This is a genomic window from Actinoplanes sp. L3-i22 (assembly GCF_019704555.1).
Lineage (GTDB): Bacteria > Actinomycetota > Actinomycetes > Mycobacteriales > Micromonosporaceae > Actinoplanes.
On sequence record NZ_AP024745.1, the window covers coordinates 1,182,087 to 1,357,500 of the forward strand.

The window sequence follows — 175,414 nt, forward strand, 5'->3', positions numbered from 1 at the left end:
GCCTCCGCGGCGCCGCATGGTTCCGCACCCGGCAGTTCAACGCGCAGACCCAGGAGAACTTCTTCACCTGGTGATGGTTTATGGGAGGCCGGTCTGCGGGCCGGCCTCCCGCCACGCCCACAGGGCCCACCACCAGCGCACCGTCTCCAGCACGGTGAGCTGCTCGCCGGCCGCCCCGAACCCGGTCAGCTCGGCCAGTCGCCGCAGGCGATAGCGGACCGTGTTCGGATGCAGATGCAGCGATCCGGCGGTCAGGTCCAGCCGCTGCCCGCGGTCCAGGTAGGCGAGCGCCGTCCCGGCCAGATCCCGGTGGAAGTCGTCGGCCGGGTCCAGCGCGCCGAGCAGTTCGTCGCGCAGGAAGCCGGCCAGCATCGGCTGCCCGGCCAGCGCGGTCTCACCGGCCAGTTCGGTCACGCCGTGCGGTCCGGCCTTCCGCCGGACGCGAGCCGCGTCGAGGGCGGCGAGGGCGAGGCGGTGCGCGGCCGCGGCGTTTTTCAGCGGTACGGGCGGAGTACTCACCACCAGCGCCTGGTCGTCGAGCCGAGCCGGCAGCCGTGGGGTGAGGCCGCTCAGCCGCCCGCCGACCGGGGCGAGCACCCCACCGCATCGTGCGAACGCCTGCTCCAGCTCACGCACCCGGGCCGGATCGGACACGTCCGACACCACGCAGTGGTAGCGGCCCTCGGCGGTCAGCCCGAACCGGCCCAGATCCTCGCCGGCCTCGGTCCCGTCCGGGCCGAGCAGCAGGTGCCGCAGCAGCCGGATCCGGGCCGCGCGCCGGTCGGTGTCCAGTTGCCGCTCGGCGGTGCGATAGCCGTCCAGCACGTTGCGTTCCAGCGCGTTGCCGTACCGGTCCAGCCGCAGCAGGCCCTGCAGCAGCACGTCGTCCGGCAGGCCGGCGGCCCGGCCGCGGGCGATCGCGATCTCCAGCACCCGGCTGCGCCCGCCGTGCACCCCGGAGAGCAGCGCGCCCACCGGCACGCCCAGCGCCGCGCCCGCCGCGCCGAACCGCTGCGCGTCCGCGAAGTCCTCGTCGTCCGGCTCGGCGGCCCGCAGGAACGCCGTGCAGCCGGCGGTGATCAGCGCGGCCACGTGCCGGCGGCTCTCCGCGGACGGCAGCCGCGCCGACTCGGGGGACTGGGCCCGCGCCGAGGCCACCACGTCGTCGACCAGCCGGGGATCCCCGGCCAGGGCATGGACCAGGGTGGTGAGCACGTCGGCGGTCATCGGCACCTGCTTCTCGCGTGTTACCGCAAAGTAACAGTTGCCGACATCGATGTGAATCGCCCCGCCCGGCCGCGCGGCGCGTCGCCGCCCGGCCGCCTGTCGCGCTCGCGCCCCGGCCGGTCGTCAGGGCAGCGCGGCCTTGCGGCCGTGCTTGCGCTGGTACATCGCGGCGTCCGCCTCACGCAGCAGCCGGTCACCGTCGCCCGCGCCGCCGGAGGCGACGCCGACGCTGGCGCCCACGGTCAGCCAGCGACTGTTGATCATCATGGGCTCGGCGAGCATCGTGGTGATCCGGTCGGCCAGCTTCGCCGCCTCCCCGGCCCCGGTCCCGGGCAGCAGCACCGCGAACTCGTCACCGCCCAGCCGGGCCGCCACCTCACCCGCGCCGAGCAGCCCGGACAGCCGCTCGGCGACCATCACCAGCACCTGGTCACCGGTGTGGTGCCCGTGCTGGTCGTTGATCGCCTTGAACCCGTCCAGGTCGATCAGCAGCATGCTGACCGCGGCCGGCTCCGGCTCGCTCGCCGCCTCGTCGATCCGGCGCTGCAGCAGCATCCGGTTCGCCAGCCCGGTCAGCGAGTCGTGGGTGGCCTGCCGCTCCAGCTCGTCGTGCAGCGCGCGGGTCTCGCTGGCGTCGCGGGCGTTCAGCACGAAGCCGCGGATGCTCGGGTTGTGGTGCATGTCGGTACTGATCACATCCAGCCATCGGTACGTCCCGTCGGCGTGCCGCCACCGCACCTGGATGTGCACGCCGACGCCCGGATTGGCCTCCAGCATCTCGGTGTGCCGGTCCACCCGCGGCCGGTCGTCGGGGTGGGTCCGGCCGGGCAACCAGGTGCCGATCAGGTCGGCCGGGTCGGTGCCGAGCACCCGCTTGGTGGCCGGGCTGGCGTACTCCACCCGGCCGTCCTCGCGGACCACGACGGTCATGTCGGAGGCGTTCTGCACCAGCGCCTGGAACCACTCCCGCTGCCCGTCCAGCTCGGTGACCAGGAGCTCGTTGTCCCGGGTCGCGGAGATCTGCCGGCCCAGCACCAGCGCGGTGATCGCCACCGCGCCGATCGCCACGCCCCAGGTGCGCAGATTCGGTGCGCCGTCGCGCAGGGCGTAGACCACCAGCAGCTGGGTGGCGATCACCGCGAGGTACGGCAGCACGCTCGGCCGCTGCGCGACACCGTGGCTCCGGGCCGGATCGGCCGGCCGGGTCTGCACCAGTTGCAGCCGCAGCGTGGCCAGGATGATCACGCACGGGACGAGCTGGACCACGTACATCACCCGCGGGTCGACCTCGTCGCCGAACAGCACACCGGCCACCGACGCGCCCAGCGCGGTGCCGGCCAGCCCCAGGCAGCCCAGCATCCCGGCGAGCCGGGTGAACGGCGCCGTGCCACTGAAGATCAGCTTGAGCACGCCGAACGCGATCAGCAGCATCACCACGGCAGTCGCCGCGGCGCCCCAGCGATCGACCGCCTCCTGGCCGCTCAGCTCGCCGGCGAGCAGGAAGTACCAGAGGAACGCGGCGACACCGGTGAGCACGGTGGCCGCGTCCAGCCACAGCCGCAGGCGCTGCCGGCCCTCGCCGCCGAGCGGGTGGCGCAGCGTGGCCGCGACCACGATCACCATGCCGGTCACGACGAACCCGGTCTGGACGACGCTGATCTGGGGGCCGGCTCCGGCGTACGTCGAAATGGTCTGAAACGCGTCGCCGATCGCGGAGGCGCCGCAGGCGGCGATGCAGGCTCGCCAGAAGCGGCGACCGGATGCCGGAAGATCCGGATGTTTCATGAGGTTCCATGCAAACCAGACATCAAGTACGTCGATCACGGTCTGCAGGGTCCACGACGTCGCATTCCCGCCCAGCCCGCTCAGGAACAGCGGGAACATCAGCAGGCCGCCCAGCACCACGGCGAGCAGCACGGGGTCGGCGGCGCCGGCACTTCTCCGCATGCTCGCTCCCGTCGTGGGACGTCGATCGGTCCGGATGGTCCCATCGGCCCACTGCCGCCCGACGTGAGCGAACTCCCTTAAATCGGTCTTAGTACCTGCTCTGCTTCGGTCGGAAATCCCCCATACTGTCGCGAACCGTGCCGCTGCCCGGCGCCGGCGGCCCGGGTCGGCTCCCTCGCGGGCGATGGGGCCGACCCGGGTCCTTCCCGTGCTTTGAAGATCACCTGCGGGTGAACGTGGCTGCTCGGCGCGGCGCGTCCCGCGGGCGGCCAGAACGGCCGGTTACCTTGACAGCCATGACGACGACCGCGCACCGCACCTCGGTGTTCCGGTCGTTGCCCGCGCTCCTGGCCCTGCTCCTGGCCTTCATCGCGGCTCCCGCGAGCCCGGCCGGTTTCGTTCCCGCCGCGCACAGCGCCTCGATCGCCACCGCGTACGCGATCTCCACCGCGTCCGTCCCGGCCGGCGCCTCCGCCGTCTCCGGCGTGCCCGCCCGCTCCACCGCAGCCGTCTCCAGCGCGTCTGCCCCGTCCGCCGCCGCCGTCTCCGGCCCGGCCGCCTCCTTCGCCGCGCCGGCTCTCGCCGCCGGGCCCGAGGAGATCGCACCGCTCGTCACGCCGGTTTCCGGCACCCCCGTCACCGACCGCACGCGCGTCCTGTTCGCGCAGCGCTCGGCCGGGGCCGCGGGTTCCCGCGCACCGCCCCGCACCGCCGCCTGAAACCCCTGGGTACGGCCGCTCGCCGGCTGCTCGGGGGTCGCGTGCACGTGCCCGGCCAGCGGAATCCTCAGACGAGCGGAAACGGAAGACCCCATGAACATGCTTGCCGAAATGCTGCTGCACGAGCCGGCCCCGGTGGCGATCTGGGCCGCCCTGTGGCTGGCGACGGTCCCCGCCATGGTGGTCCTCGCCAGCCCGGCCGGGGTCCGCAACCCGGGCCGCGCCCTCCTCGACGCCTGTACGTTTTTGATCGGCCGCCCCACCCATCGCCGGGTGGTGACCGAAACCGCCCCGATCGACTTCTTCCGCTCGGACGCCGCGTCCGCGGAGTACGCGAGCGGCGCGGCATTCCGCTACCCCACCTCGGCCGCCGAACCCCCACCCGAACGCGACGGCCTCACCTGCGCCAATCCACCCGCCGGCCCGGTCCGGCCGGGCTCCGCCGTTTCCGCCGGCCCGGAAACCGCCGTCGACGCCGTTTCCGCGGAATCCGCGGCGCTCGATTCCGGCCCGGCCGATTCCGCACCCACGAACCATTCCGCCGCCCCGATCCGGCCCGCCGTCCCGAGCGCGGCCGCCGGCGTCGATTCGGCCGCGGCCGACCGTGCCGCCGATCGCCGATCGAGGCTGGGGCGCTTCCTGTACCGGGCCGCGAACCGGCGCGCGGAACGTCTCCGGCGCGAGGCCGAGGCGGTCCGGGTGGTCCGCTACGCCGAGGAGGTGCGGATCGCCGCGGAGAGTGCCGGCTACGCCGCGGACCGCTGGCAGGAGCACTGGGAATCCGCCGCCGAGCGGGTCAACGCCGCGTTCCACGCCTGGCAGGCCGCCGACACCCGGGTCCGGCGCAGCCGGCAGGCCGCCGCGTTCGGCACGCCCGCCACCGACCACAGCCCCGCCGAGTACGCCGACCGCGAGCGCTTCCTGCACCTCGCCGTCCGCGCCGCCGCCGAACGTGGCGAGCTCCCCACCAGCGCGGTGGCCGACGCCCTGACGGCGCGGGGCGGCTGGAACGCGCGCCTGCACCCGGTGGCCCAGGAGTTGGTGATCCAGCGCGCCGCCGCCGCTCACCTGGAGGCCGTCTGGAACCGTGCGGTGGAGGCCGAGGCCCGCGCCTGGCGCGACGCTCAGACGTCCCGCCGCAACTGGCAGAGTCTGTGCCAGGAGGCGATCCTGGCCGAGGCACACGCGACCGTCGTCCAGTACCTGATCCCGCCGGAGCCGGTCACCGCGCCGCCGGCCACCCAGGTCACCGTGCTGGCCCGCGTCGCCTGACCACCCGGCCATCGGCCGCCTGCGTGCGGGGCTGACGTCGTACCCGCAAGGATTTTGAAAGATCGGCGACCGCGAGTCGCGTGCACCACTGCGACCGCCAGGAATCCGGCGCGCCCGGCCGGGGGACCACCGGCCGGGCGCCGAAAAGGGTTAAGGCTTGGTCAGCAGACAGCCGCTCTTGGTCAGATCGATGGTGCGCGTGCTGGTCAGGCACGTCGTGAACCAGTAGGTCTGCTCGCCGTAACTCTGGCCCTGGTACACGTGCGTCGTGCCGTTGGCGTCGACCTCGCACGGGTTGTTCAGCGTGCACGTCTCGCCGTCGTCGTTGCCGGTGTTGTTGATGCCGACGATCTGGCCGCTGCTCGCGTCGACGATCGGGGATCCGGAGGTGCCGTGGATGGTGTCGCAGTCGGCGTTGTACCGGATCGAGTCGTGCCAGGTCCACTCGTCCTCGCGGAGGGTCGGGACGAAGCCGTTGATCGTGCAGTTCCAGATCTGCTTCCAGTAGCTGGACGGGATGCTGATGCTGGCGCCCGCGGTCGGGTGGGCGGCCGAGATGGTCAGCGGGGTCGCGCCGTAGTTGCTGGAGAGCGTCGAGTACGTGCTGGTGAGCCGGTAGAGGGTGACATCGGTGCCGGTCATCGTGGCGTACAGGATGCGGTCGGCGCGGACCGTGGCGAGGGCACGGCCACTGCTGTTCAGCAGGGTGCCGGAGCGGCTGCTCGTCCGGTTCTGCAGGACGGTGCCGGACGGGATCAGGCCGCCCTCGTAACAATGTCCGTTCGTGAGCATCATCGCCCGGTCGGTGCTGACCGATGTGGGGTAGCGGACCAGCGAGGCGGAGCAGTTGCTCAGCGTGATCGTGTTGGCGAGGGTGACCGCGGTGATCGCCTGGGCGGGGGTGGGGCCGGCGATGATTGCGGTGGTGGCCGCGACGGCGGCGGCCATGACTGCGACTGCGCGACGTAGGCGCATGCGAGGGTCGTCCTTTTCTGTGGAGGCGACTGAGCCCGGCCGGGTAGGCGGGTGCAGGTACCCTCGCATCGGCAAACTTCTATGTCAACGGTTGTGAATCCTGACTGATATCGACCATACAGAAAGCCGCAACACCCGAGCGGGTGTTGCGGCTCCCTTTTCGATCATGCACCGAAGAAGTTCAGTTCTGCTCTTCCGTCGGTGCGAGCCTATCGGTAGGCTCACGAAGCGATATCGAACTCGCCGTCCTTGGCAGAGTCCACGAAGGCGGTCCACTCCGCCGATGTGAACATGAGAGCTGGGCCTGTCCGGTTCTTGCTGTCACGGACGGCGATTCCCTCTTCGAGCATGGCGACCTCGACGCAGTTATTGCCGCCGTTGCCATTGCTTCGACTGCCTTTTTTCCAGACGGCACCCTTGAGCTGGTGCGCGAGCAACTCGAGCACCTCCCTCCATTATGAGATTGTTTCGGGAGTCGCTAAGCGTCGAACAGACTCTCGATCATCTTTATGGTGGTGCGATGGTCGAGCGCCCTGGTGCTCAATCGCTCGAACTCCTGCCTGTACCGGGCAACCTCAGTCGGCTGCTCCTCGTAGTAGTCTCCCGCAATGCCTTCGAGGTAGACAACATCCAAATGGGTGGTATCCCGGTATTCCAAAAGGGTGACGGCGCCGCCGAGGAACGAATGTTCACCGGCGCTGAACGGCAAGATCTGCAATGACACATTTGGCAATTTAGCTATTTCAATAAGATGTTCGAGCTGAGCATTCATCACGTCTTCGCCGCCGATCACCCGGCGCACCGCGGATTCATCGACGATCACGGCCAGTTCCAGCGGGTGCTCCCCCCGCAGCCGGCTCTGTCGGGTCAGCCGCAGTGATATGCGCCGGTCGATGCGCTGCGGCGGGTCGGCCGAGCGTCCGGTACTGATCAGTGCCCGCATGTACGCCTCGGTCTGCAGCAGCCCGGGCACGATGATCGGCTCCCAGCACCGCATCGACGTCGCGGCCGCCTCCATGCCGACGAAGTTGCCCGGCCGCATGATGTCCTTGTAGTCGGTCCACCAGCTGCGCTCCCGCGACGAGCGGGCCAGTTCGACGAGAGCCTCCCGGTACTCCTCGTCCTCGACCCGGTAGAGGGTCAGTAGATCTCGGACATCGCGCGGCGTCACCGCGACCCGGGCGGTCTCGATCCGGGTCACCTTCGCGGAGTGCCACTCGAAGTGACGCGACACGTCCTGCTGGGTCAAATGCGCCGCCTCGCGGCAGCGTTTGAGCTCAACTCCGAGGCGGCGACGACGCAGTGTCGGACCCTCAATATCGGACACCTAAGACTCCCTAAAGGTGCTGAGGAGGCTGATATTACGAGTGTTCCTCGCGATCCGGGTACCCACATTCATGATCGACTATTGATGATCATCGAAGGGGGTGTTGAGCAGCGGGGCCTGAATAAGAAGTCTAGTACTTCTTGCATTGACCTTGCTGTAGGGGACATGATGCCGAGGACATCGAGTTCTGTCTTGTTTGCTACATAGGCGAATTGATCATTGGAACTGGCGTCTAAGGGGCGTGGCGCAAGTGTTGGCTGACCAGTACTACCTGATCGCACACGAGGACCGCACCGGCCGGTCCAGGCTGCATCCCCGTGCGACCGGCCTCGGCTTGGCCGCCGCGCTACTTTCCGAACTCGTCTTAGAGGGCCGCATCGGCGTAACCGATGGTGATCTTTTTGTACTTGATCGCCATGCGCCGGCGGACGCCCTCGAACATGACATTCTTGATCTTTTGATTGCCCAGCCGCAGCACCGCGATGTGCGCACCTGGCTCGCATTTCTCTCCCAGGACGCCGGTTTGCGAGTCGGCGAGCGTCTGATGCGACTCGGCGCGGTCGAGCCGATCGTGCGCCGCCGGATGCTCGGCTCGCCGTCGATCACCTACATGCCGAACAGCGCGCAGCAGCGCAACGCCGCCGCCTGGGCCTCCACCCGGCTGGCGAACCTGCTGGTCCGCGGCATGGAGCTGAGCATCGTCGACCAGTTGCTGGTCAGCCTGGTCTCGGCGACCGGCCTGACCCGGCATGTGCTCTACGGCTTCGAGCAATACCCCCATGCTTTCCAGTACGTGCCCAATGCCGCCTTCGGCCTGCCGAGCGACCTGCGGGAGATCGTCGAGTACACCGAGGCGTCGATCGGCTCGGTCTTGACCGTGGGTCGCCGATGAGCGTCGGTCGGCACCAGCTTCGGCACAACAACACTGATCAGTGGGCCGGGCGGCTGCTGATCCAGCGCAAGGCGACCGCCGGGCCGGACATCATCAGCCGCGCGCTGGCGCAGAACCGGCTCGGCACCGCCTCGGTGGTCTTCTTCGGCGTCGCCGGGGCCGCGCCGCTCACCGTGATCATCGGGTCCATCTCGGCGATCTACGCGATCCAGGGCAGCACCGCGGTTCCGGTGGCCTACATCGTGGTGGCCGGCATCCTGTCGCTGTTCACCGTCGGGTTCGTGGCCATGAGCCGGCACATCGTCAACTCCGGCGCGTTCTACTCGTACATCAGCCACGGGCTGGGCCGGGTGGTCGGCGTCGGTGCCGCCTTCGTGGCCCTGCCGGCGTATTCGTTGATGCAGATCGGCCTGTTCGGCCTGTTCGGCGCCGCGACCTCGGGGATCTTCGCCGAGCTCGGCCTGAACGTCTCCTGGTACGCCTGCGCGATCGGCGCCTGGGTGCTGGTGACCGTGCTCGGCATGCTCTGGGTCGACCTCAGCGGAAAGGTGCTGGCCGCGCTGCTGGTCGCCGAGATCAGCATCGTGCTCCTCTACGACCTGGTGATGGTCTCCCACCCGGCCGGCGGTCACGTCAGCTTCGCGACGCTGTCACCAGCACCGATGCTGACCCCGGTGGTCGGCTCGCTACTCGTGCTGGCGATCGCCGGGTTCGTCGGGTTCGAGGCGACCGTGGTGCTCTCCGAGGAGGCGAAGGACCCGAAGAAGACCATCGCCCGGGCCACCCATCTGGCCGTTCTGCTCGCCGGCATCCTCTGTGGCGTCTCGGCCTGGGCCATGTCGGTCTCCACCGGCCCGGACCGGATCACCCAGGTCGCCGCCGAGCACCAGACCGACCTGGTCTTCCGCCTGGTCTCGCCGCACCTGCCGGGCGCCCTGGTGGACGTCGGCTACGTGCTCTTCATGACCAGTGTCTTCGCCGCCTTGCTGGCCTTCCACGCCGCGGTCGCGCGCTACCAGTTCGCTCTCGGCCGCGAGGGTGTCCTGCCGTCGGCCTGGGGTTACACCCATCCGCGGACCGGTGCGCCGCTGGTCGGCGCGATCACCCAGAGCATCCTCGCGCTCGTCGTGATCACCACCTACGCGGTCCTCGGGCTCGAACCGCTGCTCTACCTGTTCGCCTGGCTGACCACGATCGGCGGCCTCGGCGTGCTGATCCTGATGTGGTCCGCCTCGGCCGCGGTGATCGCGTTCTTCCAACGTGGACGACGTGGGGAGAGCGTCTGGCGGGCGTACATCGCGCCGTTCATCGCCTTCCTGCTGCTCTCCATCGTGCTGGCGGCGACGATCATCGGCTTCGGCCAGCTGCTGCAGGTCTCCAGCGACTCGATCTTCAACTGGATCGTGCCGGTGGCCTACGCGGGCGTCGCGCTGATCGGCTTCTGCTGGGCCCTGGTCATGCGAAAGATCAGACCTGAGGTGTACGCGGCGATCGGGCGCGGCGCCGACACCAGAGTCAACTTCCAGTCCATCGAGAGCGAGTTCCCGCACGCGCTGCCTCCGGCACCGGTGGGCTCCCGAAGCGGTGGCTATCCCTCCTGGTGAGGGCAATACCTGAGAAAGGACTTCGATGACGTACGCCATCCAGGAACTGGTCATCCGGAATGTCACCCCGGTTGACACCGGCGAGATCACGGATCTCGTCGCCGAGGCGATGCGCAACGGTCCGGTGGCTCAATGGCTCCACCCGGACCAGGAGGTACGCCGTCAGGAGGCGCCCCACTACTTCGAGATCTTCGTGGAGCACGCCGCTCGTCACGGCGAGGTCTACGCGACCGCGGACTCGGACACCGGCCGGCTGAACGGCGTGGCGCTCTGGTTCCCGCTGACCTCGCTCATCCCGCCGCCGGTGGACTACGAGCGGCGGCTCAAGGAGGCGGCCGGCGACGCGTTCGACCGGGCCTGCCGGCTCGACGCCGCGCTGGAGGAGCACCACCCGTACGAGCCGCATCACTACCTGGCGTTCCTGGCCGTCCGCCCGGATGCGCAGAACCGGGGCATCGGCAGCGCTCTGCTCGAGCGCCACCATGCCCGGCTCGACCACGCCGGCCTCCCGGCGTACCTGGAGGCCAACGACCCGCGTAACCGTGACCTGTACCTGCGGCACGGCTATCAGATCCGGACGGTCATCAACCTGCCCGACGGTCCTCCGCTGTGGTCGATGTGGAGGATGCCTATGGCCTGACCGTCACGCCGCGTCGGGTAGCTCGGCAACGCCTTCCGCCGCGACAGCCGGGAAGTTGTAGAGCCAGAACGACTGCTGATCGATCTGCTTGAAGGTCATGTTGAAGTTGCACAGCCGGCCGATCAGCAGCCGGAACACCCGGGACATGCGCCGTACGTCGTTGTTGTAGGAGCACAGGTCCAGGCCGACCATGCCGTTCTGGGTGGCGGCGACGAGGTACATCTGCTCGGACATCAACGCGAATGCCGCCTGGCCCTGGGCCTCCGGCTTCACCGCGACGAACACGATGTACCAGATTCGCTTGGCGTAGTAGTCATCGGGATAGTGCCGCTCGAAGTACTGCGGCGCGATCAACGGGATGGCTTCCAGGTTGTTCGTGTAACAGGACAGTCCGATGAGTGTCCCGTCGGCTTCCAGAGCGAGGTACTTGTCGACCCTCGGGTCCCGCATCACCTCGTCGAACTCCGAGCGATACATCAGGTGTCGTTGTACCGCAAGAGAGTTGAGCTCCTCGAAAGCTTCGAGGTAGAGGGTCCAGGCCGCCTCCAGCTGCTCCGCGTCGGTGATTTGGTCGATGACTTTGATCAGCATGGCTGCCCCGCTTCGTTCGCACTTATGTCGATCGATGACAGTTGACCATCAGAGTACGAAGAGCAATAGCTCCGGGACAATGCGTACCCGGCAAATTAGTGTGCCAAATTCCAGAAAGGAGGGTGGCCCCTGGAATTGCGTGCAACTTGCAAACAAGCAGGTGGTTGGCCATGTTGAACCCGCTCAAGATCTCGCCGAAAAGTGCTCAAGAAAAGGTTCGGTATTCCGTGAGTCGGCCTTTTTGCGGAATACTCCGAGTACTGGACTCCGTGCGCTGAACGCGGAGGGTTCGCCTATGTGCGACGTGGCGGGATTCCTTCGACGACGGAGTCGGTGTGACATGGCTGGACACTGCGGGCCATCCCGGTAGGCGTAAGTCCCCCCGCCGCCGAGGTGGCCCGCATCCATGTCCACCGATTGACATAGTTCAGCGTCCGAACATAATCTGCCGAGACCAAGCCTCCGTACTCTCGAAGGAGCGCCATGCTCGGCAGGTTGTTAAGCCTGGCTCTGACCGCTGTCCTGGCCCTGGCCGCGCCCACCGCGGCGCAGGCCGCCCCCGCCGCTCCGGCCGCTCCTGCCACCGCTCCGGGCGCTCCGGTCGCCTCGAAGGGCAACGCCCAGGCCGCTGTCGACGCCATGCAGCCCGGCTGGAATCTGGGTAATACGTTCGACGCGACCGGCGCCGACGAGACGTCGTGGGGCAATCCGCGGGTCACGCCCGAGCTGCTCGCCGGCATCCGCGCCCAAGGTTTCCGCAGCATCCGGATCCCGGTGACCTGGAGCCAGCACCTCGGCCCGGCCCCCGGCTACACCATCGACCCGGCGGCGCTGGCCCGGCTCGAGGAGGTGGTCGGCTGGGCACTCGGCGACGGCCTCTACGTGATGATCAACATTCATCACGACTCGTGGCAGTGGGTCAACACCATGCCGAACGACCACGACGCCGTGCTGGCCCGCTACGACGCGATCTGGGCCCAGGTCGCCGCGGCGTTCCGCGACGCCTCGCCGCGCCTGGTCTTCGAGAGCCTCAACGAGCCGCAGTTCGTCAGCGACGGGCCGTTCCTGGACGAGCTCAACACGTCGTTCCACACCATCGTGCGCGGCTCCGGCGGCGGCAACGCCAAGCGCCTGCTCGTGCTGCCGACCCTGCACACCAACGCCGACCAGGTCTACCTCGACCAGCTCGCGGGCACGTTCACCGCGCTGCACGACCCGAACCTGATCGCGACCGTGCACTACTACGGCTACTGGCCGTTCAGCGTCAACATCGCCGGCGGCTACCGCTTCGACGCCACCGCGCAGCAGGACCTGCTCGGCACGTTCCAGCGCGTGCACGACACGTTCGTCGCCCACGGCATCCCGGTGATCATCGGCGAATACGGCCTGCTCGGCTTCGACCGCAGCACCGGCACCATCGAACAGGGCGAAAAACTCAAGTTCTTCGAGCTGTTCGGCCACCAGGCCCGGATCAACCGGGTCACCACGATGCTCTGGGACAACGGCCAGCACCTCGACCGCACCACGCTGACCTGGCGCGACCCGGCACTCTTCGCCCAGCTCAGGTCCAGTTGGCGCACCCGCTCCGGCACCGCCGACAGCGACCTCGTCTTCAACGCCGCCGCCGCGCCGATCACCGCCAAGACGATCAGGCTGAACCTCAACGGCACCGGCTTCGCCGGCCTCTTCCGCGGCCACACCGCGCTGCGCCGCGGCCATGACTACTCCGTCTCCGGCGATCAACTCACGCTCACTGCCGGGTTGCTCACGCGATTGCTCAAAGACCGGGGGTACGGCGTGCGGAGCTCCCTGTCCGTGCACTTCACCCGGGGCATCCCCTGGCGCCTGGACGTACTCAGCTACGACACGCCGGTCCTCACCGCGGCCGCCGGCACCACGGCCGCGTTCACCCTGCCCGCCGCGTTCAACGGCGACCGCCTGGCCACGATGACCGCCACGTACGCCGACGGCGCCAGCGCCGGCCCGCAGAGCTGGACCCCGTACAAGGAGTACGACGCCACGTTCTCCCCGGACTACGCGCTCGACACGATCACCCTGACGCCGGCCTTCTTCGCCGAGGTCAACGAAGCCTCCCCGGTCAAACTCACCTTCATCTTCTGGAGCGGCGCCACCGTCAGCTACGAGGTGACCCGGACCGGAAGCACGGTCAGCGGCACGCCGCTCTGACCATCCCCGAACCCCCAGCCGTGGCAGCATCGGGGCCGGTGCCGCCACGGCTGGGCCCACCCCAACAGCGCGCGCACTCCCGCGTCGCGCTCCAGCGCCGCGCTCCCGCGCCGCAGCCCCAGCCCAGCCCAGCCCGCAGCCCCGCACTCCGCCTGCGCAGCCCGACGACCTTCCCCAGCCCCCAGCCCGGCGCCTCGCCACCTCGCCTCGCCCCGCTCCGCAGGCGCGGCCAGCCACCTCGCCACCTCGCTCCGCTCCGCACGCGCGGCCCGGCGCCTCGCCCAGCTCTCAGCCGTGCAGCCCGGCGCCTCGCCGCCCTGGAATCGCCCCACCATCACCCGGGCTCGGCAGCCCAGGCCGATCACTGCTGGGCTGCGCTGTGGTCGGTCCGATCATCGCTGGGCCGGGCTGGACCCACCATGCCTGGGCTGGGCCGTGGCTGGCGGCGAGGCCGCGACCTGTCCCGTAGACGTCATTGCTGCCTCCTCCGGATCTCGCTTGCGCTGACGACTCTGCCAGGCCTGGCGAGCGGCCGTCCGGCTTTTTTCTCCGCTGTGGATAACTTGCGGCGGCACGGCGAAAGCGGGCTGTGGACAACTCACGGCGGCGCCGAAAAGCCAGGCTGTGGACAACTCACGGCGGCCGTCGAAGGCGGGCTGTGGATAACGCCGGCGGGCGGCTAGGAGAAAGCTAGGGTTGCCACCGCGATACCGGGCCCGCCGAAAACGACGAAGACATCGTGGACGCCGCTGACCGGGCCGATCGGCGCCCGCACGGAGGTGACGTCGAGCAGTCTCCCGGCACCGTTCGACGGGACCGGCGAGGTGTGATCGGCCGGCGGAACCGGCGGGGTGTGATCGGCCGGCGGAATCGTGAGCGTGGCCAGGATCGGCCCGGTGAGGGGATCGTCCAGACGCACAACGATCGCATCGGCGGCGACCCCGGACGGGGCAGCCGCTGACAGATCAGTAGAAGGGGTGGAGATGGTGGAGGCGAGGAGAGCGACCTGCCGGAGACCGCCGTCCAGGTCGACTCCGGCGAAGAGTGCCCAGGCATCGGGCTCGGCGCTCTGCAGGGCCTCGCCGGGTTCGGCGGCGATCGCCACGGGCGTCGTGCCGGCGTAACCGTCGTTGTCGATCAGCCGGAAGCCGGAGCGGGCGGCCCGCGGCGGGATGACCTCGCCGCGGACGCGCAGGGTCGCGGTTTGTGCCCAGTCCAGGCTGGAGCTGCCTACCGCGATGGTGTGTGCGGCCTGCTCGACGACCCAGCGCGATCGGGTGACGTCCCAGAAGGCGAGGTCGGCGACGTCCAGGAGGAAGGTGACGCGGGCTCGTTCGCCAGGGGCGAGGTGGATCCGTCGGTGACCGCGCAGGCGCCGCAGTGGCTGCTTGACCCGGGAGTACTGCTGCCGGGTGTAGAGCTGCACGACTTCGTCGCCGGGCCGGTCGCCGACGTTGGTCACGTCGACGCTCACGGTTACCCCACCGGACGAGTCCACGGCGAGCACACCCCCACGCGGATCGCCGGCCGCGACCGGGGCCGGGTCGACGCCCAGCGCCGGGGTCGGGGTCAGGACTGGCGTCGGGGTCGGGGCCGGGGGCGGTGCGGGGGTCAGGTGGAGGTTTTCGTAGCGGAAGTGGGTGTAGCCGAGACCATGGCCGAACGGGAACAGCGGAGTTCCGCGGTAGTACAGGTACGTCGCGTCCGTCGCGATGATGTCGTAGTCGAGCAGGTCCGGCAGTTCGCTGTCGTCGGTGTACCAGGTCTGGGTCAGCCGGCCCGCCGGTTCGGCGCCGAAGAGCACGTCGGTGAGCGCCGCACCGTGCTCCTGGCCGCCGTGCGCGGACCACAGCACGGCCGGCAGGTGCTCCGCGGCCCAGCCGATCGCGTAGGGATAGCTGCTGGTCAGCGCGAGCACGGTCCGCGGATTGGCGGCCCGCACCGCGCGCATCAGCTCATCCTGCGTGCCGGGCAGGTCGAGGTCCCGCCGGTCGATCGTCTCCCGCCCGCAGACCATCGGGTGGTTGCCGAGCGCCAGCACGACGACGTCCGCGGAGGCGGCCACCGCCGCGGCCGCTGTCACGCCGTCCACCAGCACGTCGACCGTGAACACCGTGGCGCCGGTGACGTCCTCGGCGGCCGGCCGGACCAGCCCGTCGGCGCCGGCCCGGAGGAACCGGCCGGTCTGCAGGTGCCGCAGCGCGACCCCGCCCGCGCACGGCTCGAACGCGAACGTCTCCTTGACCTCCCAGCCGTTCGGCCCGGGCTGGTCGGCGCGCAGCGCGTCGCCGTCGAAGCCGACGACCAGGCCGTTCGCCACGGAACGCAGCGAGATCGTCTCCTGCCCCCAGTCGAGGACGTCGAAGAGCGCGTTCTCCGGCGTACCGGAAAGGATTTTGATCTGCAGAAGGTCCTCGTCGACGGCGAGGGTGCCGCCCGCGCCGCGCAGCAGGACCCGGTCGACGCCCTCGTGGAACAGGACGTCGCCGAGGGCGGAGCGGAGGCTTTTACGGTACGGCGGTGTCCCGCTGTACCAGTCCTCGAAGACCGCGTCGCCGAGCGGCCCGATCATCGCGATCCGCCCGGCCGTGGCCCGGTCCAGGGGCAGGATGCCGTCGTTGCTGAGCAGCACGATCGAGGCGCGCGCCGCCTCCCGGGCCAGGTCGCGATGGGCCGCGCAGTCGATCACCGTGGGGTCGGCGGACCGGTACGGGTCCTCGTCGGGGTTGAACTCGCCGAGCCGGATCCGCACCGACAGGATGTGCCGCACCGCGGCGTCCACGTCGGACTCGGTGATCAGCCCGCGTTCGAGCGCGGAGGTGAACCGCGCGATCGTCGGCGCGGAGTCCTCGCCCTCCTCGGTGACGCAGTCGACGCCGGCCCGCAGCGCGGCCGCGAAGCCGGCCACGTGATCGTCCTCCCAGCGCTGGTCACCGGCGATGTTGTGGACCGCGTACGCGTCGCCGACCACCATGATGTCCTCGGTCGACCAGCCGCGCAGCACCTCGTTGATCAGCGGGCTCACGTGCGTGGGCCGCCCGTTGATCAGGTTGTAGGACGCCATCACGGCCACCGCGGCGCCGGCCTCGATCGCCGGGCGGAACGCCGGCAGCTCGTACTCGTGCAGCACGCGTGGGGGCAGGTTGCTGCTGGTCAGGCAGCGATCGGTCTCGTTGTTGTAGGCGAGGAAGTGCTTCAGCGTGGGCGCGGTGCGCAGCCAGTGCGGGTGGTCGCCGCGCAGCCCACCGGCGTAGGCGGTGCTCAGCACCCCGGTCAGCCACGGGTCCTCGGAGTAGCCCTCCTCGTTGCGGCCCCAGCGGGGGTCGCGCAGCAGGTTGACGACCGGCGCCCAGACGTTGAGGCCGGCGCGCGCCGGGTCGGCGTGATGCATGGCGCGCACCTCGGCGCCGACCGCCTCGCCGACGCGGCGCAGCAGGTCCGGGTTCCAGCTGGTGGCGAGGCCGATCGCCTGGGGGAAGACGGTGGCCGTGCCGAGCCAGGCGACGCCGTGCAGCGCCTCGGTGCCGGTGTGGAAGGCGGCCATGCCGAGCGCGGGCACGGGCGCCTGGTGCTGGTGGAGCAGGGCGATCTTCTCGGCCGGGCTGAGCCGGGCGAGCAGGTCGGAGACACGGGTGGCGAGCTTCTGCTGCGGGTCGCGAAAGACGACGCGAGAGGGGGATTCGGTCATCACAACGTGTTCCTTCGGGGCCGTGCCCGGCTGTTGGAGCGCTCCCAAAACCAGCGTCGAAGCGCTTCGACAAACGAGCGAAGAGAACCACGCGAGTGGTTTCGCGAATGTTTCGGACGAAGTTCCCTGAGGCTCGCACCCTCGTCACGACTAGGTCAAGGTGCGGCACGCATGTTTGGTCATCGATCGTTACATCGATGAACTAGTTGACGGGTAGCGGGATCCGTCCAGTGTCGACCTGATCAAGATGGGACACGGCGCCGCCCAGAGCGGCCGCGTGCAGGCCCAGGGTGGAGGCCGCGATCCGGCCCTCCGGGGCGCCGGCGTGCCGGCTCAGCTCGGCCGACGCCGCGGGGATCAGCCACTCGGCGAGCGTGGCGAAGTGGTCGCCGAGCACGAAGACATCTGGCCGGATCAGGTTCGCGAGTACGGCGAGGCCCTGGCCGAGATAGCCACCGGTGTGGGTCAGCGCGGCCAGGGCCGCGGTGTCTCCGGCTCGGGCACGGACCGCCACCTGCTCGACGGCCGGGCCGAGGTCGGTCAGCGCCGACGGATCAAAATCGGGCAGCGCGCGCCTCAGGAGCGGCTCGATCCCGGCCTGGTCCTGCAGTGTGGGGGAGCCGGCCGGGCCCAGCGTGAAACTTCCGAGCCGGCCGCCGCGGAGCAGATTCCCGTCCAGGATCAGGCCGGCCTCAAGTCCGGAAGCGCCTGAAATATACGCCAAATCATGATCGGTGTGCCCGCCGAGCCGCTGCTCGGCGACGGCTGCCAGCGCCGCGTGGTGCGACACGGCGACGACGAGATCCTTCTGCCGCAGCGAGCCGGCGACCAGCTCACGAAGGCCGGGGACGGCACTGGCGGAGGGCAGGGCCACGGTCAGGCCGAGCACCCGGCGGCCCTGCTGGCGAACCCGCGACGCGGCCCGCTGCGCCAGCGCGACGATCTCACTGGCCAGCCGCCGCGACTCGACCGAGCGGTGCCACAGCAGCAGCTGATCACTCGAGTAGTCCACCGCCAGCGCGGTGATCTGGCCCGACCCGATTTGGATGCCGATCGACGCGTACGCCGAACCGTCCAGCGCCAGCACGGTCGCCGGCCGCCCGATCCGATTCCCGCTCAACCCGGTCTCGCGCAGCAGCCGGTGCCCGATCAGGTCACCGGTGAGGCTGGAGACGGTCGCCTTGGTCAGCCCGGTCGACGCCGCGATCGCGGCCCGCGAGCTCGGCCCGTGCGCTCGCAGGTGGCGCAGCACCACCGCGAGGTTGGTGGTGCGCACGTCGGCGAAGTCGGCCGGCTGAGGTTCGGCCCGGGTGGTGGTCAAGTCAAGCTCCGCTCTCCGGTGGCCAGCCAATTCTGTGAACAATCTTGCCGCATTCCGCCATGGGTGCGCTCCCAACTGCACCTTGTCGGTTCGCGCCGCGTCAGTTAGCTTGTCATCGATGCACTTAGTTTAGAGCCTAGACAAACTAAAGCCTAGAAAGACTGACAAGTCACATAGGAAGGCAGGTGCGCCGTGGGCGCGTCTACGAGCAGGCGTACGTTCCTGAGCCTGGCCGGCCTCGGCGCGGCTTCCCTGGCCGGCCTCGGAACCCTGGAGGGCTGCAGCAAGAAGCCCGGTTCCACCGGCACCGCCACCAATGCCGAGCAGGCGTCCGCCGTCGTGCCGACGTCCAAGGACTCGAACCTGGTCGCTCCGGACATCAAGGGCATCCGCCCGATGGCCGACGGCTACGTGAAGTACCCGGCGAACCTCGTCGACGCGATCACCGAGAAGGCGATCACCAGCGGGAAGCCGGTCACCGCGACCACCCCGTGGTGGGGCCCGGCCCCGCCGACCTCGAACAAGTACGTCGAGGCGGTCGGCGCCGACATGGGCGGCACGATCACGTTCAGCGTGCAGGACGGCAACACCTACGGCGACAAGCTCAACACCATGCTCGGCGCCCGCGACGTGCCCGACCTGACCTGCATCCCGGGCTGGGAGATCAGCAAGCTGGCGCGCTTCTCGGACGGCGTGCACGTGCTCTTCGAGGACCTGACGCCGTACCTGGCCGGGGACAAGGCGAACGCGTACCCGCTGCTGGCCGGCCTGGACACGGCCGCCTGGAAGGACTCGGTCTGGGGCGGCAAGCTGATGGGCGTCCCGTTCCCGACCGACTCGCCGTACCCGACCGCGCTGTTCGTCCGCAAGGACGTCGCCGACCAGCGGGGCATCGCCGCGCCGACCGACCTGGACTCGCTCTACGAGTTCGGCAAGAAGTTCACCAACCCGGACAAGGGCGAGTGGGCGTTCGGCGACATCTTCCAGGAGGTGCTGCAGATCTGCGGCAACCCCGGCTCGCAGAACGGCTGGTTCAAGAGCGCCGACGGCAAGGTCCTGCACCGGTACGAGACGCCGCAGTACAAGCGGGCGGTCGAGTGGATGGCCCGGATCTACTCCGAGAAGCTGATCCACCCCGACCTGGCCAGCAGCAAGGGCGGTGACGTCGTCACGCTTTTCAAGGGCGGCAAGATTTTCTCGTACGCGACGGGTCTGGGTTCGTGGAAAGAGACTCAGCGGGAGATGACCCGGCAGGGCAAGGGCTTCAACATGCAGGCCGTGAAGGTCTTCGGCGCGGACGCGAGCACGCCGCCGGTGCGCTGGGGCGGCACCCCGTCGATCATGTGGACGTTCATCAAGAAGGGGCTCGGCGAGGACCGGACCAAGGAACTGCTGCGCGTGCTCAACTACACCGCGGCGCCGTTCGGCACCAAGGAGTACGAGCTGCAGAACTACGGCGTCGAGGGCACCCACTTCACCCGCGACGCGAGCGGCGCCCCGAAGACGAACGAGACCTTCACCAAGGAGTTCGCCAACCAGTTCATCTTCCTCGGCGGCCGCCCCGCCGTGGTGACCAGCGACCCCGACCTGCCGAACTACGCACAGGACCTGGTCGGCTGGGGCAACGACGCCACCAAGTACCTGGAGAAGAACCCGTGGGAGGGGATCAAGGTCGAGGTGCCCACCGAGCAGGCCGCGATCCAGCAGCCCACCGACGACAAGATCACCGACATTCTGCGTGGCCGGCGCCCGCTCTCCGACTACGACAAGGTGATCCAGGAATGGAAATCCGGCGGCGGTGACCAGGCACGCGACTTCTACGCCAAGGTGCTGGCGGACAACGGGCGATGAGCGCGCCCTCGTTGGTGGAAGCCGCCGCTAAACCCCGTACCAAAGAAGCGGTTTCCAAAATGTCGGTCGCGGCGCGCCTGCGTCGCGACTGGCCCCTCATTCTCATGTGCGTCCCGGCGATGTTGCTGCTGGCGGTCTTCCACTACCTGCCGGCGATCGGCAACGTCATCGCGTTCCAGGACTACAACCCGTTCGCCGGGGACAGTCCGCTGCAGGCGTTCCTGTCCAGCGAATGGATCGGGTTCGGCAATTTCCAGTACCTGTTCGAGACGCCGGCATTCTGGGAGTCGGTCCGCAACACGCTCGGGATCACCGCCTTCCAGCTGGTGTTCTACTTCCCGATCCCGATTCTGCTGGCGATGCTGATGAACAGCATCCTGTCGCCGCGGATCCGGTCCGTCGTGCAGAGCGTCGTCTACCTGCCGCACTTCTTCAGCTGGGTGCTGGTCGTCTCGCTGTTCCAGATGATGCTCGGCGGCGCCGGCCTGATCGCGCAGACCGCGCGCGACGCCGGCTTCACCGCACCCGATTTCATGACCAACCCGGACACCTTCTACTTCCTGATCACCTCGCAGGCGATCTGGAAGGACGCCGGCTGGGGCATGATCGTCTTCCTGGCCGCGCTCGCCGCCGTCGACCCGAACCTGTACGAGGCGGCCGCGGCCGACGGCGCCGGTCGCTGGCGGCGGTTCTGGCACGTCACCCTGCCCGGCCTGCGCCCGGTCATCGTGCTGCTGCTGATCCTGCGCCTGGGCGACGCGCTCAACGTCGGCTTCGAGCAGTTCTACCTGCAACGCGAGGCGGTCGGGCGGGACGCCGCCGAGGTGCTCGACACCTACGTCTACTACCAGGGCATCGGGGTCCAGCAGTGGGGCGTCGGCGCCGCCGCGGGCCTGTTCAAAGCCCTGGTCGGGCTGCTGCTCATCCTGGGCGCGAACAAGATCGCCCATCGGCTCGGCGAGCAAGGGATCTACTCCAAGTCATGACCACTCTCGCTGAACTGAAGCCCTCCTCGAGATCGCGACGGCCGGTCTGGGAGGAGAAGCCGACCCTGCTCGGGCAGCTCGGCAAGGGCACGATCATCACGATCGTCGTGCTCACGGTGGTGGTGCCGCTCTGGGTCGTCCTGGTCACGAGCCTGTCCTCGACCGACACGATCAACAAGGCCGGCGGGTACGTCTTCCTGCCGCGCGAGTTCAACCCGTCCGCGTACGTGGTGATCTTCTCGGGCGGCCAGGTGACCGACGCGGTGCTGGTCAGCACGCTGGTGACGGTGATCGGGACGGCGCTCAGCCTGACCGTGACGGTGCTCGCGGCATACGGACTGTCCCGCACCGGGACCCTGCTGCACCGGCCGATCCTCTTCTACTTCCTGCTCACCTTCCTGATCTACCCCGGCATGATCCCGAGCTATCTGGTGGTCACCGGGCTCGGCCTCAAGGACAACCTGCTCGCCCTGATCGTGCCGGCCGCGGTGAGCGCGTTCAACCTGGTGGTGCTCCGGGCGTTCTTCATGGGCATCCCCGGCGAGCTGCTGGACAGCGCCCGGATCGACGGCGCGGGCGAGTTCCGGATCCTGTTCCGGATCGTCCTGCCGCTGTCAAAAGCGGTCACGGCGGTGGTCGGGCTGTTCTATGCCGTCGGGTACTGGAACACGTTCTTCAACGCGGTGCTCTACATCGACCGCAACGATCTGCAGCCCGTGCAGCGGGTCCTGCAGATGTTCATTCTCGCTGGTCAGTCGCCCACCAATGCGGGGGCCGGCACGGTGGTGCACCTGCCCGGGATCGGGTACAGCGCGCCGCCGAACCTTGCGATCAAGATGGCTGTCGTGGTGGTGACGCTGGTGCCGGCGCTGATCGTTTATCCCTTTGTGCAGCGGCACTTCACGAAGGGGGTCATCGTGGGGGCGATCAAAGGCTGACTCGGGGCATCGCTTCGCTCGCCCGCGGACTGCCGCCGGGTGGGAACGGATCCCAGCTCCGGTCCCGCTCGGCGGTTTTCATTTGGGGGGTACGGCCGGTGCCGGGCAGCCCGGGGGTTGGGGTGCTGGGCCGTCGTAGCCGCCCGCTGGACAGTGCCCCCCGCTGGACAGTGCCCCTGTTGGACAGGGCTAGCCCGCCGGACAGGGCCCACCCTCCCTGGGGGTTGCCACCACTTCCCATTATCCCGGAAATCGCCAAGATCATGTGGATGCCCTGTGGATAACCCCCCACTGTGGATAACTCCTGATGGCCCCGGAAATGCGAGACGATTGACGGGCTCGAAGGCGCCCGCGGACGCGGGGTCGGCGAGCCCCGGGCGGCCGTCGGTGCGGCGCCCGGGGCCGACCCTCGAACCACGGTGTCGCCGGCGATCAGCGAGCCAGGCGCAACCGGTGTGGTGTGCCGGGGGAGAGGGGGACCGAGATGGTGCCGGTGGACCAGGTGACGACGGCGGTCCGGGCGGTCGTGGCGGTCAGGGTGGCCTCGAGCAGGCCGGGCCGCCAGGTGAGATCGACCCGGACCGGGCCGCGGGCGACCAGGCCGTGGATGCTTCCGGCCGGCCACTCGGCGGGGAGCGCGGGCAGCAGGTGGAGCCGGGCGACACCGTCGGCGCCGACATCGCGGCTGGCCAGGAGCATGGCGGCGATCAGGGCGGGGTAGGCGCCGGCCAGGTCCACGTTGAACATGTGGTCGCGGTTGTGGGTCGGGACCAGGTTGGGGCGCCAATAGGCCGACGAGAGGCGGGACAGTGCCGCGTACGCCTCGGCGGCCAGACCCAGGCGGGCCGCGGCGACGCCGAGCAGGGCCAGGCCGTACCCCATCTCGTCGGAAACCTCGCTCAGCCACCACCGTAAGCGTCGCCGCACGGCCTTGATCGCGGCGGCGCGCAGCGCCGGATCGTCCAGAAGCTCCGCGTCGCCGGAGTAGTACAGCGAATAGAGGTGGCTGCAATGCCGATGTTCGTGGTTGTCATCGAAGCGCGGGTCCAGCCACTCGGCGAGCTCGCCGGCCGCGTTGACGCGGTACCCGGGGAGCGCGTCCAGCAACTCCTGCCAGCGTGGCGCGGAGACGTCGTCAGGCGCGTGAACGAGCAGCGCCCGCAGCACGTCCCCGACGGCCCGCACGTCCAGCGTCGCGTCCACAGTGGCCTGCGCGCCGGAGCCGGCGGGGTGGTTCTCCGGCGAATAGGACGGGCTGAACCGGGCCCGGCCGTCGGTGATCCGCGCGAAGGCGAGGTGGAACTCGGCGACCTCGCGCAGGTAGGGGAGGGCCCGCTTGGCCAGGAACGCGGCGTCGCCGGTGTGCTGCCAGTGCTCCAGGTAGAGGCGGCCGAGCCAGGCGGCGCCGGCGGTCCAGAACGTCAGGCACCAGATCGGGCCGAAGTGGTTCTGCCTGCCATGGGTGCCGAGATGGGCCGGGGCGTACAGACCGGGCATTCCGTAAAGGCGGCGGGCGTTCTCCCGCAGGTCGTCGCGGAGCGAGTCGAGCAGGTCGAAGAGCGGTGGCATCAGCTCGGGAGTGCCGGTGGTGTGCACCGCGAGCAGGGCGGCCTGCAGGTTGCCGTCGATGGTCCAGCCGCTGCGCCACGGCGGCGACCAGGTGCCGCTCCAGACGCCCTGCAGGGTCGGCGGCCGGGTGCCGGTGCTGCTGATGATCGCGTAGCGGCCGGCGTCGAACAGCAGCTTCGCCCGCCGGTCGGGCAGCTCCAGGCGGCAGCGGCGGAACAGGTCGCCGTGGATCGCGACATGCTCCGCGAGCAAAGCTTCGAAGTCCGGCATCTCGCTGAAGCCGGATTTCTCCAGGCCGGGGGTGGTCCGGGCGGCGATCAAAAATCCGCTTTCGGTACGCCACGAGCGCGCCACGACGGTGTATCCGTCCAGTGCGCCGGGCCAGTCCGCGTCGCGGAAACGTGCGGTCAGGACGAGCGAGTCGCCGGTGCTCGACACGGTGAAGTCGACCGGGCGTTCGGGGGTTCCGGCGACGGGAGCGATCGAGAGGGTTCCGGCGCAGCCGGTGACCCGGATCAGGAGGGCGTCGACGGTTCGGGAGAAAAAGGACTCGCAGGTGACGCCGGGCCATTGGTGGCGGACCACCCCGGTGTCGAAGTCGGTGCTCCGCGACCATTCACGGCCCGGGCGATCCGGGGTGAACGTCAGCGTCGCCGTGCCGATCAGGGGGTCGATCCAGCGTGTTTCCGCGTAGCCGGGATGTTCCGCGGTGGCGATCTCGCAGACCTCGGTGGCCGCCTCGGCGTAGTGGCCCGCCGCCAGCATCTCGCGCAGGCGGGGCAGGGCCGCGGCGGTCGACGGGGCCGGCAACGGCTCGGTGACCGGTTGGAAGACGTCCTCGTGGGCGAGCGTGAACCGCAGCGCCCCGGGGGAGCCGTAGCAGAGCGCGCCCTGGCGGCCGTTTCCGGTGATCAGCGCGTGCTCCCAGTCCTCGGTCACGATCGACGACCGTCCGTGCTCGGGGGTTGAGGGGGTGCTGGGGGACGGATTGACGGGGGTGGGCACGGTGCCTACTTTGTTTAGGAGTCGAACTAAAGTCAAGGTGGTGCAATGCTGTTCTTCGGTGGCGACTACAACCCGGAGCAGTGGCCGGAGGAGGTTTGGGACGAGGACGTCGCGCTGATGCGGCAGGCCGGGGTCAACCTGGTCTCGCTCGGGGTCTTCGCCTGGTCGCACCTGGAGCCCGAGGAGGGGCGGTTCGAGTTCGGGTGGCTGGACCGGGTCATGGACCGGCTGCACGACGGCGGGATCAAGGTGGCGCTGGCCACCCCGACCGCGTCGCCGCCGCCGTGGTTCACGCTGGCCCACCCGGACGGGCTGCCGGTCACCGCGGACGGGGTTCGGCTCACGCACGGGAGCCGGGACACGTACTGCGTCTCCTCGCCGGCCTATCGCGCCGCGGCCCGGAACATCGCCGCCGAGCTGGCCGGACGCTACGGGCAGCATCCGGCGCTGGCGGTCTGGCACGTGCACAACGAGTACGGGACGGACTGCCGCTGTGATCTGACCGCCTCGGCGTTCCGGTCGTGGCTGGCGAAGAAGCACGGGGACCTGGACGCGCTCAACGAGTCCTGGACCACGGCGTTCTGGAGTCAGCGCTACTCGGACTGGGCGCAGATCATGCCGCCGCGGGCCACCCAGTACCTGCCGAATCCCGCGCAGGTGCTGGACTTCCGCCGGTTCCTCTCGGACGAGTTGCTCGGGGCCTTCGTGGAGCAGCGGGACCTGCTGCGGGCGGTCAACCCGGGCGTCCCGATCACGACGAACTTCGTGCAGGGCGGCTGGGTGAGCGTCGACCACGCGCGCTGGGCGTCCGAAGTGGACATCGTTGCCGTCGACCACTACCCGGCGGGGGTCGACGGAGAGTCGGAGACGGCGTTCGGCGGGGACCTCGCCCGGGGCTGGGCCGCGGGTCAGGGCGGCGAGTGGCTGCTGATGGAGACCGCGCCGAATCTGATCTACACGCCGGGGCGGATGCACGCCAAGGAGCCCGGGCGGCTGACCCGGCACAGCCTGAACTACCTGGCCCGGGGGTCGCGCGGGGCGATGTACTTCCAGTGGCGGCAGCCTCGGGGTGGGGCCGAACTGTTCCACTCGGCGCTGGTGCCGCATGCCGGGCCGGACAGTCCGGTGTTCCGGGAGGCGATCGGGCTCGGGCGGACGTTGGCCGCCCTTACGCCGCACGTCGTCGGGGAGACGGTTCCGGCGCAGGTGGCGGTGGGGTGGGACGCGCCGTCGTGGTGGGCGTTGCAGGGTGGCGGGTTGCCGGCGGCGGACATCGACTATCTGGCGGCGGTGCGGCAGGTGCATCGGGTGCTGTACGAATCGGGCTTCGCCACGGATTTCGTTTTCCCGGGACTGGACGGGTTCGGGGAACGGGCGGCTGCGGGCGGCGCGGGGCTGGTCGGCGCCGGAACGCTGTCGACCGGGGGTGGGACGGAGCTGGTGGACTCCGGCTCCGGGGCGGGTGCGGTTGGGGCGGGGCTGGGGGCGTACAAAATTGTGGTTTTGTCGCATCTGTTTTTGATCTCGGATGCGAGTGCGGCGGCGCTGCGGGACTTCGTCGCGGGCGGGGGATGCCTGGTGGTGGGGCATCTCAGTGGGATCGCGGATCCGGCGGGGCGGATTCGGCTCGGGGGATATCCCGGGGCGTTCCGGGAGGTGCTCGGGGTGCGGGTGGTGGAGTGGCGGCCGCTCGGGGTCGGCGTGACGATCGCTCTCGACAACGGGGAGCAGGGCATTCGCTGGAGTGAGCGGGTGGAGACGGCCGGGGCCGAGACGGTGGTTCGGTACGCGGGGGATGTGCTGGCGGGGGCGCCGGCGGTCACTCGGAACCGGTTCGGGGCGGGTACTGCCTGGTATGTGTCGCCCGGGCTCGGTGATGACGCGCTGCGCCGGCTGCTGGGGCAGGTGGCGGTGGAGGCCGGGGTGACGCCGGTGCTGGCCGGGCTGCCGCCGGGGGTGGAGGCGGTTCGGCGGGGTGAGCTGGTGTTTCTCTTCAACCATGGCGACGGGCCGGGGACGGTTCCGTTGCCGGGGGCGGGGACGAACGCGGCTACCGGGCGCGCGGTGTCCGGGTCGGTGACCGTGCCGGGTGGAGGGGTGGTGGTGTGGCGGGGCGCGTGAGAGGTGGGCGGTGACCGTGGCGGGTGATGGTGTGGCGCCTGTGCGTGAGGAGTGGGCGGTGACCGTGGCGGGTGGTGGTGTGGCGGGGTGCTTGAGCAGGGGGCGGTGACCGTGCCGGGTGGTGGTTTGGTGGCGTGCGTGACACTGGGGTGGTGACCGAAGTCAGCCCCGAACAGGTGCCCGTGGCAGAAGCCGACGAAGCTGCGAAGCCGGCGGCGAAGGCTCGCCGGCGGCCGATCATCATTGCGGCCGGTGTGCTGGCCGTTGTCCTGGCGGCGCTCTTCGGCTGGATCTGGAGCCGGCCGTCCTCGCCTACCGCGGCGCGGGACTCGGCGTTGCAGGGGGTGCTGTCCTACGGCGGGCCGGCGGGCTGGCAGGTGATCCAGGATCCGACGATTCCGGACGTCGAGAACGCGAAGTGGACGCAGCGCGACGATCAGCCGGTGCTGATCGAGGACAACGGCTTCACGGTGATCTGGTCCACGTCGCCGGCCACGCCGGAGGCCTGTGCCGCGCTGGCCGACTGGGCGAGGAAGCGCGTCGACCCGCAAGCCGGGAAGGACGTGACCTACTCGTGCCCGGATGCCCTGAAGGACAAGTCGGGCGAGCGGAAAGTCTTCAGCAGCTACGGCACCGAGCCGGGCGAGCACGGACGGTACCTGTTCTCCGCGGCGGTCGGCCCGGACGGGATGGTCGCCGGCCTCACCTACGAGGGCGCTCAGGAGCAGAAGGCTTTGCGGTAGGCGGACGGGGAGGTTCGCATCGTCTGGGCGAAGTGGTGGCGGAACGTGACCGGTGAGTCGAAGCCGACCGCTGACGCGACCTCCTCGATCGGTGCGCGGGTCGTCTCCAGCAGGGCCAGGCTGGCGTGTACGCGCTGGCCGATCAGCCAGCGGATCGGGGTCGTGCCGGTGGCCCGGGCGAAGTGCCGCAGGTAGGTGCGCGCGGACATGTGCGCCCGGCGGGCCAGCACCTCGACGGTGATCGGCGAGGACAGGTTGAGCAGCGCCCACTCCATGCTCCGGGCCAGCCGGTCGTCGGCCGGGTCGTCCGGCACCGGGGCCTCGATGAACTGGGCCTGCCCGCCGTCCCGGTGCGGCGGGACGACCAGCCGGCGGGCGACCGCGTTGGCGATCGCCGGGCCGTGGTCCAGGCGCACCACGTGCACGCACAGATCCAGGCCGGCGGCGCTGCCGGCGCTGGTCAGGACGTCGCCGTCGTCGAGGTAGAGGACGTCCGCGTCGACCTGGACGGACGGGTGGCGGGTGCGCAGGGTCTCCGCGTAGCGCCAGTGGGTGGTGGCTCGGCGGCCGTCCAGGAGGCCGGCGCCGGCCAGGGCGAACGCCCCCGAGCAGATCGACATGATCCGGGCGCCCCGCGCGTGGGCCGATCGCAGCGCCGTGACCAGGGCGGGGGACGGGTCGGCGCGGACGTCGGGCACGCCCGGGACGATCACCGTGCGGCCGGCCGCGAACGTGTCCAGGCCGTGCTCGGTGTACAGCGAGGCGCCGCCGACCACGCGGACCGGGCCCGGGGTCTCGGCGCAGATGGTCAGGTCGTACCAGGGGCGGTCGAACTCCGGGCGGGGCAGGCCGAAGACCTCGGTGACGATGCCGAGCTCGAAGACGGACATGCCGTCGTAGGCCAGCACGGTGACCGACGGGGCACGCTTCCCGATCCGGAGCATGGCGAGATCTTAGCGATGGTTGGCATCAGCGCCACTGGGCCGTTCGGCCGCGCGACGGCACGATCAGTGTCATGACCAGCGCAATCGAGCATTTCAGCAACCGGCTCCGCTTCGAGACCGACGTCAGTGACGTCCACGCCGACCTGGAGGCCGGCACGGCCGGGGTGGTCGTCGTCGACTCGCGGAGCGACGAGTCGTGGCGGCAGGGGCACCTCCCGCACGCCGTCCACCTGCCGACCCGGGAGATCGCCGCCCGGGCCGCCGAGGTGATCCCGGCCGGCAGCGCGGTGGTCACCTACTGCTGGGGGCCGGGGTGCAACGGGGCGACCCGGGCGGCGCTGGAGTTCGCCAAGCTCGGGTACGCGGTCAAGGAGATGATCGGCGGTTACGAGTACTGGGTGCGGGAGGGCTTCCCGGTGCGCGACGAGAAGGGCGAGCGGTCCCGCCCCGCCGACGAACTGACCGCCCCGGCCGGCGCCACCTGCGGCTGCTGACCACCCCCGACCCCAGCGTTCAGCACCGGTCGAGGGCGCGCGGCCAGGGTGCGTCGGCCGAGGGTCGAGGATGCGTCAGCCGAGGGCCGAGGGTGCGTCGGCCGAGGGGTGTGTCAGCCAAGGGTCAAAGGGTGTAGGCCGGTGAGGTCGAGGGTGGTGGGGGCGCGGCCGGTGGCCTGGCGGATCAGCTGGTCGGGCGGGCCGGGCAGGTCGGCCGGCGCGCGGTCGAAGAGCAGCCGCAGGACCACTTCGGCAGCCGGTGGGGTGAGCCAGGCCGGGTGGTGCAGGGCGTCGGCCAGGTCGAGGCCGTGGACCGCGAGCTCGACCACCCGGGTGGTCAGGAAGTCGTCGAGGAGCATGGCGTCGCCGTGCCGGGTGCGGACGACCCGGCCCGGCGGTTCGGCCGCGCACCGGTCGGCCAGGGTGGTGGTGAATCCGCGGAAGTCGCGGACGTCCAGGCCGGCGGCCTGTTCCTGGGCGAGCCTGATCCGGGTGGCGTCGGTCGCCGCCGAGAAGCGGTGGTCCGGGCGGTAGTAGTCCGCGGCGGAGACCTCGGCCGCCTCCGGCGGATCCCCGGCCAGCATGCCGGGCAGCCAGCCCAGGGCGACCCGGATGTGGGCGAACAATTCGCGTACGGACCAGGGCGCGCATCGGGTCGGCCGGGTCCAGTCGGCACCGTCCCAGCGGGCGGCCGCGTGCCCGAGAGCGTCGGCCTCCGCGCGGAACGCCTCCAGGGTGGTCATCCGAGCAGACGGTCGAGGAACTCGTTGCGGAACTTGCCGGCTGGGTCGAAGCGCTCCGCGAGGGCCTTGAAGTCGGCGGTGCGGGGCAGTTCCGGGGCGGTGGTGAAGACCTTGCCCAGGTGCGGGCGGGGGTTCAGCGGGGCGAGGGCCTTCTCCACATCGGCGACGACCGGGAGCACCGCCTCGGTGTCGGCGATCCAGGTGAAGTGCAGGGCCAGGCTGTCCCGCTGGTAGTTCGGCGACATCCAGAGGTCGTCGGCGGCGATCGTCCGTACCTCGGAAACCTGGAGGACGTCCGCGACCCGCTCGCGGACCTGGGCCACCGCATCGATCGCGTCGTTGGCCCGATCGAGCGGGACGTGCCACTCGGACTGCAGCTCCTCGCCGCTGCTCGGGGTGAACTCCATCCGGAAGTGCGGCAGCCGCTCGTGCCAGGGGCCGGGCACGCCGCCCTGCTCGGTGCAGTTCTCGGCGGGCATGCCGGGCACCGGGTGGCGCGGGCCGTCGGCGAGGGTCGCGCCGAAGAACGGGTCCCCGGTCATCGGGTCGAGTCGCTTCAGCCAGACCTGGTCGATGTCCGGGCCGGTCCAGCGGGTGAAGAGGCTGACGCTGTAGCCGTCGGCGAGGATCTCGGGCAGCCCGGTGCGGACCGAGGCGGCGGGCAGGTTCTCGAAGACGTACTGCCGCAGCTCGAAGGCGGGCCGCACGTCCAGGGTCAGCGCGACCACGGCGCCCAGCGCGCCGAGTGCGGCCACCGAGCCGGGGAAGTCCGCGTCGCCGCGGGACACCGTGACCAGCTCGCCGTCGGCGCGGACGATCTCGACGCCGGCGACCGCGGTGGCCAGGTTGCCGTTGCCGACCCCGGAGCCGTGCGTGGCGGTGGCGACCGCGCCGGCCACCGAGATGTGCGGCAGCGACGCCATGTTGTGCACGGCCAGGCCCTCGGCGTGCAGGCGGGTGGCGAGGTCGCCGTACCGGATGCCGCCGTCGACCCGGACGGTCCGCCGGTCCGGCGCGATCTCGACGACCCGCGGCAGGCCGGCCAGCGACAGCAGGTCCCCGTCGGTGTCGGCGAGCCGGTTGAACGAGTGTCCGCTGCCCAGCACGCGCACCTTGGCGGCCGCCGCGATCAGGTCGCGCGCCTCGTCGATCGTCCGGGGGCGCAGCACCTGCCGGGCGCCGAAGGTGATGTTGCCGGCCCAGTTAGTCAGTGGTTCCACCCGAGTCACCCTACGGGCGTACGCCAGTAGGCCGTTCGGGGTTGTTCCGGAGATCAAGGTCAATATTGGGTTGTTTCTAGGTGTATACGCCCATACCGTTGTTCCATGCCGCTGGATGCCTCACGGAACAGTCTGGTGCTGCCGATTCTCGGGTTCCTCGGGGAGCGCCCGGCGCACGCCTACGATCTGGCGACCCGCCTCCAGGAGCGGTACGCACACCTCACCGCGACCCGCAGCACGGTGACCACCCTGCTCAAGTCGCTGCACCGGGCCGGTCTGGTGGACGCGCGGGAGCCCGGCAAGGTCGGCAACCGCCCGCCCCGGACGGAGTACGTGCTGACCGGCCCGGGCATCGCCTGCTTCCGGGCGAAGGTCGAGTCCGGCCTGCGGGACACCCCGGTCGCGTCGGTGGACTTCGCGCTCGCGGTGGCCTGCCTCGGGAGCCTTCCGGCGGATCGGGCGGTGGCGCTGCTCACCGCGCGGGCCGAGCGGCTGACCGGGGAGCAGGCGGCGCTGCCGGCCGGGTCGGCGGCGATGGCCGAGCTGGGCACCCTGGAGCACGGGTACTGGCACGGGCTGGTCGCGGCGGAGCTGGAGTGGATCGCGGCCCTGGTGCGGCGGATCCGGTCGGCGGAGCTGGACTGGGCGGCGTGAGCCCGGGCGGCGTGAGCCCAAGTGCCGTGAGCCCAGGCGGCGTCGCCGAAATCCGCGCCGATAAAATTTGATAAATCGATAATACCCGACATTGTGGGTTTCGGGGATCTGTGGAGCTTGCCGGGCTTATGGTCGGGTCGATCGTGCGGCCGACCGAGGGGAGCGCGCCATGGCGTCCATCGTGATCGCGGAGGATGACCGGGACATCGCGGAGCTGCTCAAGACGGTGCTGAGCAACGCCGGGCACGCCGTGCAGACCGCCCCGAACGGCGCGGCCGCCCTCGACCTGATCGAGCGCACCCTCCCCGACCTGGTCATCCTCGACCACCACATGCCCGGGATGAGCGGGCTGGAGGTGGCCGGCCGGCTGCGCGCCGAGGTGGGCACCGCCGCGATCCCGATGATCATGCTGTCCGCCGCCACGCCGGCCGCGGCCCGGCAGCTCTTCGACGTGACCATCACCAAGCCGGTCCGCCCCAAGCATCTGCTGGAGGCGGCGACCGAGCTGCTCGCGGCGCAGGACCCGCATCACGGCACCGCCGCCCAGCTGTCCGACGTGCCGCGGCTGCTGGCCGTCTCGGACTTCCTGTCCCGGCCCGCGCACGTGGCCGGGCTGGACGCGTTCGCCGAGCGGCTCGCGGTGCTGGCCAAGGTGCCGACCGGGGCGATCACGCTGATGCTCAACGACTCCGTGGTGGTGGCCGGGTCGTTCGGGATGCCGACCTGGGTCCGGGAGGCGGGCGGGGTGCCGGCCGAGTGGTCGCCGGACGCGATCGTGGTGGCCGAGGACGTGCCGGTGCTGATCGTGGACAGCCAGGCGAGCGGCGAGTACGCGGACACCCCGCTGTTCGCGGTGAGCGGCGTCCGGTCGTACGCCAGCGTCCCGCTGCACTCCCCGGAGGGTCACGTCGTCGGCACACTCTGTGTCATGGACGAGCGGCCGGGCACCTGCACCGAGGACACCGTGCAGGTTCTCCACTCGCAGCGGGCGGCGGCGCTCAGCCTGCTCACCCCGGCCAGTCAGGCGCCTGCCGGGGCGTGAACGACGGCATTTCGTATACGTTACGGAAAGTCATCGCTACGGCCGTACGTAATAGGTTCGTCCGTTTTGTATTTGCCTCGTAACGGAAAGCGGACTATATCGCTCCTACAAGGCAAAACGGATGTCCGTTATCCCCGTTTCGGACGATGCGCCATCAACCGTGACCCAAATTGAGATCATCTGCTCGTGCGCTCGTAACGAAGTTTGGATCACAATCGGTGACGACCGCGACGGGGCTGAGGCAGTATGCAGCGCGGCAAAACTCTTCACGAGAGGGAGCGCGGCAACCATGGCGGAGATCCATCACTTTGACCACGGATGGGTGACCCCCACGTTCAGCTATCTGCTGTCCGTGCTCGGCTCGTTACTCGGCCTCATCGGCGCGACACGGCTGCGGTCATCCCGGACGAACGCCGAGAAGGGCTGGTGGCTCGTCCTCTCGACGCTGGCCATCGGCGCGACCGGCATCTGGACCATGCACTTCGTGGCCATGCTCGGCTTCGAGGTGGTCGGCGAACAGGTGCGGTACGACGTGGGCCTCACCGCCGCCAGCGTCCTGATCGCGATCGTCGCGGTCGGCATCGGCCTGGCCATCGCGCTGCTCGGCACCGGCGCGCGGCACGTGCGGATCCTGACCGGCGGCGTGGTGGCCGGCCTCGGCGTGGCCGCGATGCACTACACCGGCATGGCCGCGATGCGGGTGAACGGCGAGATCCACTACGCGGGTTCCCGGGTCATCCTCTCGGTGGTGATCGCCGTGGTCGCCGCCACCGTCGCGCTCTGGCTCACCCTGGTGGTCAGCAAGCCGCTGATCATCTTCATCTCCGCCCTGGTGATGGGCGTCGCGGTCAACGGCATGCACTTCACCGGCATGTCGGCGATGTCGGTGACCGAGGAGGAGCACTTCGGCACGATCCAGGGCGCCAGCGCGGGCTCGCTGCTGGTGCCGATCGGCATCACGGTGGTCTTCGCCCTGCTGGGCATGGTGTACGCGCTGATGGCCGCCCCCAGCGAGGAGGACCGCGCCGCCACCGAGTACCTGAAGGCCCGGATCGACGCCCGGATGGCGCAGCAGGAGCAGGCGGCGAAGAGCTCGTCCGGCCGCGGCACGCTCGGCAACGGCAACTGGACCTACCGGGACCGCGGTCAGCAGTAGTCGAGGCGGCAGCGGGTCAGTGGGGCTGGACCAGCCAGTCCCACGCCCGCTTCAGCCCGCTCTCGTGGCGCTCCACCGGCAGGTCGGTGCCCAGCCGCTCGGCCGGCTCGGTGAGGATCACGCCGCGCTCGTAGAGGCCGGCCACCTGCGCGCGGGCGGCGAAGCGCCGCCCGTCCGGCGTGCCGATCACCAGCCCGTGGAAGACGTCCGGGCCGTCGTCGGCGAGGACCTGTTCGACCGTGCCGACCGTGTCGCCACCGGGTGCGTAGACCGGCACGCCCGCACGCAGGACCTGGTAGGCGACCGGTTCGCCGAGGTCTTCCGCCTTCTCAGCCATGTGTCGAGGGTTACCCGGTAGATCGGGTTTCAGTCCCGCGCGACGGCATCCTCTTTTCGGCTGACCGAATACTGACGTTTTGTCCAAATCGCGTTTCCCCTCCGAAAAACGCGGGCAAATCCGGACAGTCAGGTACTCAATTCCCATATTGTCCTTTTCGCCGGGCCGCCGCTACTGCCGGACCGGTTGAACAGAGGGCATCGGAGGATTCGTAATGCACATGAGTCGGCGAATCGCAGCAACGTTCGCGCTGGCCACTGCAGCAGCCGGGTTGACGGCAGTCGCCGCCGCGCCGGCCACCGCGGCGCCCCGGGGCCCCCAGCCGGTCACCGCCTGGCTCAAGCCGGTCCGGGCCAACGTCCCCACCTGGGTCGACATCGCCTGGCGCACCGACCGGCCGGTCTGCGACGCGCAGGTCCAGGTCCGCGGCGAGCGGGTCCGGGTGGAATACCTGGGCAACCGGCGTGCGGCCAACTTCCTGAAGGGCAACACCCTCGGCGTACGGCGTACCGAGGTCACCCGCGTCCGGGTCACCCCGGAGAACGTGGCCGGCGGCGTGGCGAAGCTCTGGACGACGATCTCGTACAACGAGTGCGGGATGCGTGCCCGCACCCAGACACGCACCACGGCGATGTCGCTGCCGGTCGTGCGCAACACTCCGCCGGGGGGCCAAGGGGGTCCGGGCGGCCCCGGAGCCGGCCACCCCGGCGGCCCCACCACCGGCCAGGGCATGCCCGGCCACGACCAGCCCGGCGCCCCGCACCAGGGTGGCGCCAACCCCGGCGGCATGCAGCCCGGCGGCGGCTCGCCGGCCGGTCAGCAGCCGGGCGGCTCGGGCCACGGTGGGCCGGGGCAGGGCGGCGGCGGTCACCACTGACCTGATCCCCGGATGAAAAAGGGCGCACGGCCGGCTTCCCCCCGGCCGTGCGCCTTTCGTCTTCCGCCAGCCTCAGCGGCGGACGCCGAGCCTCAGAGGCGGGCGCCGATCAGGCCGGCCGGGTCGCTGCAGACCAGGTCCAGGGCGCGCTGCAGGACCACCAGGTCGTACGTCGAGGAGTGGAACGTCGCGTCCAGGTGCACCACCCCGTCCATCTCGCTGATCGCCAGCGCGATGCCCTCCGGCTCGCAGTGCGCGGGCGCGCTCTGGTTGATCCGGCCGGCCGGGCCGACCGCCCACGGCAGATCGCCGAGCAGGTCGTGCCGCCCCTGGTCGTCGAAGACCAACCGGGGGCGCGGCTCGATCGCGATCTCCTCCGGGTACGGCTGCGGGATCCGCGGCGCGCGGGTCACCATCATCCGGCCGGAACGCAGCAGCATCGCGGTCAGGATCCGGCCGCCGGCCAGCTCGGCGGTGAGCGTGCGGTCGATCGGCGCGGGGTGGGTCAGGCTGGCCGGGGACAGGTACGACCCGGTGCTGAAGTTGCCGTCGACGCCGGCCGCCTGGCCCAGGTGCCAGCGCGCGTCGGCCAGGAACACCCCGCCGGACAGATCCGGGTTCAGCCCCAGCTCGACCAGGGCCGCGGCGAACGCGGCGAACGCGATGGCCGGCGCGGTGGCGCCCGGGGCGTGCCGGTCGCGCCACAGGCGCATCTCGCCGAGCACCCGCGGCGACCGGGCCGAGCAGGTGACCAGGCTCGCCTTCCACGGGCGGGTCGGCGCGGGAAGGCGCTGCGGCGGCCGGGGCACGGCCAGCCCGTCCCGCCACCGGCTCGGGCGCAGGCCGACCTGCTTGAGCCAGGCCCGCGGCAGCGCCCAGCGGCGCGCGGTCAACGGGGTGAGGGCGGCGGCGCGGCCGGCCAGCGCGGCCCGGACCAGCTCGCGGAGCAGGGCGTTGACCGGCTCGGTGTCGCCGTACGCCGGGGAGACCTTGAGCGCGACGTACCCGCCGCCGACCAGGATCCGGACCGGATGCTCGCCCGGCGGCTCGTCCTGCAGGCGCCGGGTCATCGTCGCGAAGTCCAGCGTCGCCGGGCCGAGGTCGGTGACCACGTCCCGGACGAAGACGGCGAACTCCGCGGTGTCCAGGTGCTGCCAGGCCGCACCCGGACGATCCAGCCGGGAGACCGCCCGGTGTTCCGGGTCGGCCCGGTGCAGGCCGGTCAGCGCGTCCCGCATCCGGGCCGCGGTGATCCCGGTCAGCGGGCCGATCGTGCGGATGTGCTCCAGCGGAAGCCACGAACGCTCGCGCAGGGTCAAGCCGGTGGCCTCGGTTGCCGTCACGTCCGTCACTCCCCAAAGATCAACGCAACCCCGGAACCTAGTCACTCGCCGTGGTCGCGGGCTAGGGGCGGAGGCGGCTGTCCCGTATCACCGTCCGGTGTGGAAACCGGCCCGATCGGGTGATCCTGAGCGTATCCAGCGGGTGACTGATCCAAACTGGAATGCCGTCACGCAGCGTCTGTGACCTTGGTCGCGATCACCGACCGTGATCAGAGCCAGCCGGTCCGCTTCAGCCGCCAGTAGAGGCCGCCGCAGAGCACCGCCATCGCCGCGATCGTGACGGAGAAGCCGTACGGCGAGTCCAGCCCCGGAATGACCGTGAAGTTCATCCCGTAGATCCCGGCGATGACCGTCGGCACCGCGGCGATCGCGGCCCACGCGGCGATCTTGCGCATGTCGTCGTTCTGATCGATCGAGATCTGCGCGAGCCGGGCCTGCAGGATCGAGTTGAGCAGGTCGTCGAAGCCGGCCACCCGGTCCACCGCCCGGCTCAGCCGCCCGCGCACGTCGACCAGGTACGGCCGCAGCCCGGCCGGCAGCTCCCGGGTCTCCAGCAGCCGGGCCAGCGGCTCGGCCAGCGGCAGCACCGCCCGCTTGAACTCCACCATCTCCCGTTTCAGCTGGTAGATGTGGGCGATCCCGGTGCTCCGGACGGCCGCGAAGGACTCCTCCTCCAGGCGCTCCAGGTCGCGCTCGACGTGCCCGGCGACGTCCAGGTAGCTGTCGACCAGGCGGCTGCCGACCGCGTAGGCCACCGCCCACGGGCCGTGCCGCAGCACCTCCGGCCGCTTCTCCAGCTCCTGCCGGACCTGCCAGAGCGGGCCGACCGGGCCGTGCCGCACGGTGATCGCGAACCACGAGCCGATCAGCACCGTGATGTCGCCGGTCTCCACCACCTCGGAGGTGTCGGTGAGCCGGTCGTGCTCGACGTACCGCGCGGACCGCAGCACCAGCCGGGTCACGTCGCCGGCGGTCTCCACCCCGGGCCGGTGCCCGCCGGTGGTGGCCTGCTCGGCGACCAGCTCGTGCAGGCCGAAGACCTCGGCGACCACGTTCATCGTGGGCTGGTCCGGCTCGTGCAGGCCGAGCCAGACGAACGCGTTGCGGCGCCGCCGGGCCAGGCGGGCGGCGTCCGGATACGACATCTGCCGCGGCTGCCCGGGCTCCGAGCGCCGCACGCCGGAGGTGTAGACCGCGCAGTCCACCACGGCGTCCGGGTTCGCGCGGCGCGGCGCCGAGGCGACCGCCGGTGGCCGGATCAGCCCGTCCAGCAGGTGCCGGAACGGGCCGGGCAGGACGCGCCGCCGGGCCCGCCAGCGCGCGCCGACGCGGACCACGTCACCGGGGGACTCCCGGTGCCAGCCGCCCTCTTCGAACCCGGGTGAGACGAACTCGTCGTCGTCCCGACGCTGCCGACCGAGCATGCGTCCGCCCGCCACCTTCCGCCTCGATGCACCCGTCTCGCCCCGACGAGTCGCGAGTAAAGAACGTAGCGGGCCGGTACGTCAATCGGAGCGCTGCATCGCCCGGACACCGATCAGCAATCCGAGAAGTCCCACCCCGGCGGCGGCGAGCACGCCGTAACCGGTGGCGGTGGACCACACGTCGCCGTCGAACAGGGCACGTTCGGCGTTCACGACGTACGTCATGGGGTTGATGTCGGAAAGGAACCGCAACCACGCAGGACCGTTCTCGATCGGCAACAGCACCCCGGCGAGCAGCAACAACGGAAAGAGCAGGGTCTGCTGTACGGTCCAGAACAGCCACTCCTGGTTCTTCGAGGCCAGGGCGAGCGTGTACGACAGCGCGCCCAGCCCGACGCAGAAACCGGCCAGTATCACCAGCCCGAGCAGCGCCCCCAGCGGATGCAGCCGGAACCCGAACGGCACGCAGACCGCCACGATCAGCACCGCCTGGGCGAGCATCGGGACGATCTCCTTGAGCGCCCGCCCGATCAGCAGCGCGGGCCGGCGCAGCGGGGTGACCAGCATCCGCTCGTGCGAGCCGGACTGGATCTCGTAGAGCAGGTTCGAGCCGGTCATCGACGTGCCGAACAGACACGACATCACGATGATCCCGGGCACGAACCACTGCAGCGAGGTCTCGTCCGGCAGCAGCGGGGCGTACAGCGCCAGGAAGAACAGCGGCTGCACCATCGAGAAGACGATCGAGAACGGGCTGCGCAGCACCGGGCGCAGCTCCCGGCTGAAGACCACCCGGGTGTCCGTGACGAGGGAGCTCATGATCAGGCCTCCGGGGTCTCTTCGCGCAGGCTGCGGCCGGTCAGGGTGAGGAAGACGTCGTCCAGGGTCGGCCGGATCACCTCGACCGTCTCCGGTCGCGTGTCGAGCAGGCTCAGCACCAGCCGGGGCCCGTCGTCCGTGGTGATCACCACCCGGGTGCCCTCCCTGGTCCCCTGCTGGACCCGGGCGGCCTCCGCCTCGGAGCCGAAGCCGAGGATCACCCGGTCACCCACGTGCTTGGTCTTGAGCCGGGCCGGGCTGTCGTCGGCGATGATCCGGCCGTGGTCGATCACGATCACCCGCTCGGCCATCGAGTCGGCCTCCTCCAGGTAGTGGGTGGTGAGCACGATCGTGGTGCCGTGCTCCCGGCGCAGGCGCAGGATGTGCTCCTGCAGGTTGGCGCGGTTCTGCGGATCGAGGCCGGTCGACGGCTCGTCGAGGAAGAGCAGCTCCGGGGCGTGGATCAGGCCCATCGCGATGTCCAGGCGGCGGCGCTGGCCGCCGGAGAGGGTGGAGACGGTCCGGTCGGCGACCTCGCCCAGGCCGAGCGAGTCGATCAGCTCGGCGGCGCGGGCCCGGGCCTGGCGGACCGGCAGGCCGTACGCCCGCCCCTGGCTGATCAGCTCGTCGCGCCCGCGCTGGCTGTGCCCGGCGCCGTTACCCTGCCCGATGTACCCGATCCGGCGCCGCACCTCGCGCTGCCGGGTGACCACGTCGAAGCCGGCCACCTCGGCGCTGCCGGCGGTCGGCGGGATCAGCGTGGTGAGCATGCGCAGCGTGGTGGACTTGCCGGCGCCGTTCGGGCCGAGCAGCGCGACCAGTTCGCCGTCCGCCACGTCGAGGGTGATGCCGTCGACCGCGGTAACGCTCTTGAACCGTTTCGTCAGTTCTCGCGTCGCAATCATCATGGCTCCGACGCTAGGGTTCGTTGCGGTCAGCTCCTGACCGCAATCCGAGGGATTCTGGATCCATGGCGAACACGAGTGCCCGGATGCTGCGGCTGTTGTCGCTGCTGCAGACCCACCGCTACTGGCCCGGCTCGGAGCTGGCCGAGCGCCTCGAGGTCTCCCCGCGCACCCTGCGCCGGGACGTGGACCGCCTGCGGGAGCTGGGCTATCCGGTGGACGCCGCGCGCGGGGTGGCCGGCGGCTACCAACTCCAGGCCGGTGCCGCGGTGCCGCCGCTGCTGCTCGACGACGAGGAGGCGGTGGCGATCGCGGTCGGGCTGCGCAGCGCCGCCGCCGGGGCGGTCGCCGGGTTCGAGGAGACGTCGGTGCGGGCGCTGGCCAAGGTCATCCAGCTGCTCCCGCCGCGGCTGCGCCGCCGGATCGACGCGCTGCAGGCGGTGACCAGCCCGGGCGTCTTCGGCGGCGGGCCGGTGCTGGACGCCGGGGTGCTGACCACGATCGCGCTGGCCACCCGGGCCGAGGAACGGCTGCGCTTCGGCTACACCCCGCGCACCGGCGACGTCTCGCGGCGGCACGTCGAGCCGCACCGCCTCGTCCCGCTCGGCCGGAAGTGGTACCTGCTGGCCTGGGATCTCGACCGGGCCGACTGGCGCAACTTCCGGGTGGACCGGATCGCCGAGCCGGCGCTGACCGGGGCCCGCTTCCGGCCGCGGGAGATCCCCGGCGGCGACCCGGTGGCCTGGCTGCGGTCCCGGATAAGAGCCATTCCCAATCGGTACGAGGTGTCCGTGCTGATCGAGGCGACCCCGGCGGCGATCGGCGCGTCGACCGGCCACTGGGGGCAGATCGAGGTGCTCGGGGAGGGGCACTGTCGACTTCGGATGAACGTCGACGACCTCGGCTGGCCGGTCATGGTGCTCGGCGTGCTGGGCGCCCCGTTCACCATCGAAGCCCCGCCTGAGCTGCGCGAACGGGCGCGCGCGGCGGGCGAGACCCTGCTGCGCGCGACAACCGTCTGATCTGGACGGACCGACGCCCCCGTGGCGTCGGTCCGCATCAATGAAGGTAGTCCCCGGGTGCGACACTTTTCCGTCACGTTTAAGCCACTGCTTATATCAAAACCCGATTATTCGGTACGGCGTACCGACCGCGCGAGCCGAAGCACCTGATCGGCCGTGAACGATCGCGGGGCCATCAGCCGGAACGCCGACCCGTCGGGCAACCGGCCGCCGTTGACGACCCAGATCTCCGCCGCGCGGTCCAGAGTGGCCGGGCTGCCGTTGATCGTCACGGGCGTGGTCTCCGCCAGCCCCGAGGTCTCGCCGGTCTCGTCGCCGGCCGGGGTGGACCACCACTGAAGGTGCACCTGCTGATCGAGGTGGGCCGGGTCGGCGTAGGAGAGCAGGGCGGAGCCCTTGAAGCCGGCCAGCGTCCAGCCCTCCGGGATCAGCCCGAGCGTCGCCTCGAAGCCCAGCGACTGCCGCTTCGCCCGCACCGTCGTCGCCATCCGGATGACCTCGTCCTCGGTGGCCGGGCGCCCGTTGGTGCCGATGGTGAGCCAGACCCCGGCGGCGTATTCCCAGGTCAGCTCGACCGAGTCGACGTCCTGGCCGGGGATCGACAGGATCCGGCCGGGGTGCCCGTCCACCTTGACGGCGCGTTGACCCGGCGTATCGCCCGGGTCGGCCCGGCCGGTCCGCAGGCTCATGCTCTTCTCCGGGGTGCCAACCTGGTAGACCGCGGTGATCGGACCACCCGGGCCGGCGGTGAAGACCGGGTCGCCCAGGCCGGGGATCTCGTAGTCGAACTCCGGAGCGGTCGCGGCGACCAGCCGCACCGTTGCGAGGGCCGAGGCGCCGGCCCGGGTCGGCGGGGGTGAGGGGACCCGGCCGCCCGGGACGGCGGCGAGCGCGATCATCACGGCGGTCACCGCGGCGGCGGCGAAACCGAGGCCGGCCGCGGCGGGGATGAGCCAGGGCGGGCGCCGCGGGACCTTGCGCTGTCCGGTACCCGCGATCTCGGCGGTCAGGGCGGCGCGGGCGGTGCTCGACGTCGCGGCCGACAGCTCGGGCGCATCGGGGCCGTACCGGTTGAGAAGGTCCAGGTCGTCGGTCATTTCTCCACCTCCGTAGGGGTGTGGCCGAGGGCAGCGCGGGTCTGCCGGCGGGCGCGGTTGATCCGGGAGCGGACGGTGCCGATCGGGATGGCCAGGGTCGCGGCGATCTCCGCGTACGAGAGTTGTCCCCACGCCAGCAGCAGGAGCGCGTCGCGGTCGGCGGCCTTGAGTTTCGCCAGCGCCGCGGCCAGTTCCGCCCGGATGGCCCGGGCGTCGAGACGGTCCTCGGCCCCCTCCGGATCGGGCGGCGGATCCTGCTGTCCGGCCGCCCGGGCCAGTGCCCGGTAGCGGCGCTCCTCCTGACGAACGTGCCGGTGCAGGACGTTCGTGGCGATCCCGAGCAACCACGGACGTACCTCCAGCCGCAGCGGCTGATAGTCGGCGCGCCGGCGGAACGCGATCAGGAACGTCTCGGCCAGCAGGTCGTCGGCGGGCGGGCCGATCCGGCGGGCCAGGTAGCGGTGCACGGTCACCGCGTGCCGGTCGAAGAGCGGTGCGAACCGCTCCGGATCACCGACCGACTCGCGGATCAGCACGCCGTCCTCGATGTGCAGTTGGTCGTTCACAACCGTTGATGCCCGGTCGCCGCGATTCGGTTCACGGCCGGATTCTTGTCGGGGGGTGCCACCAGAATGGCGGGCATGACGACACTCGGAGCGATCTTTACCCCGAACAACCCGCCGGAGCGGCTGCTCGGCGTGGCCCGGGCGGCGGACGAGGCCGGGCTCGGCGAGCTCTGGCTCTGGGAGGACTGCTTCCTGAACAGTGGCGTCGCCGCCGCGTCGGCCGCGCTCGCGGTGACCGGGCGGCTCCGGGTCGGCATCGGGATCATGCCGGTGCCGTTCCGGAACGCGGCGCTCTGCGCGATGGAGATCGCCACCCTCGGCCGGCTCTTCGGTGACCGGGCGATCGCCGGCGTCGGCCACGGCGTGCAGGAGTGGATGGCCCAGGTCGGTGCCCGCCCGGCGTCCCCGCTGACCCTGCTCCGGGAGTATGCGACAGCCGTGCGCGCCCTGCTGCACGGCGAGACGGTGACCACCGCGGGGCGCTACGTGCGGCTCGACAAGGTGACGCTGGACTGGCCGCCGGTCGTCGCGCCGCCGCTGCTGATCGGGGCGACCGGGCCGAAGACGCTGGCCCTGTCCGGCGAGGTGGGTGACGGGACGATCCTGACCGGGGCGACCACGGTCGCCGGGGTCGCCGAGGCGAAACGGCTGATCGCGGTGGACGGCCCGCACGAGATCGTGGTGTTCGTGGCGGCGGCGTTCGGGCCGGGCGCGCGGGAACTTCTGCGGGTCCACCGCGAGCAGAGCGGGCCGGACGAGCCGGGCGTGGCCGGCGACGCGGCGGAGATCGCGGAGGTGGTGCGGGCCTACGCGGCGGCCGGCGCCACCAAGGTCATCCTCCAGCCGATGCGCGGTGAGCCCGACCCGGAGAGCTATGTCCGCTTCGTCGCCGAGGAGGTGCAGCCCCTGATCGCCTGACCCAGTTTGCGCTGGCGGATGTGGTCGTCGTGCCACTCGGCGCCGACCAGGAAGCGCTTGACGCCGACGATGTCGAAGCCGTGCTTGGTGTAGAAGCGGGCGGCCCGGGCGTTCTGCTGGTTCACGCCGAGCCAGCAGGTCTCCGCGCCGGTCGCGGCGGCCTCGGCCAGGGTCGCGGTCATCAGCGCGTGGGCCGCGCCGGAGCCGTGCCGTTCGGCGAGGAGGTAGAACTTGCTCAGCTCGACGCTGGTGGTCGCGTCCACGACGGCGGCCACGTCCGGGTCCGCGATCGGGCCGCGGACCAGCATCGAATAGCCCACCGGCCGGTCGTCGTCGTGGGCCAGCAGCAGGATCCGGCCCGGGTCGGCCAGGTAGCCGGCGAACCGTTCGGCGGACAGGTTCGTGGCGATGAATGCGGTTATATCGGCCTCTGTCGTGCCCGGTGGGCAGGCTAATCCAAAAGTAAGTGTCGCCAGAGCGTGTAAAGGTTGCTCGTCGCCATGGGTGGCATGACGCACAGTTATCCCCATAGCGAAACAGTTTAGAGTCTTCAGAGTGCGCTCTCTGACGAAGCGGCTCGGCGATGTCATTCCGCTGCCGGCCCTGGTTGTTCCGGAACCGGCCGTGACCTTCACGATCACCCCCGAGGCCCTGTCGCGTGCCGGTGAGCCGGACAACGCCGAGGTCCGTGTCGAGTTGACCGATGCGGACGGGCTGGGTGCCGAGGGTTACCGGCTGGAGATCACCGCGGCCGGGGTGACCCTGCGTGCCGCCGAGCCGGCCGGGGTGTTCTGGGGGGTGCAGACGCTGCGGCAGCTGGCCGCCGGGGACGGGGTGCTGCCCGGCGGGGTGATCGAGGACCGGCCGCGGTTCGCCTACCGGGCCGCGATGATCGACCTGGCCCGGCACTTCTTCACCGTCGACGAGATCAAGGCGCACCTCGACCTGCTCGTCGGGTTCAAGATCAATCACCTGCACCTGCACCTCACCGACGACCAGGGCTGGCGCCTGGAGATCCCGGGCTGGCCGCGGCTCACCGAGGTCGGCGGCGGTCCCGGCACCGGCTGCGACGGCGCGGGGCCGGGCTTCCTGACCCTGGCCGACTACGCCGAGGTGGTGGCGTACGCCGCCGACCGGTTCGTCACCGTGGTTCCGGAGATCGACATGCCCGGGCACGTGAACGCGGCGCTGGTGGCGTACCCGGAGCTGACCGCGGACGGGCAGCCGGTCGCGCCGCGCGTCGACGCCGAGGTCGGGTACAGCTCGCTGGTGGCCGGCAAGGAGGAGACGTACGCCTTCGTCGAGGCCGTGCTGAAGACGGTCGCCGACGCGACGCCCGGGCCGTACTTGCACATCGGCGGCGACGAGTGCCTGAACACCTCGCCCGAGGACTACCGCGCGTTCCTGTCCCGGGTGCTGCCGCTGCCCGGGAAGTACGGCAAGCGGGCCATCGGCTGGCACGAGATCGCCGCGGCCGACCTGCCCGAGGGCACGGTCGTGCAGTACTGGCGCCCCGAGGAGCAGGACGCGAACGTCAACGCCGCGGCCTCCGCCGGGCGCGCCGTGATCATGTCGCCGGCCGACCGGACCTACCTGGACATGAAGTACGACGCGGACACCCCGCTCGGCCTGGACTGGGCCGGCCTGGTGCCGGTCCGGCGGGCGTACGACTGGGACCCGGCCGCCCGGCTGCCCGGCGTGACCGAGGAGGCCCTGCTCGGCGTCGCCGCGCCGCTCTGGTCGGAGACCCTGCGCAGCGTCGCCGATGTGCAGTTCCTGACGTTCCCCCGACTGCCGGCGGTGGCCGAGGTCGGCTGGAGCCGGCAGGACGCGCGGGACTGGGAGTCGTTCCGGGAGCGGGTGGCGCTGTTCGGGCCGCGCTGGGCGGCGGCCGGGGTCGCGTACTTCCGCGCGCCCGAGATCGACTGGCCGGCGAACTGATCGACCGGGGCGTCCCACCCGTACTTCCGGCCACACGCCTGTGGCGTCACCCGATAGGAGGGACGTCCTAGGCTGGGGCCGATTTTGGGGTGGGAGGAGAGCGGCTTGAGCAACGACGCGCGAGCGGCGGCGAGATCGGCCGGCGCCCTGGCCGGCTTCCTGATCGTGGCGGGGCTGCAGCTGATCGTGGTCCTCGGCGTGCTGTGGACCGTGTTGAGACTGCTGCCCGCCGAGGTCGCGTTGCGCGCCGGGGTGCCGCTGAGCCTGGCCACGTTCGGCGCGCTCGGCTACGCCACCTGGCGCGCGCTGCACAGCCGGCGCCGGGTGCCGGCCGGGGTCGCCGTGACCCGGGCCGACGCGCCGGCGCTGTGGGCACTGATCGACGGGGCCGCGGCCGCCGCCGGGGTGCCCGCGCCGGCCGGGCTGACCGTGGTCACCGACGCGACCGTGGTGGTCGGCGAGCGGACCCTGGCGCTCGGCCTGCTCGGCGGGCGGCGGGACCTCTACCTCGGGCTGCCGCTGCTGCAGGCCTGGGACAGCGGGCGGCTGCGGGCCGCGGTGGCGCACGAGCTGGCGCACGGGTCGGCCCGCCTCGGACGGTGGGCGCCGCTGGCGTACCGGGGGCGGGTCGCGATCGGGCGGCTGGCACCCCGGTGGAGCCGCGGGCGCAACCCGGCCGGGGCGGTCTTCCGGGCGTACGCCGAGGTCTATCGCCGGCGGGACGCGCCGTTCAGCCTTGCCCAGGAACTGGCCGCGGACCGGGTCGCGGCGGAGCACGCCGGGGTGCGCGCGACCGTCGGGGCGCTGCGCGATCTGCCGGTGCTCGCCGGGATGCAACGGTTGTTCCACGCCGAGTACGTCGGCCCCGGCTGGCAGGCCGGGCACGTCCCGGACGACGTGTTCGGGGGCTTCCTGCGGGTGCTCGTGGCGCGCGCCGAGGACGTGGCGATCCTGCGGGCCCGCGGGCCGGAGCCGGCCGGTGCCTGGGACACCCACCCGCCGCTGGCCGAGCGACTGGCCCTGCTGACGCCGGCCGCCACCCCGGAGGGCAGCGCGGACGGGACCGAATCGGATCAGGCGCCCGAGGCGCCCGAGGAGGCCGCCGACGAACTGGTCCCGGATCTGCCCGGGCTCGGGCGGGCGCTGCAGGCGGTGGCCTTCCCGTCGACCGGGCGGACCGAGGTGAGCTGGGACGACTTCCTCAGCGTGGCCCGCACGGCGGAGATGGAACGCGAGGCGGGGGCGGCTCTGGCGACCGTGTCCCGGGCGGTGGGCATCGTCGTACCGGATGCGGAGGGAATCCTCGCGCTGGCGGCCGATGGCCGCCTCCGGACCGCCGCGGCCACCATCTTTCCCGGCCTCACCCCGGAGGAGACGGCCGACCGGATCGTCGATCTGCTCGCGCTGATGCTGGCGCTGGCCGCGCTGCGCAGTGACGTGGCCCGCTGGCGGCACAACTGGACCGGGACCGCCGAGCTGGTCGCGGCGGACGGCACCTACCTGAACCTGACCGACGTGGCCGCGGCCGCCGCCGATCCGGAGCAGGCCGAGGCAGTCCGGGCGTACCTCGGCAAGATCGGGGTGGATCTGGCCGCGCCGGGCGGGGACCGTGCGGCGGCCCGGGCGCAGGCCCTGGGCGGGTTGATCAACCTGTCGGCGGACGGCGAGCGGACCGATCTGCTCGTCACCGACCTGGGCATCCTGCTGGTGCCGGGGCTGTCCCGGGGCAAGGGGCCGGAGGCGAAGCGGCGACTGAGCCAGATCGCCTCGGGCGGCGTCCCGGTCCCCGGCCGGAACGCGGCGCCGGCATCGGACGGGGCGGCACCGGACGGGGCGGCCGCCGAGGCGGTGAAGTCCGCGGTGGCCACCATGGAGGCGCCGCCGGACGGGCGCCGTTTCGTGCCGTTCGTGGACGTCGCCGCGGTGACCGCGCTCCCGGGCCGGCGGCGCGGCTGGGTGATCGGCTTGCGGGACGGTGGCAGTCTCACCCTCCGGCCGTCCCTGGACACCGACGAGTTGCCGGGTGGCTGGGCGGCCTGGGAGGACGCGGTCACGTTCCTCGCCGGAACGCGCTGAGGTACGCCGACCGAATCGTCGGAATGGGCTGATCGCGCCCGTTCCGACGGGCCCCGCCGTACCGGAAGCCGCCCTGATCCGGGTCCGGAGGCAACGCGAGTCTCCTCCGCGACGAATGAGTCACTATGACGTCACCTGGGGTCACAATTACCGCATCGGTTGTTGGCTTCGTGTACGTCCGAAATGGGTAGCACAGGCCCGACGCGAAGCGGGACCATCGCGGGGGACCGTAGGGGGAGGCGCTCATGGAGCGGGGGCCGATGGCGCTGTTCGGGGCCATCGTCGCGGTCGGGCTCGGCCCGGCACTGTGGCTGGGTGTGCAGCTGAGCACGGATGACGTGCCACCTCGCACCCCACCGGCCACCATTCGCCAGCAGTTGCCGGCCGCCGTCACCGATCAGGGCGGCTACGGCGCGGGCGAGGAGTCGGACGACTCGACCGGCCCCGCCCTCGACTGGATCACGCCGTCCGCCGCCGCCGTCACCACCAGCAGCAGCCCGTCCCCGTCGGCCAGCGCTTCGCCCTCGGTCTCGCCGTCGGCGTCGATCAGCCCGTCGGCGCCGGTCTCGACCGAGCCCACCGGCTCCGCGGAGCCGAGCACCCCGCCGGCCGAGCCCAGCACCGAGCCGACCGGGGACGACGACGGGTCCGAGCCGCCGACCCCGCCCACCAGCGACCCGGGCGAGCCGACCAGCCCGGCGGACATCGTCCCGGTCAGCGTCGTCACGCCGTAGCCGTTCTTTTCCGGCAACGAAGAAAGAGGGGGCCCGAGGGCCCCCTCTTTCCAGATCAAAACCAGATTTCCCGGGTACGGCGTCAGCCCGTCACAGTCCGAGCAACCGGTCCAGGATGTCGCGGTACGACCGCAGCTCCACCCGCAGCGCCTCGGTGTCGTCCCCGCCGCCGGCCAGCGACCCGCGGTGCTCCCGCAGGGCGGCGGTCAGCTTCTCGATCGTCTCGTCGACGAGGGTCGCCGCCTCGGCGGTGCTCGCCTTCGGGTCGTCGACGAAGCGCAGCTGGATGTCCCGCCACCGGTCGCGCAGCGGCTGGGTCTCCGCCTCGGGGAAGAGCGTGGCCGACCCGGTGGTCGCCGCCGGGGTCGCCGCGGGGGTCGTCGGCTCGGGGATGGCGGCCACCGCCACCACCGGCTCGGACTCGAGTTCCGGTTCGGTGACCGGCTCGACCGCGACCGGCGTCGCGACGATCGGCTCGGCGGTCGTGTCGGAGGTGTCGTCGTCCACTTTGTCCTCGTCCTCATCCACGATCTGCGGGTCGGTGAAGGTGCCCCGGTCCTCGAGCGCCTCGTCGACCTCGGCGTCGTCGACCCGGTTCCCGGTGTCGGCCCGGTCCTCCGTGTCGATCCGGTCCTCGGCGGCCAGGTCGTCCTCGGCCTTGTCCTGGTCGTCGTCCGCGCGGTGCACGGCCACGTGCGAGTCGTCGAGCGTGTCGTGCGCGTCGTGCGCGTCGACCGTGGTGTCGCGGTCGTCGAGCACGTCGTCGGTCGCGTCCCCGGTCACGGCGTCGTCGGTCCGGGGGTTGCTGTCCCGGTGCTCGTCCAGCGGCACGTCGACCTCGGGGTCCCGGTCGGCCGGAGCCTCGCCGGTCGGCCAGGCGACGGTGTCCTCGTTCGCCCGTGCCCGGTCGTCGTCGATCGCGCTGTCGCCGGGGGTGACCCCGCGGTCGTCGGCCGCACCGAACGCGGTGGGCCGGGACGCGGCGTCGTGCGCGGCGTCGGTGCTGTCACCGGGCCGGTCGTCCCACGGGGAGCCGGGTCGCTGCTGCGGCACGGCGTCCGTCCGTACGTCCTGGTCGTCGACGTTGTCCTTGGCCTCGTTGGAGAAGAAGCGCATCGTGGGTGCTCCTCAGCGGCTGGTGGCGTCGGGCCGGGAGGGTGCGACGCCGGGTTCGGGGGCGGGTGTCTCGGTCACCGGGCTGTCGGTGGTGGCCGTGGCGTTCGTGGTGGTGGTGGTGTCCTCGGTGGCCGATCGTTGTTCGGGTACGGTGCCGGCCCCGGCCACCGGGTCCTCGCCGAGCAGGTCGGCGAAGAGCGACCGGTAGTGGACCAGCGCCTGGCGGAGGTCCTCGGTGCCCGCTTCGTCATTCTTACTGCGGGAACTGATCTCGTGGGCGTTCCGGTAGTGCTCCAGCGTGGCGGCGTGTTCGACGGAGAGGTTGGCGAGCCGCTCGTCGTAGTCGCCGGTCGGGTAACCACGCTCGGTGATCAGGTGGGTGACCAGCTCGTCGGCGGTCTCGACCGCTTCCTTCGGGCTGTCCACGAACTTGATCTGGACCTCTTCCCAGGCGGCCGAGTACTTCGCCCGGGTCTCCGCGGAGAGCGGCTTGAGCTCGAGCTGGGCGTGCCGCTTGGTGCGCTCGACCAGTTCGCGCTCGGCTTCGGTGCGGTTGCCGGTGTCGGCGACCACACGGTCGTATTCGGGTCCGAAGGTCTGCTGCAGCCGACGGCGCCGCATGGCCTGGACCCCGAACGCGACCGCGGCCAGCACGAGCAGGATGACGATGATCAGGACGATGGTGGCGGTGGCGGTCATCAGGTTCCTCCTTCTTCAGTCGGAGGTATTCCCACTCGTACCCGCTCATCAATCGCGTTCGGCGAAACCGGCCGGAAACCGGGCCCCGCGCGGTCGGAGTAGCCGCCCCATTACTACGCGTTCGGGCTGGTTGTCGACGCGGATCGGCGCGTCGGGGCCTCGACTGTCGTAACTCCGACCACCGGGAAATGGAGATCAACACCTATCTCGGGTGGACAAACGGAATGGAAGGGAACTTTCCGATGGTCTGAGACCTAGCTGTGACGGACGTCTTTACGTATTCTTCCGAAGCGCATCCACCCCGAGGCTCGCCGTCCACTTCTGATCGGTGGGCTTCCGGGGCCGGTGACGTGCCGCCGTTCCCTGACGAAACCCCTTCGGGCGGAGCTTGATGAGAAGCCGCAACTGGTCGATTAGATCGAAGATCATCGCGATGGTCGCGGTGCCGCTGGCCGCGCTGCTCGCGATGTGGGTCTTCGCGACCACCGCGACCGCCGGCCCGGCGGTCGATCTGCTCAACGCGCGCGACGCGGTGCACCGCCTGGGCGACCCGGGCCTGCAGCTGATCGCGCAGTTGCAGCGCGAGCGGCACTTCTCGGCCGTCTACCTGTCGGCCCGCAAGGGCACGCTCACCGACCTCCAGGCCCAGCGCGCCGCCACCGACCAGGCGAGCGAGGGATTCCGGTCGGCGATCCACGGCCTGACCATGAGCGACGACCTGTCGGTCCGGACCGACACGCTGATCGCCGACCTCAACGCGGTCCAGGCGCTGCGCTCCCGGGTGGACGCCCGGGACGTCGACGTGCTCAACATGATGACCGCTTACAACGATGCGGTGGACGCCGGTTTCGACGTGTCCGCGACCGCCGCGGTCTTCTTCCACGAGCGGGTCGACCGTGAGGTCCGCGGCCTGATCACCGGCTATCGCGGCCAGGAGTACCTGAGCCGGGTCGACGCGCTGCTGGCCGGGGCGAACGCGGCCGGCCGGATCGACCAGAAGAGCCGCGGCGAGCTGATCGAGAACGTCGCCTCCTCGCGGTACCTGCTGAAGACCGGCGTGCGGGACATGCCGCAGCAGGCGCAGGGCGACTACGCCAAGCTGATCACCGGCTCGTCCTTCATCCAGCTGGACATCATGCAGAACCAGCTGATCGACCAGAGCTACAGCGGTGGTGCCCCGCCGGTCTCCGGCACCGAGTGGCAGGCCACCTACGACCAGGTCTCCTCGGACCTGCGGGCGTTCGAGCTGCGCGCGGTCGACGAGGTGGCCTCGGACGCGACGCCGCTGGCCGTCAGCGTGTTCCTCTGGCTGGGCCTGGCCGCGGTGGTCGGCCTGGTCGCGTTCGCGCTGGCGATCTGGGTGTCGGTGAAGCTCGGCCGGTCGATCGTCGGCCGGCTGATCAAGCTGCGGCGCGAGGCCCTGGAGATGGCCGCCGAGCGGCTGCCCACCGTGGTCGGCCGGCTGCAGCGCGGCGAGGCGGTCGACGTCGACGTCGAGACGCCCCCGCTGGAGTACGGGAACGACGAGATCGGCCAGCTCGGGCACGCCTTCAACGACGTGCAGCGCACCGCCGTGCAGTCCGCGGTCGACGAGGCGAACGTCCGGCGCGGCATCAACGAGGTGTTCCTCAACATCGCCCGGCGCAGCCAGACGCTGCTGCACCGCCAGCTGTCGCTGCTGGACCGGATGGAGCGGCGGGAGACCGAGCCGCAGGAGCTGGAAGACCTGTACCGGGTCGACCACCTCGCCACCCGGATGCGGCGCCACGCCGAGGACCTGGTCATCCTGGCCGGCGCGGCGCCCGGCCGGGGCTGGCGCAACCCGGTCCCGGTGATCGACGTGATCCGTGGCGCGATCAGTGAGGTGGAGGACTACAAGCGGGTCGACATCCGCTCGGTGGTCTCCGCGGCGCTGCTCGGCCGCTCGGTCGGTGACGTCATCCACCTGCTCGCCGAGCTGATCGAGAACGCCGCGTCGTTCTCCCCGCCGCACACCCGGGTGCAGGTCTCCGGGCAGGGCCTGCCGAACGGCTACGTGATCGAGGTCGAGGACCGTGGCCTGGGCATGACGCCGGAGGGCGTCGAGATCGCCAACCGGCGGCTGGCCGAGCCACCCGAGTTCGACCCGGCCGACAGCGCCCGGCTCGGCCTGTTCGTGGTCGCCCAGCTGGCGAACCGGCACGGCATCCGGGTGTCGCTGTCCGCGTCGCCGTACGGCGGGATCACCGCGATCGTGATGATCCCCGGTGACCTGGTCACCGAGGCGCCCGGCCCGGTCCTGCCGCCCGGCTCGAAGGGCCGCGGCGAGACCTCCGGCAGTTGGACCATCCCGGCGCTCGCGGCCGGCCCCGACGATCCGTCGCGCACCTCGCTGGCCGCCCTGCAGTGGCCCGGCAAGAGCGCGAGCGAGTTGCAGCAGGTCCCGGCCGCGCCGGTGCGGCGGACCAACGGCGCGCCCGCGCCGGCCGCCACCGGCGAGGTGCTGAACGGCCGGCACCGCACCGCCGACCCGGCCAGTGGCCCGGCGCCCAGCTCCGTCGCCGCCGGCTTCACCCCGGACGGCCTGGTCCAGCGCAAGCGGGTGCGCCGCACCCCGGAGACGCCGGCCGAGCTGCCCCCGGAGGCGACCGCGAGCCGGCTCGACGACGTGGCCGGCGCCCTCGGCGCGCCCCGCGCGGTGCCCCGCGGCTCGGGCCCGGTGCTGCCGGCCCCGGCCACTCCACCGTCCGAGGTGGAGGGTGCCGGCGAGGCGACCGCGCAGCTCGGCCCGGACGGCCTGCCCAAGCGGGTCCGGCAGGCCAGCCTGGCGCCGCAACTGCGCAACCCGGTGACCGATCCGGAGCCGTCCACCGCGCCGGAACGGTCCCCGGAACAGGTCCGTACGCTGATGAGCGCTCTGCAGCTGGGCACGACCCGGGGCCGGATCCAGGCCTCCAAAGTGGTCGCGCCGCAGGTGACCAGTGACAGTGACGGTGGCGCCGCTGAGGCGAGCGACGCCGGGGCCGCGGAAGCGGCTACCGTCAGTTTCCCGGCGGCCGCCGGGGAGCAGGCAGCATCCGGGGGCGACGGTGATGCGGCCGGCGACCGCGCCGACGTTCCCGGCGGTAATGAAGTGAACAGGCCGGAGAAGGACGCATAGTGGCACAGACGACGAAGCAGAGCGCGAATCTCACCTGGCTCCTCGACGACCTCGTCGAGCGGGTGCCGACCGCACAGCAGGCCGTGGTGCTTTCCGCGGACGGCCTGATGCTGGGCGCCTCGGCCGCCATGAGCCGGGAGGACGCCGAGCATCTATCGGCGATGGCGGCCGGATTCCAGAGCCTGGCCAAGGGCGCGAGCCGGCATTTCGGGGCCGGGGCGGTACGGCAGACGGTGGTGGAGATGGAAGAGGCGTTCCTCTTCGTCACCGCCGCGGGGCAGGGTGCCTGCCTGGCCGTGCTCGCGTCGGCCGACGCCGATCTCGGCCTGATCGCGTACGAGATGGCGATGCTGGTCACCCGGGTCGGCCAGACGATGAGCGCCCCGGAGCGGGACATCATGACGCCGGAGACCCTGCGATGAGCCGCGCGTGAACCACGACTGGATGGATCAGGACGCGGGTCCGGTGGTCCGGCCGTACGCGATGACCCAGGGTCGCGTCGCGCCGTCCGGCGGGGACTTCGACCTGGTCGCGTTCGTGGTCGCGACCGTGCCGGACCTCGCGCCCGGCGTCCAGTTGCAGCCGGAGCACCACGCCATCGTGGCCGCCGCCTGGGAACCGATCTCGGTGGTCGAGCTGGCGTCCCAACTCGACCTGTCGATCGGCGTGGTGCGGGTCCTGCTCGGTGATCTACGCTCGGCGGGCCTCATCTCGCTGTACGAACCTCCCGCGGCCACTCAGCCGCACGACGTCGACGTACTCAAGGCGGTTGTCAATGGACTCCGTGCGCTCTGACCGCGCCAGCGGTTCGCGCATCCCGGTCGCGCTGAAGATCCTCATCGCGGGCGGCTTCGGCGTGGGCAAGACGACGATGGTCGGCTCGGTCAGCGAGATCCGGCCGCTGCAGACCGAAGAGGTCCTCACCGGTGCCGAGGGCGCCGATGACGTGTCCGGTGTGGAGGGTAAGACCACCACCACGGTGACCATGGACTTCGGCCGCATCACGATCACCGAGGACCTGCAGCTCTACCTGTTCGGCACGCCCGGGCAGGACCGGTTCTGGTTCCTCTGGGACGAGCTGTCGCAGGGCGCGCTCGGCGCCGTGGTGCTCGCCGACACCCGCCGGCTGGCCGACTGCTTCCCGTCGATCGACTACTTCGAGCAGCGTGGCACGCCGTTCGTGGTCGCGGTGAACGCCTTCGACACGGAGCACCGCTTCGGGCCGGACGCGGTGGCCCGCGCCCTCGACCTGGACCCGGGTGTCCCGGTCGTGCTCTTCGACGCCCGTGACCAGGTCGCCGCCCGCAACGTGCTGATCGAGCTGGTGGAGTACGTCGCCCGCCGGCAGTACGCGGGCGCCGGCAGCCGCTGACCTGCTCCGCTCAACCAGTCGGCGGCTGCGCCGGCTGGTAGGGCGGCGGCACGCAGACCAGCCACGACTCGATCCGGCGCAGTTTGCCCGGGGTCAGCAAGCCGCGCATCACCAGTTCCCGTGGCTCCCGGAACAGTCCGTTCTGATATCGGTCCATGTCGATCCGGTGCGCCTCGAACGGGGTGACCCCGGGCAGCCGGGTCAGCTCCTGCGGCGACGCGTGATTGAGGTCGACGAGTCCGCCGTCGTCGAAGAACCGCAGCAGGTCGGGCCGCCCGATGCCGGCCTGCACCGCCGTCGTCGGATTGACCGCGGCGAAGTGCCGGGCCAAATCCCGCCGGGTCCGCGCGGACCGGGTGTCGCCCGGCCGCAGCGCCAGGATCGCGCCGTGCGCCGCGGCCACCAACCAGAGCAGGATCCACGAGAGGGTGCCGACACCCTCGGCCGTGCTGGTGTTCTCCGCCTCGATCGGGGACGGATCGATCTCGAACCAGAAGATGATCCACGGGATCGCGGCGAAGTAGACCCCGGCGGCGACGTAGTGGTACCAGCGGTTGCGCTGGATCGCCGCGTACAGGAAGTAGATCCAGCCGGCCACGCCACAGGTGAACAATGCGGCCGCGGCCGCGATCGCGGCCTCCGCCCAGCGCGCGCCGTCGTGGTGCGGCCGCATCATCGCCGGAGGCAGGAACGTGCCCGCGAACGGCGGCAGGGTGTGCGGCACGTCCGAGGGCCGGTAGGGCTGCGGGATCATCGCCGGTCCCGGGGGGCCCGGGAAGGGGGCCGGTGCCGGGACGGCCGGCGAGACCGGTGGCAGAGGCGCTGGTGACTGCAGCTCGCCGCGCAGGATCGCCCGGTGCACCTCCTGCATCCGCTCGCCGGGCTCGGCGCCGATCTCGTCCAGGTAGAACTCCCGGGCGTCCCGGAACGCCGCGAGCGCCTCGGCCTGCCGGCCCGCCCGGTACAGCGCCACCATCAGATGCGCCCGCAGGCCCTCGCGCAGCGGGAACTCGGCGGTCAGCCGGGTCAGCTCGCTCACCAGACCCGCCTCATGGTCGCCGCGGGCGAGTCGCAACCCGGCCCAGAGCTCCCAGGCGCCGGCCCGCTCGTCGGCCAGCCGTTGCCGGGCGGTCTCGAAGACCGGCCCGGTCAGCCCGCTCAGGGCGTCGCCGTGCCAGAGCGCGAGCGCGTCGCGGGCGATCGCGATGGCCTCGTCGGCCCGGCCGGCCTGACGTTCGGTCTCGGCCCGGACCAGTTCGGCCCGGAACACGTCGGCGTCCAGAGCGCCGGGGGCGACGTCCAGCACGTAGCCGCCGCCGGTCAGGGCGAGACGCTCGCGGCCGAGCACCCGGCGCAGCCCGGCGATGTACTTCTGGACCACGTTCGCGCCGTTCTCCGGCGGGTCGTCACCCCAGACCGCGTCGACGATCCGGTGGGTCGGCACCGGCTTGCCCGGATGCAGCAGCAGGACGGCGAGGACCGCGCGCTGCTTGGCCGGCCCGAGGTCGACGGCCCCGGTGCCGGAGAAGGCCCGCAGGGTGCCGAGGAGTTCGAACCGGGGGTCGGGTTCCACCACGGCGCACCCCCTCGTGACCTGCTACTTCAGTGGAACGGCAGCGGAACGGCAGCCGGCAGCAGCATAACGGCAGCGGGCCCGCAGCCTCATTCCGGAGGCTTCGTCTCGTCGATGAAGTCCGTCGGCGACCATTCCCTGGAGAGACACTGCAATGACTGAGCTGACCAAGCGCCTGGCCGCCGTGGCGGCCCTCCTGTCCCTGGCCGGCTGTGGAGGGCTCGCGGACGCCGCCTCCGACGCCGAGGCGCCCGCCGCGACGCCCGCGGAGACCCTGACGAAGGGCGTGCCCACGTCGTCGGCCGAGGCCTTCCACTACGCGATCAAGGGCGGCGTCCAGCCGCTCATCGGTGTCGTCGACGCCGGGCACAAGGCGATGACCACCGAGATCAGCGAGAAGATCCCGGACGGCGGCTTCACGCTGACGATGAAGTTCATGGTGATCGGCGACGACTCGTGGGCGCACGTCTCGTTCGGCTCCGCCCCGGCGAGCCTGGGCCTGCCCAAGCTGCCGAAGAAGTGGATGAAGCTGGACCCGAAGAAGCTCGGCGACGACGCGTCGAAGGACCTGACCTACACCGGCCAGACCGACCCGGGCTACGTGAGCGCGCTGATCACCGCGGCCACCGGGCTGACCGAGTCGTCGGCCGGCCACTACGCCGGCACGGTCGACCTGACCAAGGTGACCGAGGCCGAGATCGTCGACAAGGACACCCTGACCGCGCTGGGCGCCAAGGCGGCGGCGGTGCCGTTCGAAGCCGTCCTGGACGCCAAAGGCCGGATCAGCACGGCGACCGTGAAGATTCCGGCGGCCGGTAAGACCAAGGCCGCCACCTACCAGGTCACCTACGACCAGTACGGCAGCGCCGAGTCCCCGGCCACCCCGGCCGCGGCCGACCAGGTGGCCGCGCCCAAGGCGGCGTACGACCTGCTCAACGGCTGATCTCCGGAGCGCGCGCGGGTCAGACGGGGGTCCGCGCGCCCGCCGGAGCCGGGCCGGTGCTGTCCCGCACCACCAGCGTCGCCGGCAGCAGGGTCCGTGGGGTGGGCCAGGGCCGGCCGTCACGAGCGGACTGAAGCGCGGCGGTCAGCGCCCCGGCCGCCGCCCGGCCCTTCGCCTCCACGTCCTGCCGGACGGTGGTCAGGGCGGGCCGCAGCTGGGTCGCGATCGGGCCGTCGTCGAAGCCGGCGATCGACAGGTCCGCCGGGATGCGCAGGCCGAGGTCGCCCGCGGCCTGGTGCACCCCGGCCGCGGTGACGTCGGAGAAGCAGAGCACGGCGGTCGGCCGGTCCGGCCGGGAGAGCAGTTCCCGGGTGTCCGCCCGGATCGCGTCGACCTGCTCGAACGGCTCGCGGATCACCAGCGGGGCGAGGCCGGCGGCGTGCAGCACGTCGTCCCAGCCGAGGCGGCGCTGGACCGACGCCCAGCCCTCGGTCAGTGCCGCCGGGTCGGTGATCAGGCCGTGCGGGCCGTGCGCGCCGGCCAGCGCGTACGCGATCCGCCGGTGCCCGAGCTCGAGCAGGTGCCGCGCGGTGTCCTGGGCGCCGGTCCGGTCCGCGACGTTGACGCAGGCGTAGCCGTCGACCGGGGCCTGGTCGACGAAGACCATCGGCAGTTTCCGGCGGCGCAGCCAGTCGACCGCGGGCGAGGTCGGGTCGCACGAGTAGACCAGCGCGCCGTCCATCGCCACGTCCCGCGCCGGGATCAGGTCGCCGGAGCCGGCCGAGGTGAGCAGGGTGATGGCCAGGCCGGTCGGGGCCAGCTCGTCGGCGATCGCGCCGAGGAAGCCGCCGGCCACCAGGTCGGTGAAGGCGTAGCGCAGCGAGTCGGTGAGCAGGATGCCGATCGCGCCGGTGGTGCCCTTGGCGAGCGCCCGGGCGGTCGGGTCGGGGCCGGCGTAGCCCAGGTCCTGTGCCGCGTCCAGGATGCGTTTGCGCAGCGTGGGGGAGAGTTGATCGGGCCGGGAGAACGCGTTGGAGACCGTCATCCGGCTCACGCCGACCCGGTCCGCGATGGTCTGCAAGGTCACTCTCGGCACCGGCCACCGTCCCTTCTCGAAGCAAACGGTAGCCCGGGGTGCGGCGCGCCCCCGGCCGGACGGTGGCCGGGGGACGCGCCGCGATTACCGGATGAGGGCTTCGGGCCGGTATCCGGTGGGGGCGACCGCCACGGACACCTGGTAGATCGCACGGGACAGGGACTTGCGCAGGTGCGGCTCGCGCCGGGGCGGCTCGGGCACGACCGGGGCGTCCGGCCGCGCGCTGAGCACCTCCCGGTTCACGTCGTGCAGTCCCCGGAGGTAGGCGGTGGGCAGCAGTTCCATGACACGTCCTCCTTCACCAGTTATCTGTACCGGTACAGTAAGCCCGCGCTTCTGTACCGGTCAAGAAGAGGAGCCTGCCAAGTTTGCCCAGCCGTCTGTGATGGGATCGTGGCATGGGCGCGAACGCTGAGTACGTCTTCGTCGGTTGCTACACGGGTGACAAGGGAGGCGAGGGGGACGGCATCACGCTGCTGCGGCGTGACCCCGGGAGCGGGGAACTGACCCGGCTCGGGCTGGCCGCACGCACCCCGTCCCCGTCGTTCCTGGTCCAGCACCCGACCCTTCCGGTCCTCTATGCCGTCAACGAGCTGGACGAGGGCGCGGTCTCGGCCTTCTCGGTCGCTCCGGACGGCGCGCTGACCCCGCTCGCCGTCCGCCCGACCGGCGGGGCCGATCCGTGCCACCTGGCGGTCACCGCCGACGGCCGGCATCTGGTGGTCGCCAACTATGCGAGCGGGTCGGTGTCCGTACATCCGCTCGACGCCGAAGGCGCGCCGGGGGAGCGCGCCGATCTGCTCACCCTGACCGGCGCCGGCCCGGACGCCGAGCGACAGAAGAGCCCACATGCGCACATGGTCGTACCGGATCGAAACGGTCCGGATGTGCTGATCTCGGACCTCGGCTCGGACACCGTGTGGCGGTCCCGGCTGGACCCGGTCTCCGGCCGCCTCGGCGCGCCCGAGCCGGCGGTGCGGGCCGAGCCCGGCACCGGTCCGCGGCACCTGACCCACTCGGCCGACGGCGCCCTGATCCTGGCCGGCGAGCTCAGCGGGACGCTCAGCTGGTACCGCGCGGCCGGCGGCCCGGCGCTGGAGCGGCGGGGCGAGGCGGCGGCGAGCGGGTCGGACGGGGTGGTCTATCCGTCCGAAGTGGCCGCCGGGCGCGACGGCCGTTTCGTCTATCTGGCGAACCGCGGACCGGACACCGTGACGACCTTCGGATGGGACGGCGAGAGCGCTTCCGTTGTCGATGAGACATCGACAGGCGGCGTATGGCCACGACACATGATCTTGATTGGGGATCACCTCTACGTAGCCAATGAGCGTTCACACAACGTGACCGTTTTCCGCATCGATCCGGACACCGGAATTCCCGCGGCACAAGGCGAACCGACTGCCGAGCCGAGCCCCACCTGTCTGCTCCGGTGGAACCCGTCGTTGGTCAGACCATAGGCGACATCGGTCACCCGGGCAGGTCTGTGATCTTTGGCAGCAAACCAGACGCCCGGGTGCCCGAACGGGATACGGATCGAGATGGTGTCGTCACGCTGGGTGTTTTCTAGATCGGCAAACGCCAATCCCAGTAAGTTTCGGCCGAACGTATATGGCATTCGCGTCTTGAGATGCGCACTATGGAGCGCGTGTCTGGCCGCCATCGTAGGAACTTCAACTTAAAAGGGGCGACCGTCGTCGGGGGAGCGATGGCGATCGTTGTCGTTGTCGCGGGGACGTGGTTTGGATACAGCCAGCTGGCTGATTCCAAGTGCACCGGCTCCATCCGACTCAACGTCGCGGCCGCCCCGGAAATATCACCCGCTGTCACTGATGCGGCGAGCGCTTGGTCGAAGGACGGAGGCAACGTCAACGGCACCTGTGTCACAGTCGCCGTTACGCCTGTCAACTCCGCCGACGTCGCCAGCGCGATCGCTCGCGAGCACGGTGTCAGCCTGTCCGGCCTAGGACAGGCCTCGGGCTCCATTCAGGTGCCCGACGTCTGGCTACCGGACTCGTCGACCTGGCAACTACGCCTGCGTAATGAGGCGTCCGGCTTCCAGCCCACCAAGGTCACCTCAGTGGCGCAGAGCCCACTGGTCGTCGCCATGCCGCAGCCGCTCGCACAGAAGGCGAAGCTCGAGGGCCAGAAGGTTCCTCTCGCCACGCTCCTGGGCCAGCAGCTCGGTTCCGCCGACGCGCCGAAGTTCGGCATCGTCAACCCGGCTCGGGACGCCTCCGGCCTGACCGCCCTGATGTCGATCGGTCAAGCGATCGGCGCCGGTCAGGACGCGGTCAAGAAGCAGGTTCAGGCGCTGACCTACCTGGCCAAGAACCGGTCCGAGCTGCGTGACGAGCTCCTGGAGCAGTTCCCCAAGGCCGCCGACGAGGCGACCCTGTCGGAGAGTCTCGGCGCCGCGCCGCTCTCCGAGGAGGACGTGATCTCGTACAACGCGAAGCGTCCGCCCGTGGAGCTGAGCGCGATCTACCTGAGCGGTGCGAACGTGCCGCTCGACTACCCGTACACGGTGCTGCCGCAGGTCGTCGACGGAGAGAAGATCAGCGCCGCGCAGGGCCTGCTCACGCGGCTGACCGCCGCCCCGTTCAAGGACTCGCTCGCCGCTGTCGGCCTGCGTGCCCCGGATGGGACGTACGGTTCGGGCTTCGCGGCTCCGGTCGGCGCCCCACAGGCGTCCCCGGGGATCACCGCCGCGCCCGCCGCCGGCGAGAACACCGGTGGTGGCACGGCCGCCGCCGGCGTCGACGCCAGCGCGGTCAGCAAGGTGGTCGGTACCTGGAACGCGACCACGCAGGCCGGTCGCGTGCTGGCGGTCTTCGACGTCTCCGGCTCGATGGGCGACCCGGTTCCGACCGCGAACAACGCGAGCCGGGCAGCGGTCACCCAGGCGGCCGCGCGGACCGGGCTCTCGCTGTTCAGCGACGAGTGGGCGGTCGGCGTGTGGGCCTTCTCCACGAACGAGAACGGTAAGCGACCGTGGAAGGAGCTCATCAAGATCACGCCGTTGTCCACCGGCCGGGCCGACGTCGCCGCGACGATCCAGCAGCTCAACCCGAACCCGAAGGGCAACACCGGGCTTTACGACACGGTTCTCGACGCCTACAACTCGGCGAAGAAGAACTGGAAGGCCGGTAAGGCGAACTCGGTCATCCTCTTCACCGATGGCCAGAACGACAACGACGACGGCATCAGTCAGGACACCCTGCTCGCCCGGCTCAAGACGGCGCAGGACCCGACGAAGCCGATCCGTCTCGTGCTGATCGGTATCGGCGACGAGGTCGACAAGAACGAGCTCAAGACGATCCAGCAGACCGTCAAGGGCAGCGGCCTCTACATCGCCGAGGACCCCACCAAGATCACTGACATCTTCCTGCAGGCGATCGGTTCCCGGACCGGCGTCGAGTAGGTTCCTCCGACAATCAGGCGGCCGTCGTCCCTCCCAGGGGGCGGCGGCCGCTGTCGTCTCCCGATTCAGAAGATCAAGACACAACTGCTCATCGGGTACGGCGGAGCCAGGCGGCCGGGTCCTCCCGGACCTCCCGGATCACCGCGTCCGCGGCCCCCCGCACCGCCGCCTCGGTACCCAGGCTCGCGGCGCGCAGCGTGACCGGCGCCAGCCCCGAGGTCAGCACCCGCCGCCGCAGCTCGGCCTCGATCCCGGCCCGCAGCCGCGCGAAGTGCGGGACGTAGGCGCCGCCCAGCACGATCACCGGCACGTCGAGCAGGTTGACCACCGCGGACAGCGCGATCCCGAGCGCCGCGGCGGCCAGCGGCTCGTCGGCGGCGAGCGCGTCCTGGCCGGCGTACTGCTCCAGGCAGCCGTTCGAGCCGCACCGGCAGTCCCGCCCGTCCGGGTAGACGGTCACGTGGCCGATCTCGCCGCTCCAGCCACGGACGCCGCGGTACAGCTCGCCGGCGATCACCAGACCCGCGCCGATGCCGACCTCGCCGGACACGTACAGGAAATCGGGGTTGGCGCCGGCGACCCGCAGCTCACCGAGAGCGGCGAGATTGGCCTCGTTGTCGACGGTGACCGGCAGGTCACCGAGCTCCGGCACGCTGCGCAGCAGCGCCGGCGCGTCCACGTTCTGCCAGCCCAGGTTGGGGGCGACCCGGACCAGATCACCGGAGACCAGGCCGGGCACGGCGACTGCGGCGCCGGCCACCACCAGGCCGTCCGCCTCGGCGGCGAGCCGGGCGCGGGCGCCGAGCCGGCCCAGCGCGGCCAGCGCCTCGACCGGCCCGGCCGGCCGCTGGTCGGCGTGCTCGGTGAAGCGCTGCCGGACCGCGCCGGTCAGGTCGACCACACAGGCCGCCAGGTAGTCGACGTTGATCTCCAGGCCCAGCCCGGCCGGGCCGGCCGCGGTGAGCGCGAGGCCGGCCGCCGGACGACCCGCCCCGGTCCGCGGCGGCGGGTCCAACTCGGTCAGCAGACCGCCCTCGATCAGGTCGTCGACCAGCGCCGAGACGGTGGCCCGGGTGAGCCCGGTGGCGGCCGCGACGGACGCCCGGGAGGGCGGATCCGCGCTGTTCGCCACGGTGTTCAGGACCAACGCGAGATTATGGGCCCGGACGCTCGATTGACGGACGGGGGCGCTGGATCGCGAGCTCAACCGGGCCGTCACGCCCTTGACAATGCCATACCTTGACCAAATAATTCAACCAATAAACAAATCGAGCGCGTTTCCCGGAGGTAACCGTGTCGCTCCAGGCCACACCCGCAGACAAGTTCTCCTTCGGTCTCTGGACCGTGGGCTGGCAGGCGCGTGACGCGTTCGGCGACGCCACCCGCCCGGTCCTCGACCCGATCGAGGCCGTGCACAAGCTCGCCGAGATCGGCGCCTACGGCATCACGTTCCACGACGACGACCTCGTGCCGTTCGGCACCGACGCCACCACCCGCGACGGCATCATCGCCGGGTTCAAGAAGGCGCTCGACGAGACCGGCCTGATCGTCCCGATGGTCACCACCAACCTGTTCACCCACCCGGTGTTCAAGGACGGCGGCTTCACCAGCAACGACCGTTCGGTCCGGCGCTACGCGATCCGGAAGGTGCTGCGCCAGATCGACCTCGGCGCCGAGCTGGGCGCCAAGACCCTGGTGCTCTGGGGCGGCCGCGAGGGCGCGGAGTACGACTCGGCCAAGGACGTCGGCGCCGCCCTCGACCGCTACCGCGAGGCCCTCAACCTGCTCGCGCAGTACTCCGAGGACCAGGGCTACGGCCTGCGCTTCGCGATCGAGCCGAAGCCGAACGAGCCCCGCGGCGACATCCTGCTCCCGACCGCCGGCCACGCCATCGCGTTCGTGCAGGAGCTGGAGCGCTCCGAGCTGTTCGGGATCAACCCGGAGACCGGCCACGAGCAGATGTCGAACCTGAACTTCACCCAGGGCATCGCCCAGGCGCTGTGGCACAAGAAGCTGTTCCACATCGACCTGAACGGCCAGCACGGCCCGAAGTTCGACCAGGACCTGGTCTTCGGCCACGGCGACCTGCTCAACGCGTTCTCCCTGGTCGACCTGCTGGAGAACGGCCCGGACGGCGCCCCGGCCTACGACGGCCCCCGGCACTTCGACTACAAGCCCTCCCGCACCGAGGACTTCGACGGCGTCTGGGAGTCCGCCAAGGACAACATCCGGATGTACCTGCTGCTCAAGGAGCGGGCCAAGGCGTTCCGGGCGGACCCCGAGGTGCAGGCGGCGCTGGCCGAGTCCAAGGTCGAGGAACTCCGCACCCCGACGCTGAACCCGGGCGAGACGTACACCGACCTGCTCGCCGACCGCAGCGCGTTCGAGGACTACGACGCCGACGCCGTCGGTGCCAAGGGCTACGGCTTCGTCAAGCTGAACCAGCTGGCGATCGACCACCTGCTCGGGGCCCGCTGATCATGGCGCTGGTTGCCGGGATCGACAGTTCGACCCAGTCGGTCAAGGTCGTCATCCGCGACGCCGAGACCGGGAAACTGGTCCGCGAGGGCCGCGCCGCGCATCCGGACGGCACCGAGGTGCACCCGGATGCGTGGTGGGCCGCGCTCCAGCAGGCGATCGAGGCGGCGGGCGGTCTGGACGACGTGGCCGCCGCCTCGGTGGCCGGCCAGCAGCACGGCATGGTCGTGCTGGACGAGAACGGTGACGTGGTCCGCCCGGCGCTGCTGTGGAACGACACCCGCAGCGCCGGCGCGGCCGCCGACCTGATCGAGGAGCTCGGCGGCGGGGACAAGTGGGCGGAAGCGGTCGGCATCGTGCCGGTCGCCAGCTTCACCCTGACCAAGCTGCGCTGGCTGGCCCGCAACGAGCCGGCGAACGCCGCCCGGGTGGCCGCGGTCTGCCTGCCGCACGACTGGCTGACCTGGAAGTTGTCGGGATCTACCGATATCTCGGACATCAAGACCGACCGGAGCGATGCCAGCGGCACGCTCTACTGGTCGGCCAAGACCAACGAGTATCGCCCCGACCTGCTGGAGCTCGGCTTCGGGCGGGTCATCAAGACCCCGACCGTCCTCGGCCCGACCGGGATCGCCGGGCACCTGCCCAACGGCGCCCCGCTCGGCCCGGGCGCCGGCGACAACGCGGCGGCCGCCCTCGGCACCGGCGCGCTGCCCGGCGACGTGATCGTCTCGATCGGCACGTCCGGCACGGTCTTCGTCTCCTCGGACGCGGCGCCGGTCGACCCGACCGGCACGGTGGCCGGGTTCGCCGACACCACCGGCCGATACCTGCCGATCGTGGTCACGCTGAACGCGGCCCGGGTCCTGGACGCGGCGGCCAAACTGCTCAACGTCTCGCACGACGAGCTGTCCCGGCTGGCGCTCTCCGCCCCGGCCGGCGCCGACGGCCTGGTCCTGGTGCCGTACCTGGAAGGGGAACGGACCCCGAACCGGCCGGACGCCACCGGCGCGATCCACGGGCTCACCCTCAAGACGTCCGACCCGGCGCACCTGGCCCGGGCCGCCGTCGAGGGGATGCTCTGCGCGCTGGCCGACGGGCTCGACGCGCTGACCGGTCAGGGCGCCGAGGCCAACCGGATCGTGCTGGTCGGCGGCGGGGCGAAGAGCGAGGCGGTCCGCCGCATCGCACCCGCGCTCTTCGGCAAGCCGGTGCTGGTCCCGCCGCCCGGTGAGTACGTCGCCGACGGCGCGGCCCGGCAGGCGGCGTGGGTCCTCGCCGGTGGCGACACCCCGCCGGCCTGGTCCGCGGAACCCCCCGCGGTGTACGAGGACGAGCCGGTCCCGTTGATCCGCGAGCAGTACGCGGCCGCCCAGCACGCCGTGCTGGACCGGACCCGCTGAACGACCAAGGGTGCGGGGGTGCGGCGCTTGTCGCCGTACCCCCGCAATTCTTTTCTTGGGGTTTTTGGTGGTCTGCCCCGCCACCACGGCATCCACTTGTCGAACGTCAGGCGACCGCCGGTTTCGGGGCGCGGGTCAGGCCGTGCACCGCGAGGAACCCGTCCACCGCGCCGGACCACGGGAAACGCTCGGCCTGGGCGCGGGCCGCGGCCCGGCGGGCGGCCGCCGGCCGGTCCAGCAACTCCCGGATCGCCGCCGCGTACGCCGGCCCGGTCCCGTCGGCCGCGATGCCGGCCGACCCGATCACCTCGGGCAGCGCGCTCGACGACCGCGCCACCACCGGCGTCCCGCTGGCCAGGGTCTCCAGCGCGGCCAGCCCGAACGTCTCGATCGGCCCCGGCGCCACGCCGATGTCGGCGCTCGCGAGCAGCGCGTTGAGCAGCGCCTTGTCGGTGACGTGCCCGAGGAACGTGGCCGGCAGCCCGCGGTCCAGCGCCTCCTGCTCCAGCGCGACCCGCATCGGCCCGTCACCGGCGACGACCAGCACCGCGTCCACCCCGGCGGTCCGCAGCTCGGCGAGCGCGGCCAGGGACAGCCGCGGCTCCTTCTCCGCGGACATCCGCCCGCAGTGCAGCAGGATCACCTGGTCCGGCCGGGCGAACCGGCCGCGGACCTCCGGGGCGCGGTTGGCCGGCGAGAACCGGGCCAGATCAACCCCCAGCGGTACGCGGATCGGCGCCGCCCCGAGCCGGATGAACTCCCGCTCCGCCCAGCCGGTCGTGCAGACCACCGCGTCGAACGCCCGGACCGTGCGCGAGTTCAGCCGGTCGGCCGCGCGCAGCCCGAGCGACCGCCCCGGGCCGAAGAGCCGCAGCAGGCCGTCCAGGCTCTCGTGGGACACCATCATCGACGGGACCTCGGCGCGCCGGGCCCAGCTGCCCAGCCAACGCAGGGTGGACCGGTCGTGGATCTCGAGCCGGTCCGGCCGGAGGCGGTCGAGCTGCCTGGTGACGGCGCCGCGGTTGAGCAGCACCCGATATCCGCCGAGCCCGGGGACGACCGGGCCGGGCAGGGTGATGATCCGGCCGTACGCCGTCTCCTCCTCGGTCGCCCGTGGTCCGGGAGTGATCAGCACAGCCTGATGTCCCGCGGCCTGATATCCCTGGCCGAGCTCTCGCAGCGCCGTGCGGAGGCCGCCGGAGGTCGAGTGGACGAAGTTGGCGATCCGCACGATCAGCATGCGTTCAGATCATCGAAATGCGGGGTCCTCCGGGCAACGCGGCCCTGTCCGCAGGTCGAACTCTCGCTAACCTCTACCCGTGATGCTCAGGGGCGGCACCGTGCACCGCGTTTACAGCGTGGTCGTTTTCGTGATCCTGGCGTCACTGGACAACGTCGCGATCGGGATCGTCCCGCCGCTGTACGGCAGCATCGGCGACGACTTCGGCGTCGGCGAGGGCCACATCGCGCTGGCCACCACGATCATGTTCCTGGTCAGTGCGGTCGCCGCGATCGGCTGGGCGTACGCGGGCGACCGCACCGACCGCAAACCGGTGCTGATCATCGGCACGGTGATCTGGATCGCCGGCACCGCCTGGTCCGGCCTGGCCGGCGGATACCTGCCGTTCCTGTTCGCCCAGATGCTCGCCGCGTTCGGCCTGGGCGCGGTCGCCTCGGTCAGCTTCTCGGTGGTCAGCGACCTGATCTCGCCGCGCCGCCGGGGCCTGGTGATGAGCTTCTGGGGCCTGTCGCAGGGCGTCGGCACGCTGGCCGGCACGCTGGTCGGCGGCATTCTCGGGCACGCCGACTGGCGGCAGCCGTTCCTGGTCACCGCGGCCGCCGGGTGCGTCGCCACGCTGCTGTACGTGTTCACCTACAACGTGCCGCGCGGCGAGAGTCAGCCGGAGCTGGCCGGGGTGGACTACGACGAGCGGATCCACCACGATCATCTGCCGATCATCCTGGGCCGACGGACGAACCTGTGGCTGATCCTGCAGGGCGGCACCGCGCAGATCGCGTTCGGCTCGCTGGTCTGGCTGCCGGTGCTGTTCCGGGCCCGGGCCGAGGACCAGGGCTACTCGTCCGGGACCGCGGTGCTGGTCGGCAGCGTGTTCGCGACGATCTTCCAGCTCGGGGCGGCGCTGTCGATCCTCGGCGGGCTGGCCGGGGACCGGTTGCAACGCCGTACGCCCCGGGGCCGGGCCCTGGTCGCGGCGGTCGGCGTGCTGGCCGCCGTACCTTTCTATGTGGTCCTGTTCTTCGTCCCGATGAAGATCACCGTGCCGGACGGCGCCGGCACCGCGGACGTGATCCGTGGCGTGCTGGACAACGTGGTGACCGAGCCGACGGTCGCGGTCTGCCTGGGCATCGCGGTCTTCGCGCTGATGCTGACCTCGGCGAACTCGCCGAACTGGTTCGCGATGATCGCCGACGTGAACCCGCCCGAGCACCGGTCCACCGTCTACAGCCTCGGCAACCTGGTCAACGGGTTCGGCCGGGCTGGCGGCAACGCGCTGGTCGGGGTGGTCTTCCAGCGGCTGTCCGGCGCGTTCCCGCCGCCGCTGAACTACGCGGTCGGGCTCGCCTCGTTCCAGTTCTTCTTCATCCCGACCGGGGTCATGTACTGGCTGGCCAGCAGGACGGTGGCGGAGGACATGGCGGCCACCCACGCCGGCCTGCTGGCCAAAGCCTCGGATCGCGCAGCGTCAGACCGCGGCCCAGACGGTGACGTCGGCCGGGACCCGGCCGTCGTCGTCGAGGGGCTCGCTGCTCAGCAGGACCCGGGCCCCGTCCGGTAGCGACGCGGCGGCCTGGCCGAAATTGGTCAGCACCAGGAGCCCGCTGTTGCGGAACGCCAGCACCTCCGCGCCGGCCGCCTCCCAGGTCAGCGACCCGTTGCCGATTCCCTGGTCGCGGCGCAGGCGCAGCGCCGAGCGGTACAGCTCGTAGGTCGAGCCGGTCACGTCGACCTGACGGTCCAGGGCGTACTCCGCCCAGGTGGTGGGCTGCGGCAGCCAGCTGTCGTCGCCGGGGCCGAAGCCGTACGACGGAGCGTCCGCCTCCCACGGGATCGGCACCCGGCACCCGTCCCGCCCGCGCTCGGCGTGCCCGGACCGCTCCCACGCCGGGTCCTGCCGGTACGCGTCGGCGAGCGTGGTGTGCTCGGGCAGGCCCAGCTCCTCGCCCTGGTACAGGTACGCCGAGCCGGGCAGCCCGAGCATCAGCAGGCTGGCCGCCCGGGCCCGGCGCAGGCCCAGCCCGGTGTCCGGCTGCGGGTCACCGATCCCGATCCCCGGCTTGCGGCCGGTCTCGGCCGGGAAGCCGAGCCGGGACGCGTGCCGGACCACGTCGTGGTTGGAGAGCACCCAGGTGGTGGTCGCGCCGACCGCGCCGGTGGCCGACAACGAGGAGTCGATCACCGCGCGCAGCTCGCGGGGGAGCCAGGGCGCCTCCAGGTACGGGAAGTTGAAGGCCTGGTGCATCTCGTCCGGCCGGACGTAGCGGGCCAGCCGCTCCTCGGGCTGCACCCAGGCCTCGGCGACCAGGATCCGGGCGGGGGAGTAGCCGTCGAGCACGGTCCGCCACTCGCGGTAGATCTCGTGCACGCCCTCCTGGTCCCACATCGGCGGCGGGGGACCGGCCGGCTCCAGGCCGCCGAGCACCACCGACGGCGCCGTCCAGTCGGTCAGCGCGGCGTCCTTGACCAGGCCGTGCGCCACGTCGACGCGGAACCCGTCGACCCCGCGGTCCAGCCAGAACCGCAGGATGTCGAGGAACTCGGCGCGGACCTCCGGGTGGTCCCAGTTCAGGTCGGGCTGGGTGACGTCGAACAGGTGCAGGTACCACTGGCCGTCGTCGACCTGGTGCCACGCGGGTCCGCCGAAGACGCTCTGCCACGAGTTCGGCGGCTCGTCGCGGAAGATGTAGCGCTCCCGTTCGGGGCTGCCGGGCCCGGCGGCCAGCGCGGCCTTGAACCAGGCGTGCTCGCTGGAGGTGTGGTTCGGCACCAGATCCACAATGATCTTGAGACCCAGGTCGTGTGCCGTCGCGATCAGCTTGTCGGCGTCGCCGAGCAGGCCGAACCGCGGGTCGACGTCGCGGTAGTCGGCGACGTCGTAGCCCGCGTCGTGCTGCGGGCTGACATAGAAGGGGGAGAGCCAGACGGCGTCGATGCCGAGCTCACGGAGACGGGGCAGGCGCGCGGTGATGCCGGGCAGGTCGCCCATGCCGTCGCCGTTCCCGTCGGCGAACGAGCGTGGGTAGATCTGGTAGATGACGGCGTCACGCCACCAGGCGTCAGTGGAGGGCATGAACCCAGCCTAGGCGGGAGCTTTCGTCAGTCGTCGAGGATGGCCGCGAATCGCTCCTCGGCCAGGTCCAGCTGGTCCAGGATGTGCTCCTTGGCCTGCGTGGAGAGTGGGGTGTCCGGCCGCCCGATCAGCTCCCGCAGCTTCGGCACCAGCGGGCGGTACTTGGTCGCCGCCCGGTGCGCCTTGTCCGGCGTGGTGTGGATCACGCCCACGCCGTTGTCGGTGAAGTCCGAGATCTTGATGATCCGCGCCCAGGGATCCCGCTCCAGACTTTCCGCGACGTGCTCCCGGTACTGCTCGTGCCGATCGCGCCCCGGGTCGAAGGCCGGATTCGTCACCGACCGGACCAGATCGGCGACCCGGGGATTGAAGCGAAGGGCCAGAGCGGCCAAGGCCGCTTCACTGCTTTTCTCGTACGGCGTGTCCAGCGCCAGCCCGGCCAGCTCCGCCGGGTGGTCCTCCACCGCGTCGTGCAGCAACGCCGCCACCAGGACGTCCACGTCCCGCACCCGGTAGTAGCGGATGATCCGGATCGCCACCCGGAGCAGATGGTTCAGGTACGGCTCCCGCACCCGCCGGTCGTCGGCGTGCAGTGCGGCGGCCAGGTCCAGCGCCTCGACGAGGCGCTCGCGCTCGCCGGCCGGGAACGACTCCAGCTCCAATCCGAACCGTTGCCGTAGGCCGGGCTCGCCGTACACCTCGGTGATGGCGTGCAGCGGCATCGAGAGCAGCATCTTTGGCGCCATGCGGATCAGATATACCGGATCACCGGCCGTGACGGGGATCGATCACGTGCCGGATGTGGCCGGACCCACCACCGGGCCCACTCCCGGGGTCTCCGGATCGGGCGTGTCGGCCGGCGTCCGCGGGGCCATCGGGGACACCGGGACGGTCGGCTCGGCCCCGAAGGCGAAGCCGGGGGAGACCTGCACCGAGGGCGGCATCGGGAACGTCGGCGGCATCTGTACCGGCGGCGGCTCCGGGGCCGCCGGCGGGATCGTCGGCATCGGGACGAGCGGCGGCGCGCCGGCCACCGACGGGTCGAAGGTCGGCGGGCGCGGCGCGGGCCGGGGCGCCGGCGACGGGCGGGTGCCACCGGCCCGGCCGGACGCCATCGCGCGGGCCGCCGGGGAGAGCCGGATCGACGCGCCGAACTGCGAGGCCTGCCGCAACGTCCAGGGCTGCGGCGTCTCGGCGTGCACGCCGCGCTTCGGGGTGCCGGCCCCGTCGGTGAACTCCTCCTCGGTCATCGCCTGCAGCGCGCTCAGCGCCACCCCGACGATGGTGGCGGCGGTCAGCAGGGTGATCGGCACGATCAGGGCGAGCGGCCGGATCCCGGCCACGCTGACCGGGCCGGCCGCCGGGTCCAGCTCGACCGACATGGCCGCCATCCCGGTGTAGTGCATGCCGCAGACCGCGACCGCCATCACCGCGGCGGCGCCGGCCACCCGGGTCAGCCCGCGCACCGAGGTCGCGAACCACAGGGCCGTCGTGCTGGCCGCGACCGCGATCACCGCGGACGCCGCGACCAGCAGCGGGTCGTAGTGCACGGTCGCGCCGGGCAGCCGCATGCCCTCCATGCCGGTGTAGTGCATGGCCAGCACCCCGCCGCCGGTGAGCATGCCGGCCGCGACCGTCTTGGCCGGGCTGGTCTTGCCGTGCCCGACCACCATCAGCCCGATCCCGACGGTGGCCACCGAGAAGGCCAGGCTGAGCAGGGTGACCGGGAGGTCGTACCGGACCGGGCTGTCCGGCACGTCGAAGCCGAGCATCGCCGAGAAGTGCATCAGCCAGATGCCGCCGCCCCCGATCGCGAACGCCGCGATCACCAGCCACCGGTTGCGGCGGCTACGACTGTGCACGCCGCGCGCCCGTTCGGTGCAGAGCAGCCCGAGGAACGATCCGAGGTAGGCCAGCAGGGTCGCGGCGATCGGATTGAAGGCGCCATAGGTGAAGTGGTGAACGTGAGCTGCCACTGCTTTACCTCGCGAAACGTGGGCGATGGTCCGCGGGGTAGTGAGTCAGAAGTCAGCAGTGATTCATCGCACGTGCGGTGCGTCGGCGCACCAAAGAGAACCGGGACCGTTCCAGATTTCGGAACGGTCCCGGGTGCGGTTCTGAGGTGGGGTAGGGGGTGTGGGGCTGCCGATCAGGTGAAGATGCTGACGCCACCGGGGCCCACGAGCAGGCCGACGATGATCAGCACGACGCCCCAGAGAATCTGCCGCCGGAAGAGCGCGAGGATACCGGCGACCACGAGGATAACGGCGAGAATCCAGAGCAGTAGGTCCATGTCAGTGCTGGTACCCGGTGTCCAAAAATCGGAAACCTGGTCCTGGATCACACCTTCGCAAGTTCTTTGTCCGCCGTGTCCACAGCGTCGCTGAGCAGCTGATACACGTTGTACGCCTGCTTGATAACCGGGTGCGCGACGTTGCGGACCGGCACCCCACCGGGCGTCCGGCCGCGTTCCGAGCCGTGGTGCGCGTGCCCGTGCAGGGCCAGCGCGGTCGGTGCGTCGTCGATCGCCTGGCCGAGCTGATAGCAGCCGAGGAACGCGAAGATCTCCAGCGGCTCGCCGGCCAGGGTCTCCGGGACGGGCGCGTAGTGGGTCAGCGCCACCAGGGCGTCCACCTCGACCGAGCGCAGCGCGTCGCGCAGGGCGCCGGCGTACCGCTCGGCGGTGCCGACGAAGTCCTTCATCTCGCGCTCGCCGAAGTTGCTCGCGCAGGCGCCCTTGAAGCCGCCGCCGAACCCCTTCGTCCCGGCGATGCCGAGCCGGTGCCCGTGCAGCTCCAGCACGGTCGCGCTGCCCTCCAGCACGGTGATCCCGGCGTCGGTGAGCACCTGCGTCACGTCGTCCTGCCGGTCGCTCTGGTGGTCGTGGTTGCCGAGCACCACCACGACCGGCACGCCCAGCCCGCCGAACTCGGTGGCGAAGCACTTGGCCTCGTCCACCGTGCCGTGCCGGGTCAGGTCGCCGGCGATCAGCAGCGCGTCGGCCCGCTCCGGCAGCTCCTCGAGGGCCGGCCGGTACCGGCCCACCACGTCCTTGTCCACGTGGACGTCGCCCACGGCGGCGATCCGGATCATGAAATCTCCTCCACCTCGGCCGGCGCCTGGGTCCGGGTGATCCCGATGTCGCAGGCGATCTCCAGGTCCGGGTAGCGCGCGGTGATCTGCCGGCAGATCTCGTCCCGGCGCTGCGCGCTCTCCACCTCGCCGCTGAGCACCAGCACGTTCTCCCGGCGCTGCACGGTCACGCCCTGCTCGGCGATCCGGTCGTGCTCGGTCAGCAGCCGCTGGATCTCGGCCTCCAGGTCGATCTGTTTCGTCATCTCGAGCCCTCACCCTCGTCGGACGGCAGTGCCACCACGTCGAGCCGGTCCAGCAGAACCAGGAACGCCTCGGCGTACGGTGATTTCGCGGTCTCGCGTCGCACCCGCTCCCAGTCGATCTGCTCGCGCAGCGACCGGGCGACGGGCAGCCCGTGGGCGAAATCGCAGTGATGCTGGCTGAAGGCGAGCAGCTTGTGGATCATGAGCTGGGTGGCCGACAGCACCGGCATGTAGATCGCCTCGACCGAGATCCGCTCGGTGTCGGCCAGCGTCTCGTCGGTGACCGGCGTCTCCACCGGCCGGAAGATCAGATCGACCATCCGGCCTTCCTCGAAGACCTTGACCAGCCAGTCCTCCGGCGGTTCCTCGGTCTCGAAGCCCACGGCGGCCAGCTCCCGCAGCGCGTGTTCCTTGTCCTGCTCGCGGATCAGAAAGTCCACGTCGTGATCGCTGGAGTGCCCGCCATGGGCGTAAACGGCAAAACTGCCGCCCAGCGCGAAAGGGATCTCCGCCGTCTTCAGAGCCGCGGCGACACGTTTCATCGTGCCGGCCAGCCCCTCGTCGACGCGGTGCGGCATGGTGGCCTCCTGTTCCCTGTCCAGTTGATGACGACTACCCCGGGTAGCCGCACCTTGAACCCCTGACGATCATTCTGGCCCGTTCTGCCCGCCTGACGAGGAGGAACACAGCGTGCGGGACCCGGCTACCGTCGGTTGGTATGTCCTCCCCCGAGCACCGCACCATCGCCCTGGTCGGCATCGACGGCTCCGGCAAGACCACGCAGGCCCGGCTGCTCGCGGCCACGCTGGCGGGTGCGGGCCGCCCGGCGGCGTACCGGCAGAACGCCGGCGGCCGGGCCTGGTTCGGCCGGCTGGCCACCCGATTCGGCCGCCGGGACGCCGAGGACCTGCTCGGCCGCCGGACCATGCTGCTGGCCGAGTCGTTGCTGCGCTGGCTGGCCATCGCCCGGACGCTGCTGCGGCGCGCGGTCCGCCGGGAGGTCGCGGTCATGGATCGCTTCGCGTACTGCCAGTACGCGAGTCTGCGCGCGCACGGAGCCGCCCCGGCCGCCGAGCGCCGCGCCCGCCTCGCCTACCGCCTGTTTCCGCGCCCGGACGTCACCTTCTTCATGGCGGTCGATCCGGCCGTGGCCCAGGAGCGCATCCTCCGCCGCGGCACCGACACCGAGTCGCTGGCCTATCTGACCGCCGCCGACCGCGCCTATCGCGCCCTGCCGGAGTTCGCCGATTTCGTCGTCATCGACGCGAACCGCTCACCCGAGGAGATTCAAGACCAGATCAAATTCCGGCTTTCCCGTACGGCGGAGCAGGCACAGCCGGCGCAGCGTCGGGTCCGGGTGCGGACGCTCGTGCTGGCCGGCGTGCCGGTGGTCGCCGGAGCCGCGGTGCTCGGCTGGCAGCTGGCCGAATCGCTCTGAGTCAGCTGTGGATCTCAGGCCTCGCCGTAGACCGGGATCCGGGCGCCGCTGGTCGGGGCCGAGGCGTCCGAGGCGAGGAACAGGATGGTCTGCGCGATCGCGTCCGGGCTCACCCAGCGGCTGTGGTCGGCGTTCGCCATCGAGACCCGGTTGGCCGGGGTGTCGATCACGCTGGGCAGCACCGTGTTGCAGCGCACGTGCTGCTTCTTGTACTCGACCGCGACGGTCTCGGCGAACGCCAGCACCGCCGCCTTCGACGCGACGTAGCCGGCCGCGCCGGGGAACGGCGCCACCGCGGCCCGGGACGAGACGCAGACCACCGCGCCGCCCCCGGCCGCGACCAGGTGCGGGAGCGCCGCCGCGGTGGTCAGGTAGGTGGGCCGCAGGTTGGCGGTGAACATCGCCTCGAACTCCTCGACCGGGGTGTCCGCGATCAGGCCGCTGCCGCCGTACCCCCCGACCAGATTGACCACCGCCTTGAGCGGCGCGTCGGGATCGGCGGAAGCCGCCGCGGCAGCGGCGGCGGCGCCGGCCGGGTCGGTCAGATCGGCCGGCACGGCGACGGCGCCGGTGGGCAGCCGGTCGACGGAACCGGGACGGGCCGGGGCCACCACGCGCCACCCGGCGGCCAGGAACGCCGCGATGGTGGCGGCGCCGAGCGCGCCGGTGCCGCCCGTCACAAGAGCTGTGTTGGTCATGGCAATGATCCGAACAGGTCGTCACCCGCTCGTGGGTGTGGTTTTCCTCACTTCACTGTGCCGCACCTGGCGTCCGAGGGAATGTCACGCCATCGGGGAGCGTCACCCTTGCGGGCGAGTGAGATGTGGTGTGGCGTGGCGCATTGTGGCCGATGGTCCCCTCGGCAGGACCGGCCGGGCGGGGTGCGATCTATTTGATGTTCGCGTTTGTTTCAGGCCCGGCGGACGACGGTCGATGCTGCACGTGAACCCCACGGGCGGAAAACCCGTAATTCAGGGTGACGAGCGTCGCGGCGCCCAGGTGATGCCCGTCGCTGTGGACGAGAAGAGGCCGATGGTGTTATGAGGCGCGGTACGGGTATCCGTCTATCCGCAGGACGGTCGCCGAGGGATCTCACTCAGCTACCGCGCACTGGGCTCTCAGGTAAGACCCAGGCATTCGTGACACTTTCGATCAGCCAGCCGGAATCAGCGCAGGCAGCTATTTGTTACCTAGATGTCAGCACCGCAATGCACGAGCTGCGGACGTTACGGGAGAGGGCTGATGGACGCAGGTAATGCCCGTAACAGGGTAAGTGACGGCAATGAGGGGACCGTGGGCAACGTGGAGAAGAGCACCGTGATGCGTACCGACCAGGTCGCCGAGGAGCGCGACCTCGTCGGAGTCTACCTGCACGAAATCTCCCGGACGCCGCTGTTGGACGCCGCGCGAGAGGTCGAGCTCTCCAAGTCGATCGAGGCGGGCCTCTATGCCGAGCACCTGCTCGAGCAGGGCGAGGCGCGCCGCGGCATCAGCCGGGAAGAGCTCGAGCGGATCGTCGCCGAGGGCAGCAAGGCAAAAGACCTGTTCATCCGCGCCAACCTCCGTCTGGTCGTCTCCATCGCCCGTCGCTACGTGCGCTCCGGCATGCCGATGCTCGACCTGATCCAGGAGGGCAACACCGGCCTGGTCCGCGCGGTCGAGAAGTTCGACTACGAGCGCGGCTACAAGTTCTCGACGTACGCGACGTGGTGGGTCCGCCAGGCGATCAGCCGCGCCATCGCCCAGCAGGAGCGCACCGTGCGACTGCCGGTGCACCTGGTCGAGGACGTCAACCGGATGCGCAACGTCACCCGCCAGCTCGTTCGTGAGCTGGGTGGCGACCCGGAGCCGGAGCAGATCGCGGCGGCCCTGGGCGTGACCGTGGAGCGGGTCAACGAGCTCACCCGCTGGGCTCAGGACACCGTCTCCCTGGACACTCCGGTCGGCGACGACGGCGACACCAACCTCGGTGACCTGGTCGCCGACAGCGACGCGCCGTCGCCCGAGGAGATCGTGCTGAGCGCACTGGAGCGCCAGCGCATCGAGGGCCTGCTGAACCACCTGGACGACCGCTCGGCCGGCATCATGCGGGCGCGGTACGGCCTGGAGGACGGCCGGGAGCACTCGCTGACCGAGGTGGCCTCGCGCTTCTCGCTCAGCCGGGAGCGGATCCGTCAGCTGGAGATCCAGGCGCTCGGCCGGCTGCGTGAGCTGGCCCGGGCCGAGGGCCTGCAGGCCGCCTGACCGACCGTCTGACAACGAAAAAGAAGGCCGGCACCCCGCGAGGGGCACCGGCCTTCTTGCTGTTCCAGGGGTGTCGCGAGGTCAGGCCATCCGGCCGTAGCCCACGATGGTCATGATGTTGACCGAACGGCGGGACACGTCCGCGCCGGCGTGCGGCGCGTCGATGATCATGCCGCTACCGACGTAGAGCGCCACGTGCCCGCTGTAGAACACCAGGTCACCTGCCGCCGGTGTGAACTCGCTGTTCGAGGCCTTGAAGTAGGCCACCCCGCTGGCGGTCCGCTGACCGGTCGAGCTGTGCGGCAGCGAATGGCCCGCGGCGGCCCAGGCGGCCATGGTCAGGCCGGAGCAGTCGTAGGAACCGGGACCGGCGTCGCCGAACCCGTACGGCTTGCCGATCTGCTTGTACGCGAAGGTGACCGCCGCACCCGCGTCGCCGGAGACCTTGGGGATCGCCCCGGTCCACGAACCGGTGCTCTCGGTCGGGCTGCCGTAGACCTCCGTACGCATGTCGTACAGCTTCTCGAGGTCTTTCTTGTACTTGGTCTTCTGCGCGCTCAGCTCTTTGGTCTGCACGGCCTGCTTGCTCTGCTGAGCCTTAAGGGCCGCCTGCCGATCGGCGAAGGTCTGGGAGGTCTGCGCGAAGTTGTCGATGTCCGCCTGGTTCGACCGGCTGAGCTGCTCGAGATAGCTCATCCGGTCCAGGAGATCGCTCTGGTTGCTGCTGAGCATGATCTCCGCCGGACCGACCCGCCCCGTCATGTACGACGAGGTGGCGATCTGCTGCAGCCGCACGGTGGCCGCGTTCTTCGCCTGCTCGGCCGGCTTCAGCGAAGCGTTCAGCTTCACGATGTCGGCCGCGGTCTTCTTCTGGGCGATGGTGCTCTGGTTGTAGTCCTCGGTGATGTCCTCGAGCTTCTGCTGAGCAGTCTCGATCTGCTTCTTCAGCTCGGCCTTGGACGGGGCCGCGTGTGCGGCCGTAGCTCCCGACGTGGTGATCGCCAGCGCGGTCAGCGCGACCACCAGCGCCCGGAGCCTGATTCGGGGGTGTGGCACTGGTCAGGGGCCTTTCTTCCGCTTCTGGCCGCCTACCGGGTTAGCTGACGGGCTCGGGCTCGGAAGAGCGCCCTACCGCGCGTCGCGCGGATTCGCCCCGGGATAGTGGTTCCCCGGCTCGGCGAGCGACGCGGCCCGGGGGTTGGGCCGGCGCCGCCCAGGATTCGGCGGCGTTGGCCGGCGCCACCGGAGGATTTGTGGCTGCTGACCGAACCAACCGCATCAACTTATCGGGGTAGAAAACAAAATCAAGTCCTTGGCGGGTGAATTTTGCCAATAGTCGTGATTGTGAACTTAATCCCGATAACCGGCTGTTATTCGGCCCGCGCTGTGCGTTATTTCATCTATTCGTTCAGGGCCGGCTCGAGCGCCGTATTCGCCACCCAACTGCGAGTGACCTTTCGTTCCGCCCAGAACGAGAAGAACGGGATGGTGCCGGCCAGCATCACCAGGACCATCCGGCCGAACGGCCACCGGGCGCGCCGGGACAGGTCGAAGGTGAGGAGCAGATAGATCATGTAGAGGAAGCCGTGCAGCGGTCCGATCACCGCGACCACCGTGTCGTTGTCGCCGATGTACTTCAGCGGCATGCCGACCAGCACGAGAACGACCAGGAACACGCCGACGATCCAGGCGATGATCCGGTAACGGGTGAGGGCGCCCTGCACGGTGGGGGTCTCCTTCTAGCTTGTGGCGGTGCGGTAGTCGGCGGGGCGGGCTCCGGGGTGCTCGGCCAGCCAGGCCAGGTAGTCGTTGTAGGCGTCCAACTCCGGGTCGGTGGCGGCGGCCTCGGCCGGGCGCACGGCGACCCGGACCGGGCGGCCCAGGGTGATCGGGGCGCCGGGCTCGCGCGCCGGGGCCACGACGGGCTCCTCGGCGGGCTCGGCGGGGGCCGGTGCGGGCCCGCGGCGGAACAGCTGGATCTCGCGGATCCAGATGAACACCACGAAGCCGGCGAAGACCGGCCACTCGAACATGTAGCCCCAGCTGAGCGAGTTGCCCCCGGTCGCCCGGCTGAACTGCCACCAGCCCAGCCCCAGGCAGCCCGCGGTCAGCACCAGCGCCAGGAGATGCCGGGCGATCCATGCCGGCGTCCACAGCCCTCTCATGCCCACGAGACTACCGGCGGGTTTGCTGATCGCCCGCAGGGGCAAGCGTCAACACACCGGACATCGAAGGGACCCCCACCCATGACCAGCTTGCCGCAGAAGGCCGCCGAGGTGGCCCGGGCCTACGCACCGCACGAGCACCGGCCGCTGGGCGGGTACCTGGCCGCCATGGGCGCGTTCGGCGCGCTCGCGGCGAGCCTGGCCGCCGCCGCCAGACTCACCGGCCGCCCGGTCCCGGAGCGCCCTGCCCTCGCCGACGTGGCGCTGCTGTCGCTCGCCACCCACAAGCTCAGCCGGTTGATCGCCAAGGACTCGGTGACCAGCCCGCTGCGGGCGCCGTTCACCCGCTACACCGAGCCGGCCGGGGCCGCCGAGCTCAACGAGGAGGTCCGGGACTCCGGCAGCAGCCTCAAGCACGGCATCGGCGAGCTGATCACCTGCCCGTTCTGCCTGGCCCTCTGGGTGGCCACCGGGCTGACCGGCGGGCTGGTGCTGGCGCCGCGGCTGACCCGGCTGGTGGCGACCGTGCTGACCGCCACGGCCGTCTCGGACTTCCTGCAGATGGCCTACTCCGTAGCGAAGGAAAAGGCCGAGTAGTGCGGGTTTGGCTGTGACCCAGGTCACAATCACTCCTGGAATCATGAGCGGGTGCCGAAGGTTATCAACGGATGCCGGTGTGCCCAGTGTCCCCGGGCCTCACCTATCGCCTGCACGGAATACCAGTTCGGCTGGAGCCGTGTTGAGCCTCTCGCCGCGAGGCGACCTGCACACCGGCATCTACTTGGTCCGGCCCCCGGGAACTCCCGGGGGCCGGATCTGTTTTCAGGCGCCGACTGGGTTTAAACGGACAAGACCCCCCGATCGGGGCACCGAACCGCGCCGTCTCCGGATCGACATGGCAGTATCCGTCGGGTGTCAGTACCGCAACGTCGCGTACCGGCCGCACAGCGCGGCACCCGGTCCCGCCGGCGCGTCACCCCCGGTGGTGTGACCCCGCCCGGCCCGGCCCGAAGGCTCGTCGCCGCCGGTCGGCCACGGCACTCCGGCGCCGCTCTGCTCGGCCTCCACGGGCCGCACCCGGTCGAGCTGGCCGGGCTGCTGCACGAGGTCAGCGTGCGGTTGCTGACGTCCGACACGGTGACCCAGGCGCTCCACCGCCTCGCCGCGCTCGCGGTCGGCGCGCTGCCCGGCGCGGTCCGCTGCTCGGTCGCGCTGATCACCGAGGGCGGCCCGGTCACCGTCGCCGCCGCCGGCTCCGCGGGGAAGACCTCCGACACCGTGCAGTACGCCGAGGGTGCCGGCCCCGGGCTGGAGTCCGCCCGCACCCGCACCCTGATCACCTCGGCCGACCTGGGCGCCGACGAGCGCTGGCCGGAGCTGACCGAGGCCGCCCGCGCGGACGGCATCGGCGCGGTCTTCGCCGTCCCGCTGGACGTGCGCCGGCACGCGGTCGGCGCGCTCAGCGTGTGCCTGGCCACCCCCGGCGAGATCGGCCCGGACCTGCTGCTCACCGCGATGGCGATGGCCGGGCAGGCCGAGGTGCTGCTCGGCGAGCTGCACCGGCGCGAGGCGCTGACCGAGGGCGCCGCGGTGGACCGTGCGGTCGGCGTGATCATCGCGCAACGCGGCTGCGGCGTGCAGGAGGCCTATCGGATCCTGCACGACTCCGCCCAGCGCCTCGGCCTGGACCGGGTCACGGTCGCCGAACGCCTGGTCGCCGCGGCCGCCCGGGAACGTCAACCGAGTTCGTAGCCGTGGTGACGCACCTGGTCGCTGCGGCGGGCCGGGCATGTCAGCCGAGTGCGTAGCGCCCGGTTGCCGCGGCGACCCATGAGCGTGTAGCGCCTGGTGGTGGCACTGTTCGGGGCTGTGGACCGAGCTCGTCGGTTATCCACACCAGGAGGTTGTCCACAGGCCATCCACATGATCTTGGCTGGCTCCGGGACAATGGTCGTGGGGCCGCCCCCCTTGGGAGGGCGGGGGCTTTTTTTTTAGATGCCGTCGCCGCCGGCGAGTTCGAGGACGATGCTGACCGAGCCGTCGTGGCCCTGGCCGACCGACGTGCACAGTTTGCGGCGGTCGACGAGCAGGCCCAGCCGGTGGCAACCGTCGGCGTGGCGGGACGCGATGTGCCGGCGGACCTCGGCGGCCAGGTCGGCATCGGACTGGCCGGGGCGGCCGGTGACCCGCACGTAGGTGATGCACGTGGCGTTGCCGCAGGCCTCGCGCCCGGTGGGACCCTCCTGGACACCTCGGAGGCCGTCCGGGAGCGGCAGGACGCCGTCGGGTGCGGGCGCCTCGGTCACCCGCTGCTCCACGAGCAGGAGCACCGGGCCGCCGGCGCAGCAGAGGACGGCGTTGAGGGCGGCCAGGACGACGATCGGCCACTTGTTCGGCCGGTGGTCGGCGTGCCGGGTGTACTGCCGGCGGCCCAGGACGATGATCAGAGTGGCGACCGGCAGAGCGGCGGCGATCAGGTCCCACTTCAGGACCGGGACGAGCCGGCTCAGCAGCAGGGCCGCCGCGGCCCAGATGAGCAGGGCCGCGGCCGTACGGTTCCGGATCCGGCCCGGGCGGGACGCGAACGCCCACACCGCCGACGACACCACGAGCACGATCAATTGCGGCACACGGTGATCGTCACCGATCCGGTCAAGGTCGTTACTTGGTGACCTCGTGGATGACCTCGAACTCCAGGAGGCCGGCGCCGGTGGCGACGGGCTTGGCGCGTTCGCCGGAGTGGGCCGCCTTGGCGCTGCTCTGGGACCAGTTCTGGACGGCCTTCTCGGGTTCCCGCCCGCGCCGTAGTAGTTGTGTTCCGTGAGGGCCTTGAGCCATCCGGCCGTCCAGTTTCGGTGCGGCCTCGGCGGCGCGGATGTGACATGGTGACGCGATGATCGACGGTCGGGCCGGGCTGGAAACCGTGCTGCGGCAGATCGCCCGGCCAACGGGTGAGCACAGCGATATCGCGCCGACGGTCACCGCGCTGGTGGCCAGCGGTGACACCAGCCTGGTCCCGGCATTGAACGGGGCGCTCGAAAGATTTCTCGAGGAGGAGAACTCCTACGGTCGTGACGTGATCGCGGAGATCCTGGCGGGAATCGAGTACGAGGCGGCGTTACCCACACTGCTGCGAGCCGCCGCCCGCGATCTCGGAGATGACCAGGACAGCCTGCGCTCGCACATCACTGATCTGCTTGACGGCGACCCGGCGGCCTGCCGGCCCGCGGTGCTCGCGCTCGCCGACGATCGGTCTTCCGCGCTGCGCAAGACCGCGCTGTGGGCGCTCGGGCACGTGGTGGAGATCGAGGATCTTGAGCGGCTGGCGGCGGCCGCTGCGGACGTCGATCCGGAGATCCGGTGCCTGTCGCTTGCCGCGCTCGCCGAGGTGAGCCTTGATGAACGGGTGTTGGCCCTGATTGTTCGAGCCCTTGACGACGCCGATCCGCGGGTGCGGTCGTCAGCGGTCAGGGCACTCGGTTACCGCCGTCGCGTCGACGTGCTGCCACTCCTCGTCGAGCTCGTCACCGATCCGGTGCCCGACGTGCGGGCTCAGGTTGCCGGTGCCCTCGGCAACCTGAGCGGCGACGTCGTGGAGCCGGCGTTGAGGCGGCTTCTCGACGATCCTGATCTGAGTGTGCGCGGGTCTGCCCGCCGGGCGCTCGCGGCGATCGGCCGGCCGGTCCGGTCGCGACCGTCGTGGCGGCTGTTCTTCGAGGGCGTTCGGACGTGGCGGGAGTTCTACCGCTGGCCAACCGTGTAGGTGTCGCTACTCGGCGGGCTTCTCAACGTGCTGGATGACCTCGAATTCGAGGAGCGAAGCGCCGGTGGCGACGGGCTTGGCGCGTTCGCCGGAGTGGGCCGCCTTGGCGCTGCCCTGGGACCAGTTCTGGAAGGCCTCCTCGGACTCCCACTTCGTGTAGACGAAGTACCGGTTGTCGCCGGCGACCGGGCGCAGCAGCTCGAAGGCGAGGAAGCCGGGTTCGTTCTCGACCGCGCCGTGGCGGGCGGCGAACCGCTTCTCCAGCTCGGGGCCGGCGCCCTCGGGAACCTCAATCGCGTTGATCTTCACTACAGCCATGAAGGCAACTCTGCCAGACGGCCGGGCGGGAAGGCCGCACTCCACCCGGCGGGCATTTCGCGTCGCCGACGGGTGACGCGCGCGGGGTGAGCGACACACGCGGGGTGCGTGGCGCGGGCCGGTGAGCGGCGCGGGCGGGCGGGGTGGGTGTACAGAGCGGGGGCACGCACGGCCGGGCGGCCGTCCGTACCCCCGCAATTGTTTTTTGATCAGTGAGCGGGAGTCGCGCTGCCCGCCTCGGCGCCCGCCTGGGCCGCGTCGTCGGCGCGTTGCTGCTGGGCGGAGCGCATGGACAGCGGGATCTCCGGGAGGAAGAAGACCGCGACCAGGCCGACCAGCATGATGAAGAACGCCATCAGGTAGACGACGTGCACGCTGTCCGAGAAGCCGACCTTGAACGGGTGGGCGACCACGTCGGTCAGCTTGTTGATGAACGACGTGTCGCTGAGCCCGCCGCCGCCCTGGGCCTGGGCCAGCAACTGCTGCTGGCCCGGGTCGGAGGCGGCCTGCTGGAACGCCGGGTCCTTGGCGGCGTCGGCGTACGCGTCCTTGATGTTGCCCGGCAGGACGTTGAACAGCACCGACAGGAAGACCGCGGTGCCGAGCGTGCCGCCCATCGAGCGGAAGAACGTGACCGCGCCGGTGGCGACGCCGATCTCGCGCGGGGAGACCGCGTTCTGCACCGCGGTGATCATCGGCTGCATGTTGCCGCCGAGGCCGAGGCCCATCAGCACCATGACCAGCATGGTCCGCCAGAGCGGGGTGTCCGCGCCGATCAGCGAGAACAGGAACAGCGCGATCACCATCAGGGTGCTGCCGATGATCGGGAAGATCCGGTAGCGGCCGGTCCGGGAGATCAGCTGGCCGGCGATGATCGAGCCGGACATGATGCCGACCACGAACGGGATCATCTGCAGGCCGGCCATGGTGGCCGAGGAGCCCTTGACGATCTGCAGGTAGAGCGGCACGGTCATCAGACCGCCGAACATCGCGATGCCCAGGATCGTGCTGGCGCCGGTGCCGACCGCGATCGTCCGGTTGCCGAACAGGCGCAGCGGCAGCAACGCCTCGTCCTTGTAGGCCCGCTCGGCGAGCAGGAAGCCGGCCAGGCCGACCACGCCGATCACGTAGCAGAGGATCGAGCGGCCGGAGTCCCAGCCCCACTCGCGGCCCTGCTCGGCGACGGTCAGCAGTGGCACCAGGCCGACGATCAGGGCGACCGCGCCGGGCCAGTCGATGCGGTGGTTGACCCGGGTGTGCGGCAGGTGCAGCACGCGCGCCACGACGGCCATCGCGGCGACGCCGATCGGCACGTTCAGGTAGAAGACCCAGCGCCAGCCGTCGACCCAGAGGATCTTGTCGGCGCCGGCGAAGAAGCCGCCCAGGATCGGGCCGAGCACGCTCGCGGTGCCGAAGACGGCCAGGAAGAGGCCCTGGTACTTGGCGCGTTCGCGGGGCGGCACGATGTCGCCGATGATCGCCAGCGCCAGCGACATCAGGCCGCCGGCGCCGATGCCCTGGATGGCGCGGAACGCGGCCAGCTCGTACATGTTCTGGGACAGGCCGCAGAGCATCGAGCCGACGATGAAGATGCCGATGGCGAACAGGAAGAACGGCCGCCGGCCGTAGATGTCGGACAGCTTGCCGTAGAGCGGCGTCGAGATCGTCGAGGTGATGAGGAACGCCGTGGTGGCCCAGGCCTGCAGGTTGAAGCCGTTGAGGTCGTCGGCGATGGTCCGGGTCGCCGTGGCCATGATGGTCTGATCGAGGGCGGCGAGGAACATGCCCATCATCAGGCCGCCGAGGATCGTCAGGATCTGGCGGTGGGTGAATTCCGCGGCCGGTTTCTCGACCGCCGGGGTGGGGTGACTCACGCGTTCTCCCGTGGTGGTGCGTCGAGCTCGGTGCGCAGCATCGCCTCGACGGAGACATTGAATTCTTCGAAGAGCTGGGCGAACGTGTCGACCCGCTCGGCCGGCCAGTCGCTCAGTGCCCGCGCCAGCAGTGCGGTGCGGGCCGCGCCCAGGCGTTCGCAGGCGACCTCGCCGGTCTCGGTGACCGCGAGCCGGGAGGCCCGGCCGTCCGCCGGGTCCGCCTCCCGCCGGGCCAGGCCGGCCTTGACCAGTTGGGCGACCTGACGGCTGATCGTCGACGGGTCGGCCTGTTTCAGCTCGGCGAGGTCGGTCACCCGCATCGGGCCCATCGCGCGCAGCGGCAGCAGCAACATCAGCGCGGAGAACTCGGCGCCGAAGTCCCCAGGTTTGAGCATGCCCCGAAAACGCTGTCCCATCCGGATGAACCGGATGATCTCGTCGGACAGCCGCGCGGTGCTCGGACTGACTTCCTGCTGCTCGTGCACGTGATTGCCGTCCTCATGGGCGCGGGGACAATACGTGTAGCGTACAAGTTGTTGCGTGGTGAACGCATACCGACTGGTCAGCGCATGCGCCAGACCCCGGTACGCAGCTCGCCCGTCTCCTCCAGACTCTCCGGCACGGGTACGACATATTCGGTGATCAGGTCGAAGAGCCGTTCCGGGAAGTACCCACGTCCGGGGTCGCCAACCAGCACGGACGCGCCGTTTCGGCGGAACGCGCGCAATTGCGCGGTGATCTGCGGGGCGACCGTCGGGCTGTAATACACGTCACCCGCCAGGACCAGGCCCGGTTCGTCCAGGTGCTGCCGGAGCACGACGTCGTTGGCCGCGGCGTTGCGGTGCGCGGCGGCGACCGCGGCCGGATCGATGTCGGCGGCGGCGACCTCGGCCGCGCCGGCCCGGGCGGCGGCGATCGCGGCGACCCCGGAGCCGGTGGCCAGGTCGAGGACCCGGCGGCCGGCCGCCTCCTCGGGATGATCCAGCAGGTAGCGGGCCAGGGCCTGGCCGCCGGCCCAGACGAAGGCCCAGAACGGCGGCGGCGTGTCGCTGTGGAACTCGCCGCCGGTCAGGTCGAACAGGCCGAGCGGGCCGACCACGAGATGCAGCGAGATCTCCGGGGCCAGGGGCACCGGCTGGAGCGCGAGAGGGGCGTCGAGCACGCGGCGATTCTCCGCCTCGAGGCCGCTTCGCGCTCCCGGTTTAACCCGATTGCTTCGGTACGGCGTTTTGCCGCTTCTTCAGATGGTGCTGGCTTCCGCGGTGGCCAGCTTCGCCCGGTACGTCGCCCGCAGCTCGGCGGCCCACGGGGTGTCCTCGTCCTCCAGCAGCGGCCGGTTGGCCAGGAACGCGGCGGCGGTCAACGGACGGGCGGCCCGCTCCGGCGACCGGCCCTCGGCGGCGGCGATCAACTGGTTGAACGTGGCCACGTCGACCCGGACACGCTCGGTGTCCAGCCGGTAGCTCCCGCTGTCGCCGACGACCACCGAGTCACGGCCGCGGGTGCCCGGCTCGAGACGGTCACGCAGCACCTTGAGGTCGGCCTTCACGGTGGCCGGCGGCTCGCCGATCAGGTCGGACAGCTCCACAAGCGACTGCTCGCCATGCAGCGCCAACAGCGCGAGCAGACGGCGGGGGCGGTCGCCGCCGAGGTCGTCGCCCGCGAGGCGGACGCCACGGGTACGGACCTCGATGCGGCCGAAGAGCTGGATGTCGTACATGATTCAGCATCGTGTCCGCAGCCGCGGTGCGCCAGCAAGCCCCAATGCGGGGGGTGCCCTCGGCCGAAAGACTGGTCAAGGCGACCGCTCGGGTGGCAACCTGGCGTCGCCGTGGCACAACGCTCGCCTGTTGGTAGGGCGGCACGGTGGTGGGTAGTCCTTAGACTGCGCGGGGCCCGACGGCTGGCCGCTGGACAGAGGATGGTGTGCGCATGGGGAACGACGAGGCGATCCGAGTGCTCGTCGTCGATGGTCACCAGACCTTTGCCGAGCTGCTCGGACATGCTCTGGCCGGGCAACCGGACCTGCGCTGGGTCGGCCACGCGCGGACCGGTCAGGAGGCGTTGCACCTCGCTGCCGAGGTGTCACCGGACGTGATCCTGCTCGATCCGGAACTGTCCGATGCCGACGGCATCGCGATCGCTCAGCTGATTCTGGTGCGCCAGCCCGACACACGTGTGGTGATCCTCACGGCGCGGGAGGACCCGATGCTGATCAGCCGGGCCACCACGTTCGGCGCGGCGGGCTTCATCTCCAAGAACGGCGCGCTGGCCGACGTGCTCAACGCGCTGCGGACCGCGCACGGCGGCGGCATGACGGTCTCCACCGACATCATGGCCCGGCTGCTGCGCAGTACCAGCCCGGTCACCGTGACCCGCACCGGCAGCGGGCTGACCGCCCGTGAGGACGAGGTGTTGCAGCTGATGGCGGCCGGTTTGGACGCTCGCGCGGTGGCCCGCCGGCTGGGCATCAGCGTGCACACCTGCCGGGGGTACCAGAAGGCCGTGCTGGCCAAGCTCGGGGCGCACAGTCAGCTCGAGGCGGTGGCCATCGCCACCCGGCGCGGGCTGGTCCGTCCTGACCACCGGTAAATTCGCCGATCACTCTTCGATTCGGCTGATCCGCGGGGGGCTGCTTTCCGTGTTCCTCTGCGGGCGCCACGTGACGGCGTCGCAGGGGAGAGGACATCGGCCGTGGACCGAATCGTCATCGACGGCGTGACACCGGAGCCGTCGTCGTCATCGTCGGGGCCCTTGTCGGGTTCATCCGCATCGTCCTCCCCGTCCGCGTCGTCCCCCTCCTCCGAACTGCCGCAGCGGCGTAAGGGCGGGCGGGACCGGATCTATCGGCAACCGCCGGCCGGGGTCGAGGCGCCGGCCGGTGGCTGGTTCGGCGACGGTGAGGATCCCGACGCGGACCCGCCGCCCTTCACCCCCGCGTCGCCGGCCTCGTCGGCGTCCTACGAGGCGCTGGCCGCTTCCGGCGGATCCGCGTTCGGGTCGCCGGCCGGGGGCTCCTCCGGGTCGCCGGTAGCGTCCTCCCGCGAGTCCGCCTACGAGCCGCCGGCCTCCTCGCCGCCCGAGTACGGGCCCGCGTCGCCCGGCGGTCCGGGGCGCGCCTCGTTCGGGTTCAGTTCCGGGCCGATCAGCGGGAACCGGCCGATCGGCGGGCGCGACGACTCCGGGGCGTTCGTGCGGGACGACTCCGGGGCGTTCCCGGTGCCCGAACCGGACTCGGGCGGGCTGCCGATCGTACGGCGAAATCCGGTGGAAACCGCACCGGCCGCGCCTACCTCGCCCGCCGCCGCGGCCTGGGCGGCGCCGGAGGCGGCCGTCCCGAATCCCGCGTCCGGCGGCTTCCCCTCCTGGGAGGGGACGACCTGGGCGGACACGCTGGACGTCCCGCGGAGCATGCCGGGCCAGCAGCCGCCCGCGCCCGCGGTCCGGACGGCTCCGCCGCGCCGCCGGCACTCCCGGATGGTCACCGCCGGGATGACCGTGCTCGGCACGATCGCGGTGCTGGTGATCGCGGTGACCGGGGTCGTCTACTACTCCGGCCCGGACTCCCGGATCAACCAGATGCTGAACCTCGGCGGCGGCAACCCCACCGCCGACCCGCGCCTGGTCACCGCGCCGATCAACGGCCGGACCCGGGCCGCGTTCGAGATGCTCGCGGCCAGCGACCGGATCCGGGTGTCGGTCGCCGACATCGGCGACGACCTGTTCCGGATCAGCACCCCGGACGGCTCGCCACTGCGGCCCAGCCCCGAGCTGACCGGCGACAACGTGCGCCTGCAGCTCACCCGGGACGGGGCCGGGGCGGACGGCGAGGTGGACGTGGTGCTCGCCGCGCGGGTGCGGTGGACGCTGCGCTTCTCCGGGTACGCCGCGGAACGTGAGGTGAGTCTCGGCGACGGCCGGGTGGACGGGATCGAGCTGGTCGGCGGGACGCGCCGGGCCGTGCTGGCGCTGTCGAAGGCGACCGCGACCGTGCCCGTGAAGATCACCGGCGGCATCGAGGAGCTCACCCTGCGGGCGCCGGCCGGCAGCCCGATCCGGGTCAAGGTCGGTGGCGGGGCGACGACGGTGAACGCCGGCACCCGGACGCTGAAGGACGTGGCGCCCGGCTCGACGCTGACCCCCAAGGACTGGAAGACCTCCGGACGGTACGACGTCGAGACCGCCTCGAAGATCACGCTGCTGAGCGTGGAAGCGGGCTGACCGGCCCGGGCCCTCCCGCGTGGGAAGGCCCGTTCCGGTGGTGCCGCCGGGTCAGGACAGGACGCGCAGGCGGACCGTCTGCTCCATGGCGCGGAGCTGGTCCAGCACCTCGTCGCTGTAGCCCTTGCCGATGTCGGTGATCAGGTAGCCGTACTCCCCGCGGGTGCTCAGGAGCTGGCCCTCGACGTTCACGTTGTTGTCCGCGAGGACCCGGTTGACCTGTGCCAGCACGCCCGGGGTGTTGATGTGCACGTGCACGATCCGGTGCAGGCCGGGCTGCTCGGGCAGGACCACGCCGGGCAGGTTCACGCTCAGCGTGGTGTTGCCGTCGACGAGGAACTTGGCCAGCTTGGTCGCCACGAAGCCGCCGATGTCCGACTGCGCCTCCTCGGTCGACCCGCCGATGTGCGGGGTGAGGATCACGTTCGGCAGGCCGCGCAGCTCGGAGAGGAACTCGTCGCCCCGGCCCTTCGGCTCGGTCGGGAAGACGTCGACCGCGGCGCCGGCCAGGTGGCCGCTCTTCAACGCGTCCCGCAGGGCCAGGTGGTCGACCACGATGCCGCGCGACAGGTTCAGGAACAGGCTGCCCGGACGCATCCGGGCGAACTGCTCGGCGCCGAAGAAGCCGGCGTTGCCCGGCCGGCCGTCGACGTGCAGGGTGACGATGTCGCTGGTCTCCAGCAGCTCGTCCAGGCTGGCGGTGCGGTGCGCGTTGCTCAGCGCCAGCTTGTCGGCGGTGTCGAAGAACGAGACCGACATGCCCAGGTTCTCCGCGAGCACCGACAGCTGGGTGCCGATGTTGCCGTACCCGATGATGCCGAGCCGGCGGCCGCGGATCTCGTGCGCGCCGTCCGCCGACTTGTCCCACACGCCCTGGTGCATCAGCGTGTTCTTCTCGGTGAGCCGGCGGGTCATCGCGATGATCTCGGCGATCGCCAGCTCCACCACCGAACGCGTGTTGGAGAACGGCGCGTTGAACACCGCGACGCCGGTCGCCGAGGCGGTGGCCAGGTCGATCTGGTCGGTGCCGATGCAGAACGCGCCGATCGCCACCAGACTGTCCGCGGCGTCCAGCACCTTCGCGGTGACCTTGGTCTTCGAGCGGATGCCCAGCAGGTGCACCCCGGAGATGCGCTCGATCAGCTCGGCCTCGTCGAGCGCGCTCGGCACGGACTCGACGGAGAAGCCGTCCTCCTCGAGCCGGGACACCGCATCCGGGTGGATGCTCTCCAACAGCAGGACTCGCACCTTGGCCTGGTCGATCATCATCTTCCGTTCCATGTATCGGTAGGCCTCGGGGCCGGTCTCCGGGCCGCCGGGCCTAGGTTCGGACCGCCCGGGCCGCCACACCGAAGCCCAGTTCACGCAGGCGTCAAGGGTAATCCCCTCGGTGGGTGGAGCCGGTGCGATGTGGGTGAGGTCCCAACAGCCGGTCGGCTGCCGGGCCCTCGTGGTCGTGTTTCCGGGGTGTTGCGGGTTCGGGTTGGACTACGGGCGGACGGTATGGGCGGTTCAGGTCCCTCGCTGTGGTGCAACGCCTGACCGGGATCGTGGCAGCGCGTCCGGCCGACGGAAATGGGTTTTCCCGCCGGCTGGATGGTTCCCGGGCCCGCTACGGCGCGCGGGGCAGGAGCACCGCGACGTCGAGACCGCCCTCCTCACGGGCGTCGGCGCGGACCTCACCGCCGTGCGCCCGGGCGACCGCCCGCACGATGGAGAGCCCCAGGCCGGCGCCCGGTGCGGCCAGCCGCTCGCCCCGGTAGCGGTGGAACGGCTCGAACAGGCCGGGCACGTCGTACCGGGGAATGACCGGCCCGGAGTTCGAGACCCGCAGCTCGACCCAGCCGTCCGCCCGGGTGAGCGTGGTCACCCGGACCCAGCCGTGCTCGGCGACGTTGTGCCGCACACCGTTCTCCACCAGGTTCTGCACCAGGCGTTCCAGCAGCACCGGGTCGCCGAGCACGGCCGCCTCGAACGGCTCGGCGACGACCTTGACGGTCTCCGAGACGGCCACGTGGTCGACGATGTCGGCGAGATCGACGTACGACCGCTCGGTCACCTCCCGATCGGAGCGGGCCAGCAGGAGCAGCCCGTCGATCAGCCGGGTGTGCCGGTCGTTGATCGCCAGCAGGGTGGTGCCCAGCTGCCGTACCTCGGGGGAGGCCGTCTCCGGGGTCAGGGCGACCTCGAGCAGGGTGCGGTTCAGGGTCAGCGGGGTGCGTAGCTCGTGCGACGCGTTGGCGATGAACCGGCGCTGCCCGTCGAACGAGTGGTCGAGCCGGGACAGCATCAGGTCGAACGTGTCGGCGAGCCGTTTCACCTCGTCGTCGACGCCCTGCAGGCCGATCCGCTCGTGCAGGCCGCGGTCGGCGGCCGGCGACTCGGCGATCCGCCGCGCGGTCGCGGTGATCTCGTGCAGCGGCTGCAGCATCCGCCCGGTGATCATCCAGCCCAGCGCGATCGTCGCGACGCTGACCACGACCAGGGCGATCAGGCCCTGGGTGAGCAGCGCGTGCATGGTGTCGGCCCGGGTGTCCTTGATGATGGTGTTGATGGCCGGCTGCCCGTCCGGCCCGATCACCGCCTCGCTGGCCCGCTGCATGCTGCCGGCGGACATCCCGTCCCGTCCGACCAGCACGTAGGTCGCGCCGAGCAGGACCAGCCCGGCCAGCACGAACAGGCCTCCGTAGACGAGGGTGAGGCGGGCGCGCACGGTCATGTCGAGGTTCATCGGATCCGGTACCCCACTCCCGGCTCGGTCAGCACCACCGGCGGATCGCCGAGCTTGCGGCGGAGCTTGAGGATGGTCATCCGGACGGCGTGGGTGAACGGATCGGCGTTCTCGTCCCAGGCCTTCTCCAGCAGCGTCTCGGCGGAGACCGCGGTGCCGTCGGCCCGCAGCAGCTCGGCCAGCACCGCGAACTCCTTGCGGGAGAGCGGGACGTACCGCCCGTCGCGGTGCACCTCCCGCCGGTACGGATCGAGGCTGATCCCGGCCCGGCGCAGCACCGGGGGAGCGGCCGGCCGGGCCCGCCGGCCGAGCGCCGCGACCCGGGCCGACAGCTCCCGGAACGCGAACGGCTTCGGCAGGTAGTCGTCGGCGCCCAGGGCGAGCCCGGCCACCCGGTCGTCGACGCCGGCCGCCGCGGTCAGCATCAGCACCCGGATGTCGGCGTTGCGCTCGGCCAGCACCTGGCAGACCTTGTCGCCGTGCACCACCGGCACGTCCCGGTCCAGCACCACCACGTCGTAGTCGTTCACGTCGATCCGTTCCAGGGCGGAGCCGCCGTCGTAGACGACGTCGACCGCGTGCGCCTCGTGCCGCAGGCCCTGCGCCACCGCATCGGCCAGCAGCGGTTCGTCCTCGACCACCAGGATCCGCATCCGTCCATAGTCGCAAGGCCCGCTGTCAACTCGGCGTCACCGTTTTTCGTGACGCCCGGGAAACCCGCCCCCCGCTCTACTTCGGTGCGTGGCGGCCGGAGGGCTGCCGGCGAAGGAGACGACGATGAGGACCAGAACGATTCTGGCACTCGGCGTGCTGCTCGCGGCGATCACAGCGGGCTGCGCGAAGCCCGCGGCCAGTGACCCGGGCGTGGCCACCGCGCAGAGCGCCGCGCCGGGCGCGAGCCCGACCGCGAGCCGGACCGAGGACCCGGACGCCCCGCTGAAGTACTCCAAGTGCATGCGGGAGCACGGGATGACGTGGTTCCCCGATCCGAGCAACGGCCAGCTGTCCGTCCGGGTCCCGGACAGCGTCAAGAAAGAGGACTTCAACAAGGCGGAGCAGGCCTGCCGGCAGTGGGCGCCGAACGGCGAGAACGCCCCGAAGCCCAGCGCCGAGGACCTCGAGATCGCCCGGCAGATGGCCAAGTGCATGCGGGAGAACGGGGTGCCGAACTTCCCCGACCCGCAGCCCGACGGCGGGATCGCGATCGACTCGAAGATGGGCATCGACCCGAATTCACCGTCGTTCCAGGCCGCGCAGAAGAAGTGCGACAAGTACCGGCCGAAGGGGCCCGGCGGGCAGCAGGGCACCGAGACCGGTGGCGGCGAGGAGAAGAGCACCGAGACCCAGGGCGGCGGGGCATGAACCGGAGATGGACGACCGCCGCGGTGGCCGGTGGGCTGGTGGCCGCGGGCGTGACCGCGTACGTACTGCTGGGGGGTTTGCCGAAGGCGGAGGATCCGGCGCAAGCCGGCAGTGGTGACCAGCCCGCGGCGACCGCCGACGTCACGAAGGCCACCCTGGTCGACAAGGAGAGCCACGACGGATCCTTGGGGTACGGCGACACGACCGCGCTCGCCACGCGGCTCAGCGGCACGGTCACCTGGATGCCGGCGGTCGGCGCCACGGTCGCGCGCGGCAAGCCGCTGTACAAAGTGGACAGCGACCCGGTCCTGCTGCTGTACGGCTCCCTGCCGGCCTACCGCGACCTGCGCTCCGGCGACAAGGGCACCGACGTCAAGCAGCTGGAACAGAACCTGTGGGCGCTGGGCTACCGCGGCTTCACGGTCGACAGCGAGTACACCTCGTCCACCGCCGCCGCGGTCGAGGACTGGCAGGACGACCTCGGCCTGGACGAGACCGGCACGGTCGAACTGGGCCGCGTCGTCTTCCGGCCCACGGCGGTACGCGTCGACTCCCGCACCGTCGAGCCCGGCGCGGCCGCCCAGCCCGGCAGCGAGGTGATGCAGATCAGCGGCACCGGCCGGGTCGCCACGGTCAAGCTGGACGTCGCCGACCAGCGGATCGCCAAGAAGGGTGCGAAGGTCCAGGTCACCCTGCCGGACGGCAAGACGGTCGACGCGCGGATCGCCGAGGTGGCGACCACCGTCGAGCAGGCGGACAACCCGAACGAGGACGACACCACGAAGATCAACGTGACGATCGCGTTCGCCAAGGCCCCGGCCGGGCTGGACGCGGCGGCGGTGACCGTGCTCTTCGTCGCCGCCCAGCGCGCGAACGTGCTGACCGTCCCGATCAACGCGCTGCTGGCCCTCGCCGAGGGCGGCTACGGCCTGCAGGTCGTCGACGGCACCACCACCAGGATCGTGGCGGTCGAGACCGGCCTGTTCGCCGACGGCCGGGTCGAGGTGTCCGGCGGCGGGATCGCCGAGGGCATGAAAGTGGGGGTCCCGGCATGAGCTCGGTGATCGAACTGAGCGAGCCGGCCGGGGCCGCGACCGGCACCGGACCGGTCATCGAGCTGAACCGGGTGACCAAGACCTACCCCGGCGGCGTCACCGCGCTGCGCGACGTCGACCTGACCGTACGGGCCGGCGAGCTGATCGCGATCGTCGGGCCGTCCGGCTCCGGCAAGTCGACCATGCTGCACATGATCGGCACCCTGGACCGACCCACGTCCGGCACGATCCGGATCGACGGCCACGACGTGTCGGCGCTCACCGACCGGCAGCTGTCGGCACTGCGGGCCCGCTCGATCGGATTCGTCTTCCAGCAGTTCCACCTGGCACCCGGACGGGACGCGGTGGCCAACGTCGCGGACGGGCTGCTGTACTCCGGCGTACCCAAGAAAGATCGGGAACGTCTCGCCGAGGCCGCCCTGATCCGGGTCGGCCTGGGTGACCGCCTCGGGCATCGCCCGCATCAGCTCTCCGGAGGAGAGCGGCAGCGGGTCGCGGTCGCCCGCGCCGTCGCCGGCGACCCGGCGGTCCTGCTGGCCGACGAGCCCACCGGCAACCTGGACTCGGCCTCCGGCGCCGGCGTCGTCGACCTGCTGCGCGAGCTGAACGCGGCCGGCACCACCGTCCTGGTGATCACCCACGACCACGAGATCGCCGCATCGCTGCCCCGCCAGGTGCCGATGCGGGACGGGCGGGTGGTCTAGATGCCCCGCGCCCGAACCCTGCGCCCGGCCCGGCTCAGCTCCGCCGACCTGTTCCGGCTCGGCGGCTCGGGACTGCGGGCCCGGCCGCTGCGGGCGGTCCTGTCCGCGCTCGGCATCGCCATCGGCATCGCCGCGATGGTCGCCGTCGTCGGCATCGGCACCTCCAGCCAGGCCGCGCTGGACCGGGCCCTCGCCGAACTGGGCACCAACATGCTGACCGTCGCGCCGGGCAACACCATGTTCGGCGACGAGGCGACCCTGCCCGACGAGGCCCTCGGGATGATCCGGCGGATCGGGCCGGTCACCGGGGCGACCGCGACCGGCACGATCTCCGGCACCCCGGTCTACCGGTCCGACAAGATCCCGGTCGGCGAGACCGGCGGCCTGTCGCTGCTCGCGGCCCAGCTCGACCTGCTCAAGACCGTCGGCGCGACGGTCGACCACGGTGTCTGGCTGAACGCGGCGACGGCCAGGTACCCGGCCGTGGTGCTCGGCGAGACCGCCGCCCGGCGGCTCGGCGACGTGCCGTCGGTCTACATCGGTGGGCGCTGGTACCGGGTGGTCGGCGTGCTCGACAGCGTGCCGCTCGCGCCGGAACTGGACAGAGCGGTGCTGATCGGGTGGGACGCGGCGAAGACCTATCTGGACTTCGACGGGCACGCCACCACGATCTACACCCGGTCCGTGGAATCACAGGTGGAGAACGTCCGGGCGGTCCTCGCCGCCACCGCCAACCCGTCCAGCCCGGACGAGGTGAACGTCTCCAAGCCGTCCGAGGCGCTCGCACCGAAACGGGCGGCGAACAAGACGTACAACTCGCTGCTGCTCGGGCTCGGCGCGGTCGCGCTCCTGGTCGGCGGCATCGGGGTGGCCAACACCATGGTCATCTCGGTGCTCGAACGGCGGGCCGAGATCGGACTGCGGCGGTCGCTGGGGGCCACCCGGGGGAACATCCGCACCCAGTTCGTGGCCGAGTCGCTGCTGCTGTCGGCGCTCGGTGGGGCGGGTGGGGTGCTCGGCGGGTTCGTGGTGACCGCGGCGTATGCGGTGTCGCGGGACTGGCCGACGGTCGTACCGAATTGGGTGGTCCTCGGTGGTCTCGGCGCGACCGTGGTGATCGGGGCGGTGGCCGGCCTCTACCCGGCGGTGCGGGCGGCCCGGCTCGCGCCGACCGAGGCGCTCGCCGCCGCCTGACGCTGGTGGCCGGTGCCGGGCTTATCGCCCGGTGCCGGCCGCCTGCTCCTCCAGCCTGGTGACGATCGCGACCGCGTCCAGGTGGCGGTTGGCACGGCACTGGGCGCGGGCGAGGACATAACCGAGCACCGCCCCCACCGCAAGAGCAACCGCGGCGACGGCGAACAGCAGGCTGGCGATCATGCGGGTGAGAATACCGGCTGCGCTCCCCGCCGACCCGCCCTGATCTGAGGCCCAGATCAGGGGGTCGAGGCGCGCCCGGCAGGATTCGAACCTGCGACCATCGGATTAGAAGTCCGGTGCTCTATCCGCTGAGCTACGAGCGCTGGCCAGCACATACTAAGCGGTAGTGCCGGACTTGTCGTCCGCCTCGTCGGCCGCCTTCTCGACAGCCGCCTCGGCCGCTTCCAGCGCCATGGCCCGGCCGCCCTGATCCTCCGGTGCGGGCGGGATCTCGATCTCCGGCGTGCCCGGCGCCGGCAGGTACGCCTCGACCCAGCGCCCCACCTCGCGGAAGACCTCGGCGCGGACCTCCTTGCCGGACAGCGTCAGGTCGTGCTTACCGCCGTTGAACTGGGCGATCGACACCCGCGGGCCGAGCCCCGGCGCCCACCGCACGATGTGCTCCACGTCGAGAACAGAATCGGTCACGTGCACGTCGTCGTGCCACGCCTTGCCGCGGTAGGTCCGGTCCGAGCAGGCGACCAGCACGGGCGCGTCGATGCCGAGACCGGCCTGCAGCCGGCGCTGCCCGCGCCGGATGGCCGCGAGCCAGCCCATCGTGACCGGGAAGCCGAGAATCGGCTTCCACGCCAGGTCATAAGACCATTCACCCTGGTAATCCCGGTGCAAGCTCTGCCCATAGAGGCCGAGGCCGCTGGTGGGCATTTTTTTGTACGGGGTACGCCCGGTGAGCGCGATCACGACCGACATGGCCGGCCGGCGCACCGCCCAGGGCAGGTTGAAGTCGAAGAACGGGCTGTTCAAAAACAGTCCGTCGACGATGCCCTGACCGCGACGTGAGTGTGCCCACAGCGACGTGATCAGCCCGCCCGTCGAGTGCCCGGTCACCAGCAGCTGGTGGTGCCCGTCCTGCTCGCGGATGATCCGGGCCGCCTCGTCCAGCTCCGGGTAGTAGTCGGTGAGGCTGCGGGCGAAGTTCGGCGTCTGGTGCGGGAGCAGGCTGCGCCCGTACTTCCGCAGGTCGAGCGCGTAGAAATCCCAGCCCTGTTCGACGAAGAAATCCGCCATGTGGGTCTGGAAGAAATAGTCCACGAACCCGTGGACGTGCAACACCGCCCGGCGGGTCGGCTGCTCCGCGCGCCGACGGACGAGGGTGGCCACGACCGGGCCCTCGTCGTCGTTGCCCAGCTCGATGGTGTGCCGCTCATACGGCCAGCCCAGGACGTCGGTCTCCACCCGGACAGGTTACCCGTGGGTATGGGGTGGCGCGCCATATCAGATCCACCACGGTCCCGGTTCGTCGTCCACATTCCCGGCCTGTCCACAGGCAGCTCCGCGCCGCGCCGCCGGCCGGGCCAATCTCTGAGCGTCCGCCGCGCCGACATCTCGCCGGCGGGTCCTGACGACAAGGAGAGATTCAGTGTTCGACACCAACGTCACCATCGTCGGCAACGTGCTGACCAAGCCGGAGTGGCGCCGTACCCGGGAGTCCAACCAGCTCGTGGCGAACTTCCGGATCGCGTCCACGGCACGCCGGTACGACCGGGAGAACCGCTGCTGGGTGGACGGCAACACGCTGCGGATCCGGGTCTCCGCCTGGCGCCGGCTCGCCGAGGGCGTCGCCGCCTCGATCAACGTCGGTGATCCGCTCGTCGTGTTCGGCCGCATCTACACCCGGGACTGGGACGACGAGGAGGGCAACCACCGCACCGCGTACGAGATGGAGGCGCACGCGATCGGGCACGACCTAGCCCGCGGCCGGACCAGGTTCTACCGCACCCGGCCGCTCGGCACCACCGCGATCGAGGACGCCGAGTCCGAGTCGATGGTCGGCGGCGAGCAGTCCGAGCTGGTGACCGACGGCCCGATCAAGCTCGGCGACGGCCTGCCCGACCCGGTCCTGGGCGAGATGGAGCCGGACTTCCTCGAGGTGGTGGCCGGCCTGACCGGCCCGGAGGACGGGAAGCCGGACGAGGAGAAGCCGGACGAGGAGCCGCCGACCGGGCCGGCCGAGCCGACCGGCTCCGAGACCGTCGTCACCGAGGGCCGGCGCACCCGCCGGACGAGGCGGGAGCCGGTGGCCGCCTGAGACCTTCCCGATAGCCGCCACCCCGCGGGTCTCTCCCTGCGGACCCGCCGGGGTGGGCGGCGCCCGGCGGCCCGGCCGTGTCGGGGTCCGAGGCCGGGCCGCCGGTTGCGGGAACGTGAATCCCTCGATCGGGATGGGCCGATCGTGCCGCGTGTCCCGGCCGCCCGGCCGAGCGGCCCGATTGGTCTCAAGACAACCCCAACCGGCAGACTGAAGCGGTGATGCTGAAGGACATCCGTGCCATCGCCGGTGAGTCGATCGTGCTCTCGCCGGACGATCAGGACGCCGAGCTCGCCAACACGAACTGGTTCGGCGCCCCACCGCACGAACGCATGGGCATGTCGGCCGACGAGGTGGTGACCGCGTTCGAGGAGACCGCGGTCCTGCTGCGGGACCAGGTGGCCGCGTCCGGCCACCGGGGGACCGCGACGTTCTACGTGTGGCACGACGGGGAGGCCGGGCAGTTGCGCTGCTCGGCCGGCACCCGGAAGCCGAGCGACCTGGTGTTCCCGAGCGCCCACGAGGTGACCGACGACCTGCACGCCATCGTCATGGAGTTTTTGGTGGACCGCGCCCCCGGCTCGATCCAGTGGGGTGCACTGGAGCCGGTGCCGTACCCCGAGGCGGAACCGGCGGCGATGGCCGTCTGGGCGTTCGACCTGACCCCGTTCGGCCGCTGACCAGAGCTTCTGACAAGGAACGGTGAGGAGACACGTGCCGTACCGGTGGACCGCGGACGCGGCCGGGCTGATCGCCGGATACCTGCTCGACGCCGCGCTCGGCGACCCGCGCCGGTTCCACCCGGTGGCCGGCTTCGGCACCGCGGCCGGCGCCCTGGAACGCCGGCTCTACCAGCCACGACGCCGGTCCGGGGCGGTGTTCACCGCGGTGGCGGTCGGCGTGCCGGTGCTCGCCGGCCTGGCCGCCGCGCGGGCCACCCGGCCCGTGCCGGCCGCGCGGTTCGCGCTCACCACCGCCGCGACCTGGACCGTGCTGGGCGGCCGGACCCTCCGCAAGGAGTCCCGGACGATGGCCCGTCACCTGGAGTCCGGCGACCTCGCGGCGGCCCGCGGGCGGCTCAACCACCTGTGCGGGCGGGACCCGGCGGCGCTGGACGAGCCGGAGCTCGCCCGGGCGACGGTCGAATCGGTCGCCGAGAACACCTCCGACGCGGTCGTCGCCCCGCTGCTGTGGGGGGCCGTGCTCGGGCCGGCCGGGCTGCTCGGCTACCGGGCGGCCAACACGCTGGACGCGATGGTCGGGCATCGGTCGGCGCGGTACGCGCGGTTCGGGACGGCCTCGGCCCGGCTCGACGACCTGCTCAACCTGGTGCCGTCGAGGCTGACCGGGCTGCTGACGATCGCGGTGTCGCCGATCGCCGGTGGATCGCCCCGGGAGACGTGGCGGGTGTGGCGGCGGGATCGCGGGGATCATCCGTCGCCGAACTCGGGGCAGTGCGAGGCGGCGATGGCCGGGGCGCTCGGGGTGCGCCTCGGCGGACGAAACGTCTATTTCGGACGTAGTGAGACGCGGCCGTTCCTCGGGGACGGGCCGCGGCCGAAGGCTGTGCATCTGAAGCGGGCGGCCCGGGTTTCCGGGGCGGTCGGGGCGGTGGCGGTGCTGGTGGCGGCCGGGGGTGCGCTGGTCCGGGGTGGACTGGGCGCGGTGCTGCAGCGGGCCGGCGCCGACGGAAAGGGCGTTTCGCGATGATCAGGTGGTGGCGGCGGGGGCGGGGGCGGGGCCCGAAGGGCCGCAGACCATGACCGGCGGCCTCCTGGTGGCGGGAACCACATCGGACGCCGGCAAGAGCATCCTCACCGCCGGAATCTGCCGCTGGCTGCACCGCGAAGGCGTCCGGGTAGCCCCCTTCAAAGCCCAGAACATGTCCAACAACTCCGTGGTCGTCCTCGCCCCGGACGGCCGCGGCGGCGAGATCGGCCGGGCCCAGGCGATGCAGGCCGAAGCCGCCGGCCTGGCCCCGGACCTGCGCTTCAACCCGGTCCTGCTGAAGCCCGGCAGCGACCGCTCGAGCCAGGTCGTCCTGCTCGGCGAGGCGGTCGACACGGTCACCGCCGGCAACTACCGGCAGCTGCGCCCGAAGCTCGCCGAGGTCGCCTGGGCCGCGCTGGCCGAGCTGCGCGCCGAGTACGACGCGGTGATCTGCGAGGGCGCCGGCAGCCCCGCCGAGATCAACCTGCGGGAGGGCGATTTCGTCAACATGGGTCTGGCCCGGCGGTTCCGGTTGCCGGCGATCGTGGTCGGCGACATCGACCGCGGCGGTGTCTTCGCGGCGTTCTTCGGCACGCTGGCGCTGCTCTCGGCGGAGGACCAGGCGCTGGTCGCCGGTTTCGTGACGAACAAGTTCCGCGGCGATCTGGGCCTGCTCCGGCCGGGCAACGACATGATCACCGCGGTCACCGGCCGGCCGGTGCTCGGCGTGCTGCCGTTCCACCGGGACATCTGGCTGGACGCCGAGGACTCCCTGGCGTACGGGACGACGCTGGGCCGCCCGGGCCCGCCCCGGGGCCGGGACTGGCTGCGGGTCGCGGTGATCCGCCTGCCGCGGATCTCGAACGCGACGGACGCCGAGGCGCTCGCCGCCGAGCCGGGTGTGCGGGTGCATCTGACCGTCGAGCCCGGTGACGTCGCCGACGCGGACCTGGTGATGCTGCCGGGTTCCAAGGCCACCGTCAGCGACCTGGCCTGGCTGCGCGGGACCGGGCTGGCGGACGCGGTCCGGGCGCACGCCGCGGCCGGAAAGCCGCTGGTCGGCGTGTGTGGTGGCTTCCAGATGCTGGCCGAGAGCATCGACGACGAGGTGGAGAGCGGGCACGGCGTGGTGCCGGGGCTCGGCCTGCTGCCGGTCGGCATCACCTTCGCGGCCCGCAAGACCCTGGCGCACGCCGAGGGCGCCGGGCTGGGCGCGCCGGTGCGCGGCTACGAGATTCATCATGGGTACGTCGCCACCGGCGCCCCGCAACCGTTGTTGCACTACGCCGACGGCCGCCCGGAGGGCGCCGTGGCCGGCAACGTCTACGGCACGCACTGGCACGGCGCGTTCGAGTCGGACGAGTTCCGTCGCCGCTTCCTGACCGCGGCCGCCGCGCAGGCGGGCCGGCACGGGTTCACGGTCGCGCCGGACACCCGCTACGCCACGATCCGCGAGCGTGCCCTGGACGTGCTGGGCGATCTGGTGGCCGAGCACCTGGACACCGTGGCGCTCCGGCGGCTGGTGGAAAACGGCCCGCCACCAGGAATGTCGTTCGTCCCCCCGGGTGCCCCGTAGGGGTCCGACCCTGACGACAGCGTTGCACTCCGGGCGTACGTTGGGTCCGGCGCGGCTGAAGGCCGTACCCAAATGGGGTTTGAAAGCCGTGCCGAAACGACCGCCGTACCCAAAAAGACGGGGTGGGATCCATGACGACCGATGACGAGAACCGGCCGGTACGCCGCCGCGTCACGCTGACCGGGATCAGCTCGCGGGCCTGGGAGCATCCGGCCGACCGGGGCGCGCTCTCCGCCTTGCGCGAGTTGCGTGGCTTCGACGACGTGGTGAAGACGTTCTTCGGGATGTGGAACGAGCGTGGTTTCCGGCTGAGCTACCTGGCCGGCTCGATCCGCGTCGACCACCGGCAGTACCCGCGGGTCTACCAGCGCTTCACCGAGGCGGCCAGCACGCTGGACATCGCCGATCTGCCCGAGCTCTACGTGACCCAGTCGCCGATCATCAACGGTTCGGCGATCGGTCTGGACAAGCCGTTCATCGTGATCACCACGGGTGCGGTGGAGAAGCTCGACGACGACGAGCTGCGGGCCGTGCTCGGGCACGAGCTGGGCCACGTGCGCAGCGGCCACGCCGTCTACAAGACCATCATGATGATCCTGACCAGCTGGGCGGCGAACATCAGCTGGATCCCGGTCGGCGCGATCGCGCTGCGGGCGATCATCGCCGGGATGCTGGAGTGGTGGCGCAAGGCGGAGCTCTCCGCCGACCGGGCCGGTCTGCTCGCCGGGCAGGACCCGGCGGCCTCGCTACGGCTGCTGATGAAGCTGGCCGGCGGCGGCGACTTGTCGCAGATCGACACCACCGCGTTCCTGGAGCAGGCCGCGGAGTACGAGGGCGGCGGCGACATCCGGGACAGCATCCACAAGCTGGGGATGACCGCCTGGAGCACCCACCCGTTCCCGGTCGCCCGCGCTGCCGAGCTGCGCAAGTGGGTCGATTCCGGGGCGTACGCGGCGATTCTCGGCGGCGACTACCCGCACCGCGACTCGGACGGCGACTCGTCGGTCACCGAGGACGTCAAGGCGGCCGCCAAGTCGTACAAGGAAGATTTCGCGAATTCGCAGGATCCGCTGGTCGGACTGCTGCGCAAGGTCGGCGACGGCGCGACGGACATGGCCGGCGCGGCGGCCGGCCGGGCGATGAACTGGGCGAGCGACGCCCGCCGGCGGGCCCGCGGCGACGGCAACGGCGGCGAGGGCGAAGCGAGCTGATTACGATCGGGCGATGAGCCTGACTGAATCCGAGCTGCGCGACACGATCGCGCGGGAGATGCCCGGTGTCCGCGCCGACCTGGAACGGCTGGTGCGGATCCCGGGCATCGCTTTCGAGGGTTTCGACCATTCGCACGTGGAGCGCTCCGCCGAGGCGGTCGCCGAGCTGCTGCGGGGCTGCGGCCTCGACACGCAGATCGTGCGGCACGGCGGCCAGCCCGCGGTGATCGGCCGCCGGCCCGCCCCGCCCGGCGCCCCGACGGTGCTGCTCTACGCGCACCACGACGTGCAGCCGGCCGGCGATCCCGGGCTGTGGGCCAGCGAGCCGTTCGAGCCGGTCGAGCGGGACGGCCGGCTCTACGGCCGGGGCGCCGCCGACGACAAGGCCGGCGTGATGGCGCACGTCGCGGCGCTGCGGGCGTTCGGTGACCAGCTGCCGGTCGGCGTCGTCGTCTTCGTCGAGGGCGAGGAGGAGTACGGCTCGGACTCCCTCGACGAGATCATCCAGGCGCACCTGGAGGAGCTGCGGTCCGACGTGATCGTGATCGCCGACTCGGCGAACTGGGACATCGGCCGGCCCGCGCTGACCACCTCGCTGCGCGGCCTGGTCAACCTGTTCGTCGAGGTCAAGGTGCTGCGGAGTGCCGTGCACAGCGGCATGTTCGGCGGCGCCGTGCCGGACGCGCTGATGACCCTGTCCCGGCTGCTCACCTCGCTGCACGACGACGACGGCGAGGTCGCGGTCGGTGGGCTGGTCGGCCGCGAGGGCGCGAGCGTCGACTACCCGGAGGACCGGTTCCGCCACGAGGCCGGCATGCTCGACGGCGTGTCGATGCTCGGCCGCGGCACGATCACCGACCGGGTCTGGACCAAGCCGTCGATCTCGGTGCTCGGCATCGACGCGCCGCGCACGCTGGAGGCCGCCAACGCCTTGCAGGCGACGGCAAAAGCAAAAATTGGCGTACGGGTGGCGCCGGGCGACGACCCCAAGTCGGTGTACGCCGCCGTCAAGTCCCACCTGGAGAAGCACGTCCCCTGGGGCGCGCACGTCGAGGTGACCCTGGAGAGCGACGGCGACCCCTGCGTGATCGACGCGACCGGCCCCGGTTACGACGCCGCGCGGGCCGCGTTCCGCTCGGCGTGGGACGGGGCCGAACCGGTCGACATGGGCATCGGTGGATCGATTCCGTTCATCGCCACCTTCCAAGAGCTGTTCCCCGGTGCGACGATCCTCGTCACCGGTGTCGAAGACCCGCAGTCCGCGGCCCACGGGCCGAACGAGAGCCTGCACCTGGGCGAGTTCGAGCGGGTCTGCGTCGCGGAGGCGCTGCTGCTCAAGAACGTTGCGGAGACCCTGACGAAGTGAAGTAGGACGGAGTCGCTGATGACCGAGCTGTCGTGCGAGGTCCTGGTGGTGGGTGCCGGTCCGACCGGGCTGATGCTCGCCAACTGGCTGACCCGGCTCGGGGTGCAGGTGCTCGTGGTGGACGGCAAGGACGGTCCCACCCGCGAGTCCCGGGCGCTCGTCGTCCAGGCGCGCAGCCTGGAGATCTACGACCAGCTCGGCATCGGCGACGAGGTGCTGGAGGCCGCCCGGCGGGCCGAGGGCCTGGCCCCCGGGACCGGCGCCCGGGTGTTCGGGCGGATTCCGCTCGGGCCGCTCGGCAAGGGCGTCACGCCGTACCCGTTCCTGGAGGTCCTCGAACAGAGTCGCAACGAGGAGATCCTCTACGACAACCTGCGCAAACACGGCGGCGACGTGGTCTGGGAGACGCCGGTGACCGCGGTCGTCCAGGTCGAGGACGGCATCGAGGCGAAGGTCGGCAACCACACCGTCCGGGCCCGGTTCTGCGTCGGCTGCGACGGGACGAACTCGGCGGTTCGCAAGGCCCGGCGGATCGCCTTCGAGGGCAGCACCAGCGCGCACCGGTTCTACGTGCTCGACGCCGCGGCGGCGGCCGGCCTGGTCACCGACGCGGTCAACGTGCGGCCGGGCGGCCGGGAGTTCCTGCTGGCGTTCCCGATGCCCGGGCACGGGAACTGGCGGCTGATCGGCCTGGTCCGGGACGAGGACGGGGACGGCGCGCTGGACGAGGAGGACGTGCGGTCCCGGCTCCGGGAGACGTTCGCGGTGACGTACGAGCAGGCGCGCTGGTTCGCGACGTACCGGGTGCATCACCGGATCGCCGCGGCGTTCCGGGACGGGCCGTTCTTCCTCGCCGGGGACGCCGGGCACGTGCACTCGCCGGTCGGCGCCCAGGGTATGAACACCGGCCTGCAGGACGCCCACAACCTGGCCTTCAAGCTCGCCGACGTGCTGCGGGGCCGGCGTAAGGACTCCTGGCTGGATCGGTACGAGGCGGAGCGCCGCCCGGTCGCCAAGACACTCGTCGCCACCACCGACCGGCTCTTCCAGGCGATCACCTCGGACCGGCGGACCGCCCGGGTGCTGCGATCCGCGCTGATCCCGGTGGTCGCGCCGCTGGCGACCCGGGTGCTGCCGCGCTCGGCGGGCGGGTCACGGCTGTTCCAGTACGTCTCGCAGGTGCGCATCCACTATCCGATCGGCCCGGACGCGCGCACCCCGGACGGCCGGCGCGACCCGGTGATCGGCCGCCGCCTGCCGTGGGCCGGCGGAAACTTCGGGGTGCTTCGCACCGCCGATTGGCAGATCCATGGGTACGGCGGGGTGGAGGGCACCGAAGCACCGGATCTGGGCCTGCCGGTGCACATCTTCCCGGCGGCCCCGACGACGTACCTCAAACCGGGTTTCTTCTATCTGGTCCGGCCGGACGGCTTCGTCGCGTCGCGCGCCGAGCCGGCCGACGCGGAGGCGAAGTTCCGGCACGCGATGGCGGTGTGATCGGCGATCGATCCTGTTAGGATTCGAACATGCGTTCGATAACTGCGCTTCCCTCGATCGGGGTCCAGCCGGCCGGCGCCCGGCCCAGCGGCAATGCGGTTGGCAGCGCGGCTCGGGTCAAACCCGCCGGCCCGCGCGCCACCGTGGATCGGCTCCGGACCCGCGATCGGATCGAGTCGATCGCGCGGCTGCGGGCCGCGGTCCGAGCCCTGGGGGACGTCGACGTCTCCGGGTGGGACGACTCCACCCTCACCGACCATCTCGACGAACTGTCCCGCGCGCTCTGCGGGCTGGACGCCGAGCTGACCCGCGTCGCCGACGCCGTCCGCGCCCGAGGCTTCCGCATCGACGAGCCCCGCGCCGCCTGACCTCGCCGGCGGTGAGCACCAGTGCAAAACGCCGCCGGTGTGGAGGCAACTGACTCCACACCGGTTACCAGGCGTTTTGTCGCGGAGCGCAGCGGAGCCATCAAGCACTGCCAGGATGGGGTCGTGCGGTTCATAGACATTGCTGCCACGTCGGCTGCTGTTGCTGCGGTCGGTGGGCGGAAGGCGAAGATCGAGTTGCTGGCCGGTGCACTGCGGCAGCTCGATCCGGACGAGGTCGCGGCCGGGTCGGCGTTCCTCGCCGGTGAGCTGCGGCAGCGGCAGACCGGGGTGGGCTATGCCGGTCTGCGGGCCCGGCCGGCGCCGGCCGTGGCGCCGAGCCTGACCGTGGCCGGCGTCGACGCGGCGATCGCCGAGATCGCGACCGTGGCCGGCGCCGGGTCGCAGGCGCGCCGGCGGGAGCTGCTCGGGGCGCTGTTCGGGGCGGCGACCGAGGACGAGCAGCGGCTGCTGGTCGGGTTGTTCGGCGGGGAGTTGCGGCAGGGCGCGCAGGCCGGGCTGCTGGCCGAGGCGGTCGCGGTCGCCGCTGCGGTGCCGGTCGCCGCCGTACGCCGGGCGCTTCTTCTCTCCGGAGATCTCAAGCAGGTCGCGGCCGCGGCCCTGAGCGGCGGATCGGCCGCGCTCGCCGACATCCACCTGCGGGTCGGCACCCCGCTCACCCCGATGCTCGCGCAGAGCGCCCCGGACGTCGGCGCGGCCCTGCTGGCCACCGGCACGCCCGCGGTCGTCGACACGAAGCTGGACGGCATCCGGATCCAGGTGCACCGCTCCGGCGACGAGGTGGCCGTCTTCACCCGCAGCCTGGACGAGATCACCGAGCGGCTGCCCGAGGTGGTGGCCGCGGTCCGGGCGCTGCCGCTGCGCGAGGTGGTGCTGGACGGCGAGGCGATGGCGCTGGACGAGAAGGGCCGGCCCCGCCCGTTCCAGGAGACGTCGAGCCGGGCGGCCACGCGCGGGAAGGCGAACCCGGTCGCGCTGGTGCCGTACTTCTTCGATCTTCTGCATCTGGACGGCGCCGATCTGCTCGACGAGCCGGGCCGGGTGCGCTGGGCGGCGCTCGCCGACGCGCTGCCGGCCGGCCTGATCGTCGGGCGGACGACCGTGGAGACCGCGGAGCAGGCGGCCGCCGCGTTCGCCGCCGCGCTGGCCGCCGGGCAGGAGGGCGTCGTGATCAAGGCGCCCGGCGCGGCCTACGACGTGGGCCGGCGCGGTTCCGCCTGGGTCAAGGTGAAGCCCCGGCACACCCTCGACCTGGTCGTGCTGGCCGTCGAGTGGGGACACGGGCGGCGCAAGGGGTGGCTGTCCAACCTGCACCTCGGCGCCCGCGACCCGGAGACCGGCGGGTTCGTGATGCTCGGCAAGACGTTCAAGGGGCTCACCGACGAGCTGCTGCGCTGGCAGACCGAGCGGTTCAAGGAGCTGGCCGTCGAGGACGACGGCTGGGTGGTGCGGGTGCGGCCGGTGCAGGTCGTCGAGGTCGCGTTCGACGGGGTGCAGACGTCGCCGCGCTATCCGGGCGGGGTCGCGCTGCGGTTTGCCCGGGTCCTTCGCTATCGCGAGGACAAGTCCGCGGCGGAGGCGGACACCATCGGCGCGGTGCGCGAGATCGGCCGCGGCTTATAGGGCCGCCAGACTGCGTACGTAATTGACCTGCTGATTGATGGTGATCACGTCCCCCTCGTCGTGCACCGGGATGCGGGCCACGTACTGCTGGGGCCCGCTGGTGAGGGTGACCGTCGTGGTGCCCAGCGGCACCGACTCCTTGACCAGGAAGAGCAGCAGTGCGAGCCCGGCCGTGCACGGGGCCAGCGCCACCCCGGCGATCTTGGCCCAGAGCGGTGTCCGGCGCTGGGTCACCCAGAACTCGTTGACCTGCCAGCGGGAGCCGGCGAGCGGGAAGTCCCCGGCCGGGGTGCGGATCGTCGTCGAGGTGATCTCGATCTCCGCGATCTGCACGATGACCGGCCCGGACGCGGCCGGCGCCGGGAACCCGGACGGGACCTGCTGGGGGATCGCGGGCGGGAACGCCGAGACGCCCGGCGGCGGTGGCGGAGGGTTGCCCGGAGCCGGCGCGGGGGTGCCCCAGGGATCGTCCGGCGGGAAGGTCATGACCGGGACATTAATCGGCGCCGTTCTGCGCCGCGAGACGCCGGTCCGCTTCCTCGACCCGATCCCGGGTCGCGGCCTCGGCGGCGCGGCGCTGGTCGGCCTCCGCCACCCGGTCCATCGGGCGGGCCTTGGCGGCCTTGCGCCGGTCGGCGTCGGCCACCCGGTCGCGCGGGCGGGCCTTGGCGGCGTCGCGCTGGTCGGCCGCCTCGACGCGGTCCCGGGGGCGGGCCGCGGCCGGCACCGGCTCCCGGTCGGGGGCGGGCTGCTCGCCGATCGGGACGTTCTCGCCGCGTGCCTCACGCCGGGCCTGATAGCCGAAGAGCGCCAGGGCCATGACCGAGAACAACCACCACTGAACGGCGTATCCGCCGTTCTGCCAGGCGTCCTCGTGATCGATCGGGATCGCCGCGAAGCCCGGGTCGTTCGCCGGGGTCTGCTCGGTGAGCAGCACGTACGCTCCGTACACGGGGAACGGCAGCTCGTGGGCGAGCTTCGGCACACTGACCCGACGGGTATCGAGACGGCCGTCACGTCGCTCGATGGGGGCAGGTCGACTTTCTGACAGGTGCACCTGACCGATCACGGTCACCTCGCCGCTCGGCGCGGCCGGAGCCCGCGGCGGGGCCAGCGCCCCGTTGCCGGCCGGTGGCACCCAACCGCGATCGATGAGCACCGCGGTGCCATCGGCGAGCACCAGTGGGGTGAGGATCTCGAAGCCGACGTCACCGTTCACCGTGCGGCCCCGCGCCTGGATCTCGTGGGCCGGGTCGTAACGCCCGGTCACCGTCACCTTTGCCCAGGCCAGAGCCTTGCCCGGGGACGCGCCGGCGGTGCCCGGGGCGGTCGGCGGGGCGAGCACGGAGGTGAACGGGACGGCCTGCGCCGAGTCCGCCGCGTCGATCCGGTTGTTGATGTCGGTGCGCTCGTGATACCGCCGGAGCTGCCAGTTGCCGAGCATCACCATGATCACCGAGGCGACCACGGCCAGGACCGCGGCGGCCAGCCAGCGGGGCGTCAGCAGGAACCGGTACACCCCCTGAGGCTACCCGGCGAGGCGGCAACCGCCGTCGCAGCCGGGTACTGTGCGAACTCCGGCGGCCGATATCACGTGACCGCGGGTACGCGAAACCACCCGGGGGATACATTGATCACCGCCCAGCCTCGTCTGGTCGTGAGTGCGCCGTCATCCGGCCACGGCAAGACCGCGATAGCCGTCGGTCTGCTCGCGGCGATGGCGGCCCGCGGCGTCACGACGGCGGGCTTCAAGGTCGGCCCCGATCACACCGACGCGGCGTACCTCGGCCTCGCCGCCGGCCGCCCCGGCCGCAACCTGGACCCGCGCCTGGTCGGCGCGCAGCGGATCGCGCCGCTGTTCGGGCACGGCGCCTCCGGGGCGCAACTGTCCGTGATCGAGGGCGCGATGGGCCTGTTCGACAGCCTCACCGGCCAGCCCGAGATTGACGGCACCGCCGCGGTCGCGGCCGCGCTGCGCGCGCCGGTCGCCCTGGTGGTCGACGTCGCCGCGATGGGTCACTCGCTCGCCGCGCTGGTCCACGGCTTCCGGATGTTCGACGAGATGGTCCACCTCGGCGGCGTGATCCTGAACCGGGTGGCCTCGCCGCGTCACGAGCAGATGCTGCGCAGCGCCCTCGACGACATCGGCATGCCGGTGCTCGGCGCGCTGCGCCGTGGCGACCTGCCCAACGTGCTGCCGACCCGGGCGAACGGCCTGGTGCCGGTCGCGCACCGGACCGTCGAGGCCGGGCGCGCGGTGCGCCGGCTGGGTGAGGCGGTCGCGCAGTCGCTCGACCTGGACCGGCTGATGGCGCTGGCCGGCACGGCGCCGGCGCTGCCCGGGCCGATCTGGACACCGGCCGAGGCCGGCGAACCCGTCGAGGGCCGCCCGGTGGTCGCGCTCGCCGGTGGTCCGGGGGCTTTCTACACGTACGTGGAGACCGCCGAACTGCTCACCGCGGCCGGCGCCGAGGTCGTCATCGTCGACCCGCTCCGCGACGAGTCGCTGCCGCCCGGGACCCGCGCGCTGGTCGTCGGCTCCGGCCTGCCCGAGGGGTACGCCGAGGAGCTCTCCGCCAACCGGCGGCTCTGCGCGGACGTGGCGCAGTTCGCCCGCGACGGCTGGCCGGTCGTCGCCGAGGGCGTGGCGCTGCCCTGGCTGGGCCGGGAGCTCGACGGTCGCCCGATGTGCGGGGTGCTGGACGTCACCGGCACCACCGGCGAGCAGACCGTCGCCGGGTACCGCGAGGCGACCGCGCCCGGCACCTCGGTGCTGGCCCCGGCTGGCGCGCGCATCACCGGGTACAAGCAGCACCGCGCGATCGTGACGCCGCGGGCCGGCGCCAACCCGGCGTGGACGTGGTCCGGCGGGAACCCGGAGGGCTTCGTCTGGCGCCAGGTGCACGCTTCCCAGCTGGGGCTGCACTGGGCGGCCGCGCCCGAGATCGCGAGGCGCCTGGTGGCGGCCGCGGTCGCCGGTCCGGCCCAGCCCGCCGCCCCGGAGCGGCACCCGCAGATGGCGGCTCCGGCGCAGATGGCGGCCGCTCCGCAGATGATCGGTGGTCTGGCGCAGCCGATCCCGATGAGCGTGCCCGCTCCGGCGCAGCCCGTTCCCGTGCCGGCCCAGGGCATCCCCGGCCTGGTCCCGGCCGGCGCCCAGGCCAACATCCCGGTCCCGGTCGGATCCCAGAACAACACCCCGATTCAGTACGGCGAGCCGGTCCCGTTCGGGGAGCCGGTCCCGTTCGGGGAGCCGGGCAACGTTCCGATCCAGTACGCGGAGCAGAGCAACGTCCCGATCCAGTACGCGGAGCAGGGGAACGGTCCTCTGCCGATGGGGCCGCAGGGGAGTGGCCCGATTCCGGCGGGGATGCCGGGCACCGGCGCGGTTCCCGTGCTCGGGTATGGCGCCGGGATGGCCCCGCCCGGCCCGATGCCCGGCCAGATGTCCGGCCCGATGCCCGGTATGGGCGCCGGTCCGATGTCCGGTGGGATGCAGTCCGCCGGTCTGGCCTCCGATCCCGCGCAGACCACCGGCGCGCCCCTGCTCGACGGGCACCTGACGATGCCGGCCGCTCCGGCGTTCGGCCCGGGCGCGTCCACCGCGACCGGCCCGATCCCGCCCCGGCCCGGCTCGGGGATGCCGAACGGCGGCCCGATCCACGGAGCGTCCCACCCGAGCTCGCCGTCCGGTCCGGGCGGCCTCCCGGACAACCGCCCGACCTCGGACATCCAGATCCCGTCCTGACCCACCCGCCCGCGCACGTCGCGGTTTCGGCTGATCAAGGGGTGCCTCGGGTTGTCCCAGGGCACCCGTGACGCTCCGGCAGGGCCGTGAGGCGCCGCGCGGGTCGGGGTTTCGGTTGGCGTTCATGGGCGTTTTGGGGCATTTGAGGGGCCGCTGGCGACCGACCAGGTCCGCGAGTTGTTGCTGGGGTCCAGTTCGCGGGCCGGTGAGTCTGTGGGTGGCGGCTGACCGAATGTGACCGCGGCGGGGCACGATCCAGGCGGGCGCCGCGGCGGGTCGGGAGCCGTCGATGTGGCGAAGGCGGACGAATCGATCGCCGGAAGCCGCCCAACGTGCCAAAACGGCGTTCGGAGGTCCGGAAAGTGTCGTACCCGCCTCGTACCGTGGGGGCACGACAACCGAAGGAGGATGATGGTGGCCGCTCGTCTGCCGCTGGATCTGGACCCGCCGGTTCGTCAGATCAGGGCGTTGCTGCTGGGTCTGGACGATCATGAGCTGATCGCGTCGACGCCGTGCCCGGGCTGGACCGTCGCGACCCTTCTCGATCATCTGATGAGCCTGGCCGAGGCGTTCGCCCAGGCGGCTCGCAAGGGCGCGGACGGGCTCGGGCCGGGTCCGCCGCCGGCGCCGTCCGCGGCCCACCTGTCGCCGCACTGGCGCAGCCGCCTGCCGGTCCTGCTGGAAGAGCTGGTCACCGCGTGGAATGATCCGTCGGCCTGGCTGGGCACGGCGCGCGCCGGCGGCGTCTCCATGTCGGCTCACGAGATGGGCATCGTCGCGGCGATCGAGCTGGTCGTGCACGGGTGGGATCTGGCCCGCGCCACCGGTCAGGATTTCGCCGCGGATCCGCGCGTCCTGGCCACGCTGATCGAGTTTCTCGCCGCCGGCCCGCTCGACGGCACGCCGGGCCTGTTCGGCCCGCGCGTCCCGATCGCCCTGGCGGAGGACGACGACCTGCCCCGCGCCCTGGCCCTGACCGGCCGCGACCCGGCGTGGCGACCACCCCGCTCCCGCAACGACCCCGCGCCCGAGCTGCACTGCGAGCACCCACCGGCCGCCCGCTCCGCCTGAGGGGGCCGCGCACGAGCCCCCGGAGCGCCCGAGCCACGCGGGCGCCGCCTGGACTACCCCGACGACTGCGGGCCCCACGGCGGGGGAGTGCCGACCGAGGGGCGACGCCGACCGGCGAAGGGCGGCGGCGTGGCGTGGCGTGCAGCGCGGCGCGCGTCAACGCGTGTGGCGCGGCGGAGGTCGGGTGCGCGCCGGCCGCGAGGCGGCGCGGCGAGGCGGCGGGAACGGCCGCGGCAGGTCCGTGAATGCGGCCGGGCCGCCGCACGGGTCCGTGAATGCGGCCGGGCCGCCGCGCGGTGAGCTGCGGCGGCCCCGGGCTCGGACGTGGTGGGCTACCAGACGAGCTTGTCGGACGGCGGCGTGAACTTGGCGTGCGGCTGACCCTTCAGCGCATCCCGAAGCGTCTCCGCCACCGTGTACTTGGAGATCGTCGACCGCCCACTACCCACGTAATGCTCAGGATTATCCGGATCCGCCACGAACGCCGAGGCCGCCAACTGCGGCGTGAACCCGCTGAACCAGGCCGTCTTGTTGTTGTCGGTGGTGCCGCTCTTCCCGGCGACCGGCCGCCCGAGCGTCCCGAACACCATCGGCGACGTCTCCCACCCGCCGCAGCTGCCGCGGGCCGCGCCGTACCCGGTGACGCACCGGGCCGCGTCGGTCGCGGCGCGCGCCACGTCCTGGCTGAAGACCCGGTGGCAGCGCGGCGCCGCGATCAGCCTGCCCTTGTACGTGGCGTCCTTGCCGTCCGGGTTCCGGATCGACATGACCGGGAGCGGCTCGCAGTAGTTCCCTTCCGCCGCGACCGTCGCGAACACGTTGGCGATCTCGACCGGGGTGGCGTCGCTGACCCCGAGCGTGAACGCCCCCCACCCGGACGCGTGCTCGGGCGTGGCCAGTTTCCGGTCCACCTCGGTACGCCATTTCAGCCCGAGCCGTTCCGCCATCGCGACCGCCTTCTCCGCGCCGACCCGTTGTTCCAGCTGCACGAAGTAGGTGTTCACGGACTTGCCGAACCCGCTCCACATGGTCTGGTTCCCGGTCATCGACTTGCTGGAGTTCTTCGGGCACCAGTGCGTCCCGCAGGTCGCCGGCCCGGGCGCGGTGATGTATTTCGAGACGAACCGTTCGGGGGCGTAGTACGACGTGGACAGCGGCAGCCCGGCGTCCAGCGCCGCCAGCATCGTGAAGATCTTGAACGTCGACCCGGCCTGGTACCCGGCCATGTCACCGCCGCCGAGCAGCGGGTTCACCGTGTTCGGGTAGTTGCCGCGGACGTCGCGCTGGGACCGGTCGCTGTGTTTGCCGTTGTCGTCCTGGTGCAGCGAGTATTTCCGGTTCACCGCCATGCTGAGCACCCGCCCGCTGCCCGGCTGGATCACCACCTCGCCGTGCGCGAACGGGCTGTCCCGCCCTTCCTTGGCGAGCACGTGCGCCTCGGCGTACCCCTGGATCTCGGGGTCGATCGAGGTGATCACCCGGTAGCCGCCGCGGCGCAGGTTCTCCTCGCGTTCCAGGACGTTCTTACCGAAGGCCCGCTGCTCCCGCCACCAGTTCTTGAAGTAGTCGCAGAAGAAGCCCCAGTCGTTGTGCTTGGTGTTGATCGACACGCAGTCGTTCGGCGGGGCGCTCAGCCTCAGTTTGATCTTGGCTTTCTTGGCGTTCGCGGCCTGCACCGCGGTGATCGAGCCCATCTTCAGCATCTGGTCGATCACGTAGTTGCGCCGGGTCGTCGCGGCGGCGCCCTGCCCCTTGATCGCCGGGTCGTACGCGGACGGCGCCTTGACCAGCCCGGCGAGCAGCGCCGCCTCGTTCAGCGTCAGGTCCTTGGCGGGCTTCGAGAAGAACACCTCGGCGGCCGCGTAGATCCCGTACGCCCGGTGCCCGAAGTACGCGGCGTTCAGGTACCGCTGGAGGATCTGCTGCTTGGTGAGCCGTTGCTCGACCTCGATGGCCAGCCGCATCTCGCGCAGTTTCCGGCTGGCGGTCTGCTCGGTGGCCTCCAGCGCCTGCTTGGGGGTCCGCGCGCTGTCCCGCAGCGCCATCCGCACGTACTGCATGGTCAGCGTCGAGGCGCCCTGGGAGACGCCGCCGGCCTGCTGGTTGGCGACGAACGCGCGGGCCACGCCCTTGGCGTCGACGCCGTGGTGCTCGTAGAAGCGGGTGTCCTCGGAGGCCACGATCGCCTGGGTGATGTACGGCGACATGTCCTTGAGCGCGACCTGCCGCCGGTACTCCTCGTAGAACATCGTCAGCAGCGTCTTGCCGTCCCGGGCGTAGACGTAGGTGGTCTGCGCCGCGGGCACCTCGGTGAGCTGCTCCGGCATGTTCTCCAGGGCCCCGGTGCCGACCTTGACGCCCATCCCGGCGAGGGCCGTGAAGGGATAGGAGAGGCCGGCGATGACCAGGCCCGCGATGAGCCCGGCGCGGATCAGGAGGGCGACTCTTCCGGCTACGGTGGGACGTCGGTCAGTCACTCTCCGAAGGTATGACAGATCGCCTCATGTTCCCCAGGAACCCCGGAAGTGAGACATTTCCAAAGAGCCGACCCCGGGATCAAGACCAAAAATCAAGATCCGCGACGGTACGGCATGCTGAGGCGCATGACGTTCGACCTCGATCATCACGGCGACGCCGAGGTGGACGCGACCCTGATCGACCTGGCGGTCAACGTCCGGCACCAGGCGATGCCCGGCTGGCTGAGTGATCCGATCCGGTCATCGCTGGACAGCCTGTCGGCGTATCCGGACGCCACCGAGGCCACCGCCGCGGTCGCCGCGAGGCATCGTCGGGACCCGGCCGAGGTGCTGCTCACGGCCGGCGCCGCGCAGGCGTTCGTGCTGCTCGCGCAGGCGTTGCGCGGGGCCCGTCGCCCGGTCGTGGTGCACCCGCAGTTCACCGAGCCGGAGGCCGCCCTGCGCAACGCCGGGCACGTCGTGGACCGGGTGCTGCTGCGCGCCGAGGACGGCTTCCGGCTCGACCCGGCGCTCGTCCCGGACGACGCCGACCTGGTCTTCGTCGGCAACCCCACCAACCCCACCGCGGTGCTGCACCCGGCCCGGGCGGTGGCCCGCCTGGCCCGGCCCGGCCGGGTGCTGGTGGTCGACGAGGCGTTCTCGGACACGACGTACCGGCCGGGCTGCCCGGGCGAGCCGGAGTCCCTGGCCGGCCGGCGCGACCTGCCCGGCCTGGTCGTGCTGCGCAGCCTGACCAAGACCTGGGGCCTGGCCGGCCTGCGGATCGGCTACCTGCTGGGCCCGGCCGAGCTGCTGCCCCGGCTGGCCGCGGCGCAGCCGCTGTGGGCGGTCTCCACGCCGGCGCTCGCCGCGGCCATCGCCTGCGCGTCGCCGGCCGCGGTCGCCGCCGAACGCGAGATCGCCGCGGCGGTCGCCGCCGAGCGGGACCATCTGGTGGAACGGCTGCGGCAGGTGCCGAAGGTCACGGTTCCCGGCGATCCGGCGTCCGCGTTCGTCCCGGTACACCTCCCCGGCGCCGACCGGATCCGCGTCGAGCTGCGCAAACGCGGCTATGCGGTACGCCGTGGCGACACCTTCCCGGGCCTGGGCCCCGACTGGCTCCGGATTGCGGTGCGCGACACTGCCACCACGGAACGATTCGTGCAGACTCTGCGAGAAGTGATCCACGAGGCAGACGCCGGGGACCCGATCCGAGAGCGCGACGAGACGTGAGCCGAGAGCGAACCGAGGAGTGACCGTGACCCTGGAGACCACCCTGGCGGCCATCCGCCCGGCCGACGAGCAGGCCATGGCCGCCGCCCGCGACCTGCAGGCCCGGCTGACCAAGCCGGCCGGCTCGCTCGGCCACCTGGAGGAGCTGTCGGTGCGCCTGGCCGGCCTGGCCGGGGTCTGCCCGCCGCCGATGCCCGAGCCGGCCACCGTCGCGGTCTTCGCCGGTGACCACGGCGTGCACGCCCAGGGCGTCAGCCCGTGGCCGCAGGAGGTCACCGCGCAGATGGTGGCGAACTTCGTGGCCGGCGGTGCGGTGGTGAACGCGTTCGCCCGGCAGGCCGGCGCGGACGTGATGGTGATCGACGCCGGGGTGGCGATCCCGCTGCACGGCGGGCCGAACCTGCTGGACGCGAACATCCGCCGCGGCACCCGGGACATGACCGTCGAGCCGGCGCTGACCCGCGAGGAGGCGCTGGCCGCCGTCGAGCTGGGTCTCGCGGTCGCCGGCCAGCTCGTCGAGGCGGGCGCGAAATGCCTGCTCACCGGGGACATGGGGATCGCCAACACGACCCCGGCCGCGGCCCTGATCGCGGTCTTCACCGGGTCCGCCCCGGCGGTCGTGACCGGGCGCGGCACCGGCATCGACGACGCGACGCTCGCGCACAAGACCGAGGTGATCGCCGCGGCGCTGGCCCGGCACACCCCGGCCGCCGCCGACCCGCTCGGCGTGCTGGCCACCGTCGGCGGTCTGGAGCACGCCGCGCTGACCGGGTTCATCCTGGGCGCGGCCGCGCACCGGGTGCCGGTGATCGTGGACGGCGTGATCGCCGCCTCGGCCGCGCTGGCCGCCGCCGCGTTCGCGCCGGACGCGGTCGCCGCGATGGTCGCCGGGCACCGCTCGGCCGAGCCGGGCGCCACCGTCGCCCTCGCCCACCTGGGCCTGGAGCCGCTGCTGGACCTGGGGATGCGGCTCGGCGAGGGCAGCGGCGCGGTGCTCGCGCTGCCGATCGTCGCGGCCGCCGTCCGGGTCCTGCACGAGGTGGCGACGTTCGACAGCGCGGGAGTGTCCGAGAAATGAGTCTGTATCCGATGGCGCTGCGCCTCGACGGCCGCCGCGTGCTGGTGGTCGGCGGCGGCTCGGTGGCCACCCGCCGGGTCCCGGCGCTGATCGCGGCCGGTGCGCGGGTCGACATCGTCGCGCCGGAGCTGACCCCCGCGCTGCAGGCGCACGTCGACGCCGACCGCGCGACCTGGACGCCGCGCCGCTTCGCGCCGGGCGACGTCGAGGGCGCCTGGCTGGTCCACGTCGCGATCGACGACCCGGAGGCGGCGGCCCAGGTCAGTGCCGCCGCCGAGGATCAAAAGATTTTTTGCGTACGGGCGGACGACCGCGACGCCGCGACCGCCTGGACCCCGGCCGTGACCCGGCACGGTCAGGTGACGGTCGCGGTGACGGACGGTGGCGACCGCCGGCGCGCGATGGCGGTCCGTGACCTGGTCGCGCACGCGCTGGAGGCGACGCCCCCGGCCGCGCCCGAGCTCAAGGGCGTCGCGCTGGTCGGCGCCGGCCCCGGCGACCCGGAGCTGATCACGATCAAGGGTCGCCGGCTGCTGGCCGCCGCGGACGTGGTGGTGGCCGACCGGCTGGTCCCCGGCATGCTCCTGGGCGAGCTGCGGCCGGAGGTCGAGCTGATCGACGCCGCCAAGATCCCGTACGGGCCGTCCGCCGCCCAGGCGGAGATCAACCGGATCCTGGTCGACCGCGCCCAGCAGGGCAAGTTCGTGGTCCGGCTCAAGGGTGGCGACAACTTCGTCTTCGGCCGCGGCGGCGAGGAGGCCCTGGCCTGTGCCGAGGCCGGCGTCCCGGTCCTGGTCGTGCCCGGCGTGACCAGCTCGATCGCGGCGCCCGCGCTGGCCGGCATCCCGGTCACCCACCGCGGGGTGGCGCACGAGTTCACCGTGGTCTCCGGGCACATCCCGCCGGACCACGCGGACTCGCTGGTCGACTGGCCGGCGCTGGCCCGGCTGCGCGGCACCCTGGTGGTGCTGATGGGCCTGAAGAACCTGCCGCGGATCGCGGAGCGGCTGCTCGCCGAGGGCCGGGACACGGCGACGCCGGTCGCGGTGATCCAGGAGGGGTCGACGGCGCACCAGCGTTCGCTGCGGAGCACGCTCGGCGCGGTCGCGGCCGACGTCGCGAGCGCCGGGATCCGGCCGCCGGCGGTGGTGGTGATCGGTGACGTGGTCGCGGTGACCGAGGGGTTCACCCCGGCCGCGGGCTGACGCCGTACCCCAGCGATCGGCGCCGGACCCGAAGCGGCCCGGCGCCGAACCGCATGGTTCTAGGCCTCGATCGTCTTCTCGTTGTCGTCGGCGCTGACCTTGTCGTCGGTGCCGAGTTCGTCGAGGAACGTGCGGGCCCAGCGCGCCACGTCGTGGGTACGCAGGTGGCGCTGCATCACCCGCATCCGGCGCTTGAGCTCGGCCGGCTCCGAGTTGATCGCCCGCATCAGCGCGTCCTTCACGCCGTCCGGGTCGTGCGGGTTGCACAGGAACGACTGGCGGAGCTCCGTGGCGGCGCCGGCGAACTCGCTGAGGATCAGCGCGCCCCCGGTGTCGCCGCGGCAGGCGATGTACTCCTTGGCGACCAGGTTCATCCCGTCCCGCAGCGGGGTCACCATCATGACGTCGGCCGCCACGTAGAGCGCGGCCAGTTCCTGCTTGCTGTAGGACTGGTGCAGGTAGTGCACGGCCGGCACGCCGACCTTGCCGAACTCGCCGTTGATCCGGCCGACCTCGCGCTCGACCTTGACCCGCAGCGTCTGGTAGTGCTCGACCCGCTCCCGGCTGGGCGTCGCCACCTGGACCATCACCGCGTCGCCGACGTTCAGCCGGCCGTCGGAGAGCAGCTCGCGGAACGCCTTGAGGCGCAGCTCGATGCCCTTGGTGTAGTCCAGCCGGTCGACGCCGAGGATGACCGTCTGCGGATCGCCCAGCTCGGCGCGGATCTGCTTGGCCCGGGCCTGCACCGCCGGGTCGGCGGCGAGGCGTTCCATGTCCTTGGTGTCGATGCTGATCGGGAACGCGCCGGCCTTCACCTGACGCCCGTCCACCTGGATCGACTGGCCCACGTAGCGCAGGCCGAGCAGGTGCCGGGCCAGCCGGACGAAGTTCTGCGCGGCCAGCCGCTGCTGGAAGCCGACCAGGTCGGCGCCGAGCAGGCCGCGCAGGATCTCGGCCCGGAACGGCATCTGCATGAACAGCTCGATCGGCGGGAACGGGATGTGCAGGAAGAACCCGATCCGCAGGTCCGGGCGCATCTCCCGGAGCATCGACGGGACCAGCTGGAGCTGGTAGTCCTGCACCCAGACGGTCGCGCCCTCGGCCGCCACGTCCGCGGCGGCCTCGGCGAACCGCTGGTTGACCGCGCGATAGGAATCCCGCCAGCGGCGCTTGTAGACGGGGGTCTCCACGGCGTCGTGGTAGAGCGGCCAGATCGTCGCGTTCGACTGGCCCTCGTAATAGCGCTCGAGCTCGTCGGCGCTCAACGGCACCGGGTGGATGTTGATGCCCTCGAGCTCGAACGGTTCATGGACTGCGCCGTCCCCGCCGGCCCAGCCGATCCAGGTGCCACGATGCTCGGTGAGCACCGGGTGCAGCGCCGTGACCAGGCCACCTGGGCTGGGGCGCCACTGGCGTTCCCCATTCGGCAGGGTTACCTCGTCGACGGGCAAACGGTTGGCGACGACTACGAAGGAACTTCGTTGGGCCACGCTGAGTACACCTCCGGGTGGTTTCTGTTCCCAAGGCGAGCCTACTGTGCGTAGCCACCCCGGGTCGTACCCACTCTCGCCGAGCGATTTTGACGGAGGTGTCATCCTGTGCCGGTGACCCCCCTCGATGATCATTCCCAGGAGAGGCGCCCGATCTTCTACCCTGTGGTGATTGCCACGGTTCTGCTCACGATCATCGGCATGATCGGCGGGTATCTCCTGAGCGAGCGGGAGAGTCGGAAGTCGCGCGATCCGCAGCCGGGCGCCACCTCGGACCAGGCCTCCGCGGACGCCTCCGCGGCGCCGGCGCTGCTCCCGGTCGAGGGCGCCTGCCCGGATCAGACCCAGAAGATGGCGCACAGCGCGTCCGCGGGCGGGGTCGGCGAGCTGTCCCAGGTCCTGCGGATCACCACGGACCGCGGGTCGGTGGTCTGGATCTGCCAGGACGAGGCGGGAAATCTCTTCTACCACGCCAACCGGGGCGGCACCGAGGCGAAGTGGGAGGAGGGCGTGACGGCGCTCTTCATCCCGAACGTGCGCCGGGAGCCGGACGGCAGCTACGAGGGCACGGCGCCGCAGGACGGTACGGTCTTCTCGGTGACTCCGGAGCGGCTGCTGATCCGCAAGTCGAGCGGGGCCGAGACGGTCCAATCCGCGGTGGGGAACTGACCGTCCGGGGTTGGCGTTCACGGTTGGCGCGGGACCTGGAAAGATTGTCCTTTGATCCCGGCACCGAAAATCCACGATCTCGGAGGTAGGGCACACCGTGGCCCAGTTCATCTACGTCCTGGAAAAGGCGCGCAAGGCGCACGGCGACAAAGTCGTGCTCGACAACGTGACGCTGAACTTCCTGCCAGGCGTCAAGATCGGTGTTGTCGGACCGAACGGCGCCGGTAAGTCCAGTCTTCTCAAGATCATGGCTGGTATCGACCAGGTCAGCAACGGCGACGCCCGGCTGATGCCCGGCTACACCGTCGGCATGCTGGCGCAGGAACCGCCGCTGAACGAGGAGAAGACCGTCCTCGGCAACATCGAGGAAGCGGTCGCCGAGACCAAGGCCAAGCTGGAGCGGTTCAACGCGATCGCCGAGCAGATGGCCACCGACTACACCGACGAGCTGATGGAGGAGATGGGCAAGCTCCAGGAGGAGCTGGACCACTCCAACGCGTGGGACGTCGACTCGCAGCTCGAGCTCGCCATGGACGCGCTGCGCTGCCCGCCGCCGGACGCCGACGTCACCCAGCTCTCCGGTGGTGAGCGCCGTCGCGTCGCGCTGTGCAAGCTGCTGCTCGAGGCGCCCGACCTGCTGCTGCTCGACGAGCCCACCAACCACCTGGACGCGGAGAGCGTCTCGTGGCTGGAGCAGCACCTGTCGAAGTACGCCGGCACGGTCATCGCGATCACCCACGACCGGTACTTCCTGGACAACGTCGCGACCTGGATCCTCGAGCTGGACCGCGGTCACGCGTTCCCGTACGAGGGCAACTACTCGACGTACCTGGACAAGAAGGCGGCCCGGCTGACCCTGCAGGGTCGCAAGGACCAGAAGCTGCAGAAGCGCCTCACCGAGGAGCTCGAGTGGGTCCGGTCCAACGCCAAGGCCCGGCAGACCAAGTCCAAGGCCCGCCTGGAGCGGTACGAGGAGATGGCCACCGAGGCGGAGAAGACCCGGAAGCTGGACTTCGAGGAGATCCAGATCCCGCCGGGCCCGCGCCTGGGCAACACCGTGATCGAGTCCAAGGACCTGGTCAAGGGCTTCGACGACCGGGTGCTCATCGACCACCTGTCGTTCTCGCTGCCGCGCAACGGCATCGTCGGCATCATCGGCCCGAACGGCGTCGGCAAGACCACGCTGTTCAAGACCATCGTCGGGCTGGAGCAGCCGGACTCGGGCTCGGTCCGGGTCGGCGAGACGGTCAAGCTGTCGTACGTCGACCAGAACCGCTCGGGTCTGGACGGCACCAAGACGGTCTGGGAGGTCGTCTCCGACGGGCTCGACTACATGATGGTCGGCAAGGTCGAGATGCCGTCCCGGGCGTACGTCGCGGCGTTCGGCTTCAAGGGCCCGGACCAGCAGAAGCCGGTCAAGGTGCTGTCCGGTGGCGAGCGCAACCGGCTCAACCTCGCGATGACGCTGAAGATCGGCGGCAACGTGATCCTGCTCGACGAGCCGACCAACGACCTGGACGTGGAGACGCTCTCCAGCCTGGAGAACGCGCTGCTGGAGTTCCCCGGCTGCGCCGTGGTCATCTCCCACGACCGGATGTTCCTGGACCGGGTCACCACCCACATGCTGGCGTGGGAGGGCACCGAGGAGGACCCGGACAAGTGGTTCTGGTTCGAGGGCAACTTCGACGCGTACGAGAAGAACAAGATCGATCGGCTGGGTGCCGACGCGGCTCGCCCGCACCGGGTCACCTACCGCAAGTTGACGCGTGACTGACGGTCGCTTCGTCTACGACGTGCCCGTCAGGTGGTCCGACATGGACGCCTACGGGCACGTCAACAACGCGCGCTTCCTCACCTTGTACGAGGAGGCGCGCGTGGCGATGTTCTTCGTCGGGGCCCGGGAGCGCGGCCTCGGCTCCTTCGAGGAGGGCATCGTCATCGCCCGCCACGAGATCGACTACCTGAAGCCGGTGGACTTCGGCGAGCCGGTGCGGGTCGAGATGTGGATCTCCGAGCTGCGGGTGGCGGCGTTCACCGTGTCGTACGAGCTGTTCGACGACGGGGTGCTGGCCAGTCGCGCCAAGTCGGTGTGCGTGCCGTACAACCTGGCGAACGGGCATCCCCGGCGGCTCTCGCCGGAGGAGAAGGAGTTCCTGAAGCCGTACACGGGCGGCGGGTCATGAGTGGGCACGGCCTGCTCGGGATTCCCGACGCGGGCGCGTTCCTGGCCCGGCTGACCAGGCTGGATCCGGCGGCGCCGGTGCGGCTGCGGTCGGCCGGCGGGCGGACCGCCCTCTGGGCCCAGCTGCCCTGGGACGTGCTGGTCACCCGCGAGGTGGCCGGTCCCGGGCCGGGCGACGCCACGGTCGCCGCGGCCGGGCTGCTCGCCGTGCTGGCCGCCGGCGGCCAGGAGCTGCCGGAGCGCCGGGACACCCAGTGGCGCTGGCCGCTGCCGCCGGCGCTGAGCACCGCCGTCGAGTCGATCTCCGGCGACGAGCTGAGCCGGCTCGCCGCGGCCGCCGCCGGAACGCTCCGGGAGATCTCCGCGGGCGGTGTCGACGGGCGGGTGGTCGGTCAGCGGGCGGTCCGCGACGCGCTTCTCGATCACGTCGCCCTGGTCGTCACGCCGGACGCCGGCGGCCCGGTTCAGGTCTCCCAGCGACTCGTCCAAGCGGTCGCGCGGATGGGTTTTCTGGGCCCGCGGAGCGCGGAGCCGGTGGAGGCTCGAGTAAGGACCGCGGGCGGCTGGGTGGGAATTTCGGCACCATATGGAGTCGCGTGGCGACAGAGCGCCCACAAATTGACTGTTATGCCGATGCCAAGTCACCCGAAAGGGTGAGTCTGCATCGTCCTTATGGTTCCGCCCTTCCGTTGGGGGGATGACCTTTAGGAAACGGTTGGGTACCGTCGGCCCTCGGATCTACTGCAACGTCCGGCAGCGGGTCTGTTGGGGAGCGAGGTGCGCACAATGCCGTGGTGGTCTTGGCGTCCGGGAACGGCCGCGGATAACGAGACGGATTCCGGTGGCGAGGTGGCGGTGCAGAGCACCGTCCGCGTCGGTGTCCCGGCCCAGCGTGAACCGGCCCGGACCGGTCCACCGGCCGAGCTGCCGGCGACCGGGTCCTCCGACACGATCGAACAGGTGTCGCTGACCCGGATCGGAAAGGCGCTCGACCTGCTCGACGTGCGGTTCCTCGCGGACGGCGGCGGCAGCCTGCTGGCCATGTGGGAGCGGCACGCGGTCCTGGTCACCCTCGAGGGGCCGGACGACGAGATCCTGGTGATGCGGGCCCGCCCGCACGCGACCGTGCCGCCCGACTGGGCCGACCGGGCGTACCGGGTGGTCAACGAGTGGAACCACACCCGGCGCTTCTGCAAGGCGTACGTGGGGGACCCGACCGAGCGCGGGCAGCTGCCGATCTACGCGGAGCTGCAGGTTCCGCTGGCGGCCGGCACGCACGACGCGCTCCTGGTCGAGTTGCTCGACTGCGGCGCCGCCGTCGCCACCTCGTTCGTCGACTGGCTGCACGACGAGGGCGCTCTGCTCTGACGCGGCCGGCACCGCGACGCGCAGCGTCGGTGGCCGTTCCGGGTTTTTGAAACCGCAACCACCCGCGGACGTCGCCCTGGAGGGTCTCGCGTTCTGGGCGCCCCGCGCCCTGCGAGGCCCGGAAGGGTCCCCGCGGGAGCGACGATCAGTTATCGGCCGCAGCCGAGGCAAAAAAGATCTTGAAGTTGATCTTTGAAAGCCGGAACGACAAAACCGGGCCCGCGGACGTCTCCACGGGCCCGGCGGGCTGAACCGGTCGTCAGCTCAGCGGGAACAGGCCGATCCGGCCGTGGTACTCCTTGCCCAGTTCGTCGGTGTCCGAGCCGACCAGCAGCCCCTGCGGCAGGGTCAGGAAGGCGCGCACGCCCACCCCGCGGGCCCGCGTCGGGTTCCAGGAGAGCGCCTTCCCGGTCGACGGGCTGACCGCGCCGATGCCCGGGCGGGAGACCGCGCCCGGCCCCGGGCCGTTGCCGTCGGTGCCGTACGGATTGTCGAACCACCGCTGGTGCCCGCCCAGGTAGACGGCCGGCCCGGTGATCGCGACCGCGTAGAGCGAGTCCCCGCCGGTCCGCTGCACCCAGGTGGGCCGCTGCTCGCCGGTCCGGCTGGTCTCGAAGCGCGCCGCCGAGTCGCAGAGCTTCTGCGCCGAGGAGGCCCGTCCGGTCGCGGCGACCACGAAGTAGGAGCCGTCCGGGGAGTACTTGACCTGCCGCAGGTAGGTGTCGAAGCCCTTCATGCACTGCGGCTCGTAGTCCCGCGTGTACCAGCCGCTGAGCTGCGCGGACGAGCCGCCGACGTCGAACTGCGCGATCTGGACCCGGTCGTAGCCGTCGGCCTTCAGGAACGCGCCGACCGCGACCAGCCGCCGCCCGTCCGCGGTGATGTCGAAGTGCTCCACCCGGACCCGGCTCAGGCCCGGCCCGCTCAGCTTCGCGTCGAAGCCGGTGTCCACGGCGCCGGTCTCGGCGTCCATCCGGGCCAGGGCGACCCGGTTGGTCCCGCTGATCGCGGAGAACGTGCCGCCGGCGTAGAGGCGGTCGCCGCGGGTCGCCAGCGCCCGCACGTCCCCCCAGTTGACCTTGGCGCGGAACGACGTGTCCCGGTTGCCGCTGCTCAGCCAGAGGCGGGTGATGCCGCGCTGGGCGGCGCCGTTGACGGTCTTGAACGCCCCACCGGCGTAGACCGTCCCGTCGGCGCCCGGCGCGAGCGAGTAGATCGCGCCGTCGACCTCCGGCGCGAACGACCGGATCGAGCCGTCGTGCAGGTCGAACGCGAAGATGTTCTTGCGGGCCAGGGTGGTCCGGCGGCTGCTGTCGGCGACCTTGGTGAAGGCGCCACCGACGATCACCGTGTCGCCCACCACCGCGAGGGACCAGACCGTGCCGTCCAGTACGTGCGGCGTCCAGTCCACCGGGTTGCTGGAGACGATCTCCGACTGGGTGATGTCGGCCAGCGCGGGGGGTGGGGAACCGGCCAGGGTGGCGAGCAAAGCGGTGGCGACGGCCAGCAGGCGACGACGCATGGGGCGGCTCCCGGATCGTGGACAGAACAATCCGATCAACGAGCCACCGGCGGCGGCGTCACTACTCGGTGTTCACCATGAAGTACGCCGCGCGCTCCAGGTAGTCCCAGAGCATCGTGTGCTGCGCCTCGGGCAGGCCGAGCGAGTCGACGGCGGTCCGCATCCGCAGCAGCCAGGCGTCCCGCTCGGCCGGGCCGACCCGGAACGGCGCGTGCCGCATCCGCAGGCGGGGGTGGCCGCGGGTGTCCGAGTACGTGGTCGGGCCGCCCCAGTACTGCATCAGGAAGAGCCGCATCCGCTCGGAAGCCGGCCCGAGGTCCTCCTCCGGGTACATCGGCCGCAGCAGCGGGTCCGCCGCGACGCCCTCGTAGAACTTGTCGACGAGACGGCGGAACGTCGGTTCACCGCCGATGGCGGCGAAGAAGGTGGCCTCTTCCGGTACGGGTGCGCTCACCGTTCCATCCTGCCAGCACCGGCTCAGGTGGCCGGTTCCGCCCGGGCGGGCGTCGGCGCCGCGGCGACCGGCGCGGGCCGCTTCGGCCAGAACGCCACGATCGCGACCATCAGCGCGGTGCCGGCGATGCTCCACACCCCGACCACCAGCGGGATCCGGAACCGCTCGGAGAGCACCCCGGTGATCAGCACGGCGAGGAACTGGCTGGCCTGGATCCCGCTGGTCATCACGCCGAACGCCCGGGCCCGGTGGCTGGCCGGCAGGATCAGCGCGAACGACGCGTTGAGCGCGGGCAGCGCGGCCCCCTGGGCCAGGCCGGAGAGCGCCACCAGCCCGGCGACGACGACGGCCGGCGGCCCGGCGATGGCCGGGACCAGCACCAGCGGGGTGACGACGGCGAGCAGCGGCACCAGCTGCCAGCGGCGCTCGGCCGGGACCAGCCGGCTGAACAGCAGCCCGCCGATCGCGACGCCGAGCGGCCCGGCGCCCATGATCAGGCCCTGCGCCAGGCCCTGCGGGAGGCCGTCCGGGGTGCCCTCGGCGGCCCAGGAGGCGGCCAGGCTCTCCGGCACGATGCTGAACGCGATCGTGCTGAACACCACGATCGCGATCGACCGCAGCACCGGCAGCCCGAAGACCAGCTGGAAGCCCTCGGCGGTCTCGCGCAGCAGGTGCCGGCGGTGCGCCGGGGCGACCGCGGCCGGCCGGAGCCGCACCCCGATCGCGATCAGCAGCGCGGAGACCGCGAAGCTGACCACGTCCAGGCCGACCGCCACCCGCGGGGTCAGGCCGACCGCCAGCGCCGAGCCGAGCAGGTAACCGGCGACCTGCGCGGCCTGGCCGGTGGTGGTGGCGACGGCGGTCGCCAGGGTGAGGCGCTCGCGCCCGACCACCAGCGGCAGCTGCGCGGAGCGGGCCGCCTGCGCGGGCGGGCCGCCCAGCCCGGCCAGCAGGACCACCAGCAGCAGCACCGCGACCGGCAGGCCGGGGATCAGCAGCATCGCGACCGCGGTCATCCGGAACAGGTCACAGGCGATCATCACCCGGCGGTACGGATACCGGTCGCCGAGTGCGGAGAGCACCGGCCCGAGGGTGATCCACGGCAGGTAGCCGATCGCGAAGGAGATCGCGGAGAGCAGCACCGACCGGGTCTGCTGGTAGATCAGCACCGTGACGGCGGCCCGGGTCAGGTAGTCGCCGACCCAGCTGATCAGCATGGACGTGTAGACGAACCGGAACTCCCGGAGCGCAAAAAGGCCACGGAAGGTGATCGGATGATCGCCTTCCGTAGCCTTCTGGGCCTGTTGTGGACCCTCCAGGTCGTTGGCCACGTGTCCTCCATCGACCGGCGCGAACGTGCATCTGCAAAAGCTGTACCGGATTCTGCCCGATCGTCCTAGTGGACGCTAGGGCGGTTGGTCCGATTTCCAGCCGTTCGGTGGAGGGTGTAACCGATTTGTATCGCCTAGGCGCAGGTCAGGACGGTCCGCCCGGGGACCGCTCGTCGATCGAAGACGAAGAATTCTCGGGGCCCGTGTACCAGGGCGGCGGCACCGCCGAGCGCGGCGCCAGGCGGGACGCGGCGATCCGCTCGGACAGCCCGCTGGTCTCCAGCGACTCGGCCAGCACCCGGCGCAGCTCCCGCTGGACGGTCGCCTGACTCTCCGCGGTGGTCTTGGCGATCGTCCGGATCGTCGCGCCGTCCACGGTCAGCGTCTCCACGCCGATCACGTCCGGCGCCTCGATGAACTCGGTCTGGTGGTCCGGGTGCTCGGCGACCGCCTCGGCGGCCTGCTTCAGCACCGCGATCGCCTCCTCCGAGTTGACGAAGCCGATCGGGATGTCGATCACCACCATCGCCCAGCCCTGGCTCTTGTTGCCGACCCGGACGATCTCGCCGTTGCGGATGTACCAGAGCACCCCGCGGGAGTCCCGGACCGTGGTGATCCGCAGGCCGACGCTCTCCACCACGCCGATCGCCTCGCCCAGGTCGACCGTGTCGCCGACGCCGTACTGGTCCTCCAGCAGCATGAACAGACCGGCTATCAAGTCCTTGACCAGGCTCTGCGCCCCGAAGCCGAGCGCCACGCCGACGATCCCGGCGCTGGCCAGCAGCGGCGCCAGGTTGAACCCGAACTCGCCGAGCACCAGCAGCGTCGCCATCGTGAAGACCACCGCGCTGACGAAGCTGCGCAGCACCGAGCCGATCGCCTCGGCCCGCTGCCGCCGCCGCTCCGGGATGAACTGCGCGTCCTCGGCGGTGACGTCGGGGCGTTCCTTCAGCGGCTTGAGCAGCGCCGGCATCGCGGCCCGGGAGGTGCTGGCGGTCAGCCGGGTGATCGCCCGGTGCAGCAGCCAGCGGATCAGCATCGCGATCGCGATGATCGCGATGACCCGGAGCGGCTTGACCACGAACAGGTAGCCACTCTTGGCCAGCCACGGGCTCACGTCGTGTACCAGAAGCCACTTGCACACCGAGTCGGAGTCACACGACTTGGTCAGGTCGATATCCGGGATGGAGACGCTGGGAGAGGGAGTCGGAGCAAGGAGCACGGGGAGTCAAGGTACCGGGTCCGGCTGAGCGGGACGACGTCAGACGTTTACCACCCGGCCACAGATTGTGCTCGCAATTTGGTCATCCATCAGGGACTATTGGCGCACAGGCTTCGTCAGCGAGGCCCAGATCACACACGGCTGAGCTACGGGAGCGCTTAACAGCACGAACACCGGAAGGGTGATCGCGATGCCTGACATACGACCCATAGTGGGCTCTTCCGCGTTAGTGCTGAACGCTACCTACGAGCCTCTGTGCGTCGTATCGGTGCGTCGAGCGACCATCCTCGTCCTCACCGACAAGGCCGAAACGGTCTCCGACGGTGACGGGATCCTGCACAGCGCGCACGAGGAGCTCCCCGTTCCCTCTGTGGTCCGTCTCACGCGGTACGTGAAGGTGCCGTACCGGACCCACGTCGGTCTCTCCCGCCGGGCCATCTTCGCCCGGGACGGCGGCCGCTGCGCCTATTGCCGCGGCTCCGCCGAGACCATCGACCACGTCTTCCCGCGCAGCCGAGGTGGTCTGCACGCCTGGGAGAACGTGGTGGCCGCCTGCGCCAAGTGCAACCACAGCAAGGGCGACAAGACACCGGCCGAGCTCGGGTGGCGGCTGCACTCCATACCTCAGGCGCCACGGGGCGTCGCTTGGCGGGTCCTCGGGCACCGCACGCCCGATCCCCGTTGGATGGACTGGCTGGACATGCCCGAAAATCACGCCGCCCCGGTAGCCACCGAGGCGGCGTAATTATTTCCTGGAGCTGACCAGGGAGGCGTAGACGACCACGTTGTCGGCGTATCCCTGGTCACCCCCGAGCCACTTGCCACCGCAGGTCATCAGGCGCAACGAGGGCCGGCTGAAGTCGCCGTAGACGCGGTTGACGGGCAGCCGGTCCTTGTCGTACCGCTCGACCGAGTTCACCTCGAAGACGGCGACCGTCCCGTCCGCCCGGTCCACCTCGATCCGCTGCTTCGGCTTGAGCTTGCCCAGGTCGTGGAAGACCGACGGGCCGGTCCGGGTGTCCGCGTGCCCGACGAACAGCGCCGGCCCGAACTGCCCCGGCGTCGGCCCGCCGTCGAACCAGCCGACCTCGTTGTGGCGCTTCAGCGGCGGCACGTCGACCGTGCCGTCGCCGGCCAGCCCGACCTCCAGGATCGGCGCGTCGATCTTCAGGTCCGGGATGCTCAGCCGCTCCGGCCGGCTCGGCTCCAGCACCGGGAACGCGCGCGGCGGCGGCTCGTCCGGCCCGCGGAACAGGCCCAGGTCGAAGCCGGTGGACACGCCCAGGCCCATGGCCACCGCGAACAGTCCGACAAAGAACAGCGCCAGGGCGATCCCGCCGATCGGCCAGCGCCGCCGCCGGCGGGCCGGGACACGCCGCGGGGCGGGTGTCCGGCGGCGCGGCAGCGGCACCCGGAACGGGGACCGGCCACCCTGCGGCCGGGGCGCCGGCAGCGGGCCGGTCACCACCCCCTCGGGCGGGGCGCTGATCACCTGGGCGGGGCGTTTCCCGCGGACCGACTCGGGCACCCCGGGCTCGCCGCTCATCGCGGGCTCCGGCGGCGCGCCGCCAGCAGGAGCAGTCCGGCGGCGGCCACCATCACCGCGAGGCCGCCCCCGATGAGCAGCGGCGCGGTCCGTTCCGGGGCGGTCCCGCCGCCGCCGGTGGCCGGCCCGCGGCTCGGTTCCACCTTGGGCAGCACGTGCATGCCGGTCTTCGCGGTCTTCCCGTCCGGGCAGTGCAGCGTGACCGGGTAGTCGCCGGGTTTCTGGTCGGCCGGCACCTTCGCGGTCGCGGTCAGGAAGCCGAACTCCGGCTCGACCGGCACCGAGCCGATCGGCTCGGCGGTGACCGTGGCGGCCTTCAGGTTGTCGTCGCAGGAGGCGCGCAGCGAGATCTCGTCCCCGGCGCGCACCGTGCTCGGGTTGATCTCGACGAACACGGTCGCGGCGGCGTGCGCCGCGGGCATCGGCAGCGCGACGGCGAACGTGGTCGCGACGGCGAGCGCGGGTAAGAACAAGGCAGCGGCCAGGCGCATCGAAAATCCCCCCTCTGGCCGTTCGCGGGCGTAAAGCACGCGGACGGCGCGTGAAGGTGATTTTCGCACCGCGACGCACATTCCGCGTAGATCCCGACGGCGTGAGACCCGGGTTCGAGACCCGACGGTCCGGCACGACTCGTGCTCCGCTACCGTGATTGATGTTCGACTTAACAGAGGATCACACCGGCGCCTGGGGGCGTTCAGTTGTCTGTAATCACCACCATTCTGGTCTATGTGATCATTCCGGCCGCGGTCATCGGCACGGTGGCGATGATCGTCTTCGCCCGTTCCGACAAGGCCAAGCCGTCCCGGCGCTACCGTCCGGGCCGGCCCTACGAGTTCGCGCCGATGTGGTTCCTGGCCGCGCCCGAGCGGGTCGCGGCGGCGGATCACGGGCACGCGACCCCGGCTCTCGAGCGCGGACAGGTCATCGAGGACAGCTCCGGCGCTCCGGTCCGGCCCGGCCCGACAGGAGGCGCAAGTGACAAGTGGTGAGCTGGTCGAGGCGGACCGCGAGGGCCCCTTCACGACCCGTCAGCTGCTGCGCCTCGACGAGGCGCTCCGGCTCGCCGACCAGGCGACCGGCCTGACCTTCAGCATCTACCTCGGCGACCTCGAGGAACCGGTCCGCGAGTCGGCGGAGAAGCTGCACGCCCAGATCCCGAACCCGCACAAGGCCGTGCTGCTCGCGGTGTCGCCGAGCCAGCGCAAGCTGGAGATCGTCACGGGCGACGAGGCCCGTAAGCGGATCACCGACCGGGACTCGAAGCTGGCGGCCTTCGGCATGGCCGGCTCGTTCGCCGGCGGCGACCTGATCGGCGGCCTGATGATCGGCCTCGACCAGCTGGCGTCGCACGCCGGCCGGTCCTGACCTGTCTTAAGACCCTAGAAAGCGCAGACCCGGATCGGGTACGGGGCGTCGAGCTTCACCGGCTCGGCGCCCTCGATCCGTTCCAGCTGCCGGTAGGCGTCGGCGTCCAGCGTGTACACGGCCATCGCCGCGCCCGGCTCCACCCGCCAGTAGGCGGGGATCCCGGCCGACGCGTACACCGCGGGCTTGAGCAGCCGGTCGTAGCGCCGGGTCTCGGCCGACTCCACCTCGACGACCAGCGCCACGTCGGCCGGGTCCACCCAGATCGCCCCGGACGAGCGCGGCCGCAGCACGATCACGTCGGGCACCAGGCTGCTCGTGTCGATCTCGACGCCGAGGCGGGCGCAGACCCACCAGTCCGGCGGGGCGGCCGCGCGCAGCGCCGTGACGACCGCCTCGACGACGCCGTCGTGCGCGCGGTCCAGCGGCGGGGTGACGTGCAGGCAGCCGTCGAGGATCTCGTAGCGATGCCCGTCCTGCGGGAAGAGGTGCAGGTCAGGCTCCGTCCAACGGCCGTCCGGAGCGGTCCATCGCATCGGTGAGCCCTGGCTCAGCATGGTCACGGGGCACCTCCTACGCCGCTCCGACGCCGCTCCTTCGCCGCGGAGCACAAGCCTACTGACGCAGCTCTGTTTCTGCGGGGTTACCGCCAGTTTGCGAGGAAAAGGCCTCGTCCGGCGTACCGGACGAGGCCTTCTTTAAACCTTAAAAACGATTATTCGGTACGGAATCAGCCCGCAGCCGCATCCTTGGCCCGCGCCTTGAGCGCCCGCAGGATCCCGTCCCGCCCCTCGGCGACCAGCCGCCGCAGCGACGCCGGGTGCCCGTCCCGCAGCAGCCAGGCGTCGGTCAGCGCGACCGTCTCCTCGCTGATCTGGAACGCCGGGTAGGCGAGCGTGGCGAACTCCTGCGCCGGCTCGCTGTCCGAGCGGGCCCACACCTCACCCACCGCGTCGAAGAACTTCTCCGCGTACGGCGCCGTCAGGGACACCTGCCGGGTGCTCTGGAAGCCCTGCAGCAGCGACCGGTTGAGCCAGTTCGGCGGGGTCTGCGGGCCGGTCAGCTCGGCCCAGACCCGGGCCTTGTTCTCCGGCGTCGGCAGCAGCGCCCGGGCGATCGCCGCCTCCCGCTCACCGCTGGCGGTCTTGTCCGCGGTCAGCTCGTCGTCGATCTCCGACTCGGCCGCCGCGCCGATCGCGGACAGCGCCTGTAGCAGCGACCAGCGCAGCTCGGTGTCGATCACCAGGCCGGCCGGCGTCGCCCCGCCGCTGAGCCAGGCGCGCAGCACGGCCGCCTGCTCCTGCGTGCGGGCCGCGGTGATGTAGGCCCGCGCCCAGGTGAGCTGCCATCCGCTGCCCGGCTCGGCCGCGGCCAGCTGGGTCTCGGCGAGCGTGGCCAGCATCGCCCAGCCCTCCGGGGCCCACGCCGGGTCGGCGAAGCTGACCAGCGCGTTGCCGGCCTGCCGCAGGGTCGCGGTGGTCAGGTTGATGTCGGTCTCGGCCGACAGGCCCGAGACGACCAGCCGCACGTAGTCCCGCGCGGCCAGCTCGGCGTCGCGCAGCATGTCCCACGACGCGGCCCAGCAGAGCGCCCGCGGCAGCGCCGAGTCGAACCCGGCGATGTGGTCGACCAGCACGCTCAGCGAACGCTCGTCGAGGCGCAGCTTCGCGTACGTCAGGTCGTCGTCGTTGATCAGCAGCACGTCCGGCGCCTTGACCCCGGCCAGCGCCGGGATCGCGGTGCGCTCGCCGGCCACGTCCACCTCGAGCCGGTCCCGCCGGACGAGGCGGTCGCCGACCAGGTCGTACAGGCCGATCCCGATCCGGTGGGTCCGCAGCGTCGGGTAGTCGGCCGGCGCCTCCTGCAGCACCGTCACGCTGGTGTAGCGCCCCTGGTCGTCCAGCTCGACGACCGGGCGCAGCGTGTTGACCTGCGAGGTCTCCAGCCACTGGGCGGCGAACTTGCGCAGCTCCCGGCCGGACGCCGTCTCCAGCTCGGTGAGCAGGTCGTCGAAGGTGGCGTTGCCCCACGCGTGCTTGGTGAAGTACGCGCGCAGGCCGGTGACGAACGGGTCCAGCCCGACGTACGCCACCAGCTGCTTGATCACGCTGGCGCCCTTGGCGTACGTGATGCCGTCGAAGTTGACCTCGACCGCTTCCAGGTCCGGCATCTCGCAGTAGACCGGGTGCGTGGAGGACAGCTGGTCCTGCCGGTAGCCCCAGGCCTTGCGCATGGCCAGGAACGTCGACCAGGCGTCGGTGAACCGGGTGGCCTCGGTGTTGCACCAGTGGCTGGCCCACTCGGCGAACGACTCGTTCAGCCACAGGTCGTTCCACCAGCGCATGGTGACCAGGTCGCCGAACCACATGTGGGCGAGCTCGTGCAGGATCGTGTTGGCCCGCTGCTCGTACTCGTAGTCGGTGACCTGCGAGCGGAAGATGTAGTGCGCCTCGGCGTGCGTGACGCAGCCGAAGTTCTCCATCGCGCCGGCGTTGAAGTCGGGCACCCAGAGCTGGTCGTACTTCGGCAGCGGGTACCGCACCCCGAACTGCTCGTGGAAGAAGTCGAAGCCCTGCTTGGTGATCAGGAACAGGTCGTCGGCGTCCAGGTACCGGGCCATCGAGGCGCGGCAGAACACGCCCAGCTCGATGCCGTCGTGCGAGTCGCGGACCTCGTGGTACGGCCCGGCGCAGATCGCGGTGATGTACGTGCTCATCCGCGGCGACTTCGCGAAGTGCACCGTCCGCGCGCCGTTCCCGGCCGTCTCCTCGCGCTCGACCGGCATGTTCGAGACCACTTTCCAGTGGCCCGGCGCGGTCGCGTGCCAGGTGAACTCGCTCTTGAGGTCGGGCTGGTCGAACGCCGCGTACACCCGCTGGGCGTCGGCGGTCTCGAACTGGCTGTAGAGGTAGATCTCCTTGTCCACCGGGTCGACGCTGCGCTGCAGGCCCTGCCCGCTCGCCGAGTAGGCGAAGTCGCCCTCGACGATCAGCGTGTTCTCGGCGGCCAGACCGGTCAGGAACAGGCCCTTCTCGGCCGACCAGGCACTCAGGTCGAGCGGCTCGCCGTTCAGCGTGGCACCGTGCAGCCGGACGGCCGCCGCCTCGATGAACGTCTCCGCGCCCGGCTCGGTGCACCGGAAGTCGACGGTCGTGGTGGAGCGGAAGGTGTCGGACCCGGGGTTGCCGTTTCCGTCGGTCAGATCGAGGGCGATGTCGTACCCGGTCACCTCGAGCAATCGACTCCGCTCGGCAGCCTCGACCTGGGTCAGGTTATGAACACCGGCCACGTGCACTCTCCTTCGAGCTGACTGCTTTTCCTCGCAGCCTATGCGGCGCGCCGGTGTCGCACCTCACCTGTACCGCCTTCGGCCGTGGGGAAGCGCCGAACTACTTGCGCGAGGAAGAATCGAAGCATGACAGAACGCGCGACCGTCGACATGTACTTCGACCCGCTGTGCCCGTGGGCCTGGATCACCTCCCGCTGGCTGCTCGAGGTGGAGAAGGTGCGCCCCCTCGACATCCGTTTCAACGTCATGAGCCTGGCCGTCCTGAACGAGGGCCGGGATCTCCCGGAGCAGTACCGAGAGCTGATGAACAAGGGCTGGGGCCCGGTCCGGGTCTGCATCGCCGCCGCCGAGACGGCCGGCCCGGAGGTGCTGCGGGATCTCTACACCGCCCTCGGCACCCGGATCCACCTGCAGAAGTACGAACTGGACGAGAAGCTGTTCCGGGAGGCGCTGACCGAGGTCGGCCTCGACCCGGAGCTGGCCGCCGCGGCGTTCACCGACGCCCACGACGAGGCCCTGCGGGCCAGCCACAACGCCGGGATGAAGCCGGTCGGCACGGATGTCGGCACCCCGGTGATCCACGCGCCCGGCCCGGACCCGGACTCGAAGGTCGCGTTCTTCGGCCCGGTCATCACCCCGGCGCCCAAGGGCGAGGCGGCCGGCAAGCTGTGGGACGGCGTGCTGCTGGTGGCCGGAACGCCCGGCTTCTACGAGATCAAGCGGAGCCGCGAAATCGGTCCGATTTTCGATTAGTTCGCCACTTGTTCGTCGCCCTGGTCGTTGGATGAGGTGATGTACACCTCATCCAGCGACGCGGTCGGCATGACCATCGGCGTCCAACGCGAAGTATGGGCCGATTTATCCCCTGAGCTGGCGGGACTCGTCGCGCCGCCGATCACCGTGACGGCCCGCCCGGCCGAACGTCCGGTGAACGCTCATCGACGGGCGCAGTTGGGCAGGTCACGCGGGAACGTGCCGGTGGGTGGGCGCCGGCGGTCCGCCGGGTAAGTTGCCTGCCATGACGGTCGTGCACCCGATCAGCCGGGCCTGGATCACCACTGGCGGTACCGGAGCCCAGAACTACGACGAGTTCGCCGACGACGCCGAAATCACCGACATCATCACGGCCAACGCGCACAGCTCGCTGGCCGTGGAAATGCCGCATCTCGCGCCCGAGTCCCTCGGGAAGACCTTCGCCGAATCCCTCCCGGACGCCGTCGTCCGGCTGGAGCGCGACACGTCCGAGGGCCACTACCGGCAGGCTGAGCACGTCGTGGTGCTCTACCGGATCACCGCGAAGGACGAGGCCCCCGCCTACGGCCTGTGGAGCCTGGTCGACACCGACCAGATCTCCACCAGCGCCGACGAGCCGGGCCTGGTCATCCGCAACGAGGACGTCTTCATCGCCAAGGTCCGCGAGCGGGTCGCGCTCGCCGACGCGCTGCAGACCCTGCTCTCCCCGGTGCTGCTGCTGCAGACCGGCAAGGGCGAGGAGCTGCACGCGGCCCTGGCCGACGCCTGCGACGCCGCGGGCGAGCCGGAGGCCACCGACACCGACCAGACCGGCCGGACCCACGCCATCTGGACCGTCGGCGCGGGCGAGCTGCAGGACCGGCTCACCGCGCTGGCCGGCGGCGGCGACCTGGTCGTCGCGGACGGCAACCACCGCAGCCTGGCCGCGCAGACCGGCGGCCTGCCGCGCTTCCTCGCGGTGATCACCACCCCGGCGTCGGTCGCCATCCAGCCCTACAACCGCCTGCTCAGCGAGCTCCCGGCGCGGCCCGAGGAGCTTCTGGAGGGCCTGCGCGCGGCCGGTGCGACGGTCACCGAGCTGCCGCGCGCCGCGGCTCTTCCCGGCAAAGGGACGATTGAGATGTACGCCGGTGGCCGCTCCTATGCGGTCGGTCTCCCGTCCGACCCGGCCGGCACCGCGGTGGAGAACCTGGACCACGCCCTCGTCGAGCGGGTGCTCCTGCGTGACGTCCTGGGCCTGGACCCGGGCGACAAGCGGATCTCCTACATCGGCGGCGACTACCCGGTCGAGTGGCTGCGCGGCGAGGTCGACGCCGGCCGCGCCGAGCTGGCCGTGCTGATCGCCCCGGTGACCGTCGAGGACTTCGTCGAGGTCAACCTGGCCCGGCTGAAGCTGCCCCGGAAGAGCACCTGGTTCACCCCGAAGGCGCGCGGCGGTCTCGTCCTCGCCCAGCTCGGCTGACCCCGGGCGATGCTCCACCCCCAGGTAACGGCGGCGGCGAGTCTTCGCCGCCGCCCCACCGCCGAGGAGTCGGCCGCCGGCCCCTACGAGCGGCTCCAGTTCGTCCGGGCCGCGATGGAAGAGGCCGTCGAGGTGGAGACCGGCCCGGCTCTGCCGTTGCCGGTCGTCGTCGACCTGGACGCCGACGGCGTGCCCGGCCGGCTGTACGCGACCCGGGCCGGCGCCCCGGTCTTCGTCTACCTGCATGGCGGCGGCTGGTGCTACGGCAGCATCGAGTCGGTCGACCGATTCTGCCGGCGCGTCGCCGACCGCTCCGGCCTGGCCGTGCTCTCGGTGGGCTACCGGCTCGCCCCGGAGCACGTCTACCCGGCCGCGCTCGACGACGTCGCGACCGTCCTCGGCCACGTCCGCAAGAACGGGGCCGAGCTGGGCGTCGACCCGTTCCGGCTGGCGATCGGCGGGGACAGCGCCGGCGGCCACCTGGCCACCGTCACCGCGCGGCGGCAGCGGGACGCCGCCACCCCGCTGGACTACCAGGCGCTGATCTACCCGGCCCTCGACCCGCTCACCTCCGCCGAGTCCTACGCGGAGCTCGGGGAGTACGGCCTGGACCGGGCCTCGATGAGGCTGGCCTGGGAGACCTTCGTCCCGGACCCGCGGCAGCGGCTCACCCCGGACGTCGCGCCGCTCGCGGTCGCCGACCTGTCCGGGATGCCGTCCACCCTGATCATCACGGCGGAGTACGACGTGCTCCGGGACGAGGGCGCCGACTACGCGGACGCGCTGGCCGCCGCCGGGGTGCCGGTCGTGCACACCCGCTACATGGGCATGAACCACGGTTTCGCCCGCAAGATCGCCACCATCGACGCGGCCCGGGCCGCCGCCGACCAGGTGGCCTCAGCTCTGCGTGCGGCCCTCACCTTCTGACAGGTGCGGGCCGCGCGCCCTTTTTAGCCGGGCCCTTCTCAGCCGGCCAGGATCAGCTCGAAGTCGTACCCGAAGAAGAGGCCGGTCTCGACCACGCCGGGCATCTGCTTCAACCGGGCGTGCGCGTCCTCGGCGATCTCACTGAACCGCAGGTCCAGGGTCAGGTTGCCGCGCTCGGTGATGACCGGGCCGTCCTTGCCGCCGGCCGGGCGCAGGGTGACCTCCTCCAGCCCGGGGAAGTCCTCGAGCTTCTCGAAGATCAGGCTGAGCGCGGCCGGGTCGATCTCCACCGGCGCCGCGAAGTTCTGCCCCAGCCGCTTCACGATCTTGGACTGGTCGACCACGATGAACGCCTTCGGCGCCGCGGCCATCATCAGCTTCTCCTGGTAGAGCGCGCCGCCCCGGCCCTTGATCAGCCGTTTGTGGTCGTCCACCTCGTCGGCGCCGTCGAAGCACCAGTCCGGGCGGGCGTCGTTCAGCGTGGTGATCCGCAGACCGAGCGCCGAGCAGGCGTTCGCCACCTCGATCGAGGTCGGGATCGCGGTGAAGGAGAGCCCCTCCTTCTCGGCGCGGGCCGCGAGGGCCTGCAGGGTGAGGAAGCTGGTCGAGCCGGAGCCGACGCCGACGGTCTGCCCGTCCCGCAGCTCGGCGGCCAGCCGCGCCGCCGCCTCCCGCTTGGCTTCCTCGTTCTTGATGGCACCTGACCAGGTCAGGCCGTTGGGGCGGTTCGTCCACTGCATGTGATGGTCAACCGTTTCCAGGAGCGGTCCGTGGTCGACCTCATCGTAGTCAGCGGCGGGGGAGGTCTTCGCGCGGCAGCCAATTGCGCCGCACGATCACCAGGTCCCGCTCGGCGTCGGCGAGCTGTTCCTCGGACGGCCGGCAGGCATCCCGGGCACGCAGCGCCGCACCCACACTGACCTGCGACGATCCCGATCCGACCAGGCCGCGCAGGCCACGCTCGGCCTCCCGGTCCTCGCTGTTCCCGCCGCCACCCGGCGCGGGCCGGCGCGGCGGGCGCCCGCTCACCGGCGGCGCCGGCACCGGGGTCGCCGGAGCGGCCGGAACCGGCGGAGCCGCCGGCGTCGGCGCGGCGGCCGGGGCCGACGGGACCGGTGCCCCGGCCGGAGCCGACCGAACCGGAGCGGCCGGAGCGGCCGGGACCGGTGGAGCCGACGGGACCGGTGGAGCCGACGGGACCGGCGGGGCGGACGGGGGCGGGCCGGGCACCGGGGTGGCCGGCTCGGCCGGAGCGGGATTCGACCCGGACGGGGGGCGCACCCGCCGGCGGCGGCGTTCGGGTTCGGGTTCGGCCATGACCCGACGGTACCGCCGCCGACGGCCTCAGAACGTCTCGGTCGCGCTGGGCGCCCGGTGCCAGCCGAACGCCAGGCTCGGATCGTTCCCGGTCAGCTGCCGGACCCGGCCGGCCGCGGCAAGCGTGGCCAGCGAGGTCCCGCCCAGGTAGACCGCGCCGAGATCGGTCACCGTGGCGGTCAGGTCGGCCGGGTCACCGGTCCGCACACAGGCCGCGCCCGCCGGACCGCCGGTCAGCCGCCAGCGGCCGGTGTTCGCCGGCAGGATCGGGTCGTCCACCTCCAGCACCACGTCGACCGGCGCGCGGTACCGCCGGGCGGCGAGCGCGCCCGGCACGTCCACCAGGCGTACCCAGAGCGCGTCGGCGAGCGTGGTGCCCAGCCGGCGCGGCTCGTCCACCAGGTACTGCAGCGGCTCGTCGACCGCGCCGTGGCTGAACTTCACGGTCCGGGTCAGGTCGATGCCGAGCAGGAACCGCCACAGCGCCTGATACGCCTGCGGGTCGGCGGCGACCACCTCGGTCACCTGCGCGGTGGAGTCCGGCCCGTGCGACGACCAGCCGTCCTTGACCCGCCAGCGCGCGTAGCCGGTCGGGCCGCCGGGACCGTCGTGGACCACCGCGTACTCCCGGGTGGCGCCGTCACGGTGCTCCGACGGATCGGTGAGGACCGAGCGCCACCAGCGGTCGTCCCGGTCGGACCAGCCGACCCGATCGACCCGCACCTGGTCGAAGACCTTGCTGATCTCGGAGAGCAGGCCGGTCGGCTCACCCATCCGCAGTCGCCCGGACGGCTCGGCCGGCGGGACGGTCAGGCGAACCTCGCGGTTCATGATCGTGAACCGGAGGCGGGACGCGGCCGCGCCGTACCCGAATCTGGGGTAGATCGCGGTCTCGCTGGCCCACAGCACCGCGAGCGGCTCGCGCCCGGCCGCCGCGATGTCCTCGAGCTGCCGGCGCATCAGCGCGGTCAGCAGACCCCGCCGCCGGTGGGTGGGCCGCACCCCGACCGAGGAGATGTGCGCGGCCGGCAGCACCGCCCCCGGCACGGTCAGCTCGCGGCTGTAGGCCACCGTCTGCCCGGCCACCTGCCCGGCGTCGTCGGCGATCAGGGAACGCTCGGGCTCGAAGACCTCCCGCTCGGCGGTCTTCGCCGCGCCCGCCAGCTCCTCGTGGAAGACCACGCCGAGCAGGTCGCAGATGGCCGGGAAGTCCTCGATCGTGCCCTGCCGGATTCGTATGCCGTCATCCATGGAGCTTGTGTAACGGACTCGCGTGGGTACGGGCCACCGATTTGCGGCGTCGTTACTCTCGAATCAGACGGCCGACCGGCCGCCTGGTCGAAAGAGGGGGAACATGCCGGAGCAACCGCAGTGGTCGGAGCGGACGCTCGACATGCCGCCGCAGGACCCGTGGGCGGAACCGCCGACGGTCACCGCGCCGGCCGTGCCGGAAGCTGGCGAGCCCACGCGGCCGCACCAGCCGACCTCCCCGGCGCCTCAGGCGCCGCAGTCACCGCAGTCACCGTTCAGTCAGGGCCGGGCCTCGGTCACGCCACGCACCCAGCGGCAGGACCAGACCGCTGTGCACGAGCCGACCGGGACCGGCTGGCCGGGCACCTCCGCGCCGCGGGCCGAGCACAGCCTCGGCTGGCACATGCGCCGCCTGCGCCGCGGCGGCGAGTGGAGCACCGCCGCCGTCCTGTTCGCGTTTGTCTGCTGGGGCATCTGGGCGCTCTCCGAGGGCGGCTCGCTGGGCACCCCGATGGTGGTGTTCGTGATCACGTTGCTGGTCGGCGTGGGCGTCTTCGCGCTCGCCCGGCTGGTCGGCCGCCTGGTCCTGGAGAGGTATCTGAACCGTCCCCGCCACACGGCCCGCGGCGCGCACATGGTCGCCGGGCTGTATCTGACCGGCGTCGGGTTCACGTTCCTGCGCCAGACCGAATGGGTGATGGACGCCTTCAACTGGGTGAAGAGCGTCTTCTAGCCACGTGTTGACGATGTTGAGTTGAGTCGACTGTACGAATCAACGTTGATAGTTGATTCGTACAGTCGATGTGTTGATTCATATTGACGTCAAGACGTCTCCGACACGTGGGCCGTGATGATCCGCCAGCCCTCGTCGAGACGGGCCCACGCCTGGGTCTGCCGGCCGACGACGTCCGATCCCGGATACCCGAAGAGCGTCGTGACGACGGCGGTGCTGACGCCGTACGTCTGGATCTGGGTCTCCTTCAATCGGCGGCCCGGCGGCAGCGGGCCCTGAGCGAGCCGCCACCGCCGCTGTTCCTCGATGTCGTTCTGCTGGTCGGCGATGCCGAAGCGGACCGCCCGGTCGGCGAAGAAGCCGAGCATGCCTTCCACGTCGTTGTCGACCAGCGCCTGCTCGTACGCCTCGAACGCCGCCGCCACCTCGGCGACCACCTCGGGCCGGTCCCGTTCCACGGTCACGCCGCGGAGGGCACGGGCACGCCGCCCTCGGGCGCCTCGGTGAACGCGTTGCCCTCCATCGCCGGCGGCTCGCCCGGCTCGGGCACCCGCGGCACGGGCTTGGTCAGCGCGACCAGCCCGAGAATCACGGTCAGGAACAGGTAGCCGAGCGCGACCTGCCCGTTCGCGTTCCACTGCACCTTCTCGGCGTGGATCAGCCCGACGAAGGTGAGCACCGCGCCGGACCCGGCGAAGACCGCCGCGTGCCAGAAGCGCTTGTCGATGATGAACGCGACGATCGCCCCGAGCACCAGCCCGGCCAGGATCGCCCCTTCGCCGAGTGTCTTCAGCCCGTCGTAGACCACCCCGGCCCCGGTCAGCGCGTCGTTGCCGACCGCCGCCGCGGTGGTGCCGGCCGCCGCGAGCGCGTTGTCCATCTGGCCGGTCGCCCAGCTCGCGATGTTCGGGATGAGCGCGGCGACCACCGCCGCGGCGTGCGCCCGGGGCGTCGCCTGGAACGCCTGCGCGCCGATCAGCAGCCCGATGTAGAGCAGGATCGGCACGATCGCCGCGGTCGGGAAGATCGCGCCGAGCAGGCCGAACAGGCCGAAGAAGCAGAGCAGCGCGATCACCACGCCGGTCGCCATCGAGTAGCCGGTGCGGCCGCCGGCCGCCTTCCAGCCGGGGTGGCCGACGTAGACCGCGGGCGGGAACGGCGAGCCCAGGCAGGACCCGACGATCGCGCCGGCGCCGTCGGCGAGCAGCACGCTGCGCAGGTTGTACCGGTCGCCGGCGGTGGCCGCGCTCTCCACGTTGGTCATCGCCTCGGTGAAGTTGTAGACGCCGAGCGGGATCGCGGTGGCCAGCAGCGGCGCCATGTCCCGGAGCCCGTCGACCAGCAGGTCGAACTTGAGGTGCGGGAACGCGAACGCGATGTCCTTGGCGGCGGCGGTCACGTCCGGCACCGACATCGCCCCGCCGAGCCAGCCGATCGCCGAGCCGGCCAGCAGCGCGACCAGCCCGATCGGCAGGTTGAACGGCAGTTTCACGTCGGTGAGCAGGCCGATCAGCAGCAGGCCGAAGACCGGCAGGGCGATCCAGGCGGCCTTCCACATGTTGCCGGCCGGGTTCATCGAGATGAAGGTGATCGAGATGCCGGCCAGTGTGCCGAGCAGCGCCGCACGCGGCGCGTACTTGCGGATGTACGGCCCGACGAACGCCCCGATCAGCACGATCACGCCGATGATGAACGCCCAGGCGATGCCGGCCGTCCACGCCTTCACCGGGTCCTTGGTGGTCAGGTAGATCGGCAGCATGATCACGAAGATGACGATGAACATGTGCGGGACGCTCGGGCCGTACGGCATCGCCGTGACGTCCGTGCGGTTCTCCCGCGCGGCCAGCCGGCGGGCCAGCCAGGTGTAGTAGATGTTGCCGCCGACCAGGGCGATCCCGAGCGCCGGCAGGATCACGCCGAACACGTCGGAGGCCGGCATCTTGATCACGCCGAGGCAGAGCCCGGTGAGGGTGAGCACGTTGACCAGGACGTTGACGCCGAAGCCGAAGAAGGCGTTGGTGTCGCCCCGGACCCAGTAGGGAAGTTTGGCCGTGGTGGTGGTAGCGGTCATTTGTCTACCCCTTCGAGGGCGGCGATCACTGCGGGGGAGTCCGCGACCCAGCCGAAGATCCCGCCCTGGGCGGCGATCATCTGCAGGCCGACACGCTGGAATTCGGGGAAGTAGGAGCCGACGCAGTCGGCCAGGACGAGGCACTCGTAGCCGCGGTCGTTGGCTTCCCGGACCGTGGTGTGGACGCAGACCTCGGTGGTGACCCCGGTGACGATCAGGCTGGTGCAACCCTCAAGGATCTTGGAAAGATCCGTTCCGTAGAAGGCGCCTTTGCCGGGCTTGTCGACGACGTCCTCGCCGTCGAGGGGCGCAAGCTCGTCGATGATGTCGTGGCCGTACTCGCCGCGAATCAGGATTTTCCCGAATCGTCCTTCTTGGCCGATCATCGAGCCACGCTTCAGCTTTGCCGGCGGGCAGTCCGACAAATCGGGCAGGTGGCCCTCGCGGGTGTGGATCACCTTGAGGCCGGCGGCACGCCCGGCCGCCAGCAGCGCGGCGAGCGGCTCGATCGTCCGCCGCAGCTGTTTCACGTCGTTGCCCAGGCTCTCCCCGAAGCCACCGGGCAGCAGGAAGTCCCGCTGCATGTCGATGACGATCAGCGCGGTGCTGCTCAGGTCGAACGAGAACGGGCCGGGATCGGCGGCGACGGTCGGCATGGCTCAGGCCTCCGTCGCGGCGATCACGGCGTCCGACGTGGACACGCAGCCGAAGACGCCGCCCTGCATGGTCACCATGTGCAGCGCGGCGGCATGGTTGGCCGGGTCGGTCGCCCCGGTGCAGTCGCTCAGGATCAGGCACTCGTACCCGCGGTCGTTCGCCTCGCGCATGGTCGTGTGCACGCAGACATCCGTGGTGATGCCGGTCAGGATCAGATGCGTGATCCCGTGCGTACGCAGGATCAGGTCGAGGTTGGTGGCGTAGAACGCGCCCTTGCCCGGCTTGTCGACGATCACCTCGCCGGCCACCGGGGCCACCTCGGGCACGATCTCCCAGCCCGGCTCGCCCTTGATCAGGATCCGGCCGGACGGCCCCGGCGAGCCGATCTCGGCGCCGATCCGCGCGGAGCGCCAGCGTTTGTTCGCCGGCAGGTCGGAGAGGTCCGGGTCGTGTCCTTCCCGGGTATGGATGACCAGCATGCCCAGGTCGCGGACGTGCTGCAGAAGTTTGGCGGTGGCCGGCAGTCCGGCGCGGGTGAGCTCGATGTCGTAGCCCATCGCGTCGACGTAGCCGCCCGGCCCACAGAAGTCGGTCTGCCAGTCGATGCAGAGCAGCGCGGTCCGGCTCACCGGCACCGTGCCGTCGTAGGGCCAGGGATAGGGGTTGGCTTGGACACTCCCGATCGTCGGCATATCGTCGATTGTCGACAGTTCTGTTTCCGGGAATCCCACCCCAGGTAACGCCGTGATTTCCCGGCGTGATCTTCAGATCAGGTAGGCGCGAGCTCCGTGCGCGTTCAGGGCCGAAAGAATTTCCGGTACGCCACCCCGCCGCACCGCCTCGAACAGCCGCTCGTGCCGGTGCACGCCGTCGGCCGGCCGCGCCGTCTCGGCCTCGCGGCGCATGTTCACCGCCATGTACAGCTGGATCTTCACCAGGATCGTCTCGTACAGTGCGGTCAGCTGCCGGTTCCCGCTGAGCGCGACCACCTCCACGTGGAAGCGGCGATGCGCGTTGGCCAGCTCCAGTCGATCCCCGGCGCCGGTCGCGGTCCGGATGGTGTCCAGCGCCGCGGTCAGCCGGGTCAGGTCGCGCCGCTCCGGAGCGGACGTCACCGCGTGCCGTTCCAGCAGGTCACGGAGCTCGTACAACTCCCGTACGTCGTCGTCGGAAAGCGTCGCCACCCGCGCGCCCCGCCGCGGGATGTGCTCGACCAGCCCCTGCTCGGCGAGGAGGCGCATCGCCTCGCGCAGCGGCGCGCGGCTGATCCCGAGGCGCTTGGTCAGCTGCTCCTCGACCAGTCGCTCGCCCGGATCGGTCCGCCCGCTCAGGATGTCCCGCCGCAGCCGATCGACCGCGAGCTCGACGAGGCTGTACGCCGCCAACTCCCCGTCACTCACGCGCCCAGTCTGTCAGGAGCTGTCCCGCCCGCGGCGGCGGTCCCGGGCGGACAGCCAGATCGCCGCGAGGCTCATCGATATTCCCAGTCCGAGAAGGGCGAACCAGAACACGGCCATGGGCGGAGGATAGCTTTCCCCCGCCCATCGCCGGCCCGGTCAGGCGTCGGCCAGCACCTTGCCGGTCTCCAGCAGCGACTTGAGGTCGCTGAGCACCCAGGCCCAGCCGCCGCCACCCTCGGCCGCGGCGTCCGGCGTGCCGGAGACCATGGTCGCGACCGCCGGGGCGTCGGTCACGTCATGCGTGATGGTCACCCGGCAGACGCCGGGCGCCGAGTCCTCGATCTCGTAGGTCAGCGTGGTGAAGCCCTCGGCCGCGGTGTTCGCGTCCATCAGCATCCGCCAGGTCTGGACGAGCCGGCGCGGTGCCTCGGCCTCCAGCACCTCACCGTCCAGGATCGGGTCCGGCATGTCGAAGCCGTTGGCCTTGGCGTAGTCCTTCATGCCCTGGTTGGCGTTCGAGTGGTACTTGCCGCCCTTCTTCAGCTCGAAGAACTGCGGCGTCGCGTAGCCGTACTTCGCGTTCCACTCCGGATCGGTGATCGCCTGCCAGATCTTCTCCGGCGTGGACTTGATCCAGATGCGGAAGACCTTGGTGTCGCTCATGACTCTTCCTCCAGCGTGCGCTTGAGATCGATGAGGGCTGTGACCTGGTGCTCGGTGTACTTGTCGATCCACCGGTCGTGGATCTGCCGGATCGGGACGACGTTGAGGAAGTGCAACTTCTCCCGCCCCGATCGGCGCGTGACGACGAGTCCCGCCTCCTCGAGCACCTTCAGGTGCTTGGCGACGCCGAACCGCGTCATGTCCAGCTCCGACTCCAGCTCGGTGAGCGTGCGGCCGTCCCGCCCGAAGAGCAGGTCGAGCAGGAAGCGACGGCTCGGGTCGGCCAGCGCCTTGAACACCCGATCGTCGTCCGTCATGACGCTAAGTTATGTGACCATTAGGTCACATGTCAACCCCGGGCTGCCCTGCGGCCTCCAGCGTTCCTGGTGGGCGACGGTCATGACGGGCGAATGCCGAAGCCGCTAGCGGCGCCGGGCGAGCATCTCCTGCTCCAGCTCCCAGGACTCGCCGTCATCCGTCGAGACGTACCCCAGCCAGCGGAAACTTCCCTCGGTCAGCTCGGTGAAGAGCCAGCGCACCGACGTCCCGTCACCCTGCCGGCCCTCCTGGACGATGTCACCGTTCTCCCCGGCCCGGCCGGTCAGCGTCCACGTCCGCCCCAGCGGCGAGAACCAGACGATGTGCCAGTGATCCGCCTCCGGGTCGTAGAGCCGCATCGTGCTCCCGGTCCGGCTGACCGGCCACCCGTCCGGCCCGGGCACGGTGAACCACATGACGTCCTGCACCGCACGCCCGGCCAGGACCCACCCGAACGTCCACACCACGGTTCCGGTGAGCCACTCGCCGTCCGGGAGCCGATAGCGGTTGATCACGTCCCAGGTGCCGACCAGCCGACCATAAAGATCAAGAGCTTTTTCATTGCTTGCGTACGGACGATCCGCCGCGAGCCCGTCGAGAAGCGTCATGCCCCGACCCTCCCGCCCGGCCGCCGGCCCGGTCTTGAACGAACTTGTCGTACCCCGTCGCTACGGTCGGGCCATGTTGGAGTTCCGGGCGCTGTGCACCGCCGGGCAGACCAGGGCCACCGCGGTCCGCTGCCCCGGCGGCCACTCCGCCGAGGAGCCGGTCGTCGCCGCCGCGGTCGTGCTCGTCCGGCGCGGCCTGTTCGTCCGGCACACCGGCGGCCGGGCCGTCCTGGCCGACGTCACCACGGGCTATCTGCAGCGTCCCGGCGAGACCCAGCGGATCAGCCATCCCCGCGGCGGTGACGTCTGCACCTCGCTGACCGTCCCGCCGGAACTCGCCGACCGCTTCGCCCACGCCGGCCCGGTGCGCGTCCCGGCGGCCGCCGACCTGATCCACCGCCGATTGCTCGCGGCCCCGCCGGGGGAGCGGTCCGACCTGGTGGGGGAACTGCTGGCCGCGCTCCTCCCGGCGTCCCGGGTGGCCCGGGCGGCGCACCCGGTGGTCGAGGGCGTGCGCGAGTTGCTGCACACCGACCCGGCTCTCGACCTGACCGCGCTCGCCGAGTCCGCCGGCTGGTCGCCGTGGCATCTGTCCCGCTCGTTCCGCCAGGTCACCGGGTCCACGCTGAGCGCCTATCGCCGCCGCCTGCGGGTCCGCGCCGCGATCGACGACCTGGCCGCCGACCCGGCGGCCGGCCTGGCCACGATCGCGGCCCGCGCGGGATTCGCCGACCAGGCACACATGACCCGGGCGATCCGCGCCGAGACCGGCTCGCCCCCGGCCGCGCTCCGCCGCCGGCTGTCCGACAGTGATCAGGCCACGCCGCGGCCCTCCCGGGCCGCCCCGCCGCTCGCGTATGCTCCCCGCGGCGAAGCCGTAGCGCAGAGGTCGTCGCGCCTTGGCACCGAGCAGGAGGACGCCGGTTCGAATCCGGTCGGCTTCGCCCCCGAAACCGTCCCGAGGCCGGGCCCACCGGTCCCGGAGTCCGCTCCGAGGCCGGGCCGACTCGTCTCGGAAACCGCTCGGAGCCCGTCCCGAGGGTGGGCCGATGAGCGGGCATGACCGGCTGGCGCTGGCCGAGTGGCAGCGCATCCGACGATATGCGGTGCCCGCCCGGATGATCGAGGAGTGCGCGGCGGCGCGTGCGCGCGGCGACTGGGCCGCCGCCTGCGCGGCCGGCGAGGTCGACGTCACCTTCGACGCCGAGTCGCTGACCACCCGGCACGGCCCGGCCGTCACCGCCGTGCTGCTCGAGATGCTGGCCGGCTTCGCGCCCGATCTGCTGCGCTGGCACCTGCCCCGGGCGCTCGGCGGCCACACCACCCTGGCCACCGGCAAGGACTACATTCTGGCTCCGGACGGCCCGGTCGAGCAGGACACGGTCGTGCTCGTGGTCCGCTCCCCGGTCTCGGTGCTCGGCTCGCAGCGGCTGACGCTCTCCGCGTCCAGGCTCGGCGACCTGCTGACGGAGGCCGATCCCCGGGAGTCGCCACCGCAGCCGATCCGGCTCGCGCCGCACCACTGGGACGCCCGGCGGGCCGGTGAGCTGCGCGCCGCGGCCGGCGGTTCGGCCGAGCGCCTGCCCGGCTTCACCCCGGCCGGCGACCCGCTCCCGGCCGCCGCGCTGGGGGCGGGCAACGACGCCCCGGCGCGCGTCGAGCGGGCCCTGCTGGCCGGGCAACCGTTCGCCGGGTGGCACGAGGCCGGTCTGCGGTTGCCGCCCGACGATTTCCCCGTCCAGGCGGATCCCCGGTCGTCCGATCCCCGGTCGCCGGAGAGCGCCGTCGATCGGCGGATCGACCCGGTGGAAGCCCGGTGGATCGACCCGTGGGCGGTGGCCGCCGAGGCCCGGCGGGTCGCCGCCCGGTTCGGCCACCGGACCCTGGCCCTCTGGTTCTCCTATGACCGGCTGCTGCGCCTCGACGTCGACGCCGACACCGTGCGGGTCACTCCGGTCACCGTCGTCTGGCGGCGGAACGACGAGATGCGCCGGCTGCCGGTGCTGTCGCTCGAGATGCTGGGCTACCCGGTCGACCTGGAGCTGGTCCGGAGCGGCCGGTTGCCGGCCGGCGCGCTGCACCCGCTGGTCCGGGCGGCGCTGTTCCCGGCCGCCCCGCCGGCGCCCGTGGCGCCGCCGCCCGATCCGGCGCCGATCCGGGTGCGCTGCCGCGGCGAGTGGCATCCGGTCGAGCACCGGGCCGGGCAGCTCCGGTTGCCCCTCCACACCGCCGACGAGGAGCAGCGGGAACGTGCCCTGCGCGCCTTCGGCGGCACGGTGACCGGCTGCTTCGCCGCGGCGCAGACCTGGACCGGTGCGTCCGGCCGGCTGCCGAGACGGCTGCGCGCCCACCGCGACGACCTGTGGCTGCGGATGCTGCACGGCGGCACCCGGACGGTGCTGGAGCTCCTCGACGCCGGGATGGACCCGCGGATCCGGGACGGCCGCGGCCGGACCCTGCTGCACCAGGTCCGCGCGTTCGACCACGCCCGCCTGCTGCCCCGGCTGCTCGCCGCCGGCCTGGACGTGAACGCCCGCGACAAGGAGGGCAGCACCCCGCTCTACCTGGCGGTGGTCCACGTCTGGCCGGCCGGGCTGATCACCGCCCTGGTCGACGCGGGCGCCGACCCGCACACCCCGAACCAGGACGACCAGTCGGTGCTCGGCTACATCGACGAGTACCTGGAGTTCTTCGCCTTCGAGGAGTACGACGGCGACGACGCCCCGGAATACGAGAGCATCCGTGGCCCCGAGTTCCGGGCCGCCATCGACTACCTGAAGGAGCGCGCATGACGTCCGGACTGGACGCCGCCGACGAGGTGCTGGACCGGATCCGGGCCACCCGGACCGAGCCGGCCACCGACCACCAGGTGGCCGCACTGGCCCTGACCGTCGCGGCGAACCTGCCGGTGCTGCTCTGGGGCGAGCCGGGAATCGGCAAGTCGGCCACCCTCGGCCAGCTCGCCGAGGGCCTGGGCGCCCCGATGGAGACCGTGATCGCCAGCGTGCACGAGCCGTCCGACTTCGCCGGCCTGCCGATCGTCGGCGACGACCCGGCGACGCAGGGCGTGCCGATGGCCCCGCCGGACTGGGCGGTCCGGCTGTCCCGGGCCGGCCGCGGCATCCTGTTCCTGGACGAGCTCTCCTCGGCGCCGCCCGCGGTCCAGGCCGCCCTGCTGCGGGTGGTCCTGGAACGCCGGGTCGGCAGCCTGTCCCTGCCGCCCTCGGTACGGATCGTCGCCGCGGCGAACCCGCCGGCCAGCGCCGCCGACGGATGGCACCTGAGCCCGCCGCTGGCCAACCGGTTCGTCCACCTGCACTGGACGCACGACCCGCGGGTGGTCGCCCGGGGCCTGGCCGGCGTCTGGCCGCGGGCCGAGGTGCCGGTCATCGCCACCGCCCGGACGCCGAGCGCGCTGGCCCGTGCCCGCGGCGTGCTCGCCGGGTTCCTCACCGCCCGGCCCGGCCTGACCCACCACCTGCCGTCCGACGCCGAGGCCCGCGGCGGCGCCTGGCCCTCCCCGCGCACCTGGGACATGGCGCTGCGCCTGCTGGTCTTCCACTTCTGCACGAACACCGCTCGGGAGGCGCTGACCACGGCTCTGGTCGGCGCGGTCGGCGACGGCGCGGGACTGGAGCTGGCGACGTACCTCCATGAGCTTGATCTTCCTGATCCGGAACGGGTGCTGGCCGACCCGGCCGCGTTCGCCCTGCCCGACCGGGGTGACCGGCAGCTCGCCTTCCTCACCGCGGTGGTCTCCGCGATCGAGGCGTCGGTGACCCGGGAACGCTGGGAGGCGGGCTGGGTCGTGCTGGCCAAGGCGGTCGACGCCGGGGTGCCCGACGTGGCCGCCCGCGCCGCGTTCGACCTGGCCCGGATGCGCCGGCCGGACTGGCCGGTGCCGGCCTCGATCGACGCGTTCGTCGAGGTGCTCAGCGTGTCCGGGCTGCTGGCCGGTGCCTGACCCGGAGGTCCCGCTGGACCGGACGAAACTGCTGGCCGCCCGACTGAAAGCGGCCGGCGCCCAGCCGTACCTCGCCTCCGCCCTCTACAGCCTCACGGTGGTGCCGACGACCGCGATCGCCACGATGGCCGTCGACCGGCACTGGCGCTGCTACGTCGCCCCGGAGTTCGTCGCCGCCACGCCGGTCCCCGAACTGGCCGCGGTCTGGCTGCACGAGGCCGCACACCTGCTGCGCGACCATTTCGGGCGCGCCGAGCTGGTCCCGCCGAAGTTCGCCGGCGACCACCACCGGATCAACGTGGCCCAGGACTGCGAGATCAACGACGACATCGCCGGGCTGCCCGCCGGCGCGCTGAAGCCGGCGACGTTCGGCCTGGCCACCGGCCGCCTGTTCGAGGAGTACCTGCCCGCGATCCCGGCCACGGCCCACCATCCACAGTGCGGCTCCGGCGCCCACGGCAGCCCGATGCCCTGGGAGTCCGGCACCGCCCCACGGGTCAGCCCGGTCGAGGCGGCCGCCATCCGCCGCCAGACCGCCCAGGCGATCCGCGCGGCGGCGAAGTCCCGCGGCAACCTGCCGGGCGGCTGGCAGCGCTGGGCCGACCGGATCCTGGAGCCGGTCGTCGACTGGCGGCGCGCCCTGGCCGGCGCGGTCCGCGAGGCGGCCGCCTGGGCGGCCGGTGCGGTCGACTACACCTACCATCGCCCGTCCCGCCGGGGCGCCGCCCTGCCGCGAGTGGTCCTGCCCAGCCTGCGCCGCCCGACCGCCCGGGTCGCGGTGGTGGTCGACACGTCCGGCTCGATGGGCGACGACGAACTCACCGCGGTCCTGGCCGAGCTGTCCGGCGTCCTGCGCGCGGTCGGCATCGGCCGGGAGCGCGTCACGGTCCTCTCCTGCGACGCCGACGTCCAGACCGTCCGCCGGGTGGGCAACATCGGCGAGGTCGAACTGGCCGGCGGCGGCGGCACCGACATGCGGGTGGGCATCGAGCACGCCCTGCGGGCCCGCCTGAAGCCGAACATCATCGTGGTCTTCACCGACGGCTACACCCCGTGGCCCGACCATGCCCCGGGCCAGACCCGGGTGGTGGCCGGCCTGATCGGCGCCTCCCCACCACCCCCACCCACCTGGATCGAGTCGATCCACATCCCCGAGACCCTCTGACAGCGACGCCGTGGCCCTTCTGACAGCGACCTCCGCGGCCCTTCTGACAGCGACCTCCGCCGCCCCGGCGTCCGCACGGGCCCACGGCGATCCCGCTCAGCGGCCGAAAGGCGTGAAGGAATCGCGACCGGATACGTGGCCCTGATCACGATCACGGCCTTGTTCGGGCCACGCGCCGGGAGACATCGGCGAACCCGGCGGGCGTGTCGTCGTACCGCGAAAATCGGCCAAGCCGAAGCGGCCGGAACCCAAGGGCATCGAGACACCCGGCAAGCGCTGATGGAAATCCGCCCGATTTTACCGGCGAGGATCCGGGCGCGCCGCAGTTCGCCGGAGAAGCCGCGGGCCGGCCACGCACTCGTCCGAAGAGTCGCGCAGAGCACGAAACCGAAGCGCCCGACAAGGACAGTCTCGGCACCGCGACGCCCGTTCACGCGAAACTGGCCAAGAAGATCCACTGCCGAGTGACAGCAAACGACCCCGGTCGAGGGAATCCCTCTGACCAGGGCCGATGCGGTGGAGCGGGCGCCGAGAATCGAACTCGCGTAATCAGTTTGGAAGATCGCTACCCGACACCGTGATCTAGGCGAATCGCCTGCTCAGGATGGGTGACTGAGTGACCGATCATGACCGCTCGTGGCCCTTGTTGATCTCGGCTACTGGCCCGCTAATGGCCCGGTTCCCGTGCCGCCCGACCGCTTGCGGCCCGCCGGCCCACCCGCCCGCGGTGACTGTCCTTCCCAATGGCAAGCCGCGAAGCGGCGCGGCAGCAGATGCGGCATTGGGCGGGCTGGGCGGAGGACTAGCCGCATTATGGCCGTTCAAAATCTTGACGTGTCTTTCCTGGCTTGCTCGCGTAGGTCGTCGATCAACCCTGCGAGTACCTCGATCTCCGCTGTCAGCCGAAATGCGTGTTGATCGCGGTCGGCATACTCCGTCGATCTGGTGGCCCGGATGTCTTCTTCGATCTTGGCAAGAGACTCGTAGGTAGCTAGCGCGGCGCGAAATACCTCCGGCCATGCTGCCAGGAGCTTTCTGAACTCTGGTGTGGTGTCGAGCTGGGACAGAGCGTCGAGAGTCGCCTGCTCACGTTCGTCTGCGATCGAGTGATCGAATGGACGGCGGGCCTCTATCGCCCGTCGCAACTCGTCTCGGACATGGGCGATCCAGGGAAGGATCTTGAGGTAGGCCTCGCGCGCACGAACCTCACGCGCGGTCCGTGCGTCGCGGGCGGCCTTGCGCCAGTCAAGGGCAAACGTCACGGCCAGAGTCGCGCCGGAGCCGAGCAGAGTGAAGCAACCCGCAATGACGGCCGTTGCCCACCATGGAGCAGCCGCAGTGGTCGGCTGCGCAAGAGAAAGCATCGAGCCAAGGTAAGGCTGAGAACCTGGTGGAGTCCACGCGCGGGCAGCGAATCCGCCGGGTCAGTGGATCGAGGCACGAATCTTGGCCGGCGTGCCGGCCGATGCCGGCCGGAGGCCGCCAGCAGGCCGAGCGCGCCGGCCGCGCCGCGCTTGCGTGGCGCCTTGGTCCAGAAGAGATCAATTCGGCAGTACGTGACCGATATGGGACGGTGGAATAAAGATCGATTCGGCGTGCTCAGGAATTTCAGCACAAGACAAGGGCTTGTCTTGAAGCTGACAAAGTTTCCCTCCTGAACTTTCGGCTGATACATGTAGTAGGGAAGGCATCGACAGTGATCGAATGGCGATCCTTGTGAAGAGCTTTGCATTGGAAAGTGAGGCGGCCCGGGTGGACATTAATGAAGTTGCTACCTCTGTGGCTTCGGCATTGGCTTCATCTATGGCGACAGGCATTTGGATTTATGCTCGTGAGCGTGTGGCTCAAATCTTAGGGAATGGCGCCGAGGAGCGGGCCGTCCTGTCCGATCTGGATAATATGCAAGCTGCCCTAACTCAGGCACCGGCGGAGGAAAAGGAAAGCCTTTCTGTCATTGCTGAGGCTGAGATTCGTGGGCAGCTTAAGCACCGACTCCGACGGGATCCGAAATTTGCCGCGGAGTTCGCAGCCTTGGCGAATGAAGTGTCGCTGCGCATTTCATCGCAGCCGTCCGGAACCGTCTTTCAGCATGGGAAGTCTGAAGGAAACAGCACATTCTTTCAAGTTGGACGTGACTTTCATGGACGACTTCCTGGATCAGCTGATTAGGGGATATAGATGGACTGGGCAACGGGGGATGGGCAATCGGACTTGGACCGTGACTATGAAAAAGAGGCGCGGAAAGATACTATGCTTCCCGTGCAGCTAGGAATAGCTACCGAAAATAGTACATTCTTTCAGGTTGGCGGTAGTCTCCATCAGAATCTGATTCGGTTGGTTCCTTCGATGGCTGTAGATCTTGAGGCGCGTAATGAGCTGGTGACCTTTGAGCCACCTCCAGGGTATTGGGACGCAGTAGGGCTATTTGATGGATCTGAAGGCAATGATTCATCTGAACTTCAGGCTTCATCTTCTGTTGTCGTGCTTAAGGGGCCGGTCGGAATTGGTCGTCGAACGGCGGCGTTGGCGCTCCTCGCAAGGGATAATTCCACGGGTGAGATCCGTGAACTGCTACCGGATTGGTCGAAGCCTAGAGCCGATGTACTTCACGCAGAGCCGGGGGGACGGTATCTTCTTGATCTGACGTATGAGGAAGCCGATTTGGGAGATTTATTTTCCAAAACCCTCCAAGAGCACGCGGCCAGGCTTGCAAAAGTGGGCGCCCGGATGGTGATCACAGTGACCCCAGATGTCTGGCGTTCATGCGAGCAGCAAACGGCCAATTTTACCATCTTGTTGGATATTCCTGATCCGATTAATGTCGTCACTAAGCGTTTATGGGCTAGAAGTTCTGGGCACGCCATTGATGAAATAAAGGCGATTCCTCAACTCGCTAATCTGCTCCGTGATCTGATTGATAATCGTAGGCCTCCTCGGCGCGCCGTCGATCTGTCGGAAGCTCTGTCCTCTCCGAGTCAGCTAGACCAGGAAAGTGTCGATAGGATAGTCGCTGAGTACCACCATTGGAAGGGCTTCCTTGACGAGCAACTTGGCGACGTTAAAGATGAGTCTGACCGTCAGACCTACGCTCGGCAGCGGGCTCTTCTTATCGCCGCGTCCGTTTTGAACGGAGTGGCCGCCGACATCGTCTTTTCAGCCTCTTACGCTTTACTGGATCGTATAAAGGCATCTCCTCCGGCAGGCGAACTTCTCGTGGGCCCGGAGTTGTCAGGCCTTCTGGCACGTATACAAGCGGATCGTGCTGGCGATGCTGTCTTTTTAACGACCAAGCATCCGGGTCTGGACAACGCAGTTCTTGATAGGGTCTGGACGGAAAGGCCTCAGCTTCGGCAAGATCTTCTTGAATGGCTTGCAGACCTAACTACTGAGCGAGGATTGGCGTACAAGTGTATTGACCGTGTTTCTTGGGTGCTTGCCAGGATCGCTGTTGAACATAGGGCGTTGGAAGTTCTTGATGTAGTCCAGCGTTGGCTGGCCGAAGGGCGGCAACACCGGAGGCTTTCGGTATCACTACTGCAAGAACTCGCACAGAGTCGTGATATCGGATCTGCGGTTCGTCGTAAACTCTATGAGTGGGCTAATTCGAAGAACGTGCCCGTTCATGTGGGTACTGGTGTCGCTGAAGTATGCTCAGGGGAATTTGGTGTGCGATACCCTGAAATGGCTCTTGTGCGGCTACGCTTGTTGGCTGATAGCCCTATCGGGGAAATACGATACGCTGCCTTCGGGGCAGTGCGTAAGTTGGCAAAGTCGAGTGATTTAATCCGCAGGGCTGTAGTGCGACAAGTTTTTACTTGGGTGGTAAGTGATGCCTATCGCCAAGTCGGGAAATCAGTAAGCTTGTCGATCTTCGATCCGAGCGGCGAGGATCCCGTATTCGATGAAATTTTGAACGACGCGACTAGCGACGCGGAGATTTTTGCCAGAATTCGAGACGGATGGTTGACCCTTATTGATGACAGGGAAACCCGTCCTAAGGCGCTGGAAGTTGCTTGGCGCTGGTTGGAACAGGTCGATGACGGCAAATCAGACAGTAGTGCTGTCATTGATGTCCTGGCGCCAGCTATACGTGCGTCAATCAACCTCGATGGCGTAGGGCCATTTCTCGTTAGGTCGCCGGAAAAGGTCTCGGCCGCGAGGGAGGCGCTTCTTCTGCGGCTCGTTAGGCCCCATGCTGATGATGCCGTTGGTCATGTGTTGCGCCAGCGGGAGCCAAATTGACGGTTTGGCAAAGTGCATTAGGTTGGCTGCATGTGGCCGGATGGCGCCGTTGCAAGATCAGCACGGCTATTGATTCTGAGGTGGATGGAGCAGTATTCAAGCTAACTGTATATGTGTTGTGGCGTAGGACTGCTGGTGAGTTGCCCGAGAGAAATTTGGCTGAAATACATGAGGCCGTGGTGAAGTCGGCTGGTGAGGCTCTGGAAATGAGCTCGGTCCTTTCTCTCCAATCCGCGGAATTGAGGGTTAGGGCTGCGTTATCCGAATTGCAGGTTAAGATCAATGCGAATAAAGTACTAGTGTTTTTTGATAGTTTTTTAGAGGCGGATGAGTATGATATTAAAATTGCATGGCGCAGTCGGCAAGAGCGGCGCGCTGTAAATGCGGCTGCTGTTAATGAGATGGCGCGCTTGAAGTTCCTAAGAGATGAAGTGTTCGCGGACTCACTGCTGGCTCGTATTTGGTGGATGCAGCAACGGCCTGAGCTGGTGTCATCTATTGGTAATAGTGTATTTCTTGAAGCAGTGACGGCGGCTACCGCGCGCGAAGAGGCTGATGGATATGAGAGCGAAGGGCTGTTAGAGTTCCTGCGAGAATTTACGCAGTGGCTCAAGAGCGGAGATGCTCGCGCTGACATGACAATCAGCCTTTTCGATAGCCTGTTGGCAACACTGCGAGAGGACGATCTGCGCGATTCTTTGCAGCGTGGTTTCTCCAAGTAGTCGGTCTACTCGCGCAGGTGTTATCTGGCAGCGATCAGCTGTTGGAGGCAAGCGGGTCATTTCCGTGCTCCGCATACGCAGGTATTCCACGATCTCGCGCAATGATTGCAGTATGAATTCGGCGGTATAGCCGTTCAGGGAGGTGTTTCTCTATCTCGGTGCGCTCCACGAAGCGCCATTCTGTTAGCTCTCCGTCGCGGAAGTTAATGCTATTTTGTATTGCTTCTGGCAGAATGCCTGCATCGAAGACGAAGAGCATTTTGTCGCCTTCTGCCTCTGCTGGTGCCCAATCGATGACAAGAAGGCTTCCTGCTGCCTGGAGCAGGCCTAGTTCTTCTTGGACCTCGCGGATGCATGCAGCTCTAGGCGATTCGCCCGGCTCGACGTAACCGCCGGGGATGTCCCAACCCGCCTTATACGCAGGCTTTACGAGCAGAACGCGTCCGGCTTCATCGAAGAAGAGGGCGCCGGCGGCGACGCGAGGAGTGGCCATCGGGGGTGTGTCGGATGTCGTCACACCGAGCAGAATAGGGCGAGTGGATCAGTCGAGCACGTGGAGACGGCGTGCCAGGCTGACAAGCTCCGAGGACGGCTTGCCGCGCTGCTGGCGGATCCAGATGAGAACAAGCTGGCGACCGAGGTAGTGGTGCCGGACCTGTTCTGGGGCCATCTGCTCGGCGTCGAGGAGGATGGACAGCGCTTCGTCTTGGCGGTTCCAGGCGCCATAAGCCCGGGAGACCTCCAGGGCGTGGCGGACTCGGCGCTCCATCGGAAGGCCGGCGGTGTTGACCCGTGGTCCAAGGTCGATCGCTACCTGCACGTTTCCGAGTTCGCCGGCTGCGGCAACCCGGTGAATCGCGACGTTGGTCGGGCCGAAGGCCGTCCACAGGTGGTTGGCGTCCCGGCCCAATCGGCCGGCGGCCTCGTCGGCGGCAGTCAGGAACGTCCGTGCTGTGCCTGCGTCGTTCGCCCTGGCGGCGGCGACCGATCCGCCCAGCAGCAACGTCCCGTAGACGGACAGCAGCTCCGGCCCGGCTTCGGTGAGGTACTGGTCCAGGTAGTCGGCGGCGTCGGTCGTTAGGCGCACGGCGTCCTGGTACCGGCCGGTGGACAGGAGTGCGTGGCTGACGGAGCGGAACAGTGACCCAGTGATCGTAGGGTCTCCAGCCGGCCGGACCACGGAGAGACCGCGGTCGGCCGCGATCCACGCGAGGTCCGTCTCGCCAAGCTTGGTGAGCTGCGTCGCGGCCAACTGGTAGGTGAGGCCCAGCAGGCTCCGCGCTTCCTCCTGGTTGCGGCCGTCCAACTCGTCGGCGGCGGCCTGCGCCTGATGGAGCAGTCCGGGAAGCCGGCCGGTGACGAATCCGAACCGGGATGCCTGGTAGGCGTCCCAGAGCTTCCCGGTCTCCTTCCGAAGTTCGTCGAGGTTCGGCGGAACCGAGCCCTCGCCGCGGGCGCCAAGTGCCGTGATCGCCCGGTACTCCATGAGGGCGGTCCGGAGAGCCGGCACCGTTTCCATGCCGCTGTCCGTCGTCCACTCGACGAGGGACGGCTCGGCGAGCAGATCGCCGAGTGAGACGTCCAAGACGTCAGCGAGCGACTTGATCACCGAGAGGCGATCAAGTTCGATGCGGTTGTTCTCGATCTTGCCGAGCCAGTCCGCGGTACGACCGATCAGGCCAGCGAGTACCTCCTGAGACAGGCCGCGCCGGCGGCGGTACCAGGCGACTCGCTCGCCGATCGTCAAGTTCATGGTCATGCCGTGCATCCGCTGACCCTCCCCGTGTGGAGATCGGCGACCCCGGAATGATTTTCCGGGTTCCTGGGCGGTTTTGGCCACAGCCTGTGTCCATGACCGTTTCTACCGCTTCCGCCTCGGTCCCCGCTTGCCGCTCGTGCGCCGGTGTGGGCTGGAAGTACACGACCCACCGGACCGCTCTGCGGATGGTGGCTCAGTCGTGCCGGGACGCGCGGCTGACGGCTCGCCGCTCCTGCATGGACTGCGGTGGGCGTGGCCAGTTGGTGGCGACGGCCTCATAAGCCGGCACCGGGACGGGTGCTGGCCCTTTCGCTCGCCCGCCCGTCTCGGTGCCCTTCGACCCGGTGTGGTGGAGGACTCCGTGATTCCACGTCCTGGTGACGTTCTGATCGTCGATCGCAACGCGTCGGTGCAGTTCGGTGGCGAGTGCCGGCTGCTGTTTCGTGTGATCTCGGTCAGCAACCGATCGACCTATGACGGCTGGGCCTGGATCCAGGGCTACTCGCTGAACAGCGCGGGTGACGCGATCGAGCGCCGGGAGATCTTCGTGCGTAGAGCGGGCCTGCGCCTCTACCGCCCTCAACCTGGTCGGCCGAACGTGGGGAGCAGCAAGTGAGCGTCTTCCTGTCTGCCGTGGTCCGTGAGCAACTGGATTTCGCCCAAATGCAGCTCGACCGGCACGTCGCTCCGAGCGCGGACGGCCGCTGCGGGGCCTGCGGCGAGGAGGATCCGTGCTCGCTCCGCCGGGTGGCGCTGCGGGTCTTCGGTCGGTACGGCCGCCTTCCTCGTCGGTGGCCCGGTGCCTCGCGTCCGGAACAGGTCAGCACCCCGAAGACGTGGAACGGCTGGCTTCAGGCGTCCACCGCGGTCGAGGACCCGACAGCTTGACCCATCTTGTTCAGTCGTCCTTACAGGCCTTATGGTCCTGTATTGACATGCTGTGATCTCAAGCTGAGCCCGATGGGTGGATCCCGATGGCGTACGAGATTCCGACGCCGAAGTACCTGCGCGTGCTGAACGCGCTCCGTGGCCGCATCGAGGACGGGACCTACGCTCCCGGCGCCGGCCTGCCGTCCGAGAGCCAGTTGTGCACCGAGTTCGACGTGTCCCGGCCGACGGTGCTGAAAGCGCTCGGGATCCTCAAGCAGGACGGCTGGATCGAATCTCAGCAGGGCAAGGGCAGTTTCGTACGCGGTCGGCCGCCATCCGAGCGCAACTCGCCGCAGTACGCGGGTGACGCGATCGACCTGGACGAAACGGCCGAGACGGAGATCCTGCATGTCGGGCCGGTCCTGGCTGTGCCGTGGGTCTCGGCCGCGCTCGGGATCCCGGAGGGGACTCCCGTCTATGAGCGGCGTCGGCGCACGATTTCGTCGTCCGGGCCGATCGACCTGATCTCCACCTTTGTCCCGGTGGACATTGCCGTCGGGACCGACGTGATTAGGCCAGACCCGATCTCCGGCAGCATTCTGGAACACATCACAAGCCGGAAGAGGCTTCGTGCCGACTACGCCACCGAGCTGCTAACCGCCCGACGGGTCGACGAGGCTGAGGCCGTTGCGCTGGACGTGCCGGCCGACGAAGCAGTGCTGAGCGTCGTTGTAACGGTCCACCAGTCCACGGGCGAAGCGATCATGGCTTCGCTGATCGTCATGCCGGGGAGTCGGCATGAGATCGAGGACTCCTACCCGCTGTCGTGAATGCTGGTTTACTACCTGGTTTGGCGTCCCTCCTCGGCGTCTGCGGCGGCCCGGATGGCTTCGAATAGGCGGCCCGCTGTGCCAGGCACCTTGACCGCCTCAATCGCGTATGGGCCGACTCGCACGATCGGCTCGGAATAGGTGCCCTCAAGCCGAAGCGAGTATCGAGCAGCAAGCTCGGCTCGGGTGAGGCTGGGTGTCGCAGCCAGCAGCGCCTTCTGCTCGTTCCCGGTGCCGACTGCGTACTGGTCCAGGTGCTCGATGACGTCGCGCGCTTCCTTGACTCCTGGCAAAGCCGCATCGAACTTGGCCAGCGCATCGGTGATACACCGCTGAGCCTCCGGCTTCGTGAGCGATCTGGCGGCCAGTTGGGCGGCCCGCCGGACGTTCCGTAGCGCGACCAAGAGGAGAAGTGCATCCGGCAGTCCTGTGCCGTCACCGAGTAGGCGAGCTGCTGGAAGCTCGCAGGCCTTTGCCCAGAGCCAAGCGTGGCTAAGGGCCAGGTCGTACGGGGGCTGCAAGCTCGGGGTCGTCACGGGGACCAGGGTCCGCCGGCGAGTGCGCGTTCGCTACTGCATTCCGGGCTGAGACCTGCGGCAGACCGCCGGACGTCCCCTGGGCGTCCTAGGGCGTGTTTTAGAAGTTGGGTTTTGCCGGTGAGGGTCACGGCGTGGCGGTCATCGATAACTGAAGAGGTCTCCGGTAAGTGGTTCAGCGACCAAGCTAGAACTTCATACCGGAGACCTCGTGGCCACCTTAGCGGTGACGACGCGGCATGACCTCACCGACGCTCAGTGGCAGCGGCTTGCTCCGTTGCTGCCTGCTGTGTCGGGGAACGGGCGGCCGCCGAAGTGGACGAAACGGCAGCTCATCAACGGGATCCGCTGGCGGATCCGGAACGGGGTTCCGTGGCGGGACGTCGCCGCCGTCTATCCGCCCTGGCCTACCGTCTATGGACTGTTTCGCCGCTGGCAACGCGACGGCACCTGGGACAGCATCCTGGCCGCTCTGCAGGCCCATGCCGATGCGGCCGGCCGGATCCGCTGGGACATCAGCATCGACTCGATGACCAGCCGCGCCCATCAGCACGCGGCCGGTGCTCGCCGCGACGGGCAGTTGCAGAAGGAACCGCCCGGCGGCGTGCACACCGAACCTGATGATCACGGCCTGGGGCGGTCGCGGGGCGGGTTGACCACCAAGACGCATCTGGCCTGTGAGCAGGGGCAGAAGGTCATGGCGTTCATCGTGACCGCCGGGCAGTGCGGGGACAGTCCGCAGTTCATCCCGGTCCTGTCCAGGATCCGGGTCGGCCGGCCCGGCGGTGGCCGGCCCCGGACCCGCCCCGACACGGTCCTCGCCGACAAGGCCTACACCTCGAAAGAAAACCGTTCCTACCTGCGTAAACGCGGAATCCGGGCGTGCATTCCCAGCAAGAGTGACCAGGACGCCCACCGCAAAGCCAAAGGCCGCAAAGGCGGCCGGCCACCCGCTTTCGACCGGCTCGTCTACCGGCAACGCCACGCCGTCGAATGCGGCATCAACCGCCTCAAACGCCACCGCGGCGTCGCGACCCGCTACGACAAACTTGCCGTCCGCTACCAGGCAGTTCTGACCATCACCATCATCTGCGAGTGGCTCTGACCTGCTTATGAAACACGCCCTAATTGGTCGTTGCGCCATTTGAAGATCGGACATAGGTGGTTGCTTGTGCTTACATGCTGAACTAACTTGTAAGCATAAGCGGATGTCACATTGACGTTCGTGCGATCAGGAGGTCCGGTCCGGATGGTTCCGCTGACGTTGAAGGTGCCTGTCCCGTTCGACTACGTGTTCCCGGCCGGTGCGCTCTGTCTCGGGGTGGAGGCCGCGGTCGACTTCGACCGGCGGCAGGACCAGGACAACCAGGTCCGCGACAAAGAGACCGGCGAGCGGGTCTGGGTGGTCCGGGTCCTGGACCTCGACCCGGCCGCGGGCAAGTTCGGCCGCACGTCTGAGGTCAAGGTCAAGATCTGCGCGCCGCACCAGCCGGTGCCGCCGGCCTCTGCCGTGCCGGGCTACCCGCCGTCGATCGAGTTCGACGGGCTGACGCTCACGCCGTACGTCGACTCCCAGCGCTGCAAGGGCGCCGGTCCCTGCAAGTCACGCATGGCGTACTCGCTGCGTGCCACGGCCATTCGCCCGGTCGCTGTCGGCGCTGCTGCCTGACGGCTCTCTCTGAGTGCGCGGGCGGGCCGTTTCCCCGCCAAGAGTCCCGGCCCGCCCGCGCGCTGACCCGCAACCCCTCGACCTACGAAGGAGGGCCTGGTGCCCACCGTAAAGCAGGCTGCGCCGACCGATCTCCGTACCTTCTTCCTCGACCTGTCCGCGCTGCTGCGCGACCGGCCGGCTCTGTCCGCCACTGCCACCGAGCGAGCCGACTGGTTCGACCGGAAGGCCGAGCTGCTGGAAAGTATCGCCGCGACGACCCCTGAGGCCGCCGAGCTGGCGATCACCGCTCGGGAGACCGCGACGTGGATTCGCGGGGGTGCGGCATGAGCGCTCGGCCCCTCGACCGCCCGCAGTCGCGGGTGATGACCCGATCGATCTCGATCCTGCGCCGGATGACCGGCCGGGGCCACCTGGCAATCGTGCTGGCCGTCCTCTGCCCCGGCTGCGACCTGTGGGTCAGTCCTCGGCGGTACGACGTGCGGCACATGGCCTGCAAGACCTGCGTACGGACGCTGGCCCGCCCGCCTCGCGTCGGCCGGGGGCGATAGCTGTGCCCCTGGTCAACGTGATCCCCGGGGAGAAGATCCCCACCGCTCCGCTCAACACCCGGCTTCCGGTCTGGCGCATCCCCGGCTGGCTGCTCGTCTTCGTCTGGCTCGGCCGCGGGACGTTCCGCTCGGTCGTGCTGACCGGCCGGTACTGGTGGATCACCGGGCCGCTGGCCGTCTCCGGATGGCTGATCCAGGCGCACGGATGGCTGGCACTGCTGAGTGTCGTGAGCGGTCTCGCTGCGGCGATCGCTGCCTGGTGGCGCTTCTACCCGGCCTCCTGGATGCGCTTCGGCTGGTACCCGCTGGTCGGCCGCTGCCGCCGGCTGTGGATCTACCGGCGGGGCTGGACTCCGGCTATGACCGCGTGCGGGCTGGCCTCGATGCACGGCGGCCAGCGGTGGGTGCCGCGCCTGCTCGGCGTGCGGTCGGATCAGTGGGGCGACCGGGTGACGGTTCGCCTGCTGCCGGGCCAGCACCCGGACGACTGGTCGAAAGCGGCGCCGCGCCTGGCGTACTCGTTCCGCCTCCGCGAAGCACGGGCCTTCACCACGGACCGCCCGGATCGGGTGGTGCTGTACTTCGCTCGCCGCGACCCGCTGGCCGCCGTCGTCGATCCGCTGCCGGTGCCGGCAACACTCGACCTGTCCGGCCTGGAAGTCGGGAAGCAGGAAGCCGGCACGCCCTACCGGCTGCGCCTGGCCGGTTCGCACGTGCTGATCGCCGGTGCGACGAACTCGGGCAAGGGCTCGGTCATCTGGTCCCTGCTCCGCTCGCTGGCCGCCGGCATCTCGTCCGGGCTGGTCGAGGTGTGGGCGTTCGACCCGAAGGGCGGCATGGAACTGGCAGCGGGCGCACCGCTGTTCGCCCGATTCGTCTACGACGACCCGGAAGCAATGGCCGGCGTCCTGGAGGAGGCCGTCAAGCGGATGCGGCAGCGTGCGGCCCGACTGCGCGGGATCACCCGCCAGCACACGCCGACCGCCGACGAGCCGCTGATCCTCGTCCTGGTCGACGAGCTGGCCGCGCTGACCGCCTACCTGACCGATCGCAAGATCCGCGACCGGATCCGGGAATCGCTGAGCCTGCTGCTGTCCCAGGGCCGGGCGGTCGGCGTCCACGTGATCGCCGCGCTTCAGGATCCGCGCAAAGAGGTGCTGCCGTTCCGGGACCTGTTCCCGACCCGGATCGCGCTGCGGATGACCGAACCCGAACAGTCCGACCTGGTGCTCGGCGACGGTGCACGGGACCGCGGGGCAACCTGCGACCTGATCCCGGAGACCTCGCCCGGTATCGGGTTCGTGGTCCTGGAGGGCGTGCGCGAACCGGTCCGGGTCCGCTTCTCCTACCTGGACGATGACGACCTGGCCGACCTGGCCGCCATCTACGCGCCGGGCGGTGAGCGGTGAAGTCTCGCGCCGAACGGATCGAGGGCCTGCTCCTGGTCGCGATCCTGCTGATCGTTGCCGGGTTCGCCGGCGCCGCCTCGTTCACCCACGTCAAGGACTGGACGATGGCGAATTCCCCGGCGGGTACGGGGGAGTGGTTCGGCTGGGCGAACGCGGTCATCTCCGAGCTGATCCCGATGGCGGCGCTGCTGACGATCCGGCAGCGTCGCCGGGCCGGCGGCTCGGTCGGCTACCCACTGTTCCTGCTCGTCTGCGCGGCGGGCCTCTCATTGTCCGCTCAGCTCGCAGTCGCCAAACCCGGACCGTCCGGATGGCTGCTCTCCGCTGTCCCGGCTCTGGCCTTCCTGGGCCTGTCCAAGCTCGTGCTGGCACAAGCCCCGGCGGCGGCGCCGGCGGAGCAGGAGGAGCCGGCACCGATCTCGGTGTCGGTGCCGGAAGAGATCCCGGCACCCAACCCTCCTCGGCTCGGCCTGGTGCCCGTGCCGGCCTCGGCCTTCCCCGCTCGCCCTCGTGAGGCTGCCCTGTGACGACCCTCGTGGAACCCCGACCCGGCTCACGCGCTGCCCGGATGCGCCAGCCACTCGCCAAGGACGCGCTGAAGCTGCTCGCCGAGCAGCACGGCGTCTGCGTCCGCCCGCTGGTCCTCCGCCGCACGGACACCGCGACCGGTCTGACCGAACTGGTCGAGGTGCCGTGCGGCGCCCGGCTGGCCGCCAAGTGCAAGCCCTGCGCCGAGCGGAACCGGAAGCTCCGGATCCAGCAGATCCGGGAAGGCTGGCACCTGGACGACGAGCCGGCGGTCCGCCCGGACCAGCCGGGAGATGAGGATCTCGACCTGGTGAAGATCCGCGCCCATCTCGAGTTCGACCGGGCCGCGCTGCACTACGAGCCGATGACCGCGGACGTGCGGGCGGAGCGGCTGGCCGACCTGGATCGCCAGATCGAGGACGCCGACGAGGTTCTGGCCGAGACGGATCTCCGGGGCCGGCTCACCCCGAAGGAGCGCGACGACCGTCCTCGCCGTGCCCGTTCCACTCGCCGCCGGCACGATTCCCCGGATCTGCCCCGGCTTCCGGTCGACCCGCGCACGGTCGGCCGTGCCTTCCAGGGCCGGGCCGGTCAGACCTACCGCCCGTCGATGCTGATCACGCTGACGCTGGACTCGCACGGCCCGGTGCACTCGCACTCGCGTCGCGGTGCCTATGTGCTCCCGTGTGCCTGCGGGGAGCGTCACCACCCGCACGACCCGAAGCTGGGCACGCCGGTCGACCCGACGACCTACGACTACCGCCGGGCCGCGCTCGACGCGATCCACTTCGCCCGGGTGCTCGACCGCTGGTGGCAGAACCTGCGCCGGGCAGCGGGCTGGAACGTCCAGTACGCGGGCGCCGTGGAGCTCCAACGGCGCCTTGCCCCGCACGCCCACTTCGCGGTCCGCGGCACGCTGCCCCGGAAGGTGGTCAACCAGGTCGCGGCGGCCACCTACCACCAGGTGTGGTGGCCCTCGTTCGACGAACTCGTCCACACGATCGACCGCCCGCCGGTCTGGAACGCCGACCGCGCCGGCTACGTCGACCCGGCCACCGGGAAGCCGCTCCCGACCTGGGGCGAGGCGCTGGACGCTCTGGAGGACCCGGACGCCCGCCCGGCGTACGTCGCGCGCCTCGGCCGCGTCGACGCCCGCGGCATCGCCCAGGGCACCAAGGACGCCGAACGCTCGATCCGGTACGTGACGAAGTACGTCACCAAGGACCTGACCGAGCACGTCCCGTCCAACGCGGGCGCTCAGACCGCGCACGCCGACCGGCTGCACGCGGAGCTGTCGGTCCTGCCCTGCTCGCCGACCTGCGCGAACTGGCTGCTCTACGGCGTCCAGCCCGACCGCGCCAAGGCCGGCCTGTCCCCGGGCCGCTGCACCGGCAAGGTCCACCAGCGGTCGACCCTCGGCTTCACCGGCCGCCGCGTTCTGGTGTCTCGGCAGTGGTCCGGCAAGACCCTCGCCGATCACCGGGCGGACAACCGCGCCTGGATCCGCGCGGCCCTCGGCGAGCCCGAGCAGGAGGACCAACCGCAGAAGGACCGGTTCCGCTTCGAGCTGGCCCGGCCGGAGGACCCGGATGTCCTGCCCCTGGAACACCGCATCCTGCGCGCCGTATCGGCCCGGATCCGGTGGCGATCGCAGGTGAGAGCAATGACCCCGACCCACAAGGAGGAACCGGATGGCTGACGAGCTGTTGACCGCGGATGAGGTCGCCGCTCGCCTTCGTGCCACTACGAGATTTGTGCGCCGCCTCGTCTCCGAGCGCCGCATCGAGTACGTCAAGGTCGGCCGCCTGGTCCGCTTCGAGCCGGCCGCGATCGTCCACTACATCGACTCCCACCGCGTCGCCCCGACCGATCGGGCGGCGATCCGTGCCTACGTACGAGGAGCCCACTGATGGCCAACAAAAAGGGCCACCGCCGTTTCGGCAACGTCCGCAAACTGCCCTCGGGCCGGTTCCAGGCGCGCTACCTCGGCCCGGACGGCATCGAGCGGAAGGCCCCGAACACCTTCGACACCGAGCGTCTGGCCGGGAAGTGGCTCACGCTGGTCGAGTCCGAGATCATCCGCGGCGAGTGGCAGGCGCCGGAGGCCGGCGACGTGCACCTGGTGGAGTACGGCCGGGACTGGATCGCGCACCGCAAACTCCAGCCGCGCACCCGGGAGAACTACGAGGACCTGTTCCGGCTGCACATCGAACCGACCCTCGGGCACCTGGCGCTCGGCGCGATCAAGCCGCAGACGATTCGCTCGTGGCGCGGGAAGATCCTCAAAGGCGGCACGAGCGAGCCGCAGGCGGTCAAGGCCTACTCGCTGCTTCGGGCGATCCTCAACACCGCGATCCGCGAGGACGAGATTCTCAAGCAAAACCCCTGCAGAATCCCCGGGTACGACCGCTACCACACCCCGGAGCGACCGGTCGCCACCGTCGTCCAGGTCCTCGCGCTCGCCGAGCAGATGCCGGACCGATACGTGGCGCTGATCACCGTCGCGGCCTTCTCCGGACTGCGCTGGGGCGAACTCGCGGCGCTGCGCCGGTGCGATGTCGACGAACGGGCCGGGACTGTCCGCGTACCCAGGAAATTGGCCGCGCTGAAAAGCGGCCTGGAGTTCGGAGCGCCGAAGTCCGCGGCAGGAATCCGGGTCGTCGCTCTTCCGGCAATGGCCCAGGCGGCGCTGACCAGGCACTTGGTGGACTACGCCGGCGCTGATCCGGAGTCTTTGGTGTTCACCGGCGACAAGGACAAGCCGCTGCGAACCGGCAACTTCCGACGGGCGGTGAAGTGGTCGAAGGCGCTGGTGGACGCGGGGATGCCGGCGGGCTTCCACTTCCACGACCTCCGGCATACCGGAAACAACATCGCGGCGGCAAGTGGCGCCAGCACCCGGGAGCTGATGCACCGCATGGGACACGCGAGCATGCGAGCCGCGCTGATCTACCAGCACGCGACGAGTGACCGCGACCGGGAGATCGCCGACAGCATGGACAAGCGGATCGCCAAGAGCTCGAAACCCAAGGGCAAGGGCAAGCGTGGGCGCCGCAAGGCCTAATGGCACGCCAATGGCACGCAAGATCACCCGGTAGGTGACAGCAAACGGCCCTGGTCGGGGGAAATCCCCTCTGACCAGGGCCGTTGTAGTTGAGCGGGCGACGAGAATCGAACTCGCGTAATCAGTTTGGAAGACTGAGGCTCTACCATTGAGCTACGCCCGCGAGGACCCGGAACATCCCGGGTCTCGTGCATAGCTTACTGAATCATCTGCCGTCCGCGCGAACCGGATTCCCCAGCAGGTGACTCCAGCGCACACGCGAGCAAGCAGACCGCATACACTGGCCGACGCCACGGGGTGTGGCGCAGCTTGGTAGCGCACTCGCTTTGGGAGCGAGGGGCCGTGGGTTCAAATCCCGCCACCCCGACTGATCACCAACTATCGGCAGCAACAAGGAGTACGCCTGTGAAGAGCACCGTCGAGACTCTGAGCCCGACTCGGGTGAAGCTCGCCATCGAGGTGCCGTTCGACGAGCTCAAGCCGAGCCTGCAGAAGGCGTACCGGGAGATCGGCGCGCAGGTTCAGGTTCCGGGCTTCCGAAAGGGCAAGATCCCGGCGGCGGTCATCGACCAGCGGGTCGGTCGTGGTGCGGTCCTCAACGAGGCCGTCCAGGAAGCGATCCCGGAGCAGATCCTCGCCGCGGTCAAGGAGCACGACGTCAAGACGCTCGGTCGGCCCGAGGTGGAGATCACCGAGTTCGCCGACAACGCGCCGCTGAAGTTCACGGCCGAGGTCGACGTCCGTCCCGAGATCGCGATCCCGGACCTGTCCACGATCACCGTGGAGGTCCCGGCCGTCGAGATCGGCGACAGCGAAATCGACGAGCAGATCAACGGCCTGCGTGAGCGCTTCGCGACGCTGAAGACCGTCGAGCGCGCCGCGGTGGAGGGCGACTACGTCCAGCTCGACCTGAACGCCACCGTCGACGGCGAAGAGGTTCCGGGCGGCTCGGCCACCAACATCTCCCACGAGGTGGGCAGCAAGCAGCTGCTCCCCGGCCTGGACGAGGTGCTGGTCGGCCTCTCCGCCGGCGAGGAGGCGAACTTCACCACCCAGCTCGTCGGCGGCGACTTCGCCGGCCGTGACGCCGAGGTGAAGGTTGCCGTCCGGACCGTCAAGGACAAGCAGCTGCCCGAGATCGACGACGAGTTCGCCCAGCTGGCGAGCGAGTTCGACACCCTGGAGGAGCTGCGCGGCGACCTGCGCGAGCGGCTCACCAAGGCGAAGAAGGTCGAGCAGATCTACGCGGCTCGGGACGAGGCGCTCAAGCAGCTCGTCGACGCCGCCGAGATCCCCGCGCCGGAGGGCGTCGTCAAGGACGAGGTCGACGGCCGCAAGCAGGCGATGACCGACCAGCTGGAGCGGATCGGCGCGACCCTGCAGGACTACCTGGCCTCCGAGGAGAAGACCGAGGAGCAGATCGACCAGGAGCTGACCGAGGCCGCCCAGGAGGGCGTCCGGATCCAGCTGCTGCTCGACACGGTCGCCGACGCCGAGGACGTCCAGGTCACCGACGACGAGTTCGGTCACGAGATCGTGCACCGGGCGCAGCGCGCCCAGATGCAGCCCCAGCAGTACTACGACCAGCTGGTCCGCTCGGGTGCCGCGGCCGCCGTCTTCGGCGACGTGCGCCGGGGCAAGGCCCTCGCCTCGGTCATGGAGCAGGTCACGATGAAGGACAGCGAGGGCAACGTGCTCTCCCTGGACGACCTCCGCGCCGCCTCCGAGGACGAGCACGCCGGTCACAACCACTGATCAAAGGCAGATCAGGGCAGGCTTCACTCGGCCACCGCGCACCGCTCACGGTGCGCGGTGGCCGCTGTCATTTCGGGGGTACGGCGGAGGCCCGGTGCGCTGTCAGCGAACACCCGCCTGAGCGGGAAGCTGATGCGCAATCGACCCGTTAGGTTGGTCGTACGACGGACAACTGCCGGCCGGAGTCTCGGCCGACACAGCAAGCTGTGAAGGGCTGCCATGACCGATCTCCACATCCCAACCGGGCCGGTGTCGCGGCGCGGCGGCGACTCCTTGAGTGGCAACCTCGACGACTCGGTCTTCAACCGCCTGCTGCGTGAGCGGATCATCTTCCTCGGCAGCGAGGTGACCGACGCGGTCGCCAACCGCATCTGCGCGCAACTGCTGCTGCTCTCCGCCGAAGACCCGGAGCAGGACATCCACCTCTGGATCAACTCGCCCGGCGGCTCTGTCTACTCGGGTATGGCCATCTACGACACGATGCAGTTCATCGACAACGACGTGTCGACCGTCGGGATGGGGATGGCTGCCTCGATGGGGCAGTTCCTGCTCTGCGCCGGGACCGCGGGCAAGCGCTATGCCCTGCCGCACGCCCGGATCATGATGCACCAGCCGTCGGGTGGCATGGGCGGCACCGCCGCCGACATCGCCATCCAGGCGGAGCAGATGCTCTACACCAAGCGCATGTTCCAGGATCGGATCGCGTTCCACACCGGTCAGAGCCCGGAGCAGATCGCCGACGACTTCGACCGGGACCGTTGGTTCACGGCAGCCGAGGCGAAAGATTATGGCTTCATCGACAAGGTGATCACCGGGGCCGTCCAGGTCCCGGACGGCGCCGGCACGCTGAACTGAGGAGCTGACCCATGACCGACCTTTCCATGCCTCCCGGGTTCGCTCCGGTGCACAACCGCTACGTGCTGCCCTCGTTCTCCGAGCGCACCTCGTGGGGCATCAAGGAGTCGAACCCGTACAACAAGATGTTCGAGGACCGGATCATCTTCCTCGGCGTCCAGGTGGACGACGCGTCGGCCAACGACGTGATGGCCCAGCTGCTGACGCTGGAGAGCACCGACCCGGACCGCGACATCACGATGTACATCAACTCGCCCGGTGGCTCCTTCACCGCCATGACGGCGATCTACGACACCATGCAGTACGTCCGCCCCGACATCAGCACGGTCTGCCTCGGCCAGGCGGCCAGCGCGGCCGCGGTGCTGCTGGCGGCCGGCACGCCCGGCAAGCGGATGGCGCTCCCGCACTCGCGGATCATCATCCACCAGCCGGCCACCGAGGGTGGTTACGGCCAGGGGTCGGACATCGAGATCCAGGCGCGCGAGATCATGCGGATGCGGACCCAGCTCGAGGAGATGCTGGCCCGCCACTCCGGCCAGACGGTCGAGAAGGTCCGCAAGGACATCGACCGCGACAAGATCATGACCGCCGCCGAGACCAAGGAGTACGGCCTGGTCGACACGGTGCTGGTCAGCCGGAAGAAGAGCCTGCAGGCAGTCGGCTCGAACAGCTGAGGTACTCGATGTCAGGGGCCGGACCGGTCTGACTAGACTGGCCGGTCCCTGACACGCCCGTTTTGGGGGGTCGGAGAACAGCCCCTTTGCGGGTAACGTCGAGCCAGCAGCCTCAGTTACGCGGGTCGGCAGACGATGAGATGGCAACGAGGCATTCCGTCCTCGGACACGGACCGGCCAGTGGTCAGTCGTTGAGCGCAAGGAGAACGTAGGTGGCACGGATCGGTGACGGTGGCGACCTACTCAAGTGCTCCTTCTGTGGGAAGTCACAGAAGCAGGTCAAGAAGCTCATCGCGGGCCCTGGGGTCTACATCTGCGACGAGTGCATCGATCTCTGTAATGAGATCATCGAGGAGGAGTTGGCCGAGACCGGCGAGGTGAAGTGGGAAGAGCTTCCCAAGCCGATGGAGATCTGCCAGTTCCTGGACAACTATGTAGTGGGCCAGGAGCACGCCAAGAAGGCGCTCGCCGTCGCGGTCTACAACCACTACAAGCGGATCCAGGCCGAGTCGAGCGGTGCTCCCGGTGGGGGCAGCGACGTCGAGGTGGCCAAGTCCAACATCATGCTCATCGGCCCCACGGGCTGCGGCAAGACGCACCTGGCGCAGACCCTGGCCCGGATGCTGAACGTGCCGTTCGCCATCGCGGACGCCACGGCGCTGACCGAGGCCGGCTACGTCGGTGAGGATGTCGAGAACATCCTGCTCAAGCTCATCCAGGCGGCGGACTACGACGTCAAGCGCGCCGAGCAGGGCATCATCTACATCGACGAGGTCGACAAGATCGCTCGCAAGAGTGAGAACCCGTCGATCACCCGGGACGTCTCCGGTGAGGGCGTGCAGCAGGCCCTGCTGAAGATCCTCGAGGGTACGGTCGCGAACGTTCCGCCCCAGGGCGGCCGTAAGCACCCGCACCAGGAGTTCATCCAGATCGACACGACGAACGTGCTGTTCATCGTGGGTGGCGCGTTCGCCGGCCTGGACCGGATCATCGAGCAGCGCGTCGGCCAGAGCGGGGTCGGCTTCGGCGCCCGGCTGCGGTCGATCTCGGAGCGGAACACCGACGACATCTTCAGCAAGGTGATGCCGGAGGACATGCTGAAATTCGGGCTCATCCCCGAGTTCATCGGCCGTCTCCCGGTGATCACGTCGGTCCGCAACCTCGACCGGGACGCGCTCATCAAGATCTTGACCGAGCCGCGGAACGCCTACGTCAAGCAGTACCAACGTCTCTTCGAGCTCGACGGTGTCGAGCTGGAGTTCGACGAGGGTGCGCTGTCGGCCATCGCGGATCAGGCCATGCTGCGCGGCACGGGCGCCCGTGGTCTCCGGGCGATCATGGAGGAAGTCCTCCAGAACGTCATGTTCGAGGTGCCCAGCAACCCGGACGCGGCTCGCGTCGTGATCACCCGTGAGGTGGTCGTGGAGAACGTGATCCCGACGATCGTCCCGCGTGAGTTCGTCGGCCGGCGCCGGCACGCGCGCGAGGAGAAGTCGGCCTGAGCGACACCCGCGATCTGGCGGGCATCCTCGCCGGCATCGAACGCGGGGACCGGCACGTGCCGGTCCCGTGGCTCGAGGTCGTTCCTCCACCGTCGCCCGATCGGGCGGCGGTGGTGTCGTTCCCGGGTCACGTCGTGGTCGCCGCCGACGTGGAGCCCGACTGGGCCGGGAAGCTCGCCGGTGAGGACTTCGCCGCACCCACCGGCCCGCGCTTCCTGACCGCCCTGGAGGACCGTTTCGGCCTGCGTGCCGGGGCGTTCGACGTCGCCCTGCTCGCGGGGCCGCTGCCGGGCGATCCGCCGCTCCCGCTGACCCCGCTCGACGCGAGCGGGCATCCGCGGGCGTTGCGCGCCCACCGATACCGGGCCGACGTGCGCGTGTGGGAGTCCGAGCACGGCCTGCTGGTCGTCGGCCGGGGGCTCGCCGGGCGCTGGGAGGTCGCCTTCGAGGTGGACCCGGCGGCGCAGGGAAGGGGCCACGGCCGGCTGCTGGCGACGGCGGCCCGCCACCTGATCCCGGAGGACCGGCCGATCTGGGCGCAGTGCGCCCCGGGCAACTCCGCAAGCCTCCGCGTGCTCCTGGCCGCCGGCTACCAGCCGGTCGGCTCAGAGATCCTGCTGATGCCGGCCACCGCCGGCTGGTAACCACCCGGCCGACCCTCTGGTTGCGCAGTTGCTGCCGGCCAGCCGGCCTGGGTTGGCCAGCCTGGGTTGGCCAAGTGCCGGCACCCGAGTTGCCGGGGTTGGCCAGCCCCGCCGGCCAGTCCTTTCAGTGACCAGCCGCCCGGTCGGCCAGCCCTCGCCCGCCGCCCCTGGTTGGCCAGGCGCTGCCGGCCAGCTGCCGCGGGGTCCCGCCCGGTGTGGTCAGCGCTGCCCGGCCTGTTGGCCCTGGGCTAGCCAGCCGCTGCCGGCGGGCCGGCCGACAGTTCGGTTGGCAAGTGCTGCCAGACGGTCGCTTGGTCGATCAGCCGGGGCTGGCCCGTGGTCTGGCGGAGGAGCGCCTGGTCAGCCGCCTACTGGGTAGTCCCCACCCGCCACGGGGGCCTGCCCAATGCCCATTATCCCGGGTTGGCCGGGATCGTGGTTTTGGCCTGTGGACAACCTGCTGGTGTGGATAACGGTGGGGTGGCCGGGGCGGGGTGTGGCCTGGGGCTGGGGGTGGACGGGAGACGGGGCTCACGTCGTACGCTCGGATTTATGCGCGTCGCCGTTTGCCAGCTGAACTCGCGGGAAGACCGCGCCCATAATCTTGCCGTCGCGAGGTCGTTGCTCGAGCGCGCCGCCGCAGGCGGCGCCGAGCTGGCGGTGCTCCCGGAGTACGTGGACTTTCTCGGTCGCGCGGCGGACGCCCCCAAGCCGGAGGCGATCGACGGCGAGTTCGCCGCGTTCTTCGCCACGGCGGCGCGCGAGCTCGGGCTCTGGGTGCACGCCGGCTCGTTCCACGAGATCGGCCCCGACGAGGATCGGACCTTCAACACCACGCTGCTCTTCCGGCCGGACGGTTCGCTTGCGGCGAGCTATCGCAAGATTCATCTGTACGACGTGGAGATCGCCGGCCGGGTCTCGTACCAGGAGTCGCGCACCGTCGCGCCGGGGGAGCGGACCGTCGTCGCCGAGGTCGACGGGGTGCCGACCGGGCTGAGCATCTGTTACGACCTGCGCTTTCCGGAGTTGTACCGGCAGCTCGCGATCGCCGGCGCGAAGATCCTCGTGGTGCCCGCGGCGTTCATGCTGCACACCGGGCGGGACCACTGGGAGGTGCTGCTCCGCGCCCGGGCGATCGAGAACCAGTGCTTCGTCCTGGCCGCCGGTCAGATCGGCGATCACGAGCCGGGGCGGACGTGCTTCGGGCGGAGCATGATCATCGACCCGTGGGGGACGGTGCTCGCGCAGGCCCCGGACACCGAGAGCGTGGTGCTCGCCGACCTGGATCTGGGCCGGCTGGAGACGATCCGTGCGGAACTACCGAGCCTGGCGAATCGGCGTCTCTGACCGAGATGTATCCGGCGTCACAGACTCTGGATCAGGTAGCTGACGACCGCCAGCCCGACGACCGCGGAGCCGACCAGCAGGAGGGCGCCGCCCATCCGGGTCGGGCCGCGCATGAGCAGCTTCCGCGCCGAGACGACGACGGTCACCAGCACAAGTACGCCGATCACCAGCTGCCAGAGCGGAACCAGCAGCCCGAGGAAGGCGTCGACCGCCAGCGTCTCGGATGCGTTCATGAGGCCACTCTGTCACGGTTTTCTGTCCCCGTGTGCCACCGCGCCGCCGGTGACGTGCACGGTCGTCGATTTGCGGTTCGGGCGGGCGGTCAAGTAATTTCTTCTCTGCCCACGGGAAACCGGTACGGACGGCCACGAAAGTGACAATCCGGATCGCGCCTTCGAGGGCCGCTGGAGCGAGCTACGCTTGAGT

The 175,414-nt window shown here is 70.7% G+C and carries 171 protein-coding genes, 4 tRNA genes, 2 pseudogenes and 1 riboswitch (1 of these 178 running past the window's edge); of the genes and pseudogenes, 96 read left to right on the top strand and 81 right to left on the bottom strand.

The genetic code is table 11. From position 1 onward, the window contains the following. Window positions 1–74 carry the final stretch of an LVIVD repeat-containing protein gene (locus tag L3i22_RS05465; protein WP_255657970.1) on the top strand. The gene continues 1,336 nt to the left of window position 1, outside the view, so the window shows 74 of its 1,410 coding nt (coding positions 1,337–1,410); its start codon lies beyond the left edge, outside the window; its stop codon occupies window positions 72–74. Window positions 75–78: 4 nt separating this feature from the next. Here the strand turns inward: L3i22_RS05465 and L3i22_RS05470 are convergent, their stop codons facing one another. Both L3i22_RS05470 and L3i22_RS05475 read right to left on the bottom strand, forming a co-directional pair. After that, on the bottom strand, window positions 79–1,227 hold the full coding sequence (locus L3i22_RS05470; RefSeq protein ID WP_221325905.1) for a helix-turn-helix domain-containing protein: 1,149 nt from the start codon (window positions 1,225–1,227) through the stop codon (window positions 79–81). Between the two features lie 123 nt (window positions 1,228–1,350). Then, complete coding sequence (locus tag L3i22_RS05475; protein ID WP_221325906.1) at window positions 1,351–3,174, bottom strand: sensor domain-containing diguanylate cyclase; 1,824 nt, start codon at window positions 3,172–3,174, stop codon at window positions 1,351–1,353. Between the two features lie 296 nt (window positions 3,175–3,470). Here L3i22_RS05475 and L3i22_RS05480 point away from each other — a divergent pair, with 296 nt between their 5' ends. Then, entirely contained in the window at window positions 3,471–3,893 is a 423-nt protein-coding gene (locus tag L3i22_RS05480; protein WP_221325907.1) for a hypothetical protein, read from the top strand. Between the two features lie 93 nt (window positions 3,894–3,986). Continuing rightward, window positions 3,987–5,165, top strand: a complete 1,179-nt coding sequence (locus L3i22_RS05485) for a hypothetical protein (RefSeq protein WP_221325908.1) — start codon at window positions 3,987–3,989, stop codon at window positions 5,163–5,165. A gap of 150 nt (window positions 5,166–5,315) precedes the next feature. Here L3i22_RS05485 and L3i22_RS05490 read toward each other — a convergent pair whose 3' ends face one another. From L3i22_RS05490 to L3i22_RS05500, 3 genes are all read right to left on the bottom strand, one after another. Further along, the gene (locus tag L3i22_RS05490; protein ID WP_255657971.1) at window positions 5,316–6,113 is read right to left on the bottom strand and encodes a serine protease; all 798 of its coding nucleotides are present in this window, start codon (window positions 6,111–6,113) and stop codon (window positions 5,316–5,318) included. A 248-nt stretch (window positions 6,114–6,361) separates the two neighbouring features. Then, on the bottom strand, window positions 6,362–6,577 hold the full coding sequence (locus tag L3i22_RS05495) for a DUF397 domain-containing protein (RefSeq protein ID WP_221329796.1): 216 nt from the start codon (window positions 6,575–6,577) through the stop codon (window positions 6,362–6,364). Between the two features lie 41 nt (window positions 6,578–6,618). Then, window positions 6,619–7,467: a helix-turn-helix transcriptional regulator gene (locus L3i22_RS05500; RefSeq protein ID WP_221325910.1), complete on the bottom strand. Its 849-nt coding sequence runs from the start codon at window positions 7,465–7,467 to the stop codon at window positions 6,619–6,621. Window positions 7,468–7,717: 250 nt separating this feature from the next. Between L3i22_RS05500 and L3i22_RS05505 the strand changes: the two genes are divergently transcribed. From L3i22_RS05505 to L3i22_RS05515, 3 genes are read left to right on the top strand one after another with little or no spacing between them, the layout of a single operon-like run. Then, window positions 7,718–8,359: a GPP34 family phosphoprotein gene (locus L3i22_RS05505; protein ID WP_221325911.1), complete on the top strand. Its 642-nt coding sequence runs from the start codon at window positions 7,718–7,720 to the stop codon at window positions 8,357–8,359. Next, the gene (locus L3i22_RS05510) at window positions 8,356–9,963 is read left to right on the top strand and encodes an APC family permease (RefSeq protein WP_221325912.1); all 1,608 of its coding nucleotides are present in this window, start codon (window positions 8,356–8,358) and stop codon (window positions 9,961–9,963) included. The genes L3i22_RS05505 and L3i22_RS05510 overlap by 4 nt, the downstream gene beginning before the upstream one ends. Before the next feature lie 25 nt (window positions 9,964–9,988). Continuing rightward, entirely contained in the window at window positions 9,989–10,603 is a 615-nt protein-coding gene (locus L3i22_RS05515; RefSeq protein ID WP_221325913.1) for an N-acetyltransferase, read from the top strand. A 3-nt stretch (window positions 10,604–10,606) separates the two neighbouring features. Here L3i22_RS05515 and L3i22_RS05520 read toward each other — a convergent pair whose 3' ends face one another. Next, window positions 10,607–11,194, bottom strand: coding sequence for a hypothetical protein (locus L3i22_RS05520; protein WP_221325914.1), 588 nt, complete (start codon window positions 11,192–11,194; stop codon window positions 10,607–10,609). A 495-nt stretch (window positions 11,195–11,689) separates the two neighbouring features. Here L3i22_RS05520 and L3i22_RS05525 point away from each other — a divergent pair, with 495 nt between their 5' ends. Next, on the top strand, window positions 11,690–13,381 hold the full coding sequence (locus L3i22_RS05525; protein ID WP_255657972.1) for a cellulase family glycosylhydrolase: 1,692 nt from the start codon (window positions 11,690–11,692) through the stop codon (window positions 13,379–13,381). Between the two features lie 679 nt (window positions 13,382–14,060). On the opposite strand, the gene L3i22_RS05530 is transcribed toward L3i22_RS05525, so the two are convergent. Both L3i22_RS05530 and L3i22_RS05535 read right to left on the bottom strand, forming a co-directional pair. Further along, window positions 14,061–17,069 (bottom strand): glycoside hydrolase family 3 protein, encoded by a 3,009-nt coding sequence (locus L3i22_RS05530; protein ID WP_255657973.1) that lies wholly within the window; start codon window positions 17,067–17,069, stop codon window positions 14,061–14,063. 202 nt (window positions 17,070–17,271) lie between these two features. Further along, on the bottom strand, window positions 17,272–18,390 hold the full coding sequence (locus tag L3i22_RS05535) for an ROK family protein (RefSeq protein ID WP_255657974.1): 1,119 nt from the start codon (window positions 18,388–18,390) through the stop codon (window positions 17,272–17,274). A 192-nt stretch (window positions 18,391–18,582) separates the two neighbouring features. Here L3i22_RS05535 and L3i22_RS05540 point away from each other — a divergent pair, with 192 nt between their 5' ends. The 3 genes from L3i22_RS05540 to L3i22_RS05550 are packed head-to-tail and all read left to right on the top strand — an operon-like array spanning window position 18,583 to window position 22,165. After that, window positions 18,583–20,241, top strand: coding sequence for an extracellular solute-binding protein (locus tag L3i22_RS05540; protein ID WP_221325917.1), 1,659 nt, complete (start codon window positions 18,583–18,585; stop codon window positions 20,239–20,241). Next, window positions 20,238–21,227: an ABC transporter permease subunit gene (locus L3i22_RS05545; RefSeq protein WP_221325918.1), complete on the top strand. Its 990-nt coding sequence runs from the start codon at window positions 20,238–20,240 to the stop codon at window positions 21,225–21,227. The genes L3i22_RS05540 and L3i22_RS05545 overlap by 4 nt, the downstream gene beginning before the upstream one ends. Next, window positions 21,224–22,165 carry a carbohydrate ABC transporter permease gene (locus tag L3i22_RS05550; protein WP_221325919.1) on the top strand — a complete coding sequence of 314 codons (942 nt, stop codon included), beginning with the start codon at window positions 21,224–21,226 and terminating at the stop codon, window positions 22,163–22,165. Before L3i22_RS05545 ends, L3i22_RS05550 begins: the two co-directional genes overlap by 4 nt. Before the next feature lie 432 nt (window positions 22,166–22,597). Here the strand turns inward: L3i22_RS05550 and L3i22_RS54280 are convergent, their stop codons facing one another. Next, window positions 22,598–24,739, bottom strand: coding sequence for a glycoside hydrolase N-terminal domain-containing protein (locus L3i22_RS54280; RefSeq protein WP_221325920.1), 2,142 nt, complete (start codon window positions 24,737–24,739; stop codon window positions 22,598–22,600). 45 nt (window positions 24,740–24,784) lie between these two features. Here L3i22_RS54280 and L3i22_RS53330 point away from each other — a divergent pair, with 45 nt between their 5' ends. Together L3i22_RS53330 and L3i22_RS05565 are read left to right on the top strand one after the other, a co-directional pair. Further along, window positions 24,785–26,860: a beta-galactosidase gene (locus L3i22_RS53330; protein WP_255657976.1), complete on the top strand. Its 2,076-nt coding sequence runs from the start codon at window positions 24,785–24,787 to the stop codon at window positions 26,858–26,860. Window positions 26,861–27,012: 152 nt separating this feature from the next. Then, the gene (locus L3i22_RS05565; protein ID WP_221325921.1) at window positions 27,013–27,603 is read left to right on the top strand and encodes a hypothetical protein; all 591 of its coding nucleotides are present in this window, start codon (window positions 27,013–27,015) and stop codon (window positions 27,601–27,603) included. On the opposite strand, the gene ftrA is transcribed toward L3i22_RS05565, so the two are convergent. Beyond that, window positions 27,579–28,547 (bottom strand): transcriptional regulator FtrA, encoded by a 969-nt coding sequence (ftrA, locus tag L3i22_RS05570; RefSeq protein WP_221325922.1) that lies wholly within the window; start codon window positions 28,545–28,547, stop codon window positions 27,579–27,581. The two genes, L3i22_RS05565 and ftrA, sit on opposite strands and share 25 nt — an antisense overlap. Before the next feature lie 71 nt (window positions 28,548–28,618). Here ftrA and L3i22_RS05575 point away from each other — a divergent pair, with 71 nt between their 5' ends. Next, window positions 28,619–29,041 carry a rhodanese-like domain-containing protein gene (locus L3i22_RS05575; protein WP_221325923.1) on the top strand — a complete coding sequence of 141 codons (423 nt, stop codon included), beginning with the start codon at window positions 28,619–28,621 and terminating at the stop codon, window positions 29,039–29,041. Window positions 29,042–29,154: 113 nt separating this feature from the next. Here the strand turns inward: L3i22_RS05575 and L3i22_RS05580 are convergent, their stop codons facing one another. Next, window positions 29,155–29,784, bottom strand: coding sequence for a maleylpyruvate isomerase N-terminal domain-containing protein (locus L3i22_RS05580; protein WP_221325924.1), 630 nt, complete (start codon window positions 29,782–29,784; stop codon window positions 29,155–29,157). After that, window positions 29,781–31,004, bottom strand: a complete 1,224-nt coding sequence (locus L3i22_RS05585; protein WP_221325925.1) for an FAD-binding protein — start codon at window positions 31,002–31,004, stop codon at window positions 29,781–29,783. Before L3i22_RS05585 ends, L3i22_RS05580 begins: the two co-directional genes overlap by 4 nt. Before the next feature lie 105 nt (window positions 31,005–31,109). Between L3i22_RS05585 and L3i22_RS05590 the strand changes: the two genes are divergently transcribed. The 3 genes from L3i22_RS05590 to L3i22_RS05600 all read left to right on the top strand — a co-directional run bounded on the left by L3i22_RS05590 (window position 31,110) and on the right by L3i22_RS05600 (window position 33,856). After that, window positions 31,110–31,658 carry a PadR family transcriptional regulator gene (locus L3i22_RS05590; RefSeq protein ID WP_221325926.1) on the top strand — a complete coding sequence of 183 codons (549 nt, stop codon included), beginning with the start codon at window positions 31,110–31,112 and terminating at the stop codon, window positions 31,656–31,658. 169 nt (window positions 31,659–31,827) lie between these two features. After that, window positions 31,828–32,700 carry a response regulator gene (locus tag L3i22_RS05595; RefSeq protein WP_221325927.1) on the top strand — a complete coding sequence of 291 codons (873 nt, stop codon included), beginning with the start codon at window positions 31,828–31,830 and terminating at the stop codon, window positions 32,698–32,700. A gap of 322 nt (window positions 32,701–33,022) precedes the next feature. Then, window positions 33,023–33,856, top strand: coding sequence for an MHYT domain-containing protein (locus tag L3i22_RS05600; RefSeq protein ID WP_255657978.1), 834 nt, complete (start codon window positions 33,023–33,025; stop codon window positions 33,854–33,856). Window positions 33,857–33,872: 16 nt separating this feature from the next. On the opposite strand, the gene L3i22_RS05605 is transcribed toward L3i22_RS05600, so the two are convergent. Beyond that, complete coding sequence (locus L3i22_RS05605) at window positions 33,873–34,193, bottom strand: hypothetical protein (protein WP_221325929.1); 321 nt, start codon at window positions 34,191–34,193, stop codon at window positions 33,873–33,875. A gap of 220 nt (window positions 34,194–34,413) precedes the next feature. Here L3i22_RS05605 and L3i22_RS05610 point away from each other — a divergent pair, with 220 nt between their 5' ends. Further along, on the top strand, window positions 34,414–35,070 hold the full coding sequence (locus L3i22_RS05610) for a hypothetical protein (protein ID WP_221325930.1): 657 nt from the start codon (window positions 34,414–34,416) through the stop codon (window positions 35,068–35,070). 92 nt (window positions 35,071–35,162) lie between these two features. Here the strand turns inward: L3i22_RS05610 and L3i22_RS05615 are convergent, their stop codons facing one another. From L3i22_RS05615 to L3i22_RS05630, 4 genes are all read right to left on the bottom strand, one after another. Beyond that, window positions 35,163–36,413 (bottom strand): hypothetical protein, encoded by a 1,251-nt coding sequence (locus L3i22_RS05615; protein WP_221325931.1) that lies wholly within the window; start codon window positions 36,411–36,413, stop codon window positions 35,163–35,165. Window positions 36,414–36,622: 209 nt separating this feature from the next. Further along, a complete protein-coding gene (locus tag L3i22_RS05620) occupies window positions 36,623–37,837 on the bottom strand; it encodes a magnesium and cobalt transport protein CorA (RefSeq protein ID WP_221325932.1) in 1,215 nt (404 codons plus the stop codon). A gap of 81 nt (window positions 37,838–37,918) precedes the next feature. Further along, window positions 37,919–38,656, bottom strand: coding sequence for an ABC transporter permease (locus tag L3i22_RS05625; RefSeq protein ID WP_221325933.1), 738 nt, complete (start codon window positions 38,654–38,656; stop codon window positions 37,919–37,921). A gap of 2 nt (window positions 38,657–38,658) precedes the next feature. Continuing rightward, the gene (locus L3i22_RS05630; protein ID WP_221329797.1) at window positions 38,659–39,561 is read right to left on the bottom strand and encodes an ABC transporter ATP-binding protein; all 903 of its coding nucleotides are present in this window, start codon (window positions 39,559–39,561) and stop codon (window positions 38,659–38,661) included. A 65-nt stretch (window positions 39,562–39,626) separates the two neighbouring features. Between L3i22_RS05630 and L3i22_RS05635 the strand changes: the two genes are divergently transcribed. Then, window positions 39,627–40,583 (top strand): YafY family protein, encoded by a 957-nt coding sequence (locus L3i22_RS05635; protein ID WP_255657980.1) that lies wholly within the window; start codon window positions 39,627–39,629, stop codon window positions 40,581–40,583. Window positions 40,584–40,690: 107 nt separating this feature from the next. On the opposite strand, the gene L3i22_RS05640 is transcribed toward L3i22_RS05635, so the two are convergent. Together L3i22_RS05640 and L3i22_RS05645 are read right to left on the bottom strand one after the other, a co-directional pair. After that, window positions 40,691–41,680, bottom strand: coding sequence for a hypothetical protein (locus L3i22_RS05640; RefSeq protein ID WP_221325934.1), 990 nt, complete (start codon window positions 41,678–41,680; stop codon window positions 40,691–40,693). Further along, window positions 41,677–42,246, bottom strand: coding sequence for an RNA polymerase sigma factor (locus L3i22_RS05645; RefSeq protein ID WP_255657981.1), 570 nt, complete (start codon window positions 42,244–42,246; stop codon window positions 41,677–41,679). Before L3i22_RS05645 ends, L3i22_RS05640 begins: the two co-directional genes overlap by 4 nt. A gap of 75 nt (window positions 42,247–42,321) precedes the next feature. On the opposite strand from L3i22_RS05645, the gene L3i22_RS05650 reads away from it, so the two are divergent. Continuing rightward, the gene (locus tag L3i22_RS05650) at window positions 42,322–43,164 is read left to right on the top strand and encodes an LLM class flavin-dependent oxidoreductase (protein WP_221325935.1); all 843 of its coding nucleotides are present in this window, start codon (window positions 42,322–42,324) and stop codon (window positions 43,162–43,164) included. On the opposite strand, the gene L3i22_RS05655 is transcribed toward L3i22_RS05650, so the two are convergent. Beyond that, a complete protein-coding gene (locus L3i22_RS05655; protein WP_221325936.1) occupies window positions 43,119–43,694 on the bottom strand; it encodes a GNAT family N-acetyltransferase in 576 nt (191 codons plus the stop codon). The genes L3i22_RS05650 and L3i22_RS05655 overlap by 46 nt on opposite strands. A 25-nt stretch (window positions 43,695–43,719) precedes the next feature. Between L3i22_RS05655 and L3i22_RS05660 the strand changes: the two genes are divergently transcribed. The 3 genes from L3i22_RS05660 (at window position 43,720) to L3i22_RS05670 (ending at window position 47,915) form a co-directional block, all read left to right on the top strand. After that, window positions 43,720–45,105 (top strand): family 20 glycosylhydrolase, encoded by a 1,386-nt coding sequence (locus L3i22_RS05660; protein WP_221325937.1) that lies wholly within the window; start codon window positions 43,720–43,722, stop codon window positions 45,103–45,105. Window positions 45,106–45,210: 105 nt separating this feature from the next. Beyond that, window positions 45,211–47,181: a M48 family metallopeptidase gene (locus L3i22_RS05665; protein WP_221325938.1), complete on the top strand. Its 1,971-nt coding sequence runs from the start codon at window positions 45,211–45,213 to the stop codon at window positions 47,179–47,181. A gap of 245 nt (window positions 47,182–47,426) precedes the next feature. Next, window positions 47,427–47,915 (top strand): hypothetical protein, encoded by a 489-nt coding sequence (locus tag L3i22_RS05670; RefSeq protein ID WP_221325939.1) that lies wholly within the window; start codon window positions 47,427–47,429, stop codon window positions 47,913–47,915. A gap of 90 nt (window positions 47,916–48,005) precedes the next feature. Here the strand turns inward: L3i22_RS05670 and L3i22_RS05675 are convergent, their stop codons facing one another. After that, the gene (locus tag L3i22_RS05675; protein ID WP_221325940.1) at window positions 48,006–49,031 is read right to left on the bottom strand and encodes a hypothetical protein; all 1,026 of its coding nucleotides are present in this window, start codon (window positions 49,029–49,031) and stop codon (window positions 48,006–48,008) included. Between the two features lie 12 nt (window positions 49,032–49,043). Then, window positions 49,044–49,730: a hypothetical protein gene (locus tag L3i22_RS05680; RefSeq protein WP_221325941.1), complete on the bottom strand. Its 687-nt coding sequence runs from the start codon at window positions 49,728–49,730 to the stop codon at window positions 49,044–49,046. A gap of 433 nt (window positions 49,731–50,163) precedes the next feature. On the opposite strand from L3i22_RS05680, the gene L3i22_RS53335 reads away from it, so the two are divergent. From L3i22_RS53335 to L3i22_RS05700, 4 genes are read left to right on the top strand one after another with little or no spacing between them, the layout of a single operon-like run. Beyond that, window positions 50,164–52,869: a nitrate- and nitrite sensing domain-containing protein gene (locus tag L3i22_RS53335; protein ID WP_304523453.1), complete on the top strand. Its 2,706-nt coding sequence runs from the start codon at window positions 50,164–50,166 to the stop codon at window positions 52,867–52,869. After that, window positions 52,869–53,291 (top strand): roadblock/LC7 domain-containing protein, encoded by a 423-nt coding sequence (locus L3i22_RS05690; protein WP_221325943.1) that lies wholly within the window; start codon window positions 52,869–52,871, stop codon window positions 53,289–53,291. Before L3i22_RS53335 ends, L3i22_RS05690 begins: the two co-directional genes overlap by 1 nt. A 22-nt stretch (window positions 53,292–53,313) precedes the next feature. Next, on the top strand, window positions 53,314–53,664 hold the full coding sequence (locus L3i22_RS05695; RefSeq protein WP_203684584.1) for a DUF742 domain-containing protein: 351 nt from the start codon (window positions 53,314–53,316) through the stop codon (window positions 53,662–53,664). Then, window positions 53,645–54,241, top strand: a complete 597-nt coding sequence (locus L3i22_RS05700; RefSeq protein ID WP_221325944.1) for an ATP/GTP-binding protein — start codon at window positions 53,645–53,647, stop codon at window positions 54,239–54,241. The genes L3i22_RS05695 and L3i22_RS05700 overlap by 20 nt, the downstream gene beginning before the upstream one ends. A gap of 10 nt (window positions 54,242–54,251) precedes the next feature. Here the strand turns inward: L3i22_RS05700 and L3i22_RS05705 are convergent, their stop codons facing one another. Further along, entirely contained in the window at window positions 54,252–55,814 is a 1,563-nt protein-coding gene (locus L3i22_RS05705; protein WP_221325945.1) for a BTAD domain-containing putative transcriptional regulator, read from the bottom strand. Window positions 55,815–55,968: 154 nt separating this feature from the next. Here L3i22_RS05705 and L3i22_RS05710 point away from each other — a divergent pair, with 154 nt between their 5' ends. Next, complete coding sequence (locus L3i22_RS05710) at window positions 55,969–56,757, top strand: hypothetical protein (RefSeq protein ID WP_221325946.1); 789 nt, start codon at window positions 55,969–55,971, stop codon at window positions 56,755–56,757. Between the two features lie 19 nt (window positions 56,758–56,776). Here the strand turns inward: L3i22_RS05710 and L3i22_RS05715 are convergent, their stop codons facing one another. Together L3i22_RS05715 and L3i22_RS05720 are read right to left on the bottom strand one after the other, a co-directional pair. After that, window positions 56,777–57,844 carry a LacI family DNA-binding transcriptional regulator gene (locus tag L3i22_RS05715; protein WP_255657982.1) on the bottom strand — a complete coding sequence of 356 codons (1,068 nt, stop codon included), beginning with the start codon at window positions 57,842–57,844 and terminating at the stop codon, window positions 56,777–56,779. Between the two features lie 93 nt (window positions 57,845–57,937). Next, complete coding sequence (locus L3i22_RS05720; RefSeq protein WP_221325947.1) at window positions 57,938–58,138, bottom strand: hypothetical protein; 201 nt, start codon at window positions 58,136–58,138, stop codon at window positions 57,938–57,940. Between the two features lie 113 nt (window positions 58,139–58,251). Here L3i22_RS05720 and L3i22_RS05725 point away from each other — a divergent pair, with 113 nt between their 5' ends. Then, window positions 58,252–59,310: a lactonase family protein gene (locus L3i22_RS05725; protein ID WP_221325948.1), complete on the top strand. Its 1,059-nt coding sequence runs from the start codon at window positions 58,252–58,254 to the stop codon at window positions 59,308–59,310. A gap of 530 nt (window positions 59,311–59,840) precedes the next feature. Then, window positions 59,841–61,274, top strand: coding sequence for a VWA domain-containing protein (locus L3i22_RS05730; protein ID WP_370644384.1), 1,434 nt, complete (start codon window positions 59,841–59,843; stop codon window positions 61,272–61,274). Window positions 61,275–61,362: 88 nt separating this feature from the next. Here the strand turns inward: L3i22_RS05730 and L3i22_RS05735 are convergent, their stop codons facing one another. Then, window positions 61,363–62,493: an ROK family protein gene (locus L3i22_RS05735; RefSeq protein ID WP_221325949.1), complete on the bottom strand. Its 1,131-nt coding sequence runs from the start codon at window positions 62,491–62,493 to the stop codon at window positions 61,363–61,365. Window positions 62,494–62,567: 74 nt separating this feature from the next. Here L3i22_RS05735 and xylA point away from each other — a divergent pair, with 74 nt between their 5' ends. After that, entirely contained in the window at window positions 62,568–63,752 is a 1,185-nt protein-coding gene (gene xylA / locus L3i22_RS05740; protein ID WP_221325950.1) for a xylose isomerase, read from the top strand. Between the two features lie 2 nt (window positions 63,753–63,754). Next, window positions 63,755–65,155 (top strand): xylulokinase, encoded by a 1,401-nt coding sequence (gene xylB / locus L3i22_RS05745; protein WP_221325951.1) that lies wholly within the window; start codon window positions 63,755–63,757, stop codon window positions 65,153–65,155. A 106-nt stretch (window positions 65,156–65,261) separates the two neighbouring features. On the opposite strand, the gene L3i22_RS05750 is transcribed toward xylB, so the two are convergent. After that, window positions 65,262–66,395 (bottom strand): glycosyltransferase, encoded by a 1,134-nt coding sequence (locus L3i22_RS05750; protein ID WP_221325952.1) that lies wholly within the window; start codon window positions 66,393–66,395, stop codon window positions 65,262–65,264. Window positions 66,396–66,477: 82 nt separating this feature from the next. Between L3i22_RS05750 and L3i22_RS05755 the strand changes: the two genes are divergently transcribed. After that, window positions 66,478–67,953 (top strand): MFS transporter, encoded by a 1,476-nt coding sequence (locus tag L3i22_RS05755; protein ID WP_221329802.1) that lies wholly within the window; start codon window positions 66,478–66,480, stop codon window positions 67,951–67,953. Here L3i22_RS05755 and L3i22_RS05760 read toward each other — a convergent pair. From L3i22_RS05760 to L3i22_RS05790, 7 genes are all read right to left on the bottom strand, one after another. Then, window positions 67,861–69,465, bottom strand: a complete 1,605-nt coding sequence (locus tag L3i22_RS05760) for an alpha-amylase family glycosyl hydrolase (protein WP_221325953.1) — start codon at window positions 69,463–69,465, stop codon at window positions 67,861–67,863. The two genes, L3i22_RS05755 and L3i22_RS05760, sit on opposite strands and share 93 nt — an antisense overlap. Before the next feature lie 26 nt (window positions 69,466–69,491). Next, a complete protein-coding gene (locus tag L3i22_RS05765; RefSeq protein WP_221325954.1) occupies window positions 69,492–70,211 on the bottom strand; it encodes an HD domain-containing protein in 720 nt (239 codons plus the stop codon). Between the two features lie 42 nt (window positions 70,212–70,253). After that, window positions 70,254–71,441 carry an MHYT domain-containing protein gene (locus tag L3i22_RS05770; protein ID WP_221325955.1) on the bottom strand — a complete coding sequence of 396 codons (1,188 nt, stop codon included), beginning with the start codon at window positions 71,439–71,441 and terminating at the stop codon, window positions 70,254–70,256. A gap of 173 nt (window positions 71,442–71,614) precedes the next feature. Next, entirely contained in the window at window positions 71,615–71,758 is a 144-nt protein-coding gene (locus L3i22_RS05775; protein ID WP_014688232.1) for a GPGG-motif small membrane protein, read from the bottom strand. A 47-nt stretch (window positions 71,759–71,805) separates the two neighbouring features. After that, the gene (locus tag L3i22_RS05780) at window positions 71,806–72,558 is read right to left on the bottom strand and encodes a metallophosphoesterase (RefSeq protein WP_221325956.1); all 753 of its coding nucleotides are present in this window, start codon (window positions 72,556–72,558) and stop codon (window positions 71,806–71,808) included. Beyond that, entirely contained in the window at window positions 72,555–72,803 is a 249-nt protein-coding gene (locus tag L3i22_RS05785; protein WP_221325957.1) for a hypothetical protein, read from the bottom strand. The genes L3i22_RS05780 and L3i22_RS05785 overlap by 4 nt, the downstream gene beginning before the upstream one ends. Next, the gene (locus L3i22_RS05790) at window positions 72,800–73,381 is read right to left on the bottom strand and encodes a nucleotidyltransferase (protein WP_221325958.1); all 582 of its coding nucleotides are present in this window, start codon (window positions 73,379–73,381) and stop codon (window positions 72,800–72,802) included. The genes L3i22_RS05785 and L3i22_RS05790 overlap by 4 nt, the downstream gene beginning before the upstream one ends. Window positions 73,382–73,521: 140 nt before the next feature. Here L3i22_RS05790 and L3i22_RS05795 point away from each other — a divergent pair, with 140 nt between their 5' ends. Then, a complete protein-coding gene (locus L3i22_RS05795; protein ID WP_221325959.1) occupies window positions 73,522–74,241 on the top strand; it encodes a thymidylate kinase in 720 nt (239 codons plus the stop codon). Between the two features lie 14 nt (window positions 74,242–74,255). On the opposite strand, the gene L3i22_RS05800 is transcribed toward L3i22_RS05795, so the two are convergent. Continuing rightward, window positions 74,256–74,939 carry an SDR family NAD(P)-dependent oxidoreductase gene (locus L3i22_RS05800; RefSeq protein ID WP_221325960.1) on the bottom strand — a complete coding sequence of 228 codons (684 nt, stop codon included), beginning with the start codon at window positions 74,937–74,939 and terminating at the stop codon, window positions 74,256–74,258. Between the two features lie 544 nt (window positions 74,940–75,483). Here L3i22_RS05800 and L3i22_RS05805 point away from each other — a divergent pair. Further along, entirely contained in the window at window positions 75,484–76,485 is a 1,002-nt protein-coding gene (locus L3i22_RS05805; RefSeq protein ID WP_221325961.1) for an RNA polymerase sigma factor RpoD/SigA, read from the top strand. 81 nt (window positions 76,486–76,566) lie between these two features. Here L3i22_RS05805 and L3i22_RS05810 read toward each other — a convergent pair whose 3' ends face one another. The 3 genes from L3i22_RS05810 to L3i22_RS05820 all read right to left on the bottom strand — a co-directional run bounded on the left by L3i22_RS05810 (window position 76,567) and on the right by L3i22_RS05820 (window position 78,650). Then, window positions 76,567–77,541 (bottom strand): NlpC/P60 family protein, encoded by a 975-nt coding sequence (locus L3i22_RS05810; protein ID WP_255657983.1) that lies wholly within the window; start codon window positions 77,539–77,541, stop codon window positions 76,567–76,569. Between the two features lie 14 nt (window positions 77,542–77,555). After that, window positions 77,556–77,687: riboswitch (cyclic di-AMP (ydaO/yuaA leader) on the bottom strand. Window positions 77,688–77,885: 198 nt separating this feature from the next. After that, window positions 77,886–78,209 carry a DUF3817 domain-containing protein gene (locus L3i22_RS05815; RefSeq protein ID WP_221325962.1) on the bottom strand — a complete coding sequence of 108 codons (324 nt, stop codon included), beginning with the start codon at window positions 78,207–78,209 and terminating at the stop codon, window positions 77,886–77,888. A 15-nt stretch (window positions 78,210–78,224) separates the two neighbouring features. Beyond that, window positions 78,225–78,650 (bottom strand): hypothetical protein, encoded by a 426-nt coding sequence (locus L3i22_RS05820; protein WP_221325963.1) that lies wholly within the window; start codon window positions 78,648–78,650, stop codon window positions 78,225–78,227. A gap of 81 nt (window positions 78,651–78,731) precedes the next feature. Between L3i22_RS05820 and L3i22_RS05825 the strand changes: the two genes are divergently transcribed. Both L3i22_RS05825 and L3i22_RS05830 read left to right on the top strand, forming a co-directional pair. Next, a complete protein-coding gene (locus L3i22_RS05825) occupies window positions 78,732–79,247 on the top strand; it encodes a DUF1360 domain-containing protein (protein WP_221325964.1) in 516 nt (171 codons plus the stop codon). 315 nt (window positions 79,248–79,562) lie between these two features. Beyond that, the gene (locus L3i22_RS05830) at window positions 79,563–80,402 is read left to right on the top strand and encodes a GAF and ANTAR domain-containing protein (protein ID WP_221325965.1); all 840 of its coding nucleotides are present in this window, start codon (window positions 79,563–79,565) and stop codon (window positions 80,400–80,402) included. A gap of 239 nt (window positions 80,403–80,641) precedes the next feature. On the opposite strand, the gene L3i22_RS05835 is transcribed toward L3i22_RS05830, so the two are convergent. Continuing rightward, window positions 80,642–81,280 carry a hypothetical protein gene (locus L3i22_RS05835; protein WP_221325966.1) on the bottom strand — a complete coding sequence of 213 codons (639 nt, stop codon included), beginning with the start codon at window positions 81,278–81,280 and terminating at the stop codon, window positions 80,642–80,644. Between the two features lie 31 nt (window positions 81,281–81,311). Next, complete coding sequence (locus L3i22_RS05840; RefSeq protein ID WP_221325967.1) at window positions 81,312–81,488, bottom strand: hypothetical protein; 177 nt, start codon at window positions 81,486–81,488, stop codon at window positions 81,312–81,314. Window positions 81,489–81,543: 55 nt separating this feature from the next. Here L3i22_RS05840 and L3i22_RS05845 point away from each other — a divergent pair, with 55 nt between their 5' ends. Then, window positions 81,544–82,413, top strand: a complete 870-nt coding sequence (locus L3i22_RS05845) for a HEAT repeat domain-containing protein (protein WP_221325968.1) — start codon at window positions 81,544–81,546, stop codon at window positions 82,411–82,413. Between the two features lie 6 nt (window positions 82,414–82,419). Here L3i22_RS05845 and L3i22_RS05850 read toward each other — a convergent pair whose 3' ends face one another. From L3i22_RS05850 to L3i22_RS05870, 5 genes are all read right to left on the bottom strand, one after another. Further along, window positions 82,420–82,731, bottom strand: coding sequence for an antibiotic biosynthesis monooxygenase (locus L3i22_RS05850; protein WP_221325969.1), 312 nt, complete (start codon window positions 82,729–82,731; stop codon window positions 82,420–82,422). A 209-nt stretch (window positions 82,732–82,940) separates the two neighbouring features. Then, window positions 82,941–84,605 (bottom strand): MDR family MFS transporter, encoded by a 1,665-nt coding sequence (locus tag L3i22_RS05855; RefSeq protein ID WP_221325970.1) that lies wholly within the window; start codon window positions 84,603–84,605, stop codon window positions 82,941–82,943. Then, window positions 84,602–85,090, bottom strand: a complete 489-nt coding sequence (locus L3i22_RS05860) for a MarR family winged helix-turn-helix transcriptional regulator (RefSeq protein WP_221325971.1) — start codon at window positions 85,088–85,090, stop codon at window positions 84,602–84,604. The genes L3i22_RS05855 and L3i22_RS05860 overlap by 4 nt, the downstream gene beginning before the upstream one ends. Before the next feature lie 77 nt (window positions 85,091–85,167). Continuing rightward, window positions 85,168–85,767: a methyltransferase gene (locus tag L3i22_RS05865; protein ID WP_221325972.1), complete on the bottom strand. Its 600-nt coding sequence runs from the start codon at window positions 85,765–85,767 to the stop codon at window positions 85,168–85,170. A gap of 78 nt (window positions 85,768–85,845) precedes the next feature. Further along, entirely contained in the window at window positions 85,846–86,325 is a 480-nt protein-coding gene (locus L3i22_RS05870) for a hypothetical protein (protein ID WP_221325973.1), read from the bottom strand. A 212-nt stretch (window positions 86,326–86,537) separates the two neighbouring features. Between L3i22_RS05870 and L3i22_RS05875 the strand changes: the two genes are divergently transcribed. Continuing rightward, window positions 86,538–87,197, top strand: coding sequence for a response regulator transcription factor (locus L3i22_RS05875; RefSeq protein ID WP_221325974.1), 660 nt, complete (start codon window positions 86,538–86,540; stop codon window positions 87,195–87,197). 162 nt (window positions 87,198–87,359) lie between these two features. Beyond that, the gene (locus L3i22_RS05880; protein WP_221325975.1) at window positions 87,360–88,826 is read left to right on the top strand and encodes a hypothetical protein; all 1,467 of its coding nucleotides are present in this window, start codon (window positions 87,360–87,362) and stop codon (window positions 88,824–88,826) included. Window positions 88,827–88,877: 51 nt separating this feature from the next. Here the strand turns inward: L3i22_RS05880 and serA are convergent, their stop codons facing one another. The 3 genes from serA to L3i22_RS05895 all read right to left on the bottom strand — a co-directional run bounded on the left by serA (window position 88,878) and on the right by L3i22_RS05895 (window position 92,210). Next, on the bottom strand, window positions 88,878–90,107 hold the full coding sequence (gene serA / locus L3i22_RS05885; protein WP_370644385.1) for a phosphoglycerate dehydrogenase: 1,230 nt from the start codon (window positions 90,105–90,107) through the stop codon (window positions 88,878–88,880). A gap of 331 nt (window positions 90,108–90,438) precedes the next feature. Next, on the bottom strand, window positions 90,439–91,545 hold the full coding sequence (locus L3i22_RS05890; protein ID WP_255657984.1) for a HAMP domain-containing sensor histidine kinase: 1,107 nt from the start codon (window positions 91,543–91,545) through the stop codon (window positions 90,439–90,441). 8 nt (window positions 91,546–91,553) lie between these two features. Beyond that, window positions 91,554–92,210: a response regulator transcription factor gene (locus L3i22_RS05895; RefSeq protein WP_221325978.1), complete on the bottom strand. Its 657-nt coding sequence runs from the start codon at window positions 92,208–92,210 to the stop codon at window positions 91,554–91,556. A 124-nt stretch (window positions 92,211–92,334) separates the two neighbouring features. On the opposite strand from L3i22_RS05895, the gene L3i22_RS05900 reads away from it, so the two are divergent. The 4 genes from L3i22_RS05900 to L3i22_RS05915 are packed head-to-tail and all read left to right on the top strand — an operon-like array spanning window position 92,335 to window position 95,872. Further along, window positions 92,335–92,919, top strand: coding sequence for a hypothetical protein (locus L3i22_RS05900; protein ID WP_221325979.1), 585 nt, complete (start codon window positions 92,335–92,337; stop codon window positions 92,917–92,919). Next, complete coding sequence (locus L3i22_RS05905; protein WP_221325980.1) at window positions 92,916–93,974, top strand: efflux RND transporter periplasmic adaptor subunit; 1,059 nt, start codon at window positions 92,916–92,918, stop codon at window positions 93,972–93,974. Before L3i22_RS05900 ends, L3i22_RS05905 begins: the two co-directional genes overlap by 4 nt. Next, on the top strand, window positions 93,971–94,678 hold the full coding sequence (locus tag L3i22_RS05910) for an ABC transporter ATP-binding protein (protein ID WP_221325981.1): 708 nt from the start codon (window positions 93,971–93,973) through the stop codon (window positions 94,676–94,678). The genes L3i22_RS05905 and L3i22_RS05910 overlap by 4 nt, the downstream gene beginning before the upstream one ends. Then, a complete protein-coding gene (locus L3i22_RS05915) occupies window positions 94,679–95,872 on the top strand; it encodes an ABC transporter permease (RefSeq protein WP_221325982.1) in 1,194 nt (397 codons plus the stop codon). 21 nt (window positions 95,873–95,893) lie between these two features. Here the strand turns inward: L3i22_RS05915 and L3i22_RS05920 are convergent, their stop codons facing one another. The 3 genes from L3i22_RS05920 to L3i22_RS05930 form a co-directional block, all read right to left on the bottom strand. Next, a complete protein-coding gene (locus L3i22_RS05920) occupies window positions 95,894–96,055 on the bottom strand; it encodes a hypothetical protein (protein ID WP_221325983.1) in 162 nt (53 codons plus the stop codon). Window positions 96,056–96,125: 70 nt separating this feature from the next. Continuing rightward, window positions 96,126–96,198 (bottom strand) — tRNA-Arg (locus L3i22_RS05925). A gap of 13 nt (window positions 96,199–96,211) precedes the next feature. Then, window positions 96,212–97,291: an alpha/beta hydrolase gene (locus L3i22_RS05930; RefSeq protein WP_221325984.1), complete on the bottom strand. Its 1,080-nt coding sequence runs from the start codon at window positions 97,289–97,291 to the stop codon at window positions 96,212–96,214. A 184-nt stretch (window positions 97,292–97,475) separates the two neighbouring features. Here L3i22_RS05930 and L3i22_RS05935 point away from each other — a divergent pair, with 184 nt between their 5' ends. From L3i22_RS05935 to L3i22_RS05975, 9 genes are all read left to right on the top strand, one after another. After that, on the top strand, window positions 97,476–98,144 hold the full coding sequence (locus L3i22_RS05935; protein ID WP_221325985.1) for a single-stranded DNA-binding protein: 669 nt from the start codon (window positions 97,476–97,478) through the stop codon (window positions 98,142–98,144). Window positions 98,145–98,365: 221 nt separating this feature from the next. After that, window positions 98,366–98,824 carry a hypothetical protein gene (locus tag L3i22_RS05940; RefSeq protein ID WP_221329804.1) on the top strand — a complete coding sequence of 153 codons (459 nt, stop codon included), beginning with the start codon at window positions 98,366–98,368 and terminating at the stop codon, window positions 98,822–98,824. Between the two features lie 34 nt (window positions 98,825–98,858). Then, complete coding sequence (locus tag L3i22_RS05945; RefSeq protein WP_221325986.1) at window positions 98,859–99,854, top strand: cobalamin biosynthesis protein; 996 nt, start codon at window positions 98,859–98,861, stop codon at window positions 99,852–99,854. A 49-nt stretch (window positions 99,855–99,903) separates the two neighbouring features. Beyond that, window positions 99,904–101,430: a cobyric acid synthase gene (locus tag L3i22_RS05950; RefSeq protein ID WP_221325987.1), complete on the top strand. Its 1,527-nt coding sequence runs from the start codon at window positions 99,904–99,906 to the stop codon at window positions 101,428–101,430. A gap of 131 nt (window positions 101,431–101,561) precedes the next feature. Further along, window positions 101,562–102,641, top strand: coding sequence for a M48 family metallopeptidase (locus L3i22_RS05955; RefSeq protein ID WP_221325988.1), 1,080 nt, complete (start codon window positions 101,562–101,564; stop codon window positions 102,639–102,641). A 19-nt stretch (window positions 102,642–102,660) separates the two neighbouring features. Further along, complete coding sequence (locus L3i22_RS05960; protein ID WP_370644522.1) at window positions 102,661–104,007, top strand: dipeptidase; 1,347 nt, start codon at window positions 102,661–102,663, stop codon at window positions 104,005–104,007. Between the two features lie 18 nt (window positions 104,008–104,025). Next, on the top strand, window positions 104,026–105,504 hold the full coding sequence (locus L3i22_RS05965; RefSeq protein ID WP_221325990.1) for an FAD-dependent monooxygenase: 1,479 nt from the start codon (window positions 104,026–104,028) through the stop codon (window positions 105,502–105,504). A 170-nt stretch (window positions 105,505–105,674) separates the two neighbouring features. After that, complete coding sequence (locus tag L3i22_RS05970) at window positions 105,675–105,872, top strand: hypothetical protein (RefSeq protein WP_221329805.1); 198 nt, start codon at window positions 105,675–105,677, stop codon at window positions 105,870–105,872. Window positions 105,873–105,995: 123 nt separating this feature from the next. Next, window positions 105,996–107,513, top strand: a complete 1,518-nt coding sequence (locus L3i22_RS05975) for an ATP-dependent DNA ligase (protein WP_221325991.1) — start codon at window positions 105,996–105,998, stop codon at window positions 107,511–107,513. On the opposite strand, the gene L3i22_RS05980 is transcribed toward L3i22_RS05975, so the two are convergent. Both L3i22_RS05980 and L3i22_RS05985 read right to left on the bottom strand, forming a co-directional pair. Beyond that, the gene (locus tag L3i22_RS05980) at window positions 107,508–107,999 is read right to left on the bottom strand and encodes a hypothetical protein (RefSeq protein ID WP_221325992.1); all 492 of its coding nucleotides are present in this window, start codon (window positions 107,997–107,999) and stop codon (window positions 107,508–107,510) included. The two genes, L3i22_RS05975 and L3i22_RS05980, sit on opposite strands and share 6 nt — an antisense overlap. Window positions 108,000–108,225: 226 nt before the next feature. Next, window positions 108,226–109,032: pseudogene (locus L3i22_RS05985) on the bottom strand (SURF1 family protein); the annotation flags it as partial. A 138-nt stretch (window positions 109,033–109,170) separates the two neighbouring features. Between L3i22_RS05985 and L3i22_RS05990 the strand changes: the two are divergent. Beyond that, window positions 109,171–111,261: a cobyrinate a,c-diamide synthase gene (locus tag L3i22_RS05990; RefSeq protein ID WP_255657985.1), complete on the top strand. Its 2,091-nt coding sequence runs from the start codon at window positions 109,171–109,173 to the stop codon at window positions 111,259–111,261. Between the two features lie 411 nt (window positions 111,262–111,672). Next, window positions 111,673–112,332, top strand: a complete 660-nt coding sequence (locus L3i22_RS05995) for a TIGR03086 family metal-binding protein (RefSeq protein WP_255657986.1) — start codon at window positions 111,673–111,675, stop codon at window positions 112,330–112,332. A 332-nt stretch (window positions 112,333–112,664) separates the two neighbouring features. Here L3i22_RS05995 and L3i22_RS06000 read toward each other — a convergent pair whose 3' ends face one another. Continuing rightward, window positions 112,665–114,809 (bottom strand): transglycosylase domain-containing protein, encoded by a 2,145-nt coding sequence (locus tag L3i22_RS06000; protein WP_221325996.1) that lies wholly within the window; start codon window positions 114,807–114,809, stop codon window positions 112,665–112,667. Between the two features lie 126 nt (window positions 114,810–114,935). On the opposite strand from L3i22_RS06000, the gene cobC reads away from it, so the two are divergent. Genes cobC through cobA form a run of 3 tightly spaced genes read left to right on the top strand, consistent with a single transcriptional unit; the run spans window position 114,936 to window position 118,304 of the window. Continuing rightward, on the top strand, window positions 114,936–116,021 hold the full coding sequence (gene cobC / locus L3i22_RS06005) for an Rv2231c family pyridoxal phosphate-dependent protein CobC (protein ID WP_255657987.1): 1,086 nt from the start codon (window positions 114,936–114,938) through the stop codon (window positions 116,019–116,021). 25 nt (window positions 116,022–116,046) lie between these two features. Then, window positions 116,047–117,099, top strand: a complete 1,053-nt coding sequence (gene cobT / locus L3i22_RS06010; RefSeq protein WP_221325998.1) for a nicotinate-nucleotide--dimethylbenzimidazole phosphoribosyltransferase — start codon at window positions 116,047–116,049, stop codon at window positions 117,097–117,099. Further along, on the top strand, window positions 117,096–118,304 hold the full coding sequence (gene cobA, locus L3i22_RS06015) for a uroporphyrinogen-III C-methyltransferase (protein WP_221325999.1): 1,209 nt from the start codon (window positions 117,096–117,098) through the stop codon (window positions 118,302–118,304). Before cobT ends, cobA begins: the two co-directional genes overlap by 4 nt. 59 nt (window positions 118,305–118,363) lie before the next feature. Here cobA and L3i22_RS06020 read toward each other — a convergent pair whose 3' ends face one another. Then, a complete protein-coding gene (locus L3i22_RS06020) occupies window positions 118,364–119,794 on the bottom strand; it encodes a trehalose-6-phosphate synthase (RefSeq protein ID WP_221326000.1) in 1,431 nt (476 codons plus the stop codon). Window positions 119,795–119,959: 165 nt separating this feature from the next. Here L3i22_RS06020 and L3i22_RS06025 point away from each other — a divergent pair, with 165 nt between their 5' ends. The 5 genes from L3i22_RS06025 to L3i22_RS06045 all read left to right on the top strand — a co-directional run bounded on the left by L3i22_RS06025 (window position 119,960) and on the right by L3i22_RS06045 (window position 124,013). Next, window positions 119,960–120,463 carry a hypothetical protein gene (locus L3i22_RS06025; RefSeq protein WP_255657988.1) on the top strand — a complete coding sequence of 168 codons (504 nt, stop codon included), beginning with the start codon at window positions 119,960–119,962 and terminating at the stop codon, window positions 120,461–120,463. A gap of 97 nt (window positions 120,464–120,560) precedes the next feature. Continuing rightward, window positions 120,561–122,237 carry an energy-dependent translational throttle protein EttA gene (ettA, locus tag L3i22_RS06030; RefSeq protein WP_221326002.1) on the top strand — a complete coding sequence of 559 codons (1,677 nt, stop codon included), beginning with the start codon at window positions 120,561–120,563 and terminating at the stop codon, window positions 122,235–122,237. After that, complete coding sequence (locus L3i22_RS06035) at window positions 122,230–122,646, top strand: thioesterase family protein (RefSeq protein ID WP_221326003.1); 417 nt, start codon at window positions 122,230–122,232, stop codon at window positions 122,644–122,646. Before ettA ends, L3i22_RS06035 begins: the two co-directional genes overlap by 8 nt. Next, window positions 122,643–123,302, top strand: a complete 660-nt coding sequence (locus tag L3i22_RS06040; RefSeq protein WP_221326004.1) for a hypothetical protein — start codon at window positions 122,643–122,645, stop codon at window positions 123,300–123,302. Before L3i22_RS06035 ends, L3i22_RS06040 begins: the two co-directional genes overlap by 4 nt. Window positions 123,303–123,500: 198 nt before the next feature. Further along, entirely contained in the window at window positions 123,501–124,013 is a 513-nt protein-coding gene (locus tag L3i22_RS06045; RefSeq protein ID WP_370644523.1) for a YbjN domain-containing protein, read from the top strand. Between the two features lie 259 nt (window positions 124,014–124,272). Here the strand turns inward: L3i22_RS06045 and L3i22_RS06050 are convergent, their stop codons facing one another. The 4 genes from L3i22_RS06050 to L3i22_RS06065 form a co-directional block, all read right to left on the bottom strand. Next, on the bottom strand, window positions 124,273–125,535 hold the full coding sequence (locus L3i22_RS06050) for a PKD domain containing protein (RefSeq protein ID WP_221326006.1): 1,263 nt from the start codon (window positions 125,533–125,535) through the stop codon (window positions 124,273–124,275). Window positions 125,536–125,596: 61 nt separating this feature from the next. Then, a complete protein-coding gene (locus L3i22_RS06055) occupies window positions 125,597–125,989 on the bottom strand; it encodes a globin (RefSeq protein ID WP_221326007.1) in 393 nt (130 codons plus the stop codon). A gap of 23 nt (window positions 125,990–126,012) precedes the next feature. After that, a complete protein-coding gene (locus tag L3i22_RS06060; protein WP_255657989.1) occupies window positions 126,013–127,320 on the bottom strand; it encodes an MFS transporter in 1,308 nt (435 codons plus the stop codon). Window positions 127,321–127,465: 145 nt separating this feature from the next. Then, window positions 127,466–128,491 carry a mechanosensitive ion channel family protein gene (locus L3i22_RS06065; protein ID WP_221329807.1) on the bottom strand — a complete coding sequence of 342 codons (1,026 nt, stop codon included), beginning with the start codon at window positions 128,489–128,491 and terminating at the stop codon, window positions 127,466–127,468. Between the two features lie 241 nt (window positions 128,492–128,732). Between L3i22_RS06065 and L3i22_RS06070 the strand changes: the two genes are divergently transcribed. Beyond that, window positions 128,733–129,287: an HNH endonuclease gene (locus tag L3i22_RS06070; RefSeq protein WP_221326008.1), complete on the top strand. Its 555-nt coding sequence runs from the start codon at window positions 128,733–128,735 to the stop codon at window positions 129,285–129,287. Here the strand turns inward: L3i22_RS06070 and L3i22_RS06075 are convergent, their stop codons facing one another. Together L3i22_RS06075 and L3i22_RS06080 are read right to left on the bottom strand one after the other, a co-directional pair. Then, complete coding sequence (locus tag L3i22_RS06075; RefSeq protein ID WP_221326009.1) at window positions 129,288–130,088, bottom strand: class F sortase; 801 nt, start codon at window positions 130,086–130,088, stop codon at window positions 129,288–129,290. Then, entirely contained in the window at window positions 130,085–130,579 is a 495-nt protein-coding gene (locus L3i22_RS06080) for a hypothetical protein (protein ID WP_221326010.1), read from the bottom strand. The genes L3i22_RS06075 and L3i22_RS06080 overlap by 4 nt, the downstream gene beginning before the upstream one ends. 207 nt (window positions 130,580–130,786) lie before the next feature. Between L3i22_RS06080 and L3i22_RS06085 the strand changes: the two genes are divergently transcribed. Both L3i22_RS06085 and L3i22_RS06090 read left to right on the top strand, forming a co-directional pair. Then, window positions 130,787–131,077 (top strand): hypothetical protein, encoded by a 291-nt coding sequence (locus L3i22_RS06085; RefSeq protein ID WP_221326011.1) that lies wholly within the window; start codon window positions 130,787–130,789, stop codon window positions 131,075–131,077. Beyond that, complete coding sequence (locus L3i22_RS06090) at window positions 131,064–131,453, top strand: DUF5130 family protein (RefSeq protein WP_221326012.1); 390 nt, start codon at window positions 131,064–131,066, stop codon at window positions 131,451–131,453. The genes L3i22_RS06085 and L3i22_RS06090 overlap by 14 nt, the downstream gene beginning before the upstream one ends. Before the next feature lie 14 nt (window positions 131,454–131,467). Here the strand turns inward: L3i22_RS06090 and L3i22_RS06095 are convergent, their stop codons facing one another. Continuing rightward, window positions 131,468–132,010 (bottom strand): Uma2 family endonuclease, encoded by a 543-nt coding sequence (locus L3i22_RS06095; protein WP_221329808.1) that lies wholly within the window; start codon window positions 132,008–132,010, stop codon window positions 131,468–131,470. Between the two features lie 173 nt (window positions 132,011–132,183). Continuing rightward, window positions 132,184–134,742, bottom strand: a complete 2,559-nt coding sequence (gene pepN / locus L3i22_RS06100; protein ID WP_221326013.1) for an aminopeptidase N — start codon at window positions 134,740–134,742, stop codon at window positions 132,184–132,186. 126 nt (window positions 134,743–134,868) lie between these two features. Between pepN and L3i22_RS06105 the strand changes: the two genes are divergently transcribed. The 3 genes from L3i22_RS06105 (at window position 134,869) to L3i22_RS06115 (ending at window position 137,884) form a co-directional block, all read left to right on the top strand. Next, window positions 134,869–135,495, top strand: coding sequence for a DsbA family protein (locus tag L3i22_RS06105; RefSeq protein ID WP_221326014.1), 627 nt, complete (start codon window positions 134,869–134,871; stop codon window positions 135,493–135,495). Window positions 135,496–135,760: 265 nt separating this feature from the next. After that, window positions 135,761–136,957 carry a DUF1015 family protein gene (locus L3i22_RS06110; protein WP_221326015.1) on the top strand — a complete coding sequence of 399 codons (1,197 nt, stop codon included), beginning with the start codon at window positions 135,761–135,763 and terminating at the stop codon, window positions 136,955–136,957. 9 nt (window positions 136,958–136,966) lie between these two features. Further along, a complete protein-coding gene (locus L3i22_RS06115) occupies window positions 136,967–137,884 on the top strand; it encodes an alpha/beta hydrolase (protein ID WP_221326016.1) in 918 nt (305 codons plus the stop codon). Between the two features lie 38 nt (window positions 137,885–137,922). Here L3i22_RS06115 and rpiA read toward each other — a convergent pair whose 3' ends face one another. The 3 genes from rpiA to L3i22_RS06130 form a co-directional block, all read right to left on the bottom strand. After that, the gene (rpiA, locus tag L3i22_RS06120) at window positions 137,923–138,624 is read right to left on the bottom strand and encodes a ribose 5-phosphate isomerase A (RefSeq protein ID WP_221326017.1); all 702 of its coding nucleotides are present in this window, start codon (window positions 138,622–138,624) and stop codon (window positions 137,923–137,925) included. Between the two features lie 49 nt (window positions 138,625–138,673). Continuing rightward, on the bottom strand, window positions 138,674–139,114 hold the full coding sequence (locus tag L3i22_RS54565) for a hypothetical protein (RefSeq protein ID WP_370644524.1): 441 nt from the start codon (window positions 139,112–139,114) through the stop codon (window positions 138,674–138,676). Between the two features lie 114 nt (window positions 139,115–139,228). Continuing rightward, entirely contained in the window at window positions 139,229–140,452 is a 1,224-nt protein-coding gene (locus L3i22_RS06130; protein WP_221326018.1) for a GNAT family N-acetyltransferase, read from the bottom strand. 103 nt (window positions 140,453–140,555) lie between these two features. On the opposite strand from L3i22_RS06130, the gene L3i22_RS06135 reads away from it, so the two are divergent. Continuing rightward, a complete protein-coding gene (locus L3i22_RS06135) occupies window positions 140,556–141,185 on the top strand; it encodes a DNA-directed RNA polymerase II (RefSeq protein ID WP_221326019.1) in 630 nt (209 codons plus the stop codon). A gap of 89 nt (window positions 141,186–141,274) precedes the next feature. Here the strand turns inward: L3i22_RS06135 and L3i22_RS06140 are convergent, their stop codons facing one another. The 9 genes from L3i22_RS06140 to L3i22_RS53340 form a co-directional block, all read right to left on the bottom strand. Further along, on the bottom strand, window positions 141,275–141,649 hold the full coding sequence (locus tag L3i22_RS06140; protein WP_255657990.1) for an AtzH-like domain-containing protein: 375 nt from the start codon (window positions 141,647–141,649) through the stop codon (window positions 141,275–141,277). Then, complete coding sequence (locus L3i22_RS06145; RefSeq protein ID WP_221326020.1) at window positions 141,646–143,256, bottom strand: regulator; 1,611 nt, start codon at window positions 143,254–143,256, stop codon at window positions 141,646–141,648. Before L3i22_RS06145 ends, L3i22_RS06140 begins: the two co-directional genes overlap by 4 nt. Beyond that, window positions 143,253–143,912 (bottom strand): cysteine hydrolase family protein, encoded by a 660-nt coding sequence (locus tag L3i22_RS06150; RefSeq protein ID WP_221326021.1) that lies wholly within the window; start codon window positions 143,910–143,912, stop codon window positions 143,253–143,255. Before L3i22_RS06150 ends, L3i22_RS06145 begins: the two co-directional genes overlap by 4 nt. A 3-nt stretch (window positions 143,913–143,915) precedes the next feature. Continuing rightward, entirely contained in the window at window positions 143,916–144,605 is a 690-nt protein-coding gene (locus L3i22_RS06155) for a cysteine hydrolase family protein (protein ID WP_221326022.1), read from the bottom strand. A gap of 72 nt (window positions 144,606–144,677) precedes the next feature. Continuing rightward, complete coding sequence (locus L3i22_RS06160) at window positions 144,678–145,313, bottom strand: GntR family transcriptional regulator (protein WP_221326023.1); 636 nt, start codon at window positions 145,311–145,313, stop codon at window positions 144,678–144,680. Window positions 145,314–145,469: 156 nt separating this feature from the next. After that, window positions 145,470–145,976, bottom strand: coding sequence for an SRPBCC domain-containing protein (locus L3i22_RS06165; protein ID WP_221326024.1), 507 nt, complete (start codon window positions 145,974–145,976; stop codon window positions 145,470–145,472). Beyond that, on the bottom strand, window positions 145,973–146,293 hold the full coding sequence (locus L3i22_RS06170) for a helix-turn-helix transcriptional regulator (RefSeq protein WP_221326025.1): 321 nt from the start codon (window positions 146,291–146,293) through the stop codon (window positions 145,973–145,975). Before L3i22_RS06170 ends, L3i22_RS06165 begins: the two co-directional genes overlap by 4 nt. A 105-nt stretch (window positions 146,294–146,398) precedes the next feature. Then, window positions 146,399–146,902, bottom strand: coding sequence for a hypothetical protein (locus tag L3i22_RS06175; protein WP_221326026.1), 504 nt, complete (start codon window positions 146,900–146,902; stop codon window positions 146,399–146,401). Further along, window positions 146,853–147,491: a hypothetical protein gene (locus L3i22_RS53340; protein ID WP_255657991.1), complete on the bottom strand. Its 639-nt coding sequence runs from the start codon at window positions 147,489–147,491 to the stop codon at window positions 146,853–146,855. Before L3i22_RS53340 ends, L3i22_RS06175 begins: the two co-directional genes overlap by 50 nt. Between L3i22_RS53340 and L3i22_RS53345 the strand changes: the two are divergent. From L3i22_RS53345 to L3i22_RS06200, 5 genes and pseudogenes are all read left to right on the top strand, one after another. Next, window positions 147,414–147,641: pseudogene (locus L3i22_RS53345) on the top strand (helix-turn-helix domain-containing protein); the annotation flags it as partial. The gene L3i22_RS53340 and the pseudogene L3i22_RS53345 sit on opposite strands and share 78 nt — an antisense overlap. Before the next feature lie 132 nt (window positions 147,642–147,773). Next, a tRNA-OTHER gene (locus tag L3i22_RS06185) sits at window positions 147,774–147,846 on the top strand. Window positions 147,847–147,951: 105 nt separating this feature from the next. Beyond that, window positions 147,952–149,694, top strand: coding sequence for an ankyrin repeat domain-containing protein (locus tag L3i22_RS06190; protein WP_221326027.1), 1,743 nt, complete (start codon window positions 147,952–147,954; stop codon window positions 149,692–149,694). Continuing rightward, on the top strand, window positions 149,691–150,866 hold the full coding sequence (locus L3i22_RS06195; protein ID WP_221326028.1) for an AAA family ATPase: 1,176 nt from the start codon (window positions 149,691–149,693) through the stop codon (window positions 150,864–150,866). Before L3i22_RS06190 ends, L3i22_RS06195 begins: the two co-directional genes overlap by 4 nt. Then, the gene (locus tag L3i22_RS06200; protein WP_221326029.1) at window positions 150,859–152,031 is read left to right on the top strand and encodes a VWA-like domain-containing protein; all 1,173 of its coding nucleotides are present in this window, start codon (window positions 150,859–150,861) and stop codon (window positions 152,029–152,031) included. Before L3i22_RS06195 ends, L3i22_RS06200 begins: the two co-directional genes overlap by 8 nt. An 821-nt stretch (window positions 152,032–152,852) precedes the next feature. On the opposite strand, the gene L3i22_RS06205 is transcribed toward L3i22_RS06200, so the two are convergent. Next, on the bottom strand, window positions 152,853–153,395 hold the full coding sequence (locus tag L3i22_RS06205) for a hypothetical protein (RefSeq protein WP_221326030.1): 543 nt from the start codon (window positions 153,393–153,395) through the stop codon (window positions 152,853–152,855). A gap of 340 nt (window positions 153,396–153,735) precedes the next feature. Between L3i22_RS06205 and L3i22_RS06210 the strand changes: the two genes are divergently transcribed. The 3 genes from L3i22_RS06210 to L3i22_RS06220 are packed head-to-tail and all read left to right on the top strand — an operon-like array spanning window position 153,736 to window position 156,995. Then, window positions 153,736–154,200 carry a hypothetical protein gene (locus L3i22_RS06210; RefSeq protein WP_221326031.1) on the top strand — a complete coding sequence of 155 codons (465 nt, stop codon included), beginning with the start codon at window positions 153,736–153,738 and terminating at the stop codon, window positions 154,198–154,200. 9 nt (window positions 154,201–154,209) lie between these two features. Further along, complete coding sequence (locus L3i22_RS06215) at window positions 154,210–156,273, top strand: hypothetical protein (protein ID WP_221326032.1); 2,064 nt, start codon at window positions 154,210–154,212, stop codon at window positions 156,271–156,273. Then, window positions 156,270–156,995, top strand: coding sequence for a hypothetical protein (locus tag L3i22_RS06220; protein WP_221326033.1), 726 nt, complete (start codon window positions 156,270–156,272; stop codon window positions 156,993–156,995). Before L3i22_RS06215 ends, L3i22_RS06220 begins: the two co-directional genes overlap by 4 nt. 34 nt (window positions 156,996–157,029) lie before the next feature. On the opposite strand, the gene L3i22_RS06225 is transcribed toward L3i22_RS06220, so the two are convergent. Continuing rightward, window positions 157,030–157,512, bottom strand: a complete 483-nt coding sequence (locus L3i22_RS06225) for an NUDIX hydrolase (RefSeq protein WP_255657992.1) — start codon at window positions 157,510–157,512, stop codon at window positions 157,030–157,032. A gap of 24 nt (window positions 157,513–157,536) precedes the next feature. Next, on the bottom strand, window positions 157,537–158,763 hold the full coding sequence (locus L3i22_RS06230) for a helix-turn-helix domain-containing protein (RefSeq protein WP_221326034.1): 1,227 nt from the start codon (window positions 158,761–158,763) through the stop codon (window positions 157,537–157,539). Window positions 158,764–159,115: 352 nt separating this feature from the next. Between L3i22_RS06230 and L3i22_RS06235 the strand changes: the two genes are divergently transcribed. The 3 genes from L3i22_RS06235 (at window position 159,116) to L3i22_RS06245 (ending at window position 160,454) form a co-directional block, all read left to right on the top strand. Beyond that, complete coding sequence (locus L3i22_RS06235; RefSeq protein WP_221326035.1) at window positions 159,116–159,370, top strand: hypothetical protein; 255 nt, start codon at window positions 159,116–159,118, stop codon at window positions 159,368–159,370. After that, on the top strand, window positions 159,367–159,642 hold the full coding sequence (locus L3i22_RS06240; protein WP_221326036.1) for a hypothetical protein: 276 nt from the start codon (window positions 159,367–159,369) through the stop codon (window positions 159,640–159,642). The genes L3i22_RS06235 and L3i22_RS06240 overlap by 4 nt, the downstream gene beginning before the upstream one ends. A gap of 86 nt (window positions 159,643–159,728) precedes the next feature. Next, window positions 159,729–160,454, top strand: coding sequence for a GntR family transcriptional regulator (locus tag L3i22_RS06245; RefSeq protein ID WP_221326037.1), 726 nt, complete (start codon window positions 159,729–159,731; stop codon window positions 160,452–160,454). A gap of 11 nt (window positions 160,455–160,465) precedes the next feature. On the opposite strand, the gene L3i22_RS06250 is transcribed toward L3i22_RS06245, so the two are convergent. Next, window positions 160,466–160,990 (bottom strand): hypothetical protein, encoded by a 525-nt coding sequence (locus L3i22_RS06250; protein WP_221326038.1) that lies wholly within the window; start codon window positions 160,988–160,990, stop codon window positions 160,466–160,468. 211 nt (window positions 160,991–161,201) lie between these two features. Here L3i22_RS06250 and L3i22_RS06255 point away from each other — a divergent pair, with 211 nt between their 5' ends. The 9 genes from L3i22_RS06255 (at window position 161,202) to L3i22_RS06295 (ending at window position 168,211) form a co-directional block, all read left to right on the top strand. Further along, entirely contained in the window at window positions 161,202–162,095 is an 894-nt protein-coding gene (locus tag L3i22_RS06255) for an IS5 family transposase (RefSeq protein ID WP_221326039.1), read from the top strand. A 144-nt stretch (window positions 162,096–162,239) separates the two neighbouring features. Next, window positions 162,240–162,659 carry a hypothetical protein gene (locus L3i22_RS06260; RefSeq protein ID WP_221329811.1) on the top strand — a complete coding sequence of 140 codons (420 nt, stop codon included), beginning with the start codon at window positions 162,240–162,242 and terminating at the stop codon, window positions 162,657–162,659. Between the two features lie 99 nt (window positions 162,660–162,758). After that, on the top strand, window positions 162,759–162,989 hold the full coding sequence (locus tag L3i22_RS06265) for a hypothetical protein (protein WP_221326040.1): 231 nt from the start codon (window positions 162,759–162,761) through the stop codon (window positions 162,987–162,989). Next, window positions 162,986–163,210: a hypothetical protein gene (locus L3i22_RS06270; RefSeq protein ID WP_221326041.1), complete on the top strand. Its 225-nt coding sequence runs from the start codon at window positions 162,986–162,988 to the stop codon at window positions 163,208–163,210. The genes L3i22_RS06265 and L3i22_RS06270 overlap by 4 nt, the downstream gene beginning before the upstream one ends. A gap of 2 nt (window positions 163,211–163,212) precedes the next feature. Then, the gene (locus tag L3i22_RS06275; protein ID WP_221326042.1) at window positions 163,213–164,619 is read left to right on the top strand and encodes an FtsK/SpoIIIE domain-containing protein; all 1,407 of its coding nucleotides are present in this window, start codon (window positions 163,213–163,215) and stop codon (window positions 164,617–164,619) included. Continuing rightward, on the top strand, window positions 164,616–165,146 hold the full coding sequence (locus L3i22_RS06280) for a DUF2637 domain-containing protein (RefSeq protein ID WP_221326043.1): 531 nt from the start codon (window positions 164,616–164,618) through the stop codon (window positions 165,144–165,146). Before L3i22_RS06275 ends, L3i22_RS06280 begins: the two co-directional genes overlap by 4 nt. A 41-nt stretch (window positions 165,147–165,187) precedes the next feature. Next, on the top strand, window positions 165,188–166,846 hold the full coding sequence (locus tag L3i22_RS06285) for a replication initiator (protein WP_221326044.1): 1,659 nt from the start codon (window positions 165,188–165,190) through the stop codon (window positions 166,844–166,846). Continuing rightward, window positions 166,839–167,057 carry a helix-turn-helix domain-containing protein gene (locus L3i22_RS06290; RefSeq protein WP_221326045.1) on the top strand — a complete coding sequence of 73 codons (219 nt, stop codon included), beginning with the start codon at window positions 166,839–166,841 and terminating at the stop codon, window positions 167,055–167,057. The genes L3i22_RS06285 and L3i22_RS06290 overlap by 8 nt, the downstream gene beginning before the upstream one ends. Beyond that, entirely contained in the window at window positions 167,057–168,211 is a 1,155-nt protein-coding gene (locus tag L3i22_RS06295) for a site-specific integrase (protein WP_221326046.1), read from the top strand. Before L3i22_RS06290 ends, L3i22_RS06295 begins: the two co-directional genes overlap by 1 nt. A 92-nt stretch (window positions 168,212–168,303) precedes the next feature. On the opposite strand, the gene L3i22_RS06300 is transcribed toward L3i22_RS06295, so the two are convergent. Continuing rightward, window positions 168,304–168,374, bottom strand: a tRNA-Gly gene (locus tag L3i22_RS06300). Between the two features lie 130 nt (window positions 168,375–168,504). Here L3i22_RS06300 and L3i22_RS06305 point away from each other — a divergent pair. From L3i22_RS06305 to L3i22_RS06335, 7 genes are all read left to right on the top strand, one after another. Continuing rightward, window positions 168,505–168,578 (top strand) — tRNA-Pro (locus tag L3i22_RS06305). Window positions 168,579–168,616: 38 nt separating this feature from the next. Next, on the top strand, window positions 168,617–169,966 hold the full coding sequence (tig, locus tag L3i22_RS06310) for a trigger factor (RefSeq protein WP_221326047.1): 1,350 nt from the start codon (window positions 168,617–168,619) through the stop codon (window positions 169,964–169,966). 219 nt (window positions 169,967–170,185) lie between these two features. Continuing rightward, window positions 170,186–170,821 carry a ClpP family protease gene (locus L3i22_RS06315; protein ID WP_221326048.1) on the top strand — a complete coding sequence of 212 codons (636 nt, stop codon included), beginning with the start codon at window positions 170,186–170,188 and terminating at the stop codon, window positions 170,819–170,821. Between the two features lie 11 nt (window positions 170,822–170,832). Then, window positions 170,833–171,495: an ATP-dependent Clp protease proteolytic subunit gene (locus L3i22_RS06320; RefSeq protein WP_221326049.1), complete on the top strand. Its 663-nt coding sequence runs from the start codon at window positions 170,833–170,835 to the stop codon at window positions 171,493–171,495. A gap of 212 nt (window positions 171,496–171,707) precedes the next feature. Continuing rightward, a complete protein-coding gene (clpX, locus tag L3i22_RS06325) occupies window positions 171,708–172,997 on the top strand; it encodes an ATP-dependent Clp protease ATP-binding subunit ClpX (RefSeq protein WP_221326050.1) in 1,290 nt (429 codons plus the stop codon). Window positions 172,998–173,053: 56 nt separating this feature from the next. Then, window positions 173,054–173,641 carry a GNAT family N-acetyltransferase gene (locus L3i22_RS06330; RefSeq protein WP_221326051.1) on the top strand — a complete coding sequence of 196 codons (588 nt, stop codon included), beginning with the start codon at window positions 173,054–173,056 and terminating at the stop codon, window positions 173,639–173,641. Between the two features lie 552 nt (window positions 173,642–174,193). Beyond that, entirely contained in the window at window positions 174,194–174,988 is a 795-nt protein-coding gene (locus L3i22_RS06335; RefSeq protein WP_221326052.1) for a carbon-nitrogen hydrolase family protein, read from the top strand. A gap of 17 nt (window positions 174,989–175,005) precedes the next feature. Here L3i22_RS06335 and L3i22_RS06340 read toward each other — a convergent pair whose 3' ends face one another. Then, on the bottom strand, window positions 175,006–175,221 hold the full coding sequence (locus tag L3i22_RS06340; RefSeq protein WP_221326053.1) for a hypothetical protein: 216 nt from the start codon (window positions 175,219–175,221) through the stop codon (window positions 175,006–175,008). Between the last annotated feature and the right edge of the window lie 193 nt (window positions 175,222–175,414).

What these genes read in the sequence shown, in the direction of transcription:
- L3i22_RS05470 (WP_221325905.1), bottom strand. Translation starts at nt 1,227, where the DNA reads ATGACCGCCGACGTGCTCACCACCCTGGTCCATGCCCTGGCCGGGGAT.
- L3i22_RS05475 (WP_221325906.1), bottom strand. Translation starts at nt 3,174, where the DNA reads ATGCGGAGAAGTGCCGGCGCCGCCGACCCCGTGCTGCTCGCCGTGGTG.
- L3i22_RS05480 (WP_221325907.1), top strand. Translation starts at nt 3,471, where the DNA reads ATGACGACGACCGCGCACCGCACCTCGGTGTTCCGGTCGTTGCCCGCG.
- L3i22_RS05485 (WP_221325908.1), top strand. Translation starts at nt 3,987, where the DNA reads ATGAACATGCTTGCCGAAATGCTGCTGCACGAGCCGGCCCCGGTGGCG.
- L3i22_RS05490 (WP_255657971.1), bottom strand. Translation starts at nt 6,113, where the DNA reads ATGGCCGCCGCCGTCGCGGCCACCACCGCAATCATCGCCGGCCCCACC.
- L3i22_RS05510 (WP_221325912.1), top strand. Translation starts at nt 8,356, where the DNA reads ATGAGCGTCGGTCGGCACCAGCTTCGGCACAACAACACTGATCAGTGG.
- L3i22_RS05515 (WP_221325913.1), top strand. Translation starts at nt 9,989, where the DNA reads ATGACGTACGCCATCCAGGAACTGGTCATCCGGAATGTCACCCCGGTT.
- L3i22_RS05520 (WP_221325914.1), bottom strand. Translation starts at nt 11,194, where the DNA reads ATGCTGATCAAAGTCATCGACCAAATCACCGACGCGGAGCAGCTGGAG.
- L3i22_RS05530 (WP_255657973.1), bottom strand. Translation starts at nt 17,069, where the DNA reads ATGACCGAATCCCCCTCTCGCGTCGTCTTTCGCGACCCGCAGCAGAAG.
- L3i22_RS05545 (WP_221325918.1), top strand. Translation starts at nt 20,238, where the DNA reads ATGAGCGCGCCCTCGTTGGTGGAAGCCGCCGCTAAACCCCGTACCAAA.
- L3i22_RS05550 (WP_221325919.1), top strand. Translation starts at nt 21,224, where the DNA reads ATGACCACTCTCGCTGAACTGAAGCCCTCCTCGAGATCGCGACGGCCG.
- L3i22_RS53330 (WP_255657976.1), top strand. Translation starts at nt 24,785, where the DNA reads ATGCTGTTCTTCGGTGGCGACTACAACCCGGAGCAGTGGCCGGAGGAG.
- ftrA (WP_221325922.1), bottom strand. Translation starts at nt 28,547, where the DNA reads ATGCTCCGGATCGGGAAGCGTGCCCCGTCGGTCACCGTGCTGGCCTAC.
- L3i22_RS05575 (WP_221325923.1), top strand. Translation starts at nt 28,619, where the DNA reads ATGACCAGCGCAATCGAGCATTTCAGCAACCGGCTCCGCTTCGAGACC.
- L3i22_RS05580 (WP_221325924.1), bottom strand. Translation starts at nt 29,784, where the DNA reads ATGACCACCCTGGAGGCGTTCCGCGCGGAGGCCGACGCTCTCGGGCAC.
- L3i22_RS05590 (WP_221325926.1), top strand. Translation starts at nt 31,110, where the DNA reads ATGCCGCTGGATGCCTCACGGAACAGTCTGGTGCTGCCGATTCTCGGG.
- L3i22_RS05595 (WP_221325927.1), top strand. Translation starts at nt 31,828, where the DNA reads ATGGCGTCCATCGTGATCGCGGAGGATGACCGGGACATCGCGGAGCTG.
- L3i22_RS05605 (WP_221325929.1), bottom strand. Translation starts at nt 34,193, where the DNA reads ATGGCTGAGAAGGCGGAAGACCTCGGCGAACCGGTCGCCTACCAGGTC.
- L3i22_RS05610 (WP_221325930.1), top strand. Translation starts at nt 34,414, where the DNA reads ATGAGTCGGCGAATCGCAGCAACGTTCGCGCTGGCCACTGCAGCAGCC.
- L3i22_RS05620 (WP_221325932.1), bottom strand. Translation starts at nt 37,837, where the DNA reads ATGCTCGGTCGGCAGCGTCGGGACGACGACGAGTTCGTCTCACCCGGG.
- L3i22_RS05625 (WP_221325933.1), bottom strand. Translation starts at nt 38,656, where the DNA reads ATGAGCTCCCTCGTCACGGACACCCGGGTGGTCTTCAGCCGGGAGCTG.
- L3i22_RS05630 (WP_221329797.1), bottom strand. Translation starts at nt 39,561, where the DNA reads ATGATTGCGACGCGAGAACTGACGAAACGGTTCAAGAGCGTTACCGCG.
- L3i22_RS05635 (WP_255657980.1), top strand. Translation starts at nt 39,627, where the DNA reads ATGGCGAACACGAGTGCCCGGATGCTGCGGCTGTTGTCGCTGCTGCAG.
- L3i22_RS05640 (WP_221325934.1), bottom strand. Translation starts at nt 41,680, where the DNA reads ATGACCGACGACCTGGACCTTCTCAACCGGTACGGCCCCGATGCGCCC.
- L3i22_RS05650 (WP_221325935.1), top strand. Translation starts at nt 42,322, where the DNA reads ATGACGACACTCGGAGCGATCTTTACCCCGAACAACCCGCCGGAGCGG.
- L3i22_RS05655 (WP_221325936.1), bottom strand. Translation starts at nt 43,694, where the DNA reads ATGGGGATAACTGTGCGTCATGCCACCCATGGCGACGAGCAACCTTTA.
- L3i22_RS05670 (WP_221325939.1), top strand. Translation starts at nt 47,427, where the DNA reads ATGGAGCGGGGGCCGATGGCGCTGTTCGGGGCCATCGTCGCGGTCGGG.
- L3i22_RS05675 (WP_221325940.1), bottom strand. Translation starts at nt 49,031, where the DNA reads ATGCGCTTCTTCTCCAACGAGGCCAAGGACAACGTCGACGACCAGGAC.
- L3i22_RS05680 (WP_221325941.1), bottom strand. Translation starts at nt 49,730, where the DNA reads ATGACCGCCACCGCCACCATCGTCCTGATCATCGTCATCCTGCTCGTG.
- L3i22_RS53335 (WP_304523453.1), top strand. Translation starts at nt 50,164, where the DNA reads ATGGTCGCGGTGCCGCTGGCCGCGCTGCTCGCGATGTGGGTCTTCGCG.
- L3i22_RS05695 (WP_203684584.1), top strand. Translation starts at nt 53,314, where the DNA reads ATGGATCAGGACGCGGGTCCGGTGGTCCGGCCGTACGCGATGACCCAG.
- L3i22_RS05700 (WP_221325944.1), top strand. Translation starts at nt 53,645, where the DNA reads ATGGACTCCGTGCGCTCTGACCGCGCCAGCGGTTCGCGCATCCCGGTC.
- L3i22_RS05710 (WP_221325946.1), top strand. Translation starts at nt 55,969, where the DNA reads ATGACTGAGCTGACCAAGCGCCTGGCCGCCGTGGCGGCCCTCCTGTCC.
- L3i22_RS05720 (WP_221325947.1), bottom strand. Translation starts at nt 58,138, where the DNA reads ATGGAACTGCTGCCCACCGCCTACCTCCGGGGACTGCACGACGTGAAC.
- L3i22_RS05725 (WP_221325948.1), top strand. Translation starts at nt 58,252, where the DNA reads ATGGGCGCGAACGCTGAGTACGTCTTCGTCGGTTGCTACACGGGTGAC.
- xylB (WP_221325951.1), top strand. Translation starts at nt 63,755, where the DNA reads ATGGCGCTGGTTGCCGGGATCGACAGTTCGACCCAGTCGGTCAAGGTC.
- L3i22_RS05750 (WP_221325952.1), bottom strand. Translation starts at nt 66,395, where the DNA reads ATGCTGATCGTGCGGATCGCCAACTTCGTCCACTCGACCTCCGGCGGC.
- L3i22_RS05755 (WP_221329802.1), top strand. Translation starts at nt 66,478, where the DNA reads ATGCTCAGGGGCGGCACCGTGCACCGCGTTTACAGCGTGGTCGTTTTC.
- L3i22_RS05760 (WP_221325953.1), bottom strand. Translation starts at nt 69,465, where the DNA reads ATGCCCTCCACTGACGCCTGGTGGCGTGACGCCGTCATCTACCAGATC.
- L3i22_RS05765 (WP_221325954.1), bottom strand. Translation starts at nt 70,211, where the DNA reads ATGGCGCCAAAGATGCTGCTCTCGATGCCGCTGCACGCCATCACCGAG.
- L3i22_RS05775 (WP_014688232.1), bottom strand. Translation starts at nt 71,758, where the DNA reads ATGGACCTACTGCTCTGGATTCTCGCCGTTATCCTCGTGGTCGCCGGT.
- L3i22_RS05780 (WP_221325956.1), bottom strand. Translation starts at nt 72,558, where the DNA reads ATGATCCGGATCGCCGCCGTGGGCGACGTCCACGTGGACAAGGACGTG.
- L3i22_RS05785 (WP_221325957.1), bottom strand. Translation starts at nt 72,803, where the DNA reads ATGACGAAACAGATCGACCTGGAGGCCGAGATCCAGCGGCTGCTGACC.
- L3i22_RS05790 (WP_221325958.1), bottom strand. Translation starts at nt 73,381, where the DNA reads ATGCCGCACCGCGTCGACGAGGGGCTGGCCGGCACGATGAAACGTGTC.
- L3i22_RS05795 (WP_221325959.1), top strand. Translation starts at nt 73,522, where the DNA reads ATGTCCTCCCCCGAGCACCGCACCATCGCCCTGGTCGGCATCGACGGC.
- L3i22_RS05800 (WP_221325960.1), bottom strand. Translation starts at nt 74,939, where the DNA reads ATGACCAACACAGCTCTTGTGACGGGCGGCACCGGCGCGCTCGGCGCC.
- L3i22_RS05805 (WP_221325961.1), top strand. Translation starts at nt 75,484, where the DNA reads ATGGACGCAGGTAATGCCCGTAACAGGGTAAGTGACGGCAATGAGGGG.
- L3i22_RS05820 (WP_221325963.1), bottom strand. Translation starts at nt 78,650, where the DNA reads ATGAGAGGGCTGTGGACGCCGGCATGGATCGCCCGGCATCTCCTGGCG.
- L3i22_RS05825 (WP_221325964.1), top strand. Translation starts at nt 78,732, where the DNA reads ATGACCAGCTTGCCGCAGAAGGCCGCCGAGGTGGCCCGGGCCTACGCA.
- L3i22_RS05840 (WP_221325967.1), bottom strand. Translation starts at nt 81,488, where the DNA reads ATGGCTCAAGGCCCTCACGGAACACAACTACTACGGCGCGGGCGGGAA.
- L3i22_RS05845 (WP_221325968.1), top strand. Translation starts at nt 81,544, where the DNA reads ATGATCGACGGTCGGGCCGGGCTGGAAACCGTGCTGCGGCAGATCGCC.
- L3i22_RS05850 (WP_221325969.1), bottom strand. Translation starts at nt 82,731, where the DNA reads ATGGCTGTAGTGAAGATCAACGCGATTGAGGTTCCCGAGGGCGCCGGC.
- L3i22_RS05870 (WP_221325973.1), bottom strand. Translation starts at nt 86,325, where the DNA reads ATGTACGACATCCAGCTCTTCGGCCGCATCGAGGTCCGTACCCGTGGC.
- L3i22_RS05875 (WP_221325974.1), top strand. Translation starts at nt 86,538, where the DNA reads ATGGGGAACGACGAGGCGATCCGAGTGCTCGTCGTCGATGGTCACCAG.
- serA (WP_370644385.1), bottom strand. Translation starts at nt 90,107, where the DNA reads ATGGAACGGAAGATGATGATCGACCAGGCCAAGGTGCGAGTCCTGCTG.
- L3i22_RS05890 (WP_255657984.1), bottom strand. Translation starts at nt 91,545, where the DNA reads ATGACCGTGCGCGCCCGCCTCACCCTCGTCTACGGAGGCCTGTTCGTG.
- L3i22_RS05895 (WP_221325978.1), bottom strand. Translation starts at nt 92,210, where the DNA reads ATGCGGATCCTGGTGGTCGAGGACGAACCGCTGCTGGCCGATGCGGTG.
- L3i22_RS05900 (WP_221325979.1), top strand. Translation starts at nt 92,335, where the DNA reads ATGAGGACCAGAACGATTCTGGCACTCGGCGTGCTGCTCGCGGCGATC.
- L3i22_RS05905 (WP_221325980.1), top strand. Translation starts at nt 92,916, where the DNA reads ATGAACCGGAGATGGACGACCGCCGCGGTGGCCGGTGGGCTGGTGGCC.
- L3i22_RS05910 (WP_221325981.1), top strand. Translation starts at nt 93,971, where the DNA reads ATGAGCTCGGTGATCGAACTGAGCGAGCCGGCCGGGGCCGCGACCGGC.
- L3i22_RS05915 (WP_221325982.1), top strand. Translation starts at nt 94,679, where the DNA reads ATGCCCCGCGCCCGAACCCTGCGCCCGGCCCGGCTCAGCTCCGCCGAC.
- L3i22_RS05920 (WP_221325983.1), bottom strand. Translation starts at nt 96,055, where the DNA reads ATGATCGCCAGCCTGCTGTTCGCCGTCGCCGCGGTTGCTCTTGCGGTG.
- L3i22_RS05940 (WP_221329804.1), top strand. Translation starts at nt 98,366, where the DNA reads ATGCTGAAGGACATCCGTGCCATCGCCGGTGAGTCGATCGTGCTCTCG.
- L3i22_RS05950 (WP_221325987.1), top strand. Translation starts at nt 99,904, where the DNA reads ATGACCGGCGGCCTCCTGGTGGCGGGAACCACATCGGACGCCGGCAAG.
- L3i22_RS05955 (WP_221325988.1), top strand. Translation starts at nt 101,562, where the DNA reads ATGACGACCGATGACGAGAACCGGCCGGTACGCCGCCGCGTCACGCTG.
- L3i22_RS05965 (WP_221325990.1), top strand. Translation starts at nt 104,026, where the DNA reads ATGACCGAGCTGTCGTGCGAGGTCCTGGTGGTGGGTGCCGGTCCGACC.
- L3i22_RS05980 (WP_221325992.1), bottom strand. Translation starts at nt 107,999, where the DNA reads ATGACCTTCCCGCCGGACGATCCCTGGGGCACCCCCGCGCCGGCTCCG.
- L3i22_RS05995 (WP_255657986.1), top strand. Translation starts at nt 111,673, where the DNA reads ATGGTGGCCGCTCGTCTGCCGCTGGATCTGGACCCGCCGGTTCGTCAG.
- cobC (WP_255657987.1), top strand. Translation starts at nt 114,936, where the DNA reads ATGACGTTCGACCTCGATCATCACGGCGACGCCGAGGTGGACGCGACC.
- cobA (WP_221325999.1), top strand. Translation starts at nt 117,096, where the DNA reads ATGAGTCTGTATCCGATGGCGCTGCGCCTCGACGGCCGCCGCGTGCTG.
- L3i22_RS06040 (WP_221326004.1), top strand. Translation starts at nt 122,643, where the DNA reads ATGAGTGGGCACGGCCTGCTCGGGATTCCCGACGCGGGCGCGTTCCTG.
- L3i22_RS06050 (WP_221326006.1), bottom strand. Translation starts at nt 125,535, where the DNA reads ATGCGTCGTCGCCTGCTGGCCGTCGCCACCGCTTTGCTCGCCACCCTG.
- L3i22_RS06070 (WP_221326008.1), top strand. Translation starts at nt 128,733, where the DNA reads ATGCCTGACATACGACCCATAGTGGGCTCTTCCGCGTTAGTGCTGAAC.
- L3i22_RS06075 (WP_221326009.1), bottom strand. Translation starts at nt 130,088, where the DNA reads ATGAGCGGCGAGCCCGGGGTGCCCGAGTCGGTCCGCGGGAAACGCCCC.
- L3i22_RS06080 (WP_221326010.1), bottom strand. Translation starts at nt 130,579, where the DNA reads ATGCGCCTGGCCGCTGCCTTGTTCTTACCCGCGCTCGCCGTCGCGACC.
- L3i22_RS06095 (WP_221329808.1), bottom strand. Translation starts at nt 132,010, where the DNA reads ATGCTGAGCCAGGGCTCACCGATGCGATGGACCGCTCCGGACGGCCGT.
- L3i22_RS06105 (WP_221326014.1), top strand. Translation starts at nt 134,869, where the DNA reads ATGACAGAACGCGCGACCGTCGACATGTACTTCGACCCGCTGTGCCCG.
- L3i22_RS06110 (WP_221326015.1), top strand. Translation starts at nt 135,761, where the DNA reads ATGACGGTCGTGCACCCGATCAGCCGGGCCTGGATCACCACTGGCGGT.
- L3i22_RS06115 (WP_221326016.1), top strand. Translation starts at nt 136,967, where the DNA reads ATGCTCCACCCCCAGGTAACGGCGGCGGCGAGTCTTCGCCGCCGCCCC.
- rpiA (WP_221326017.1), bottom strand. Translation starts at nt 138,624, where the DNA reads ATGCAGTGGACGAACCGCCCCAACGGCCTGACCTGGTCAGGTGCCATC.
- L3i22_RS06130 (WP_221326018.1), bottom strand. Translation starts at nt 140,452, where the DNA reads ATGGATGACGGCATACGAATCCGGCAGGGCACGATCGAGGACTTCCCG.
- L3i22_RS06135 (WP_221326019.1), top strand. Translation starts at nt 140,556, where the DNA reads ATGCCGGAGCAACCGCAGTGGTCGGAGCGGACGCTCGACATGCCGCCG.
- L3i22_RS06145 (WP_221326020.1), bottom strand. Translation starts at nt 143,256, where the DNA reads ATGACCGCTACCACCACCACGGCCAAACTTCCCTACTGGGTCCGGGGC.
- L3i22_RS06150 (WP_221326021.1), bottom strand. Translation starts at nt 143,912, where the DNA reads ATGCCGACCGTCGCCGCCGATCCCGGCCCGTTCTCGTTCGACCTGAGC.
- L3i22_RS06155 (WP_221326022.1), bottom strand. Translation starts at nt 144,605, where the DNA reads ATGCCGACGATCGGGAGTGTCCAAGCCAACCCCTATCCCTGGCCCTAC.
- L3i22_RS06165 (WP_221326024.1), bottom strand. Translation starts at nt 145,976, where the DNA reads ATGAGCGACACCAAGGTCTTCCGCATCTGGATCAAGTCCACGCCGGAG.
- L3i22_RS06170 (WP_221326025.1), bottom strand. Translation starts at nt 146,293, where the DNA reads ATGACGGACGACGATCGGGTGTTCAAGGCGCTGGCCGACCCGAGCCGT.
- L3i22_RS06175 (WP_221326026.1), bottom strand. Translation starts at nt 146,902, where the DNA reads ATGACGCTTCTCGACGGGCTCGCGGCGGATCGTCCGTACGCAAGCAAT.
- L3i22_RS53340 (WP_255657991.1), bottom strand. Translation starts at nt 147,491, where the DNA reads ATGCCACGGCGACCAGCCGGCGGACTCGGCGAGCGCGGTCAGGTCGAG.
- L3i22_RS06190 (WP_221326027.1), top strand. Translation starts at nt 147,952, where the DNA reads ATGAGCGGGCATGACCGGCTGGCGCTGGCCGAGTGGCAGCGCATCCGA.
- L3i22_RS06195 (WP_221326028.1), top strand. Translation starts at nt 149,691, where the DNA reads ATGACGTCCGGACTGGACGCCGCCGACGAGGTGCTGGACCGGATCCGG.
- L3i22_RS06205 (WP_221326030.1), bottom strand. Translation starts at nt 153,395, where the DNA reads ATGCTTTCTCTTGCGCAGCCGACCACTGCGGCTGCTCCATGGTGGGCA.
- L3i22_RS06210 (WP_221326031.1), top strand. Translation starts at nt 153,736, where the DNA reads ATGGCGATCCTTGTGAAGAGCTTTGCATTGGAAAGTGAGGCGGCCCGG.
- L3i22_RS06215 (WP_221326032.1), top strand. Translation starts at nt 154,210, where the DNA reads ATGGACTGGGCAACGGGGGATGGGCAATCGGACTTGGACCGTGACTAT.
- L3i22_RS06230 (WP_221326034.1), bottom strand. Translation starts at nt 158,763, where the DNA reads ATGCACGGCATGACCATGAACTTGACGATCGGCGAGCGAGTCGCCTGG.
- L3i22_RS06245 (WP_221326037.1), top strand. Translation starts at nt 159,729, where the DNA reads ATGGCGTACGAGATTCCGACGCCGAAGTACCTGCGCGTGCTGAACGCG.
- L3i22_RS06260 (WP_221329811.1), top strand. Translation starts at nt 162,240, where the DNA reads ATGGTTCCGCTGACGTTGAAGGTGCCTGTCCCGTTCGACTACGTGTTC.
- L3i22_RS06270 (WP_221326041.1), top strand. Translation starts at nt 162,986, where the DNA reads ATGAGCGCTCGGCCCCTCGACCGCCCGCAGTCGCGGGTGATGACCCGA.
- L3i22_RS06285 (WP_221326044.1), top strand. Translation starts at nt 165,188, where the DNA reads ATGCGCCAGCCACTCGCCAAGGACGCGCTGAAGCTGCTCGCCGAGCAG.
- L3i22_RS06290 (WP_221326045.1), top strand. Translation starts at nt 166,839, where the DNA reads ATGGCTGACGAGCTGTTGACCGCGGATGAGGTCGCCGCTCGCCTTCGT.
- L3i22_RS06295 (WP_221326046.1), top strand. Translation starts at nt 167,057, where the DNA reads ATGGCCAACAAAAAGGGCCACCGCCGTTTCGGCAACGTCCGCAAACTG.
- L3i22_RS06315 (WP_221326048.1), top strand. Translation starts at nt 170,186, where the DNA reads ATGACCGATCTCCACATCCCAACCGGGCCGGTGTCGCGGCGCGGCGGC.
- L3i22_RS06320 (WP_221326049.1), top strand. Translation starts at nt 170,833, where the DNA reads ATGACCGACCTTTCCATGCCTCCCGGGTTCGCTCCGGTGCACAACCGC.
- L3i22_RS06335 (WP_221326052.1), top strand. Translation starts at nt 174,194, where the DNA reads ATGCGCGTCGCCGTTTGCCAGCTGAACTCGCGGGAAGACCGCGCCCAT.
- L3i22_RS06340 (WP_221326053.1), bottom strand. Translation starts at nt 175,221, where the DNA reads ATGAACGCATCCGAGACGCTGGCGGTCGACGCCTTCCTCGGGCTGCTG.